The organism is Streptomyces sp. IMTB 2501, assembly GCF_001953885.1.
Lineage (GTDB): Bacteria > Actinomycetota > Actinomycetes > Streptomycetales > Streptomycetaceae > Streptomyces.
In genome coordinates this window covers 1-229,724 of sequence record NZ_MQUS01000011.1, presented here as the reverse complement: position 1 = coordinate 229,724, position 229,724 = coordinate 1, and the positions used below count along the sequence as shown (strand labels likewise).

Annotated in this window: 205 protein-coding genes, 11 tRNA genes, 1 other RNA gene, 2 pseudogenes and 1 riboswitch (1 of these 220 running past the window's edge); of the genes and pseudogenes, 116 read left to right on the top strand and 103 right to left on the bottom strand. The window is 70.0% G+C overall.

Translation table 11 applies throughout. The features are described from left to right. The 3 genes from hrpA to AV521_RS21005 form a co-directional block, all read left to right on the top strand. Positions 1-1,180 carry the end of an ATP-dependent RNA helicase HrpA gene (hrpA, locus tag AV521_RS21015; protein WP_076090004.1) on the top strand. The gene continues 2,765 nt to the left of window position 1, outside the view, so the window shows 1,180 of its 3,945 coding nt (coding positions 2,766-3,945); its start codon lies beyond the left edge, outside the window; it ends in the stop codon at positions 1,178-1,180. Positions 1,181-1,275: 95 nt separating this feature from the next. After that, positions 1,276-1,350 (top strand) — tRNA-Asp (locus AV521_RS21010). A gap of 186 nt (positions 1,351-1,536) precedes the next feature. Further along, entirely contained in the window at positions 1,537-1,728 is a 192-nt protein-coding gene (locus tag AV521_RS21005) for a DUF6274 family protein (RefSeq protein ID WP_076090003.1), read from the top strand. 461 nt (positions 1,729-2,189) lie between these two features. Here the strand turns inward: AV521_RS21005 and bldC are convergent, their stop codons facing one another. Continuing rightward, positions 2,190-2,396 (bottom strand): developmental transcriptional regulator BldC, encoded by a 207-nt coding sequence (gene bldC / locus AV521_RS21000; protein WP_003949541.1) that lies wholly within the window; start codon positions 2,394-2,396, stop codon positions 2,190-2,192. A gap of 538 nt (positions 2,397-2,934) precedes the next feature. Beyond that, positions 2,935-3,777: a hypothetical protein gene (locus AV521_RS20995; RefSeq protein WP_076090002.1), complete on the bottom strand. Its 843-nt coding sequence runs from the start codon at positions 3,775-3,777 to the stop codon at positions 2,935-2,937. Between the two features lie 212 nt (positions 3,778-3,989). Between AV521_RS20995 and AV521_RS20990 the strand changes: the two genes are divergently transcribed. Then, entirely contained in the window at positions 3,990-5,096 is a 1,107-nt protein-coding gene (locus AV521_RS20990; RefSeq protein WP_076090001.1) for a Glu/Leu/Phe/Val dehydrogenase dimerization domain-containing protein, read from the top strand. 291 nt (positions 5,097-5,387) lie between these two features. Beyond that, on the top strand, positions 5,388-5,645 hold the full coding sequence (locus tag AV521_RS20985; RefSeq protein ID WP_023548946.1) for a DUF3073 domain-containing protein: 258 nt from the start codon (positions 5,388-5,390) through the stop codon (positions 5,643-5,645). Between the two features lie 78 nt (positions 5,646-5,723). Here AV521_RS20985 and purM read toward each other — a convergent pair whose 3' ends face one another. The 7 genes from purM to purS form a co-directional block, all read right to left on the bottom strand. Beyond that, positions 5,724-6,797: a phosphoribosylformylglycinamidine cyclo-ligase gene (gene purM / locus AV521_RS20980; protein WP_076090000.1), complete on the bottom strand. Its 1,074-nt coding sequence runs from the start codon at positions 6,795-6,797 to the stop codon at positions 5,724-5,726. A gap of 34 nt (positions 6,798-6,831) precedes the next feature. Continuing rightward, the gene (purF, locus tag AV521_RS20975) at positions 6,832-8,361 is read right to left on the bottom strand and encodes an amidophosphoribosyltransferase (protein WP_076089999.1); all 1,530 of its coding nucleotides are present in this window, start codon (positions 8,359-8,361) and stop codon (positions 6,832-6,834) included. 261 nt (positions 8,362-8,622) lie between these two features. Beyond that, positions 8,623-9,075 (bottom strand): META domain-containing protein, encoded by a 453-nt coding sequence (locus tag AV521_RS20970; protein WP_076089998.1) that lies wholly within the window; start codon positions 9,073-9,075, stop codon positions 8,623-8,625. A 60-nt stretch (positions 9,076-9,135) separates the two neighbouring features. After that, complete coding sequence (locus AV521_RS20965) at positions 9,136-9,933, bottom strand: maleylpyruvate isomerase family mycothiol-dependent enzyme (protein WP_076089997.1); 798 nt, start codon at positions 9,931-9,933, stop codon at positions 9,136-9,138. A gap of 416 nt (positions 9,934-10,349) precedes the next feature. Next, positions 10,350-12,608: a phosphoribosylformylglycinamidine synthase subunit PurL gene (purL, locus tag AV521_RS20960; RefSeq protein WP_076089996.1), complete on the bottom strand. Its 2,259-nt coding sequence runs from the start codon at positions 12,606-12,608 to the stop codon at positions 10,350-10,352. Then, on the bottom strand, positions 12,605-13,309 hold the full coding sequence (gene purQ, locus AV521_RS20955) for a phosphoribosylformylglycinamidine synthase subunit PurQ (protein WP_076089995.1): 705 nt from the start codon (positions 13,307-13,309) through the stop codon (positions 12,605-12,607). Before purQ ends, purL begins: the two co-directional genes overlap by 4 nt. After that, a complete protein-coding gene (gene purS, locus AV521_RS20950; protein WP_076089994.1) occupies positions 13,306-13,578 on the bottom strand; it encodes a phosphoribosylformylglycinamidine synthase subunit PurS in 273 nt (90 codons plus the stop codon). Before purS ends, purQ begins: the two co-directional genes overlap by 4 nt. Positions 13,579-13,887: 309 nt before the next feature. On the opposite strand from purS, the gene AV521_RS20945 reads away from it, so the two are divergent. The 8 genes from AV521_RS20945 to AV521_RS20910 all read left to right on the top strand — a co-directional run bounded on the left by AV521_RS20945 (position 13,888) and on the right by AV521_RS20910 (position 18,511). Continuing rightward, positions 13,888-14,205 carry an Lsr2 family protein gene (locus tag AV521_RS20945; protein ID WP_076089993.1) on the top strand — a complete coding sequence of 106 codons (318 nt, stop codon included), beginning with the start codon at positions 13,888-13,890 and terminating at the stop codon, positions 14,203-14,205. A 179-nt stretch (positions 14,206-14,384) separates the two neighbouring features. Further along, positions 14,385-14,456 (top strand) — tRNA-Gly (locus AV521_RS20940). 79 nt (positions 14,457-14,535) lie between these two features. Next, positions 14,536-14,611: transfer RNA gene (locus AV521_RS20935), tRNA-Gly, on the top strand. Between the two features lie 125 nt (positions 14,612-14,736). Beyond that, positions 14,737-15,693, top strand: a complete 957-nt coding sequence (locus AV521_RS51015) for an ABC transporter ATP-binding protein (RefSeq protein ID WP_076089992.1) — start codon at positions 14,737-14,739, stop codon at positions 15,691-15,693. Further along, positions 15,690-16,523 carry an ABC transporter permease gene (locus AV521_RS51010; RefSeq protein ID WP_079249344.1) on the top strand — a complete coding sequence of 278 codons (834 nt, stop codon included), beginning with the start codon at positions 15,690-15,692 and terminating at the stop codon, positions 16,521-16,523. The genes AV521_RS51015 and AV521_RS51010 overlap by 4 nt, the downstream gene beginning before the upstream one ends. A 33-nt stretch (positions 16,524-16,556) precedes the next feature. After that, positions 16,557-17,801 (top strand): sensor histidine kinase, encoded by a 1,245-nt coding sequence (locus tag AV521_RS20920; protein WP_076089991.1) that lies wholly within the window; start codon positions 16,557-16,559, stop codon positions 17,799-17,801. Beyond that, a complete protein-coding gene (locus AV521_RS20915) occupies positions 17,798-18,412 on the top strand; it encodes a response regulator transcription factor (RefSeq protein WP_076089990.1) in 615 nt (204 codons plus the stop codon). Before AV521_RS20920 ends, AV521_RS20915 begins: the two co-directional genes overlap by 4 nt. Positions 18,413-18,435: 23 nt before the next feature. Further along, positions 18,436-18,511 (top strand) — tRNA-Gly (locus AV521_RS20910). A 43-nt stretch (positions 18,512-18,554) separates the two neighbouring features. Here AV521_RS20910 and AV521_RS20905 read toward each other — a convergent pair. From AV521_RS20905 to ffs, 6 genes are all read right to left on the bottom strand, one after another. Continuing rightward, a complete protein-coding gene (locus AV521_RS20905) occupies positions 18,555-19,454 on the bottom strand; it encodes a phosphoribosylaminoimidazolesuccinocarboxamide synthase (protein WP_076089989.1) in 900 nt (299 codons plus the stop codon). Between the two features lie 106 nt (positions 19,455-19,560). After that, a complete protein-coding gene (locus AV521_RS20900) occupies positions 19,561-21,057 on the bottom strand; it encodes a N,N-dimethylformamidase beta subunit family domain-containing protein (RefSeq protein WP_076089988.1) in 1,497 nt (498 codons plus the stop codon). Between the two features lie 228 nt (positions 21,058-21,285). Then, on the bottom strand, positions 21,286-23,250 hold the full coding sequence (locus tag AV521_RS20890; protein ID WP_076089987.1) for a hypothetical protein: 1,965 nt from the start codon (positions 23,248-23,250) through the stop codon (positions 21,286-21,288). 270 nt (positions 23,251-23,520) lie between these two features. Then, positions 23,521-24,789 (bottom strand): phosphoribosylamine--glycine ligase, encoded by a 1,269-nt coding sequence (purD, locus tag AV521_RS20885; RefSeq protein ID WP_076089986.1) that lies wholly within the window; start codon positions 24,787-24,789, stop codon positions 23,521-23,523. A gap of 650 nt (positions 24,790-25,439) precedes the next feature. Next, positions 25,440-27,779 (bottom strand): DNA polymerase III subunit gamma and tau, encoded by a 2,340-nt coding sequence (locus tag AV521_RS20880; protein WP_076089985.1) that lies wholly within the window; start codon positions 27,777-27,779, stop codon positions 25,440-25,442. 56 nt (positions 27,780-27,835) lie between these two features. Further along, positions 27,836-27,932, bottom strand: an RNA gene (ffs, locus tag AV521_RS20875) — signal recognition particle sRNA small type. Between the two features lie 120 nt (positions 27,933-28,052). Between ffs and AV521_RS20870 the strand changes: the two genes are divergently transcribed. The 3 genes from AV521_RS20870 to AV521_RS20860 all read left to right on the top strand — a co-directional run bounded on the left by AV521_RS20870 (position 28,053) and on the right by AV521_RS20860 (position 29,526). Then, positions 28,053-28,140, top strand: a tRNA-Ser gene (locus AV521_RS20870). 355 nt (positions 28,141-28,495) lie between these two features. Continuing rightward, positions 28,496-28,867, top strand: coding sequence for a hypothetical protein (locus tag AV521_RS20865; protein WP_143658632.1), 372 nt, complete (start codon positions 28,496-28,498; stop codon positions 28,865-28,867). Further along, entirely contained in the window at positions 28,864-29,526 is a 663-nt protein-coding gene (locus AV521_RS20860; protein WP_076089983.1) for a hypothetical protein, read from the top strand. The genes AV521_RS20865 and AV521_RS20860 overlap by 4 nt, the downstream gene beginning before the upstream one ends. Positions 29,527-29,622: 96 nt before the next feature. Here AV521_RS20860 and AV521_RS20855 read toward each other — a convergent pair whose 3' ends face one another. Further along, entirely contained in the window at positions 29,623-29,907 is a 285-nt protein-coding gene (locus AV521_RS20855; RefSeq protein ID WP_256725639.1) for a hypothetical protein, read from the bottom strand. A gap of 810 nt (positions 29,908-30,717) precedes the next feature. Between AV521_RS20855 and AV521_RS20845 the strand changes: the two genes are divergently transcribed. The 8 genes from AV521_RS20845 to AV521_RS20815 all read left to right on the top strand — a co-directional run bounded on the left by AV521_RS20845 (position 30,718) and on the right by AV521_RS20815 (position 37,370). Further along, a complete protein-coding gene (locus tag AV521_RS20845; protein ID WP_076089982.1) occupies positions 30,718-31,104 on the top strand; it encodes a DUF6507 family protein in 387 nt (128 codons plus the stop codon). Further along, positions 31,101-33,377 carry a hypothetical protein gene (locus AV521_RS51005; protein ID WP_076089981.1) on the top strand — a complete coding sequence of 759 codons (2,277 nt, stop codon included), beginning with the start codon at positions 31,101-31,103 and terminating at the stop codon, positions 33,375-33,377. Before AV521_RS20845 ends, AV521_RS51005 begins: the two co-directional genes overlap by 4 nt. Before the next feature lie 21 nt (positions 33,378-33,398). Next, the gene (locus AV521_RS20835; RefSeq protein ID WP_076089980.1) at positions 33,399-33,794 is read left to right on the top strand and encodes a hypothetical protein; all 396 of its coding nucleotides are present in this window, start codon (positions 33,399-33,401) and stop codon (positions 33,792-33,794) included. A gap of 85 nt (positions 33,795-33,879) precedes the next feature. Then, positions 33,880-34,032, top strand: coding sequence for a hypothetical protein (locus tag AV521_RS49370; RefSeq protein WP_179023254.1), 153 nt, complete (start codon positions 33,880-33,882; stop codon positions 34,030-34,032). 28 nt (positions 34,033-34,060) lie between these two features. Next, positions 34,061-34,480, top strand: a complete 420-nt coding sequence (locus AV521_RS20830) for a hypothetical protein (RefSeq protein WP_143658631.1) — start codon at positions 34,061-34,063, stop codon at positions 34,478-34,480. Continuing rightward, entirely contained in the window at positions 34,477-35,892 is a 1,416-nt protein-coding gene (locus AV521_RS20825) for a DUF6177 family protein (RefSeq protein ID WP_076089978.1), read from the top strand. Before AV521_RS20830 ends, AV521_RS20825 begins: the two co-directional genes overlap by 4 nt. 225 nt (positions 35,893-36,117) lie before the next feature. Beyond that, positions 36,118-36,447: a WYL domain-containing protein gene (locus tag AV521_RS52285; protein WP_076089977.1), complete on the top strand. Its 330-nt coding sequence runs from the start codon at positions 36,118-36,120 to the stop codon at positions 36,445-36,447. 26 nt (positions 36,448-36,473) lie between these two features. After that, positions 36,474-37,370, top strand: coding sequence for a phosphorothioated DNA-binding restriction endonuclease (locus AV521_RS20815; RefSeq protein ID WP_076089976.1), 897 nt, complete (start codon positions 36,474-36,476; stop codon positions 37,368-37,370). A 96-nt stretch (positions 37,371-37,466) separates the two neighbouring features. Here the strand turns inward: AV521_RS20815 and AV521_RS20810 are convergent, their stop codons facing one another. From AV521_RS20810 to AV521_RS20780, 7 genes are all read right to left on the bottom strand, one after another. Further along, positions 37,467-38,930 (bottom strand): membrane-associated oxidoreductase, encoded by a 1,464-nt coding sequence (locus tag AV521_RS20810; protein ID WP_076089975.1) that lies wholly within the window; start codon positions 38,928-38,930, stop codon positions 37,467-37,469. Continuing rightward, entirely contained in the window at positions 38,921-40,252 is a 1,332-nt protein-coding gene (locus AV521_RS20805) for a lanthionine synthetase LanC family protein (protein ID WP_079249343.1), read from the bottom strand. Before AV521_RS20805 ends, AV521_RS20810 begins: the two co-directional genes overlap by 10 nt. 111 nt (positions 40,253-40,363) lie before the next feature. After that, positions 40,364-42,151, bottom strand: a complete 1,788-nt coding sequence (locus AV521_RS20800) for a copper resistance protein CopC (protein ID WP_371917051.1) — start codon at positions 42,149-42,151, stop codon at positions 40,364-40,366. A gap of 77 nt (positions 42,152-42,228) precedes the next feature. Continuing rightward, the gene (locus AV521_RS20795) at positions 42,229-42,990 is read right to left on the bottom strand and encodes an SDR family NAD(P)-dependent oxidoreductase (RefSeq protein ID WP_076089974.1); all 762 of its coding nucleotides are present in this window, start codon (positions 42,988-42,990) and stop codon (positions 42,229-42,231) included. Beyond that, positions 42,987-43,466 (bottom strand): cupin domain-containing protein, encoded by a 480-nt coding sequence (locus AV521_RS20790; RefSeq protein WP_076089973.1) that lies wholly within the window; start codon positions 43,464-43,466, stop codon positions 42,987-42,989. The genes AV521_RS20795 and AV521_RS20790 overlap by 4 nt, the downstream gene beginning before the upstream one ends. A 10-nt stretch (positions 43,467-43,476) precedes the next feature. Next, positions 43,477-44,073: a GNAT family N-acetyltransferase gene (locus AV521_RS20785; RefSeq protein WP_076089972.1), complete on the bottom strand. Its 597-nt coding sequence runs from the start codon at positions 44,071-44,073 to the stop codon at positions 43,477-43,479. Then, positions 44,070-46,349, bottom strand: a complete 2,280-nt coding sequence (locus tag AV521_RS20780; protein ID WP_076089971.1) for a penicillin acylase family protein — start codon at positions 46,347-46,349, stop codon at positions 44,070-44,072. The genes AV521_RS20785 and AV521_RS20780 overlap by 4 nt, the downstream gene beginning before the upstream one ends. A 134-nt stretch (positions 46,350-46,483) precedes the next feature. Between AV521_RS20780 and AV521_RS20775 the strand changes: the two genes are divergently transcribed. From AV521_RS20775 to AV521_RS20755, 5 genes are all read left to right on the top strand, one after another. Further along, positions 46,484-47,080 (top strand): HhH-GPD-type base excision DNA repair protein, encoded by a 597-nt coding sequence (locus AV521_RS20775; protein WP_076089970.1) that lies wholly within the window; start codon positions 46,484-46,486, stop codon positions 47,078-47,080. A gap of 370 nt (positions 47,081-47,450) precedes the next feature. Beyond that, a complete protein-coding gene (locus AV521_RS20770; RefSeq protein WP_076089969.1) occupies positions 47,451-48,119 on the top strand; it encodes an HdeD family acid-resistance protein in 669 nt (222 codons plus the stop codon). A gap of 97 nt (positions 48,120-48,216) precedes the next feature. Next, positions 48,217-48,537 carry a hypothetical protein gene (locus tag AV521_RS49365; protein ID WP_076089968.1) on the top strand — a complete coding sequence of 107 codons (321 nt, stop codon included), beginning with the start codon at positions 48,217-48,219 and terminating at the stop codon, positions 48,535-48,537. 524 nt (positions 48,538-49,061) lie between these two features. Continuing rightward, positions 49,062-49,358 (top strand): type II toxin-antitoxin system VapB family antitoxin, encoded by a 297-nt coding sequence (locus AV521_RS20760; RefSeq protein WP_003999914.1) that lies wholly within the window; start codon positions 49,062-49,064, stop codon positions 49,356-49,358. Between the two features lie 105 nt (positions 49,359-49,463). Beyond that, positions 49,464-50,099, top strand: coding sequence for a LytR C-terminal domain-containing protein (locus AV521_RS20755; RefSeq protein WP_076089967.1), 636 nt, complete (start codon positions 49,464-49,466; stop codon positions 50,097-50,099). A gap of 137 nt (positions 50,100-50,236) precedes the next feature. Here AV521_RS20755 and upp read toward each other — a convergent pair whose 3' ends face one another. Beyond that, positions 50,237-50,872 (bottom strand): uracil phosphoribosyltransferase, encoded by a 636-nt coding sequence (upp, locus tag AV521_RS20750; RefSeq protein WP_076090043.1) that lies wholly within the window; start codon positions 50,870-50,872, stop codon positions 50,237-50,239. A 94-nt stretch (positions 50,873-50,966) separates the two neighbouring features. Here upp and AV521_RS20745 point away from each other — a divergent pair, with 94 nt between their 5' ends. The 9 genes from AV521_RS20745 (at position 50,967) to AV521_RS20705 (ending at position 56,679) form a co-directional block, all read left to right on the top strand. Further along, positions 50,967-51,191 carry a hypothetical protein gene (locus AV521_RS20745; protein ID WP_076089966.1) on the top strand — a complete coding sequence of 75 codons (225 nt, stop codon included), beginning with the start codon at positions 50,967-50,969 and terminating at the stop codon, positions 51,189-51,191. 335 nt (positions 51,192-51,526) lie between these two features. Continuing rightward, positions 51,527-52,060 carry a hypothetical protein gene (locus tag AV521_RS20740; RefSeq protein ID WP_076089965.1) on the top strand — a complete coding sequence of 178 codons (534 nt, stop codon included), beginning with the start codon at positions 51,527-51,529 and terminating at the stop codon, positions 52,058-52,060. A gap of 56 nt (positions 52,061-52,116) precedes the next feature. Continuing rightward, entirely contained in the window at positions 52,117-52,548 is a 432-nt protein-coding gene (tadA, locus tag AV521_RS20735) for a tRNA adenosine(34) deaminase TadA (protein ID WP_076089964.1), read from the top strand. A 69-nt stretch (positions 52,549-52,617) separates the two neighbouring features. Then, a tRNA-Ser gene (locus AV521_RS20730) sits at positions 52,618-52,702 on the top strand. Positions 52,703-53,016: 314 nt separating this feature from the next. Next, positions 53,017-53,196 (top strand): hypothetical protein, encoded by a 180-nt coding sequence (locus AV521_RS20725; protein WP_023548835.1) that lies wholly within the window; start codon positions 53,017-53,019, stop codon positions 53,194-53,196. 10 nt (positions 53,197-53,206) lie between these two features. Beyond that, positions 53,207-53,500: a Dabb family protein gene (locus AV521_RS20720; protein WP_076089963.1), complete on the top strand. Its 294-nt coding sequence runs from the start codon at positions 53,207-53,209 to the stop codon at positions 53,498-53,500. A gap of 155 nt (positions 53,501-53,655) precedes the next feature. Then, the gene (locus tag AV521_RS20715; RefSeq protein ID WP_076089962.1) at positions 53,656-54,546 is read left to right on the top strand and encodes an RNA polymerase sigma factor SigF; all 891 of its coding nucleotides are present in this window, start codon (positions 53,656-53,658) and stop codon (positions 54,544-54,546) included. Between the two features lie 335 nt (positions 54,547-54,881). Then, a complete protein-coding gene (locus AV521_RS20710; RefSeq protein ID WP_076089961.1) occupies positions 54,882-55,820 on the top strand; it encodes an RNA polymerase sigma factor SigF in 939 nt (312 codons plus the stop codon). Positions 55,821-55,875: 55 nt separating this feature from the next. Continuing rightward, a complete protein-coding gene (locus AV521_RS20705; RefSeq protein ID WP_076089960.1) occupies positions 55,876-56,679 on the top strand; it encodes a hypothetical protein in 804 nt (267 codons plus the stop codon). Between the two features lie 30 nt (positions 56,680-56,709). Here AV521_RS20705 and AV521_RS20700 read toward each other — a convergent pair whose 3' ends face one another. Further along, positions 56,710-56,907, bottom strand: a complete 198-nt coding sequence (locus tag AV521_RS20700; RefSeq protein WP_076089959.1) for a hypothetical protein — start codon at positions 56,905-56,907, stop codon at positions 56,710-56,712. Positions 56,908-57,113: 206 nt separating this feature from the next. On the opposite strand from AV521_RS20700, the gene AV521_RS20695 reads away from it, so the two are divergent. The 4 genes from AV521_RS20695 to AV521_RS20680 all read left to right on the top strand — a co-directional run bounded on the left by AV521_RS20695 (position 57,114) and on the right by AV521_RS20680 (position 61,650). Beyond that, entirely contained in the window at positions 57,114-57,617 is a 504-nt protein-coding gene (locus tag AV521_RS20695; RefSeq protein ID WP_076089958.1) for a MarR family winged helix-turn-helix transcriptional regulator, read from the top strand. A gap of 13 nt (positions 57,618-57,630) precedes the next feature. After that, positions 57,631-60,192, top strand: a complete 2,562-nt coding sequence (locus AV521_RS20690) for an MFS transporter (protein ID WP_107480967.1) — start codon at positions 57,631-57,633, stop codon at positions 60,190-60,192. Between the two features lie 119 nt (positions 60,193-60,311). Beyond that, the gene (locus AV521_RS20685) at positions 60,312-61,133 is read left to right on the top strand and encodes a YceI family protein (protein ID WP_076089957.1); all 822 of its coding nucleotides are present in this window, start codon (positions 60,312-60,314) and stop codon (positions 61,131-61,133) included. Between the two features lie 49 nt (positions 61,134-61,182). After that, on the top strand, positions 61,183-61,650 hold the full coding sequence (locus AV521_RS20680) for a PPOX class F420-dependent oxidoreductase (RefSeq protein WP_076089956.1): 468 nt from the start codon (positions 61,183-61,185) through the stop codon (positions 61,648-61,650). Between the two features lie 18 nt (positions 61,651-61,668). Here AV521_RS20680 and AV521_RS20675 read toward each other — a convergent pair whose 3' ends face one another. From AV521_RS20675 to AV521_RS20635, 9 genes are all read right to left on the bottom strand, one after another. After that, a complete protein-coding gene (locus tag AV521_RS20675; RefSeq protein WP_076089955.1) occupies positions 61,669-62,430 on the bottom strand; it encodes a TetR/AcrR family transcriptional regulator in 762 nt (253 codons plus the stop codon). Between the two features lie 174 nt (positions 62,431-62,604). Further along, positions 62,605-64,023, bottom strand: coding sequence for an MFS transporter (locus AV521_RS20670; protein ID WP_179023252.1), 1,419 nt, complete (start codon positions 64,021-64,023; stop codon positions 62,605-62,607). 48 nt (positions 64,024-64,071) lie between these two features. After that, positions 64,072-66,258 (bottom strand): glycosyltransferase family 39 protein, encoded by a 2,187-nt coding sequence (locus tag AV521_RS20665; RefSeq protein WP_079249342.1) that lies wholly within the window; start codon positions 66,256-66,258, stop codon positions 64,072-64,074. Continuing rightward, positions 66,255-67,778 carry a bifunctional glycosyltransferase family 2/GtrA family protein gene (locus tag AV521_RS20660; RefSeq protein WP_076089953.1) on the bottom strand — a complete coding sequence of 508 codons (1,524 nt, stop codon included), beginning with the start codon at positions 67,776-67,778 and terminating at the stop codon, positions 66,255-66,257. The genes AV521_RS20665 and AV521_RS20660 overlap by 4 nt, the downstream gene beginning before the upstream one ends. 14 nt (positions 67,779-67,792) lie before the next feature. Further along, positions 67,793-69,484 (bottom strand): HAMP domain-containing sensor histidine kinase, encoded by a 1,692-nt coding sequence (locus AV521_RS20655; protein WP_079249341.1) that lies wholly within the window; start codon positions 69,482-69,484, stop codon positions 67,793-67,795. Then, complete coding sequence (locus tag AV521_RS20650) at positions 69,481-70,221, bottom strand: response regulator transcription factor (RefSeq protein WP_256725638.1); 741 nt, start codon at positions 70,219-70,221, stop codon at positions 69,481-69,483. The genes AV521_RS20655 and AV521_RS20650 overlap by 4 nt, the downstream gene beginning before the upstream one ends. A gap of 107 nt (positions 70,222-70,328) precedes the next feature. After that, the gene (locus AV521_RS20645; RefSeq protein WP_107480965.1) at positions 70,329-70,646 is read right to left on the bottom strand and encodes an antibiotic biosynthesis monooxygenase; all 318 of its coding nucleotides are present in this window, start codon (positions 70,644-70,646) and stop codon (positions 70,329-70,331) included. 157 nt (positions 70,647-70,803) lie between these two features. Then, a complete protein-coding gene (locus AV521_RS20640) occupies positions 70,804-71,679 on the bottom strand; it encodes a DUF2797 domain-containing protein (protein WP_076089950.1) in 876 nt (291 codons plus the stop codon). A gap of 202 nt (positions 71,680-71,881) precedes the next feature. Further along, positions 71,882-72,238 carry an HGxxPAAW family protein gene (locus tag AV521_RS20635; protein WP_076089949.1) on the bottom strand — a complete coding sequence of 119 codons (357 nt, stop codon included), beginning with the start codon at positions 72,236-72,238 and terminating at the stop codon, positions 71,882-71,884. Between the two features lie 82 nt (positions 72,239-72,320). On the opposite strand from AV521_RS20635, the gene AV521_RS20630 reads away from it, so the two are divergent. Then, on the top strand, positions 72,321-72,812 hold the full coding sequence (locus AV521_RS20630) for a helix-turn-helix domain-containing protein (RefSeq protein ID WP_076089948.1): 492 nt from the start codon (positions 72,321-72,323) through the stop codon (positions 72,810-72,812). 209 nt (positions 72,813-73,021) lie between these two features. Here the strand turns inward: AV521_RS20630 and AV521_RS20625 are convergent, their stop codons facing one another. Then, positions 73,022-73,699: a GAP family protein gene (locus tag AV521_RS20625; RefSeq protein WP_076089947.1), complete on the bottom strand. Its 678-nt coding sequence runs from the start codon at positions 73,697-73,699 to the stop codon at positions 73,022-73,024. 232 nt (positions 73,700-73,931) lie between these two features. Here AV521_RS20625 and AV521_RS20620 point away from each other — a divergent pair. Beyond that, a pseudogene (locus AV521_RS20620) lies at positions 73,932-74,858 on the top strand (tyrosine-type recombinase/integrase); the annotation flags it as partial. A 406-nt stretch (positions 74,859-75,264) separates the two neighbouring features. On the opposite strand, the gene AV521_RS48690 reads toward AV521_RS20620, so the two are convergent. The 3 genes from AV521_RS48690 to AV521_RS20610 form a co-directional block, all read right to left on the bottom strand. Continuing rightward, entirely contained in the window at positions 75,265-76,500 is a 1,236-nt protein-coding gene (locus tag AV521_RS48690; protein ID WP_143658630.1) for a PIN-like domain-containing protein, read from the bottom strand. A 363-nt stretch (positions 76,501-76,863) separates the two neighbouring features. Continuing rightward, positions 76,864-77,334, bottom strand: a complete 471-nt coding sequence (locus AV521_RS20615; RefSeq protein WP_076089946.1) for an NUDIX domain-containing protein — start codon at positions 77,332-77,334, stop codon at positions 76,864-76,866. Between the two features lie 2 nt (positions 77,335-77,336). Then, the gene (locus AV521_RS20610; RefSeq protein WP_076089945.1) at positions 77,337-78,083 is read right to left on the bottom strand and encodes a helix-turn-helix domain-containing protein; all 747 of its coding nucleotides are present in this window, start codon (positions 78,081-78,083) and stop codon (positions 77,337-77,339) included. 155 nt (positions 78,084-78,238) lie between these two features. Here AV521_RS20610 and AV521_RS20605 point away from each other — a divergent pair, with 155 nt between their 5' ends. Then, positions 78,239-78,574, top strand: a complete 336-nt coding sequence (locus AV521_RS20605) for a DUF6415 family natural product biosynthesis protein (RefSeq protein ID WP_256725637.1) — start codon at positions 78,239-78,241, stop codon at positions 78,572-78,574. A 249-nt stretch (positions 78,575-78,823) separates the two neighbouring features. Continuing rightward, positions 78,824-79,612: a site-specific integrase gene (locus tag AV521_RS20600; protein WP_256725636.1), complete on the top strand. Its 789-nt coding sequence runs from the start codon at positions 78,824-78,826 to the stop codon at positions 79,610-79,612. Positions 79,613-79,713: 101 nt separating this feature from the next. On the opposite strand, the gene AV521_RS20595 is transcribed toward AV521_RS20600, so the two are convergent. Further along, positions 79,714-79,786 (bottom strand) — tRNA-Arg (locus tag AV521_RS20595). Between the two features lie 215 nt (positions 79,787-80,001). Then, positions 80,002-80,092 (bottom strand) — tRNA-Ser (locus tag AV521_RS20590). A gap of 171 nt (positions 80,093-80,263) precedes the next feature. On the opposite strand from AV521_RS20590, the gene AV521_RS20585 reads away from it, so the two are divergent. Then, positions 80,264-80,752 (top strand): SSI family serine proteinase inhibitor, encoded by a 489-nt coding sequence (locus AV521_RS20585; RefSeq protein ID WP_076089943.1) that lies wholly within the window; start codon positions 80,264-80,266, stop codon positions 80,750-80,752. Positions 80,753-80,981: 229 nt separating this feature from the next. Beyond that, positions 80,982-85,529 carry a PAS domain-containing protein gene (locus AV521_RS20580; protein WP_079249340.1) on the top strand — a complete coding sequence of 1,516 codons (4,548 nt, stop codon included), beginning with the start codon at positions 80,982-80,984 and terminating at the stop codon, positions 85,527-85,529. A gap of 60 nt (positions 85,530-85,589) precedes the next feature. On the opposite strand, the gene AV521_RS20575 is transcribed toward AV521_RS20580, so the two are convergent. The 8 genes from AV521_RS20575 to AV521_RS20540 form a co-directional block, all read right to left on the bottom strand. After that, positions 85,590-87,245: a long-chain fatty acid--CoA ligase gene (locus AV521_RS20575; RefSeq protein ID WP_076089942.1), complete on the bottom strand. Its 1,656-nt coding sequence runs from the start codon at positions 87,243-87,245 to the stop codon at positions 85,590-85,592. A gap of 134 nt (positions 87,246-87,379) precedes the next feature. Further along, the gene (locus tag AV521_RS20570; RefSeq protein ID WP_076089941.1) at positions 87,380-87,973 is read right to left on the bottom strand and encodes a SigE family RNA polymerase sigma factor; all 594 of its coding nucleotides are present in this window, start codon (positions 87,971-87,973) and stop codon (positions 87,380-87,382) included. Between the two features lie 298 nt (positions 87,974-88,271). Further along, positions 88,272-89,438 (bottom strand): lipid-transfer protein, encoded by a 1,167-nt coding sequence (locus AV521_RS20565; RefSeq protein WP_076089940.1) that lies wholly within the window; start codon positions 89,436-89,438, stop codon positions 88,272-88,274. Then, a complete protein-coding gene (locus tag AV521_RS20560) occupies positions 89,435-89,854 on the bottom strand; it encodes a MaoC/PaaZ C-terminal domain-containing protein (protein ID WP_076089939.1) in 420 nt (139 codons plus the stop codon). The genes AV521_RS20565 and AV521_RS20560 overlap by 4 nt, the downstream gene beginning before the upstream one ends. After that, positions 89,844-90,872 (bottom strand): acyl-CoA dehydrogenase family protein, encoded by a 1,029-nt coding sequence (locus tag AV521_RS20555; protein ID WP_076089938.1) that lies wholly within the window; start codon positions 90,870-90,872, stop codon positions 89,844-89,846. Before AV521_RS20555 ends, AV521_RS20560 begins: the two co-directional genes overlap by 11 nt. Position 90,873: 1 nt before the next feature. After that, positions 90,874-91,830, bottom strand: coding sequence for a bifunctional MaoC family dehydratase N-terminal/OB-fold nucleic acid binding domain-containing protein (locus AV521_RS20550; RefSeq protein ID WP_079249339.1), 957 nt, complete (start codon positions 91,828-91,830; stop codon positions 90,874-90,876). Further along, positions 91,827-92,996 (bottom strand): acyl-CoA dehydrogenase family protein, encoded by a 1,170-nt coding sequence (locus tag AV521_RS20545; protein WP_076089937.1) that lies wholly within the window; start codon positions 92,994-92,996, stop codon positions 91,827-91,829. The genes AV521_RS20550 and AV521_RS20545 overlap by 4 nt, the downstream gene beginning before the upstream one ends. Positions 92,997-93,217: 221 nt before the next feature. After that, positions 93,218-93,535 (bottom strand): hypothetical protein, encoded by a 318-nt coding sequence (locus AV521_RS20540; protein ID WP_076089936.1) that lies wholly within the window; start codon positions 93,533-93,535, stop codon positions 93,218-93,220. A gap of 368 nt (positions 93,536-93,903) precedes the next feature. On the opposite strand from AV521_RS20540, the gene AV521_RS20535 reads away from it, so the two are divergent. Next, complete coding sequence (locus AV521_RS20535; RefSeq protein ID WP_076089935.1) at positions 93,904-94,785, top strand: bifunctional DNA primase/polymerase; 882 nt, start codon at positions 93,904-93,906, stop codon at positions 94,783-94,785. 67 nt (positions 94,786-94,852) lie between these two features. On the opposite strand, the gene AV521_RS20530 is transcribed toward AV521_RS20535, so the two are convergent. Continuing rightward, positions 94,853-94,937, bottom strand: a tRNA-Ser gene (locus AV521_RS20530). 213 nt (positions 94,938-95,150) lie between these two features. Then, positions 95,151-96,650, bottom strand: coding sequence for a S1C family serine protease (locus AV521_RS20525; protein WP_076089934.1), 1,500 nt, complete (start codon positions 96,648-96,650; stop codon positions 95,151-95,153). A 213-nt stretch (positions 96,651-96,863) separates the two neighbouring features. Here AV521_RS20525 and AV521_RS20520 point away from each other — a divergent pair, with 213 nt between their 5' ends. From AV521_RS20520 to AV521_RS20510, 3 genes are all read left to right on the top strand, one after another. Beyond that, positions 96,864-97,694, top strand: coding sequence for a glycerophosphodiester phosphodiesterase (locus AV521_RS20520; protein ID WP_076089933.1), 831 nt, complete (start codon positions 96,864-96,866; stop codon positions 97,692-97,694). A 168-nt stretch (positions 97,695-97,862) separates the two neighbouring features. Continuing rightward, positions 97,863-98,501 carry an ATP-binding protein gene (locus tag AV521_RS20515; RefSeq protein ID WP_076089932.1) on the top strand — a complete coding sequence of 213 codons (639 nt, stop codon included), beginning with the start codon at positions 97,863-97,865 and terminating at the stop codon, positions 98,499-98,501. Positions 98,502-98,692: 191 nt separating this feature from the next. Further along, positions 98,693-99,658, top strand: coding sequence for a DUF5926 family protein (locus AV521_RS20510; RefSeq protein ID WP_076089931.1), 966 nt, complete (start codon positions 98,693-98,695; stop codon positions 99,656-99,658). A gap of 244 nt (positions 99,659-99,902) precedes the next feature. On the opposite strand, the gene AV521_RS20505 is transcribed toward AV521_RS20510, so the two are convergent. Together AV521_RS20505 and AV521_RS20500 are read right to left on the bottom strand one after the other, a co-directional pair. Beyond that, complete coding sequence (locus tag AV521_RS20505) at positions 99,903-100,550, bottom strand: hypothetical protein (RefSeq protein WP_256725635.1); 648 nt, start codon at positions 100,548-100,550, stop codon at positions 99,903-99,905. Between the two features lie 219 nt (positions 100,551-100,769). Next, positions 100,770-101,435, bottom strand: coding sequence for a bifunctional DNA primase/polymerase (locus AV521_RS20500; protein ID WP_076089930.1), 666 nt, complete (start codon positions 101,433-101,435; stop codon positions 100,770-100,772). A 615-nt stretch (positions 101,436-102,050) separates the two neighbouring features. Between AV521_RS20500 and AV521_RS20495 the strand changes: the two genes are divergently transcribed. The 3 genes from AV521_RS20495 to AV521_RS20485 all read left to right on the top strand — a co-directional run bounded on the left by AV521_RS20495 (position 102,051) and on the right by AV521_RS20485 (position 106,527). Then, the gene (locus AV521_RS20495; protein ID WP_076089929.1) at positions 102,051-103,451 is read left to right on the top strand and encodes a PP2C family protein-serine/threonine phosphatase; all 1,401 of its coding nucleotides are present in this window, start codon (positions 102,051-102,053) and stop codon (positions 103,449-103,451) included. 156 nt (positions 103,452-103,607) lie between these two features. After that, positions 103,608-105,095 carry an aminopeptidase P family protein gene (locus tag AV521_RS20490; RefSeq protein WP_076089928.1) on the top strand — a complete coding sequence of 496 codons (1,488 nt, stop codon included), beginning with the start codon at positions 103,608-103,610 and terminating at the stop codon, positions 105,093-105,095. A 67-nt stretch (positions 105,096-105,162) separates the two neighbouring features. Continuing rightward, a complete protein-coding gene (locus AV521_RS20485) occupies positions 105,163-106,527 on the top strand; it encodes a PLP-dependent aminotransferase family protein (protein ID WP_076089927.1) in 1,365 nt (454 codons plus the stop codon). A gap of 5 nt (positions 106,528-106,532) precedes the next feature. Here AV521_RS20485 and AV521_RS20480 read toward each other — a convergent pair whose 3' ends face one another. After that, a complete protein-coding gene (locus tag AV521_RS20480; RefSeq protein ID WP_076089926.1) occupies positions 106,533-106,979 on the bottom strand; it encodes an ATP-binding protein in 447 nt (148 codons plus the stop codon). A 186-nt stretch (positions 106,980-107,165) separates the two neighbouring features. Here AV521_RS20480 and AV521_RS20475 point away from each other — a divergent pair, with 186 nt between their 5' ends. The 9 genes from AV521_RS20475 (at position 107,166) to AV521_RS20435 (ending at position 117,175) form a co-directional block, all read left to right on the top strand. Next, positions 107,166-108,038, top strand: a complete 873-nt coding sequence (locus AV521_RS20475) for a hypothetical protein (RefSeq protein WP_076089925.1) — start codon at positions 107,166-107,168, stop codon at positions 108,036-108,038. Positions 108,039-108,185: 147 nt separating this feature from the next. After that, positions 108,186-108,923, top strand: coding sequence for a YcnI family protein (locus AV521_RS20470; protein WP_076089924.1), 738 nt, complete (start codon positions 108,186-108,188; stop codon positions 108,921-108,923). 106 nt (positions 108,924-109,029) lie between these two features. Continuing rightward, a complete protein-coding gene (locus AV521_RS20465) occupies positions 109,030-109,683 on the top strand; it encodes an SCO family protein (RefSeq protein ID WP_076089923.1) in 654 nt (217 codons plus the stop codon). Then, positions 109,680-110,165 carry a copper chaperone PCu(A)C gene (locus tag AV521_RS20460; RefSeq protein ID WP_076089922.1) on the top strand — a complete coding sequence of 162 codons (486 nt, stop codon included), beginning with the start codon at positions 109,680-109,682 and terminating at the stop codon, positions 110,163-110,165. The genes AV521_RS20465 and AV521_RS20460 overlap by 4 nt, the downstream gene beginning before the upstream one ends. Before the next feature lie 16 nt (positions 110,166-110,181). Next, positions 110,182-112,125 carry a copper resistance protein CopC gene (locus AV521_RS20455; protein WP_076089921.1) on the top strand — a complete coding sequence of 648 codons (1,944 nt, stop codon included), beginning with the start codon at positions 110,182-110,184 and terminating at the stop codon, positions 112,123-112,125. Between the two features lie 8 nt (positions 112,126-112,133). Then, a complete protein-coding gene (gene efeB / locus AV521_RS20450) occupies positions 112,134-113,417 on the top strand; it encodes an iron uptake transporter deferrochelatase/peroxidase subunit (protein WP_076089920.1) in 1,284 nt (427 codons plus the stop codon). Positions 113,418-113,615: 198 nt separating this feature from the next. Then, a complete protein-coding gene (gene pheA, locus AV521_RS20445; RefSeq protein WP_076089919.1) occupies positions 113,616-114,548 on the top strand; it encodes a prephenate dehydratase in 933 nt (310 codons plus the stop codon). 552 nt (positions 114,549-115,100) lie between these two features. Beyond that, positions 115,101-116,378 (top strand): serine--tRNA ligase, encoded by a 1,278-nt coding sequence (gene serS, locus AV521_RS20440; protein ID WP_076089918.1) that lies wholly within the window; start codon positions 115,101-115,103, stop codon positions 116,376-116,378. Beyond that, entirely contained in the window at positions 116,375-117,175 is an 801-nt protein-coding gene (locus AV521_RS20435) for an HAD family hydrolase (protein ID WP_076089917.1), read from the top strand. Before serS ends, AV521_RS20435 begins: the two co-directional genes overlap by 4 nt. 465 nt (positions 117,176-117,640) lie before the next feature. On the opposite strand, the gene AV521_RS20430 is transcribed toward AV521_RS20435, so the two are convergent. The 5 genes from AV521_RS20430 to AV521_RS20410 all read right to left on the bottom strand — a co-directional run bounded on the left by AV521_RS20430 (position 117,641) and on the right by AV521_RS20410 (position 121,519). Further along, positions 117,641-117,883: a hypothetical protein gene (locus AV521_RS20430; RefSeq protein WP_076089916.1), complete on the bottom strand. Its 243-nt coding sequence runs from the start codon at positions 117,881-117,883 to the stop codon at positions 117,641-117,643. Positions 117,884-117,984: 101 nt separating this feature from the next. Then, complete coding sequence (locus AV521_RS20425) at positions 117,985-118,704, bottom strand: ABC transporter permease (RefSeq protein WP_076089915.1); 720 nt, start codon at positions 118,702-118,704, stop codon at positions 117,985-117,987. 10 nt (positions 118,705-118,714) lie between these two features. Then, the gene (locus tag AV521_RS20420; protein ID WP_023548717.1) at positions 118,715-119,626 is read right to left on the bottom strand and encodes an ABC transporter ATP-binding protein; all 912 of its coding nucleotides are present in this window, start codon (positions 119,624-119,626) and stop codon (positions 118,715-118,717) included. Continuing rightward, positions 119,623-120,531 carry an ABC transporter permease subunit gene (locus tag AV521_RS20415; RefSeq protein WP_076089914.1) on the bottom strand — a complete coding sequence of 303 codons (909 nt, stop codon included), beginning with the start codon at positions 120,529-120,531 and terminating at the stop codon, positions 119,623-119,625. Before AV521_RS20415 ends, AV521_RS20420 begins: the two co-directional genes overlap by 4 nt. Further along, positions 120,521-121,519, bottom strand: a complete 999-nt coding sequence (locus tag AV521_RS20410) for an ABC transporter ATP-binding protein (protein WP_076090036.1) — start codon at positions 121,517-121,519, stop codon at positions 120,521-120,523. The genes AV521_RS20415 and AV521_RS20410 overlap by 11 nt, the downstream gene beginning before the upstream one ends. A gap of 246 nt (positions 121,520-121,765) precedes the next feature. Between AV521_RS20410 and AV521_RS20405 the strand changes: the two genes are divergently transcribed. From AV521_RS20405 to AV521_RS20375, 7 genes are all read left to right on the top strand, one after another. Continuing rightward, positions 121,766-122,608: a M24 family metallopeptidase gene (locus AV521_RS20405; RefSeq protein WP_076089913.1), complete on the top strand. Its 843-nt coding sequence runs from the start codon at positions 121,766-121,768 to the stop codon at positions 122,606-122,608. Then, positions 122,605-124,335 (top strand): SDR family oxidoreductase, encoded by a 1,731-nt coding sequence (locus AV521_RS20400; protein ID WP_179023250.1) that lies wholly within the window; start codon positions 122,605-122,607, stop codon positions 124,333-124,335. Before AV521_RS20405 ends, AV521_RS20400 begins: the two co-directional genes overlap by 4 nt. A gap of 156 nt (positions 124,336-124,491) precedes the next feature. Next, positions 124,492-125,430: a MerR family transcriptional regulator gene (locus AV521_RS20395; protein ID WP_076089912.1), complete on the top strand. Its 939-nt coding sequence runs from the start codon at positions 124,492-124,494 to the stop codon at positions 125,428-125,430. Between the two features lie 129 nt (positions 125,431-125,559). Then, entirely contained in the window at positions 125,560-126,147 is a 588-nt protein-coding gene (locus tag AV521_RS20390) for an RNA 2'-phosphotransferase (RefSeq protein WP_076089911.1), read from the top strand. Between the two features lie 34 nt (positions 126,148-126,181). Beyond that, a complete protein-coding gene (locus AV521_RS20385) occupies positions 126,182-126,640 on the top strand; it encodes a hypothetical protein (protein ID WP_107480964.1) in 459 nt (152 codons plus the stop codon). Positions 126,641-126,682: 42 nt separating this feature from the next. Continuing rightward, entirely contained in the window at positions 126,683-127,585 is a 903-nt protein-coding gene (locus AV521_RS20380) for an LLM class flavin-dependent oxidoreductase (RefSeq protein WP_076089909.1), read from the top strand. A gap of 148 nt (positions 127,586-127,733) precedes the next feature. Next, entirely contained in the window at positions 127,734-128,621 is an 888-nt protein-coding gene (locus AV521_RS20375; RefSeq protein WP_179023248.1) for a Cof-type HAD-IIB family hydrolase, read from the top strand. A gap of 14 nt (positions 128,622-128,635) precedes the next feature. Here the strand turns inward: AV521_RS20375 and AV521_RS20370 are convergent, their stop codons facing one another. The 4 genes from AV521_RS20370 to AV521_RS20355 form a co-directional block, all read right to left on the bottom strand. Then, positions 128,636-130,291, bottom strand: a complete 1,656-nt coding sequence (locus tag AV521_RS20370; RefSeq protein ID WP_076089907.1) for a GAF domain-containing protein — start codon at positions 130,289-130,291, stop codon at positions 128,636-128,638. 82 nt (positions 130,292-130,373) lie between these two features. Continuing rightward, the gene (cydD, locus tag AV521_RS20365; RefSeq protein ID WP_076089906.1) at positions 130,374-133,973 is read right to left on the bottom strand and encodes a thiol reductant ABC exporter subunit CydD; all 3,600 of its coding nucleotides are present in this window, start codon (positions 133,971-133,973) and stop codon (positions 130,374-130,376) included. Positions 133,974-134,032: 59 nt separating this feature from the next. Then, the gene (gene cydB, locus AV521_RS20360) at positions 134,033-135,052 is read right to left on the bottom strand and encodes a cytochrome d ubiquinol oxidase subunit II (RefSeq protein WP_076089905.1); all 1,020 of its coding nucleotides are present in this window, start codon (positions 135,050-135,052) and stop codon (positions 134,033-134,035) included. Between the two features lie 15 nt (positions 135,053-135,067). Beyond that, positions 135,068-136,576, bottom strand: a complete 1,509-nt coding sequence (locus AV521_RS20355; RefSeq protein WP_076089904.1) for a cytochrome ubiquinol oxidase subunit I — start codon at positions 136,574-136,576, stop codon at positions 135,068-135,070. Positions 136,577-136,784: 208 nt separating this feature from the next. Here AV521_RS20355 and AV521_RS20350 point away from each other — a divergent pair, with 208 nt between their 5' ends. Next, positions 136,785-137,162, top strand: coding sequence for a cyclophilin-like fold protein (locus tag AV521_RS20350; protein WP_076089903.1), 378 nt, complete (start codon positions 136,785-136,787; stop codon positions 137,160-137,162). 13 nt (positions 137,163-137,175) lie between these two features. Here the strand turns inward: AV521_RS20350 and hisC are convergent, their stop codons facing one another. Further along, a complete protein-coding gene (hisC, locus tag AV521_RS20345; protein ID WP_076089902.1) occupies positions 137,176-138,255 on the bottom strand; it encodes a histidinol-phosphate transaminase in 1,080 nt (359 codons plus the stop codon). Between the two features lie 430 nt (positions 138,256-138,685). Between hisC and AV521_RS20340 the strand changes: the two genes are divergently transcribed. From AV521_RS20340 to AV521_RS20330, 3 genes are all read left to right on the top strand, one after another. Then, entirely contained in the window at positions 138,686-139,798 is a 1,113-nt protein-coding gene (locus tag AV521_RS20340; RefSeq protein WP_076089901.1) for a LacI family DNA-binding transcriptional regulator, read from the top strand. Between the two features lie 301 nt (positions 139,799-140,099). After that, positions 140,100-141,179 carry a metallophosphoesterase gene (locus tag AV521_RS20335; RefSeq protein WP_076089900.1) on the top strand — a complete coding sequence of 360 codons (1,080 nt, stop codon included), beginning with the start codon at positions 140,100-140,102 and terminating at the stop codon, positions 141,177-141,179. 179 nt (positions 141,180-141,358) lie between these two features. Beyond that, positions 141,359-142,219, top strand: a complete 861-nt coding sequence (locus tag AV521_RS20330; protein ID WP_076089899.1) for a hypothetical protein — start codon at positions 141,359-141,361, stop codon at positions 142,217-142,219. Positions 142,220-142,397: 178 nt separating this feature from the next. Here AV521_RS20330 and AV521_RS50995 read toward each other — a convergent pair. Then, positions 142,398-142,535: pseudogene (locus AV521_RS50995) on the bottom strand (thiamine biosynthesis protein ThiC); the annotation flags it as partial. 94 nt (positions 142,536-142,629) lie between these two features. On the opposite strand from AV521_RS50995, the gene AV521_RS20325 reads away from it, so the two are divergent. Continuing rightward, on the top strand, positions 142,630-143,190 hold the full coding sequence (locus AV521_RS20325) for a hypothetical protein (protein WP_076089898.1): 561 nt from the start codon (positions 142,630-142,632) through the stop codon (positions 143,188-143,190). 59 nt (positions 143,191-143,249) lie between these two features. On the opposite strand, the gene thiC is transcribed toward AV521_RS20325, so the two are convergent. Beyond that, the gene (gene thiC / locus AV521_RS20320; protein WP_076089897.1) at positions 143,250-145,052 is read right to left on the bottom strand and encodes a phosphomethylpyrimidine synthase ThiC; all 1,803 of its coding nucleotides are present in this window, start codon (positions 145,050-145,052) and stop codon (positions 143,250-143,252) included. Beyond that, positions 145,045-145,222, bottom strand: a riboswitch (TPP riboswitch). Its footprint overlaps the gene before it by 8 nt. Positions 145,223-145,303: 81 nt before the next feature. Between thiC and AV521_RS20315 the strand changes: the two genes are divergently transcribed. Beyond that, entirely contained in the window at positions 145,304-146,890 is a 1,587-nt protein-coding gene (locus AV521_RS20315) for a YibE/F family protein (protein ID WP_371917054.1), read from the top strand. A 163-nt stretch (positions 146,891-147,053) separates the two neighbouring features. Here AV521_RS20315 and AV521_RS20310 read toward each other — a convergent pair whose 3' ends face one another. From AV521_RS20310 to AV521_RS20295, 4 genes are all read right to left on the bottom strand, one after another. Then, a complete protein-coding gene (locus tag AV521_RS20310) occupies positions 147,054-147,491 on the bottom strand; it encodes an SsgA family sporulation/cell division regulator (protein WP_076089895.1) in 438 nt (145 codons plus the stop codon). Positions 147,492-147,590: 99 nt separating this feature from the next. Continuing rightward, entirely contained in the window at positions 147,591-148,532 is a 942-nt protein-coding gene (locus tag AV521_RS20305) for a helix-turn-helix domain-containing protein (RefSeq protein WP_371917050.1), read from the bottom strand. 219 nt (positions 148,533-148,751) lie between these two features. Continuing rightward, a complete protein-coding gene (locus AV521_RS20300) occupies positions 148,752-148,964 on the bottom strand; it encodes a DUF5326 family protein (RefSeq protein WP_023548674.1) in 213 nt (70 codons plus the stop codon). A gap of 152 nt (positions 148,965-149,116) precedes the next feature. After that, on the bottom strand, positions 149,117-149,434 hold the full coding sequence (locus AV521_RS20295; RefSeq protein WP_023548672.1) for a cupin domain-containing protein: 318 nt from the start codon (positions 149,432-149,434) through the stop codon (positions 149,117-149,119). Positions 149,435-149,493: 59 nt separating this feature from the next. On the opposite strand from AV521_RS20295, the gene AV521_RS20290 reads away from it, so the two are divergent. The 5 genes from AV521_RS20290 to AV521_RS20270 all read left to right on the top strand — a co-directional run bounded on the left by AV521_RS20290 (position 149,494) and on the right by AV521_RS20270 (position 153,211). Continuing rightward, positions 149,494-149,871, top strand: coding sequence for a phage holin family protein (locus AV521_RS20290; RefSeq protein WP_076089893.1), 378 nt, complete (start codon positions 149,494-149,496; stop codon positions 149,869-149,871). Positions 149,872-149,878: 7 nt separating this feature from the next. Beyond that, positions 149,879-150,370 carry a low molecular weight protein-tyrosine-phosphatase gene (locus AV521_RS20285; protein WP_076089892.1) on the top strand — a complete coding sequence of 164 codons (492 nt, stop codon included), beginning with the start codon at positions 149,879-149,881 and terminating at the stop codon, positions 150,368-150,370. Then, complete coding sequence (locus tag AV521_RS20280) at positions 150,367-151,515, top strand: cystathionine gamma-lyase (protein WP_076089891.1); 1,149 nt, start codon at positions 150,367-150,369, stop codon at positions 151,513-151,515. The genes AV521_RS20285 and AV521_RS20280 overlap by 4 nt, the downstream gene beginning before the upstream one ends. A gap of 219 nt (positions 151,516-151,734) precedes the next feature. Then, a complete protein-coding gene (locus AV521_RS20275; protein ID WP_076089890.1) occupies positions 151,735-152,640 on the top strand; it encodes a LysR family transcriptional regulator in 906 nt (301 codons plus the stop codon). An 88-nt stretch (positions 152,641-152,728) separates the two neighbouring features. After that, positions 152,729-153,211 carry an NUDIX domain-containing protein gene (locus tag AV521_RS20270; RefSeq protein WP_076089889.1) on the top strand — a complete coding sequence of 161 codons (483 nt, stop codon included), beginning with the start codon at positions 152,729-152,731 and terminating at the stop codon, positions 153,209-153,211. A gap of 5 nt (positions 153,212-153,216) precedes the next feature. Here AV521_RS20270 and AV521_RS20265 read toward each other — a convergent pair whose 3' ends face one another. Both AV521_RS20265 and AV521_RS20260 read right to left on the bottom strand, forming a co-directional pair. Beyond that, on the bottom strand, positions 153,217-154,392 hold the full coding sequence (locus AV521_RS20265; RefSeq protein WP_371917053.1) for a globin domain-containing protein: 1,176 nt from the start codon (positions 154,390-154,392) through the stop codon (positions 153,217-153,219). A gap of 446 nt (positions 154,393-154,838) precedes the next feature. Further along, positions 154,839-155,471, bottom strand: coding sequence for an HAD family phosphatase (locus AV521_RS20260; RefSeq protein WP_076089887.1), 633 nt, complete (start codon positions 155,469-155,471; stop codon positions 154,839-154,841). Positions 155,472-155,621: 150 nt separating this feature from the next. Between AV521_RS20260 and AV521_RS20255 the strand changes: the two genes are divergently transcribed. Continuing rightward, positions 155,622-156,488 carry a GNAT family N-acetyltransferase gene (locus AV521_RS20255; RefSeq protein WP_076089886.1) on the top strand — a complete coding sequence of 289 codons (867 nt, stop codon included), beginning with the start codon at positions 155,622-155,624 and terminating at the stop codon, positions 156,486-156,488. 72 nt (positions 156,489-156,560) lie between these two features. On the opposite strand, the gene AV521_RS20250 is transcribed toward AV521_RS20255, so the two are convergent. Both AV521_RS20250 and AV521_RS20245 read right to left on the bottom strand, forming a co-directional pair. Beyond that, entirely contained in the window at positions 156,561-156,980 is a 420-nt protein-coding gene (locus tag AV521_RS20250; RefSeq protein ID WP_076089885.1) for a heme-binding protein, read from the bottom strand. A gap of 115 nt (positions 156,981-157,095) precedes the next feature. Next, the gene (locus AV521_RS20245; protein WP_076089884.1) at positions 157,096-158,304 is read right to left on the bottom strand and encodes an MFS transporter; all 1,209 of its coding nucleotides are present in this window, start codon (positions 158,302-158,304) and stop codon (positions 157,096-157,098) included. A 143-nt stretch (positions 158,305-158,447) separates the two neighbouring features. Here AV521_RS20245 and AV521_RS20240 point away from each other — a divergent pair, with 143 nt between their 5' ends. Both AV521_RS20240 and AV521_RS20235 read left to right on the top strand, forming a co-directional pair. After that, positions 158,448-158,906, top strand: a complete 459-nt coding sequence (locus tag AV521_RS20240; RefSeq protein ID WP_076089883.1) for a MarR family winged helix-turn-helix transcriptional regulator — start codon at positions 158,448-158,450, stop codon at positions 158,904-158,906. Between the two features lie 9 nt (positions 158,907-158,915). Next, complete coding sequence (locus tag AV521_RS20235) at positions 158,916-159,368, top strand: GNAT family N-acetyltransferase (RefSeq protein ID WP_076089882.1); 453 nt, start codon at positions 158,916-158,918, stop codon at positions 159,366-159,368. Between the two features lie 94 nt (positions 159,369-159,462). Here AV521_RS20235 and AV521_RS20230 read toward each other — a convergent pair whose 3' ends face one another. Continuing rightward, positions 159,463-160,848 carry a serine hydrolase gene (locus AV521_RS20230; RefSeq protein WP_076089881.1) on the bottom strand — a complete coding sequence of 462 codons (1,386 nt, stop codon included), beginning with the start codon at positions 160,846-160,848 and terminating at the stop codon, positions 159,463-159,465. Positions 160,849-160,948: 100 nt separating this feature from the next. Beyond that, on the bottom strand, positions 160,949-162,427 hold the full coding sequence (gene dnaB, locus AV521_RS20225; RefSeq protein WP_076089880.1) for a replicative DNA helicase: 1,479 nt from the start codon (positions 162,425-162,427) through the stop codon (positions 160,949-160,951). Positions 162,428-162,909: 482 nt separating this feature from the next. On the opposite strand from dnaB, the gene AV521_RS20220 reads away from it, so the two are divergent. After that, the gene (locus tag AV521_RS20220; RefSeq protein WP_076089879.1) at positions 162,910-164,247 is read left to right on the top strand and encodes an MATE family efflux transporter; all 1,338 of its coding nucleotides are present in this window, start codon (positions 162,910-162,912) and stop codon (positions 164,245-164,247) included. Positions 164,248-164,386: 139 nt separating this feature from the next. Here AV521_RS20220 and rplI read toward each other — a convergent pair whose 3' ends face one another. The 4 genes from rplI to rpsF form a co-directional block, all read right to left on the bottom strand. Further along, positions 164,387-164,833, bottom strand: coding sequence for a 50S ribosomal protein L9 (gene rplI / locus AV521_RS20215; protein ID WP_076089878.1), 447 nt, complete (start codon positions 164,831-164,833; stop codon positions 164,387-164,389). Positions 164,834-164,851: 18 nt separating this feature from the next. Then, positions 164,852-165,088, bottom strand: coding sequence for a 30S ribosomal protein S18 (rpsR, locus tag AV521_RS20210; RefSeq protein ID WP_003949403.1), 237 nt, complete (start codon positions 165,086-165,088; stop codon positions 164,852-164,854). A 57-nt stretch (positions 165,089-165,145) separates the two neighbouring features. After that, positions 165,146-165,724 (bottom strand): single-stranded DNA-binding protein, encoded by a 579-nt coding sequence (locus AV521_RS20205; RefSeq protein ID WP_014673749.1) that lies wholly within the window; start codon positions 165,722-165,724, stop codon positions 165,146-165,148. Positions 165,725-165,800: 76 nt separating this feature from the next. Continuing rightward, positions 165,801-166,091 carry a 30S ribosomal protein S6 gene (gene rpsF, locus AV521_RS20200; protein WP_076089877.1) on the bottom strand — a complete coding sequence of 97 codons (291 nt, stop codon included), beginning with the start codon at positions 166,089-166,091 and terminating at the stop codon, positions 165,801-165,803. Between the two features lie 272 nt (positions 166,092-166,363). On the opposite strand from rpsF, the gene AV521_RS20195 reads away from it, so the two are divergent. The 3 genes from AV521_RS20195 to AV521_RS20185 all read left to right on the top strand — a co-directional run bounded on the left by AV521_RS20195 (position 166,364) and on the right by AV521_RS20185 (position 169,095). After that, complete coding sequence (locus AV521_RS20195; RefSeq protein WP_076090034.1) at positions 166,364-166,681, top strand: hypothetical protein; 318 nt, start codon at positions 166,364-166,366, stop codon at positions 166,679-166,681. Positions 166,682-166,858: 177 nt separating this feature from the next. Then, positions 166,859-167,980, top strand: coding sequence for a peptidoglycan bridge formation glycyltransferase FemX (femX, locus tag AV521_RS20190; protein ID WP_076089876.1), 1,122 nt, complete (start codon positions 166,859-166,861; stop codon positions 167,978-167,980). A gap of 83 nt (positions 167,981-168,063) precedes the next feature. Beyond that, complete coding sequence (locus AV521_RS20185; protein ID WP_076089875.1) at positions 168,064-169,095, top strand: alanine racemase; 1,032 nt, start codon at positions 168,064-168,066, stop codon at positions 169,093-169,095. Between the two features lie 103 nt (positions 169,096-169,198). Here the strand turns inward: AV521_RS20185 and AV521_RS20180 are convergent, their stop codons facing one another. Both AV521_RS20180 and AV521_RS20175 read right to left on the bottom strand, forming a co-directional pair. Continuing rightward, positions 169,199-170,743, bottom strand: a complete 1,545-nt coding sequence (locus AV521_RS20180) for a glycosyltransferase family 87 protein (RefSeq protein WP_179023244.1) — start codon at positions 170,741-170,743, stop codon at positions 169,199-169,201. A gap of 130 nt (positions 170,744-170,873) precedes the next feature. After that, entirely contained in the window at positions 170,874-173,141 is a 2,268-nt protein-coding gene (locus tag AV521_RS20175) for a transglycosylase domain-containing protein (protein WP_076089873.1), read from the bottom strand. A 789-nt stretch (positions 173,142-173,930) separates the two neighbouring features. Here AV521_RS20175 and AV521_RS20170 point away from each other — a divergent pair. The 3 genes from AV521_RS20170 to AV521_RS20160 all read left to right on the top strand — a co-directional run bounded on the left by AV521_RS20170 (position 173,931) and on the right by AV521_RS20160 (position 177,136). Continuing rightward, positions 173,931-174,605 carry a PadR family transcriptional regulator gene (locus tag AV521_RS20170; protein ID WP_076089872.1) on the top strand — a complete coding sequence of 225 codons (675 nt, stop codon included), beginning with the start codon at positions 173,931-173,933 and terminating at the stop codon, positions 174,603-174,605. 44 nt (positions 174,606-174,649) lie between these two features. Beyond that, a complete protein-coding gene (locus AV521_RS20165) occupies positions 174,650-175,732 on the top strand; it encodes an inositol-3-phosphate synthase (protein ID WP_076089871.1) in 1,083 nt (360 codons plus the stop codon). A 111-nt stretch (positions 175,733-175,843) separates the two neighbouring features. Continuing rightward, the gene (locus AV521_RS20160) at positions 175,844-177,136 is read left to right on the top strand and encodes an MFS transporter (RefSeq protein WP_076089870.1); all 1,293 of its coding nucleotides are present in this window, start codon (positions 175,844-175,846) and stop codon (positions 177,134-177,136) included. A 64-nt stretch (positions 177,137-177,200) separates the two neighbouring features. Here the strand turns inward: AV521_RS20160 and AV521_RS20155 are convergent, their stop codons facing one another. Next, positions 177,201-178,643, bottom strand: a complete 1,443-nt coding sequence (locus tag AV521_RS20155; RefSeq protein ID WP_076089869.1) for a CCA tRNA nucleotidyltransferase — start codon at positions 178,641-178,643, stop codon at positions 177,201-177,203. Between the two features lie 279 nt (positions 178,644-178,922). Here AV521_RS20155 and AV521_RS20150 point away from each other — a divergent pair, with 279 nt between their 5' ends. The 7 genes from AV521_RS20150 to trxA all read left to right on the top strand — a co-directional run bounded on the left by AV521_RS20150 (position 178,923) and on the right by trxA (position 188,774). Further along, on the top strand, positions 178,923-181,313 hold the full coding sequence (locus AV521_RS20150; RefSeq protein WP_076089868.1) for a DUF6049 family protein: 2,391 nt from the start codon (positions 178,923-178,925) through the stop codon (positions 181,311-181,313). A 45-nt stretch (positions 181,314-181,358) separates the two neighbouring features. Then, complete coding sequence (murJ, locus tag AV521_RS20145) at positions 181,359-183,722, top strand: murein biosynthesis integral membrane protein MurJ (protein ID WP_076089867.1); 2,364 nt, start codon at positions 181,359-181,361, stop codon at positions 183,720-183,722. A 118-nt stretch (positions 183,723-183,840) separates the two neighbouring features. Beyond that, positions 183,841-185,562: a protein kinase family protein gene (locus tag AV521_RS20140; protein ID WP_076089866.1), complete on the top strand. Its 1,722-nt coding sequence runs from the start codon at positions 183,841-183,843 to the stop codon at positions 185,560-185,562. 25 nt (positions 185,563-185,587) lie between these two features. Beyond that, positions 185,588-186,328: an RNA polymerase sigma factor SigM gene (gene sigM / locus AV521_RS20135; RefSeq protein WP_076089865.1), complete on the top strand. Its 741-nt coding sequence runs from the start codon at positions 185,588-185,590 to the stop codon at positions 186,326-186,328. Further along, positions 186,325-187,272, top strand: coding sequence for an anti-sigma factor (locus AV521_RS20130; RefSeq protein WP_076089864.1), 948 nt, complete (start codon positions 186,325-186,327; stop codon positions 187,270-187,272). Before sigM ends, AV521_RS20130 begins: the two co-directional genes overlap by 4 nt. A gap of 153 nt (positions 187,273-187,425) precedes the next feature. Continuing rightward, complete coding sequence (gene trxB, locus AV521_RS20125) at positions 187,426-188,373, top strand: thioredoxin-disulfide reductase (protein WP_076089863.1); 948 nt, start codon at positions 187,426-187,428, stop codon at positions 188,371-188,373. 71 nt (positions 188,374-188,444) lie between these two features. Beyond that, the gene (gene trxA / locus AV521_RS20120; RefSeq protein WP_076089862.1) at positions 188,445-188,774 is read left to right on the top strand and encodes a thioredoxin; all 330 of its coding nucleotides are present in this window, start codon (positions 188,445-188,447) and stop codon (positions 188,772-188,774) included. An 89-nt stretch (positions 188,775-188,863) separates the two neighbouring features. Here trxA and AV521_RS20115 read toward each other — a convergent pair whose 3' ends face one another. The 9 genes from AV521_RS20115 to rpmH form a co-directional block, all read right to left on the bottom strand. Beyond that, positions 188,864-189,481, bottom strand: coding sequence for a GNAT family N-acetyltransferase (locus AV521_RS20115; protein ID WP_076089861.1), 618 nt, complete (start codon positions 189,479-189,481; stop codon positions 188,864-188,866). Positions 189,482-189,798: 317 nt separating this feature from the next. After that, positions 189,799-190,899, bottom strand: a complete 1,101-nt coding sequence (locus AV521_RS20110; RefSeq protein WP_076089860.1) for a ParB/RepB/Spo0J family partition protein — start codon at positions 190,897-190,899, stop codon at positions 189,799-189,801. Then, complete coding sequence (locus AV521_RS20105) at positions 190,896-191,969, bottom strand: ParA family protein (RefSeq protein WP_076090033.1); 1,074 nt, start codon at positions 191,967-191,969, stop codon at positions 190,896-190,898. The genes AV521_RS20110 and AV521_RS20105 overlap by 4 nt, the downstream gene beginning before the upstream one ends. Positions 191,970-192,329: 360 nt before the next feature. Then, on the bottom strand, positions 192,330-193,046 hold the full coding sequence (gene rsmG / locus AV521_RS20100; protein WP_076089859.1) for a 16S rRNA (guanine(527)-N(7))-methyltransferase RsmG: 717 nt from the start codon (positions 193,044-193,046) through the stop codon (positions 192,330-192,332). 117 nt (positions 193,047-193,163) lie between these two features. Then, positions 193,164-193,676, bottom strand: coding sequence for a R3H domain-containing nucleic acid-binding protein (locus AV521_RS20095; protein WP_076089858.1), 513 nt, complete (start codon positions 193,674-193,676; stop codon positions 193,164-193,166). Positions 193,677-193,691: 15 nt separating this feature from the next. Continuing rightward, the gene (yidC, locus tag AV521_RS20090; protein WP_076089857.1) at positions 193,692-194,963 is read right to left on the bottom strand and encodes a membrane protein insertase YidC; all 1,272 of its coding nucleotides are present in this window, start codon (positions 194,961-194,963) and stop codon (positions 193,692-193,694) included. 3 nt (positions 194,964-194,966) lie between these two features. Continuing rightward, entirely contained in the window at positions 194,967-195,332 is a 366-nt protein-coding gene (gene yidD / locus AV521_RS20085) for a membrane protein insertion efficiency factor YidD (RefSeq protein WP_076089856.1), read from the bottom strand. Further along, on the bottom strand, positions 195,329-195,700 hold the full coding sequence (gene rnpA / locus AV521_RS20080; protein WP_076089855.1) for a ribonuclease P protein component: 372 nt from the start codon (positions 195,698-195,700) through the stop codon (positions 195,329-195,331). The genes yidD and rnpA overlap by 4 nt, the downstream gene beginning before the upstream one ends. Positions 195,701-195,721: 21 nt before the next feature. Beyond that, positions 195,722-195,859 carry a 50S ribosomal protein L34 gene (rpmH, locus tag AV521_RS20075; RefSeq protein WP_003956500.1) on the bottom strand — a complete coding sequence of 46 codons (138 nt, stop codon included), beginning with the start codon at positions 195,857-195,859 and terminating at the stop codon, positions 195,722-195,724. Between the two features lie 396 nt (positions 195,860-196,255). Between rpmH and dnaA the strand changes: the two genes are divergently transcribed. The 9 genes from dnaA (at position 196,256) to AV521_RS20025 (ending at position 209,297) form a co-directional block, all read left to right on the top strand. Further along, positions 196,256-198,262, top strand: coding sequence for a chromosomal replication initiator protein DnaA (dnaA, locus tag AV521_RS20070; RefSeq protein WP_076089854.1), 2,007 nt, complete (start codon positions 196,256-196,258; stop codon positions 198,260-198,262). A 955-nt stretch (positions 198,263-199,217) separates the two neighbouring features. Next, the gene (dnaN, locus tag AV521_RS20060) at positions 199,218-200,348 is read left to right on the top strand and encodes a DNA polymerase III subunit beta (RefSeq protein ID WP_076089853.1); all 1,131 of its coding nucleotides are present in this window, start codon (positions 199,218-199,220) and stop codon (positions 200,346-200,348) included. Positions 200,349-200,574: 226 nt separating this feature from the next. Beyond that, positions 200,575-201,450 carry a phosphogluconate dehydrogenase (NAD(+)-dependent, decarboxylating) gene (gnd, locus tag AV521_RS20055; RefSeq protein WP_076089852.1) on the top strand — a complete coding sequence of 292 codons (876 nt, stop codon included), beginning with the start codon at positions 200,575-200,577 and terminating at the stop codon, positions 201,448-201,450. A gap of 82 nt (positions 201,451-201,532) precedes the next feature. Then, positions 201,533-202,654, top strand: a complete 1,122-nt coding sequence (recF, locus tag AV521_RS20050) for a DNA replication/repair protein RecF (protein WP_076090032.1) — start codon at positions 201,533-201,535, stop codon at positions 202,652-202,654. Beyond that, entirely contained in the window at positions 202,651-203,214 is a 564-nt protein-coding gene (locus AV521_RS20045) for a DUF721 domain-containing protein (protein WP_076089851.1), read from the top strand. Before recF ends, AV521_RS20045 begins: the two co-directional genes overlap by 4 nt. Positions 203,215-203,612: 398 nt before the next feature. Beyond that, on the top strand, positions 203,613-205,709 hold the full coding sequence (gene gyrB / locus AV521_RS20040) for a DNA topoisomerase (ATP-hydrolyzing) subunit B (protein WP_076089850.1): 2,097 nt from the start codon (positions 203,613-203,615) through the stop codon (positions 205,707-205,709). A gap of 42 nt (positions 205,710-205,751) precedes the next feature. Then, entirely contained in the window at positions 205,752-208,349 is a 2,598-nt protein-coding gene (gyrA, locus tag AV521_RS20035) for a DNA gyrase subunit A (RefSeq protein ID WP_076089849.1), read from the top strand. An 18-nt stretch (positions 208,350-208,367) separates the two neighbouring features. Continuing rightward, on the top strand, positions 208,368-209,102 hold the full coding sequence (locus AV521_RS20030; protein WP_076089848.1) for a DUF3566 domain-containing protein: 735 nt from the start codon (positions 208,368-208,370) through the stop codon (positions 209,100-209,102). 121 nt (positions 209,103-209,223) lie between these two features. Further along, a tRNA-Ile gene (locus AV521_RS20025) sits at positions 209,224-209,297 on the top strand. A gap of 280 nt (positions 209,298-209,577) precedes the next feature. Here AV521_RS20025 and AV521_RS20020 read toward each other — a convergent pair. Both AV521_RS20020 and AV521_RS20015 read right to left on the bottom strand, forming a co-directional pair. Beyond that, complete coding sequence (locus tag AV521_RS20020) at positions 209,578-213,666, bottom strand: WD40 repeat domain-containing protein (protein ID WP_076089847.1); 4,089 nt, start codon at positions 213,664-213,666, stop codon at positions 209,578-209,580. 474 nt (positions 213,667-214,140) lie between these two features. Next, complete coding sequence (locus AV521_RS20015; RefSeq protein WP_076089846.1) at positions 214,141-214,692, bottom strand: hypothetical protein; 552 nt, start codon at positions 214,690-214,692, stop codon at positions 214,141-214,143. 196 nt (positions 214,693-214,888) lie between these two features. Here AV521_RS20015 and AV521_RS20010 point away from each other — a divergent pair, with 196 nt between their 5' ends. Continuing rightward, positions 214,889-215,371: a hypothetical protein gene (locus AV521_RS20010; protein ID WP_076089845.1), complete on the top strand. Its 483-nt coding sequence runs from the start codon at positions 214,889-214,891 to the stop codon at positions 215,369-215,371. Between the two features lie 77 nt (positions 215,372-215,448). Next, on the top strand, positions 215,449-215,634 hold the full coding sequence (locus AV521_RS20005; RefSeq protein WP_076089844.1) for a ferredoxin: 186 nt from the start codon (positions 215,449-215,451) through the stop codon (positions 215,632-215,634). A gap of 46 nt (positions 215,635-215,680) precedes the next feature. Here AV521_RS20005 and AV521_RS20000 read toward each other — a convergent pair whose 3' ends face one another. Continuing rightward, entirely contained in the window at positions 215,681-216,460 is a 780-nt protein-coding gene (locus tag AV521_RS20000; protein WP_179023242.1) for a glycosyltransferase family A protein, read from the bottom strand. A gap of 187 nt (positions 216,461-216,647) precedes the next feature. Next, a complete protein-coding gene (locus AV521_RS19995) occupies positions 216,648-216,992 on the bottom strand; it encodes a DUF6344 domain-containing protein (protein WP_076089843.1) in 345 nt (114 codons plus the stop codon). Positions 216,993-217,341: 349 nt separating this feature from the next. Here AV521_RS19995 and AV521_RS50105 point away from each other — a divergent pair, with 349 nt between their 5' ends. Together AV521_RS50105 and AV521_RS19985 are read left to right on the top strand one after the other, a co-directional pair. Then, positions 217,342-217,470, top strand: a complete 129-nt coding sequence (locus tag AV521_RS50105) for a DLW-39 family protein (RefSeq protein ID WP_003999697.1) — start codon at positions 217,342-217,344, stop codon at positions 217,468-217,470. 154 nt (positions 217,471-217,624) lie between these two features. Continuing rightward, positions 217,625-219,028: a hypothetical protein gene (locus tag AV521_RS19985; protein WP_076089841.1), complete on the top strand. Its 1,404-nt coding sequence runs from the start codon at positions 217,625-217,627 to the stop codon at positions 219,026-219,028. Here AV521_RS19985 and AV521_RS19980 read toward each other — a convergent pair. Together AV521_RS19980 and AV521_RS19975 are read right to left on the bottom strand one after the other, a co-directional pair. Then, positions 218,992-220,488 (bottom strand): serine/threonine protein kinase, encoded by a 1,497-nt coding sequence (locus AV521_RS19980; RefSeq protein ID WP_076089840.1) that lies wholly within the window; start codon positions 220,486-220,488, stop codon positions 218,992-218,994. The genes AV521_RS19985 and AV521_RS19980 overlap by 37 nt on opposite strands. Before the next feature lie 252 nt (positions 220,489-220,740). Beyond that, positions 220,741-221,289: a helix-turn-helix transcriptional regulator gene (locus AV521_RS19975; protein ID WP_076089839.1), complete on the bottom strand. Its 549-nt coding sequence runs from the start codon at positions 221,287-221,289 to the stop codon at positions 220,741-220,743. Between the two features lie 183 nt (positions 221,290-221,472). Here AV521_RS19975 and AV521_RS19970 point away from each other — a divergent pair. After that, positions 221,473-221,545 (top strand) — tRNA-Ala (locus AV521_RS19970). A 775-nt stretch (positions 221,546-222,320) separates the two neighbouring features. After that, entirely contained in the window at positions 222,321-223,016 is a 696-nt protein-coding gene (locus AV521_RS19965; RefSeq protein ID WP_079249336.1) for a helix-turn-helix transcriptional regulator, read from the top strand. Positions 223,017-223,088: 72 nt separating this feature from the next. Here the strand turns inward: AV521_RS19965 and nudC are convergent, their stop codons facing one another. From nudC to AV521_RS19940, 5 genes are all read right to left on the bottom strand, one after another. Next, positions 223,089-223,997 (bottom strand): NAD(+) diphosphatase, encoded by a 909-nt coding sequence (gene nudC, locus AV521_RS19960; protein ID WP_076090030.1) that lies wholly within the window; start codon positions 223,995-223,997, stop codon positions 223,089-223,091. Between the two features lie 23 nt (positions 223,998-224,020). Beyond that, complete coding sequence (locus AV521_RS19955; protein ID WP_076089837.1) at positions 224,021-224,719, bottom strand: type 1 glutamine amidotransferase domain-containing protein; 699 nt, start codon at positions 224,717-224,719, stop codon at positions 224,021-224,023. Between the two features lie 3 nt (positions 224,720-224,722). Next, the gene (locus AV521_RS19950) at positions 224,723-225,337 is read right to left on the bottom strand and encodes a methylglyoxal synthase (protein WP_079249335.1); all 615 of its coding nucleotides are present in this window, start codon (positions 225,335-225,337) and stop codon (positions 224,723-224,725) included. Positions 225,338-225,453: 116 nt separating this feature from the next. Beyond that, positions 225,454-226,548 carry an NADH:flavin oxidoreductase/NADH oxidase gene (locus AV521_RS19945; protein ID WP_076089835.1) on the bottom strand — a complete coding sequence of 365 codons (1,095 nt, stop codon included), beginning with the start codon at positions 226,546-226,548 and terminating at the stop codon, positions 225,454-225,456. 57 nt (positions 226,549-226,605) lie between these two features. Next, entirely contained in the window at positions 226,606-227,310 is a 705-nt protein-coding gene (locus AV521_RS19940; protein ID WP_076089834.1) for a beta-ketoacyl-ACP reductase, read from the bottom strand. 405 nt (positions 227,311-227,715) lie between these two features. On the opposite strand from AV521_RS19940, the gene galE reads away from it, so the two are divergent. Both galE and AV521_RS19930 read left to right on the top strand, forming a co-directional pair. After that, positions 227,716-228,702 carry a UDP-glucose 4-epimerase GalE gene (gene galE, locus AV521_RS19935; protein ID WP_076089833.1) on the top strand — a complete coding sequence of 329 codons (987 nt, stop codon included), beginning with the start codon at positions 227,716-227,718 and terminating at the stop codon, positions 228,700-228,702. A 327-nt stretch (positions 228,703-229,029) separates the two neighbouring features. Further along, entirely contained in the window at positions 229,030-229,257 is a 228-nt protein-coding gene (locus tag AV521_RS19930) for a hypothetical protein (protein ID WP_076089832.1), read from the top strand. Between the two features lie 20 nt (positions 229,258-229,277). Here AV521_RS19930 and tatA read toward each other — a convergent pair whose 3' ends face one another. Then, complete coding sequence (tatA, locus tag AV521_RS19925) at positions 229,278-229,559, bottom strand: Sec-independent protein translocase subunit TatA (protein WP_076089831.1); 282 nt, start codon at positions 229,557-229,559, stop codon at positions 229,278-229,280. Positions 229,560-229,724: the final 165 nt, after the last annotated feature.

The window sequence follows — 229,724 nt, the reverse complement described above, 5'->3', positions numbered from 1 at the left end:
CTACGTACCCGCGCCGAACTACGCGAGGGCCTTCCTGGAGCGGGCGGTGCCCCTCCAGGAGCCGCTGACCGTGACGATGGCCCGCGAGCTGAAGCGGATGGTGGGCGTCCCGTTCGAGCCGGAGGACTTCGACTGGGCGAAGGTCCCCGACCACCTCAAGATCACCTTCCGGATCGTCGACGAGCGGCGCCGGAAGCTGGCCGAGGACAAGGACCTGGAGGCGCTGAAGCTCAAGCTGAAGCCGAAGGCGCGGGAGGCCCTGTCCCAGGCGGCCGCGGCCACGGCCTCCCGCGAGGGCGGCGAGTCCCTGGAGCGCAAGGGCCTCAGCGACTGGACGATCGGCACGCTCACCCGGGTCTTCGAAACCCGCCGCGCCGGCCAGCCCGTGAAGGCGTACCCGGCGCTGGTGGACGACGGCGACACGGTCTCGGTCCGCCTCTTCGACACGGAGGCGGAGCAGGCCGAGGCGATGTGGAAGGGCACCCGGCGCCTCATCCTGCGGAACATCCCGGTGAACCCGGCCAAGTTCGCGTCCGAGAAGCTGACCAACGCCCAGAAGCTGGCCCTGTCCGCCAACCCCCACGGCTCCATCCAGGCCCTGTTCGACGACTGCGCGATGGCGGCGGCGGACAAGCTGATCGCGGACTTCGGCGGGCCGGTGTGGGACGAGGAGTCGTACCGGAAGCTCTACGACAAGGTGCGCGCGGAGATCGTCGACACGACGGTCCGCACGGTCGGCCAGGTGCAGCAGGTCCTCGCGGCCTGGCAGGCCTGTGAGCGCCGTCTGAAGGCCGTGAACAGCCCGACGCTGCTCGCGAACCTGACGGACGTCCGCAAGCAGCTGGACGCCCTCGTGAAGCCGGGATTCGTCACGTGGGCGGGCATACGCCGTCTGTCCGACCTGATGCGGTACCTGGTCGCCGCCGACCGGCGACTGCAGCAGATGCCGACGAACGTCCAGCGGGACACGACGCGTATGGAGAAGGTCCACGAGATGCAGGACGAGTACGCCTGGCTCCTGGAGCAGCTCCCCCAGGGCCGCCCGGTGCCGCGGCAGGTCCTGGACATCCGGTGGATGATCGAGGAACTCCGGGTCAGCTATTTCGCCCACGCCCTGGGCACGGCGTACCCCGTCTCCGACAAGCGGATCGTGAAGGCGATCGACGCGGCCGTACCGTAATCGCGTGCGTACAGGGGGTGAGTTCGACCAGGCGGCCCCACCTCCTGTACAGTCTCTTCTCGCAGCGCAACGCACCAACAAGCGCCGCGAAACCTGGTCCTGTGGAGCAGTTTGGAGTGCTCGCCACCCTGTCAAGGTGGAGGCCGCGGGTTCAAATCCCGTCAGGACCGCATTACGAGTGAGGCCCGCGCCCGACAAGGGTGGCGGGCCTCACTCATGCCCAGGACCACCCAGTGGGCCCCCTCGTGGGGCCCTTCTTCTGTTCCGCCGCCGGTGTCCGTCGTCTTGACGGCGTCACTTTCCGTCGGTACCCAGGGACCAGGACCGTTCCCCTGTGCGGTCCGCGGAGGTGGGGCATGGCGGCATCGGTCAGGCATGAGACGCGGGCGCTGCTCCGGGCCCATCTGTCGGCCGCCTCGTCCTACCGGCATCTGACCCGCCACTGCCCGATCTGCCACCACCTGCTGCGGCTGGCGATGGACGCCGGCCCGCGGGTCCGGGAGGCGGGCGAGGAGGACGTCGAGGACGAAAGTCCCCGCAGCGCGTGACCAACGCCGGTCCCAACAGCCCACCCGGCGTGGCACGCTGGAACAGGTCGCTCCACTAGCGCACACATGCCACCGGCAACAACCAGCGGGGCATGTGACGGGAGTCACCGCATGAGTTTTTGAAACGGTGGAACTTACCCCTGCCCTACAAGTGGTCAATTTAATATGTGCAATTGCACCTCCCTCAGAGGTCACACACAGCGGTTCCGACAGCCCTGCCCAGACTCCGACAAGGCCGCCCACAGAGACCCGCTCCCGCCCCCGACCAGCGCACAAAAAAGATCGCGCTGGACCCGGCGGAGTCCAGCGCGATCTACGACGCACCCTGTGTCGCTGCCTACAACGTTCTCTTCGGCTTGGGCGTGGGCCCTGTTGGGGCAGGTCCCGCGTCGCTTGGAGCTAGGGTTCCGGGCGCCTCGGCAAGTAGGGGGACCAGCCGTTTTGCCCGGTTATGGAGTTGTTCAGGCCTCGCTGCGCTGCTGCGGGATGCCCGCGAGCAGAGCGCGGACCTCGGCCTCGCGGTAGCGGCGGTGCCCGCCGAGCGTGCGGATGGAAGTGAGCTTGCCGGCCTTCGCCCACCGCGTGACCGTCTTCGGGTCCACGCGGAACATCGTGGCGACCTCAGCCGGGGTCAGCAGCGGCTCGGCATCAGGGGTGCGAGCGGTCATGAGCGGCCTCCTCGGGAGAACCGAACCTTCTCGGTTCTTTCCTCTAAATTCTGCACCTTGACCCGCGTTGCCCGAAATGGCGGACGCGGGCCGAGTCGGTTATAGGACGAACGGCTTGTCCTCGGCACTACAACTACACCATCTGTCCAGCCTCGTCGGCCAAACCGATGGAATTGCCCTCCCAGGTGTTCATCAGCGACGGATGCCGATGGACCATGCCATAGCGGACAGTCACGCCACTGTGACGATCAGTCACAGGACGATCAGGAGTCACAAGACCCCCCAAAGCGCGCAATGCCGAGATTCCGCCCACGATGGAGCATAGTTGGACGGAAGGAGCCCTCCCCGGACTCCTTGTCCTATTTTGGCATGAGGGGCGGCAAGAGACGCAAGGGCCGTGTACGTGCCGTCCGTCACCCTTGAGACAAAAGTCCAGATCGGGACCAACGTCCCCTCACGGGGTCAAGTGCCGTAGACCGTACGTCGTTCGACGCGGTTCGAGCCGTGACGTATGTCACTTTCCGCCGTTTGGGGAGCGTCAGTTCGCGGAACGCCGGTCCCGTACCGCCCGCCAGCGCTCCACGAGCCGCACATAGGCCTCCCCGGCCGCCGCCCCGTCGCCCCGGCGCAGCGCCTCGACGCCGTCGGCCACGTCCGCCGCCGAGTGGTCGCCCTCCAGCTCGCCGGCCGGCAGCACATGCACCAGACCGCCGTAGTCCAGCTCCACCAGCGAGCGCGGGTGGAACTCCTCCAGCCAGCGGCCGACGTCCACCAGACCGTCGCTCAGCGGGCCCTCCTCGACGGCGTCCTTCAGCGTGCGCAGCGCCCGCGCCACCCGTCGCCGGGCCTGCACCATGGGCGTGCGGTAGCGCAGCAGCGGCGGCACCTCGGCGGTGCCCTTCTCGTACCGCCGCTCCTCGTCGGAGACCAGCACGAACCAGTTCAGCGGCACCTGCCAGGTCGCCGTCCGGATCCACGGGCGTGCGTCGGGGTTGCGGGCGAGCCAGCGCTCGTAGTCCTGGGCGGCCTGGCGGCGTACGACCGGGGGCAGCACCGCGTCCAGGACCGGCGCGGGCAGCTCCTCCGCCAGCTCGCCCAGCGCCTGCCAGCCGCGCAGCCGGGTCCGCCAGGGGCACACACAGACCACGCCGTCGATCTCCAGCACGAAGGCGTCGCTGCTCTCGTGCACCGGCACCGCGACCGGCGGGGTGGGCAGCAAGTCGGCCAGGGAGCGCCGCAGTTCGTCCTGGTAGGAGGGGCGGTCGGGGCGGCGGGCGTAACGCGCCCAGTGGCCGCGCTCCGGCTCCGGGAAGGCGCCCAGCGGCTCGTACACGCGCAGGTATGCGGCATAGGGGACGACCACGGAGGACACCTTCGGCACGCCTGCTCCCTCCCCAACGGGCCCAGCTCGAAAACCGCTGCAAAACCACTGCAAATCGTCCCACGGACATGCGTGCGCGAACGGCGCGCGAGAGTGATCCTGAACACTGCACGGATGGTGGTCGGGCCGAGGCTCTACGCTCAGGGCACGGCGCCCCGCCACCCGTACGGGGTCCGTCCCCACTCGCCGCTATTTACACAGGAGTCACCACAGTGACCGACGTAACCGGCGCACCTGCTGATGTCCTGCACACCCTGTTCCACTCGGACCAGGGAGGACACGAGCAGGTCGTGCTCTGCCAGGATCGCGCCAGCGGCCTCAAGGCCGTGATCGCCATCCACTCCACCGCCCTGGGTCCGGCCCTCGGCGGCACGCGCTTCTACCCGTACGCCACCGAGGCCGAGGCCGTCGCCGACGCCCTCAACCTCGCGCGCGGGATGTCGTACAAGAACGCCATGGCCGGTCTGGACCACGGCGGGGGCAAGGCCGTGATCATCGGCGACCCGGAGCGCGACAAGACCGAGGAACTGCTGCTCGCCTACGGCCGGATGGTCGCCTCGCTCGGCGGGCGCTACGTCACCGCGTGCGACGTCGGCACCTACGTCGCCGACATGGACGTCGTGGCCCGCGAGTGCCGCTGGACCACCGGCCGCTCCCCCGAGAACGGCGGCGCCGGCGACTCCTCCGTGCTCACCGCCTTCGGCGTCTACCAGGGCATGCGCGCCTCCGCCCAGCACCTGTGGGGCGACCCCTCGCTGCGCGGCCGCAGGGTCGGCATCGCGGGCGTCGGCAAGGTCGGCCACCACCTGGTGAAGCACCTGCGGGACGAGGGCGCCGAGGTCGTCGTCACGGACGTACGCACGGACGCCGTCCAGCGGATCCTCGAACAGTACCCGGCGGGCGTGACGGCGGTCGCCGACACCGAGGCCCTGATCCGGGTGGAGGGGCTGGACATCTACGCCCCCTGCGCGCTCGGCGGCGCGCTGAACGACGACTCCGTCCCGGTACTCACCGCCAAGGTGGTGTGCGGCGCGGCCAACAACCAGCTCGCGCACCCGGGTGTGGAGAAGGACCTCGCCGACCGCGGCATCCTGTACGCGCCGGACTACGTGGTGAACGCCGGCGGGGTCATCCAGGTGGCCGACGAGCTGCACGGGTTCGACTTCGACCGGTGCAGGGCGAAGGCGGCGAAGATCTTCGACACCACGCTGGCCATATTCGCACGTGCGAAGGAAGACGGGATTCCGCCGGCCGCCGCGGCCGACCGGATCGCCGAGCAGCGGATGGCCGAGGCCCGCGCGGAACGCACCGCACACTGACCCGATCGCACACGTGAGCGGTACCCGTCGGCGGGAACTTAGAGAGAACTCTCACTTCCACCGGCGGGTCGTTCCCCGATAAGTGGTTAAAATCGCCATTGACCAGCGAGGACAGGGCGCCTCGAAGGTCCTGTGCACACGCGCGTGGTGCGGGCGACGTACCGTATGGGCGCGGGCTCAGGTACCGTGGAAGCCCTACGGACCGGCCTCTCCACGGAGGGTCCGTTCCGGATCATGAACGCGTGTCAGACTCTGGGGCCGTTGAGCCCCTGTCACCGAGGGGGTCGAGCCATGGGGCGCGGCCGGGCCAAGGCCAAGCAGACAAAGGTCGCCCGCCAGCTGAAGTACAACAGCGGTGGGACTGACCTGTCACGTCTGGCCAGTGAACTGGGCGCATCGACTTCGAGCCAGCCGCCGAACGGCGAGCCGTTCGAGGACGATGAGAACGACGAGGACGATCTCTACTCTCGTTATGCCGACCTCTACGAGGACGACGACGAGGAAGAGGACGACAAGGATCCTCACCAACAGCACCGTCGCGGCGCTTGACCTTGCAGTGACCAGTCCGGTCGGTGGCAGAGCCACCGACCGGTTTCTGTGCTGTCCGCGCGGTCACCGCCCGTCGGATCAGGCGGAGTAGTCCCCGACCAGCTCGGCGCCGGTCTCCTTCGTGCCCCGGTCCGTGATCTCGCCGGCCACCCATGCCTCGACACCGCGGTCGGCCAGGGTCGCGAGCGCCACCTCGGTGGACTCCGCGGGGACGATCGCCATCATGCCGACGCCCATGTTGAGGGTCTTCTCCAGCTCCAGGCCCTCGACGCTCCCGGTCCGGCCGACCAGGTCGAAGATCGCGCCCGGGGTCCAGGTGGAGCGGTCGACCGTGGCGTGCAGCGCGTCCGGGATCACCCGGGCCAGGTTGGCCGCGAGGCCGCCGCCGGTGATGTGCGAGAACGCGTGCACCTCGGTGGTGCGGGTCAGTGCCAGACAGTCCAGCGAGTAGATCTTCGTGGGCTCCAGCAGCTCCTCACCGAGGCTGCGGCCCAGCTCGGCGACCTCCGCCTCCAGGGCGAGGCCGGCGCGGTCCAGCAGGACGTGCCGGACCAGGGAGTACCCGTTCGAGTGAAGCCCGGAGGACGCCATGGCGATCACCGCGTCACCCTTACGGATGCGATCCGCGCCGAGCAGCCGGTCGGCCTCCACGACGCCCGTGCCGGCACCGGCGACGTCGAAGTCGTCCGCGCCCAGCAGGCCCGGGTGCTCGGCCGTCTCGCCGCCCACCAGAGCACACCCGGCGAGCACACAGCCCTCCGCGATGCCCTTCACGATGGCCGCGACGCGCTCGGGGTGGACCTTGCCGACGCAGATGTAGTCCGTCATGAACAGCGGCTCGGCACCGCACACCACGATGTCGTCCATGACCATGGCGACCAGGTCGTGGCCGATGGTGTCGTAGACGCCCATACGGCGGGCGATGTCGACCTTCGTGCCGACGCCGTCCGTGGCGGAGGCGAGCAGCGGGCGCTCGTAGCGCTTGAGGGCGGAGGCGTCGAAGAGTCCGGCGAAGCCGCCGAGGCCGCCGAGTACCTCGGGGCGCTGGGTCTTCTTCACCCACTCCTTCATCAGCTCTACGGCGCGGTCGCCCGCCTCGATGTCGACTCCGGCAGCCGCGTAGGAAGCACCGGTGGAACGGCTCTCAGACATTGCCTGGGATCTTTCGGGTTGGTTTCTACGAGGCTTACGGGCGACGGATCGCGTCGGCCGCGGCCGTGGCGGCGGGACCGGCGGCGAGCTCGGTCTCCAGCAGCTGCTTGCCGAGCAGCTCGGGGTCCGGCAGCTCCATCGGGTACTCGCCGTCGAAGCAGGCGCGGCACAGGTTCGGCTTGGCGATGGTGGTCGCCTCGATCATGCCGTCGATGGAGATGTACGCGAGCGAATCGGCGCCGAGGCTGGTGCCGATCTCCTCGATGGTCATGCCGTTGGCGATCAGCTCCGCGCGCGTGGCGAAGTCGATGCCGAAGAAGCAGGGCCACTTCACCGGGGGAGAGGAGATCCGGATGTGGACCTCGGCCGCGCCGGCCTCGCGCAGCATCCGCACCAGGGCCCGCTGTGTGTTGCCGCGCACGATCGAGTCGTCGACGACGACCAGGCGCTTGCCCTTGATGACTTCCTTCAGCGGGTTCAGCTTCAGGCGGATGCCGAGCTGGCGGATGGTCTGCGAGGGCTGGATGAAGGTCCGGCCGACGTAGGCGTTCTTCACCAGGCCCGCGCCGAAGGGGATGCCGGAGGCCTCCGCGTAGCCGATGGCGGCCGGGGTGCCGGATTCCGGGGTGGCTATCACCAGGTCGGCCTCGACCGGGGCCTCCTTGGCGAGCCGGCGGCCCATCTCCACGCGGGAGAGGTACACGTTCCGGCCGGCGATGTCGGTGTCCGGGCGGGCCAGGTACACATACTCGAAGACACAGCCCTTGGGCTTCGCTTCTGCGAATCGGGAGCTGCGCAGGCCGTTCTCGTCGACGGCGACGAACTCGCCCGGCTCGATCTCCCGCACGAAGCTCGCGCCGCAGATGTCCAGGGCGGCGGTCTCGGAGGCGACCACCCAGCCGCGCTCCAGGCGGCCGAGGACCAGCGGGCGGATGCCCTGCGGGTCACGGGCCGCGTAGAGGGTGTGCTCGTCCATGAAGACGAGGGAGAAGGCGCCGCGCACCTTCGGGAGCACCGCGTGGGCGGCCTCCTCGATGGTCAGCGGCTTGCCGTCTGCGTCGACCTGGGCGGCCAGCAGGGCCGTCAGCAGGTCGGTGTCATTGGTGGCCGCGACCCGGCTGGAGCGGCTGTTGTTGTCGTTCGGCAGCTCGGCGACCATCTCGGCGAGCTGGGCCGTGTTGACCAGGTTGCCGTTGTGGCCGAGCGCGATCGAGCCGTGCGCGGTGGCACGGAACGTCGGCTGGGCGTTCTCCCACACGGAGGCTCCGGTGGTCGAGTAGCGGGCGTGTCCGACCGCGATATGACCCTGGAGCGAACCGAGCGAGGTCTCGTCGAAGACCTGGGAGACCAGGCCCATGTCCTTGAAGACGAGGATCTGGGAGCCGTTGCTGACCGCGATTCCCGCGGATTCCTGGCCCCGGTGCTGGAGGGCGTAGAGCCCGAAGTACGTGAGCTTTGCGACCTCTTCACCCGGAGCCCAGACGCCGAAGACGCCGCAAGCGTCCTGGGGGCCCTTCTCGCCGGGAAGCAGATCGTGATTGAGTCGACCGTCACCACGTGGCACGGCACCGAGTGTAGGCGAGGTCGACCACTGGTCCGAATTGGGGATACGCGTCTCTAACGGACCACCTCGTGCCGATCTTGTTGTCGGTTTCCTCGTTTGCACTGGTCAGCCAAGGTGTTTTGGGTTCTCGGGCGGGCCCGTGGTGCGGCGGTCGCGGCCCGGTTCACGGGGTGCCCGAGTGAGGCGTCGCACATCGATCGGGCGTACGGCGGGTGATCACCGGGCGTGCCGCACGTGATCGTCCGAGCGCGCGACGCGTGGTCATTCGGTGCTGCGGCTGAGCTGGATACGGTCGCCGGCGCCGTCGGTGAGCGTCAGCTTCCCGTCGTCGGTCTTGGCGACGAGCGTGCCGGTGGTCAGGGCGCGGGAGAGGGCGCGCTCGAAGGCCATCCGGTCCGGGCCGCAGGCCATCCTGGTCGTGCGCAGGGCGCCGAAGGTGATGTGGTCGCCGTGGACCGTGGCCCGGGCGCTGAACTGGTTGCAGCCGAGGTTTCCGGCCGCGGTGCCGTCCTCGCCGATGCGGAGGTGGGCGGCGGTGGGCGCGTGCCGGGTCGTACCGGCGACGGTGAGGCTGTCGACCCGCCAGTCGACGCCGGTCACGGGCTGTGGGACGCTCACCGGTCCACTGTCCGCCTTTCCGGTGCCACAGGCCACCGTGAGCGGGACGAGCGTGGCGGCCACCGTCAGGAACATGCGCTGCTTGTGCCGGTTCATGCCGGTTCGACGGCCCGGCGGTACAGCTGGTTCCGCTACCGGTCCGCCGCGACCGGTTCGCTACGACATCAGCGGCAGCAGCCCCCCGATGTCCGCCCGCTCCCCGCTGGCGCTCACCTTGGCCTCCTCCACGGCGTCCTTCCAGCTCACGCGCCCTGTGGCGAGGCGGATCCAGGTCAGCGGGTCGGTCTCGACGACGTTGGGCGGGGTGCCGCGGGTGTGCCGGGGCCCCTCGACGCACTGCACGACGGCGTACGGCGGCACGCGCACCTCGGTGGAACCGCCGGGCGCCTTCGCGGCGAGGGCGTCGGCGAGCAGCCGGGTGGCGGCGGCCAGGGCCTGGCGGTCGTACGGCACCTGAAGGCCGGGCACGGCGGCGTTGAGGTCGTCGGTGTGGACGACGAGTTCGACGGCGCGGGTGACCAGGTAGTCGTCCAGGGGCAGCGCGCCCGCGTTGGTCTCCAGGAGTCGGCCGCCGGGGTGCTCGGCGAGGAGGGCGCGCAGGGACGCGTCGACGTCCGCGAGATAGGCGCCGAGGTCGGGCTGGTCCGCGGCGAGGCCACGGGTGAACTCGTCGATGGCCGAGGCGCTCGCGGCCGTGGCGAAGGGCCACTGGACGACCGTCACGTCCTGCTTCGGCGGGGCCGGCCGGTCCAGGGCGCGGTGCACGGCGGTGACCGCCATGCCGATGTGCGCGATCAGGTCCCGTACGGCCCACTCGCCGAGCCGCGTGGGCCGGGCGAGCTGCTCGGGGCCGAGGCCACGGACGGCCTCCCGCACATGGCCGAGCTGGGCGAGAACAGCGGCGCGGGTCTTGGCGGGGTCGTAGCTGCGGGCGCGCTTCTTGGCCGGGGGCATGGCGGTGAGCCTATGCCTTCACGGCGTCGCCCTTCAGACCGTTTTCCACCAGGCCGACAGCGCGGTGAGCCCGCTCGACGGCGTCGGCCGCGACCGGCTCCGGGCGCCGGCCGGCGGCAATGTTCCTCGACCAGGGCGGTGCGGGCCGCGCTCAGGGTGGCGGCGGCGAACACGGCGAGCATCGGGTCGCCGGTCCCGCCGGGACGCCGGCCATGCCCCGGTCACCGCGCTACGAGGCCACGCGGGCCCGCTCCATCAGCACGCCCGTCTCCGCGACGGGGTGTGAGCGCGGGGCCGGGTGCATCCATCCTGGCAAGACATGGCCGTTGGCCCGCTCGTCGCTGCGGAACCCGGCGGACCGGCACATGAAACGGCCCCGCCTGTCTGAACAGGCGGGGCCGTCAATGCCGTAGGGACTACGCCAGCAGCGCCGGAATGGTCTCCTCGTGCGCCTTCCGCAGCTCCTCCAGCGTGAGCGCGAACTCGCCCTGGATCTCCACCGCGTCACCGTCGACGACACCGATGCGGGTGACCGGCAGGCCCCGCGCACCGCACATGTCGTTGAAGCGGACCTCCTCCGAGCGCGGCACGGCGACGATCGCGCGCCCGGCCGACTCGGAGAACAGGAAGGTGAACGCGTCCAGCCCGTCCGGTACGACCAGCCGGGCGCCCTTGCCGCCGAGCAGCGCGGACTCCACGACCGCCTGCACCAGGCCGCCGTCGGACAGGTCGTGCGCGGAGTCGATCATGCCGTCGCGGGAGGCGGAGATCAGGATCTCGGCCAGCAGCCGCTCGCGCTCCAGGTCGACCTGCGGAGGCAGACCACCGAGGTGGTCGTGGACCACCTGGGACCAGGCCGAGCCGCCGAACTCCTCGCGGGTGTCGCCGAGGAGGTAGATCAGCTGGCCCTCCTCCTGGAAGGCGACCGGGGTGCGGCGGGCCACGTCGTCGATGACGCCGAGGACGGCCACGACCGGCGTCGGGTGGATGGCCGCCTCGCCCGTCTGGTTGTAGAGCGAGACGTTGCCGCCCGTGACCGGCGTGCCCAGCTGCCGGCAGGCGTCCGCCAGACCGCGTACCGCCTCCGCGAACTGCCACATCACCGCCGGGTCTTCGGGCGAGCCGAAGTTCAGGCAGTCCGACACGGCGAGCGGCTTGGCACCCGTCGTCGCCACGTTCCGGTAGGCCTCCGCCAGCGCCAGCTGGGCGCCCGCGTACGGGTCCAGCTTGGCGTACCGGCCGTTGCCGTCCGTGGCGATGGCGACGCCGAGGCCACTCGACTCATCGATGCGGATCATGCCCGAGTCCTCGGGCTGGGCCAGCACCGTGTTGCCCTGCACGAAGTGGTCGTACTGCTGGGTGATCCACTTCTTGGAGGCCTGGTTGGGGGAGGCCACCAGCTTCAGGACCTGGTCGCGCAGATCCTCCGAGGTGGCCGGGCGCTCCAGCTTGTTCGCGTCGTCGGCCTGGAGGGTGTCCTGCCAGTCCGGGCGGGCGTAGGGGCGCTCGTAGACCGGGCCCTCGTGGGCCACCGTGCGCGGGTCGACATCGACGATCTTGCCGCCGTGCCAGTAGATCTCCAGGCGGTCGCCGTCGGTGACCTCGCCGATGACCGTCGCGATGACGTCCCACTTGGCACAGATCTCCAGGAAGCGGTCGACCTTCTCCGGCTCGACCACCGCGCACATGCGTTCCTGCGACTCGCTCATGAGGATCTCCTCGGGAGACAGAGTCGAGTCGCGCAGGGGTACGTCGTCCAGGGTGACGCGCATACCACCGGAGCCGTTCGAAGCCAGCTCGGACGTGGCGCAGGACAGGCCGGCCGCGCCGAGGTCCTGGATGCCGACGACCAGCTTCTCGCGGAAGGCCTCCAGGGTGCACTCGATGAGGAGCTTCTCCTGGAAGGGGTCGCCGACCTGGACGGCCGGGCGCTTGGAGGGCTTCGCGTCGTCGAAGGTCTCCGAGGCGAGGATCGAGGCGCCGCCAATGCCGTCGCCGCCGGTCCGGGCGCCGTACAGGATGACCTTGTTGCCCGTGCCGGAGGCCTTGGCGAGGTGGATGTCCTCGTGCCGCATCACACCGATGGCACCGGCGTTGACCAGCGGGTTTCCCTGGTAGCAGGAGTCGAAGACGACCTCGCCGCCGATGTTGGGCAGGCCCAGGCAGTTGCCGTAGCCGCCGATGCCGGCGACGACGCCGGGCAGGACGCGCTTGGTGTCGGGGTGGTCGGCGGCGCCGAACCGCAGCGGGTCGACCACCGCGACCGGGCGCGCGCCCATCGCGATGATGTCGCGGACGATGCCGCCGACACCCGTGGCCGCGCCCTGGTAGGGCTCGACGTACGACGGGTGGTTGTGCGACTCGACCTTGAAGGTGACCGCGTAGCCCTGGCCGACGTCCACCACGCCCGCGTTCTCGCCGATGCCGACGAGCAGGGCGTCCGACTGGGGCGCCTTCTCGCCGAACTGGCGCAGATGGACCTTGGAGGACTTGTACGAGCAGTGCTCGGACCACATGACCGAGTACATGGCGAGCTCGGCGCCGGTCGGGCGGCGGCCGAGGATCTCCACCACCCGTTCGTACTCGTCCTTCTTCAGACCGAGTTCGGCCCAGGGCAGCTCGACGTCGGGGGTCGCGGCCGCGTGCTCGACCGTGTCCAGAGGCGTCCGGCTCATGCGTTGACCAGCTTCTTGAGGATCGAGGTGAAGAAGGGGAGGCCGTCGGTACGGCCCGTACCGATCAGCGGCTCTACGGCGTGCTCCGGGTGCGGCATGAGGCCCACGACATTGCCGGCCTCGTTGGTGATGCCTGCGATGTCACGCAGCGAGCCGTTCGGGTTGCCGCGTTCACCGGCGACTCCGTCGCGGGCCACGTAGCGGAAGACGACGCGGCCCTCCGCCTCCAGCTTGTCGAGCGTGTACTCGTCGGCGACGTACCGGCCGTCCATGTTCTTCAGCGGAATGTGGATCTCCTGGCCGGCGCGGTAGTCACCGGTCCAGGCGGTCTCCGCGTTCTCCACCCGCAGCTTCTGGTCGCGGCAGATGAAGTGAAGGTGGTCGTTGCCGAGCATCGCGCCCGGGAGGAGATGGGCCTCGGTGAGGACCTGGAAGCCGTTGCAGATACCGAGGACCGGAAGGCCGGCCTTCGCCTGCTCGATGACCGTCTCCATCACCGGCGAGAACCGGGAGATGGCACCGGCGCGCAGATAGTCACCGTAGGAGAAACCGCCGGGGAGGACGACCGCGTCGACCTGGTGGAGGTCCTTGTCCTTGTGCCACAGGGCGACCGGTTCGGCACCGGCGAGACGGATCGCGCGCCGGGTGTCCCGGTCGTCGAGGCTGCCCGGGAAAGTGACGACGCCAATACGAGCGGTCACTTGGCCGCCTCCGCGACTTCCGCCGCCTCTTCCACCCTGACGGTGAAGTCCTCGATCACGGTGTTGGCGAGGAAGGATTCCGCAAGATCGTGGATCCGGGCGAGCGTGGCCGAGTCGACCGGCCCGTCAACCTGAAGTTCGAAACGCTTTCCCTGACGTACGTCGGAGATCCCTTCGAAACCCAGGCGCGGCAGCGCACGCTGGACCGCCTGGCCCTGGGGGTCGAGGATCTCCGGCTTGAGCATGACGTCGACTACGACGCGTGCCACTGGCACTCCCGGTGTGTGGTGCTGAGCAGGTTCCTTCAGACTACCCGCACAAAATTTCTACGCGGGTAGAGTTGGAGGAAAGTACGTGAGGCGCGTCACGATCCGGTGTCGAAGCCGTGCGGCCATGAAAAGTTCTGGGAAAGTTCGACGGTCCGCCCGGTCCACCTATTGTGTTCGGACACGCGGGCGGATTTAGTCGGGCTTCACTTTGCATTGCCGGGCACTGTACAAATGAATTGGCAATAGCCGATACTCGGCACGTCATCGCCGTGAGCTGTATCGACGTGCCGCACGAAGGGACCGATATTCGTGGCGCAAAAGGTCGTGGTCACTCTCTTTGACGACATCGACGGCTCGGAAGCGGCGGAAACGATCGCCTTCGGACTCGACGGCAAGTCGTACGAGATCGACCTGAACGAAACCAACGCCAAGAAACTGCGCAAGGCGCTCGCGCCCTACGTCGAGGCCGGCCGCAAGCGGTCGCGGTCCGGCAAGGCGTACAAGCAGACCGAGGTCGCCCCCGACCCGGCGGCCGTCCGCGCCTGGGCCCAGGCCAACAAGATGGACGTCCCGGCCCGCGGCCGCATCCCCAAGAAGGTCTACGAGGCCTTCGGCGCCGCGCAGTGAAGCCCGCGAAGGGGCAGTCCTCAGGGTCCGTCAGCGGGCCCTGAGGGCCGTGCACTTGGCCGCCGGCGGGTGACTGCGGGGTCTCGCGGGAGCCGACTTGCGCTACCCCCCTGCTGATCAGCTAGTGTCTGGGACACGCCGAGGGGCGAGGCCGAAAGGGCCAAAGCCCTGAGGACCATGCGGGTGTAGTTCAGTAGCAGAACATCCCCCTTCCAGGGGGAAGGCGCAGTGTGCGATTCCTGTCACCCGCTCTGGCACCGGTCAGAACCACTGTTGTGGATCAGGTAGGCTGGTGCTCGCACCGATCGGTGGGAGCCGGTCGGGGGCAGTGCGGACGTAGCTCAGTTGGTAGAGCGCAACCTTGCCAAGGTTGAGGTCGCGAGTTCGAGCCTCGTCGTCCGCTCCATGAAAGAGACCCCGGTCCACTGGACCGGGGTCTTTTCGTGTTCCCCGCCCTTCTCTGACATTTGTCATGCCGAGCGATGACATCGCGCACTGTCGACCCGCTCCGGCCGCCGGGACGCTGGGTTCATGCACTACGACGAACACGAAGACGTGATTGAGGTCACCGATCTCAGGCGTGTCTACGGGGGCGGGTTCGAGGCCGTACGCGGAATCAGCTTCTCCGTGGCGCGCGGGGAGATCTTCGCCCTGCTCGGCACGAACGGAGCGGGCAAGACGTCGACGGTCGAACTGCTCGAGGGCCTCGCCGCACCGGCCGAGGGCCGGATCCGGATCCTCGGCCACGACCCCTACCGCGAACGGGCCGCCGTACGGCCCCGCACCGGAGTGATGCTGCAGGAGGGCGGCTTCCCGGCCGAGCTGACCGTCGCCGAGACCGCCCGGATGTGGGCCGGATGCACCAGCGGGGTCCGGCCCGAGGCGGACGTACTGGAGCTGGTCGGGCTCGCGGGCCGGCACGAGGTGCGGGTCAAGCAGCTGTCCGGCGGCGAGCGGCGCCGGCTCGATCTGGCGCTCGCCCTGCTCGGCGACCCCGAGGTGCTCTTCCTCGACGAGCCGACGACCGGGCTCGACGCGGAAGGCCGCCGGGACACCTGGGAGTTGGTGCGTGCCCTGCGCGACGCGGGCACGACCGTGCTGCTCACCACGCACTACCTGGAGGAGGCCGAGGGTCTCGCCGACCGGCTCGCCATCCTGCACGAGGGCCGTATCGCCGTCTCCGGAACTCCGGCCGAGGTCACCGCGGGCCGGCCGTCCCGGATGTCCTTCGAACTGCCCGACGGCTACTTCCTCGGCGACCTTCCGCCGCTGGCCGACCTCGGTGTCTGCGGCCACGAGAGCGACGGCAGGGTCGTACGGCTGCGGACGAACCAGCTGCAGCGGACCGCGACCGGCGTACTGACCTGGGCCGAGCGGACCGGAGTCGAACTGCGCGGCCTGGACGTGCGCTCCGCCTCCCTGGAGGAGGCGTTCCTGGGAATCGCACGCGAACAGGCACAGGCACAGGCACAAGGGGTGGCGGCATGAGCGGGGCCGGAGTGGGGACCAAGAGCCGTGCGGTGAGCGGGGTTCGGGGGGCCGAGCGCGGCGGGGGGACGTCGGCGGGCCGGCGGCTGTGGGCGCTGGGGCGGGCCGAACTCACCCTGCTCGGCCGCAACCGCGGGGTCGTCTTCACCGCGCTGGCCGTGCCGCTCCTGCTGCCGTTCAGCGTGCGGCCGGCCATGGACCAGCTGGATCTGAAGAAGCAGGGGCTGACGCTCGGCACCACCCTGCTGACGGCCGCGATCGGGTTCTCCTTCCTCTTCGCCGTGTACACCTCGCTGGTCAACGCCTTCGTCGCCCGCCGCGAGGAACTCGTCCTCAAACGGCTGCGCACCGGTGAGCTGTCCGACGCGGAGATCCTCACCGGCACCGCGCTGCCCGCGCTCGTCATCGGCCTGGCCCAGGCGCTGGTGCTGTGCGTCGGATGCGCGGCCCTGCTGCACCTCGGTACGCCCAGGGCGCCGTATCTGATCCTGCCCGGGCTGGTGGCCGGTTACCTGGTCAGTGCCGCGCTCGCCGCGCTCACCGCGTCCTTCACCCGGACCGTGGAGAGCGCCCAGGTGACCGCGCTGCCGCTGATGTTCCTGTCGATGCTCGGCTCCGGGATCACGTTCCCCACGGAGGTCATGCCGGACAAGCTGGCCGGCGTCTGCGAACTGCTCCCGCTGTCCCCGGCGATCCGGCTCGTCCGCGGCGGCTGGACCGGCCACTTGAGCGGGTACGAGGCACTGGGCGCCCTGACGACAGCGTTGGCCTGGACGATCCTGGCCGTGTTTGCTGTACGACGGTGGTTCCGCTGGGAGCCGCGGCGCTGAGGCACTTGAGGTACGTGAGGCACGGGGGAACACATGGTGGGCCGGATACGGCGGTGGCAGCAGCGGCACTGGGGGGAGCGCAGCAAGGCCGAGCGGGTCGAGCTGACCAGCGTCCTCACCTGGCACTGCACGATCTGGCTCATCCTGGGCTGCTGGCTGCTGCTGCCGCTGGCCGGCGGGATCGCCCACAGGCCAGCGGCACTGGTCCTGGGCGCCCTCCTCGTCCTCGTCGGGATCCTGCAGAGCGTCCTCGCGAACCGGCGCACCAGGACCGTGCTCGACCACTACCTCGGGCGCGCCAGGATGCCGGCCGGCACGCACCGCGCACCGGCCGTCCTGCTGGGGATCGCGCTGGGGCTGATCGTGGCTCTCGCCGCGACGGACGCGGCCACTCCGATGACGGTCCGGTTCACGATCGGCGGCGTCGTGCTGCCGTTCGGGCTGCTGTACGGGCTCACGGCGCCGGTCGGGGTGTTCCTGCGCCGGTCGGCGGGGTTCACGGTCCTGCTCACGGCGGCCGTCGGGCTCGCCGATCACGACGCCCCCGGCCTGGTGGCGACCGCGGCGATGGCCGTCTTCCAGGCGGTCTTCGCGCTGCTCGCGGGCCGCTGCGGCGCCTGGACGCTCTCCGTGCTGTGGGAGGCCGAGCGGGGTCGAGAGGTGGAGGCCCGGCTCGCCGTCGCCGAGGAACGGCTGCGGTTCGGCCGGGATCTGCACGACGTGCTGGGCCGGAACCTGTCCGTGATCTCGCTCAAGAGCGAGCTGGCGGTGCAACTGGCCCGGCGCGGGCGGCCGGAGGCCGTGGAGCAGATGATCGAGGTGCAGCGCATCGCGCAGGAGTCCCAGCGCGAGGTGCGGGCCGTCGTACGCGGCTACCGGGAGGCCGACCTCGGGTCCGAACTCACCGGCGCGCAGGGCGTGTTGACGGCCGCCGGGATCGCGTGCGAGGTCAGCGCGGAGAGCGCGGGGCTGCCCGCCGACGTGCAGTCCGCGCTCGGCTGGGTGGTGCGCGAGGCCACCACCAATGTGCTGCGGCACGGGGATGCCGGACGCTGCACGCTGTGTCTGCGGGTGCTTGAGGGGCGTGTGGTGCTGACGGTGGAGAACGACGGCGTGTCCGGAACCCCCGACGGGGGTGGGGGTTCCGGACTCGCCGGGCTGCGGGAACGGCTGGCCGTCGTGGCCGGGACGCTGAAGGCGGGAGCCGTCGCCGGTGACCGGTTCCGGTTGGTGGCCGAGGTGCCACTGGGGGAGAAAGTGAGTGGAGTCACATCATGAGCACTCCGGTACGGCTGTTGCTCGCCGACGACGAGCATCTGATCCGGGGCGCGCTGGCCGCGCTGCTCTCGCTGGAGGACGATCTTCTCGTGGTCGCCGAGGCGGCAAGCGGGCCCGAGGCGCTGGCGATGGCACGGGCCCATGAACCCGATGTGGCCGTGCTGGATCTCCAGATGCCGGGGGCCGACGGTGTGAAGGTCGCCACAACCCTGCGCGCCGAACTGCCCGGCTGCCAGGTGCTGATCGTCACCGGTCATGGGCGGCCCGGCCATCTGAAACGGGCGCTCGCGGCCGGTGTGCGCGGGTTCGTCCCGAAGACCGTCAGTGCCCAGCGGCTCGCCGAGATCATCCGTACCGTGCACGCCGGAAACCGTTACGTCGACCCGGAGTTGGCCGCCGACGCGATCTCCGCCGGGGACTCCCCGCTGACCGCGCGGGAGGCCGAGGTGCTGGAGATGGCGGCCGACGGGGCGCCGGTCACGGAGATCGCCGAACGGGCCGCGCTGTCGCCGGGGACCGTGCGGAACTACCTCTCGTCGGCCGTCACGAAGCTCGGCGCCGAGAACCGTCATACGGCAGTGCGTCTCGCTCGCGAGCGAGGTTGGGTATAGTTGCTCTCGCGCCACGGCGCAACGCGGACGTAGCTCAGTTGGTAGAGCGCAACCTTGCCAAGGTTGAGGTCGCGAGTTCGAGCCTCGTCGTCCGCTCCATGAAAAAGACCCCGGTCCACTGGACCGGGGTCTTTTCGTGTCGCTAGCTCCAGCTCAGGCCCGTCAGGTGCTCGTACGCCTCCACGTACTTCTGCCGGGTCTGCTGGACGACGTCGTCCGGCAGCGCCGGCGGGGGCTGCTCGCTCCTGCGGTCCCAGCCCGAGGCCGCCGAGGTCAGCCAGTCCCGGACGAACTGCTTGTCGTACGACGGCTGGGCGCGGCCCGGCTCCCACAGGTCGGCCGGCCAGAAACGGGAGGAGTCCGGGGTGAGGACCTCGTCGGCGAGGACGAGCGTGTCCCCGTCGAAGCCGAACTCGAACTTGGTGTCCGCCAGGATGATCCCCCGGTCCCGGGCGATGTCCCGGGCGCGCGCGTACACGGCGAGGGTGGCCTGGCGGAGTTGGGCGGCGGTCTCGGCGCCGACCTGGCGGGCGACCTCCTCGTAGGAGACGTTCTCATCGTGCTCGCCGACCTCGGCCTTGGTGGCCGGGGTGAAGATCGGGGCGGGGAGTTCCGAGCCGTCGACGAGGCCTTCGGGGAGGGCGAGGCCGCAGACCGTACGGGACTCGTTGTACTCCAGCAGGCCCGAGCCGGTGAGATAGCCGCGCGCCACGCACTCGACCGGCACCATCTTCAGGGACCGGCAGACCAGCGTGCGGCCCGCCCAGTCGGCGGGGGCGCCCTCGGGGACCTCGGTGCTGATGACGTGGTTCGGGACCAGATCCCGCAGCTGGTCGAACCACCACAGGGAGAGCTGGGTGAGGACGCGGCCCTTGTCGGGGATCTCCGTGGGCAGCACCCAGTCGTAGGCGGACATGCGGTCGCTGGCGACCATCACGAGGTCGCCCGCCTCGTTCTGGTACAGCTCGCGCACCTTTCCGGTGTGCAGGTGCACCAGGCCCGGAACCTGGATCGGCTCGGGCTTTTCTACGAATCCGGACACGGTTCCTCCCCGTGGTTCTGTCCAAGTGCCCTCGATTCTCCCTTATCGGAAGGATCGGTTTCGGACAGGGGTCGGTGACGAGCGGTCGGGGAACGGTCGCCGTGGCTCAGTCGCGTTTGCAGATGCGGTCCAGCAGGTTCGCCGTGGCGCGCTGGATACGGGGGTCCACATGGCCGGGGCGGTCCAGCGCCGGGGACCAGGCGAAGGTACCGGCGGCGAAGACCCAGGCGCCGGAGGGGGCGCGATAGAGCGAGGTCTCCTGGTGGCGGAGGGCGCCCTCGGTGTCGGTGTAGGGGGAGTGGGCGAGCAGGATGCGCTCCTCGTGCGCGGGCAGCGCGGTGCGCGGGAAGTACCGGTCGGCCTCGCCGGCGACCAGGCCCTCGATCTCGTCGCCCTCGTGCGCGCCGGTCGACTCCCACAGCCAGTGGCCGCCGTTGCGGACGATCAGCGGGTGCGGTTCGGGCACCCGGCCCGCGTACTGGATGCCGACCACCTGTTGCTCGGGCCGGTCGATCTCGCGCCACAGCACCGGCTTTCCGGGGCCCTTGCGCTTGCGGCAGGTCAGCAGCCGGTCCGGGACGCCGGACGGGGACGGGCCCAGATCCACCTGCCAGTACATGGTGTTGGCGGAGAGGAAGACCAGCGAGGTGCCTCGGTCGCGGGCGTCCTCGACGGCCCGGCGCATCGGCACCGACCAGTACTCGTCGTGGCCGGGGAAGACCAGGCCCCGGTAGCGGCCGGGGTCGACCCGGCCGGCGTGCAGATCGCGGGCGTCGGCATAGGCGAGGTCATAGCCGTAGCGCTCGGCCCAGCGGATGAAGTCGTAGGCGTGGCCGACGTGCAGGGGCAGCCCCGCGCCCGCGTAGGGGCGGTCGAAGGAGACCGTGGTCGCCGCGTCGGCCTCGCCGAGCAGCCGGCCCTTCTCGTCCCAGGCGTGATAGAGGCTGGCGCCGGTGCGGCCGTCCTCCGGATACAGGTTGTACGCCTGCCAGGTGATGTCCGGCAGCAGCAGGAGCAGGTCGGCGGGGTGGTCGTCGCGGACCGTGAACGGCACATGGGAGCGGTAGCCGTCGGCGGTGGTGAGGACGGCCACATAGGCGCCGATGTGCCAGTGCGGGGGCACCTGCAGCCGCCAGGACAGCCACCAGTGGTGGCAGGAGACCGTACGGTCGGCGGCGAGCGGCGGCGGCTGGACGATGCCGGACAGGCGCGGGCTGGTGGTGATCTGGGCGGCACCGTCGCCGCCGTAGTGGCCGATGCGGTAGATGTCGACGCTGAACTCCTGCGGCGGGTCGACCGTGATGTGGAAGTCGATCGCCTGGCCCGGCGCGACCGCGCCGGTGGAGGTGAAGCCCTTGATCTGGCGGTGCACGTCGTCGGCCGAGCGGGGTCCGGTGCCGCCCGAACGCTGCGCGGGCACCCGGCGCCTGTCGCCTGCGAGCTGCTGCGGGCTCGGGTCGACGTACCAGGGCACGACATGACCGGTGTCGTCGAAGTACGTCTCACTGCCGCGCAGCCAGGGCACCGGGCCCTGGCCGAAGGGGTCGGTGACGGCGTGTGCGAGCGCTCCGGACTCCCAGCGGCGAATGTGCTCCGAGGCCATGGTCGCTCCCCTCCCTCAGCCCCCGTGTCGTCCTGTCTCGGTGGTGCTCACGGTGCTCGGTAGTGCTCGCTGTGCTCAGTGGTGCACGCGGTGCTCGCAGTGCTCGGCAGTGCTGTCGTATGTCGCACGCCTTTGCCAGGTGCGTGGTCGCTCCCAGCACATCACATAACGCACGGGCTCGGTCACTAGTCGTTGCGAATTGACCTGAAGTGGAAGGCCGAGCTCCCGTTAGACGAGCCGTACCGGCTTCTCGGGACGTATCCCCGAGGTGGCCAGCCAGTCCCGCAGGGGGCCCGGGTCTCCCTCCTCGATCAGGCTGAGCACCTTGGGCGTGAGGTCGGCGGCGCGCTCACCGTCGAGCAGCAGGGAGGGGCCGTCCAGCCAGTCCAGGGCGGGGACCGCGCCGGCCGTGTCCACGGCCGCGCAGCACACCATCGCCGTGACGTGCTCGGTGAGCAGGTCGCGGGCGGTACGCGGGGGCTGCAGCGGGAAGAGCGGGAGCCCTCCGTCGTCCCACAGGGCGCTCTCGGGGCTCTGGCCGGTGGCCGTCGCACCGGCCTTCGGCGCGCTGACCTCCTCACGGGCCAGCTCGGCGCTCAGGCCTGCGGCGAGGGCGGCACTGCGCTCGGTGCCGGGGTCGTCCTCGGCCGGTTCCGCGTCGGGTTCGCGTATTGCCTGCGGCGCTTCGGCGCGGGAGGCGTCCGCTTCGGCTTCGGCTTCGGCTTCGGCTTCGGCTTCGGCGGGGATTGTGTTCCCGCCCGAACCACCCGCGCGGCTTTCATCGTCGGGTGCGGGTGGCCCCGGTGGGGGGGTCCCGCCGTCGGCGACTTGCCGGTGGTCCTGCGGGGGGTTCCCGTCGTCGGCGACTTGCCGGTGGTCCTGCGGGGCTTTCGGTGCTGTTGCTTCTGTGTCGGGCTCGGTGAGGTGGTCCAGGACTCGGGCCAGGGTGGGGCCGCCCGGGTCGGGTGCCGCCGGGTCGAGGGAGGGGCGGACGCCGAGGGAGTCCAGGACACGGTGCAGGCGGGCCGCGCCGACGCGCCAGGTGCGGTCCACGACCTCCTCCGGGTACGCCTGCCAGTCCACCGGCGCCCAATCCGGGCCGGACTCCGCGGGGCCGCCGTGGAAGAGGCGCGCGGCGAGCAGCGAGGCGGCCTCGTCCACCGCACCGGGCTCCTCCAGCAGGTCACAGGCGGGGCGCTCGCCGAGCCGGGAGGCGAAGCCCTCGGCCAGGCGGTCGCGCCGGGACAGCTCGGTGAGCGCCGCCACCACGCCCGCGTCCAGCCGGGCGGGCCAGCGGCCCATGCGCCAGGCGGGCAGCGCGACCCTGGTCAGCAGCCGGTCCCAGCCTGCGTAGGCGAGGCCGACCTGCTCCTGGGCGACGATCCGCAGGCCGTAGTCCACGGCCTGGGCCCGCTCGGCCGCCGCCGCGGCGACCCCGCGCTCCATCTGCGTCGCATGCTCCCGGCAACCGCGCAGCAGCACCCGGACGACCCAGCCGAGGGCCGCGCACCCGCCGCGGGTCAGCGCAGAGCGGCCCGGTGCCGAGGCGACCGCGACCGCCGCGTCCAGGCCCCGTACGAAGCGCCGGGCGGCGGCTATGTCCGGGTGCGCCGAAGGGCCCGTACCGGCGATGACCGGGGCGAGGACCGCGCGCAGCTCGCCGACCCGCATCCACCACAGGAACGGGGAGCCGATGACCAGCACCGGCGCGACGGGGACGCGGCGGCGGCCGGGGCCCGCTATCTCGTCCTCGTGGGGCTCGGGGCGCTGGGGCGGGCCGTGGGCCGCATGCGTCCGGTCCTCCAGCCAGCTGTCGCAGTCCGGGGTGAGCGCTATGGCCGAGGGCGCCGGAACGTCCAGCCGCTCGGCGAGGTCGCGCACCATCCGGTACAGGTCCGGGGCGGACTCCTCGGGGATCGGCACCGTCGGGACGACGGCGGGGCGGGCCCGGGCCACGACCAGGGCGACACCAGCCGCGGCCAGCAGCACCAGCACGGCGAGCATGCCCACGGCCCAGCGGGCCGTGTCCCAGCCCCGGCCGACGAAGTGGCCGGTGGAACCCCCGGCCAGCAGGATCACCGCGGCAGCCGCGGGCAACAGGGCCACGGCCAGCGCCCGGCCCCGGACCCGCAGTACGGCAAGGGCCCGGGAGCGCGCTGCCTGCGCGCCCGCCTCTGCTCCGATTCCGCTCACGTCCCGCCCTCACCCCCTCGCCGCCGAAGCCGTGCTGTCCTGGTGGTGCTCACTCCCCCACTGTGGCACCCGCCACTGACATCGCAATGCCGGTGGGCCAAGTGCCGGAACGCTTGCGCGGCACCCTAGTTGGGGCCCCGGCCCCCGTCAGCCGTATGGCTGATTGCTCACTCGATGGAATGGCTTTGGTCAGAGGTGAGTGACAGACAGCAAAGATCAGGCCCCGGATTCGGAGGTCCGGGGCCTGGTTACAGGAGAGGAGAGGTCGGGTCAGGCGGTTGCCGCCTGCGCGGCCTGAGCCGCCTTGGCGGCGATGTCGGTGCGGTGCTGGGAGCCGTCCAGACGGATCCGGCCCACCGCCCGGTACGCCCGCTCGCGTGCCTCGGTCAGGTCCTCGCCGGTGGCCGTGACGGACAGCACCCGCCCGCCCGCGCTGACGACCGCGTCGCCGTCCCGCTTCGTCCCCGCGTGCAGGACGTACGCGTGCGGGGCGTCCTCGGCGGTCACCTCGTCCAGACCGGTGATGGGGTCACCGGTGCGGGGGGTGCCGGGGTAGTTGTGCGAGGCGACGACGACGGTGACGGCCGCGTCCTCGCTCCAGCGCAGGGGCGGCAGATCGGCGAGGGTGCCGTTCGCGGCGGCGAGCAGGACACCGGCCAGCGGGGTCTTCAGCCGGGCCAGTACGACCTGGGTCTCCGGGTCGCCGAAACGGGCGTTGAACTCGATCACCCGGACACCGCGGCTGGTGATCGCCAGACCGGCGTAGAGCAGACCGGAGAAGGGGGTGCCACGCCTGTGCAGCTCGTCCACGGTCGGCTGCAGGACCGTCTCCAGCACCTCCTCGACCAGCTTCGGCCCGGCCCACGGCAGCGGCGAGTAGGCGCCCATGCCGCCGGTGTTCGGGCCCTCGTCGCCGTCCAGGGCGCGCTTGAAGTCCTGGGCGGGCTGGAGCGGTACGACCGTCTCCCCGTCGGTGATCGCGAAGAGGGACACCTCGGGGCCGTCGAGGAACTCCTCGATGACCACCCGCTCGCAGCCGGCGGCGTGCGCCTTGGCGGCTTCCAGGTCATCGGTGACGACGACACCCTTGCCGGCGGCGAGGCCGTCGTCCTTGACGACGAAGGGGGCTCCGAAGGCGTCGAGGGCCTCGGCGACCTCCTCGGCCGTCGTGCACACGTAGGAGCGGGCGGTCGGCACCCCGGCCCCCGCCATGACGTCCTTGGCGAAGGCCTTGGAGCCCTCCAGCCGCGCGGCCTCCTGCGACGGGCCGAACACCGGGATGCCCGCGGCGCGGACGGCGTCGGCCACACCGGCGACCAGCGGGGCCTCCGGGCCCACGACGACCAGGTCGGCGCCGAGGCCTGCGGCCAGCTCGGCCACCGCCTTGCCGTCGAGGGCGTCGACCGGGTGCAGCTCGGCGACCTCGGCGATGCCGGCGTTGCCGGGGGCGCAGTGCAGCGCGGTGACATCGGGGTCGAGGGACAGGGAACGGCACAGGGCATGTTCGCGGGCGCCGCTGCCGATGACGAGGACCTTCACGGGGGTCAGCCTAATGGCAAGGTTGCCGAAGGTTGGGGGCCGGGTTTGTTGGGCTTTCCTCCAAGAGCACTGGCCGTCGACGTGACCGTCCCTGGGGGCTCCGCCCCCAGCCCCTCAAGCTCTCGCCCACCGGCCCACCCGACTCGGTTGGCCGGAAGGGGCCGTTGGGGGTGGGGGTGAGGTGCATGGTGCGGGGAGAGCGGGCTCGGTCGACCACACACACGCGCGCCGCCCCGGCTCAGTCCGGCCACCCGCGCACCACCCCGCCCAGTCGGGCCACTCGTTCCCGACTCTGGTGCGGCTACTCGTCGGGTGTGTCGGGTGGGTGGTGCGGCGCGACCCCGGCGGGCAGAGTTGCGGTCCGGCCACCCGCGCACCACCCCGCCCGGCCGGGCCACTCGCGCGCCACCCCCCACTTGGAGGACTACTCGTTCCCGACTCGGGCGCAGTTACACGGGTGTGTGGTCCGGTGCGGCCACAGCGGGCAGAGTTGCCGGTCCGCCACGCGCGCGCCGCCCCGGTTCAGTACGGCCACCCGCACACCACCCAGCTCAGTCGGGCCACTCGGGCGCCGCCGCCCCCACTCGGTCGGCTCCATGTTGGAGCGTCTCGGTCGGCCGCAGGCGCCCAGGGACCGATCGACTGCTCATTTACTCGTTCGAGAACTCCTCCACCACCGTCGCGCCCAGCTCCCGCACGATCAGTTCGTGGCCGGAGAGGGCCGACTCGTCCAGGTCCGGGTCGTCGTCCTCGGGGGTGTCGTCCTCGGGGGCGGTCATGGGCCGGGGAGCGGGAGGGGTGGTGGGCGCCGGCGGAGCCTCCGCGGGGCCGGGCCGCGGGGACGCGGGGGCCTGCTGGGCGGCCGGCTGGGGGGCCGCGGGGCGGGGGGCCGTCGGGGCGCCGTAGCCACCGCCGCCTGCGGCGGGCGCGCCGCCGCCGTACCCACCACCGGCGCCGAAGCCAGAGCCGCCCGCGGACGGGGGTGCGGAGCCGCCGCCGGACGGGTCGACAACCGCCTCGATCTTCCACTGCACGTTGAACTGCTCGGCCAGTGCCGCCCGCAGCACGTCCTCGCTGCCGCTGCCGGCGAAGTTGTCACGGGCACCGGCGTTCACGAAGCCGAGTTGGAGGGTGGTGCCGTCGAAGCCGGCCACCTGGGCGTTCTGGCTGAGCAGGATCCAGGTGAAGCGACGGCGGTTCTTGACGGCCTCCAGGATGTTCGGCCAGAGCATGCGGGGGTCGAGGCCACCGGCCGGGGCGGCAGCGGCCGGTGCGGGGGCCGCAGGGGCCGCCTGGTGCTGAGCCTGGCTCTGCTGGGCGGGAGCCTGGCTCTGCTGTCCGCCCGCTGGAGCGGCCGCTGTGGGCCAGCCACCGGGGCGCCGGCCGCTTCCGGCGGCAGCGGCGGTGGGCCAGGAGCCGGGAGCGGCAGGGGCGGAGGAATCCGCCGGGGTTGCAGCAGAGGGGGGTGCGGACGGCGGCACCGGGGCCTGGGCGGCGGGAGCCTCCGCGGTGGCCGAGGCAGCCGCTGCCGGGGCCGAGGCTGGGGCTGGGGCCTGTGTAGGAGCCGTAGGAGCTGCGGGGGCCACCGGGGCCGTGGGTGCGGGGGCAGCCGGAGCCGGACCACCGCCGACACCGGGACCACCGGCACCAGGCCCGCCGACGGCAGGAGCACCGGCACCCGGAGCACCTGCCCCTCCGGGGCCGTTGGACGCACGCACGGCTGCGCGAGCTGCCGCCGGGCCGCCGCCGGGTGGGACGGGGACGCCGCCGGGGTGGGCCTCGGGGCCGGGGACGTACCCCATGGCCGGGGTGCCGGCGCCGCCCGAGAAGTTGACGCCGCGTTCGAGGCGGTCCAGGCGGGCCATCACCGAGCGCTCGTCGCCGTAGGCGGCGGGGAGCAGCACGCGGGCGCAGATCAGTTCCAGCTGGAGGCGGGGCGAGGTGGCGCCGCGCATCTCCGTCAGGCCTTCGTTGACGAGGTCGGCCGCGCGGCTCAGCTCGGCGGCGCCGAAGGTGGAGGCCTGGGCCTGCATGCGTTCCAGGACGTCGGCCGGGGCGTCGATGAGCCCCTTCTCCACGGCGTCCGGCACGGCGGCGAGGATCACCAGGTCACGCAGCCGCTCCAGCAGGTCGGCGACGAAGCGGCGCGGGTCGTTTCCCCCCTCGATGATGCGGTCGACGACCTCGAAGGCCGCGGCACCGTCACCGGTGGCGAAGGCCTCGACGACGGAGTCGAGAAGAGAGCCGTCGGTGTAGCCGAGGAGGGCGGCGGCCATGGCATACGTCACACCCTCCGCGCCCGCACCGGCGAGGAGCTGGTCCATGACGGACATGGAGTCACGCACGGAGCCGGCGCCGGCGCGCACGACGAGCGGCAGCACGCCCTCCTCGACCGGGATGTTCTCCCGCCCGCACACCTCGGCCAGGTAGTCCCGCAGGGTGCCCGGTGGCACGAGCCGGAAGGGGTAGTGATGCGTACGCGACCGGATGGTGCCGATGACCTTCTCGGGCTCGGTCGTGGCGAAGATGAACTTGAGGTGCTCCGGCGGCTCCTCGACGACCTTCAGCAGCGCGTTGAAGCCGGCCGACGTGACCATGTGGGCCTCGTCGATGATGTAGATCTTGTACCGGCTGCCTGCGGGGCCGAAGAAGGCCTTCTCGCGCAGCTCACGGGCGTCGTCCACACCACCGTGCGAGGCCGCGTCGATCTCGATGACGTCGATGGACCCCGGGCCGTTCCTGGCCAGGTCACGGCAGGACTGGCACTCGCCGCACGGCGTCGGAGTGGGACCTTGCTCACAGTTCAGACAGCGGGCGAGGATGCGCGCGCTGGTCGTCTTGCCGCAGCCGCGCGGACCGCTGAACAGGTACGCGTGATTGACCCGGTTGTTCCGCAGCGCCTGCTGCAGCGGGTCGGTGACATGCTCCTGCCCGATGACCTCGGCAAAGGTCTCCGGGCGATAGCGGCGGTACAGCGCGAGAGACGACACGCATACGAGGTTATAGGCGCCCACTGACAACCGGTCCCGGCCGCGGACACCGGAAACGCAAGGGCCCCCCACGCACCCGCCAGAGCCAACCTACCCTTGCTGCCTTCCGGCCCTGGGGGAGTTCAGTCAGATAGCGCCGCGTGAGGGGCTGCGCCCCACAGTACCCGATTGCGGCCCGCGGTCAGTACCCGATCACCGGCCACGGCCACACCCGATCCGGGCCTGCGGGAACGAGTTCGCGAGCACTCCCCTCGGTCATGTAATGTTTCCGGCGGAGGATTCGCCTAGAGGCCTAGGGCGCACGCTTGGAAAGCGTGTTGGGGGCAACCCCTCACGAGTTCGAATCTCGTATCCTCCGCCACGGCTGACCAGCCGAAACGAAGGTCCCGAACGCACTGCGGTCGGGACCTTCGTCGTTCCGTGGTTGCAGTTCTGGTTGCAGTTCTGGTTGCAGTTGATCCCTGGCGGCCGATCACCGCGGCAGCGGCCGGCCCCCGGGGGGCTGGTGGTTTCTTCGAGGCCAGCCGGGATCAACGACGAGGGATTAGTGGAGCCACCGCTGTCAGCGGCCCGCTCTACAGTCCTGCCTAGAACACCAAGGGAGGGGCAGCGTGCCTGTCGACGGAAGCGATCAGTTCGCACGCCTCATGGCGCATCTCACAGAAAGGTTGCCGGATCTCGCTGACGAGCTAAGGCAGGAGGTCCGGCAGGGCCGAGTGGCTTCCGAGCAGCGACTCAAACAGGTGGGGGAGTACCAGGCGCGTGCCAGCCGACTGGCGGCGGCCGATCTGCCGCCGCTCGGCAAGGCGGATATCGCCGTACTCCCGTACACCGACGACGAGAGCCTTGAGCTCGCGCGCATGGCCGTGCTGACCCTTGCCGAGACCATGTACGCCTCCCGCAAGGCAGCGCTGGACATCGCCTCAAGGCGGGAGATGGAGCTGACCGTCGAGTTCGGTGATCCGGAGTTGGAAACACCCTCGTCTCTCGACCTCAAGGCGGAGACCGAGCACGCACGGACCGCGCTGGCGGCCGTCCGCGCGCTGCTGTCCGAGGGAACCGACGTGTCGGTAGGAGCGATCCAGTGAACAAGCCCAGCCTGGTGCAGGCCATCGAGCAAGCGATCGGCATCCTGGAGCCCGTCTACCGCGGCAAGGCGGATGAGTCGGACCTGTACGAGGCATCCCTGCTTGTCGTGTGCCTCGATGCCGCGAGGACTGCGGGCGGAACCACGCTCCTCACTCAGGACGGCACGAACCCGACTATCGCGCTGCGCTTCCGCCGGTCCCCCGGGAACCTGTGGTCCGGCGATTTCACCCGCGCGGTGGTGAGATTCCCGGACACGCAGAAGAAGCTGGAGATCCACCTGGGCGTGTACGTCGCGGCCACCACATCGAAGGTGGCGCACGAGTGCGACGTCGCCGTGCTGGACCAGCAGGAGGCCGAGCGGAGCCGCCGGGCCATGGTCCACCCCCGGGGCAAGGGGCTCGTCGCAGCGATCGAGGCAAAGCACTACGGCACCTCACCTGGTCTCGGGATCGGCCGCGGATTCTTGGGACTGGCACAAGAGCTGGGCGGGAAAAAGTGCTCCCTGGTCTTCCCGTCGCAGAGTTCCACCACTCTCGGCGCTTTGATCGCCAAGAGGGACAGCGAGGCGTACCCCCAGCTGCTTCCCGGAACAACGGCTGCCGACCGGCTGCGCGCCAAGCTCGACCAGGCCATCCGCAACTGGAAGAACCAGCTGTAGCGACACGGAGTCGGTCTGCACGCAGCGGAGGGCGCCAGCGGAATTCCCACTGGCGCCCTCCATCACCGCCTGGTGTCCCGGCGGAGGCGTCCCTCATCACCAGTCGTCGGTGTCGCCGTACTTTCCCGGGTTCCGGGCGCGGTCCACAGCCTGTGCACAAGCCTCGGTGAAGGCCGTCTCCACGGCTGCCTTGTCCGTGCCTCGCACTTGGGCCTCCACCTCTTGACCCGTGCCGGGTTGACGGGCCGTGCGCCAGGCCGAGGCGCGGTCGGTGCAGCGGTCGGTCTCGAAGTCCCAGGCCGGCACCGACCACTGCTCGGGAAGCCGGGTCACCGCGCGGTCGCCACCGGGGAGGAACAGGGCTCGGGCGTGGAAGACCACGGCCCGCTCCTGCACGCAGTCGCGGATGGCGCTCTCGCCGCCGGGCCCTGGTGTTCCCAGCGCCAGCGTGCCGGGAACTGGTCATTGGCTGGATCCGCGGCACTCGGGGCCGCCCGTCCCAACCCGTGGCAGACCTGGCACACAGACTCGGCATCGTCAGCGGCTAGAGCCCTTCCACGCCGAAGAGCTGCCAGAACTCACCATCCCGCGCCTCGTACACCGCGCCAGCATCCAGGCCCGCGCAGACGATACAACTGCCTACCAGGAACACGGGAAGCCCCCAGAAACAGCGGGCTGACGGGGGCATGTCGGCAATGGATGGAACAGCGGCTCTGACTCCCTTTGCGTGCCGGAGCCACGATTCAGGCATCGCCGGAGAAGCTTGACCAGCGGGGCCGGGAGAGGCGGAACGACACCATGGACATGGCCCACATCGACCGCACCCTTGTCGCCGACAGGCCAGCTCGGAGGAGTTGGGCGGCAGGGGGCTGACGCTTGTGCGGCGCCGGTCGCACACCTTGGGCGTGGCGTGGGTGTGGGACGGGCTGGATGTCGTAGGCCAGAAGGTCTGGTTCGAGCTGTGCAACCGTCACCTGTCGGCGCCTAGCAGCGAACACGGCATACAGGAGCCACCCGCTACGGCATCGCTACGAACCGGCAACGAGCTGCACGGTCCCGTAACAGAGGCGCCGTCAACCCGGGGAACCGCTTTGTGCTTCTCGGGAGGCGTTTGGTAGACATGTTCGAGCTGTTCGAAGGTGAAGGCCGCGGTCAACGGCATCGGTCGACGGAGCACATAACGGGGTCTTCGTGTCCAACTGGGACATCCAAGTCGAATCAGTCCACGGCGTCCTCAGCACGGCCGAGGAGACGGCGGGCAAGTTCGAGGGCGAATTCAAGGCTTACACCAAGGGCTTGGAGAGCGCCGCCAAGTCGGCCGGCACGATGGCCCCCGGAGTGAAGCCCAAGAGCGGCACGCCGGGCCCCGTCGCCGCCGCGCTGCAGGAGTTCGCGGACAAGACGTTCGACGACCTGCGCTATCTCCCCGCCCGTGCCGCCGAGTCGATCGGCGGAGCGGCGAAGGCCACCGCGGAGTACGTCGCCGGTGACCTGAAGATGGCGGCCGACGCCCAGCACGACGCCATTCCCGACCCGAAACTCCCTCCGGTCAAGGCGGAGGAAGGTAAGGGCAAGTGATCGGCGACCTCAGCGAAATACCCGAATACAGTGGTGACCTCGACCAGCTGGAGAAGGATGCCGGTGCGCTGAAGAAGGCCGCGTCCGACATCCGCGACACCGGCCGGGACGTCCACAACGACTTCCAGGGCCTGGTGTCCTGCTACAAGGCTCCGGAAGCCGACCAGCTCTTCCACACCACCCTCCCGGTCCGGGACAAGGCCGACGCCTTCGCCACGAAGCTGGAGACCGTCGGCGGCGCCCTGTCGGCCTTCGCCAAGGACGCCCGGCCGCTCGTCCAGCGGATGGAGCAGCTGAGGAGTGAGGCGGCCGCCTTCCGCAAGTCGATCGAGGGCGACCACGACTGGCGGCAGGACCAGAAGAACATCGACAAGAACACGCACCTGGTCCACGAGATCGGCCGTGTCTGGGGCGAGTTCCAGGATCTTGAGCGGTCGACCGCCACGAAGATCGACGGCCAGGTCGGCGGTACGCGCTGGGTCGCCGACGACGGCTCGCACAAGAAGGGCATGTACGGGTTCAACGCCGACGACGCGGCCAAGGCCGACGACACGCCCTGGGGCAAGGTCGACGAGCGCGAGTACACCGGCCTGGCTGCCGCCTGGCAGTGGACGAAGCACAACGTGGGCGGTGCCATCAAGGGCTTCTTCGTCGACGGTGTCTGGGACACCCTCAAGGGCATCGGTCACATGGTCAACTTCTTCGACTGGGACACCTTCACGAAGACGTGGAGCGGCATCGGGGACGTCTTCGGCGGCGTCAGCGCGTACATCATGACGCCCTACGACTGGGCCATGGACAAGGCGTTCGGCCCAACCGACCACAGCGACACCGACCGCCAGAAGAAGGCCCTGCGCGACTTCTGCAAGTCCCTCATCGCCTACGACGAGTGGGACAAGAACCCCGCCCGCGCAGGCGGCACCGTCGCCTTCAACATCCTGACCCTCGGCTCCGGCAGCCTCCTCAAGCTCGGCAAGGCCGGTTCCCTGGCGGCCAAGGCCGGTGAGGCGGGAGAGGCGGCTTCCGCGGCCGGCCGCGCCGCCAAGGTCGCCAACGCCCTGGGCAAGACCGGGCGGCTCGTGGACCCCATGACCTACGTCGGCAAGGGCGCGGGCTTCGCCAAGCTGAAGGTCGGCGACATGATGGCGGGCCTCAAGGAGCTCCACTCCGGTGCCGCCGACGACTTCCTCCACGGTGCCGATTCGCCCAAGATCCCGGAGACGCACGCCCCCGTCAGTGTCTCGGACAAGTCCCTCCGGTATCCGGACGGCTCGATCCTCCATGAAGACGGCACCATGCTCTCCCCGGAGGGCAAGCCGCACCAGGACCCGATCCCGGTCGAGTCCTCGGCCGAGGACCGTCTGGCGCGGCACGGGGTGGAGTCTCCGACGTATCCGTCCACGTCGTCGCACGTGCCGATCCGTGCCGATCAGCCGGTCCCGGCGCACGTTGACGGGGGCGGTGAGCAGCATGCTGCACCGCACGGTGGCAGCAGGGCTGGTGAAGGCCACAACATGCCGCCGCACAGCGCTCACGAAGCACCGGCGGATCACTCAAGCCACGGCGCCGACGGTGACACGGGGCGTTCCGAAGCCCCCGATCACGGCCATGGCCGCGACGGAATTGACGGTGAACGGCACGACGCCGATCACGGCAACCATGGCAATGTCGATCATTCCGCCAGTAAGGACGCTGATCACGGGGCGGTGGAGCACGCGCCGGATCCCGCACACACGATGCGGTCGGACTATGTTCCGCCGGACGCGCCGGAGTCCAAGCTCCCCGCTCCTCCCAAGGAGCACGGTGACGTCGTGCTGGCGACTGGTGACCACGTCTATCACCAGCCCCACCTGACTACTATCGGCTACGACAGCATGACCCAACTGAACCGGGAGTTCACGGTACGGCTCGACGGCTACCATGACGTGATCGTTCACGGCAATGACAAGGGATTCTTCATGCCTGGCAGGAAGAATGCGGCTGGAGTTGATTTCCCGCCTGGCGAAGTGCACCCAAGCCACATAGTCGAAGCCATCAGGAACAATCCTAGTTACAAGGGAGGGCCCATCAGGCTCATCTCTTGCCATACGGGGCGGGTTCGCGACGGCATAGCAGATATCCCTGCGGCGCAGCAGCTGGCGAACGAACTGGGTGTTCCGGTCATGGCCCCAACGGACGAAGTGGGTATCTACCCCTCACGACCGAAGGGCCAGGAACCGGAGGTGCAAAATGGTGGATATTGGAGGACCTTCCTCCCCGTCGTTGCCAAGTAGTTCTTGAAGGGAAGTGTCAAGGTGAAGGTCCTCGGCTTCTACAGCGAGCTTTGGCCGTCGAGCCCGGAGGCCACCAGCAGCATCCGCTCGTTCGTGGCGGGTGCGCCGCAGCCGAACGAGAGTGAAATCGCCTCTTACCTCCGCAGTGGGCATGTGCTCTTCGCCTCCATGGGCGTCGTCGACGACGTGCTCGGGTCGGGCGAAGACATCATGGGCGGTGGGTCGTTGTTCACAGACGGGGAGTGGGTCTGGCGCGGTGATCTCTGGTTCTACGTTTCCAGGCACCATGTCGTGCTCCCCGATGATTTCCAGGCCAAGGCCGAGTCTTTGGGTTACGTAGTTCCCTCTGTCGAGCAGGAGCGTCTCATGGTCCTTGCGGACGAGGTCCAGACTCTCCGATCCGGCAAGCGGAAGTAAGTCCGGTCGCCGAGAATGCCGCTTACTGTGGCTCTGCACCGCATTCGCTACCACGCCGAAGGCGAATTCAGGACACCACGCTTCAATGGTCCTGCGGAGCTCAAGGTCGGCGGTCCTGCTCGACTTCTGGGACTACTACGTGCTGGCGGGCTCCGACGATGTCGTGTCCTACTGGAACGAGTGCGTACAGGAGAACGGGCGGGACCCGCTCGCGGGGCTTCGAGACATCACGGCGTGATTCATCCTCCAAAGGGCCCTAGCTAGGGATGCTTTCGACAACCTCCCACCCCGGATTGATCGGCGCCGCGACGGCCGAAGCGCTGCCGGCTGACATCGAGGACGTCGTCCGACAGGGCGTGCGGGCGCTGGAAGCGGGCGCACGGTACTCCTTCGACCTGCGGCCACAGCTGGTCGACCTGGTCAGTGCCATCACCCGGGTCGACGAACAGCTGGCCGTCGAACGGGCCATGGGCGCGCTCGGCGCGTCACCTTCCCGGCGCGAGCCCACCACTCTCGTGATGACCGGCGACCGCCAGGAAGGCCGGCTCATCCCCGGCGTCCACGCGAACACCCAGCCACCCGCCCGCGGCACGCTCGTCCGCCACGGCGAGGCAACCAGGCTCACCCAGACGACACTCGCCGAAGAACCGACGACCGACCACGGGCACCACGAGGGCACCGCATGACCAAAGACGTGATCGCACTGACCGACCGCATGCCGGACGCCTGGAGCGTCCTGGCCGGCCTCCTCGCCGGCGGTCCCGACCTCCACGTCCGGTCCGCAGCCGAAGGAGCGGTCATCCAGCTCTGCGACGCGGAGGGCCGACCCCTCGTCTCGATCGAGGCCCCGCTGCTGCTCCATGTGCCCGGGGAGGCGCACCGGCTGCTCGGCGCCACGGTTGCCGAGGGTGAGCAGAAGTGGTGGACCGAGGCCCGCGCCTCCACCGCGGTGCCCGAGGCCGAACGGCTCGCGGGGGCCTTCGCCGCGCGCCTTGCGACCCTGCTCGGCGGCACCGTCTGGCCGCCCGACGCGCCCGGCGCCGACGACCCGGCCCACCCCGTCGACACCTCCCAGATCACGGCCGTCCCCACCCCCGCCGCCGCACAGCCCGCCGTCGACGTGCTCACCGACAAGGTCACCGTGGTCCTCCAGGACCGGCCCGTCATCGCCATGACCAGCTGGCTCTCCGAGGCCCTGCGCGCCACCCTCGACAGCGAACGCGCCCTCCAGATCGTCACGCCGCGCCACTGCCGGCTCTCCCTCCCCACCAGCACCCTGCTCACCGGCCCACCCACGCGCTGGGTCGTCCAGGACCCCGACCGCGGCTACTACGACGGCCTCACCGGCGCCGTCCTGCGCTGGCAGGACGGCGCCTTCGAGGCTGCCAGGGACGCCGACGGCCAGACACCGGTCGCCCCCGCCTTCACGGACGTCACCCGCACCGGGGAACGCCAGCTCCTCCTCAGCTTCCGCACGGTCCACCAGCCCCACGCCCACCTGGTCCTCGGCGGCGCTCTGGAGGCCGCCTGGCAGGCCCTCGCCGGCGAACTCCCCACCGGCTGGGGCACCGCCGAACCGGCCAACCTGCCGTGGTCGCGGCGCCACCTCACCGATCTGGCGTACGAGCGCGCGCCCCAGCCGACCTGGACCGTCGTCGTGGGCTCGGCCGACCGGCCCGCCCTCGCCACCCTGCGCGTGCTGCGCACGCCGGACGGAGTCGAGGAGGACGTAACCCTCGCCGTCGGATTCCGCGACGGCGAGAAGCCGCCGGTGTCCGCTGTCGCGGACCTGGCCGCCGAGCTCGCCGCGCGGCACGGTCTGCGCACCCTCCTCGCGCAGCTGCGCGAGGCCCGCGCGGACCTCACCGTGCCGCCGCGCTTCGAACAGCCACCCGTGCCGTTCGGCTTCGCCCTGGGCCCCGCCGAAGTCGCCGAGGCGGGCACCGACATCGCCGCCCGCCCTCCGCTCCCTGCCGCCCCCGTACGGCTCGGCACCGCGGCCAGGCCCGGCTACCACTACCCGCTGGGCGACGGTGAGTCGGCAGAGGGATGGACCGCCTTCGAGACGCTCCTGCGGCACCTGCGGGGCGCCCCGTAGGAGGCCTGCGGCAACTGGCACCCACGGTTCTGGTCAGCCGTACCCCGCTCGACAAGACCCTCGCCGCGCTCCGAGCCGCGGGCTACCGCCGAGGCCGCCGACGGGACCGTACGTGTCGAACAGACCCGGCGCCGACGCGCCACCGCCCCGGTACCGCGCCCGCGTCCGCCCGGCAGCACGAGCGCACATCCAGCACATCCGAAGGGGCTCTCGGCCGCCGTCGAGGTGAGCGCGCCGGCCGCCAGGCTGCGGGCCGCCGCACCCATCGCACCGGCGCCCGGTCCAGGCAACGGAATCCCCTTTGGTACCGACACCGAAGAAATCGTCGCCGGGTACGCGCGCCTGCTGTCCCCCGCCGACGTCCGTCAGCTGGCCCATGCCATCGACGAGGGCCAGGCCGTCACCATCGAATACGTCGCTTCCTCGGGCAGCCGCAGCGTGCGCACTCCAAGCGAACTCGATCTGGACCCGCCCTACTTGTACGCCTGGTGCCATCTGCGAAGCGACGAGCGCGTCTTCACCCTCTCCCGCGTTCACGGTGTCATGCCCGCGTAGCCAGGGCACCGCTACGATCGCCGGTCATGGACTGGCTGGAGCGGACCGCGAAGCTGAGGCAGTGGAGCAGAAGCGGGACCCGCGCTGCGCACAAGCCGCTGCTGTTCCTGTACGCCCTCGGCCGGTTCCAGCAGGACGCCGACGGCGAGCTGCGGTACAGCGCGGTGGAGGAGGATCTCAGCCGACTGCTGTCCGAGTACGGCCCGCCCAACAGAACGACGCCCGCCTATCCGTTCCACCATCTGGTGAGCGACGGCGTGTGGGAAGTGCGCACCGACCGCGGACCGGGCAGTCCCGGCAGTGGCGTGCGAGAGTTGCGGGCCGTCGGAGCCACCGGACGGCTGGCGCCGGACCTGCGGGCGGCGCTGCGGCGAGAGCCCTCGCTGCTCGGCCGGATGGCTCGGGTCCTGCTCGACCTGCATTTCCCGCCCTCACTCCACGGCGAGCTGTGCGAAGCCGTCGGCCTGGAGCTGGAACCCACGGAGACCGGACAGCTCACGGCCGTGCGGAGGCAGCAGCGGGATCCGCGGATGCGCGAGCTGGTCCTGACGGCCTACGAGTACCAGTGCGCCTTCTGCGGCTACGACGGCAGGATCGGCGCGGTGCCCGTCGGGTTGGAGGCCACGCATGTGCGCTGGTGGGCGTTCGGCGGCCCCGACGACGTCGGCAACGGCCTGTGCCTGTGCTCGCTGCACCACAAACTCTTCGACAGGGGCGTCCTCGGCATCGGCGACGGCCATCGCATCCTGGTCTCGCAGCGCTTCGTCGGCCACAGCCCGGCCGCCCGCGACCACGTCATAGCGCTCGCCGGCCGCCCGGTCCTCGGACCTCAACCGGGCGCCGACCCCGTCGCGGCCGCCCACCGCTCCTGGCACGCCGGCCAGGTCTTCCACGGCAGCCCACGTCCCGTGACGGCCGCCTGATCGCCGATTCGTCAGGCCCCTCATCCGCTGGTAAGGGGTGCGACACGAAGAGTGCGTCCCCAGCGCCCGGCAGGTTCTGCGCAGTGGTGAGCCGGCTCACTGGCGGCTGACGTTCCTGGTCACGCCGGTGACGACTGTCGTGGCCAGGATCCAGCCGACGATGATGAGGGCGTAGGACAGCGCCTGGTACCAGCCGTCCGGCGCGAAGGCCTCCTCCTGGCCGAAGGAGATCACGGGCAGCAGCAGGTCGAGGGTGTAGAAGACCGGGTTGAAGTGCGGGGCCTCGGACGCCTTGAGCGGACGGGGGTGGTGCAGGGCGTACGCGATCGAGCCGAGGGCCAGCAGGGACAGGAGCCAGCCGCAGGCGCGCAGCGGACGGAAGCCGTAGCCGACGGTGGCGTCCTGGACGTAGCCCCACAGACGTCCGTACCAGGCCCGGGTACCCCGCAGACGGCGCTGCTTGGCGAGTTGGACGAGGCGGGCGGCGTGGTCGTCGCCGACGCGGCGGTAGGCGGCCGTCAACTGTTCGTAGGTGTCCGGAACGTAGCCGTCGCCGTCGCGTTCCAGCATGGGCAGGCGGCGTTCGGCGGGCTCGTGCGGGGTGAGGGCGGTGTAGACGAGGCCGGTCAGAAGCACCTCGTCCGGGACCGCCTCCGGTTCCAGCCACAGAACCTCGATCTGGGCGCGGCGCAGATTCAGCGCGCCTTCCATGGGCGGGCTCTTGCGCAGCCAGAGTTCCCCGATGGTGCAGCTGCTCGCGCGCAGTGCCGCGTCACCGGGATTGGACAGGGAGGCGTACGACAGGTCGAGCCGCCCGGTGATGCGGGCACCCCGCAGGCCGATCCAGCCCTGAGTCTGAACGCGCCGCATGTGGAAGTCGCCCTCCACGAGCAGTGTCTGTGCGTCGAGGGCGACGCCGCCCGGGTGGCTGAGCCGCGCGTCGTCGAAGCCGGCCGAACCGGCGATCGAGGTGCTGCTGAGAGTCACCTCCCCGTGCGTTCGGAGCCCGGGCGCCCACAGATCGTCGCCGATGGTCGCGTGGCTGAGCCGGAGCGCGGGACGCGTGGTGTCCGGCGGGGTGATCTCAGCCCCGCTCAGGAAGAGCGGCCCGCCGATCTCCGTCCCGGCCAGGCGTACCGGTCCGAGGAACCGGCAGTGCGTCAGGTGCAGGATGCCGTCCACCCGCATGGTGGCGGCGGCCAGGCCGGGCAGTACGGAGCCGCTGAGGTTCAGCTCGCGGAGTCGGGAGGCGTACAGCGCGGGCACATCCTCGAAGTAGCAGTCGCACAGGTGGACCAGCTGGTCGATCGTGCCGTACTGCAGGTCGAGTTCGCCGGTGATCCGCGCGCCGTTGAGTCTCAAGGCGGGTATCTCCCCGTCCTCCGACGGTCCGTTGAGGAGCAGGGCCCGCAGCACGACTGCGCGTACGGTCCGTTCGGCGCCCCAATCCGCCCCCTGCGCCGTGTCCTCGTCCTGCGCCGTACGGAAGTCCACCGCCTCGCCCCTGGGGAAGGCACGCCATACTCTCTGTTCGGCAGCCGTAAGATCGTTTATGTCCATCGGCCCGGGACTCTGGCGTCACGCCCCGGCAATGTCAACTCCCCGGACGCTGAAGGACGGACGCGAGCGGGTACCGGAGGCTGGTCCGGCCAGGCGAACGCGTACCGGGGATCACCCCGGCGGATCAGCCGTACGAAGCGCAGTAGTTCGCGGACGATGCCCGCGTCGCCCATCGCCCAGCCGGTGCACGGTTCGAGGTCGCTCGGGGTGGCCCGGTGCTCGAAGTTGGACCAGCGGGCGCCGTCGGTGTCCCGGACCGCACGGGCGACAAGGTCCGCGACGAGGACGTGAGCGAAGTCGTACGGGTCCTGCTGTTCGGCGATCCGGTCGCAGGACAGGGCGAGGACGCCCGCGGTGCCGCAGCAGCGGCCGCTGTTGTCCCAGAAGCCGGGGCGCAGCCGCCCGGGCAGGCCGGAGTGGGTGACCGTGTGCCAGCAGCGGTCGGCGCGGGCGGACCAGACGGGGTCGGTCGTGATGTCCCGCAGCAGCCGGAAGACCTGGGCGTCGCCGGCCGGGCCGTGGCACCAGCCGTAGCTGATGGGCTCGATCACATCGGGGCGGTACTGCGGGGTCGAGTGCGGCACGAGGAAGCCCTGCGGCCCCGCCTCGTCACGCGCCACGACGTCCGCGGCACCGGCCAGCGCCAGCTCGACCAGGTCCGCACGGCCGGTCGCCCGGCCGACCCGGGCAAGCGCCAGGACGATGCCGAGCGTGCCGTGCGAGATGTGGTGCAGACGGGAGTCGATACCCGTGCGGTGGGCCCAGTGGACGCCCGCCGGGGTCTGCTCCGCCGTCCGCAGATACGGTTCCAGGGCGAGGACGGCCAGTTCGGCGTCGCCGGCCAGGAGCGCGCCCAGGCCGATCCCCGCGTTCCCGCCCATCAGCTCGAACAGCTCGCTCCATCGTGTCCCGTCGAAGCGTGACCGCACGTGTTCCAGCGCGCGGTCCGCGGCGGCACCGGCGGCCGTGTCGCCGAGTTCTTCGTGAAGGGCCCGCAGGACGAGGGCCGTTCCGGTGCGGCCGAAGTAGAGGGAGTCGTCGTCGATGCCGTCGACGGAGTCCGCAAGGCTGCGGGCCGCGCGCAGGGCGGCATCGGCGTAGGAGTCGTCGCCGAAGTGCCGCCACGCCTCCAGGAGGACGGGGACGACACCGGCCGTACCGCTGTAGAGCATCGGATCGAGCTTGTCGTCCGAGGGCCTGGTCGTCCATGCGAGGCCCCTGCCGGCGGTTTCTCGCGCCGCCGCGATCAGCCACCGCAGCCCGTCCGCCGCGAGCTCCTCGACCTCGTCGACCGCCGCGACCGCGGCTTCCGGTGCCGTCATGGGCCCACCCTCGCATGATCTTCCGGACCTGCCCAGAGGGCGGTGGCCCTGCGGGAAGACGTTCCCGTCCGCTCCCTGAGCGTGTGCGACGACCGGACCGGCATCTCCCGCCTACCGCGTCACCCGCACCGGCGCCGAAACCGTCACCTGGTCCAGGTCCGACACCCGTACCGTCGCCTTCATCGTCCACGTTCCCGGGAGGGGGAGGTCGAAGGAGTCGGTGCCCCAGTAGCCGCCGCGGTCGGTGACCTTGGTGTCGAGGGGGCCGATCCGCTGGGCGGCGAGGGTGAGGGTGACACGGAGTTCGGGGACCGTGGAGAGGCCGCCGTCGGGGCCGTAGACGACCGCCTGGACGGAGGTCCGGCCCGCCCGGCCCGGGTCCAGGGTGATCTGGACCTTGCCGTGTCCGCCGGGGGTGCCGAGATCGAAGGGGATCGTGGTGACCGAGGCCGTCGGGATGCCGGCCGCCGGGGTCCCGGTCCGCGCCGCCTCGGTGGCCGCGCGGCCCGGCACCGTGCTCGTCAGGAGTGTGGACAGGGCCAGGACCAGCACGGAGACGGCCGCCTCCGCCAGTACCGAGCGGCGCAGCAGGGGGTAGGGCGGGTGTGGGGGCGGGGCGGGGGGTTCCGGAGGGAGCGGGGGGCCCGTCGCCGGTTCGGGGATGCGGGCGGGGGCGGTCGCCGCCGTCGCCCGGGCCCGCACCGCGCGGGTCGTCCAGGCGCGGGAGCAGGCCGCCGCCAGCAGGAGCGCGGTGACCACCGCCAGTTTGGCCAGCAGGGTGCGGCCGTACGTCGTGTCCGTGAGCGCCTGCCAGGAACCGAGGCCCCGCCAGGACTGGTAGACGCCGGTCAGGACCAGGACCGCCACCGAGGCGGAGGCCATCCGGGAGAAGCGGGCCGGGACCGAGAGCGGGAGCGCGGCCGGGTCGGATGCCGTGCGCTGCAGCGTGCGCAGCAGGGCCGCCAGACCGCCCAGCCAGGCCGCCATGGCCAGCAGATGGAGGGTCGCGGAGGTGATCGCCAGGGGGACCTGGATGCCCGCCGAGGCGTGTTCGGCCGCAGTCCAGGTCAGGGCGAGGGGGAGGGAGAGGGCCGCGGCCACCCCGAGCGTCGTACGGCGCGGGAGTCTTCTGCGGCGGGACCGCAGCAGCGCCACGGCGGCCGCCGCGAGGAGCAGCAGTGCCAAGCGGGCGAGCAGGAGTGCGCCGGGGCGGGTCGTCGCCGCGTGGGTGAGGGAGCTCACCGAGAGCGTGGGTGCGGTGCCCTCCTCGTACGGGGTGCGCAGGACGAACAGGGCGGTGGTCGCGGCGAGGAGGGTCCAGGCCGCGGCCAGGGCGGGGGTGCGCAGCGGGGCCGTCTTCGGCGGACGGCAGTACGCCACGAACGCCGCCGTGCCCAGCAGCACGGCCACGGAGAGGTACGCGAGCCAGCGGGCGATGTTGTAAAGGGCCGCGGTGGCCGGGTTCTCCGTGTTGCCGGGGGCCGGGGCCGCCGTCGTCGCCGTGCGCCGGCCGACCGAGAAGGTGAGCGCGCCGGACACCGGGTGGCTGTCCGCCGACACCACCCGCCAGGCGACCGTGTAGGTGCCGGTCGCGAGCTTGCCGGGCAGCGGGACACGGGCCGTGTCCGAGCCGCTGGGGGCGTGCTCGGCGGGGCCCGTGCGCAGGCGGTGGTTGTGGGGGTCGTAGACGCGGAAGGAGTCGGTGAGCAGGCCGACCGACTCGGTGAAGGTCAGGGTGAGCTGCCGGGGGGCCGTGCGCAGCACGGTGCCGTCGGCGGGGTCGGTCGCGCGCAGGGCCGCGTGGGCCGACGCGGGCGCCGCCGTGCCGAGCAGGAGGAGGAACAGGCCCGCGCAGAGCAGGGTCAGCCGTCGTGTCCGGTGGTGTCGGTCGGGCAGCACCTCGTCCCCTCCCTGTGCCTTCGTCAGGCCTCCGTGTACGTGCCTCCCCGTAGGTACGGAGAGATCGGCCGCGTTGCTCACCAGGTCGGACGGGCCGAGACACCGCCGTCCACGGTCAGGTCGTGGCCGGTGATCCAGCGCGCGAGCGACGAGGCCAGGAAGACGCAGGCGTCGGCCACGTCCTCGGGGCGGCCCAGGCGGCCGGTGGGGGCGGCGGCCAGCCAGCGGCGTACGCCGTCCGGCCAGGCATCCGCCAGGCCCTCCCGGTCGATCAGGCCGGGCGAGACGGTGTTGACGCGGATGCCGTCGGGCCCGTACTCCAGGGCGGCCGCGCGGGCGTGCATGACCACCGCCGCCTTGGCCGCGCTGTAGTGGGCGTGGCCGGGCGCGGGGTGGGCGGCCTCGATGGAGGCGATGTGGGTGACGGTGCCGCCGCCGTATGCGCGCATGTGCGCCGCCGCGGCCTGGGTGCAGGTGAAGACACTGGTGAGATCGGTGTCCACGACCGTCCGCCACTCGGCCGCCGTCATGCCGGGCAGGGGCTGGACCGGCTGGACGGCCGCGTTGTTGACGAGGGCGGTGAGCCGGCCGCCGGACCAGTCCGTCACCTCCCGGACCAGGCGGTGGCAGGCCACCTCGTCCGTCAGATCCGCCTGGAGTACGACGGCATGGCCGCCGGACTCCCGGATTTCTGCCGCCACTTCACCGGCCGGTTCCACCGCCGTACGGCAGTGGACGGCCACCGCCGCGCCCTGCTCGGCGAAACGCAGGGCGATGGCGCGGCCGATGCCGCCGCCCGCGCCGGTCACCAGCGCCGTCTGTCCGTCGAGGAGGTTCATGTACGGCAGAGTTCCGTGATCCGGGCGGCTTGCGACGGATATCGCGCCGTCAGTTCGGCCGCGTCCCCGTGTTCGTAGTCCGCCTCCGTGTAACCGGGAGCCATCGTGGTGCCGAAGAGGGTCCAGGCGCCGCCCGGTGCGACGCGGGCGCCCATCCAGGTGTGGGCCGGCACGGTGAACTGTACGTGCTGGCCGGACAGCGGGGCGGGGCCTAGGACGGCGGTGCGGGTGGTGCCGTCGGGGGCGAGCAGCAGGAGGTGGAGCGGGTCACCGAGGTAGAAGTGCCAGATCTCGTCGGTGGGCAGGCGGTGCAGCGCCGAGTAGTCGTCCGCGGTGAGCAGGACGACGATGGCGGAGCCCTCGGGACGGCCGTCCGGGCGTAGCGGCCCCGCCCAGGTACGCCGGTACAGGCCGCCTTCCCGGGGGAGGGGTTCGAGTCCGTAGTGCGCGATCAGCGCTTCGGGCGTCGTCGTCACCCGAGGAAGGCTAGGGCCTGGCCACCGCCCGTTCCAGGAAGGCGAGTTGGGCGTGCTTCTCCGGCAGGTACACGTCGGGGACGTCCACCTCGGGCAGGACGACCGCCGGGCCGCGCACGAAGCCCTGGCGTTCGAAGCGGGCGATCGCCCTGGTGTTGCGCACGTCCGGGTCGGCCACGAGCCGGCGCCGGTCCAGGGCCCGCAGCGCGTACGTCGTCATCGCGGTCAGCAGCGCGGACGTCCACCCGGGGCGCGGGCCGTCGGGGCCGGCGGGGGCGAGGAGGACGTGGACGCCGAGGTCGCCGGGGCGTACGTCGTAGCACTCGCCGACCCGGTCGGCGGCGGGCTCGTACGTCTGGAACAGGGCGGCGGGTGTGCCGTCCACGGTGACCAGGTGGGCGTGGTGGGTGTCGAGGCCGGCCATGTGGGCGTAGATCTCGGCGACCTGGTCCCGGGTGAGGCCGTTCATGCCCCAGAAGACGGCGCGTTCCTCACTGACCCAGCGGTGGACCACGTCCGCGTCGGACGCCGGGTCGAGGGGGTGGACGCGGACGGTGCCGAAGTCGGGGACGTGCTGTTCGAAGAGGTGGGTGCGGTGGTCGGTCATCGGGGTTCCTCGGTGCGTTCCAGCAGGGTCAGCAGGGTCCAGTCGGTGACTACGGGGGCCAGTTCTCCCTTGTGCCACAAGGGCAGTTGGTCGTGGTGGTGGGGCGCGCCGGGGACGCCGTCGGCGCCGAAGGGGACCACCCAGCGGCTGCCCGCGCGGTCGGCGAGGTCCCAGACGTAACGGGCGGCCGGGCCGCGGGCCGCACGGTCGGTGAGGCCGGGGACGGCGGAGGTGCACAGCACGCAGTCGTGGTCACCGGCGAGCCCGGGTTCGTCGTGCGACTCCCCCGGCAGCGCGCGCCAGGCGGCGAGGCGGTGGGTGTCGGACCAGGTGCCGGACGGCGGGGCTGCGGCGATCTCCTCAAGGGCCGCTCGTACGACGGCCGGGCGATCGATGCCGTACAACTCCTCGGCGCGCAGCAGGTGTTCGAGGGCGTGTCCGATCCGCGGGACGAGGGCCAGCCAGGGGAGCAGGACCTCGGGGTAGGCCGGGGGTTCGGCGAGCGGGGCGAAGACCGGGTGCGCGGCGAGCCGGCGTACGACCGCGCCGCGTACCGCCGCGTAGGCGGCCGCGTCGGTGCTGTCGGCGTCCATGCGCCGGTTCCAGGCGAGCAGGCGGTCACGGAGGCGGGCCGCCTCGGGGGTGAGGGCGTCCAGGGCGGCGAGATGGCCGAGGAGGGGCGCGGCGGAGGCGAGGTGGGTGTCGGTGTGGATCGCCGGCATGGCGTCGGCGGTCCAGGTGCGGTGGGCGTCGAGGAGGGTACGGATGCGGTCGGCGCGGTGCGGTGGGGCGAACTCGACGCCGAGGGGGGTGGCGAGGCCGCGCTGGTTGGCCATCACGGCGATGTCGTCGTGCACGGGTGCGTAGGGCGTCTTGTGCCAGCCGTGCCAGTCGTGGCCGGGGTGCCAGGCGGGGACGGGGTGAAGGCGGTTGGCCCGGGCGCGGACGGGGACGCGGCCGGCGACGCGGTGGAGGGTGGCGCCGGTGGTGTCGGCGGCCTGTACGACGTTGACGGGCTCGGCCCAGTGGTCCAGGGCACGGTCGATGTCGGCGACCGTGCGGGCACGAAGGAGGGGGAGGAGAGCGCTGAAGCCGAGGTCCTCGGTGACGCGGGGTGGGTAACGCAGGGCCAGGGCAGTGTGCCCACCCGCGTCACCCGTACTGCTCCTGCCGGGTGCGAGCGGCCCCGGTGGGGCGTCCTCGCCATCGGCGGCCCGCGGGGCGTGGTCGGCGACACCCGCCTGCGGGCCCCGATCCGTTTCGGTTCCGGCTGCCGCGGACTTCAGACCCTCCGGTCCCGCGGTGCCCACCGGCTCCCGGTTCCCCTCGGCGCCGACGACCCCGGCCACCAGCCCCTCCGGCCCCCCGGCGATCACCGGGCCCCTCTCCGTCTCGATCACCTCGATCTCAAGAGGCGGCTCTCCCGCGATGTCCACGGTCTCCGTGTGGCGGGTGGCCCGGTGCCAGAGGCCGTCCGGGGCGAGGGACTCGATGCCCGCGCCTGTACGGCGCAGGCGTTCGCGGTAGAGGTCCTGGTAGTCGGCCATGGCGTTGGTGATGGCCCAGGCGGCCGTGCCGGTGTGGCCGAAGTGGGCGATGCCGGGGACGCCGGGCACGGCGAGGCCGACGACGTCGAACTCGGGACAGGAGAGGTGGATCTGCTGGTAGACCCCGGGATCCTCGATGAAGCGGTGCGGGTCGCCGGCGATCAGGGCGTGCCCGGTGGCGGTGCGGGCGCCGGGGACGAGCCAGCCGTTGCTGCCGGCCGTGCCGGGGCCGTCGGTGGCGAACAGGCCGACCGCGTCGGGGCCGAGGTGCCGTATCGCCTGTTCCCGCCAGAGCTTGGCAGGGAAGCCGGCGAACAGGATGTGGGTGGCGAGCCAGATACCGAGCGGGGTCCAGGGCTGCCACCCGCCGGGCATCAGGCCGGTGCGGGCGAATTCGGGCGCCCGGCGGGCACCGGTCGGCAGGCCCTCGTTGACACCGTCGACGTAGGCACGGACCCAGTCGGCCGTCTCGGGGTCCCGGCGTTCCAGCGCGGCGAAGCAGCGGCGGGCGGTGTCGTCGAGTCGGGCCCGGCGGGCCAGGACGTCCCAGGAGAGGGCGTCCGCGCCGAGGAAGGACGCCGAGGTGCCCTGGGAGCGGTGGCGCTCGACCTCCAGCTGCCAGGCGCGGTCCAGGGCGGTCACCCGGCCCTGCGCTCGGGCCAGTTCGAGGACGCTGGAGGCCCGTAGATGGGGGATGCCCCAGGCGTCGCGGTACGTCTCGATGGTCACCCGGAGCTCCTCCGCTTTAGGTTAGCCTTGCCTAAGTTTCCTGTGAAGGGATCGTACGCGAGGGGTGGAGAGGACAGGACATGGGGCGGGGTACCCCGGCTGCGCCGGGCGCACGGCCGGGCGATCATCGACGCATGGACGTCACCCTGCACCTCTCCCAGGATCCCGAGGCCGACGCGCTGCTCGGGCGCTCGCCGCTCGCCGCGCTGGTGGGCATGCTGCTCGACCAGCAGGTCCCGATGGAGTGGGCGTTCAAGGGGCCCCGGACCATCGCCGACCGGCTCGGCGCGGACGCCGCCGGGGACCTCGACGCGCACGACATCGCCGCGATGGACCCGGAGGCCTTCGCCGCGCTGCTCTCCGAGAAGCCGGCCGTCCACCGCTACCCGGGCTCCATGGCCAAGCGCATCCAGGAGCTGTGCCAGTACCTCGTGGAGCACTACGACGGGGACGCGGAGTCGGTCTGGCGGGGCGTGGGCAGCGGCGCCGAGTTGCTGAAGCGGCTGGGAGACCTGCCCGGGTTCGGCAAGCAGAAGGCCCAGATCTTTCTCGCGCTGCTCGGCAAGCAGCTCGGCGTCACACCCCAGGGCTGGCGCGAGGCCGCGGGCGCCTACGGCGAGCCGCAGTCCTTCCGCTCCGTCGCCGACATCACCGGGCCCGAGTCACTGGCCAAGGTGCGTGCACACAAGCAGGAGATGAAGGCGAAGGCCTCCGGCAAGTCAGGGCGATGACTGTGCGGGTGGGTGCGGCGTGTTGTTCGCTGCGGGCGCGGTGTGGCCTGTCGGGCCCGCGCGGCGGCAGCCGCATGTCAGGCACAGCCCCGCGCCCCCGGTGCCGCGGCAGGCAACGTCTGCCCGTCAAGGAGCGGCGTCCGGTGCGTGTTCTCGGCGTGCCGGCCCGAGGCCGTACCCGATGGGCTGGGCGTACGTGGGCTTTCGGCGGGTGCGGCGAGAGGGCGCGCCGGGCGTCGCGACGGGGCGAACGGTGCCTGTTGGGGCACTGGGCAGGCATGGTCGCCCTGACGCGAAGGCACCCCCGGGGCATCACCCGAACAGCCCCTTCCCGATGGCACCGCCGCCCCCCGCGGTCACAGCATGGAGCATGACCGAGGCACCGAACAGCGGTCCGGACTGGGGCCGCGAGTATGACGACCGGAAGGTCCACGCGACACCGCCGCCGGGTGAACGGCACGAGCCCGAGCCTCCGTTCGAGGGGCCCCTGCACGCCCTGTCCAAGGCTGCCTGGCAGGTGGTCCTGGGCACCGGCATCGCCTCGCTGATCCTCGGCGTCCTGGTGCTCGTCTGGCCCGGCGCCTCCCTGCTCGCCGCCGGCGTCCTCTTCGGCCTCTACCTCGTCATCAGCGGCATCTTCCAGCTGGCCTCCGCCTTCGGCACGCACATGGCGACCTCGCTGCGCGTACTGGCGTTCATCAGCGGCGCCCTGTCGATCATGCTCGGCCTGTTCTGCTTCCGCGGGCCCATGCAGTCGATCCTGCTGCTCGCCCTGTGGATCGGCATCGGCTGGCTGATCCGCGGGATCACCCAGACCCTGGCCGCCCTGCACGACTCCCGGATGCCCGGCCGCGGCTGGCAGATCTTCCTCGGGGTCATCACCTTCATCGCCGGGATCGTGCTCATCGACTCGCCGTTCCGGTCGGTCGCCGTGCTGACCCTCGTCGCCGGCATCTGGCTGGTCGTCGTGGGCCTCACCGAGATCGTCACCGCGTTCAGCATCCGCAGCCGGGCCAAGGCAATCCCGCGGACGCTGTGAACACCGACGTCAACCCCGTGCCTCGCGCGTACGCCGCGCGGGCGGATATCGCGCCCCGCATGCTGCACTCCCCGCCCGTCCCGGGGATACCCCTGCCGTGAGCGGGATCGCGGGCCTGACCCGCAGCCGGACCTGGCTGCGGGTGCTCGCGCTGCTCCTCGCCCTGTGGGTGCCCTGTATCCACGCCCAGGCCCAGGCGGCCCCCGCGCTGGGCCTGTCGGCCGAGGCCTTCGAGCACGAGGTCCTCGACTCACTCGTACGGCCGCCCGACAGCGCCCTCCACCAGGCCGACGCGCCCGAGCGCCCCGCGCCCCTCTCCGACCCGGCGCCGGTCCGGCCGACGGCCCGGCTGTGCGCCGGCGCGCCCCGGGTGCCGTACGCCCCTTCCTTGCTCCGCACGGTGGTCCTGCGCTGCTGACAGACCCGCGCCCCCACGAAAGGGCACCGCGCAAGGTCAGTCAGACGCAAGGAGCACAGCCATGCCCATGGATCCGTATGCCGTCCTGCGTGCCCTGGTGCGCGCGGAGGCCAGGCGTGCCACGGCACCCAGGCCGGAACAGAAGGAAGAACCGCGGCGGACACCCGAGGAACGAAACCGCTGAACCGGCACCGGCGGGGGCGGCCCACCACCCCCGCCAGGCCGTGCCGGACCGGTCCACAGCCTGTGCACAACGGCCGTGACGCGCGGACAGGGTCGGCCGTACGGAGGAAATCCGCCGTGTCGAACTCCGGCTTTCCGAACTACCCGGAGGCGCCCTTCCCTGCCTCGGCGGGGGGCGCGGCGGCGCTCCGAGAGGTGGCGGGCGACACGGTCTCGCTGTCACTCATCTCGGCCACCTGCTCCCGATAGAGGCGCTTTTGCTCCTTTTGGCGCATCTTTTCAAGCGTCGCACTCCGCCGCCATGGCTGCGCCCGGAACGTCTTGACCGGTAGGCTTTCCGTGTGATCTTCAAGCGCATCGGAAACGGCCGGCCGTACCCCGACCACGGCCGGGAAAGCACCCGGCAGTGGGCGGACGTCGCGCCGCGCCCGGTCCGCCTCGATCAGCTCGTGACGACCAAGGGGCAGCTCGACCTGGAGACCCTGCTGGCCGAGGACTCGACGTTCTACGGCGACCTCTTCGCCCACGTCGTGAAGTGGCAGGGTGACCTCTATCTGGAGGACGGGCTGCACCGCGCGGTCCGCGCCGCCCTCCAGCAGCGCCAGGTGCTGCACGCACGCGTGCTCGAACTCGACTGACCCGACGCGACACGGCCGTTGGCCTTTGACCCTTTCGGGTTCCGCTGAGCGGCATCGACTGATCATCTAATAGGCATCGTCGCTCAGGCGCACTACGCTGCGCCCATGAGCATGCTGACTCCCCCCGGCATGGGCGGCCAGTACCGGATCACGGGGGACAAATACCCTCGGATGCGTCCGCCGCGCCGACGCGGCAGGCTCGTCGCCGCCGTGGTGGCGTCCGTCGCCGTGCTCGGCCTGATCGGCTGGGGCACCCTGCAGCTCATCGACGTCTTCACCGGCGGCACCAAGAAGACGGCGACTGCCGGCACCAAGGAGGACTGCCGGACCAGGGCCTCGACGGCGGCCAGGGGCACGGCCCTGCCCAAGCCGGGCGAGATCACCGTGAACGTCTACAACGCCACGAACCGCGCCGGCCTCGCCAAGGACACCGCGGACGCGCTCAAGAAACGCGGCTTCAAGATCGGCGACGTCGGCAACGCGAGCAACGACTACGACAAGAAGGTGAAGAACGCCGGGGTCCTGCTCGGCCCGCCCTCGGCCCAGAACACCTCACTGGCGGTCCTGGGCACCCAGCTGACCGGCGCCCAGCAGCGCACCGACGCCACCCGCAAGGGCCCCGACCTCGACCTCATCCTCGGCGACACCTTCAAGGGCCTGGCCCAGCCGACAGCCGCCGACCAGGCCCTGACGGCCCTGACCGCCACGAAGCCGACGGCTCCTGCGCAGAAGAGCTGCTGACCGGCGCCCCCAAGGGGCGCGTGGAACCGCGCGACCGACCACAACACAGCCGCACCCGCGAACGGCGCCGAAGCCGCACCCCACTGGGCGCAAAACGCACCCCACTGGGCGCAAAAAACGACAGTCAGGCGCAAAAACTACTCAGCCGCGCCATAGAGCCGATCCCCGGCGTCGCCCAGCCCCGGCACGATGTACCCGTGCTCATTGAGGTGGTCGTCCACCGCGGCCGTCACCACCGTCACCGGCGTCCCCGCCAGCTCCCGCTCCATGACCTCGACGCCTTCCGGCGCGGCCAGCAGCACCACCGCGGTCACGTCGTCGGCCCCCCGCTTGATCAGCTCCTGGATCGCCGCGACCAGGGTGCCCCCCGTGGCCAGCATCGGGTCCAGGACGTACACCTGACGGCCCGAGAGGTCCTCCGGCATACGCGAGGCGTACGTGGAGGCCTGCAGCGTCTCCTCGTTGCGGATCATGCCCAGGAAGCCGACCTCGGCGGTCGGCAGCAGCCGCACCATGCCGTCCAGCATGCCGAGGCCGGCGCGCAGGATCGGCACGACCAGCGGACGCGGACGGGCGAGCTTGACGCCCGTCGTCCGCGCGACCGGGGTCTGGACGTCGACGGCCTCGGTGCGCACGTCCCGCGTGGCCTCATAGGCGAGCAGGGTGACCAGTTCGTCGGCGAGCCGGCGGAAGGTCGCGGAGTCGGTGCGCTGGTCGCGCAGGGTGGTGAGCTTGTGGGCGACCAGGGGGTGGTCGACGACGTGGAGACGCATGCCCATAACGGTACCTGCGCTCAGGGCCCCCTGATGCTGGCGTCAAACCGCCCATCCGAGGGAAAGTGGGAGGGACGGACTGGGGTGGTGTGACGTGCCTGACCTGCCTGACCTTCCGAAGCACGCGCCCGGGGACACCGGCGAGCCCGCGATACGCGAGACCGACGCACCCGAGACGGATGCCGAGCGACGGCGGCGGCGCGCCCAGTTCCTGCGTGACCTCGCCGAGGCCCGTGAGCTGCGCGCCCGGGTGCAGCCGCGACGCGCCAAGGCCGCCCGGCTGCGGCACGCGATGCGCATGCGGACGTTCCGCTGGTAGTCCGCCCGAAGGGGGAAAGCGCTTGGGCAAGGCCCGGTAAGAAAAGTTCTGGGTGAGGAAGATCCACGCCCGTGGCGGAGTTTGCGTGGTGGGCGTGCGTGAGTGCCTGGCAAAGCCGCGTACGATCCGCAGGTGGCGGGAACGAGCGGTCGGTTGCGTCGATGACAGATCCACGATCGAAACAGCCAGACACAGGGAGCCGAAGACGTCCCCTGAAAGCCATGTTTCTGCCACGATTCCGAGTGGGTGGGGCTCGGAGCCCAGCTCTCTCCGCCCAAGTACCTCCGCCGGGGGGACCCCCAACCGGCACGCCTATGACCAGTGGGAGAGTCACGGTGTACTTCGCCGCACTGCTCGCGCGCACCGAAGACGGGTGGGAAGCGAGCGACACAGAGCTCGACGATGTGGAGACCTTGTCGGATCTGGCCGACCTGGCCCGGGAAGCCTCTCCCGACGACGACACGGTGCTCGTCCTGATCGAGCAGGAGGACGCCTGGTTCGGCGTCGTCCGCGTGGACGGCGAGGACGACCCTCGCATCTACGTCTCGGACGCCGCCGCCGCCCAGCGCAGCGCGTACGGCGAGCTGCTGCTCACCGACGAGCTGCTCGGCCGGGAGCCGGGCGCCGACGACGTCGACGACCTGGACTCCCTCGACCTCGACGGCACGGAGGACGGCGAGTCCGAGTCCGACGAGGACGACGAGGAGGGCACCGGCGACGCGGTCCCGCACAGCCCGGTGGGCGACAGCCAGATCCTCGACGACCTGGGCATCAGCGAGAAGGAGCTGCGCGCCCTGGACGCCGACGACGCGCTGAGCTCGATCGCCGAGGCCCTGGGTGCCTCGGAGGTGCTGGAGACCGTCCGCTGACCATCGACGACACGGCTGCCGCGGCGGACCCGGTACGCGACCGCTGGCGGGCGGCGATGCGACGCGCCCTGGACGAGGCCGAACGGGCCGTCCGGGGTGGGGACGTCCCCGTCGGCGCCGTCGTGCTGTCCCCGGACGGTACGACGGTGCTCGCCGCCGGGCACAACGAACGCGAGGCCACCGGCGATCCCACGGCCCACGCGGAGATCCTCGCGATCCGGCGGGCCGCGGCCACGCTCGGTCAGTGGCGGCTGTCCGACTGCACGCTCGTGGTCACCCTGGAGCCGTGCACGATGTGCGCCGGCGCGATCGTCCAGTCCCGTGTCGACCGGGTCGTCTACGGCGCCCGGGACGAGAAGGCGGGTGCGGCGGGCTCGCTGTGGGACGTGATCCGCGACCGTCGGCTCAATCACCGTCCAGAGGTCGTCGAGGGCGTACTCGCGACGGAGTCCGCCCGGCTTCTCACCGACTTCTTCCGGGACCGGTGACAGGACCGGTCACGGGACCGCCGAATTCCGATTTCGAACCATGCCCCACCTTGCTGTAAGGTCTCCCTCGGTAGCGTGTCCGAGCGGCCGAAGGAGCTCGCCTCGAAAGCGAGTGTGGCGCAAGTCACCGAGGGTTCAAATCCCTCCGCTACCGCTCGAAGAAGGGCCCCGTCGGAAGACGGGGCCCTTCTTACGTCCTGAGGAAGGGACGCAGGGGACCGGACCCTCAAGTGCGCGCCGCCGTCGGGGGGATGCGCGGCCCGCACCCCGCAGTCGGGGTCCCGTCCCCGCCCCCGCGGATTCCTGCCGGACCCGCCGGGTTCTCTCCATCGTGCACCGCGCGGCAGCCGACCGGGCCCGGCAAAAGACCTCGGACGGCGGGCCGTTGGTCCCTAAAAGGGGCATGAAGGTTACACTCGCCGCCGGCAGCAGGGCGCCCGCAGGGCATACACCACAGGGGAGGCCGCGGTGGCGGTGAACGCCAAGAAGATCGCCATATACGTGCTCGTGGTCTTCTGTCTGTACGTGATCATCACGGACCCGCCCAAGGCGGCCCACTACGTCCAGATAGTCTTCGAGGGCATATCGGACGCCGCCAAGGCCGTGGGCAACTTCATGACCTGGGTCGCCAACGGAGGAAAGAGCTGAGGTACATCCCATGATCCGCCATCTGGTCCTCTTCAAGCTCAACGAGGGCGTCGAGCGCGACGATCCGCGGGTCGTGGCGGGGGTGGAGGCCTTCCGGGCCCTCGGCGGCCAGATCGAGGAGCTGCGCTTCTGGGAGTGCGGCTGGAACGTCAGCGACCGGCCCATCGCCTACGACTTCGCGATCAACTCGGCGGTCGAGGACACCGACGCCCTCAAGCGCTACCTGGAGCACCCGGCCCATCAGGCAGGGGTCACGCAGTGGCGCGAGTTCGCCACGTGGGTGATCGCCGACTACGAATTCTGAGCCTCCCGGAACCCCTCCGGAACCCCTTCGCGGGACACAGCCCTCCGCCGGAACGGCGGGGGGCTTTCGTGCGCCTTACGCCCCAACTTGTCGATGTTTGAAAACAACACGGCGTTATCTGGTGCTTGCACACAGTGCACATCTCTTGTGATGCTATGACCACTTTTGACGGATGGTTGATCGATGAAGAGGTGGCGTTGACCGTGTCGGCCAGTACTGCGCCGCCCCAGGAGGAGGCGACCACTCCTGCCCCCGCACCCGCTCCCACGGCACCCGAGAAGCGGCGTGGCGCCGACACCCGAGCCCTCACCCAGGTGCTCTTCGCCGAGCTGAAGGACCTGACGCCGGGCACGCCGGAGCACCACCGCGTGCGCGGAGCCCTGATCGAGGCGAACCTCCCGCTCGTGCGCTACGCGGCGGCCCGCTTCCGCTCCCGCAACGAGCCCATGGAGGACGTCGTCCAGGTCGGCACCATCGGCCTGATCAACGCCATCGACCGGTTCGACCCGGACCGGGGCGTGCAGTTCCCGACCTTCGCGATGCCGACCGTGGTCGGCGAGATCAAACGGTACTTCCGGGACAACGTCCGCACGGTCCACGTACCGCGCCGGCTGCACGAGCTGTGGGTGCAGGTCAACAGCGCGACCGAGGACCTCACCACGCTCTACGGCCGCTCCCCGTCCACCGCCGAGATCGCCGAGCGGCTCCGGATCAGCGAGGACGAGGTGCTGAGCTGCATCGAGGCGGGACGGTCGTACCACGCCACCTCGCTGGAGGCCGCGCAGGAGGGCGACGGACTGCCCGGCCTGCTGGACCGCATCGGCTACGAGGACCCGGCCCTGGACGGCGTGGAACACCGCGACCTGATCCGGCATCTGCTCGTCCAACTCCCCGAGCGCGAACAGAGAATCCTTCTCCTGCGCTACTACAGCAATCTCACCCAGTCTCAGATCAGCGCGGAACTCGGCGTCTCCCAGATGCATGTCTCCCGGCTCCTCGCCCGCAGCTTCCAGCGGCTCCGCTCCGCGAATCGCATCGACGCATAGAGGCCGTAGAAGCCCTCAGGACGGAGCACAGCGGGCGCACGGAAGCATGCACCGCAGCACACCCTGCATCGCAAACCCGATCGATGCCTCACCGTCGCGGGCGAATCGCTCACCAGCACAGATGCCGACAGTTCAGATCCGAAAAGGCGTCAGACCCCTTCTTTCCAGGGCCGATTCGCATCTCGCATGTCGACATGTCACTACAGCGTGTTGCCGACATGTGACATTCTGCGGGAGACGCGTTTGCCGGGCCTTCCGCTCCGGTATTCAGGTGAAGGCTGCGTTGCTCGAAAGGCGGCGCCGCCCCGACCGTCCCGCGACCCAAAGGGGGTGGCATGTCCGCAGACCAGGGCAGCTCGAAGGTGCTGACGCCCGCGAAGAGCGAGGCAGCGCCCAAGGAGCTCGACGCGCTCGACGTCCTCGACGGCATCGAGGGCGTCACGGCCCTCGACGCCGTGCCGGCCCCGCCCGCCGCGGCGGCCGCCGACATCCCGGCTCCGCCGGCTTCGGGGGACATCGACACCCGTACCCTGTCCCGCTCCCTCTTCCTGCGGCTCGCCGCCCTCGACGAGGACAGCCCGGAGCGGGCCTACGTCCGGGACACCCTGATCGAGCTGAACCTGCCGCTGGTCCGCTACGCGGCCGCGCGCTTCCGCTCCCGCAACGAGCCGATGGAGGACATCGTCCAGGTCGGCACCATCGGCCTGATCAAGGCGATCGACCGCTTCGACTGCGAACGGGGCGTGGAGTTCCCGACGTTCGCCATGCCGACGGTGGTCGGCGAGATCAAGCGCTTCTTCCGAGACACCTCCTGGTCGGTGCGCGTCCCGCGCCGGCTGCAGGAGCTGCGCCTGGCGCTGACCAAGGCGAGCGACGAGCTTTCCCAGAAGCTGGACCGCTCCCCGACGGTGACTGAGCTGGCCGCGGTGCTCGGCGTCTCCGAGGAGGACGTCGTCGACGGCCTCGCGGTCGGCAACGCCTACACCGCCTCCTCGCTGGACTCCCCGGCCCCCGAGGACGACGGCGGCGAGGGCTCCCTGGCCGACCGGCTCGGCTACGAGGACACCGCCCTGGAGGGTGTGGAGTACCGCGAGTCCCTGAAGCCCCTGCTGGCCAAACTCCCGCCCCGGGAGCGCCGGATCATCATGCTCCGCTTCTTCGCGAACATGACCCAGTCCCAGATCGGCGAGGAGGTCGGCATCTCCCAGATGCACGTCTCGCGCCTGCTGACCCGGACGCTGGCCCAGCTCCGGGAAGGCCTGATCTCGGACTGAGGCCGATCCTCGACCGAGGCTTCAATTCTGACGGATCGTCAGCGACACTGGCCCGATGCTGGGAGCGACAGGGCCGGACGACACCGCTCGAACGACACATGCGACACATGCGGCATGGACGCGTGGCCGCCGGGGCGCCTTTACGGCAGCGTCGGCGGCCGTCGTCTGTCTGGGCGGGGTTCTGGGAGCGTGCGCCGCTTCGAGCGGGCCGGGCGGCGGCTATGTCGCGATCGGCGCGGCGGGCGGCCCGGAGAGCGGGCGTGCGCCGGCTGCCACTCCGACCGGCTCGGTGTCGCTGGTACCGCTGGACGGCGAAAAGGACGGCGGGAGTACACCGAGTGGCGGCTCCGGGCAGGACAACTCCCCGCTCGGCACACCCGGTTCAGGGCAACCGAGCGGCTCGCCCGGAACCGGCGCCCCGGAGCAGACCGCACCCTCGCCGGACACACCCAGCCCTTCCGGCGGCACCGGCGACACGTCCGGTCGTACGACGCCCGCGCCGTCCGCATCCGGCTCGCCCGCCCCAACTCCCGGCGGCAGCACGCCCGCCGGCCCCGCCGCGCTCTCCTGGGGCAGGCCCACGACGAAACCGGCGGATCAGCGCTGGTGCCAGAAGGTCACCGTCGCCTTCCGCAACTTCGGGGGTACGGCGGTGCGTTCGGGCTCGGTGACGTTCGGGACGCACATCATCGGCCTGCTCGGTATCGACTGGGGGACGGTCGACTCGACCGCCGGCCTGCCGGTGCCGATCGCGCCGGGCGCGCGCAAGAGCCCCACCTGGACAGTGTGCGTCGACGCCTGGCGCGTGCCGCTCGGCATGCACATCGAGACGCGGGACGTGTCCGTCCGGTGGAAGTAGGAGAAGGGGGCGCGCAGCGCGCCGTACTCCTTACATGAGTGCCAGCCAGGCCACACCCGCCACCACGGCGATGGCCACGATGACGCCGATGATCAAGCCGACGCGGGGACCGGAGGAGGCGGCCGCCTGCGCCTGGCGCCCCTGGGGAGCCTCGTCGACGAACGCGCGGAACATCTGGGTGCTGCCGGCAGGGTCGTAATTGCCCTGGGGGCCCTGGGTGTTAGCCATGGCCCGAGACACTAGCGAATCCAGGTGACTGGCCCAAGTGCGGGGCCACCGGGACAGAGGGGGGCACCTCACCCGCACCGACCTGCACGTTTACGTTCGCAATACTTGCCTTTGCCAAGTTTTTGCGGCACCGGCCCCCCTGTTTGTTTGCCTGCAGCAACCAAACATCGCTATGGTTGCCCCAAGCAACGAATACGGGAGGTGTGATGGCCGAGCAGGCGCAATTCGAAGAGCTGGCGCGTCAGCTCAGTGCCGTCGGAGCCGTGAAACGGGACATGGGACGGATTCTGCCGCCCGACTGCCCGACCGGTTCGGCCGCCGTGCTGACACTGCTCGGCCGCCACGGGGACATGCGCATGAGCAAGCTCGCGGAGCTGCTCGCCGTGGACATGTCGGTCACCAGCCGGCATGTCGCGCACGTCGCCGCGCGCGGCTGGATCGAGCGGCACCCGGACCCGGCGGACAAGCGCTCGCGCATCCTGCGCCTGACGCCCGCGGGTCTGGAGCAGCTCGACGAGCTGTCCCGGCGGACCACGCATCTGCTGGCCGAGCGGCTCGCCGACTGGACCGACGACGAGGTCAACCAGTTGATCCGGCTGATGACCCGGCTGCGCGACTCGTTCGGCGACTGCCGGTCCGCGCCGCTGCGGCACGCCTCCGTAGCCGCCCCCGTACTCGAAGAGACCACCCGTACACCCGCAAGCACGTAAGAGAAGGAAGCCCATGGCAACGACCACACCAGCCGGTGTGCGGGCTCATGCCAAGCACGGGGGAGGCTCCGCCGAGCACGCCCCCATGACGCACCGGCAGATCATGGAGGCCCTGTCCGGCCTCCTCCTCGGCATGTTCGTGGCGATCCTGTCGTCGACGATCGTCTCCAACGCCCTGCCGCACATCATCGGAGACCTCGGCGGCGGCCAGTCCGCCTACACCTGGGTGGTCACCGCCGCCCTGCTGTCGATGACGGCGGCCACTCCCCTGTGGGGCAAGCTCGCCGACCTGTACAGCAAGAAGGCTCTCGTCCAGATAGCCCTCGTCATCTACGTGGTCGCCTCGATGGCGGCCGGTCTGTCGCAGAACCCGGGCATGCTGATCACCTTCCGGGTGTTCCAGGGCATAGGCGTCGGCGGTCTGTCCGCGCTGGCGCAGATCGTCATGGCCGCGATGATCTCGCCCCGCGAGCGCGGGCGTTACTCCGGCTACCTGGGCGCGACCTTCGCCGTCGCCACCGTCGGCGGCCCGCTGCTCGGCGGTGTCATCACCGACACCTCCTGGCTGGGCTGGCGCTGGTGCTTCTACGTCGGTGTCCCGTTCGCGATCATCGCGCTGATCGTGCTGCAGAAGACCCTGCACCTGCCCGTGGTCAAGCGGGAGGTCAAGGTCGACTGGGGCGGCGCGTTCTTCATCTCGGCCGCTGTCTCGCTGCTGCTGGTCTGGGTCACCTTCGCCGGTGACAAGTACGACTGGCTGTCCTGGCAGACGTACGCCATGGTCGGCGGTTCGGTCGTCCTCGGCGCGCTGTTCGTGCTCGTGGAGTCGAAGGTCAGCGAGCCGATCATCCCGTTGCGCCTGTTCCGGAACCGCACCATCACGCTGGCCTCGCTGGCCTCGCTGTTCGTCGGTGTCGCGATGTTCACCGGCACGGTGTTCTTCAGCCAGTACTTCCAGCTGGCCCGGGACAAGTCCCCGACGATGTCCGGCGTCATGACCATCCCGATGATCGGCGGCCTGTTCGTCTCCTCCACCGTCTCGGGTCAGTTCATCACCCGCACCGGCCGCTGGAAGGCGTGGCTGGTCAGCGGTGGCGTCCTGGTGACGGCCGGCCTGTGCCTCCTCGGCTCCATCCGGTACGACACCGAGTACTGGAAGATGGCGATCTTCATGGCGCTGCTGGGTCTCGGCATCGGCATGATGATGCAGAACCTGGTGCTCGCCACGCAGAACCAGGTCGCCCCGTCCGACCTCGGCTCGGCCAGCTCCACGGTGACCTTCTTCCGCTCCCTCGGCGGTGCGGTCGGCGTCTCCGCGCTCGGCGCGGTGATGTCCCACCGGATCACGCACTACGTCCAGGACGGCATCTCCGCCCTGAGCCCGAAGTACCAGGCGGCTCTGGCGGGCTCCAGCTCCACCGACAGCATCCCGGACATGAGCAAGCTGCCGGCGCCGCTGCGGACGCTGCTGGAGAGCGCCTACGGCCACGGCATCGCCGACGTCTTCTTCATCGCCGGCTGCCTCGCCGCCCTCGCCTTCCTGATCACCCTGTTCATCAAGGAGGTCCCGCTGAAGACCAAGGGGGCGCTCGCCCAGGCCGCCGAGGCCGACGCCCCGGCCGCCGCCCCCGTGGAGACCACCGTGGAGACCCTGGAGAACTCCGTGCAGGAGCCCGCGCAGCAGAAGGTGCCCAGCTGGGCCGAGCCCGTCGTCCCGGCGGCCGGCTCCGCCGAGGCACCGGCCATGGCCACCGCCGCCGCGCCGGTGGCGACCGCCGTCGCCACGCTCGCCGAGCCCGGCTCGGGCGGCCTGGGCGGCACCCCGGTGCACGGCTTCGTCCGCGGCGCCGAGAGCGCTCCGGTCGCGCAGGCCGCGGTCACCCTGATCTCGCTGGCCGGCCGCCAGCTGGGCCGCGCGGTCGCCCAGGGAGACGGCTCCTACTCCGTCGACGCCCCCGGTACCGGGTCGTACGTCCTGATCGCCTCCGCCGACGGCTACCAGCCACAGGCCTCCACCATCGTGGTGGGCGAGGAGCCGCTGCCGTACGACATCCTGCTCAGCGGCACCAGCGGGCTGACCGGTGTGGTCCGGGCCGCCGGGAGCGCGCTGCCGGTCAAGGACGCCATGGTGATCGTCACCGACGTCCGCGGTGATCTGCTGGCCACCGCCGCCACCGGCGAGCAGGGCCAGTTCACCTTCGCCGACCTGGTGCCCGGCACGGTCACGATGGCCGTCAACGCGAGCGGTTTCCGGCCGCGTGCGCTGCCGGTCGAGATCGGCGCCACCGGGGTCACCCGGATCGAGATCGACCTGGACGCCGGCGCCCGCCTCCAGGGTGTCGTCAAGGCCCCGCACGGACCGCTGGCCGACGCCCGCGTGACGCTCGTCGACCAGGCGGGCAACGTGGTCGGCACGGCCACCACCGGCACGGACGGCGCTTACGCCTTCACCGACCTGGACAGCGGCGAGTACACCGTCATCGCGACGGGCTACCCGCCGGCGGCGACGGCCCTGACCGTGGCCGGCACCGGAGTCGACGGCCACGACATCCAGCTCGCCCACCCCGGCGAGTAGTTCCACCCGGCCCGTGGCGGGGCACGCTCCGACCGGAGAGGCCCCGCCACGGGCCGGTTCGCTGTACGACCACTTTGACCAATGCGACCAATTTGTAAGGCTTTGCAGGGAGAAACGGGATGGGACTGACCGCGAAGATCCGTACGCGGGACGGGTGGGCCGTGTCGCACGCGGTCGTCACGGTGACCGACATGACCGGTACGCAGGTACTGCGCGCCGAGACGGATGCCGAGGGGGCCGTACGGGATGCCACCGAGCTGACGCCGGGGGCGTACACGGTGATCGTGACGGCCGTCGGATACGCGCCGGCCGCGTCCAGCGCGATCGTCACCGCGAGCGGCCGCGCCGAGGTCGGCACGGTCACGCTGGCCCGGCAGGGCGGCACCGAGCTGCCGCCGCCCGGGCCCTGGACCATCGACCCGGTGCACTCCTCCGTCGCCGCGGTCGCCCAGCACCTGGGGATCTCCAGCGTGCACGGCCGGTTCACCGAGTTCGGCGGCACCATCGAGATCGCGCCGGACGATGTCACCAAGTCCCGTGTGGAGGCGGTCATCAGGGCCGCGTCCGTCGACACGGGCAACGGCATGCGCGACACGCACCTGAAGTCCGGGGACTTCCTGGACGTGGAGACCCACCCGGAGATCACCTACCGCTCCACCGGTCTGACCTCGGCCGGCTCGGACCGCTGGACGGTCCACGGCGAGCTGTCCATGCACGGCGTCGTACGGCCGGTGGACCTGGACCTCGCCTACCTCGGCACCGGCGCGGACCCCTGGGGCGGCACCCGCGCCGCGTTCCGCGCGACCGCCGAGCTGCACCGCGAGGACTTCGCGATGAACTACAACCAGGTGCTGCAGGCCGGGATCGCCGCCATCGGTACGACACTGAAGGTGGAGCTGGACATCCAGGCGGTGCAGGGCGACTCCCTGCCCCAGGCGTAGGCACAGCAGGGTCAGCCACCGGGACACACTGTGCCCCTAGGCTGCCCCCATGGCACCGAACATCGCTACCAACACCCGTGTATCGCTGGACGAGCTGCTGGACTTCGTACGACCCCGGCACCGGGCCCTGCTGATCACCCGCCGCACCGACGGCGGACCGCAGGCCTCCCCGCTGACCTGCGGGGTGGACGACTCGGGCCGGATCGTCGTGTCCACCTACCCCGACCGCGCCAAGACCCGTAACGCCAGGCGCGACCCGCGGGTGAGCCTGCTGGTGCTGAGTGACGAGTGGAACGGGCCCTGGGTCCAGATCGACGGCACGGCCGAGGTCATCGACACCCCCGACTCCGTGGAACCGCTGGTCGAGTACTACCGCAACATCGCCGGCGAACACCCCGACTGGGACGAGTATCGCGAGGCCATGATCAAGCAGGGCAAGTCGATCATCCGGGTGACACCGGAGCGGTGGGGACCGGTGGCGACGGGCGGCTTCCCGGCACGGCTGGTGAACGAATAGGGCCTGCCCGAGGGGCGGTCAGCCGCGCTCGACCATCGCCTCGATGCCGGCGATCAGCAGGTCCAGGGCGAAGGTGAAGTCGCGGTCCAGCATCTCGGCGACCGTGTCCCCGCCGCGGGCCGTGATGAGGTCCCTGGACTCCTCGACGGCCTCGGCGGTCTCCGGGGCCTCGGCCACCATGGCCATGGCCTGCTCGTAGTACTCGTCCGGGCTCAGCCCGGTGTCCGCGATCCGGGCGGAGAAGTGGCCCTCGATCGTGCCGTAGCCGTACACGAACTGGAAGACGGCCGAGATCGCTCCCATCACCCCGTGCGCGGGCAGCCCCGCCCGGCGGACCACCCGCTGGACCACGCGGGAGAAGGCGAGCGAGTTGGGGCCGATGTTCAAGTAGCGCCCCGCCAGCGGCGACAGCCAGGGGTGGCTCACCAGCAGGGCCCGGTACTCGGCGGCCAGCCCCCGCAGTTGCTCGCGCCAGTCCTCGCCCGCGGCCTCGGGGTCGGGCAGCCGCAGCTCGCCGAAGGCGGCGTCCAGGGCGAGTTCGAGCAGGTCGTCCTTGGTGTCGACGTACCAGTACAGGGACATCGCGGTGACGTTCAGCTCCGCGGCCAGCCGCCGCATCGAGAACTTCGCCAGCCCCTCGGCGTCCAGCAGTCGTACGGACGCCTCGGTGATCCGGTCCCGGTCCAGCCCGGAGGGCTGACTGCCACTACGACCACCCCGGCGGGCCTTCTCCTCCAGCCAGACACTGCTCCGCGCCGACCGCGCTGCGTCCTTCACCACCGGCGCACCTTCCTCGATTCCGACCACTGGTCCAACCTAAAGGGGCGCGGGACTGTATCGATATGCGGCTCCGCCGCGATGGGGGTCCCCCCGGGTTCGAGCGAAGCCGAGAACTTGGGGGAGCGATCAACCACAACGCACCGCGGCCGCACGACCGCACGCTGCCCCGAGCTCTCAGGCGACCGCCCTCTCCGCCCGCCGAAGCAACCCCGCCGCGACAAACCCCCCGAGCAGCACAGCAACGGCCCCCACCAACTGCCCGGCGCCCAGTCCGGTGGACAACGACTTCCCCGACGCCACGGAAGAGCTGAGCACAGCCCCCAGAACGGCAACACCAAGGCCGTTGCCGAACTCGGCCAACGTTCCGTTGATCCCGGCCCCCACCCCGGCCTTCTCCGCAGGAATCGCGCTCATGACGGCGTGAGCCATCGCCGGGTTGGCGATCGCGCACCCCGCGCCGATCAGCAGCAGACCGAGCAGTGTCCCGGCATAGCCCCCGGAGTCCAGCTCCGCTATGGCCACCAGGCCGCAGGACATCAGCACCATCCCGAGCGCGATGGAAACCGGCGTACCCAGCCGCCCGGACCACTTCGCCGACAGCCCCGTGAAGTTGAGCAGCACAACCGTCAGCGCCAGCGGAGCGGTCCGCAGCCCCGCCTCAAGGGGCCCGTATCCGAGCACGAACTGCAGATGCTGGGTCAGCAGGAACAGCGCCCCTCCCATACCGAAGGTGATGAGCACGGCCCCGGCGACCGCGCCCATGAAGCGCTGGTCCCGGAAGAAGTGGATGTCGAGCATCGGCTCGGCGACGCGGTTCTCCCACCAGGCGAAGGCGCCGAGCACCAGCACCGCCACGGCCGCCGTACCGAGCACGCGCGGGGAGGTCCAGCCGTGGCCCGGACCGGAGATGATCGCGAAGACGAGCGAGGCCATGCCGATGGTGGACAGCACCGCGCCGAGCAGGTCCGGGCGGTCGCCTCGGCCCGGGGGTGAGGGGGTCGTCCCCCGGGACGACGCGGCCTTGGACTCCGGCACCAGGGCCACCACCGCGATCAGGCCCAGCACCGCGACCGGGATGTTGATCAGGAAGATCGCGCCCCACCAGAAGTGGTTCAGCACGAACCCTCCGATGAGCGGACCTCCCGCAAAGCCCAGCGCGGCGACCGCGCTCCAGATCCCGATCGCCTTCGGCTGCTCCTCGGGCGTGAAGATCTGCATGGCCACGGCGAGCGTCGTGGTGAGCAGCAGCGCGCCGCCGACGCCCATGCCGGCCCGCGCGGCGATCAACTGGCCGGTGGATCCGGCGAGTCCGGCCACCAGCGAGCCGATGCCGAACAGGGCGAGCCCCGTGACGAGCATCTTCTTGCGGCCGTAGCGGTCGGCGACGCTGCCCGCGGTGAGCAGCAGCCCGGACTGCACCAGGGAGTAGGCGTTGATCATCCACTGGATGTCGGAGGTGGCCGCGTGCAGCTCGCGGGTGAGCGAGGGGATGGCCACGTTCAGGATGGTGTTGTCGAGCAGCACGGTGAGCTGCGCGAGACAGATGACGCCGAGGATCAGCCAGCGCTGGGGGTGACCTTGGGATACAGACATGTCGTACACCGTATAGCGATCACTATACGGTGTACGACTCATTTTCCGTCAGCTGCTCGTCCTCTGCGTGAGGTCGTAGAAGGTGGCCGAACCGACCGTCACCTTCTTGAAGTTCTTCTGGACCCACGAGCTGATCTGCGAGGCGGTGCCGTTGCTGCTGCCGCCCATGCCGCCGCCCGCGATGAAGTAGTGGATCTTTCCGTCCTCCACGTACTTCTTGAACTGCGCCAGTGTCGGGGACGGATCGGTGCCGTTGAAGCCGCCGATCGCCATCACCGGGTCCCCGGTGGCGAGCTGGTAGCTGGCCGCGTTCTGGGAGCCGATGGACGCGGCCACCCAGGTGTACCGGGACGCGTTCTCCTCCAGCAGCTTCTTCGCGGCGGAGGAGACGTTCGCGCCGTTCAGCAGGCCGCCGGCACCCATGCCGCCGCCCATGCCGCCCTCGCCCATCCGGCCGCCGCCGGGGAAGCCGTTGCCGTTCTGCCGGCCCTGAGTGCTGCCGTTCTGGCCCGGCATGCCCCCGCCCGGGAAGCCACCGGTACCGCCGCCCGGGAAACCGTTGCCGTTCTGGCCCTGAGCGTTCCCGTTGCCGTTCTGCCCCTGGCCCTGCCGGCCCTGCCCACCCGGCATGCCGCCGCGCATGCCGCCGCCCATCCGGCCGCCGCCGAAGCCCATCATGCTCGCGCCCGCCGGACCGGCCGTCGGGATGGAGCCGGTGTGCGCGGAGTCCACCGTGCTGAGGGTGTACGCCGCCGGACCGGCGAGCGCGGCCACCAGGCCGACCGCCGCCGCCCCGAGAGCCAGCTGCCGGGAGAGCCGGCCGGCGAAGGCCAGGCCCAGCGCTGCCGCCAGACCGCCGATCAGCACCAGCCACTTCAGCCAGGGGAGATAGGTGGAGGTGCGGTTGAGCAGGACGTATCCCCAGGCGGCAGCCGCCACGACGGACGCGGCGAGGGTGATCGACGCCCAGATCTCCGTGCGCCGCTCCCACAGCAGCCCGGCGCCCATGCCGATGACGGCCGCCAGGCAGGGCGCGAGCGCCACCGTGTAGTACTGGTGGAAGATGCCCGCCATGTAGCTGAAGACCACCATGGTGATCAGCAGCGAGCCGCCCCACACCAGGAACGAGGCCCGGGTGACGGACGTACGGCGCATCTTCCTGGTCGCCCACAGGCCCGCGACCAGCAGGATCAGCGTGGCCGGGAGCAGCCAGGAGATCTGGCTGCCGATCTCGGAGCTGAACATCCGGTCCCAGCCCGTCGCGCCCCAGCGGCCCGAGCCGCCCGCACCGCCACCGCCGCCGACGCTGCCGGTCTCGTCGCCGTTGATGCGGCCGAGGCCGTTGTAGCCGAAGGTCAGCTCCAGGAAGCTGTTGTTCTGCGAACCGCCGATGTAGGGGCGGGAGGAGGCCGGCCACAGCTCCACGATCGCGACCCACCAGCCGCCGGAGACGACCAACGCGGCGGTCGCGAGGGCCAGTTGACCGAGCCGCTTCTTCAGCGTCACCGGGGCGCAGACGGCGTGGACGATCGCCAGCGGCGGCAGGATCAGGAACGCCTGCAGGGTCTTGGCGAGGAAGGCGAAGCCGATCGCGGCCCCGGCCCACACCAGCCACTTCGTCCGGCCGTCCTCCACCGCCCGTACGACGAAGTAGCAGGCCAGCGCCATCAGCAGGGCCAGCATCGCGTCCGGGTTGTTGAACCGGAACATCAGCGCCGCGACCGGGGTGAGCGCGAGCACCGCGCCCGCGACCAGACCGGCCACCGGGCTGAACCGGCGTCGTACCGCCGCGTACACGACCGCCACCGTGCCGACGCCCATCAGGACCTCGGGGGTGAGGATCGCCCAGGAGTTCAGGCCGAAGATCCGCACCGACAGCTCCATCGGCCACAGGAAGGCCGACGGCTTGTCCACGGTGATCGCGTTGCCCGCGTCCAGTGAGCCGAAGAAGAACGCCTTCCAGGACCTGCTGCCCGCCTGTACCGCCGCCGAGTAGAAGGAGTTGGCGTAGCCGGAGGCGCTGAGGTTGTAGAGGTAGAGCAGGAAAGTGGCGGCCAGCAGACCGAGGAGGGCCGGGCGCGCCCAGCGCGGGTCCTCCGGGCGGCCGCGCCAGAGTCTGTGGACGAACGGCTCCTTGGGCCGGCCGGCCCGGTGCGAGGGCGGCGCGGCGGCCGCCGGCGGGGCCCAGGCGGCGGGGCTGCCCGCCTGCGTCGACTGGTCGTAGTGGGTGGTCATCGGGGATCCCCCGGATCGGTGTCGTGAGGGCGCACCGGCTGCAGTTGCATGGTGGCGTCCCTCCAGCTGCCGTCCGCGGCATCACCGGCGCGGACCTGGGTGGTCTGGTGCGGCTGCTCGTACGCCTGCCCGTACGCCTGCTGGTGCGGCACCGGGCGCTGCGGCAGCGGCGCGTACGGAGCGGCCGTGCCGTGCGGCGGGGTGGTGGGCGCCATGTTCGCGCTGTACGTCGGCGAGGACGGACTGTGGGCGGCGACCACCGTCGAGCCGGTGGGGGACTCATCGCGGTCCGGGAAGACCCAGGCGCGGAAGAGCAGGAAGCGCAGCACGGTCGCGGCGAGGTTGGCGGCGATGAGCACCGCCAGCTCGGTGGAGTGCGCCGGGTTGTCGCTGGCCGCGTTCAGGGCGGCCAGCGAGCCACTGGTCAGCACGAGACCGATGCCGAAGACGACCAGGCCCTGCGCCTGGTGCCGTACGGCGCCGCCCCGGCCGCGCACCCCGAAGGTGAGCCGGCGGTTGGCGGCGGTGTTGGCGATCGCCGAGACCAGCAGCGCCAGCGCGTTGGCGACCTGGGAGCCGGAGAACTGCCGGAAGACGCTGTAGAGCACCAGATAGAACAGGGTCGACAGGCCGCCGATCACGCAGAAGCCGACCAGCTGGCGGGCAAGTCCCTTGGGAACGTTGGTCAGTTCGCGGTCGCGCGGGTCGTCGCCGAAGGGCCGGGTGATCCGGTCCAGCGGGAGCGAACCGGTGGCCAGGGCCTTGCCGACCCGCCACACACCCTTCAGGTCGTCCGTCGCCGTCTTCACGATGCGCACGGTGGAGTCGGGGTCGTCGACCCAGTCGACCGGCACCTCGTGGATCCGGAGCCCCGCCCGCTCGGCGAGCACCAGCATCTCGGTGTCGAAGAACCAGCCGGTGTCCTCCACCAGCGGCAGCAGCACCTGCGCCACATCGCGCCGGATCGCCTTGAAGCCGCACTGCGCGTCGGAGAAGCGGGCCTGGAGCGAACCGCGCAGGATCAGGTTGTAGGCCCGGCTGATGAACTCGCGCTTGGGGCCGCGCACCACCCGGGAGGTGCGGGCGAGCCGGGAGCCGATCGCCAGGTCCGAGTGACCGGAGATCAGCGGCGCCACCAGCGGCAGCAGGGCGTTGAGGTCGGTGGACAGATCGACGTCCATATAGGCGAGGATCGGGGCGTTCGACGCCGACCACACGGTCCGCAGTGCCCGTCCCCGGCCCTTCTGCTCCAGGCGGAAGCTGGTGACCTCGGGGATCTCCGCCGCCAGCCGCGCGGCCACCTCGGGGGTGGTGTCCGTGGACGCGTTGTCCGCGATCGTGATGCGGAACGCGTACGGGAAGGTGTGCTTGAGGTGCTCATGCAATCTGAGCACACATGGCTGGAGGTCCTTCTCCTCGTTGTAGACGGGGATCACTACGTCCAGGACAGGCGTACCGGCGTCGCCGGCCGGGAGGTGCTCCCGCGCCGGCAGAGTGCCGGGAGAAGAGTCGGTTCGCATGGGACCGACTCTCGTCAAGTCCCCTGTCGCACCCGTGTGTTGGGACTGTGCTGTGCCTGTGAGTGCGATTGCCAGTCGGTTTCGGGAGCCGGCCGGACAGCGGCCGGGGCCGGCGCGGGCAGATACACGGTGAACACGGTCCGGCCCGGCATGCTGTCCACCGTCACGGCACCGCCGTGCGCGGTCGCGACCGCCTGCACGATGGCGAGCCCGAGCCCGGTGGACCCGGTGGCCCGCGACCGCGCGGAGTCGCCGCGCGCGAACCGCTCGAAGACGTGCGGCAGCAGACCGGGCGGAATGCCCTGTCCGTTGTCCTCGACGTCGACACACATCCACGGCCCGCGCCGCTGCACGCGTGCGGTGACGGTCGTACCGGGCGGGGTGTGCTTGCGGGCGTTGCCGAGCAGATTGACGAGCACCTGCTGGATCCGCGCCGCGTCCGCCGACACGGGCGCCGGCTCATCGGGCAGATCGAGACGCCAGTTGTGGTCCATGCCGGCCGCGCGGGAGTCGCTGATGGTGTCCACGACCAGCGGGACGAGATCGGTCTGCTCGAACTGCAGCGGCCGCCCGGCGTCCAGGCGAGCGAGGAGAAGGAGATCCTCGACGAGGAGCGTCATCCGGCCCGCCTCGGACTCGATACGGCCGAGGGCGTGCCGCGTATCGGGGCCCACCTGCTCCCGCCCGCGCCGGGTCAGCTCGGCGTACCCGCGAATGGAGGCGAGGGGTGTGCGCAGCTCATGACTGGCGTCGGCGACGAACTGCCGTACCCGCATCTCGCTCTGCTGCCGGGAGTGCAGCGCACCGTGCACATGATCGAGCATCCGATTGAGCGCGGCCCCGACCTGCCCGACCTCGGTGTGCGGATCGCACTCGGACTCCGGAACCCGCTCGCTGAGGTTCACCTCGCCGGTGTGCAGCGGCAGTTCGGAGACCCGGGTGGCCGTGTTGGCGACCTTGCGGAGGGGACGCGTGGCGACGCCGACGATGACGGTACCGGCGAGGGTGGCGGCGATGAGACCGGCGGCGGTGACGCTGATCTCGACCAGGATCAGGGTGTCGATGTTGTCGTCGACGTCCTTGGTCGGCAGCGCGACGTAGAAGACGTCGCTGCTGTCCCGGCTCGTCACGTACTTGACGAGGTAGTTCCCGAGCCCCGGGATCTCCACCGTGTGCGCCTTGTTGTCCTTGGGGACGGCGTTCAGCGCGTTCTTCTGCCCGCTGTTGAGGCCGTCGGCGCGCATCCGCTTGAAGAGCCCGTAGTCGTCGTTCTGCTGCTGGGCCACGGCCGCGGAGGCGATCGATCCGTTCTTCACGTATGCCGCGATGGTGCGGGGCTGCGTCGGACCCTTGGTGAGCAGGTTGACGACCTTGTCGCCCGGTGTGGCGGAGTCCGTGGGGAGGTCCGGATTGCCCAGGCCCCCGCCGGGCCGGACGCCACCCGGAACCTGCATATGACCGACCGCCCGCACGGCGGTCTCCTCCACCTTGCCCTCCAGCTGCTGGTACAGATGCGACCGCAGGGCCAGGGTCGTGACGGTGCCGATCACCGCGCACACCACGGCGATCAGCACCACCGACGCGACGACGAGCCGGGTCCGCAGGGTGCGCGGCCGGCCCTCCCCCACTCTCGACTTCGCCCGAGCGAGGGGACCCCCACGTCGTTTCTGCCGCCGCTGCGGACCCGGCCGTCGCCGCCGGCTCATGACACGGCGGGCTTGATCAGGTAACCGGCACCACGCCGGGTGTGGATCATGGGCTCGCGGCCCGCGTCGATCTTCCGCCGCAGATACGAGATGTACAGCTCGACGACGTTGGCCTGCCCGCCGAAGTCGTACGACCAGACCCGGTCCAGGATCTGCGCCTTGCTGAGCACACGCCGTGGGTTGCGCATGAGGAAGCGCAGCAGCTCGAACTCGGTGGCGGTGAGGTGAATGGACTCCCCGGCCCGCGACACCTCATGACTGTCCTCGTCCAGGGTCAGATCCCCGACGACCAGCACGGAGTCGGACCGCCGGTCGGCCGCCCCAGACCTCCGAATGAGCCCCCGCAGCCGCGCCACGACCTCCTCCAGGCTGAACGGCTTGGTGACATAGTCGTCCCCGCCGGCGGTGAGCCCGGCGATACGGTCCTCGACGGCGTCCTTGGCGGTCAGGAACAGCACGGGCACGTCGGGCAGTTCGCGCCGCAGCCGACCGAGGACGGCCAGCCCGTCCATGTCGGGCAGCATCATGTCGAGCACGACGGCGTCGGGCCGGAACTCACGAGCGGTCTGGATGGCGCCCTGTCCGTCCCCCGCACTCCTGATCTGCCAGCCCTCGTAACGAAGGGCCATGCTCAGCAGTTCGGTGATCGACAGCTCGTCGTCCACCACAAGCACCCGGACGGAGCTCCCGTCCGGCCTCAGCAGTTCGGTGCGCCCCTGGGGCGAGGTCGTGGTCATGGTGGACACCTTGTCGCCACCCTCTGAGAGGACGCTTTCCCCCATCTGTGATTTCCCTGAGAAACACACAGGCACCTCTCAGGCAGCACCTGGGAAACGGGAGGGGATCAGACCGGGCGGCTGACGACCCGACCGCGCCGGCTGAAGTCGTGACTGTGCTCGACCCGGGCGATGTGAATCGCGTACCGCTCGTACCACCGTTCACGCCCGCGCCGCTTGGCCGCGAGGTGCGCGGGATGGCCGCGCCACCGCTCGATCCCTTCGAGATCCCGAAAGTAGGCGACGCTGATGGCGAGCCCTCCCGGGCTGTGGGCGAAGTCCTCACCGAGGAACCCGGGGATGCCACGGACGAGACGGGAGAGGCGCGCGGCTGTCTGCTCGTATGCGTCGGGGTCGGTGTCGGTGCGGGTGGAGGTGAAGATCACGGCGTAGTAGGGGGGGTTCGGGGACAGAGGCGGGCCCGGGCCGTTCAGCTGCGTTCGGTTGATGGCTCATGTCCACCACCGTCGGCCGCACGGCCGTTCGGCGTCCATGGCCCTTGCCGAAAGGGATCCGTACGGGATCCGAGTCTTTGCCTCCGCCTCAGAACAGGCCCTCCTGCTCCTGTGTGAACTCCCGTACGCGAAAGGTGAGTCCGGCCATGCCCGAAGCAGCCGACGGCACCAGCTCCCACCCCGCCATCAGCCGTGTGTCGAGTACGACGACCCCGCGTGCCCCGACCGCCAGATGCAGATCGGGCCCGGCGGCCGAGACCAGTTCACCGCTCACGGCTCCGCCCGGGGCCAGCTCCACGACCTCACCGAACGCGGCCGCCGCCCGGTCGAGCCCGAAAACCCCGAAGTGATCGGTCACTTCACAGGGCTCCGGCCGCAGGGACTCCGGCCACCCGGCGAGCGCCACGGCCCGCGCATGCAGTTCCCGCACCTCGGCGGCACGCTCGTCCGCGCTCCCCGGCAGGTCCGCCCGCACGGCCCGTTTCTCGGCGTACGGAATCCGGTCCGGCACCTGGAGCGCGGCCCGCAACAGCTCTTCGGTGCGCCGGGCGGCCATCAGCGGACCGGTACCGAGCCAGCTGAAACAGACGGCACCCTGTTCGAGCAGCCGCGCGCCGCCCCGCTCCACGGCGGTGATCCCGACCTTGACCATCCCGGGCCCGAACCACGCCAGATACACCCGGTACGGCCGGGGGTCGTCGGCGATCGTGTCGGCGGCCACGGAATGCGCCCGCTCCAGCCGCGCACACTCCTCGCACCGGGCCCCCGTACTTCGCCCCGGCACCACGGCCCGCACCGGACACACATGCCCCCGCGCCCCCACACACGTCCGCACACCCCCTTTCGGCACCGCGAAACCGACCCGCTTCCCCCAGGGCAGCCCGCTGCACCGCCCGCCGTCCCACACCAGCACGGGCCCATCGGACGACCAGCGCAGTCCGGTGCACTTCCATACCTGTCCCATCACTTGTGAGGGTATGTGGTGGGTCTGACAACGGGCTGTGGGCGGCAGGCAACCCCGCTTCCGCCCCGCCGGCCGCCCCGGTGGGGTCCAGGGCCTGTCCGGACCCAGGGCCTTTCCGGACCCAGGTCCTGTCCGGCGGATCCTGTCGCAGCCGCGGAAGCCAGGGACGGCGATCACCAACTGCTGCTCTCTGAAAGCACATTCACTCGACAGGCGACAGGGGCATCGATCCGGCACCCTTCGTCGCGGGCAGCACGGCGGCCCGGCGCTCCCGCCCCGCCAGCCGGCAGCTGACACACCCGGCGTGCCCCTCCCGGGCCTGTCCGTCCCGGACCCGCATACCCCACTCCTGGCGCAGCCGTACACCCGGCGGCTTGCCCCAGCCGGCCAGATGCAGGACCCACGTCACCACCACGCTCACGGCCGCGACGGCGAGCCCGCCCACGGCCACCGGCAGCGAGGCCTCGCACACCCCCAGCCCGACCACACCGCATCCCACCGTCGCGATGCCGAAGCCGGTCCAGCCGGCGATCGTGTGACCCTCGTCGTACAGACTCATACAGCGCCTCCGGGGACGAGATTCCCTCACGAACTAAGAAATTTACTTCTCGAATATCTCACGAGCTAAGGGATTCCGAAAGATGCACGGCACGCCGCGACCGCCCGCCACCCCGGCCCAGGCGCTGTCGGCCATGGACCACCTCATCGCCGCCCACGTGATCGGACAGCAGGAGCTGGCCCGGCGGCTGGGTCTGAGCGTCACCGACCTGACCTGTTTCGCCTTCGTCCTGGAGGCCGGCGACGACCTGCTGACGGCCGGCGACCTCGCCGCCCGCGCCCATGTCACCACCGGCGCGGTGACCGGCATCCTCAACCGCCTCGAACGTGCCGGCTATGTCACCCGCCGCCCCGACCCCACGGACCGCCGCCGGGTCCGCGTGGCAGCCGTACCGGCCGCCGTCACCCGCGTCGAAGCGGTGTACACCGGCCACTACAAACGGCTGACGGCCCTGTTCTCCGACTACTCCCCCGAAGAACTGGCGATCATCACCGACTGGTTCGCCCGCGCCACGGACCTGGCGCACGAGTACCTCGAGAAGCTGAACCGGAACGACCCCGACGAGGAATGCTGACGCGCGCCGCCGGGCGCGGTGCGCCCGGCGGTCTTGATCCCTCCCAGCAGCCGGGATCCGTACGTCTTCGCCCTCGTCCAGAGACACGAGCGTGCACGGGTCGTACGACGGCACGAGCGTGCACAGGCCGTACGACCGTCAACTACGGCTCCGGCAAGGAGGACTGCCCATCCTCCCCACAGCCGGCACTCACGGCTCTTCGTCTGCCATCAGGAGGTGAGGACGGAGATGCCGTCTCCGAGCAGCTTCAGCCCGAGGACGAAGAACAGGACGGCCATCACGGCGACATTGTGCTGAGCTGCCCACTCCTTCCAGTTGCCGAGCGTGGTCCTGGCTCGCTCTCCCCCGAGCAGGAAGACTCCCAACGGGGCCAGCACACCGAGGGTGGCGATCAGGACGAAGACCGCCAGCGATGCGATCTGCTGCCCGGCCGGCAGCCCGGCCGAGCCGATCGCGGCACCCGCGGCGATGGTCAGCGGGGCGTTCTTGGCGTTGAGCGCGGCCAGGGCGAGCCCGAGCGCGAAGACCTTGACGGGTGCGAGACGGTCGATCGCGCCCATCCACTTCGGTAGTTGGGCTTGCGAGGGATCCTTGGGGCGCCGGTGCCACTGCCGGGCACCGAAGAGCATGAGCAACACGCCCAGAGCGAGCTTGAGGACCCCCACCCAGGTGGCCGACCGGCCGTGGGCGGTGGCACCCGCGGGAGAAGCGATCGCCAGCATCACCGCGCCCAGAGCCGAGAGTCCCAGGATCCAGCCGACGGTGAAGAGAACTCCGTTGAGCCGTCCCCGAGGCGTGGCGAGTATGAGGATGACCGCGATGATCGGGAGCGGGCTGACCGCGACGGCGGCCGCGAAACCCAGCACGTCACCGAGAACTTTGCCCATGGTTGCCTCCGGGTGCGATCCGGTGGAGCAGGGGGCGGCGGAAGCGGGTGACCCGACCGCCCGGGCGGCGCAGCGGGTTGGTGTTCGATGGGCCGCGACACTGTCCGCGCGGCCGCGCGGAAGTCGCCGCCCGACAACGGTGATGACGACGTACTCGGTACGTCTCACCGCATTCCATCTTCCTGCGCCTGGCCGGATCTGTCCTCGGGAGCTTGTCAGGACGCGCGGCTGCATCAACCCGCACCTGGGCGGGAAGCGGCTCGACAAGTTGACCGTCCGGGACGTCCGGGAGTGGCTGACCAAGCTGGCCGGCATCTGCCAGTGCTGCGCGCAGGGCAAGGACGCCAAGCGGGCCAAGGCACGTCAGCGCTGCTGTGCCGTCGGGGAGTGCTGCGAGGCTTACCCGTCCCGGCGCGTCGTCCAGGCGGCCCGTGACGCCCTGCGGGCTGCGCTCATCCACGCCGTGACCGAAGAGGAGATCAATAAGAACGTGGCCTCCCTGGTCAAGGTGCCCAAGCCTCGTCGCCACCGGATCAAGCCCTGGTCCGCGGTCGAGGCCGGGCGCTTCCTCGCCGATTCCGTCGCCCGAGGAGATCCGCTCTTCGCGGCCTGGGTCCTGACCCCCTGCCTGGGGCTGCGGCGCGGTGAGGCTCTCGGCCTCACCTGGAAGCCGATCGACTTCGAGTCCGGCGAACTGTACGTGGATCACCAGATCCAGCGCGCGGGGCGACAGATCCTGCACCGGGAGACCAAAACGGAGGAGTCCGACGACTTCCTTCCGCTCCCCGAGTTCTGTCTCAGCGCGCTCCGCATGCGCCGCGCCCAGCAGACCGGGGACCGGAAGGCGGCCGGTGATCTCTGGCAGGACACTCGCGGGCTGATCTTCACCACGAAGTACGGAACCCCGATCGAGCCGGGCAACCTCACCCGCATGTTCGCCCTGCGGGCTCGCCGGGCCGGTCTCCGGGTGATCCCGCTCCGGAACACCCGGCACACGTGCAGCTCGCTCCTGGTCGCCCTGAAGGTCCACCCGAAGGTGGCACAGCGAATCCCGCGGCACTCGCAGATCGCCATGACGATGGAGGTCTACGCGGAATCCAGCGAGGAAGAGGTGCGGGCCGCGCTCGGCAAGCTGTCCGCCGCCATGGGTGGTACCGGGACCGAGATCAGCCAATCCAGACCCCGTTGCTGTACTTCGCTGCTGTACGCCCCTGAAATGCAAGAGGCCCCGGATCACTCCGGGGCCTCTAACCTGCGTGCACTCGGCAGGATTCGAACCTGCAACCTTCTGATCCGTAGGATCGGGCAGGCTGTTGGGCGGGGGCTCTCCCTTCCGCCCGGCTGATCGTTGATGGTCGTGATCAACGGTCTCCGTGTGCCGTCGTTGCCGTCAGGGTTGCCGTCAGCGCTGAACGGTGACGCCGACTCGGAACGTTCCGAGGACTTCAGTTCTAGCCCGACTGAGGACAGGCTCACAAACCTGCCCGATCCGCTGGCTAGCGGTAATGAACCGTGATCACTTACACCAAATCGACTCCATCCCAAAGCCGCCCCACCGATCTAAATCAGTCGGGTGTCGCAGCCTGGGCCTCTCGCATGCGTTTAATTACCGCAAGCCGCAGAGAATCGTCTTCGATCCGCAATGCAAGGTTACCATTCAAGGAAGAGGCGCCATCGATAGCTTCTGCCAATTTTGCCGCCCGATCACGGTACATTGAAATGGCGTACTCAACGCGCCGAATGTCGCTTTCGAGAATGGCCTCACCATCCGGGTCGTCCGTTATTTTGCCGCGCTCCACAAGATTTCTCTTCAGCTCCTCCTCATATCTACCAATAGCACGGCCCATAAAGGTGAGATAATCTTCAACCAAGGCGCGGCTGCAGATTATCCGCTTGGACCGCTCTTCGCTTTGCCGTCGCGCGATATTAGCTTGAGATAGAGTTTCGCGGCTCACAGGCACGCTGGAATTTGTCTTGATGGCCTCAAGGAACGCAGGAAAGCTCACGATCCTGAGGGAGACATCCGCGCGCTGATTCATCTCTTGGATCAGCTCTTCACGCGGCCCCAGAGGGAAGTCGATCCGCTTGTTAAGCCAGTCCTCCTTCTCGTCGTTGGAGATGATTAGAACAGGCTTCCGGATCTCCGCAGCCATGATGAGAGTCTGCTCCCACCAAATATAGTCACCGGCGGAGTTATTCCTCTTGGCCCTGTCTTTATAACCTGGTGGGATACGCGCTTCTTTGCGTCGAGAAGCCTCCCCTAGAGCCCTTTCGTGATCTTCTTCAGGCAGCGACTGACCTACCCTGCCATCAAGGAGGTGCGCTAGCGCCTTCAGGACTGGGTCGTCGTTGAGAACTCTTCCCAGTGTTAGATCGAAGACGCCTTGATGAGATCTAACGCGCTCCATGGCCTCACGGAAAGCTTGTTCAAGCGGCCCTTTTAGATCTCTCTTCTCTTCGGCATCAAGGGCCGATCTATTAGCGAACTCGTTAAGTCGTTGAAGGGCTTGATTCTGGGCCGCTTCGAGAGCTTTGCACGTCTCGTTATAGAAGTTGAGCTGATCCTGGGCGGCTTCGACTCGATTGCTGTGAAACTCAAGAGCAACTTGGTGCGGAATCCATAGATTTTCCCTCACCGTGTGCAGACTATTGATCATCTCTTTTCTTGCACTCGGTGTAACTCGATAGAGATCTAGAAGTACGCTCGAATCAAGAACAATCAGCGACTCGCCAAGTGCTTTCGATATGCCATCCTTCGTAATTCTCCAATGGCTAGAAAATGGCTCCATAAAAGAATTCATCTTGAATCCTCCCTGAAGTTTGACGTGCCATAAATATCCTCAGCTCAGGGCAGTAGGTTAGGCGACAATGGCTGCGTTCGGTGCGGAAATCCTGAAACTCCCGACATCGGATCTTCGTCAGAGGAGGTTCGCTGGCAGGGCGTCCGCAGCCAGCGGGTCAGGGTCCGGCTCGACGAGTGGCTGGCGGCAGACGAGAGATCGGCAGCATGCTTGCACGTCGCTGCACCGTTCTGACATCCACGAGCGGCATCAACGACAGCGGACGACGGCGACAACCAGCAACCATATGCGGCACCGGTGCACAAGGCGGGCCCTGGCCCGACCAGGTGGAGAACGAACTTCTAAAGCCGGTGTCAGGTTCGATCAGCCGAGATAGGGCCGCTCACGGTGCTCCAGGAAGTGACGGATCCTGAGCCGCTGCGTGTGGTGCATCGGCAGTTGATCGATCTCCTCCGGCTGGACGAACCCCAGCTCGGTGGACTCGTCTGAGATCACGAGCCGGCCGCCGACCACGCGGGCGGTGAAGCAGATGTTGAACTGCCTGCGCACCTCACCGTCCGAGTAGGCGATGATGTGGCGAGGGTCGGTGTACGTGCCCACGAGCCCCGTGATCTCTACGTCCAGACCCGTTTCCTCCTTCACCTCGCGGACGGCCGTTCCCGGGAGTGAGTCGGTCATCTCCATGCCGCCGCCAGGGAGCGCCCAAAGGTCGTTGTCCCGCCGGCGCTGAAGGAGTACGCGCCCTTCCTCATCGGTAACCACGGCGGACGCGGCGACCACCAAGCTGTTCGGCTCCGGTGCCGCCGGGTCGTCGTAGTACTCGGTCCGTGCCATCGTCACCCTTCTTCGCTTACCGGCGTCGCGGTCTCCCACACCGCGTCGAAGCTGCTGGCGTAGGTGTCGAACATGCCGCCCTCTCCGTTGCGTCGAAGATGCCACACGGGAGCACCGTAGGCGTTCACGCCCCAGACATGGGCATTGACCAGCGCCTGGTCATCCGCACGGTAGATCGAGTTATAGAGCGTGGTGGCATGGGTCCGCACCTCGATGCCGGGCACCCCGGCAAGGGGGCGATAGTGCATGAGGGCAAGTCGGCAACGGGACTCGATCCCGTTGCCGAACCTCTCTTCCTGGCCACGCTGTTGGACATTCACACTGTCCGGGTCGCCAACTGCGATACGGACCACGCACCCGTCGGCAGCTCGCTCTCGCAGCAGCTCGCTGAGTCGCGGGTACGCCTCGTGCAGGAAGACAGCGGCATACACCAGCACGTCGATGTGCTCGCGAGCCTGGGTCAGCAGGTCCACGAAGGCCGATACGGGGATGTCCGCCCGCTGATCGTAGAGCGCCACAAGTTCCGGGCTGACAGCGCGGGCGGGGCGCGCCTGTCGGAGCGATGGCCAAAGAGCGTGCACGTCTTCTCCCAGTGTTTCCGCTGCCAGCATGGCCGTGGCACGGCGCGGCGTACGCCCCAGGTTGACCCAGCGCTCAACGGACTTGAGGTCGACCTTGACCTTGTCCGCAAGGGTCGCGTACGTCCAACCGCCAGCCGCCATGGCGGCACGTAACCTCTCGTTCGGCATCGCAGTCTCTCCCTGCATCCGAGGACGGCACTAGGGACGTTCTACCCGACGCGGGACGTCCCGAAGTGGTGGTTAGTGGAGGTTCCAACGTCCTGTCGAACTGCCGGATGCTCCTGTCCACGGGCAGCGACAGGACAGCGAGTCCTCGAACGGACATGGACGTTGATGAGATCAAGGCAACGATCACCAAAGCCCTGACTGAGCGCTCCGCGTTGCCGCCGTACGAGGATCTGTGCGCGTTGCACCAGGACTTGGTGCGGCACATCGAGGCGCTGACACCGTTGGCGGCAAAGCGGGTTGATCGTCTGTGGCGTGGCTCAGTGGAGTGGTATCAGAAGCGCCGCAGGCTGGACACCGTCCCGCATGAGGTGGGTCGAGGCCTGGGCCCTGGGTTGCAGTCGGCCGCCTGGCACGTGAAGAGCCTGGGCTACACCCTGCGGTTCCTCTTGGAGAACGCCGATTTGGCTGGGACGGGAGAGGGCGCGCACTGAGGCGGTAGTACGGCCACGCGTACCGGAAGGCCGGGCCGTGCTGAATCGCTCGTCCGCAACTACGTCACGCCCGAATTCGGGAAGAAGAAGCTGACCCGGCTCACCGCCCGAGACATCCGGGCCTTCCTGACCAAGACGGCGGCCACCTGCCAGTGCTGCGCGCAGGGCAAGGACAAGAAGCGGCCGGAGCACAAGCGTCGCTGCTGCGCCCTCGGCAAGTGCTGCAAGAAGCTGCCCTCTGACCGGACCGTGCGCTTCCTGCTCGTGATCCTGCGGGCCGCCCTCCAGCACGCCGTACGTGAGGACGAGCTTCCCCACAACGTTGCCAGGAACGTGGAGCTGAGCATGGGAACGCAACGCGAGATCGAACCGCTCACCGCCAAGGAGGGGCGTCAGTTCCTGGCTACGGCCCGCGACAACCGGCTGTGGGCCGCGTACGAGCTGGCCGTCCGCATCGGCCTGCGTCGGGGTGAGGTGCTCGGGTTGCGCTGGTCGGACGTGGATCTTCATGAAGGCGTCCTCGCCGTCCGGCAGGCCCTACAGCGGGTCGGCGGCGAGCTGCTGATCGTGGCGCCGAAGACGCAGCGCTCGGCCCGCCGCGTGGCCCTGCCTGCCGAGTGCGTGACCGCGCTCCGTGCGCAGCGCGCCCAGCAGGTAGCCGACCGGAAGGCCGCCGGTGCCAACTGGAAGGGAACCGGTCAGGGCCTCGTCTTCACCACGAAGAATGGGACCCCCATAGAGCCGCGCAATCTGAACCGGTCCTTCGAGGCCCTGTGTGCCCGCGCCGGCGTCCGCAAGGTCCGCTTCCACGACCTGCGCCACACCTGCGCCTCGCTCCTCCACGAGCAGGGTGCCGACGCCCGCGTGATCATGGAAGTCCTGGGCCACAGCTCCATCCGCGTGACCATGGACATCTACACCTTCGTACGGCTGGACTCACAGCGCTCCGCCTTTGATCGCGTCGGGGATACGCTGAGAGGTGACGGCAACGATCCGGATGATGACGACGGCGCGGCCGGTGTCCTTGTAGCCGTCTGATCGACCCGCATCAGCCCTCTGAAGCGGTTGCCGTCAAATACTGCCGTCAAGACAAAAGCCAGAGGCCCCGTGGATCTCTCCACAGGACCTCTGATCTGTTGTGCACTCGGCAGGATTCGAACCTGCAACCTTCTGATCCGTAGTCAGATGCTCTATCCGTTAAGCTACGAGTGCTTGTTCTTTTGTTTTGCCTCCGCTCCCGGTCCTTTCGGCCCGCTCGCGGCGACAGGAAGAACATTACATGACTGCCGCCGTCATGTGAAATCCGTTCCGCATACCCCTTGTGACCTGCGGAAACGTCGGCAGAGGGGTGGGCGGGGGCCTCGGGCGAGCCGTGGGGCGGGAACGCCGAAGCCCCGGTCCTGGGGACCGGGGCTTCGGGATCGGGGCGGAGGCGGAGGGATTTGAACCCTCGATGGGCTTTAAGGCCCAAACCGCATTAGCAGTGCGGCGCCATAGACCGGACTAGGCGACGCCTCCAGCACAACCGCTCACGCGAGCGCGCGAATGGTGCGTGCAGATGATGACACAGCCGAGCGGCTCGTCACCAATCGCCCCCCACGGTACTAGGCAGTCGGGTCGCAGGGCAAAGGGCTTCCGCCCGGCGAGGCGCGGACGCAACATCCGGCGGGCGGGGGCGTTGGGCAGGGCATGGTCTTTCGTCTTCAGCAGGGCTCGGTGCGCGGCGGCTGTGTGCCGGTCCTCGCCGTCGTCTCGGGTCTCCTCGCCCTCTCCGCCGTACCCGCCGTCGCCGTTCCCGCCGTGCCGCCGCCCGTGCGGCCCGAGGACCAGCCCGGTGATCACCTCACCGTGGTCGTGCAGCACGCCGGACCGGAGCGGGACGGGGCGCACGAGCTGTTCTGTCATCCGGCCGCCGGGAGCCACCCGGACGCGGCGCAGGCCTGCCGGACGCTGGACGAGCGCACGCGGTGGGGGCGGGACCTCTTCGCCCCGGTGGCGCCCGGCACCACCTGCACCATGCTCTACGGCGGACCGGCCACCGCCCATGTGACCGGCACCTGGGCCGGACGCAGCGTCGACGCCACCTACGACCGCAGCAACGGATGCGAGATCGGGCGGTGGGACCGGATGGTGCCGCTGCTGCCGGAGCTGGGCCCGGCCGGATCACCGGTCACGTAAAGGTCCCGCGAAGGTCTCGCGGAGCGTCCCTGGTGGCCAGGGGCCGTGGTCCAGGTGTCGTCGGGGTGTGGGCACGGGTTCGTTGTCACTTCGTCGTGGGACCTCCCTCTCATCCGGCGTCGCGAGCGCAACGTGTGCGCTTAGACTCCCTCGCGTGACACGTCGCGGGCCCCTTGGCAAGATGGCCCGAGCGGTCGGCAAGGTGCGGTAACAGGGAGGAAGGCGTCTCGTGAGCAGCAGGCCATCCCGAGGCGCTGCTCGCCTCGCAGCCATACTCGACGCGCTGCCGGACGCGTTGGTCCTGGTCAACGCCAACGGAACCGTCGTCAACGCGAACACCATCGCGCTGGAGGCCTTCGAGGCGCCGGGCACGGCGCTCGTCGGGCGCGGGCTGCTCGATCTGCTGCCCGAGTTCGACTCGCGGCTCATCCCCGGGTCGATGCGCCGGCCCGATCACATGGACCCGCGGGGGCGGACCAAGCCGACCCGGATGATCGCCCGGCGGACCGACGGGACCGAGTTCCCCGTCGAGGTCACGAGCGCGAATCTGGAGAACGGGCAGCAGGCGTACGACGGTTACGGCTACACCGGCGACGAGCTGCTGATGATCGTCGTACGGGACCTGTCCGGGACCGTCGACACCGAGGCTGAGCTGGCACGCTCGCAGCGGCAGACCGAGATGATCCTGCGCGCGGCCGCGGAAGGTGTCGTGGGCACCGACACCGACGGGCGGATCGTGCTCCTCAATCCGGCCGCCGCTCAGATACTGGGGTACCGGGCCGGTGAGCTGGGCGGTAAGGAGCTGCACGCCCTGGTGCTGCACTCGCGCCCCGACGGCTCCCCCTTCCCGTACGAGGAGTCCCCGCTCGCCGACACCCTGCGCTCCGGGCGCAAGCACCGGGTGCGCGGGCAGGTGCTGTGGTCCAAGGGCGACCAGAAGGTGTCCGTCGACCTCACCACCGCGCCGGTGCGCGACGGGGACCAGCTCGTCGGGGCCGTGATGACCTTCACCGACCGGCGGCCGTACGAGGCCCTCGCCGAGGAGAAGGCCGCGCAGGAGAAGGCGTACACGGCGGACATCGAGCGGCTCGCCGAGGAGCACGCCTCCGATCTGACCGCGCTGCGGCAGTCGCACGTCACCGAGGTCGAGGAGCTGCGCGAGCAGCACACCGAGGAGCTGGCGGCCGGAGAGGAGCGGTACGCCGCGCTCGCCGAGCGGGAGAAGGACCGGTACGAGGCTCTCGCCGGCCGGCACGAGCAGCTGCTGACCCTGCTCGCGCAGTCGCTGCGCGGGCCGCTCGACGAGCTGCGCCGCGAGCTGGCCGCCCTGGCCGCCGACGACGCCGGGCAGCTGTGGCCCGAGGCCAACCAGGTGCTCCATCATCTGTCGGCCGGGTACTCCCGCATCACCACCCTCATCGACAACGTCCTCGGCTACCAGCGGCTGGACGCGGGCACCGAGGACATCAGCCGTACGAAGGTGATGCTGGACGCCGTCGTCGCCGCCGGTGTGGACGGGGCCGTCGAGCTGATCGGTCCTGGCCGGGTGCAGTTCGCCGTGCACGCGCCGCCCATCGAGGCCGAGGTCGACCCGCAGCGGCTCGCCACCGCGCTCGCCCACCTCGTGGCGGATGTGGCCGGTGTCGACGCGACCGGCAACTCGCCCGTCTCCGCAGGCGGTTACCTGGACAACACGGTCGTGGTCGCGGCCGCGCAGCGCGGTGAGGTCGCGCGGATCGAGGTGCGCGGGCCGTACGCCGGGGGAGACGCGGTGCACGAGCCGATCGTGCGCGGAATCGTCCGGGCCCACGGCGGCGTGCTGCAGACGCACGAGGTGCCGGGCATGAGCGGCAGCGCGTATGTGCTGGAAGTGCCGCTCGGCGGTGGCGGCGGAGCGGTCGCCGGGGCGATCGGCGGTCAGGTGCCCGCAGCGCTTCCCCCCGCGCAGGAGCCGACCGGACAGGATGCGACGGGGCAGGTCTCCGGCGCCGGTGAGGCCGCCGCGGAGGAGGCCGGTGGCGGACGGCGGCGGGCCCGGCGGGCCTCCACGGACGCCTTCTTGGAGAGTGAGGTGCCCGGCGCGGGCCAGGGCGGTGAGGCGGAGGCGCCCGCACCGACCGGGCGGCGCCGCAGGCGTGCGGCCGCGGCCGCCGAGGAGACCACCGCGGTCCCGGCCGAGAGCGCGGAGGCCGCGTCCGGCGGTACCGGGCGACGCCGTGGCCGGCCCGCCGAGGGCAACGCCGGCGAGGATGTGAGCGAGGGCGCGGTGGTGACCGCGGCCGAGCATGCCGCGGGGGCCGCCGCCTCCGGTACGGGGCTCGGCTCGGCCGTGCCGCCGCAGGGTGTGCCCACGCCCGCGGGCCTTCCCGCTCGCCCTGAGTCCGGCGCCCCGCAGGCCGCCCTGCCGCCCGCCCTGCCCGCGGCGGGCGGTGAGCAGGACATGCAGGCCGGTCCGGGTACGGAGGTCGTGCCGGCCGAGGGCGCGCAGCCGACCGGACGGCGCCGGCGTGCGCTGGCCGCCGCGGCGGAACGTGCCGCTGCCCAGGAGGCGGGCGGCGCGCGTACGGTCTTCGCCCTGCCGCCGGCCGAGGCCGACCGCTCACCGCGGTCCGCGGACTCGGCGACCGGGATGGCCACGGTCCCGGCGAACGGTACGGTCCCGGGACCCGGTCAGGTTCCGGGTGCTGCCGAGGGGCAGCCGCAGATGCCGGGTCCGGGTGCCGGGCCGGTGCGGGTGCCCGCCCAGCTGCCGGTGTCCGTCGAAGGCGCACCCGGTGACGCCGGCCGGCACGACGCCGCACCGCTCGACCAGGCCGCGGACCACACTCCGCCGCAGCCGCATCCGACCAGCGCGCCGACCGGCCGGCGCCGCCGGGCCGCGGCCCAGCCGGCCGAGACCGCTCAGCCGGCGGCGGCGCAGGGGGCCGCACAGCCCGGCGCCGCACAGCCGGGTACCGCAGCTCCGGGGGCGACGCCTGCGGCTCAGGGCGCTCCGGGACAGCTCGCTCCCGTACAGCCGGTCCCGGCACAGGCCGGGCCGCACCCTGCGGGGACGCCGACTCCCGGGCAGGGCACGCCGGTTCACGGCGTTCCGGCGCAGGGTACGGCCGGGCAGGGCATCCCCGTCCAGGCCGGTCCCGTGCCCGCCCCGGGGCAGCCGCCAGCTCCGGGCCGGACGTCCGCTCCCACACAGCCCGTGCCCGGCGTCCCCGCGCCCGGTCAGCAGCCCGCCGTACCCGCCGTACAGCGTCCCGCCGCGCCCGCGCAGGGCACCGCCGGCCGGCCCGTGCCGTCGGCTCCCGGGCAGACGGCCCCGGCCCAGCGGCCCGCCGCGGCACCGGCCGCGACCCCTCCCGGCGGGACCCCGAACGCCCAGCCGCTGCCCACCGAGGCCGGTGCCGGACCGGCTACGGCGCCCGGTGTGCCGCAGCAGTGGCCCGGTGCCGACGACACCTCCGGCGCGGGCACTCCCGTACCGCAGACCGCTACGCCGGCCCCCGGCACCGCGCTTCCCGCGGAGCGTGCCGGTCTCCAGCCGCAGCGGGCCGCACAGCCGTTGCCCGCCGAGGGTGGCGCCGTCGACCCGAACTCGACGCAGGGGCGGGCGATCAGCGTCCGCACGCTCGGGCAGGGCGTGCCGTTCTCGCGGCAGGCCGCGCAGGTGCAGCAGCCGACGGCGACCCCGCCGCCGCACGCGCCGGGCGGTTCCGGCCGCCGGCGCAAGCTGGGCACGCCGCCGGACCCGGCCCAGCGTCCGGAGCAGCCGCCGGAGCAGGCGGCGGGCCGGCCGCATCCGTCGGCCGAGCCGGCGGCCCCCGGACAGCCGGCTCCTGGACAGCCGGGCGCCGGACAGCCGGGGCCCGCACCCGCGCAGGCGTCACTCGCGGGGCAGTCCCGGCTCGCTCCGGGCACCGAGGGTGCCGGGCGTTCGTACGCCATAGGCGCGCCGGACGCGGACGCCGCCGAGGGGCCGGAGCCGCTGGACGGTCCCGGTGGGGCCATCGAGGTCGCGGACGCGCCGCTGCCGCAGCCGCTCGACGACGAGCTGCCCCCGGAGCCGCTGGACAACCCGCGCCGACTGCTGGTGTGGCCCGCGCCGGACGTCACGACCCAGCAGGCGCTGAGCGACCGCGGCTACCGGCCGGTGATCGTGCACTCCCGTGAGGAGGTCGACGCACAGATCGCGGCGTTCCCGGCCGCGCTGTTCGTGGACCCGCTGACCGGGCCCATCACGCGTACGGCCCTGCAGTCGCTGCGCCAGGCCGCCGTCGCCGCCGAGGTGCCGGTGCTGGTCACGGCCGGGCTCGGGCAGGCGACGCGCGAGGCGGCGTACGGCGCCGATCCCGCCGTACTGCTGAAGGCGCTGGCGCCGCGCGACAGCGAGCAGCATCCGCCGCGGGTGCTGCTCATCGAGGAGCACGCGGAGATCGCGCTGGCGCTGACCTCGACGCTGGAGCGGCGCGGGATGCAGGTGGCGCGGGCCGGGAGCGACAACGACGCGGTGACACTGGCGGGGCAGTTCCGGCCGAACCTCGTGGTGATGGACCTGATGCAGGTGCACCGGCGGCAGGCCGGTGTCACCGGGATCATCGACTGGCTGCGCGCGAACGGGCAGCTCAACCGCACCCCGCTGGTCGTCTACACCGCCGCCGTCGACCAGGCCGACCTGCCCCGGCTGGCCTCGGGCGAGACGGTTCTCTTCCTCGCGGAGCGCTCCACGAGCACCGAGGTGCAGAGCCGGATCGTGGATCTGCTGGCCCGGATCGGGACCAATTAGGGCCGGCAGGAGCGTCCTTGGAACCGGAGCGCCCCTGAAAAGGGGCGCTGTACCGGGCCGTCAGAGACTGGTGACGTCCAGCTGGCCGTCGGCGTACTGCCTGCGCAGCACCTTCTTGTCGAACTTGCCCACACTGGTCTTCGGCACCGACTCGACGATCGTCCAGTGCTCGGGGAGCTGCCACTTGGCGATCTTGCCCTCCTCGGCGAGGAAGGTGCGCAGGGTCGCGAAGTCGGCGGTGGCGCCCTGCCGCAGGACGACCGTGGCCAGCGGGCGCTCGCCCCACTTGTCGTCGGGTACGGCGACCACGGCGGCCTCGGCGACGTCCGGGTGGGACATCAGCGCGTTCTCCAGCTCCACCGAGGAGATCCACTCGCCGCCGGACTTGATGACGTCCTTGGCCCGGTCGGTGAGGGTGAGGAAGCCGTCGGGCGAGATGGTGCCGACGTCGCCGGTCTTCAGCCAGCCGTCCTCGCTGAACTTGTCGGCGGGGCGCAGCGGTTCGGCGTCGGGGCCGTTGTAGTACGCGCCGGCGATCCATGGGCCGCGCACCTCCAGCTCGCCCGCCGACTCGCCGTCCCAGGGGAGGCGCTCGCCGCCGGGACCGCTGAGGCGGGCCTCGACGCCGGCCGGGAAGCGGCCCTGGGTGAGGCGGTAGGCCAACTCCTCCTCGGTACCGGCCGCGTGGGCCGGCGGGCGGGCGACCGTGCCGAGCGGCGAGGTCTCCGTCATGCCCCAGGCGTGACAGACCCGCATACCGAGCTTGTCGAAGGCCGCCATGAGGGAGGGCGGGCAGGCCGCGCCGCCGATGGTGACCTGGGTGAGGGAGGAGACGTCCCGGGGCCTGGCGGTCAGCTCGGCGAGCAGGCCCTGCCAGATGGTCGGGACGGCCGCCGCGTGCGTCGGCTTCTCGCGCTCGATCATCTCGGCGAGCGGCGCGGGCTGCAGGAAGCGGTCCGGCATCAGCAGGTTGACGCCGGTCATGAAGGTGGCGTGCGGCAGACCCCAGGCGTTGACATGGAACTGGGGCACCACGACGAGTGAGGTGTCCTGGTCGGTCAGGCCCATCGACTGGGTCATGTTGACCTGCATGGAGTGCAGGTAGATCGAACGGTGGCTGTACACCACGCCCTTGGGGTCACCCGTCGTGCCGGAGGTGTAGCACATGGCGGCGGCCTGGCGTTCGTCGATCTCCGGCCAGTCGAACCTCTTCGGCCGGTCCGCGATCAGCTCCTCGTACTCGTGGATCCGGGCGTGCGCGCCCTGGAGCGGGGAGCGGTCGCCGGGGCCGGAGACGACGATGTGCTCGACCGTCGGCAGCTTGGACAGCAGCGGCGCGAGCAGCGGGATCAGCGAGCCGTTGACGATGATCACCCGGTCGGCCGCGTGGTTGACGATCCACACCAGCTGCTCGGCGGGCAGCCGCAGATTGAGGGTGTGCAGCACCGCGCCCATGGACGGGATGGCGAAGTACGCCTCGACGTGCTCGGCGTTGTTCCACATCAGGGTCGCCACGCGGTCGTCACCCCGGACGCCGAGTTCGTCCCGCAGGGCGTTCGCCAGCTGCACCGCGCGTACTCCCGCCTCGGCGAAACTGCGCCGCTGCGGCTCGGACTCCCCGGTCCAGGTGGTGATCTGGGACCGCCCGTGCACCAGCACACCGTGCACAAGGATGCGGGTGACGGTCAGCGGTACGTCCTGCATGGTGCTCAGCACGAGTCCTCCCGGGGCGGCGTTGCCTACGCGGTAGTAAGGGCTCCGCTGATTCTGCTCACATACCGCGCGGTATGTCACTAGGGGGTGCGTCACTGGGGGAGGAAATTGCGGGCCGACGCACCAGCCCCCTGCTCCTAGCGCACCAGTCCCAGCTCAGGGTCCTCGCGCAGCTTGCCCAGCGCACGGGACACCGCCGACTTCACCGTGCCCACCGACACCCCGAGCACCTCGGCGGTCTGGGCCTCGCTGAGGTCCTCGTAGTACCGCAGGACGACCATCGCCCGCTGGCGTGCCGGAAGCTTCATGACCGCCCGCCACATGGCGTCGTGCAGCGCCTGCCGCTCAGCCGGGTCGTCGTCACCGGGCACCGGCTCCGGCTCGGGCAGTTCGTCGCAGGAGAACTCGTCCACCCTGCGCTTGCGCCACTGCGAGGTCCGGGTGTTCAGCAGCGCGCGGCGCACATAGCCGTCGAGCGCCCGCTGGTCCTCGATCCGCTCCCAGGCCACATAGGTCTTGGCGAGCGCGGTCTGCAGCAGGTCCTCGGCGTCGCTCAGGTTCGCGGTCAGCGAGCGCGCGGTGCGCAGCAGGACCGGCTGGCGGGCCCGCACATACGACGCGAACGACGGGTATGCGGGAGCCTCCCCGCCCGCCCGGACCCGGGGGTGGGGGAGGGTCTGCCGCCTTGGTGCGGCAGCGGCCGAGGCGCTGGTGCAGACGGGTGTGGTCATGGCTCCACGCTAGGAGCGGACTCCCCTTCGGCGGATCGCCCGCAGGTCCCGAAGCGGAGTCCCCCTCAGGTTGTAGGGGTGGTGCTGACTGCACCTCCTGAAGGTGGACGGCGAGTGCACCCCGTCTGCGGGTACGACCCTGAGGCCGCCCCGGTCATCCCTGGCCCCGTCGGCCGAACCGACCCTGACACGGAGGTCCGACCCCCACGCTGACCTGGGGCGCGGCTCTGGGGCGCGGATCGGGGTGCCGGCCAGCGGCTCAGGTGCGCTCCCGCCGCTAGCCGCTAGCCGTCAGCCGTCAGCCGTCAGCCGTCAGGATCAAGCCCGATGTCGGGACGCCCGTGCCGGCCGTCACCAGGGTTCGGATCGCACCCGGTATCTGGTTCACCGCCGTACCCCGTAACTGGCGTACCGCTTCCGCCATGCCGTTCATCCCGTGCAGATAGGCCTCGCCGAGCTGGCCCCCGTGGGTGTTGAGCGGCAGCCGCTCCTCGGCCACGAAGTCCGCCGCCTCCCCCTTCCCGCAGAACCCGAACTCCTCCAGCTGCATCAGCACGAACGGCGTGAAGTGGTCGTACAGGATCCCCACGTCGATGTCGTCCGGGCCGAGTCCGGAGGTGCGCCACAGCTGCCGGGCCACCACCCCCATCTCCGGCAGGCCGGTCAGATCGTCCCGGTAGAAGCTGGTCATCTGCTCCTGCGCCCGGCCCGCACCCTGGGCCGCCGCCGCGATCACGGCGGGCGGATTCCGCAGGTCCCGGGCCCGCTCCAGGGAGGTGACGACGATCGCCTGCCCGCCGTCGGTCTCCTGACAGCAGTCCAGCAGCCTGAGCGGCTCCACGATCCAGCGGGACGCCGCGTGCTCGGCGAGCGTGATGGGGCGGCCGTGGAAGTACGCCGCCGGGTTCGTCGCCGCGTATCTGCGGTCCAGCACGGCCACATGCCCGAACGCCTCCGGCGTCAGCCCGTACGCGTGCAGATACCGCTGGGCCGCCATCGCCACCCAGGAAGCCGGGGTGAGCAGCCCGAACGGCAGCATCCAGCCGAGCGCGGTGCCCTCCGCCGACGGCTCCCGGTGCTGCACACCCGCACCGAATCTGCGGCCCGACCGTTCGTTGAAGGCGCGGTAGCAGACCACCACCTCCGCCACGCCCGTCGCCACCGCGAGCGCCGCCTGGAGCACGGTCGCGCAGGCCGCGCCGCCGCCGTAGTGGACCCGGGAGAAGAAGGACAGCTCGCCCATCCCGCAGGCCTGGGCCACCGTGATCTCCGGGTTGGTGTCCATCGTGAACGTCACCATCCCGTCCACGTCCGCAGGCGCCAGCCCCGCGTCGTCCAGCGCGGCCCGCACCGCCTCCACGGCCAGCCGCAGCTCGCTGCGCCCGGAGTCCTTGGAGAACTCGGTGGCCCCGATCCCGGCGATCGCCGCACGCCCGCCCAGGGTGTCCCGTGCCCGGGCGCTCATGACACGTCTCCGGCAGGGAGGGTGACCGTCACCGTCCCGGTCACATGCCGGCCGCTGCCGTTGGCGCCGACGACCCGCACGGTCGCCGTGTCACCGTCGACCTCCTCGATCCTGCCGGTCAGCACCATCGTGTCCCCCGGATGGTTGGGCACCCCGAGCCGGATGGCGACCTTGCGGAGCACCGCCGCCGGCCCGAAGTGGTCCGTGATGTATCTGCCGACGAGGCCGTTCGTCGTCAGGATGTTCATGAAGACGTCCGGTGAGCCCTTCTGCCTGGCCAGCTCCGCGTCGTGGTGCACGTCCTGGTAGTCGCGGGACGCGATCGCCCCCGCCACGATCAGCGTGCGCGTGACCGGGACCTCCAGCGGCGGCAGTTCGGCACCCACGCGCAGCACCGCCCCGGCCTCACTCCCCATGTGCGATCAACTCCCCCATTTCCTGGAGCACTTCGGCCCCGCAGCCCAGATACGCGTCCAGCTGCCGGCCCCACAGGAAGTGCCGGTGCACCGGATGGTCGAGGTCGGCTCCCGCCCCGCCGTGCAGATGCTGGCCCGTGTGCACGACTCGGTGTCCCGCCTCGGACGCCCACCAGGCGGCGGTCAGCGCGTGCGTGGCATACGGCAGCCCGGCGTCCCGCCGCCAGGCGGCCTCGTAGGCCGTCACCCGTATCGCCTCGGTGTCCATGTGAGCGTCGGCGGCACGCAGTTGGACGGCCTGCCGGGTGGCGAGCGGGCGCCCGAACTGCTCCCGGCTGTTGGTGTGCGCGACGGTACGGGCGAGGGAGCCCGCGCAGACGCCCGCCTGGAGCCCGGCGAAGGCGGTACGGGCGGTGGCCAGGACGTCGGTGCAGGCGTCGGTGCCGGAGCCGAGCGGCTCGGCCCGCGCGCCTTCCAAAGTGAGCCGTCCCGCCGACCAGGGGGCTGTCAGCTCGACCTCCTCGATCCCGGTGCCCTCCCCGAGCGGCACCAGCCACAGCCGCCGCCCTTCGTCGGCGACCAGTACATGGGTGGCGTCCCGCAGCCAGGGGACGACGGGGACCGTGCCGGTCAGCTCACCCCGCGCCGAGGCCCGTACACCGGCCTGCGCGGGAAACGCCCCCGCCACCACCACCGAGCCGTCCTCGACCGCAGGAAGCAGCCTGTCCCGCTGCTCCGCACTGCCGTGTGCGGTGAGGGCCAGCACCCCGTACACACAGCTCGCCGCATACGGCACCTGGGCCGTCGTCCGCCCCTGTTCCTCCAGGAGCAGCACCAGCCCCAGCAGGCCGAGTTCCTCCACCGCGGCCACCAGCCCGGCCGCGCAGAGGGCCTTCCACAGCTCCGGGTCGCTGCCGGTTCCGGCGGCGTTCAGCCGGTCATGGGTAGCGAGGTCGCCGAAGATCCGCGCGGCCAGGTCACGGGCCTCGGTCTGGGCCTCGGTGGGTGTGAAGTCCATGTCAGCCCTCGCCCTCGACGACCCGGAAGACCGGCAGCACCGGCGCGCCCTCGTCGTCCCCCTCGGCCCCGTACCGCCGGAACTCCACCCGCACCGGAAGCCCGATCCGCACCTTGTCGTACGGCACCCCTACGACGTTGCTCACCATCCGCACGCCCTCGGCGAGTTCGATCAGACCCACCGCGTAAGGCGGCTCGAAGGCCGGGAAGCGCGGGTGGTGCATGACCACGTACGAATAGACCGTGCCCTCGCCGCTCGCCTCGACCGTGTCCCACTCCGGACCGCCGCACGCGTTGCAGCCCGGCAGCCAGGGGTGGCGCAGGGTGCCGCAGTCCGTGCAGCGCTGGATGAGGAGCCGTCCCTCGGCCACCGCCTCCCAGAAGCCGGCGTTGTCCCGGTTGACCACCGGGCGGGGACGCGGAGCCGGGGGTGTGCGGCGGGCCGGGGCGTACTTGAGGATGCGGAAGCGGTGGGTGCCCACCAGTTCGCCGGCGGACCGGATGTCCGTGCGGGTCGTGACGAAATAGCCCGTGCCCAGCTTCGTCGTCTTCCGTTCCGACACCGACTCGATCACCGAGTCGAACGTGACCTCGTCGCCCGGGCGCAGGGGCCGTAGATACTCCTGCTCGCAGTCGGTGGCGACCACCGACGTACAGCCCGAGGCGTCGAGGAGGGACAGCAGGGCGTCGTAGGCACCCGTACGGCCCTCGTGGCCGGAAAGGCCGCCCATCGTCCAGGCCTGGAGCATGGTGGGCGGGGCGATGGCGTCCGGTCCCGAGTAGGCCGGGTTGGTGTCGCCCATGGCCTCGCACCAGTGCCGGATCATGGGCAGGTTGACCAGGTCCTTTCCCACCCCGGCGACGGCGGCGGGCCGCCCCTCGTACCCCTTGAGCCGCGCCCCCACCGTTTCCTCGTCCGGCACGCGCCCGGCCTCCGTCTCACTGCTTCCCCCGCTCACCGCCGTCCCCTCCTCATCCCGAGCCGCATCGTCGCGACGATCTCCCGCTGCACCTCGCTCACCCCGCCCCCGAACGTGTTGATCTGCGCCGCCCTGTTCAGCCGCTCCAGCTCGCCGTCCCCGAAGGCTCCCGGGGAACCGGAACGGACGAGTCCCGCCTCGCCCGCGATCTCCTGACACATGCGATACGTCGCGACAGTCGATTCCGTTCCCGCGAATTTCACGCCGCTCGCCTCGCCCGGAGCCAGTCGGCCCGCCCCCACGTCGGCCACCAAACGCCAGCTGAGCAGGCGATTTGCCGCCAGCCGGGCATGCGCCTCGGCGGCCCGCAGGCGTACCCACGGCTCATCGATCCGACGGCGCAGATTCACCGGATCGGGTGTACGGGCTGCGGTGAGCGCGGCAGCGAGGAACTCCTCGGCCTGCATGCCGAGGGCGGCCAGCGCGACCCGCTCGTGGTTGAGCTGGCCGGTGATCAGCGACCAGCCCTCGTTCTCGGCGCCGACCAGGTTCCCGGCCGGGACACGTACGCCGTCGTAGTAGGTGGCCGTCGTCGTCTGCCCGCCCACCGTCTCGATCGGCGTCCAGGAGAACCCGGGTGCGTCGGTCGGGACGAGAAGGACGGAGATGCCGCGGTGCCGGGGTGCCTCGGCATCGGTGCGGCAGGCGAGCCAGATCCAGTCGGCGTGCTGGGCGCCCGAGGTGAAGATCTTCTGACCGTCGATCCGCCAGCCGTCGTCCTCGCGCACGGCGCGGGTGCGCAGCGAGGCCAGGTCGGTGCCGGCGGAGGGCTCGGTGTAGCCGATCGCGAAGACGGCCTCGCCGCTGAGGATGAGGGGCAGGAAGTGGGCCTTCTGCGCCTCGCTGCCGTACCGCATGAGGGTGGGGCCGACGGTGTTGAGCGTGACCATGGAGACGGGGGCGCCGGCCCGGTGCGCCTCGTCGAAGAACACGAACTGCTCGTCCGCGCCCCGGCCCTGGCCGCCGTACTCGACCGGCCAGCCGATCCCCAGCCAGCCGTCGGCGCCGATGCGGCGCAACAGGGCGCGGGCGTCGGTGGGTTCAGGGGGGTCGGCGGATTCGCGGGAGTCGGGCAGGACGTCACGGAAGTAGGCGCGGAGTTCGGCGCGCAGACGCTGCTGCCGCTCCGTGGGGGCGAGGTGCACGGCGGGCCCTCCCGGCCTCGCGTACCTGACAGGACGGTTTCTGACTGTCCGTCAGATACCGGTGGGTGTCAAGGTCGGCCACCGCCACCGGGGTCCACCGCCACGGAGCGGGCGCAGCGAAAACGTCTGCGCGGCGGCACCGAAGTACCGCCGCGCAGACGTGTTACGACCCCTGAGCACTCCCCACGAGGACCCTCACCAAGAGGCGCCTCGTCCGAGGGTCACCACAGGTGGGTGAAGTCGATGGCCACGTTCTCGCTGCCCTGCTGAATGGGTGCGAACGCGGAGTTGTTGGCCTGGGCGGCGTTGCTCTGGCTTGAGGCACCGTTGCCGACCGCGTTCTGCTGCGTGGTGGACGAGTTGCCGAAGTTGTTGTGGCCGACTCCGCTGCCGATGACGCCCGCCACACCGGTGTTGGCGCTCGATCCGTTGCCCGCGAAGGAGCCGTTGTCGGCGGCCGCCACGCCACTGAAGAGCGCGGCTGCGAGCGGGAGAGCGGCGACGGCGGCGAGTACGCGGGCGGTACGGATGCTTGCCATGTTGTTCCTCCAGAACCAAGAACTCGGCGGCCCTAGGGCCGGAACTACGTGAAGTACGGCTTGCGTCAGGGCAGTTGGCCGACCGCTCTGACTTTGTGGGCGACGTCGCGAGATCAGAGCTGCCCACCGAATCCCCGGCGAACCACCCCGGAAGCGGCGATTAGCACGCAAGCGTGATGACAAGTCGATAAACCTCTATCGCCATCTTTTGCCCTCTGTCATCTCAGGAGGGATCAGGAAGCCCTTTGACTCATCAAGCGGCACAAGAGGTGAATCGTTCCGCCTCACATCCGGCCGTTTTCCCGGCGCGCGGCGAGCCGTCGCGACCCCCTCTTTCTTTTTTCGAACGTACGTACGAACATGGAGTCATGGCCACCCCCGACCGGCAGGCCACGACGCTGGCCCTCGCACACGCCCTGTCAGCCGCCGAACGCGGCCTGGCCGTCATCCCCCTGTCCCGGACGAAACTCCCGGCCCTGCGCTCCCCCCACCGCGACGACTCCGACCCGGCCGGACCGCGCTGCCACGGCGAGTGCGGCCGCTTCGGTCACGGTGTGTACGACGCCGCGACCGACCCGGTCCGGATCCGCGAGCTGTTCGCCGCCGCGCCCTGGGCCACCGGCTACGGCATCGCGTGCGGGCTGCCGCCGTACCGTCTGATCGGCGTCGACCTGGACACCAAGTGCGGCACCGACTCCTCGACCGCGCTGCGCGAACTGGCCCTGCGCCACCTGTTCACGATTCCGGAGACGGTCGTCGTCCGCACACCGAGCGGCGGGCGTCATCTGTGGCTCACCGGCCCACCGGACGTCGTCGTACCGAACTCCGCCGGCCGGCTCGCCCCCGGGATCGACATCCGTGGCGCCGGCGGCTACCTGGTGGGCCCCGGCTCCCGCACCGAGCACGGCGTCTACACGACCGCCCCCGGCACCGCCCACCTGACCCCCGCGCCCTGCCCGCCCTCCCTGCTGCGCCTGCTGGTGCCTCCGCCCCGAGCCCCGGAGCCGGCCCCGCGTGCCTCGTCGGCTCCGGGTGATCACGGCCGCGGCCTCGTCCAGTTCGTCCTCTCCGCGCACGAGGGGCAGCGCAACACCCGGCTGTTCTGGGCGGCCTGTCGCGCCTACGAGAACGGCATCGGCCCCGCCCTGGTCGACCCCCTGACCGAGGCGGCCCGGGGCACCGGCCTGTCGGAACACGAGGCCCGGGCCACGATCGCCTCGGCGGCACGGATGACGGGACACCGGCCGTGACCGACGAAAACCCGGCCCGGCACGCGAAAGGGACGCCCCTTTCGGAGGCGCCCCTTCCCAACGTCCGCGGTGGGTGTGGGATTTGAACCCACGGTGACTTACGCCACGACGGTTTTCAAGACCGTTCCCTTAGGCCGCTCGGGCAACCCACCTCGCTCCCGCCCACCTGGGACGGAGCGGGTACAGCGTACCGGGATCGAACGTCCGACGGGCGGCGCGGTCCCTACGGGAGCCTCCGGAGCCGCTTCCGGACCTGGGGGTGGGCATCCGCAGCACGTAGGGCGGACGCCTGTGGCCGTCGGCATGAGCGAGGGGCGCCCCTCCTGGAGAGGCGCCCCTACGCGTGCGTGCCGTTCGCCGAGGGGTCAGTTGTCGCCCACTCGGGAGGCCAGGGTCAGGGTGGCTGTGTGGTCCTGGCCGCCTCGCTTGTAGGTGACCGTGACCTTGTCGCCGGGCTTGTGGGTCCAGATCTCGCCGATCAGGGTCGGGCCGCTGTCGATGACCATGTCGTCCAGCTTGGTGATCACGTCACCGGGCTTGAGGCCCGCCTTGTCGGCCGGGCCGCCGGACTCGACCGCGGCGGAGCCGGCCGCGCCCTGGTCGGTGATCTTCGCGCCGCCGGTGGAGTCCTCCAGCGAGACGGAGGCGCCGATCTTGGCGTACACCGGCTTGCCGGTCTTGATCAGCTGCTGGGCGACGTACTTGGCCTGGTCGATCGGGATGGCGAAGCCCAGGCCGATCGAGCCGGACTGGCCGGAGCTGCCGAAGCCGCCACTGCTGCTCGACTGGATCGCCGAGTTGATGCCGATGACCGCCCCGGAGCCGTCCAGCAGCGGGCCGCCGGAGTTGCCCGGGTTGATCGACGCGTCGGTCTGCAGCGCGCTCATGTACGACGCCTTGCTGCTGGAGCTGCCGTCGCTGGAGGCCACCGGACGGTTCTTGGCGCTGATGATGCCGGTCGTCACCGTGTTGGACAGGCCGAAGGGAGCACCGATGGCGATCGCCTCGTCGCCCACGGCCACCTTGTCGCTGTCGCCGAGGGCGAGCGGCTTGAGGTCGGACGGAGGGTTCTTGAGCTTGACGACGGCGACGTCGTAGCCCTGCGCGTGGCCGACGACCTCGGCCTCGAACTTCCGGCCGTTCGGGAACGTCGCCGTCAGCTTGCCGCCGTTGAGCGCGTCCGCCACCACGTGGTTGTTGGTGATGATGTGGCCCTGGGTGTCGAAGACGAAACCCGTGCCGGTGCCACCGTTGCCGCTGCTGCCCTCGGCCTCGATGGTGACCGTGCTGGGCAGCGCCCTGGCGGCCACATTGGCGATCGTGCCCGGCGCGCGCTTGACCTGCGAGGCGCCGTTGTCGGAGGCGGAGACAGTGGTGGAGCCACTGTCGTCATGGTTCTTGGCCAGGGTGTAGCCGAGGCCGCCGCCCAGGCCGCCCGCGACCAGCGCGGCCACCAGGACCGCGGCGACGAGCCCGCCGCGTCCGCCGCGCGGCTTGGGGGCGGGCTGCTGGTACGACGCTCCCCAGCCGCCGGCGCCACCCGCACCGGCCGCGCCGCCGAAGCCGCCGGCGGCACCCGCACCACCGTCGCCGTAGGACGCGCCCTCGCCGTACGGCGGGGTGGCCGGCGGCGGGGGCGGCCAGGAGCCGTCAGGGGCCGGGCCGGAGGCGTGCGGGACGGGCGCGTGCGGGGTGGTGGGCTGGGCTCCGGCGGGGGCCGGAGCGTCCTGGGGGACCGGCGGAAGGGGAGCCGTCGGCGCGTTCCCCTCGGGAGCCGGGCCCTGCGGGGAGGCGGAAGAGGCCACCGGCACGGGAGGTGCGGACGGGGCCGGGGGTACCTCGTTGCCCTCGTTCTCGGTGCTCACAGCTCTTCTCCTCGATCCACGGCTGTTGTATGCAGTCAGCTTTTCCCACGGGCCGTCAGAGCACCATAAGCGGTCGCTGTGGGTCCGGGGACTCTCTTTACATAGGACCTTTGCGGCAAAAGTTATATAAACGAGCAAGGTGGATACCGTCGTTCGCCGCACAGACGCATCCTCGCCGCCGCGCGTACCCCACGACGGTGGCACCATGACGCGGTGACCCACGCACCACAGCGCTCCATCCAGGTCGTCGCCCACCGAGGCGCCTCCGAAGACGCGCCCGAGCACACTCTGGCCGCTTACAAGAAGGCTCTCGAGGACGGCGCCGACGCCCTCGAGTGTGACGTACGACTGACCGCCGACGGCCATCTGGTCTGTGTCCACGACCGCCGGGTGAACCGTACCTCCAACGGCCGCGGCGCCGTCTCCGCACTGGAGCTGGCCGATCTCGCCGCCCTCGACTTCGGCTCCTGGAAGACGCGCGAGGCCTGGCGCGGCCGGGACGAGGAGCCCGACTGGGTGCACCGGCCGGAGGACGCCGCGGACACCTCCGTGCTCACCCTGGAGCGACTGCTGGAGCTGGTCTCGGACGCCGGGCGGCGGGTCGAACTGGCCATCGAGACCAAGCACCCCACGCGCTGGGCCGGCCAGGTCGAGGAGCGACTGCTGGAGCTTCTGAAGCGGTTCGGCCTGGACGCGCCGGCCTCGGCCGCCGAGTCCCCGGTCCGGATCATGAGTTTCTCGGCGCGTTCGCTGCATCGCGTGCGTGCCGCCTCGCCGACGCTGCCGACGGTCTATCTGGTGCAGTTCCTCACTCCGCGACTGCGCGACGGGCGACTGCCCGCGGGCGTGCGGATCGCGGGGCCCTCGATCCGTATCGTGCGCAACCACCCCGCCTATGTGGAGCGGCTGAAACGCGCCGGTCACCAGGTCCACGTCTGGACCGTGAACGAGCCCGAGGACGTCGATCTCTGTGTGGAACTGGGCATCGACGCCATCATCACCAACCGCCCGCGCGCGGTACTGCGACAGCTGGGACGCAGGTGACCTCAAGAGGCCGGTAAGGAGCCGGGCGCATCCCTTGACCCTGCTGTGCGGCTGCTGAATTCTCCACTCTCGGCCACACCAATGAAATCCAGCCATACGACGACCAGAGGAAAGGCCTTCGTCACAGGGAGTGCTCCGGCGCGTCCGCTCCGTACAGGGCCATTGCGAATGCATCACCGGAAGGGGATTGGCCGGTTTCCGGTACAGGCCAATGGGGCATCCACACCGTGGCGTGGGGCAAAGGAGGTCTCGGGGGTGGCGTTGGTGGTGGCACAGGAGGTGCCCACGTCGTCGAGCATGGCCGTACCCCATGGCCCTGCGGGCGTGGGGAAGGCGAGGCACCGGATGCGTTCGCAGCTGCGCAGCGGCGGGGTGTCCGAATCGGTCATCGACGATGCCGTACTGATCCTTTCCGAACTGTTGAGCAATGCCTGCAAACACGGGCGGCCCCTGGGCGACGCGCTGGCCGGCGACGGTGACGTGCGTGCCGCATGGCGGGTGGACGCACGGGGCCGGCTCATCGTCGAGGTGACGGACGGCGGCGGTCCGACCCGCCCGGCGCCGGCCACCCCGTCGGTGACCGCGCACGGCGGCCGGGGGCTCAACATCATCACGGCTCTCGCCGACGACTGGGGCGTCCGGGACGGCGTCCGCGGTGAGGTGACGGTCTGGGTGGTGGTCCACGAGGACGTGCACGATCCCGATGCAGGGTGCCGCCAGGACGGTTTCGCTACGCGCGTCACCGCCCCCGTCCTCGCGGACATGGCCGGCCTCGACTTCGCGGACGCGTTCGACGACCTGGCCTGAGCCGACCCGGGCCGGGACGACTTGAGCCGGGACGGCCCGAGCCGAGACGGTCTGGTCCGAGGGGAATTGGCCCACAGGTTCACACCTCTGGCGCCGTGCTGGCGTGCGTTGTCCACAGGTTCCCGCCGGTCACGGCCTGAACGGCTAGGCTCCCGCCCGTACGAGAAGCGCCGTAACCGGGAGACCCCACGATGGCCAAGAAGCGACCCCAGACGAAGGCCGAGCAGCCGAAGCTGATCGACGGCGAGATCCCGGTCGTCGGCGCCCGTGAGCCCTGCCCCTGCGGCAGCGGCCGGCGCTACAAGGCGTGCCACGGCCGGGCCGCGGCACACGCGGTGACCGAGCTGGTGCACCGCCCCTTCGAGGGGCTGCCCGGCGAGGGCGACTGGGTGGCGCTGCGCGAGCTGGTTCCGGCCGCGACGGTCGAGCTGACCCTCAAGGACGGGCTGCCCGAGGACGTTCCCTCGGTCACGCTCGCCACGGTGCTGCCGATGGCCTGGCCCGCGCTGCGCCGCGACGACGGCTCGGTCCTGATCGGCCTGCAGAACGACACGGCGTCCGGCGACCTCAGCCGCGACCTCGCCGACACCCTCCTGCGCGCGCTCCACGCCGAGCCCGGCACCCCGGTGCAGGGCCGCCGCGCCCCGGCCGAGGGCCCGCGGCTGCAGGACGTGCTGGACCTCCAGGCGCCGTTCGAGCCGGTCGTGCAGAGCGGCTTCGAGTTCTGGGTGCCCGACGCGGAGAACGCCACGCCGGAGGTGACCGCGTCCCTGGAGCGGGCGAACGCGGCCGCCATCCCGACGGCCAAGCTGACGGGCGTGGACGCGGCGTACTGGTGCGAGACGCCGGAGAAGAACCACCTGCGCTGGGTCATGCCGCATCCGGAGGAGCAGCTTCTGGACGCTCTCGCACGGCTGCACGCGGCGGGCCGCTCCAACCTGGGCGAGGGCACCCGGCTCGTGGGCTCCTTCCGTGCTCACGGCCTCACGGTGCCGGTCTGGGACCTGCCGAGCGGGGTCACCGCGGACGATGTGGAGAAGCCGGCCACCGAGTTCGCCGAGCGCCTCGCCGCCGCCCTCGCCGCCACCGAGCCGCTCACGCCGGAGGAGCGCCGGGCGCGCGGCGGACTGACCAACCGACAGGTCACGCTCAGCTGACGCGTTCACGGGCGCGGGCCACGACTGAACGGTCGGTGAGCCGGGGGCCGCGCCCGCGAATCAGGTGACTCCTGTCACAACTCCCCCTGGCGACAGGGAAATCGGTGGCCGAATGCCCCAGACGGAATTTGCGAACCGCCGATCTCTTGTTACCGTTCCATTAGCCCGGTTGCTGGTGCATCCCCCGTCGCCAGCAACCGGGTCTTTCCATGTCCGCGTACGGTGTACATACCGTCGTGGAGTGTCAACTCCCGCCCGTGGGCCGACCGTTGTTGGTCACGTTCGCCGCGTCACTGCCCGAGCGCAGCAGGAGCGCGCCGTCGACCCCGCGTGTGGCGAACTCGTCGACGGCCGTGTAGCCGTCCGGTCCGCCCTTGGTGTGCTGACGGGGAGTCTCACAGGTGGCGGGCTCGTTGTCGGTGCCCGTGACGCAGTGCATCTGCACACTGCGGCCGCCGGGGCCCATCAGGCTCAGCACGGAGTCCAGCGCCTTGCCGGTGGCGTTGCGGTAGTAGGTGCGGGCCCAGGTGTCCGCGCCCTGGGTCAGCACACAGGTCTGTGCCTCCAGGCCGTCGGCCGAGGTCAGCTGGGGGCCGCACCGCGCGGCGGTGGCCAGGCCGAGCCCGAGCAGCCCCGGTGTCCGGCCGGCATCGGGCATCTTGGCGTCGCCGCCCCCGCCGGCGTCCTCGGCTACGGCGGCATCACCGGCCGCCGCGTCGTCGCGCGAGCCGGCGGCACGGTCCCGCCCGGAGCCCTTGCCGCTCCCGGAGGCGTGCTTGTGCCCCGAGTCCCCCGCGGCGTCCCGCGGCCGCTCCGCCATCGCGTGCCGGGCCGCCTCGCCCACCTGCCCCGCGGACGCCACGGCCAGCGGCAGCACGACCGCCGCCACCACGACGCCGATCAGCGCGAGCAGCCACCACGTCCGGGAATCCGACCGGTGCGCCTCCGCCGGCCGTGCCCCGTGCCGTGGCGATCTACGGCCGTGCCTCCCGGACGGCCCGTTCCCCTGTCCCCCCGAACCCCCAGAACCCCCAGAACCCCCATAAATTCGCAGCATGTGCGGAAGATAACGAGCGAGCGGGGCTCGCCCCCGGCGCCCGCGCCGAGATGCCTAGAACTCGGGTGCGCTCACACCCGTACGAGTGAGGGCGTCGACCACGGCGTCCACCACGGCCTCCACATCGGGCACCCAGGGCGCGGCCGAGCCGGGCAGCGGGGCCCGCTCCCAGCGGAGGGCGCCGTGGCCGGTCTCGGACGGGGGCAGCGCGACATAACCGCCCTCGCCGTGGAAGCGCAGGGAACCGGGGACGAAGTCCTTGGCGTAGAGCAGTTCGCCCAACTGCTGCAGCGAGTACGGCTTGACGAGCAGGGCCCAGCGGTTCGGAGAGGCGATCACCGGGCCGAGCCGCATGCCGCGCCGGTCGAGCAGGGCGAGGGCGTGCGAGGCGGCGAGTGCCGGCAGGCTGACCGCGCAGGGCGCCTTGCCTCCGGTGGCCAGGACGATCGGCGCGCTCGGCCGGTTGGTCCACCACCAGCGCACCATGCGCGCGTCGGTCGTGGCCGCGAGCAGGCCCGGATCGAAGGGGTGCGCGCCGGGCACCGTGCACTCCGGGTCGGGGCAGCCGCAGCGGGCCCGCCCCCGCGGGTCCGGGGCCACGCCCGGGAGTACCGGCCACTGCCATTCGGTCGCGAAGGTCAGGGCCGCGCTGATCAGCTCAGGCCTCCCGTCGTTCCGCCTGGACAGGAGCCTGCGTCGCCTTCCGAGGATCTCGCGCATGAGCGCTCGTTCCTTTCCGTTGCACCGCTGGCAACACCGTGGTCCACATCACACCATGTGTCGATCACTTCACTGTGCGTACCTGTTGGCGCATCACACCCCTGTACACGACAGGGGGAACCCCAAGGGGTCGAGCATTTGAGCCGTGTCCGCGTTCCTTAGTGCGTCTATCAAAAGCACGGTTGCGGCACGGGGGTGGCGAAGTATGGCGTTTTTGCCGTCGCGCGTGTTTCTCTCCGCCTCCGCCAGGGAGGATGGGGCTCGGCCGTCGGTGGCTATGACGCCCGGGTCCGTCGCCAGGTTCCGGGTGGCCCCCAACCACCCCTGGCCTTCTCCGAGTACGTACCCATCACGACCGCTGTGACGCTGCGTGGAGCAAGGCCAGTCGACCGCAATGAACCGATACCCGAGGCAGTTTTAAGCCAACTTGGCAGTAAGGCAAGGGGTTCGAAAGAAACCCTCGTCCGTCTCATGGACACCAGGAATCCCCGCAGGACAATGCTGGACATCCCCTCACGAGTGCGTGTACATGTGGAGACACTGCTAGCGGCGCAGAATGACATGGGGGTTTGCGATGCTTTTCAGCAATACGCACCGGTCTGAAGGCCGGACGCCATGAACGCCCCGCACCCTCCGAAAGTGGCCGGAATCGATCCCACGGTTCCGACGGCAGCACACACTGTCGCGCCCACCCCCCAAACCCCAGGCGCCACCGCCTCCCCGGACGCCGCTCCCGTCCCGGCACCGAACACCCCCGCACCCGGCACCCTCCTCCAGGACCGGCTGGCCGGCTGGGTCTCGGACCTCACGACCCTCCACGAACTCACCGAGCGCCTGTCCCGCACGGACGCGCTGGAACCCGCCCTGCACGAGCTGCTGCGCGCCGGAGCCGCCCTCGTCGGCGCCCGCCGCGGCCTCGTCGCCCTGGAGCCCGGCGACGGACTCGGCCCCCGTACCACCCTCGGCCTCGGCCTCGGCCGCGCCGACCTCGGCCATATCGAGACCGTCCCGCGCGGCGCGCTGCCGTACGACACCGGCACGACCGCCGAGATCGTCCACCCCGACCTGCTCGCCGAGGACGGCCTCGACCCCCGGCACCGCGAGGTGGCCGCCCGCCTCGGCTACGCCGCCAGCTACGCCCTGCCCCTCGCCTCCCGGACCGCCGGCCGTCTCGGCGCCGCCGTCTGGCTCTACGACGAACCGGCCGAGCCCCACGAACGGCAGCGTCATCTCGCCGGCCTCTACGTCCGGCACGCCACCGAGCACCTCGCCCGGCTGGTGGAGGTGGAACGCACCCGCGCGCGCGTGGCGACCATCACCGAGGAACTGCTGCCCACCCGGCTGCCCCGCGTGCCCGGCGTGCAGCTCGCCGCCCGGCACCGCACCGGCCCGCGCGGCGGCGGCGACTGGTACGACGCACTGCCGCTGCCGGACGCCGCGCTCGGCCTGTCCGTCGGCTCGGTCACCGGCTCGGGCCCGAGCGCGGTGGCCGCGATGGGCCGCCTGCGCGCCTCTCTCAGGGCCTACGCCGTGATGGAGGGCGAGGATCCGGTCGCCGTCCTGTCCGACCTGGAGCTGCTGCTGCGGCTGACCGAGCCCGCCCGCTCGGCCACCGCGCTGTTCGCCTACTGCGAGCCCGCCCTGCGCAAGGTCACCCTGGCCGGCGCCGGACACAGCCCGCCGCTGCTGATCGGCCAGCGGCGCACCGAGTTCGCCGAGACCTCCGTCTCCGCCCCGCTCGGCATGCTCGCCTGCTGGGAGGCGCCCAGCGTGGAGTTCCAGGCCGAGTCCGGAGAGACGGTCCTGCTCTACACCGACGGGCTGCTGCACCGTACCGGCGACCCCGTGGACCGCGCCTTCGCCCGCCTGCACGCGGCCGCGGCGAGCATCCCGCGCGCGCTGCGCCACGACCCGGGCGCCGTCGCCGACCACGTCCTGCGCACCGTCCTGCCCAACGGCCTGGACACGGCCGACAGCGAGGAGGACGTGGTGCTGCTGGCGGCCCGCTTCGACTGAGCGAAGCCCCAGGGTGTCGGCATGACCGGGCATAACAGGTCATCCGGCCCGGGTCCACCCACCGTACGACCGTACGATGATGGAGGCCCCCGCTCGGCCACAAGCGTGAGCGTCGCGGGCCCGGGGGAGATCACACGTCGTACCGAGGAGGATCACGTGGCCGACGAACTCAACCCGGCCGTGCCCGATGAAGCTGCTACCGCAGCGGGCCCGGAAACTGAGTCCGAGGAGCCCATCAAGCAGCGGAAGAACGGCCTGTACCCGGGTGTCTCCGACGAGCTGGCCGAGAACATGAAGTCCGGCTGGGCCGACACGGAGCTGCGTGACCTGCAGCCGATCCCGCAGGCCGCCGAGACCGCGCGCCGCCGCGCCGCGCTCTCCGCCCGCTTCCCGGGCGAGCGCCTGGTGATCCCGGCGGGCAACCTGAAGACCCGCTCGAACGACACCGAGTACGCCTTCCGCTCGTCCGTCGAGTACGCGTACCTCACCGGCAACCAGACGGAGGACGGCGTCCTGGTCCTGGAGCCCACTGCCGAGGGCCACGAGGCGACGATCTACCTCCTGCCCCGCTCCGACCGCGACAACGGCGAGTTCTGGCTCTCCGGCCAGGGCGAGCTGTGGGTGGGCCGCCGCCACTCCCTCACCGAGTCCGAGGCGCTCTACGGCATTCCGGCCGCCGACGTGCGCGAGCTCGCCGGCCAGCTCCGCGAGGCCACCGGCCCGGTGCGTGTGGTCCGCGGCTACGACGCCGGCATCGAGGCCGCCCTGACCGACAAGGTCACCGCCGAGCGCGACGAGGAGCTGCGCGTCTTCCTCTCCGAGGCCCGGCTGGTCAAGGACGACTTCGAGATCGGCGAGCTGCAGAAGGCCGTCGACTCGACGGTCCGCGGCTTCCAGGACGTCGTGAAGGTCCTCGACAAGGCCGAGGCGACGAGCGAGCGCTACATCGAGGGCACGTTCTTCCTCCGCGCGCGCGTGGAGGGCAACGACGTCGGCTACGGCTCCATCTGCGCCGCCGGCCCGCACGCCTGCACGCTGCACTGGGTGCGCAACGACGGCCCGGTCCGCTCCGGCGACCTGCTCCTGCTCGACGCCGGCGTGGAGACCCACACGCTGTACACCGCCGACGTCACGCGCACGCTGCCGGTCAACGGCACGTACAGCGAGATCCAGAAGAAGATCTACGACGCGGTGTACGAGGCCCAGGAGGCCGGTATCGCGGCCGTGCAGCCGGGCGCCAAGTACCGCGACTTCCACGACGCCGCCCAGCATGTGCTCGCCACGAGGCTCGTCGAGTGGGGCCTGGTCGAGGGCCCGGTCGAGCGCGTCCTGGAGCTGGGCCTGCAGCGCCGCTGGACGCTGCACGGCACCGGTCACATGCTCGGCATGGACGTCCACGACTGCGCTGCCGCGCGGACCGAGACGTACGTGGACGGCACGCTGGAGCCGGGCATGGTCCTCACCGTCGAGCCGGGGCTGTACTTCCAGGCCGACGACCTGACCGTGCCGGAGGAGTACCGGGGGATCGGTGTGCGGATCGAGGACGACATCCTGGTGACCGAGGACGGCAACAGGAACCTTTCGGCCGGGCTGCCGCGCCGCTCCGACGAGGTCGAGGCGTGGATGGCGTCGCTGAAGGGCTGATCTGCGTTTGAATGGCCGGGTACCGGGGAGGTGCCCGGCCATTCGCGTGCCTAGGGGGAAGGTTCTCGTGAACGACTTCTGGTCCGGTGTGGGTGTGGATCTGCATCTCGAACCCGACTCGGCGGACGGCCGTCGTATCGGGCTGGAGCGGTCCCTGCGGGATGCCGTGCGGGACGGGCGGCTCGCGCCCGGGACGCGGCTGCCGGCCACCCGGCGGCTCGCCGCCGAACTCGGGATCTCGCGCGGCACCGCCAAGGCCGCCTACGACCAGCTCGTCGCCGAGGGATATCTGACGGCGCGCCAGGGCTCGGGCACCCGGGTCGCCGAGCTACCCGCCGTCGAGTCGGCGGAACCCGGCACGGCGACACGCACGCGTGCCCCGCGTTTCGATCTGCGCCCCGGCAGCCCGGACGTCGGTGCCTTCCCGGCGGCCGCCTGGCTGCGCGCGCTGCGCCGGGCCATCGCGACGGCGCCCTCACTGGCGTACGACTACGGCGACCCGCGCGGCCGGATCGAGCTGCGCACGGCGCTCTCCGGGTATCTGGGCCGGGCGCGCGGGGTGCTCGCGCCGCCGGAGCGGATCGTCATCACCTCCGGGTACGTCCAGGGCCTGGCGCTGCTCACGCGCGTGCTGGACGGCGCCACCGTCGCCATGGAGGACCCCGGGCTGCCGTTCCACCGGGAGGTCGTGCGGCGCAACGGCGGAACGGTCCTGCCGGTGCCGGTCGACGCGCGCGGGGTGCGACCCGAGCGGCTGGGCGAGGCGGCCGCCGTGGTGGTCACCCCGGCGCACCAGTACCCGACCGGTGTGACCCTGCACCCGGAGCGGCGACGGGCACTCGGCGACTGGGCACGCGCGCGTGGCGGACTGATCGTCGAGGACGACTACGACGGGGAGTTCCGCTACGACCGCCAGCCGGTGGGCGCGTTGCAGGGCATGGCGCCCGGCCGGGTGGTGTACCTCGGCACCGCCTCCAAGACGCTCGGCCCGGCGCTGCGGCTCGGCTGGATGGTGCTGCCGCCGCAGCTGGTCGACGCGGTCGCCGACGCCAAGCTGCACAGCGACCACCACACCGAGACCATCGGCCAGCTCGCGCTCGCCGAACTGATCGACAGTCACGCCTACGACCGGCATGTGCGCGCATGCCGGCTGCGCTACCGGCGTCGCCGGGACCAGCTGCTGGACCGCCTGGGGGCCGGCCGGAGCGTGCACGGGATCGCGGCGGGGCTGCACGCGCTGATCGACGTGCCCGACGAGGCCGAGGTGCTGGCCCGCGCGGAGGCGGAGGGCCTCGCCCTCGGTACCCTCGGCGACCACTGGCACACCCCCGGCCCCGGCCGCCCGCAGGGCCTGGTCGTCGGCTACGGCACACCCCGCGAGCGGGCGTACCCGGAGGCGCTGGAGGTGCTGGCGAAGGTGCTGGAAGCCTGAACCGCTCAAGCGATGAGCAGGGGAGGATCCTTCTTCCACTTGAGGATCTTGTCGAAGCTGACCACCGTGCCGCTCCGGCCGGGCTTGGCGCCGATCTGGACGTGATCGGCGAGTTCCTGGATGAGACAGAGTCCTCGGCCGTGCTCGGCGTCCGGGCGTGCGGGGCGGATCTCCTGGGCGCGCGGGAACCCCGGTCCGGAATCGGCCACTTCGATACGGCACTTCTCGCCGTCGAGATACGCCGTGACCCGGTACGCCCCCGAGAAGCCGCCGTGCGGGGTGCGCCCGCCGTGCTCGACGGCGTTCGCGCAGGCCTCGGTGAGGGCGACGGACAGGTCGTAGGAGATCTCGGGGTCGACGCCCGCCGTCTCCATGGTGCCGATCAGCAGCCGTCGGGCGAGCGGCACGCTCGCGGCCTCGCGACGCAGATGGAGTGACCACCAGATGCTCATGCTCCAGCCTCCTGGCCGCGGCTCGACATACCGATACGTATTGCCGCCCATAGCTGCCCGTAAGCACACCGATGACGTGACTCCGCCCATACGGCCGATGCGCCGCCGGAGGAATCGGTGTATGAGGGGCGATCCCGCGGCCCTGCCGTAGGGCGCCGGTAAACCCAGTGCGATGATGGGCCCGCCATGACTGCCCTCCACCCGCGCACAGCGCGCCCCGGAGCCGGGCTCCGGATCCTGCGGGCCGCGGTGTTCGCCGCGGTCTGTGTCGCGCTGGCCGCGTGCGGGCACGCCCTCGCCTCCTGCGCGGGCGTGCCGCTGTGGACGCTGGGTGCGGGGTTCGCCGGCTGTCTGCTGCTCGTGGTGCCACTCGCCGGGCGGGCCCGCTCGCTGCCCGGCATCGCCGCGCTCCTCGCGCTCGGCCAGACCGCGCTGCACACGCTGTTCGGGCTGGGCCAGCACGGGGCCGCCATGGTCTCCGGGCAGATGGCGACGGGGGCGATGGGGTCCATGAACCCCGCCGGCTCCACGGGCTCGCTGGGCTCCTCGCTCAGCGACACCGCGCTGGTCGAGCAGGCCGCGCGGTACCTGTGCGGATCGAGCCCCGGGGCCCTGACCCCCGGGCGTGCCTTCCACGTCCTGCTCGCCGCGCACCTCATCGACCGCTCCGGCCGGCCCTTGACCGTGCCGGGCGCCCTGCCCCACGCATACGACGTCACCGGCTCCTCCACCGCGCTGCTGCCCTCGCTGCCGATGCTGCTCGGCCACATCCTCGCGGCAGTCGCCGCCGGCTGGCTGCTGCGCCGCGGCGACCTGGCCCTGATGCGGCTGATCGAGCTGTCGGCGCACGGAGTCACGGAGGGGGCGCTCGTACGATCGCTGCGCGCGGCGCTCGCGCTGACGTGCGCCCTGTGCGCCGAGTTGCTGCCCGCCGCGGGGTCCGGCCCGCGCGGCCGTCGTACCGCCGGGGACGAGCCACCCACTCCGCGCACCGGCGCCCTCCAGCACACGGTGATCCGGCGCGGCCCGCCCGACGCCCGCTTCCTTCTCGCCGCCTGACGCGACGCGCGCACCACTCCACGGCAGACCGATGGGAGAGGCCGCCGCGGTCGCGCGGCACGCACGCGTGCGCTGAACGCGCAGAGCAGCAGGGCACGCGCGCGCCTCTCTTCGTCACCGGAACTCTCAGAGTGGAGTACCCCTGCCATGCAGGCTTCTCGTCTCGCCTCGCGCGTCGCCGCCGCCACCGCTGTCGCGGGCACGGCCGTCCTCGCGCTGTCCGTCCCCGCCTTCGCGCACGTCACCGTGCAGCCGGAGGGCACCGCGGCCAAGGGCGGCTACGCGGTCGTCGACTTCAAGGTCCCCAACGAGCGCGACAATGCCTCGACCACCAAGGTCGAGGTCGCCCTCCCGAACGACCACCCGCTCGCCTCGGTCATGCCCGAGCCCGTGCCCGGCTGGAACGTGCAGGTCACCAAGGCCAAGCTGGACAAGCCGCTGACCATGCACGGTGAGAAGACCGACGAGGCCGTCACCAAGGTCACCTGGACCGCCGCCGACGGCAAGGGCATCCAGCCCGGCTACTTCCAGAAGTTCCCGCTCTCCGTCGGTGCCCTGCCCGAGAACACCGATCAGCTCGTGTTCAAGGCGCTGCAGACCTACTCCGACCACGAGGTCGTGCGCTGGATCGAGGCGCCGCAGGCCGGCCAGGACGAGCCGGAGAACCCGGCGCCGGTCCTGCAGCTGTCCACCGCGACCGACGGCCACCACGGCACGGCGAACGCCAAGGACACCGCCGACCGGACCGGGAACGCTGCCGCCGCCACGGACTCCGGCTCCCATGACACCGACACCACCGCGCGCGTGCTCGGCGTGGTCGGCATCGTCGTCGGCGCCGCGGGCGTCGCCTACGGCGTCCTCGCCGGCCGTCGCCGGACCGCCTGAGCCCGTTCCGTACCGCGCACGGGGGGGGTACGACGCGTGCGACGCTGTCGTGGCCGTCGTACGACCCCGGTGCGCGCCGGATTACTCACATCTGGGACATTTTTCTATGCGTAAGAAGACGTTCGCCGCGGCCGCGCTGCTCGCCGCCGCCACCCTGACCCTGTCCGCCTGCGGCAGTGGGAACGACGACAAGTCGCCGGTCTCCGTGGTCTCGGAGGAGTCCGGCTCGGGCAAGGCCGCCACCGTCCTCGACCAGCCCTTCGAGAAGCCGGACCTCGTCCTCACCGACACGCACGGCAAGAAGTACGACCTGCGCAAGGAGACCAAGGGCCATCCGACCCTCGTCTACTTCGGCTACACCCACTGCCCCGACATCTGCCCGACGACGATGAGCAACATCGCCGTCGCCAAGAAGGCGCTGCCCCAGGCCGAGCAGAACGACCTGCGCGTCGTGTTCGTCACCACCGACCCCGGCCGTGACACCCCGGTCCAGCTGGGCAAGTGGCTCAAGGGCATCGACCCCCAGTTCATCGGCCTGACCGGCGACTTCGCCACCATCCAGGCCGGCGCCCGCTCGGTCGGCATCTCCGTGGAGCCGACGACGAAGGACAAGAACGGCAAGCTGGTCTCCGTCCACGGCACCCAGGTCATCGCCTTCTCCCCGAAGACGAACGCCGGTTACGTCCTCTACGGCGAGGACGCCTCGGTCGACGACTACACCAGGGACCTGCCCAAGCTCGTCAAGGGAGCGAACCCGTGAGGCAAGCCCCAGGGCGCCGAACCGTCCTGACCGCAGCCGCCCTCGCCGGCACGCTGGCCCTCGCGGGCTGCTCGGACTCGGGGTCGAAGTCCGGCTCCGGCTCCTCGAAGGCCGAGCTCTCGGTGAGCGGGTCGTACATACCGCAGCCGGTCTCCGCCGACATGGCCGCCGGCTTCCTGACCATCACCAACAAGGGCGGCACCAAGGACGAGCTGACCTCGGTGAGCAGCGACGCCGCCGGCCAGGTCACCATGCACAGCACCATGGGCGGCGCCATGCAGGAGCAGAGCTCCTTCGCCATACCCGCCCACGGTCAACTGGTGTTCAAAAGCGGTGGCAACCATCTGATGTTCGAGAAGCTGAAGCGCAAGCCGAAGCAGGGCCAGACGGTCACCGTGAGACTCACCTTCGCCGAATCCGGGCCCCTCACCGTCGAGATGCCGGTGAAGTCAGCCACGTACAACCCGTCGACCGGCCACTGAGGGAGGGACCGACACCGTGACGCGGACCATCACCCCCACACGGCAGCGGAGCAGCCTGCGCATCCTGGTGCTGCTGTTCCTCGCCGTCACCGGCGCACTGCTGGCGGGCGCCGGACCGGCCTCCGCGCACGCGGCGCTGACCGGCAGCGACCCCACGCAGGGGGTGGTGGTCAAACAGGCACCCAGCCAGGTGTCGCTCACCTTCTCCGAGAAGGTGGCGATGAACGACGACTCGCTGCGCGTCCTCGACCCACGGGGCAAACCGGTGCAGAGCGGCAAACCCGGCAACGTGAGCGGGACGACGTACGCCGTGCGGCTCAAGAGCGGCCTGGGCAAGGGCACCTACACGGTCACCTACCAGGTCGTGTCGGCCGACAGCCACCCCGTCTCCGGCGCCTACACCTTCTCCATCGGGGCGCCCTCGCAGACCGTGGTCTCCGGCACCGGGCCGGTCGCGGGCGGCGGAGTCGTGGGCGGGCTCTACGCGTTCGGGCGGTACGCGTCGTACGCCGGCTTCATCGTGCTCGCGGGCGGCGCCGCCTTCGTACTCGCCTGCTGGCAGCGCGGCGCCGGTGTACGGGCCCTGCAGCGGCTCGTCGTCGGCGGCTGGCTCACGCTCACCGCGGCCACCCTGTGGCTGCTGCTCCTGCGCGGCTCGTACACCACCTCCGGCAAGGTCGCCGATGTCTTCGACCTCGGGCTGCTCGGCCAGGTGCTGCAGACCAAGACCGGCGCGGCCCTGGTCTCCCGGCTGCTGCTGCTCGCCGCCGCCGCGCTGTTCATCGCCGTCCTCTTCGGCGCCTACACCAAACGGGAAGAGGGCGAGGACAAGCGCGACCTGACCTTCGGGCTCGCGATCGGCGGGGTGGTCGTCGCGGCCGGGCTCGCCACCAGCTGGGCCATGGCCGAGCACGCCTCGGTCGGGCTCCAGCCGGGCATCGCCATGCCCGTCGACGTCCTCCATCTGCTCGCCGTCGCCGCCTGGCTGGGCGGGCTCACCGCCCTGCTCGTCGCCCTGTACCGGGCACCCGCCGAGACACCGGTGGAGGCCGCCGCCGTCACCCGCTTCTCCCGCGTGGCATTCGGCTCCGTCCTCGCGCTCGTCGCGACCGGCACCTACCAGTCCTGGCGCCAGCTGGGCTCCTGGTCGGCGTTCACCGACACCCGGTACGGACAGCTGTTGCTGGTCAAGATCGGGCTGGTGGCGCTGCTGGTCGGCATCGCCTCGGTCTCCCGGCGCTGGACGGGCCGGCTCGCCGACACGGCCGCCGTCACGACCGAGCAGCCCGAGAGGGAACGGGTCGCCTCCGGGGCGGCCAAGCAGTCCGCCGGCTCCGGTGCGGCCAAGCAGTCCGCCAAGGGCAAGACCAGCGGAGACCCCCGGCGCGCCGAGCAGCTCGCCCGGCAGCGGGCCGCGATGGACACCGCCCGGCAGAAACGGCTGCGCGACGGTGACGCGAACCGCTTCGGGCTGCGCCGCACGGTGCTCGCCGAGGCGGGCGTCGCGGTCGTGCTCCTCGCCGTCACCACCTGGCTGACCCAGACCGAGCCGGGCCGCACCGAGCTGGAGGCCAAGGCCGCCGGCTCGTCCTCGAACTCGGCCACGGCGCCCTCGAACGGCGCGCTGACCCTGGACATGCCCTTCGACACCGGCGGCAGCGACGGCAAGGGCATCGTCAGCATCGACCTCGACCCCGCGCGCGTGGGCGGCAACGAGATGCACGTATACGTCCAGCGACCCAACGGCCGGGCTTTCGACATCCCCGAGATCAAGGTCGCCTTCACTCTCGAGGCGAAGAAGATCGGCCCGCTTCCCGTGACCCCCGACCACATCACGACCGGCCACTGGTCGGCGAGCGGAGTGCAGATCCCCATGGCCGGCGAGTGGAAGATCGCCGTCACCGTGCGGACCTCCGACATCGACCAGGTGACCGTCTCCAAGAACGCGCAGATCGGCTGAACGACACCATGCCCGACCAGTCCACCCCCCAGGCCCGTATGTCCGCCGAGGTGTCGCAGGAGCCCGATCCCACCGGCGGCCTCGGCGTCTCGCGGCGCGCGCTGCTCGGCACCGCCGGTGCCACCGGGCTCGTGCTCGGCGCGGCCGGCGGGGCCGTGGGCTATGCCGCGGCGCCCGCCCCGGCCACCCCGCTGACCTCGGTGGGCTCCGACCGGGTGATGTTTCACGGGAAACATCAGCCCGGCATCACTGAGGGCCTCCAGGCCCGTGGCCATCTCGCCGCCTTCGACCTGGCGGCGGGCGCGGGCCGCAAGGAGGCTGCGGCTCTGCTGCGCCGCTGGTCGACGACGGCCGAGCGGCTGATGTCGGGCGAGGCCGCGCCGCACGACGACACCGATGTGGCCCGCGACGCCGGGCCCTCCTCGCTGACGATCACCTTCGGCTTCGGGCACGGCTTCTTCGGCAGAACCGGTCTGGAGAAGCAGCGGCCGAGCGCGCTGGACCCGCTGCCGGACTTCTCCTCCGACCACCTCGACAAGGCGCGCAGCGACGGCGATCTGTGGGTGCAGATCGGCGCGAACGACGCCCTGGTCGCCTTCCACGCCCTGCGCGCGATCCAGAAGGACGCGGGCGGCGCGGCCCGGCTGCGCTGGCAGATGAACGGCTTCAACCGCACCCCGGGCGCCACCGCCCGCCCCATGACCGCCCGCAACCTCATGGGCCAGCTGGACGGCACCCGCAATCCGAAGCCCACCGACTCCGACTTCGACCGGCGGATCTTCGTGCCCGCTTCGGGCGAGCCGGCCTGGATGGCGAACGGCTCCTACGCCGTCGTACGCCGTATCCGGATGCTCCTGGACGACTGGGAGAAGCTGTCGGGGTCCGCCCAGGAGCAGGTCATCGGGCGCCGCAAGGCCAACGGGGCACCGCTGTCCGGGGGTGGCGAGACGACCCCGATGGATCTGGAGAAGACCGACGCCGAGGGCGAGTACGTCGTCCCGCTCAACGCGCACGCCCGGATCACCCGGCCCGACAAGAACGGCGGCGCGGCCATGCTGCGGCGCCCCTTCTCCTACCACGACGGTTTCGAGGCGGACGGCACGCCCGACGCCGGCCTGCTCTTCGTCTGCTGGCAGGCGGACCCGCTGCGCGGCTTCGTACCGGTACAGCGCAAGCTCGACCGGGGCGACGCGCTCTCGCAGTTCATCCGGCACGAGGCGAGCGGTCTGTTCGCGGTGCCGGGCGGGGCGGCGAAGGGCGAGTACGTGGGGCAGCGGCTACTGGAGGGGTAGCCCGGGTGTGACGGGGTCCCGGAGTGCGACGAAGTTACGGGGTTTACCAGGGTTACGTGGTTCAACAGGCGTTACGGAGTTGACCGGGGTTACGGGGTTGACTGGATTTACTGGGGATTCCGGACACAAACCACCCGGTCGAGTGGCTGTCGTGAGACACCTGAGCCCGGGCGGCGCGCGGCCATTAGGGTGAGGGACATGCCAGCGAGCTATGCGTATCTCGGCCCCGAGGGCACCTTCACCGAAGTCGCCCTGCGGACACTCCCGGAAGCCGCCACCCGGGAACTCGTTCCGTTCGTGTCGGTGCAGTCCGCACTGGACGCGGTGCGGGCCGGCGAGGCCGAGGCAGCGTTCGTGCCGATCGAGAACTCCGTCGAGGGCGGCATCACCACCACCCTGGACGAGCTGGTCGCGGGCGAGCCGCTGACCATCTACCGCGAGGTCCTGCTGTCGATCACCTTCGCGCTGCTGGTCCGGCCCGGCACGAAGCTCACGGACATCAAGACCGTCTCCGCGCACCCGGCGGCCCAGCCGCAGGTGCGCAACTGGCTGCGCACGCACCTCCCGGACGCGGTCTGGGAGTCGGCCGCCTCCAACGCGGACGCCGCCCGCCTGGTCCAGGAGGGCCGCTACGACGCCGCCTTCGCGGGCGAGTTCGCCGCCGCCCGGTACGGCCTCGAGGCCCTGGAGACCGGGATTCACGACGCCGAGAACGCCCAGACCCGGTTCGTGCTGGTCGGCCGCCCGGCCCGGCCCGCCGCGCCGACCGGTGCCGACAAGACCTCGGTGGTGCTGTGGCAGCGCGACGACCACCCGGGTGCGCTGCGCGACCTGCTCGGCGAGTTCGCCTCGCGCGGCATCAACCTCATGCTGCTCCAGTCCCGGCCGACCGGCGCCGGTATCGGCAACTACTGCTTCTGCATCGACGCCGAGGGCCATATCTCCGACCGGCGGATGGCCGAGGCACTCATGGGGCTGAAGCGGATCTGTCTCCAGGTGCGCTTCCTCGGCTCCTACCCGCGCGCGGACATCACACCGGCCCAGGCCCGTCCGACGCCGCCGGGGACGTCGGACGAGGAGTTCATGGCGGCGGCGGACTGGGTGACGCGCTGCCAGGACGGCCGTTTCTAGCCAGTCATACCTGCATATCATCGTTATCCACAGAAGTTATCCACAGGTCCGCTTCTCGACCTGGGGACAAGTCGACAGGGGTGTGTGAGTCAGTCGACAAATCGCCTCTCGCGGCCCCCGGGCGGCCACCGCTCCACACCTCACCCTTCGTCCACTCGTTTCCGTTGATTCATCTTTTGGAGCGACCACTTTCCACCCAAAAGTGGGTGTGACCCGGGTTTGCCCTGGGAATTCCTCAGTCCGGTGACAGCTTCCGGAGTGATCAATTCCGAAATCCACAGACCTTCCACACAGCCTGTGGATAACTCTCCGAGGGGTGTGGATTTCTGTGGACAACCGGGTCGCGAAGTCCCGTTCTCCACAAGGGAATCCAGTCAATCAGACGCCTGGGACCTGCCCCGTCCCAGGGAGTGAGACACTTTCCCTTGACGCTGTTCTTATACGTTCCGCATTTTGCCCATAACGGAACGTAAGTGTACGAACAGTGGCAAATGAGAACTCCATGGAATAGGGATTCGTGAGCGGCAAGCCCGCACCGGTAGCCTTGGCCTCGTGATTGACCTTCGCCTGCTCCGTGAGGACCCCGACCGTGCGCGCGCCTCTCAGCGCGCCCGTGGAGAGGACGTCGCGCTCGTCGACTCCCTCCTGTCTGCCGACGAGCGGCGCAGGTCCTCCGGCGTCCGCTTCGACGAGCTGCGTGCCGAGCAGAAGCAGCTCGGCAAGCTGATCCCCAAGGCCACCGGCGACGAGAAGGCCGAGCTGCTCAAGCGCGCCGAGCAGCTGAAGGCCGACGTCAAGGCCGCCGACGCCGAGCGGGACGCGGCCGACGCCGAGACCCAGGAGCTGCTGCTCCGGCTCGGCAACCTCGTCCACCCCGACGTGCCCGTCGGTGGCGAGGAGGACTTCGTCACGCTGGAGACGCACGGCACCATCCGTGACTTCGGCGCCGAGGGTTTCGAGCCCAAGGACCACCTGGAGCTGGGCCAGATCCTCGGCGCGATCGACGTCGAGCGCGGTGCCAAGGTCTCCGGCTCCCGCTTCTACTTCCTCACCGGTGTCGGCGCCCTGCTGGAGCTGGCCCTGGTGAACGCGGCGATCGCCCAGGCCACCGCGGCCGGCTTCACGCCCATGCTGACCCCGGCGCTGGTCCGCCCGCAGTCCATGGCGGGCACCGGCTTCCTCGGCCAGGCCGCCCAGGACGTCTACCACCTCGACAAGGACGACCTGTACCTGGTCGGCACGTCCGAGGTGCCGCTGGCGGCCTACCACATGGACGAGATCATCGACGCCGACCGTCTCCCCCTGCGCTACGCGGGCTTCTCGCCCTGCTTCCGCCGCGAGGCCGGCTCGCACGGCAAGGACACCCGGGGCATCTTCCGTGTGCACCAGTTCGACAAGGTCGAGATGTTCTCGTACGTCGCGCCCGAGGACTCCCAGGCCGAGCACCAGCGCCTGCTGGAGTGGGAGAAGCAGTGGCTGACCTCGCTGGAGCTGCCGTTCCGCGTCATCGACGTCGCCAGTGGTGACCTCGGCTCCTCGGCCGCCCGCAAGTACGACTGCGAGGCGTGGATCCCGACCCAGGGCAAGTACCGCGAGCTGACCTCGACCTCGGACTGCACCGAGTTCCAGTCCCGCCGCCTGTCCATCCGCGTCCGCGACGGCAAGCAGGTCAAGCCGCTCGCCACGCTCAACGGCACGCTGTGCGCCGTACCGCGCACGATCGTGGCGATCCTGGAGAACCACCAGCAGGCCGACGGCTCGGTCCGGGTCCCCGAGGTGCTGCGCCCCTACCTGGGCGGCCGGGAGGTCCTGGAGCCGGTCGCCAAGTGACCGGCCTCCCGTACCGGCTGATCGCCACCGATCTTGACGGAACGCTTCTGCGCTCCGACGAGTCGGTCTCGCAGCGCACCCGTGACGCGCTCGCCGCGGCCACCGCGGCGGGCGCGGCCCACATCGTCGTCACCGGCCGCGCGGTCCCGTGGACCCGGCACATCCTGGACGACCTCGGCTACGACGGCCTCGCCGTCTGCGGCCAGGGCGCGCAGGTCTACGACGCGGGGACGCACCGCCTGCTGACCTCGGTCACCCTGGACCGGCAGCTGGCGGGCGTGGCCCTGGCCAAGATCGAGGCCGAGGTGGGCCCGCTGTACCTGGCGGCCAGCCGCGACGGCCTCGACGGCGACGTCCTGGTGGGCCCGGGCTACGCGGTCACCGGTTCTCTCCCCGCCACCCCGTTGACGGAGGTCTCCGACCTCTGGGCGGCTCCGCTGAACAAGATCTACATACAGCATCCGACGCTGTCCGACGACGCGCTGGCGGACGCGGCCCGACAGGCGGCCGGCGGCTTCGTCACGGTCGCCATGGCGGGCGAGGGCATCGTGGAACTCCTCCCGCTGGGCCTCTCCAAGGCGACAGGACTGTCTCTGGCTGCTCGCCGTCTGGGTCTGAAGGCGGCCGACACGATCGCCTTCGGCGACATGCCCAACGACATCCCGATGTTCGCCTGGGCCGCCCACGGCGTAGCCATGGCCAACGCCCACGAGGAGCTCCGCGTGGTCTCTGACGAGGTCACGGCCTCCAATGAGGAGGACGGCATCGCGGTGGTACTGGAGCGACTGCTGGCGTAGCTGCGGGGCCGCCCCGTCGGGCCTGCCGTCGGCTGCTTGGCGCCGTCGTCGCTGCTGGCAGTCGTGCCGCTGGGGCGGTACGGGTGGGCGCTGAATTACCCCCTGGGGTACCCGAGGGAGGCGCCTCTTGGCGCCGAGTTGCGCGACTCACCCGCCCGCCCCAGCGCAGGATGCCCCCTGGAACTGGGGGCCACAGGGAAGGCGGCCCACGCGAGCGAAGCGCTCACGTGCTCGAAGCGGCCGCCCCGGGCTGCCCCTGGGGCTCGACGGTGGGGTAACTACACCGGAGCCGGCCTCGGGCTGCCCTGCCGGGAGCTGGGCGTACTGCCGTGCATGGACATCGCCCGGCTCCTCTCCCGGATCGCGGCGCCGGGACGTTCCCGGCGGATGGGGCACAACCACTCTGCCCCGCCGCCGAGTTGGACGCCACTGAATTAACCGGTACCCGGACAGCGAGAGCCCTTGCTACCGGCGGCGCCACCTGCGGCGCCGTGCCTTGCTGAAGAACCAGCCCGCCGGCGGCTCGTCGGAGCGCCACGGCTGCGGCTCGGGTTCCTCGGCCCGCCAGCGCGCGGCGAGCATCCGGGCTCTTGCGGACGGCTCGGAGGTCCCGGCGGCGTGGACGAAGGCCTCGTCCAGGACCAGTTCGTCCCAGGCGTCGCCATCGGACCGCCCACGCCCGTCGTTCTGCGGTATCTCCTCTGCCATCACCGGCCTCCTAGCCGTGCATCCGCTTTTGCCCAGTGTGCCCGGACCGAGGTCAAGCCCCCGTCAAGGCCGCCGGGCCCCGACGGGGCCCCACCCGGTGCCTACTCCTCGCCCGCCAGCTTCAGCGTCCGCAGCTTCTGTCCGGCGTACCAGGTGGCCAGCGCGGTGACCGCGACCAGCAGCACGGTGGCCGTCGTCAGGCTCACGTCCGAGGTCACCAGGTCTCCGCCGGCGATCTTGTGGGCGACGGCCAGCGACCACTGCTGAACGCTGAGCGTGCGCGCGCCGGGCACCAGCGAGCCGAACAGGGCCTCCCAGACCAGTGCGTAGACGAGCCCGAAGACCACCGCGTGCCGGGAGACCGTGCCGAGCAGCAGGAACACCGCCGAGTAGGCGATGGAGGAGACCAGCGCGGCGACCGTGTAGGCGACGGCGATCTGCTGGCCGTTGCCGTTGAGGATCAGGCCGGCAATCAGGGTCGGCACTGCCGAGAAGACCATGGTCACGGCGATGGCGACGATCAGCTTGGTGAAGATGATCGTAGGCCGCTTCAGCGGCTTGGACAGCAGATAGACGACGGAGCCGTCGTCGATCTCCGGGCCGATCGCGCCCGTGCCCGCGATGACGCCGATGATCGGCACCATCGTGGCGATCGCGAAGCCGCCGAGCACGTCGGAGGCGGTCTGGTCGTCGGCTCCGGTCAGGGCCCGCACGGCCACGGAGAGCACGATCAGCAGCAGCGGCAGCGCGCCGAGGATGAGGGCCCGGCGTCGGCCGAGCAGGGCCCGGTAGGTGAGCCGGGCGACGGTGGGGTCGTACATCTTCGGCCTCCTACGCCGCGACCAGGTACGAGAAGACGGACTCCAGGGACTCGTCGGACGGCGAGACCGTGAGGAGCCGGATGCCGTGGTCCCGGGCGACCTTCGGCAGCAGGGCGGTGAAGCGGCCGAAGTCGACGGCCTGGATGCGCAGCGCACCCTCGCTCATGTCGACCTCGATGCCGGCCGTCGAGGGGTCGGCGATCAGCGCGGCCGCGAGTGCGCGGTCGTCGCTGGAGCGGACCAGATAGCGGTGCGGGCGGTCGGTCATCAGCCGGCGGATCTTGCGGAAGTCGCCGCTGGCGGCGTGCCGTCCGGCGACCACGACCTCGATGTGCCGGGCGAGCTGCTCGACCTCTTCGAGGATGTGCGAGGAGAACAGCACGGTGCGGCCCTCGTCGCCCATCTTCCGCAGCAGGTCCATCAGTTGCATGCGCTGACGCGGGTCCATGCCGTTGAACGGCTCGTCCAGCAGGAGCAGCGAGGGGTCGTGGACCAGCGCGCTCGCCATCTTCACGCGCTGGCGCATGCCCTTGGAGTACGTGGCGATCCTGCGGTCCTGCGCGTACTCCATCTCGACCGTGGCCAGCGCCTTCTGCGCCGCCTTGGCGCCGAGGCCGTGCAGTTCGGCGTTGGCGACGACGAACTCGCGACCGGTGAGGAAGTCGTACATCGCCTCGCGCTCGGGGACGATGCCGATGTGCCGGTAGATCTGCTCGTTGCGCCACACCGGCTGTCCGTCGAGGGTGACCGTGCCGGTGGAGGGGGCGAGGAAGCCGCCCATCATGTTGATCAGGGTGGACTTTCCGGCGCCGTTGGGACCGAGCAGGCCGGTGACGCCGGGGCCGATGGTCATGGTGATGTCGTTGACGGCGACCACATTGCCGAACCAGCGGGAGACGTGGTCGATGCTGAGCGTGGTCACAGTCCCACCTTCTTGTAGCGGCGCATCAGCAGGCCGTAGCTGCCGGCGATCAGGGCGAGCACGACCAGGACGTAGAGCACTCCCTGTCCGGCCGACGGGCTGATCGCTCCGGGGTTGCGGGCGGTCGCGCCCAGGAAGGCCGACTGGACGCCGTCGATGAGTGTGACGGGTGAGAACAGGCCGATCCACGGGATGGCGGAGGTGTGGTTCTGCACGTCGGCGATGGCCTGGAGGGTGCTGACCGCGCCATAGGAGATGATCAGCACGGCGATCACGGCGGCGATGCCGAAGCCGCGGCGCGGGGTGACGGCGGCGATGACCAGGCCGATGCCGGCGAAGAGCAGGGAGAGCAGCGCCACGGAGACCAGTCCCTCGGCGAATTCCTTCGTCTGGTGGGCGAAGCCCAGCTTGGACAGCAGCGCGCCCACGTACATCACGAGCAGGGGAGCGGCGGTCAGGATGAAGATCGCCGAGGCGAGTGACGCGAACTTGGCGCGGACGTAGTCGGCGGTCTCGATGGGCCGCGAGAAATACAGCGGCACGGTCTTGAAGCGCAGGTCGCGGGAGACGGCCTGGGGTGCCTGTGCGGCGACGTACAGGCTGATCACGGCCTGCATCATGATCGCGTAGCGGGTGTAGGCCACCGGTAGTTCGTGCGCCTTGGTGGCGACCGCGACGGCCACCATGATGGCCGCGGGCACGCACATCACCGTGAACAGCAGCATCGGCAGCACCTTGGACTTGGCCGAGCGGCCGAGGCCGTAGGCGCCGCGCAGGGACTGCGAGAACAGCGAGCGGCGGGCGTAGGCACGGCCGAGGCGGGGGCCGTCGTAGCCGCGGTAGCCGATGTCGTGGATGCGGGTCTGGTCGCCCGCGAGGGTGGTCAGGGGCTGCTCAACCGCCATGGCCGACGGCCTCCTTCCGCTGCTCGTCACTGCCGCGCTCGTCGCTGCTGTGCTCGTCTGCTGCGCTGGTGAACACCTCGGAGATGTGGTGCCGGCGCTGCTCCATGCGGACCAGGCCGAGGCCGAGGTCGGCGACCACGTCCCGGACCAGGTCGTAGGTCTCCTCGCCCTGGGCGGTGAGCAGCAGGATGTGCCCTGCGCCGGGCAGGCCCGCGCCCTCGGCGTGCGTCTCCACCCCGCGCGCGTGGAACTCGTCGCGGACCGCGCGGGTTCCGTCGGGGTGGGTGTCGCTGTCGGTGACCTCGATCGCGAGGGTGGTCGTGGTCTGCGTGAAGTCGGTGGTGGAGCTGGAGCGCAGGAGCTTGCCGCCGTCGATGATGACGACGTGGTCGCAGGTGCGCTCCAACTCACCCAGCAGATGGGAGGTGACCAGGACCGAGATGCCGAACTCGGTGTGGATGCGACGGATCAGGCCGAGCATCTCGTCGCGGCCGACCGGGTCGAGGCCGTTGGTCGGCTCGTCCAGGAACACCAGCTGCGGGTCGTGCACCAGCGCCTGGGCGAGCTTGACGCGCTGCTTCATGCCGGTCGAGTAGCCGCCGATGGGGCGGTAGCGCTCCTCGTACAGACCGACGTGGCGCAGGGTGTCCGCCGTGCGCTCGCGCGCGGCGGTGGGCGGCAGGCCGGACATGCGCGCCATGTGGACGACGAACTCGGTGGCCGAGACGTCCGGGGGCAGGCAGTCGTGCTCCGGCATGTAGCCGACGCGCTCGCGGATGGCCCCGCCCTTGGTGGCGACGTCGAGGCCGAGCACCTCGGCGCGGCCCTCCGTGGCGGGGGAGAGACCCAGCAGGATCTTGATCAGGGTGGACTTGCCGGCGCCGTTGGCTCCGACGAGTCCGGTCACACCGGGCCCGATGTCCACGGACAGCCGGTCGAGAGCGGTCACCCGGGGGAACCGCTTGCTCAGGCTTTCGGTCGCGATCACAGTCACGCCTACGACGGTAGTGATCCCGGCCACGGCGGTCGTCAGACCAGAGAGCCGTCTTCGCGTCAGACCCAGGTATTACGGGACCCTAGGGGTCACCCTGCCCAGGAGTTACCGCGGGTTTTCCACAGCCTGCCACCCCTCCTATTGACGCCACCTCTAACAACTGTCACATTCACCAGTGTCAAGTTACGGACGCGTACCGCAGTCGACGGACGAGTCGGCGGCACGACGGGACGGGGCGGCATGACGACGGCAGTGAGCAGCGAACTCCCCGTGGAACTGCGGGGTTTCAGGCGGGTACAGCGCCTCGCCTACGAATGCGCGGAGGCGGTCGCGGCGCGGCTGGAGCCGGGTGTGACGGAGCGCGGGGCGGCGCGGATGCAGCGGGAGTATCTGCGCGAGCGCGGGGTGCGGGACTGGTTCCACCTGCCCTTCGCGTGGTTCGGCGACCGCACCGCGTTCGTGAACTTCCGCATCCCCCTGCAGTTCTTCCCGACCGACCGGGCCCTTGAGCCCGGCATGCCGTTCATCCTGGACATGGCGCCGGTGTACGAGGGGTACACGGCGGACATCGGCTATTCGGGCTCGCTCGGGGTCAACCCGGTGCAGGACCGGCTGATGACCGACCTGGAGGCGCATCGCGAGCTGATCCTGCGCGAGGTGCGCGAACGGCGCCCGCTGCGCGAGATCTACGAGGACGTGGACCGGCTCATGGTCCGCCAGGGCTACGCCAACCGGCATCGCGCGTACCCGTTCGGCGTGATCGCCCACAAGGTGGACCGGGTGAAGCAGCGCCGCTTCTCGCCGCACCTGTTCGGGTTCGGTACGCAGTCCCTGAAGGGCCTGGCCGCCGACGCGCTGCACGGCCACCGCGAGGGCTGGTCCCCGCTGTGGTCGCCGTACCGCTTCTCGGACCACCCGCCGCAGCCGGGCCTGTGGGCGGTCGAACCGCACCTCGGTTTCCGGGGTACGGGCGCGAAGTTCGAGGAGATCCTCGTGGTCACCGACTCGAAGGACCCCGAACAGAGCGCGTTCTGGCTGGACGACGATCTGCCGCACGTGCGGCGCTGGGCGGAGGAGAAGTGACGCTGAAAGGTGCGCGGGAGCGCCGGGTGGCGGCCGGCGGGGTCGAGCTGTGCGTGGCCGAGCTGGGCGATCCGGAAGCGCCGACGGTGATGATGGTGCACGGCTACCCGGACAGCAAGGAGGTCTGGTCGGAGGTCGCCGTCCGCCTCGCCGACCGTTTCCACGTCGTCCTGTACGACGTCCGGGGCCACGGCCGCTCGACGGCCCCCCAGCCGCTGCGCGGCGGCTTCACCCTCGCCAAGCTCACGGACGACTTCCTGGCCGTGGCGGACGCGGTGAGCCCGGACCGCCCGGTGCACCTGGTCGGCCATGACTGGGGCTCGGTGCAGTCGTGGGAATTCGTGACGGCGGGCCGCACGGAGGGCCGTATCGCCTCCTTCACCTCCATCTCCGGGCCGTCCCTGGACCACTTCGGACACTGGATCAACGCACGCGTGAAGCGTCCGACGCCCCGCCGGGTGGGTCAGCTCCTCGGCCAGGGCGCCAAGTCCTGGTACGTGTATCTGCTGCACACACCCGTCCTGCCGGAGCTGGCCTGGCGCGGGCCGCTCGGCAAACGCTGGCCGGGGATCCTCCAGCGGGTCGAGAAGGTCCCCGCCGGGAACTACCCGACCTCCTCCCTTCCCTCCGACGCGGCGCACGGCGCCTGGCTGTACCGGGACAACGTCCGCGCCCGGCTGACCAGGCCGCGCCCCGACGCGTACGCGCACGCGCCCGTGCAGCTCATCACGCCCCAGGGGGACGCGTTCCTCTCCGAGCGTCTCTACGACGACCTGGAGCAGTGGGTGCCCCAGCTGACCCGCCGTACGCTCCCCGCCAAGCACTGGGTCCCGCGCACCCGCCCCGATCAACTCACCTCCTGGATCGAGGAATTCGTCATGTCCGTGGACGGCGGCCGCCACGCCGACCGGTTCTGCGGGCAGCTGGTGCTGGTCACGGGTGCGGGCAGCGGCATCGGCCGGGCCACCGCGTTCGCGTTCGCGGAGGCGGGCGCGCGCGTGGTGGCCGTCGACCGCGACACCGAGGCCGCCGCCCGCACCGCCGAACTGTCCCGGCTGATCGGCGCGCCCGAGGCCTGGGCGGAGACGGCCGACGTCTCCGACGAGCAGGCGATGGAGAAGCTGGCCGAGAAGGTGCACCGCGAGTACGGCGTGCTGGACGTGCTGGTCAACAACGCGGGCATCGGCCTGTCGGGCTCCTTCTTCGCCACGACGACCGACGACTGGCGCAGGGTTCTGGACGTCAACCTCTGGGGCGTGATCCACGGCTGCCGGCTCTTCGGCGCGCGGATGGCCGAGCGCGGCCAGGGCGGCCACATCGTCAACACCGCCTCGGCGGCCGCCTTCCAGCCCTCCCGCGCCCTGCCCGCCTACAGCACCTCCAAGGCGGCGGTGCTGATGCTCTCCGAGTGCCTGCGCGCCGAACTCGCCGGTCAGGGCATCGGGGTGAGCGCGATATGCCCCGGAATCGTCAACACGAACATCACGGCCACGGCCCGCTTCGCCGGCGTGGACGAGGCCGAGGAACGCCGCCGCCAGAAGAACTCCGCCCGCCTGTACGGCCTGCGCAACTACCCACCGGAGAAGGTCGCCGAGGCAATCCTGGACGCGGTGACCCGCAACCGAGCGGTCGTCCCGGTGACCCCGGAGGCCAGGGGCGCCCATGCGTTGTCCCGGTTCATGCCGGGGGCACTGCGCAGGCTGGCGCGAGTGGAACCGAAGTTGTGAACCTCGGTGCGGCTCCGTCGACTTGACAGTGCCGCCGCCGCTGCGGGCAGTCGTGCCTCCCCCCAATACCTCAAGGGCCCTGGGGACCCCCAGGCGGCACCCCACCCCCGCCACAGCTCCAGCTCCAGCTCCAGCTCACCAGCCAAGGAGCCGCACATGCCAGATCCCCCGGCCGAGAACACGTACCGCATAGAAGACCTGGCCCACCAAACCCGCACCACCGTAAGAACCATCCGCGCCTACCAGGACCGCGGCCTCCTCCCCCGCCCCGAACGCCGAGGCCGCGCGAACCTCTACTCCGAGACCCACATCACCCGCCTCCACCAGATCGCCCACCTCCTCGACCGCGGTTACACCCTGGCCTCGATCAAGGAGTTGCTGGACGCCTGGGACACCGGGCGTGGTCTGGGCGGAGTCCTCGGCCTGGTCACCGAGGTGGACGGACCGTGGACGGACGAACGCCCCGACCGCGTCACCCGCACCGAACTGAACGCGCGCTTCGGCGGCACCCCCGACGACGACGCCGTGAGCGAGGCGGTCGAACTCGGCGTGCTGGAACGGATCGACGACGACCCCGACACGTTCCTCGTACCGAGTCCCCAAGAACTCTCCGTGGCCGTCGAGTTGCACGCGGCCGGAGTCCCGCTGTCCGCGATCTCCGGCCATCTGCGGGAGTTGAGGGGTCAGGTCGAGCACATCGCGGCCCGTTTCCTGGAGTTCACCACCGAGTACGTCTTCGCACGCTATCTGGACGACCCCGAGCACCGTACGGACGCACACGCCGCGGAAGCCGCGTCACTGGTGCGGCGGCTGCGCCCGCTGGCCCGGCAGACGATGGACGCCGAACTGGCGCGGGCCATGCGCTCGTTGGCCACCCGGCATCTGCGCACACACCTGGGTGCGGAGCAACCCACCGAGGAGCGGTCCGACGACCGCTGCGTCGCGCTTCCCGCCGGCACGGTCGCCGCTGTGGAAAGGCTGGTTGGCCGGGAACACGTCTCCGAGTTCATAGCACTGGCAGCCGAACGCGAGCTGCGGGCACGCGCCTTGGACCATCTCGCCTCAGGCACCGTACAGAGTGAGGAAGTTCGCTAATCACCCCAATAGGTACGCCACTTGTCCACAGATTCGCCAATTCCCCTGTGGATAACCTCACTTGGTTGTGGATCAAACCTACGAACAAAAAAACCTGCGTGATCCGTGCCTCTCCCGCAGGCTGGACACATGAATGCAAGACACGACGAACGACACGACGCGCGACACATCGACGAAAGACGCACCGTGAAGGTGTCGAAGTACCTCTCCAAACACCTGCGTCACCAACCCGAGCGCATCGGGCTCACCCTGGACCCGGCCGGCTGGGTGGAGATCGACACGCTGATCTCCGCGGCCGCCTCCCACGGCTTCCGGTTCACACGCGAGGAACTGGACCACGTGGTGGCCACCAACGACAAGCAGCGCTTCGCGATCGAGGGGAGCCGGATCCGCGCCAGCCAGGGCCACAGCATCGAGATCGACCTCGGCCTGCCCCCGGCGACCCCGCCGCCGTACCTCTACCACGGCACCGTCGCCCGGAACCTGGACGCGATCCGCGTGGACGGCCTCCGGCCCATGAACCGGCATGACGTGCACCTCTCCGCCGACCGTGAGACCGCCACCCGGGTCGGCGCCCGCCGCGGCCGCCCCGTGGTGCTCGCCGTCGATGCCGGCGCCATGCACCGCGACGGCCACGTCTTCCGCGTCAGTGCCAACGGAGTCTGGCTGACCCAGGCCGTACCACCGCGCTACCTGCGGTTTCCCGGCCCCCGGTGACACCGCGCGGCGCACCGCGGTCATGATCGGTGCCATGGATCACTCGAACGAGCATCTGCCGACGACCGAAGCCGCCGTCACCGCGCTGCGCGCCCTCGCCGCCCAGTACGGGCGCGAGATCGAGGTGACCCACGACATCGGCGCCGACCAGACCTCCCGCCGCACTGCCGCGGGCATCGGCGTGACCGCGGACCCGGACGGCTCCCTGCCGCACGAGGCATACGCCGAATTCGGCGGCGTGCCCCGGGTGAGCGTGCGGCTCTACCCGGACGACGACGCGCTGATCACCGTCGAGGGCATCGAATGCCACGACGTCCCGCGCGACGACGTGCCCGCCTTCCTCCGCTCCGTCTTCGGCGATCTCGCACACGTCAAGGCGCACCGCTTTCCGCCGGGCTACCGCCTGGTCGTCCCGCTGCCCGGCGACCGCACGTACAAGGAGTACGTCCCGATGATCCTGCTCAGCCCGTGGCTGAGCAGCCGCGTTCGGTGACCGTTCGGTCCGTTGTCAGTCGGGCCGCTTACCCTCGAACGCATGAGTCTGCGTCTGAGCACCGTGATCCTGCCCTACCGCCGCTGGGGCGAAGGCGGCCGTTCGGCCTGGGTGCGGGCCGAACAGCTCGGCTTCCACGCGGCGTACACGTACGACCACCTGTCCTGGCGCAGCTTCCGTGACGGCCCGTGGTTCGGCGCGGTCCCGACACTGACGGCCGCCGCCGGCGTCACCGAGCGGCTGCGCCTCGGCACGCTGGTGACCTCGCCGAACTTCCGGCACCCGGTGACCCTCGCCAAGGAGCTGATCTCCCTGGACGACGTCTCCGGCGGCCGGATCACCCTGGGCATCGGCGCCGGCGGCATCGGCTTCGACGCCACCGCGCTGGGCCAGGAGCCGTGGAGCCCACGCGAGCGCGCCGACCGGCTCGCCGAGTTCGTGCCACTGCTGGACCGGCTGCTCACCGAGGACGCGGTGTCGTACGAGGGCCGCTTCTACTCGGCCCACGAGGCGCGCAACATCCCCGGCTGCGTCCAGCGGCCCCGGCTGCCGTTCGCCGTGGCGGCCACCGGCCCGCGCGGCCTCAAGCTCGCGGCGCGGTACGGCCAGGCCTGGGTGACCACGGGCGATCCGAAGCTGTACGAGTCCGGCACCCCCGAGCAGTCCGTAGAGGCCCTGCGCGGCCAGTTCGCCAAGCTGTCCGAGGCCTGCGCGGACGCCGGGCGGGACCTGGCCGGCCTGGAGAAGATCCTGCTCACGGGCTTCACCCCGGACCGCGCGCGCCCGCTTCAGTCCCTGGACGCCTTCGTGGACTTCGCCGGCCGGCACCAGGAGCTGGGCTTCACCGAGATCGTGATCCACTGGCCCATCCCGGACTCCGACTTCGCCGCGGGCGAGAAGGTCTTCGAGCAGATCGCCATGGAGGCCGTGGCCCAGCTGGGCTGACCGGACCGCCGCGGGGCCCCGGACTGCTGCAGGGCCGCAGGGATCCCCGCAGGTCCGAGGGGGTCGCCGCCGGGGCCGAGGGGATCCCGCGGGGCCGAGCGTCATCTGTGTCTCATCTGTGCGCAGTCCCGCACGGCCGTGCTGGCATATGCGCCAGAATGGCCCGGTGACCTCAGCGACCAGACAGCCCGGGACCCCGTCCGCCGCCCTACGGCCGCGGCTGATCGCCACCGACCTCGACGGCACACTGCTGCGGGACGACAAGTCGGTCTCCCCGCGCACGGTCGACGCACTCGCCGCCGCGGAAGAGGCCGGCATCGAGGTCTTTTTCGTCACCGGCCGCCCGGCCCGCTGGATGGACGTCGTCAGCGACCATGTCCACGGCCACGGCCTGGCGATCTGCGGCAACGGCGCCGCCGTGGTCGACCTGCACGGCGGCCCCGGCGCCCACCGCTTCGTGAAGGTGCGCGAACTGGCCCGCGCGAACGCCCTGGACGCCGTACGGCTGCTGCGCGAGGCGGCACCCGGCACGGTGTACGCGGTCGAGCAGACCTACGGCTTCCACCAGGAGCCGGACTATCCCAAGCTGCACCTGGAGATACCGGACCATCTGCTGCCCGCCGAGCAGCTCCTCGCCCCCGACGGCCCGGACGCCGACCAGCCCGTGCTCAAGATCCTGGCCTACCACCCCGATCTCGACCCGGACGCCTTCCTCACCCTCGCCCGGCTGGCGATCGGCGACCGCGCCAACGTCACCCGCTCCAGCCCCAGCGCCCTGCTGGAACTGAGCGGCCCCGACGTCTCCAAGGCCAGCACGCTCGCCCTGTGCTGCGCCGAGCGCGGCATCTCGCACGAGGAGGTCGTCGCCTTCGGCGACATGCCCAACGACGTCGAGATGCTCACCTGGGCCGGCCAGTCGTACGCGATGGGCAATGCCCACCCGGACGTCATCGCCGCCGCGTCGGGCCGTACGGTCGCCAACAACGAAGACGGCGTCGCAGTCGTGATCGAGCAACTGCTCGCGGGACGTTTCTAGCGCCTGAGGGCGCCTCAGTACGGCGCCTCCCACACCACCGCCGTCCCGCCGCCGTTCTCCCCGATGCCAGGGCCGATCCGGCTGTCCCCGCCGAGCGACTCGGCTCGCCGCTTCAGGTTCCGCAGCCCGCTGCGCCGGCCGCCCTCGGGGATGCCGACGCCGTCGTCCGCGACGGTCAGCCGTACCCCGCGGCCCCCGCCGGCCAGGGTGACCGTCGCATCGACCACGACGTCGATACGGGAGGCGTCGGCATGCCGGAACGCGTTGGACAGCGCCTCCCGCAGCGCCGCGATCAGGTTCTTGCCCGTGAGGTCGCCGACGGTGTCGACGGGGCCGAGAAAGCGGTGCGACGGCTTGAACCCCAGTGGTACGGCAGCCATGTTGATCTCCCGCAGCACCCGCGTCCGCAACCCCGACGGCGCCTCAGCCGGGCTCTGCTGCAACGCGAAGATCGCGGTGCGGATCTCCTGGATGGTGACGTCGAGTTCGTCCACCGCCTTGCCGACGCCCTCACGCACCTCCGGCACCACGGACCGCCGCTGTGCACTCTCCAGCATCAGCCCCGTGGCGAACAGCCGCTGGATGACGAGGTCGTGCAGATCCCGGGCGATCCGGTCGCGGTCCTCGAACACCGCCAGCCGCTCCCGGTCCCGCTGTGCCTCGGCCATCATCAGCGCCAGCGCCGCCTGCGAGGCGAACTGCACGGCCAGTGTGCGCTCGGCCCGCGTGAACGGCCGTCCGCCGCGCGCCCGGGGCGTGACCAGCGTGCCCAGCACCCGGCCGTCGCTCTGCAGTGGCACCATCATCGCCGGGCCGTAGCCGCTCGCGTACTGCGTCAGCATCCGCGAGTCGGTGGCCGCGTCCGCGACGAACACCGCCTGCCCGTCCAGGAGTTCGGCGACGATCCGGCTCTCCGGCGGAATCACCGCGCCCAGCATGCCCGTCGGCTCGTCCGAGGCCACGGCCACCACCTCCAGGCCGCCCTCCTCCGCGGGCAGCAGCACGACCCCGGCCGCCGCTCCGGACAGCCGGCGTGCCTGCTCCGCCACGACCTGGAGGGCGTCGTCGGCGTCCCCGCCGGACAGCAGCGCCGTGGTCACGGCCACGGACCCGTCGATCCAGCGCTCCCGCTGCATGGCCGCCTCGTACAGCCGGGCGTTGCCGACCGCGATACCGGCCTCGGTGGCCAGCACCTGGACCATGGCGAGGTCGTCGTCGTCGAAGGGCCGTCCATCGCGCTTCTCGGTCAGATAGAGATTGCCGAAGATCTCGCCCTGCACCCGGATCGGGACCCCGAGGAAGCTGCGCATCGGCGGATGGTGCCCGGGAAAGCCGCACGAGCGCGGATCCTCGCTCAGATCGGCCAGCAGGACCGGCTCCGGCTCCCTGATCAGCGCACCGAGCAGCCCCCGGTGCCCGTCGGGCAGCCGGCCGATCCGGCGCGCGCTCGCCTCGTCCACCCCCTGGTAGACGAAGTCGGAGAGGCCCCCACCCTCCTCGGCGACAACCCCGATCGCCGCGTACCGGGCGCCGGTCAGATCGGCGGCGGTCTCACAGATCCGGTCCAGCGTGGAGTGCAGTTCCAGCCCGCTGCCCACGGACCGCATCGCCTCCAGCAACTGCGGCATCCGCAGAGCCGGCTCGGGGTCGGGCGAGGGCGAAGCGCACATGCCCCGAGCGTAATTAGTGCCTTTTGTCATCGAAACCGGAGCCGGGAACCGGGGTGACACCGGGTTGACGCCGGAGCACCCGTCAGGCCGCCCCCACCAGCGACTCCGCTTCCGCCTCCCGCAGCGCCAGCGCCCGCAACGGCCCGTCCACCGCGAGAAGCTCAGCGTACGTGCCCCGCTGCACCGCTCGCCCGGCGTCGAGCACGATCACCTCGTCCACCGCCTCCAGCCCGGCCAGCCGGTGGGTGATCAGCAGCGTCGTACGACCCTCCGTGGCAGCCAGCAGATCGGCTGTCAGCGCGTCGGCCGTCGGCAGGTCCAGGTGCTCGGCGGGCTCGTCGAGGACCAGGACGGGGAAGTCGGCCAGCAGCGCCCGGGCCAGCGCCAGCCGCTGCCGCTGCCCTCCCGACAGCCGCGCTCCGTGCTCGCCGACGAGCGTGTCCAGGCCGTCGGGCAGCCCGTCCACCCAGTCCAGCAGACGGGCCCGCTCCAGCGCCCGGCGCAGATCGGCCTCGGTGGCGTCCTTCCGCGCCAGCAACAGGTTCTCGCGCACGGAGCTGTCGAAGAGATGCGCGTCCTGCGCACACAGCCCGACGAGCCGCCGTACGTCGTCACCGGCCAGCGCGTACGCGTCCACGCCGGCGAGCGTGTAGGCGCCCTCCTGCGGGTCGAGGAAGCGCAGCAGGACCTGGGCGAGGGTCGTCTTGCCGGAACCGGACGCCCCGACCACCGCAATCCGCCGCCCCTCGCGCAGCGTGAGCTCGAACCCGGCCAGCGCCTCCCTCTGCTGCCCCTCATAGCGGGCCGCCAGCCCCTTGACCATCACCGGGAACGGCGAGGCGGGCGCCTGCCGGGGCCGCTCGGGCTCACGCACGGGCTCCGGAGCGTCGACCACCTCGTAGACACGCTCCGCGCTCCGCCGCACCCGCTGCCGGTGGCGTACCGCGAGCGGCATGCCCAGTACGGCCTCGAAGGCGGCCAGCGGAGTGAGGACGACCACGGCCATCGCCACGCCACCGAGCCGGCCCGCAGCCACCGCCTGGGCGCCGAGCAGTGCGGTCGCCGTGACGGTCAGCCCGGAGATCAGCGCCGTGAGCCCGTCGCCCAGCGCCGTCACGGCGGCGGCCCGCGAGGCGATCCGGGTCAGGGTGCCGTCGGCTCGCCGGGCCGCGTCCGTACGGGCGGGCAGCGCACCGGCGACGGTCAGCTCCGCGGTGCCGGTGAGCAGGTCGGTGACCCGGGTGGCGAGGGCACCCCGGGCGGGGGCCAGCCGTCGCTCGGTCCGCCGGGCCACGGTCGCGGTGACGAGCGGGACGCCGACACCGGCCGACACGAGGCCCGCCGCGAGGGCGGCACCGGCCTCGGGCAGGAGCCAGGCCGTGAAGCCGACGGAGGCGACGGAGACGGCCACGGCGACCGACGCGGGCAGCAGCCAGCGCAGCCAGTAGTCCTGGAGCTCGTCCACGTCCGCGACCAGCCGGGTGAGCAGATCACCACGCCGGGCGCTCCGCAGCCCGGCGGGCGCGAGCCGCTCCAGCCGCCGGTACACGGCGACCCGGGTGTCTGCCAGCATCCGCAGCACCGCGTCATGCGACACCAGCCGCTCGGCGTACCGGAACACGGCCCGCCCGATCCCGAAGGCGCGCGTGGCTGTCACGGCGACCATCAGATACAGCACAGGAGGCTGCTGCGCGGCCCGCGAAATAAGCCACCCGGACGTCGCCATCAGCCCCACGGCACTGCCAAGCGCCAGACCGCCGAGCAACATGGCCAGCAACAGCCGCCCCCGCCGGGGCCCGGCGAGCCCCCGAACCCGGCCAAGCACGCGAGCGGACCGCCCGAAACGACGCCCCGAACCGCCACCCTGGCGCCGCGCTACCGGACCACTCTCCAGCCCATCGAAGCCGGCCTCAGCCAAGTCCCGCTCTGCCAAGTCCTGGTCTGCGGATACATCGTCCATCCCACCGGGTCGGGTGGCGAGTGGGCGAGGGCGGGGGTCCAGGGGGCGGAGCCCACTGGCAGGCCCGCCGTAGCCCCGGTCGGCCAATGACTCGGCGCTCTCCAGCCGCACCACCCGGTCCGCACCCTCCAGCAACGCCGGCCGGTGCACCACCAACAGCACCGTACGACCCGCCGCGAGCCTCCCTACCGCAGCCACGACCTCCGCCTCGGTCGCCCCGTCCAACCCCGCCGTCGGCTCATCCAGCACCAGCACAGGCCGGTCCGCGAGAAACGCCCGTGCCAGAGCCAACCGCTGCCGCTGCCCCGCCGACAGCCCGGCCCCGTCCTCCCCGAGCACGGTCTCGGCCCCCTCGGGCAGCGCATCCACGAACTCCAGCGCCCCGGCATCCCGCAGCGCCCGCCGTACGGCGACATCGTCCGCGTCGGGCCGCGCCAACCGCACGTTCTCCGCGATGGTCCCGGCATACAGATGCGGCTGCTGGGGCACCCACGCGATCCGCGACCGCCACTCCTCCGCGTCGAGGCCGGCGAGATCCGCTCCCCCGATCCGCACCCGCCCCTCGGTGGGCGCGACAAATCCGAGCAGCACGTTCACCAGCGTCGACTTGCCCACCCCGCTCGGCCCGACCAGCGCGACCGTCTCACCGGGCTCGATGGTGAACGACGCCTCCGTGACGGCAGCCGTGGACCGGCCGGGATAGCGGACGGTGACCCCGTCGAAGGCCACCGCACCCGCGGGCACGGCACCGGAACCGGACGCCGGAACCGGCGTCTGCAGCACGGCGAAGATCTCCTCCGCGGCGGCAAGCCCCTCGGCCGCCGCATGGTACTGCGCACCGACCTGACGCAACGGCAGATACGCCTCGGGCGCCAGCACCAGGATCATCAGACCGATGTACAGATCCATGTCGCCGTGCACGAGCCGCATCCCGATCGTCACCGCGACCAGGGCGACCGACAGCGTGGCGAGCAACTCCAGCGCGAAGGAGGAGAGAAAGGCGATCCGCAGGGTCCGCAGGGTGGCCTGCCGGTACTCTCCGGTGATCCGGCGGATGGACTCGGCCTGCGCCTTGGCCCGGCCGAAGACCTTCAGCGTGGGCAGTCCCGCGACCACATCCAGGAAATGCCCGGACAGCCGGGACAGCAGCCGCCACTGACGGTCCATCCGGGACTGGGTGGCCCAGCCGATCAGCATCATGAAGAGCGGGATGAGGGGCAGGGTGCCGACGATGATCGCCGCCGACACCCAGTCCTCGGTGACGATCCGCGCCAGGACGGCCACCGGCACGACCACCGCGAGCCCCAACTGAGGCAGATAGCGGGAGAAGTAGTCGTCGAGAGCATCGACCCCGCGCGTGGCCAGAGTGACCAGCGAACCGGTGCGCTGCCCGGCCAGCCACCCAGGACCCAGCGCCGCCGCCCGATCGAGAAGCCGTCCCCGCAGTTCGGACTTCACCGCCGCGCTCGCCCGGTGGGCGGCGAGCTCGGTGAGCCATGCGACGACCGATCGACCTACGGCAACGGCCACCAAAAGCAGCAGGGGAGTGCGCAGTTCAGCAACGGACTGCCCATGCTGGAACGCGCCGACGACAACCTCGGCGATGAGCATCGCCTGGGCGATGACCAGCCCCGCACCGACGGCGCCGAGGCCGACGACCGCTACGAGGAAGAGACGGATGGCGCGGGCGTACTTCAGCAGGCGTGGATCGATTGGTTTCACGTGAAACGTGCCCTTCGGTCCAGAGGGTGTGTTTCACGTGAAACACACCCTCGACGGACTCAGTGTGCGGTGCCAGCCGCAGCGTCGGGAGCGATGTGCTGCGTGCCGATCCGCTTGCGGAACACCCAGTAGGTCCAGCCCTGATAAAGCACCACCAGGGGCGTGGCTATGGCAGCCAGCCACGTCATGATCTTCAGGGTGTACGGGCTCGACGAGGCGTTGGTGACTGTCAGGCTCCAGTCCCCGTTGAGCGTGGATGGCATGACGTTCGGGAAGAGCGACAGGAAGAGCATCGCCACAGAGGCCACGATGGTGACGCCCGACAGGGCGAACGCCCAACCCTCACGCCCGAGTTGATTGGCCACCAGAGCGGCCACCAGGGCGACGACCGCCACGAGCAGGACCACCAGGCTCTTGCCATTACCGTTGTGGGCCTGCGTCCACAGCAGGAATCCGAGCGCCACGACAGCCGTGACGAGACCGACCCGCAGGGCCAGCTTCCGTGCCCGCACCCGGATGTCGCCCACGGTCTTGAGCGCGGTGAAGACCGCTCCGTGGAAGGTGAACAGCGTGAGCGTCACCAGACCGCCGAGCAGGGCGTAGGGGTTGAACAGGTCCCCGAGGCTGCCGACGTACTCGAAGTGCTGGTCGATCTTGACGCCCGCCACGATGTTCGCGAAGACCACGCCCCACAGGAACGCCGGGATCAGCGAGGTCCAGAAGATCGCCGCCTCCCAGTTGCGCTGCCAGTTCTCCTCGGGTCGCTTCGCCCGGTACTCGAAGGCGACGCCTCGGACGATCAGACAGACCAGGATGACCAGCAGCGGCAGATAGAAGCCGGAGAATAGGGTGGCGTACCACTCCGGGAACGCGGCGAAAGTCGCGCCGCCGGCCGTGAGCAGCCAGACCTCGTTGCCGTCCCAGACGGGCCCGATGGTGTTGATCAGCACCCGTCGCTCCGGCCGGCCGCGGGCCAGCAGCTTGGTGAGGATGCCGACTCCGAAGTCGAAGCCCTCCAGGAAGAAGTAGCCCGTCCACAGGACGGCGATCAGGACGAACCAGACGTCGTGAAGTTCCATGACTGTTCCCCCGGCCTAGTACGAGAAGGCCATCGGCTTGTCGGCGTCACGGGTGTCGCCGCCGATCTTCGTGGGCGGATTGAGGTCGGCCTCGGTCAGCTCGGGCGGGCCGGCCTTGACGTACTTCGCGAGCAGCTTGACCTCGACCACGGCGAGGATCGCGTACAGCGAGGTGAAGACGATCATCGAGGTGAGGACCTCGCCCTGGGAGACACCGGGGGAGACCGCGTGCCGGGTCTGCAGGACGCCGTAGACGACCCACGGCTGGCGGCCCATCTCGGTGAAGATCCAGCCCCAGGAGTTGGCGATCAGCGGGAAGGCCAGGGTCCAGGTCGCGATGCGCCAGTACCAGGGCGTGAGCTTCGGGCTGAGCGCCTTGTTCTTGAACAGCACCAGATGCGGTACCTCGTCCTCGCCGACCCGCAGATGCTTCGGCAGCATGAACTTCTTCCGGGTCAGCCACAGGCCGGCCAGGCCGATGGCGAAGGAGGACATACCGAAGCCGATCATCCAGCGGAAGCCCCAGAAGGCGACCGGGATGCTGGGACGGTAGTCACCCGGGCCGAACTTCTGCTGCTCGGCCTTGTTGACGTCGTTGATGCCGGGAACGTACGAGGTGAAGTCGTCGTTGGCGAGGAAGGACAGCAGACCGGGTATCTCGATGGCCACGGAGTTGTGGCCCTTCTCCACATCGCCGTAGGCGAAGATCGAGAAAGGTGCCGGCTTCTGCCCGTCCCACAGCGCCTCCGCGGCCGCCATCTTCATGGGCTGCTGCTTGAACATGACCTTGCCGAGGGTGTCACCACTGATCGCGGTGAGCAGACCGGCGATGACCACGGTGACCAGGCCGAGCCGCAGCGACGTCTTCATCTCACCGATGTGCTTCTTGCGGGCCAGATGGTAGGCGGCGATGCCCACCATGAAGGCGCCGCCGGTCAGGAACGCCGCGGACAGGGTGTGGAAGGCCTGGCTGAGTGCCGTGTTCTGGGTCAGCACGGCCCAGAAGTCGGTCAGCTCGGCCCGGCCCTTCACCTTGTCGATCTTGTATCCGACCGGGTGTTGCATCCAGGAGTTGGCCGCGAGGATGAAGTACGCCGACAGAATCGTGCCGATCGAGACCATCCAGATGCAGGCCAGATGGATCTTCTTGGGCAGCTTGTCCCAGCCGAAGATCCACAGGCCGATGAAGGTGGACTCGAAGAAGAACGCGATCAGCGCCTCGAAGGCAAGCGGGGCACCGAAGATGTCACCGACGAACCGCGAGTAGTCGGACCAGTTCATGCCGAACTGGAACTCCTGGACGATGCCCGTGACCACACCCATGGCGATGTTGATCAGGAAGAGCTTGCCCCAGAACTTTGTCGCCCTGAGGTACTTCTCCTTCTCCGTGCGCACCCAGGCCGTCTGCAGCCCGGCCGTGAGGGCGGCCAGGGAGATGGTCAGCGGGACGAACAGGAAGTGGTAGACGGTGGTGATGCCGAACTGCCAGCGCGCCAGTGTCTCCGGCGCCAGAGCCAGGTCCACGTCGTCACTCTCCTTACTACGGCGTGGTACAGCGGCGGTTTGCCCTGTTTGTATCGCTCATACAGGGCAATCGGGACACGCTTGTGAACGCGTTCACATTCACAAGCCATTATGACGTACTGATTTTCGGCAACCAACGGGGGGTCCCCCCTTCGCCTCCCCGTCAAGACCTTGGCAGCGACTTCAACATCTTGTTGAATTGCGCGGCATGCAGATACGTATCTCCTGGCCCGCGGGAAACATCACCGCGACCTTCGACGCAGACACACCGACATGCCAGGCCCTCGCCAAGGCACTGCCGCTCACCTCCACCGCCTGCACATGGGGCGAGGAGGTCTATTTCGACACAGGTGTCTCCGTTTCACGTGAAACGGACGCCCGTCAGGTCGTGGAACCGGGCACGGTGGCCTTCTGGACGGACGGTGACGCGCTCGCCCTCCCCTACGGCCGCACGCCGATCTCGCGAGGCGACGAATGCCGCCTCGCGAGCCCGTGCAACATACTGGGGCGCCTCGACGGAGACGCCCGGATGCTGGCGACCGTCCGCGACGGCGACCCCGTCCGCGTGGAACTGATCGGCGAGTAAAACCGCCGCTGAGCTAGAGCTCCTTGCGGAACGCCTCCGTCACCTTCAGGAAGATGTCGTTCGCCTCGGTCTCGCCGACCGTCACCCGCACACCCTCGCCCGGGAACGGCCGGACCACCACACCGTGCTGCTCGCAGGTCTGAGCGAAAGCGACCGTACGCTCCCCCAGCCGCAGCCAGACGAAGTTCGCCTGTGTCTCCGGCACCTTCCAGCCCTGGGCGCGCAGCGCGTCGACCACGCGCGTGCGCTCGCACACCAGCGAACCGACCCGGCCGAGCAACTCGTCCTCGGCCCGCAGCGAGGCGATCGCCGCTTCCTGCGCGAGCTGGCTGACGCCGAAGGGCACCGCCGTCTTGCGCAGCGCGGCCGCGACCGGCTCATGGGCGATCGCGAAACCGACCCGCAGCCCCGCGAGCCCATAGGCCTTGGAGAAGGTACGCAGGACACAGACGTTGGGCCGGTTCCGATACAGCTCGACGCCGTCGGGCACCTCGGGATCGCGGATGAACTCGCGGTAGGCCTCGTCCAGCACGACCAGGACATCGCGGGGCACCCGGTCGATGAACCGCTCCAGCTCGGCCCGCCGCACCACCGTGCCGGTCGGGTTGTTGGGGTTGCAGACGAAGATCAGACGCGTCCGGTCGGTGATCGCGTCCGCCATCGCGTCCAGGTCGTGCACATCGCCGGGCGTGAGCGGCACCTGCACCGACCGGGCACCGTTGATCTGCGTGATGATCGGGTACGCCTCGAAGGAACGCCAGGCGTAGATCACCTCGTCACCAGGACCGCTGGTGGCCTGGACGAGCTGCTGGGCGACACCCACCGAGCCGGTGCCGGTGGCGAGGTGGGAGAGCGGGACGCCGAAGCGTTCCGACAGTTCGTTCATGAGCCCCGTGCAGGCCATGTCCGGGTAGCGGTTGAAGTTGGAGGCGGCCGCGGTCACGCTCTCCATCACACCGGGCAGCGGCGGATACGGGTTTTCGTTGGAGGACAGTTTGTAGGCGACCGGCCCTTCGGCCGCGGCAGGCTTGCCCGGCTTGTAGGTGGGGATACCCTCCAGCTCAGCGCGCAGCTTGGGGCTCGTCTCGCTCACCGCAGTCCTCCTCGCGACCCCCGGCGGACCGTCGACGCCGCCGGCTTCCAATACTCCACACCTTATGAGGATTCGGCCCCGGTGCGTACAGGTGGAGGGCCTGCAATACGCGAGCCACGCCCGACTCGGCGCCATCGCGGGCATCGCCGTACGAAGGCGTACGTATCAAGGGGCGCGCCTTACATATATCTATGCGCCGGTGGCTCGCGCCGTGGCGCGCATCCCTCGTGCAGGTGAGTTGAGACCTCTTCGAAACATCGGACACTTGGCAGGCTCATACGCGTTGACAAGTCACGTCCTAGCGATGAATGGGTCAACTCCCTTTCTTTCTAAGGCAGTTATCCGCAACTGACCATGCAGAAACGTGCCTGTCAACGCGTGCATATGCGTCCGCACTACCCCACCGCATGAGCCCTACTATCGGCTCGCCATGACAGCAGCAGGGAAGCACCAGGTGAGCCGCGCGGAAACCTCACGTCGAGGCAGTCGGCCGGGCCGGGCGGGCATCAGAGACGTGGCCGCCGCCGCCGGGGTCTCCATCACAACCGTCTCCGACGCCCTCAACGGCAAGGGCCGGCTCCCGGATGCCACCCGGCGCCACGTCCGCGAGGTCGCCGACCGGCTCGGGTACCGCCCCTCGGCCGCCGCCCGCACCCTCCGTACCGGCAAGTCGGGCCTGATCGGCCTGACGGTGACGACGTACGGGGATGAACCTTTCACCTTCACAGAGTTCGCGTACTTCGCCGAGATGGCCCGGGCCGCCACCTCGGCCGCGCTCGCCCGCGGCTACGCCCTCGTCATCCTGCCCGCGACCTCCCGCCACGACGTGTGGTCCAACGTCGCCCTGGACGGCACGGTCGTCATCGACCCCTCCGACCAGGATCCGGTGGTCAGCGAGCTGGTCCGGCAGGGACTGCCGGTCGTCTCCGACGGGCGCCCGGCCGGCTCGCTGCCGGTCACAGCCTGGGTCGACAACGACCACGAGGCTGCCGTCCTCGGCATCCTCGACCACCTCGCCGACGCCGGCGCCCGCCGAATCGGCCTGCTCACCGGCACGACGACGGACACGTACACCCACCTGTCCACCACCGCCTATCTGCACTGGTGCGAGCGGGTCGGCCAGGATCCGGTCTACGAGGCATACCCGGCGCACGACCCGTGCGCGGGCGCCGTCGCCGCCGACCGGCTGCTCGCCCGACCCGACCGGCCCGACGCGGTCTACGGCCTGTTCGACCCCAACGGCACCGACCTGCTGGCCGCCGCCCGGCGCTACGGGCTGCGCGTCCCCGACGACCTGCTGCTCGTGTGCTGCAGCGAGTCCATGGTGTACGCCAGCACCGAGCCGCCCATCACCACGCTCTCCCTGAAACCGCGCCGCATCGGCACCGCGGTGGTCCAACTGCTCATCGACGCCATCGAGGGCGTGGAGTCGGACCAGCCGGTCGAGCAGGTGATACCGACGGAGCTGATCGTGCGCACCTCCTCCCAGCGGCGCCTGCCGCGCACGACGGTCAGCCCGCCGCGGACGCCGGACGACAAGTAGCGCGGACGTGCAGCCCTGGGAACCCAGAAAGCGGGCGCTCACCCCGTGTGTGCACCGGCCGATGCCGGGAACGCGACGGGCCGGCGACCGTCGGGCCGGGTGTCCGGTCGGCGCGCAGCCGGCCGGACACCTGCCCAAACGGGGCGAAAGCCGCGGTGAACTGGAGTCTTGTTCCGATTCACCACCCCTGGGTCATCACACGGCGCGACGCTCATTCCTATGATGGGCCCACGACACCGTGGACCGCTGCGACCAGGCAGTCCGAAGCGGTGCAGATGCGGCGCGATGGTGGAGGGGTCTGATGACTCAGGGGGCCGGTCAGGGACCCGAAGTGGAGCGGACGGCGACGCTGCGCGACTTCCGGGTACCGGCGTACGTCCACGAGACCGGTCCGTACATCCGCACCGCCCACCCGGGCGACACCGTGCCGCCCGCCGACGAGGCGGGGCCCGACGACTACACGCCCACCCAGCGCGACCTCCCTGTCGTCAACCGGACACCGACCCTCCAGGTCTCCGTCGCAACGGCGCCCGCCGCCCCGGCCCCACAGCCCGAGACCGGCCCCGGACCACTGTTCGTCGTCGGAGACGTCCACGGATACCTCGACGAACTGGTGACCGCCCTACAGGAGCAGGGGCTGATCGACGCCTCGGGCCAGTGGTGCGCCGGCACCGCCCGGCTGTGGTTCCTCGGCGACTTCACCGACCGCGGACCCGACGGCATCGGCGTCATCGACCTCGTGATGCGGCTGTCCGCCGAGGCCGCGGCGGCCGGCGGCTACTGCAAGGCCCTCATGGGCAACCACGAGCTGCTGCTGCTCGGCGCCAAGCGGTTCGGCGACACCCCCGTCAACTCCGGCGCGGGCACCGCCACCTTCCAGGCGGCCTGGCTGCTCAACGGCGGCCAGAAGACCGACATGGACCGCCTCCAGGACCACCATCTGCAGTGGATGGCCCGCCTCGATGCCGTCGAGGAGGTCGACGGCTATCTGCTCGTGCACTCGGACACCACCGCCTATCTCGACTACGGCGACTCCATCGAGGCGGTCAACGACACCGTCCGCGAGACCCTCACCCGCAACGACGCGGACGAATGCTGGGATCTCTTCCGCAAGTTCACCAAGCGCTTCTCCTTCCGCGACGAAGGCGGCGCCGACGCAGTACGCTCTCTCCTCGATACGTACGGCGGCACCCGCATCGTTCATGGCCACAGTCCGATTCCCTACCTCCTGGGCGAGGTCGGCTCCGAGGACGGAGAGGAGGAGACCGGCCCGGTCGTGGAGGGACCGCACGTCTACGCCGACGGGCTCGCCATCGCGATGGACGGCGGGGTGACCATGGCCGGAAAGCTACTGGTCCGGCAACTCCCTCTGACTACCTGACCGTTCCGTGGGCAGGCGTCCCCCGGCGAGGTTCACGCAGGCGAGGGCAATTTCCGGCAACCCCCTGTCACCGCGTGCCGTCACGGCTCTACCATCGGCTTATCCGTAGCAGGCTCCCCTCCGTTTCTGCCCGACGGCTCGCCGGCGTGCGAGCCCCAAGCCCTACGGAGCATCGGGGGATGCACATGAACAGCGTTCCGCAGTACCTGCAGAGCGAGGACCGCCAGGAATTCGAGCGGCTCCTCGATGAGGCGCTGCGCTCCGCACCACACCGCCCGGAACTGGCCGCTGTCGGACAGCGGCTCAACGCCGAACAACTGCGCACCATGGCGCTCAACGCCTCCGCTTTGATCACAGCCGCCGCCGCGGCCGAATACCAGCACTATGTGAAGGTCCGCGAGCAACTGCGGCACCCGGTGATGGCCACCTCGGCCACCGGAGACTCCGGTTCCACGCAGCCGGGTTCGGCCACGGCCGGGCTCGTCACCAGCTTCGGCGATGCGGCCGAGAGCACCGGCGCGGGCGCCATCGCGGTCATCGCCGTACTGGCTCCCGTCCTCTCGGGAACCGCTGCGGCGATCTTCCTGCTCGTCGGCTACATCCTGAAGACGCTGGGCCCTGGTCAGGCCTTCGCCCAGACCATGCTCACCGCCGGCTGGGTGTTCGGCGCCGTGACCGCGGCCGCGATCCTCGTCGCCGCCGTCGGACTGCTCCTCACCGCCTTGCGCAACGGCAACTCGCCGCAGGCTCAGGCGCTCGACGCTGCGCACCGGGAACTGGACAAGGCCAGAGCGGCCTGGCGGGACGCCCTGCTGGAGCGCGGCATCCTGCCGTTCCTGCGGGAGGCACTAGCCGAGCCCGGACCGGCCGCCCTGCACCGCACCACCCCGCCCACCCCGAACGGCCGTATGCCCCGGCTCGGGTACGACCGTCCCGGCTTCAGCAGCCCCGACGACGGCACCGGCTCCGACCGCCCGAGCTTCACCAGCCCGGACTACACGAGCCCGGACTTCGGCGGCCCGGAGCACCAGCTCGAGTAACCCCGCATCCGCGGCTGAACAGCCCCGGCTCGCGCCCCGGAACAGCGGGGCCCGACGGGGTGGGCCGAGCGGCCAACCGGTGTGGTGCCCCCACCCCGGTCAGCCGCCATCCCGCCGTTTCCCGACCGCCCCGCCGCCTCGACAGGCGATCCTGCGCGGCGAGTCCAGCCCGTCCGGCTCAGTCGGCGATCGGCAGGTACACCCTGTTCCCGCTCGCCGCGAACTCCTTCGGCTTCAGGGCCATGCCCTCCTCGATCTCGGTCCGGCTGCCGCCGTGTGCGCGGCGGATGTCCTGCGAGATTTTCATGCTGGACAGCATCGGCTCAGAGTCAGCGCATTCGCTGTGTGAGGGTTGTCGCTGCATACTCACCGGCAGGGACTTTGGGATCTGAGCACACGTCAGGGGCGGCATGAGTGGCTCAATCAGTGAGATAGCCGTTGCGGTTTTGGGCATCGGCGGCACGCTGGCATCCGCCTTGCTCACCCAACGCAGCGCCGACCGTGCCAGAGCGCGCGAACTGGAACACACACGGCAGCTGACCCAAGACGAACGCGAGGATGCCCGTCGGCAGGCTCAGCTTGAGGCGCGGCGAGCGTGTTACGCCGCGCTCAACGCCGGCACTCGCGATTACATCAACGTGATGTCGGCATTCCTCCACAGCGTGGAGGCGGGCGATGTCACCGACGAACTGCGATCGGAGCTGGACCGTGGACGCCGAGATCATCGGATGCTCCACGCCGAAGCGCAGATGATCATGCCTCGGCCCGTGATGGCGGCTGCCAGCACGGTGAACCGCGGCTTCGGCGATCTCTACGGTGCACTGAAGCGGCTCGACCGTGACATTGCACAGCAGGGCGAGAGCACGGACACCGCCCGAGAGGATATGAGAAGCCTCTGGGACGCTCTGTGGAATCTGCGCGACGTCATGCGTGTTGATCTGGGCATCACGGCACCTGATCAGGACGCGTAGGAAGCAGGGCCACGGCGGCGCTCGGCACGGCTCCGTGACCCCGCTGCTCCTACTCCGCGTCAGTCCGCGATCGGCAGGTACACCCGGTTCCCCGCCTCAGCGAACTCCTTCGACTTCTGGAGCATCCCCTCAGCGACCTCCTCAGACGACGCCCCCTCAGCCGCCGCACCACCGAACCGCTCTGTGATGCTTTGACTAATCTTCATGCTGCAGAACTTCGGCCCGCACATGGAGCAGAAGTGTGCCGTCTTGGCGGGCTCGGCCGGCAAGGTCTCGTCGTGGAACTCCCGTGCCGTGTCCGGGTCCAGGGCGAGGTTGAACTGGTCCTCCCACCGGAACTCGAAGCGGGCGTCGGACAGCGCGTCGTCCCACTCCTGGGCGCCCGGGTGTCCCTTGGCAAGGTCGGCCGCGTGTGCGGCGATCTTGTAGGTGATGACGCCGGTCTTGACGTCGTCCCGGTTGGGCAGGCCCAGGTGTTCCTTGGGCGTGACGTAGCAGAGCATCGCCGTGCCCCACCAGGCGATCATCGCGGCGCCGATGCCGGAGGTGATGTGGTCGTACGCCGGCGCGATGTCCGTGGTCAGCGGGCCGAGCGTATAGAACGGAGCTTCATCGCAGATCTCCTGCTGAAGGTCGATGTTCTCCTTGATCTTGTGCATCGGGACGTGACCGGGGCCCTCGATCATCGTCTGTACGTTGAAACGCTTGGCGATCTGGTTGAGTTCCCCGAGCGTGCGCAACTCCGCGAACTGCGCCTCGTCGTTGGCGTCCGCGATCGAGCCCGGCCTGAGGCCGTCGCCCAGCGAGTACGTGACGTCGTAGGCGGCGAGGATCTCGCAGAGTTCCTCGAAGTTCTCGTACAGGAACGACTCCTTGTGGTGCGCCAGGCACCACGCAGCCATGATCGAGCCACCACGCGAGACGATGCCGGTCTTGCGGTTGGCGGTGAGCGGCACATACGGCAGGCGCACGCCCGCGTGGACCGTCATGTAGTCCACGCCCTGCTCGGCCTGCTCGATGACCGTGTCCTTGTAGATCTCCCAGGTCAGTTCCTCGGCCTTGCCGTCGACCTTCTCCAGGGCCTGGTAGAGCGGCACCGTGCCGATGGGGACGGGAGAGTTGCGCAGCACCCACTCGCGGGTGGTGTGGATGTTGCGGCCGGTGGAGAGGTCCATGACCGTGTCGGCGCCCCAGCGCGTCGCCCAGGTCATCTTCTCCACCTCCTCCTCGATGGAGGAGGTCACCGCGGAGTTGCCGATGTTGGCGTTGACCTTCACCAGGAACCGCTTGCCGATGATCATCGGCTCAATCTCCGGGTGGTTGACGTTGGCCGGCAGCACCGCGCGTCCCGCCGCGATCTCCTCGCGGACCACCTCGGGGGAAACGTTCTCCCGGATGGCCACGTACTCCATCTCCGGGGTGATCTCACCCCGGCGGGCATACGCAAGCTGCGTCACCGCCTGGCCGCTGCGGCCCCGGCGCGGCTGGCGCGGCCTTCCAGGGAAGACCGCGTCCAGGTTGCGCAGCCCGCCGCGCGGCGAGGTGTGCTTGATCCCGTCGTCCTCGGGACGGACGGGGCGGCCCGCGTACTCCTCGGTGTCGCCGCGGGCGATGATCCAGTTGTCCCGCAACGGCGGCAGGCCCCTGCGGACATCGGTGTCGACGAGTGGATCGGTGTATGGGCCCGACGTGTCGTACAGCGTGACCGACTGCCCGTTGGTGAGGTGCACCTGGCGGACCGGCACGCGCAGGTCGGGGCGCGAACCCTCGACGTACGCCTTGTGCCAGCCGATGGACTTCCCGGCCTCCTGGGACATGTCGTCCTGAACAGAGGCAGGCGTGCGTGCGTCCTTGTTGGTCATGAGACCTACTCCCTACGCCGGCATTACCCGGTAACAGGTTCGGCGGTCGACGCAGCGGTTTCCGTCTGTCGACGTTTCCTGCGGAACATCGCCTGTTCCACGTGAAACATCGCACGTACGGAGGTCAGCGCCCTCTCAGCCCGGTGCTCCGAGCTCCCGCGTGTGCAAAGGTGCCTCCACGCTAGCGTCATATGTGGCGCGGTGAACAGTGGGCCCCCTAGCGTTCTTGCGATGATCGGGCGGTGACCAGGATGGAGCAGTACCCGTATCGACCGCCCGAGCCGCGCCGCCCAGGCGTCTCGGGGCAGGGCGGCGGCTACGGCCAGGACACCCATACGAGCGGCGATCTGTACGGCCACGACGCCCGGACGAGCGGCGTTCCCGGGCAGAGCCATGGGCACCCTCATGCCCCCACAGGGGCCAGTCACCGGCAGAGGGCGGCCGCGTTCGACGGAGACGGGGGGCACGGTCCCGAGCGGCGATCCGGCGGGGACGACGACGGCGGCGGTCACGGCCATGGGCAAGGGCCGGGCCACGGGCACAGTCATAGCCACAGCCACGGTCCCGCCGCCCCCGTTTCCAAGCACCTGCGCAAGGTCATCGCCGCGATCCTGGTCCCGTTCACCGCGGCGGTCGTCGTCGGTCTGCTGGTGCTCTGGCCCGGGGGAGCCCCGCCTCACAAGCGCACCGGCGTCGGCTTCGACCGGGAGACGCAGCAGGCCACGGTCACCAAGGTCGTCGAGGTGAGCTGCACGTCGGCGAACGCCTCAGGTGACACCCCGACCGGCGACACCTCCACCGCCGAGGGCAACTCAGCGGAACAGGAGGCGAAGGGAACCTGCAAGAAGGCGACCGTCCGGGTCGACGCCGGCAAGGACAAGGGCCGTACGTTCACCGAGATCGTGCAGCCGGACCAGCCCCGGCAGCTGCACCAGGGCGAGCAGGTGGTGGTCGCCTACGAGCCCTCGGCACCGAAGGATCTGCAGTACTCGGTGACCGATGTGAACCGGAAGTTCCCCATGACGCTGCTCGCGGGGATCTTCGCTCTCGCCGTCGTGGTGGTCGGCAGGCTGCGCGGTGTCATGGCGCTCGTCGCACTGGCCGTGAGTTTCCTGGTGCTGACCCTGTTCATCCTGCCCGCGATCCTTCAGGGTTCGAATCCACTGCTCGTGGCCGTGGTCGGGGCGAGCGCCATCATGCTGATCGCCCTCTACATGTGCCATGGCCTGTCGGCCCGCACCTCGGTGGCGGTGCTCGGCACGCTGATCTCCCTGTCGCTGATCGGTGTGCTCGGTTCCCTGTTCATCGGCTGGGCCTCCCTGACCGGGAACACGGACGACAACACCGGCCTGATCCACGGCCTGTATCCGTCGATCGACATGAGCGGTCTGCTGCTGGCCGGCGTCATCATCGGCTCGCTCGGCGTCCTCGACGATGTGACCGTGACGCAGACGTCGGCCGTCTGGGAGCTGCACGAGGCCAATCCGTCGATGGGCTGGCGCGGACTGTACCGGGCGGGCATCCGCATCGGCCGCGACCACATCGCCTCCGTGGTCAACACCCTCGTCCTCGCCTACGCCGGCGCCGCACTGCCGTTGCTGCTGCTGTTCTCGATCGCGCAGAGCGGTGTGGGGACCGTGGCCAACAGTGAACTGGTGGCCGAGGAGATCGTGCGCACGCTCGTGGGCTCGATCGGTCTCGTCGCCTCGGTCCCGGTCACCACCGCGCTCGCCGCCCTGGTGGTCGCCGCCGACCGCACCGGCCCGCACAGCCCGGCACCCGCAGCGGCACAGCCCGTCCCGGCACGCGGTGGGCGGGGACGACGCAGAAAGCGGTAAGTGAGGCGGACCGGGCCGACGTGACACATGGCCGACGACGAACCACTGACCGGCCGAAGGCCATGCCCCCGGCCAAGCCCAGCACTCTCCGCTCTACGCAGAAGCGTTCCTGCATGGTTCCACGCGGCACGGCGGAGCGTCCGGCACCTCCTGCCGTAACGCTTCAGCCGGCGCTCTGCTCTTCGGCCAGAATGCGGTCCAGAGCCTCTTCCAGGTGGGCGTCGAAGTCCGCCAGCGCACCCTCCTGTCCTAGCGGCACGAGCTTGTCCGTACGGTCCAGGAAGGCCACGAGCGGCGGTACGGAAGAGCGGAACAGAGCCTGGTCACAGCCGACCTGAAGCCTGATCAGAACCTCGCCCAGCATCTCGCAATCGGCGGGAGCGATGTGCACATCCCCCTCCCCGCACGGCCGGCCGACGCCGTCGATCAGCAGCTCACGTCCGAATGCCCAGGTCACCGGGGCATCACCGGGCAAATGAAAGGTGAGCCGCACTGCATAGGGATCACTGGTCTCGTAGCGCAACTCCACCGGGATGCGGAAGGAGAGCTCCTCCGACACGAGAAAGCTCATCATGACTTCTGCCTGTACGGACTCGCGCATCGTCTACCCCGTCATATGACATCGACTGGCCGGGATTGATCCCTCTAACGGTGGTCAAATCTTGCTGAACGTACACGGGAGATCACAAGGAGTAAGTTTTCAGATACTGATAGAGAGCGTGAGCGTCCCCAGGTGCCGCCCGATCTCCGTCTGCAGCCGACGGGCCGCGGGCAGCAGCCGGTCGGCCTGATGGACGGGCAGCGACATGGCCATCGTGGCCACGGTGGTGCCGACCGTGATCGGGACCGCCGCACAGACCGTGCCCAGCACGTACTCCTGGCGCTCCACCACCGGTTCCATGCGCGGCATCCGGGCCAGTCGCCGCAACAGGGCATCGTTGTCACGCACGGTGTACGGGGTGAGTGACTCCACGGGGTACCTGGCGAGATGGTCGCGGCGGGCGTCCTCGTCCAGTTGGGAGAGCAGGCACTGCCCGATGGCGTGCGCATGGCCGGTCGCGCGGAAGTCGGCCCACTCGTGGACCGCCGGCGCCTCGGGGGAGTCGGAGACGCACATGACCTCGATCTCGCCGTCCCGGTACATCGCGTAGTACACCGGCACACCGATGGAATCGCGCCAGTGCGCCAGCGTGTCGGCCACCGCGCTGCGACGTTTCTGCTGCGCTCCACTGCTGCCGAGCCGTTCGGCCGCGTCGCCGAGGAAGAACAGCCCCTTCTCACGGCGCAGATAGCCCTCGTGCACCAGGGTGCGCAGCAGGTGGTACGTCGTCGGGAGGGCGAGGCCGGTCTCGCGGGCGAGTTGTTTGGCAGGGGCGCCGTAACTGTGTTCGGCGACGGTCTCCAGCAGGCGCATGGCGCGCTGGACGGACCCGATGAGCGTCGCGGCGGCCGGCGGGCCCGAGGTGTCGGAGGAGTGCGGTGGGCCAGAGGCGTCGGTGGGGCGCGGTGGGCCGCAGGGGGCGGTCGGGTGCGGTTGTTCCGGGACCGCGACGGTCGGTGGCCGTTGGGCCGGGGGTGCGCAGGAGCGCGGTGAGGTGGGGGCTGTGTGCGGTTCTGCCGGTGCGGTGTCAACCGTGGCCAAGGGTCACTCCCGGAGCACGAGGGGCAGCCCGTGCGGAGGAAAAGCACGGAGGGGATCTGCGCCGCCCGCGGGGCCGGACCCCGCGGGAGTTCCGGACTCTAACCGTCCGCCACCGCACGCAGACGGCCTCACGGGGAAACTTCCCCCGCCCGAGGGAAACCCGTCCCCACCTTGCCGGGAACCGGTGGCGCCGTTGCCGGTCACCGGTCCCCGCTTCCGTCACCAGTCGCTGCGTGACGAGGAGTTCGACAGGAACTTGCGCACGATGTAGATGAGTCCGCCGACCAGAGCGACGAAGATCAGCGCTTTGAAGAGAAGAGTGATCACGAATCCGACCACGGTCGCTATCAGGCCGCCGAACACGACCAGGGCGATGACCGGCACCGCGACCCACTTCACCCACCACGGAAGTCCCGCGAAGATCTCTCGCATCGCCCTTGTCCTTTGCGTTCTCGTACGTCTGGGTTCTCAGTACAGCGTTTGGTGTTCTGCACTCGATGCTAGGGCCGGCAGGGGGTCCCGCGGGGGCCTCGCGTCCCTTGTCCTCCCCTGACCCGTCCCCTAGGGAACCCCGAGATCCGGACTCACGCCTCGGGCGGAGAGAAGACGACGAGAACCCTCAGATCCTCGCTGATGTGGTGGAACTTGTGGGCGACTCCGGCCGGCACGTACACGACGCTCCCCCGCGCCACCTCGGTCGTCTCCAGTCCGACCGTGATCGACGCCCGGCCGCTCACGACGAAGTACACCTCGTCCTGGTTGTGCGGCTTCTGCGGGTCGTGCTCGCCCGCGTTGAGGGCGTACAGGCCGACGGACATGTTCCGCTCCCGCAGGAACTGAAGGTAGGCCCCCTCGTTGGCGGCGCGCTCCGCCTCCAGTTCGTCCAGCCGGAATGCCTTCATCGCCGCTGTCGCCCTCATCTCACTGCTCGGTTTCGATCCGGTCTGCCACGATCAGACACATGAAGAATTTCGTAGTCAAGACGATCGCCAACGCGGGCGCCCTGGCAGTTGCCGTGTGGCTGCTGGACAAGATCACTCTTACCGGTGACAGCACGGCCAAGAAGGCCGGAACGCTGATCGTCGTCGCGCTGATCTTCGGCCTGGTGAACTGGCTGGTCAAGCCGATCGTGAAGGTGCTCACCTTCCCGCTGTTCATCCTGACCCTGGGCCTGATCACCCTGGTCGTGAACGCACTGATGCTGCTGCTGACCTCGTGGGTGTGCGGCAAGCTCGACCTCAGCTTCCATGTGCAGGGCTTCTGGACGGCCGTCGTCGGCGGTCTGATCATCTCCGTGGTCTCCTGGGCGCTGCACGTCGTCCTGCCCGACGAGGACTGAGCACACCATGACCTACCGCGTCTGCTTCGTGTGCACCGGAAACATCTGCCGCTCCCCGATGGCCGAATCCGTCTTCCGCGCGCGGGTGACGGAGGCCGGGCTCGAGGACCGGGTGGAGGTCGACAGCGCCGGCACCGGCGGCTGGCACGAGGGCGAGCCCGCCGACCCGCGGACCGTCTCGGTCCTCGAAGAACACGGTTACGACAGCGATCACATCGCGCGCCAGTTCGAGCCGTCGTGGTTCTCCCGCCTCGATCTCGTGATCGCCCTCGACACCGGTCATCTCAAGGCCCTGCGCCGCCTCGCACCCACCGAGGAGGACGCGCGCAAGGTCGGCCTGCTGCGCTCCTACGACCCTGCTGCCGATGACGACCTCGACGTCCCGGATCCGTACTACGGACGCCGGGACGGCTTCGAGGAGTGCCTCGAGATGGTGGAGGCGGCGAGCGCCGGTCTGCTCGCCGCCGTACGCGAGCAGCTGGGAGGGCGGGCCGCATGAGCGACTCCCCCGAGGACGCGGGTCGCACTGGCGACGGCACGCGCGCGGTACGCGCGGGACTGCCCGAGCCGGTCAAGCACGAGCCGACTCTGCCCGGACCGGTGTTCGCGGCCCACTTCCACCTGCCCGGCGAGGTGACGGGCCCATACGCGTACGGCCGTGACGACAACCCGACCTGGACGCTGCTGGAGCGAGCCATCGGCGGTCTGGAGGCGCCCGAGCGGGACGACGTCGAGACGCTCGTCTTCGCCTCCGGCATGGCGGCGATCTCCTCCGTGCTGTTCTCCCAGCTCCGCGCCGGGGACGCGGTCGTGCTGCCCTCCGACGGCTACCAGGTGCTGCCGTTGGTCCGCGCCCAGCTGGAGGCGTACGGCATCGAGGTGCGCACGGCGCCCACCGGCGGCGACGGCCAGCTGGAGGTCCTCGACGGCGCCCGGCTGCTGTGGATCGAGTCCCCGTCGAACCCGGGGCTGGACGTGTGCGACATCCGGCGGCTGGTGGCGGCGGCCCATGAGCAGGGCGCCCTGGTGGCCGTCGACAACACCCTCGCCACTCCGCTCGGGCAGCGCCCGCTGGAGCTGGGTGCCGACTTCTCCGTGGCCAGCGGCACCAAGCAGCTCACCGGCCACGGCGATCTGCTGCTGGGCTACGTCGCCGGCCACGACGCCGAGGCGATGGCCGCCGTAAGGCGCTGGCGCAAGATCGTCGGAGCGATCTCCGGGCCCATGGAAGCCTGGCTCGCACATCGGTCCATCGCCACGCTCCAGCTGCGCGTCGACCGCCAGAACGCCACCGCCCTCGCGGTCGCACAGGCCTTGAAGCAGCGGCCCGAGGTGTCCGAGCTGCGCTATCCCGGGCTGCCCGACGACCCCTCGCACAAGACCGCCTCACAGCAGATGCGCCGCTTCGGCTGCGTGGTCTCTTTCACGCTGCCCACGCGCGCGCGTGCGGAGCGTTTTCTCCAGGCCCTGCGCCTGGTGGAGGACGCGACGAGCTTCGGCGGGGTGCGTTCCACGGCCGAGCGTCGCCGCCGCTGGGGCGGGGACGCGGTCCCGGAGGGCTTCATCCGTATGTCCGTGGGTGCCGAGGATCCCGAGGACCTGATCGCCGATGTGCTGGGGGCCCTGGACGAGTCCGCCGAGTGAGCCCCTGCCCATCCGCCCGCCGAGGGCGCACGACGGTCCGAGCCTCCCCCCTCGTGGCTCGGACCGTCTTCGGTTCCGCGCGCCAAGAACCGCGCGAACAAGGCTAGTTGACTCTCTGTCAGTGTCCAATCACGCTAGCGACAGGGACCTATCGACTTATTTATAGTTGGAACCTGCCTGGGGGCCGAAGGAGGGCAGAGATCTAGGGGAGGGCACGCCATGGACCTGGCCTTGCTGCGCACCTTCGTCACTGTGCACCGGGCTGGCTCCTTCACCCGCGCCGCCGCTCTGCTCGGCCTCTCCCAGCCCGCCGTCACCTCGCAGATCCGCACGCTGGAACGACAGCTGGGCAAGCCTCTCTTCCTCCGCCAGGCACGCGGAGTCACCCCGACGACCATCGGCGACGAACTCGCGCACAAGGCAGCTCCCCATCTCGACGCCCTGGTGGAGATCGCCGAGACCGGCCTGGACGACGAGTCCTCCCTCAGAACCCTGCACCTCGCCGGCCCGCCCGAGTTCACCGCCGAACGCGCTCTGCCCGCCCTGACGGAGCTGACCGGTGACGACGGCCAGGGGTTCGCGCTCCGCGCCTCCTTCGGTACGGCGGAGGAAGCGCTGGAGGGACTGGCGTCCGGACACCATGATCTGGCCATCAGCACGGCCCGGCCGCGCGGTGCTCTGCTCACCGCGACTCCACTCTGCGACGAGGAGCATGTGCTGATCGCCGCCCCTCGCTGGGCGGAGCGGATAGACGCGGAGGCGCTACGCCTCAAGGGCGCGCCGGCACTGGAGAATCTGCCCGTCGTCGAGGTCCACGAGTCGCTGCCCTTCGTCTCGCGCTACTGGGCCTCCGTCTTCGACTCCCGCCCGGCCGCCTCGGGCACGGTCATCGTCCCGGATCTGCGGGCGGTCCTCGCCTGTGCGATCGCGGGTGCCGGACTCGCGGTGCTGCCCCGCTATCTGTGCGCCGTGGCCCTCGAAGACGGCACGATCGCTCCGCTGAACGACCCTGTGGTCCCCCCGCTGCGCACCTACTTCCTGGTGGTGCGCACGGGCACCCTCGCCATGCCGCACATAGCGCGGGCCCACGAGTGGCTTCAGCAAGCCGCCGCGGCCTGGTGCTGAGGCCTTCCGGCACGGCACGCACCCACGGCGGTCGAGCAGTGACGCCTTGCGATGTTTCACGTGGAACCAGCCGGGCCACATTTCTCCCATGACCGTCCGACCCGTGGTCAAGCGCACCGCCCGTGCCGTTCTTCTGGACGGTGACGACCTGATCCTGATCAAGCGCACCAAGCCTGGTGTCGATCCCTACTGGGTCACTCCCGGTGGCGGGGTCGAGCCCGGGGACCCGACCGTCGTGGACGCACTGCACCGGGAGGTGTCCGAGGAACTCGGCGCCAAGATCACGGATGTGGTGCCGTGCTTCGTGGACACCGTCGAGCACATCGGCGAGGACGGCGGCGCGACCGGTGTGAAGGTGCAGCACTTCTTCGTCTGCCGGCTGGAGTCCATGGACCCGGCCCTGCGGCACGGCCCCGAAGTGGACGAGCCGGCCGGTGAGTACGAGATCGTCCGTGTCCCCTTCACTCGCGTCGGCATCGCCTCCGTCCACCTCGTCCCGCTGTCGCTGCGCCACTATCTGGACGGCAATATCGAGGGGGTGCGCGCCATGCACGCTCCGGACCTCGGTTAGGGCGCTCAGTTCCCGACGACGAGCAGTTCCTCCACCGCGTCGTGCCGTATGCGGTTCGACGGGATACCGAAGCCCCGGAGCATGTCGACGCTGCTGCGGATCATGCCGGGCGGGCCGGAGAGATAGGCGTCGTACTCGTTCCAGGGGCCGTAGTCGCGTAGGGCTTCGGGAAGCTGGAGTCGCGCCTGCTGGTCGATGATCGCCCGGACCGACAGCCAGGAATTTCTCTGCTGGAGCCGGAGCATGGTGTCGATCTCATAGAGGTCGTGGTCGGTGCGGGCGCCGTAGAACACCTCGACAGGTCGGCGTGCTCCGTGTTCGGCGACATCCTCGACCAGGGCCTTGATGGGCGCTATGCCCGTACCGCCGCCCAGGCACAGCAGTCCGCTGTCGGTCGTATGGTCGACGGTCATGGAACCGGTGGGCGGGCCGAGGCGGATGACGTCTCCAGGCCGGGCGCGGTGCACCAGTGCGTTGGAGACCCAGCCGGCCGGCACAGCCTTCACATGGAAGGTCAGCAGGCCGTCCGAGCGGGGCGCGGAGGCGAAGGAGTAGTGCCGCCACACCCGTGGCCACCAGGGTGTCTCGATGCTCGTGTACTGGCCGGCGAGGAAGGGATAGGGCTGGTCCGGGCGGACGGTGAGGATCGCCACATCGGGGGTTCTGAGGTCGTGGGTGACGACCTCGGCGTGCCACCAGGCCGGGGATCGCAGTGCGTCCGCCGCCGCAGAATCGATCATGACCTGGGAGATCGTCGTGTAGGCCCGCACCCAGGCCGCCTCGGTCTCCGGGTCCCATACGGCGGTGGCGTACTTGCTCAACGAACCGATCAGGCACTCCCCGACGGCCGGATAGTCCTCGGCGCGCGTCCCGTACTTACGGTGTCCACGGCCGAGGTTCTGCAGGTAGTCGACGAGGACCGGCGTGTTGTCCATGTGCTCGGCCGCGGTGAGCAGCGCCTTCAGCAGACGATCCCGCTGGGTGTCCATCGCGGGCGGGAACAGCGCGCGCAGATCGGGACGGCGGACGAAGAGCAGCGCGTAGAAGTAGGAGGTGACCTTGTCGGCGACCGGGCCTATCTCGGACATCGTGCGGCGTATGAGGATGGCGTCCGGAGACCCCTCCTCGTCGGCCGGCCCCGTCCGCTGAGACGGCACTCGCTCCCGAGCCGGTGCGGCCATCGGCTGCGGGGCGGGTGGGTCCGCCGGGTGTGGAACGGGTGCGGCCATCGGCCGCCGGGCGGCTGCGGCCGCCGGCTGCATAGCGGGTGCGGCCATCGGCTGCCCGGTGGGTACATCCGCCGGGCGCGGGCTTGCGTGGTGCCTCTCCTGGTCAGAGTGCGGGGGCGAGGCCGGTGGTGTCTTGCGTGGCGTGAACCAGTCGCTCCCGCCCGACATGCCGTTCTCCCCCGACGTAGTGGTCGGAGTGTCCATGGTGTGCCCTCGCCTCGAACGTCTTGCGGTCGGTCTGCGCACTTCCACCCCGGAAGGTGCATGCTTCCCCCGGCGGACGGTCAGCCGTAGGACGGCGTGAACCGGACTCGACCCTACCGGCCGTCGCCGCACACACAAGTCCCCCCTTTCTTCCTCACGATTCGGGCAAGAGGGCATACCACGAAGTCCGTCAGCTAGCGGGCAGAGCGAACCAATTCATAGGCATCCCACAGATCCCGCCCCGTGTAAGAGTGCGTCGCGAGCCCAGCCAGATGGGTATCCGCATTGACCGCCACGGAGACCGGTACGGCAGCGAACAGGTCCTTGTCCGACGACGAGTCGCCGTACGCCACGCAGTCCGCTCGCGCCACTCCGAGCTCCTCGCAGAGCCGGTCCGCGATGATCACCTTGGCCGCGGCGCTGAGCACCCCGGACGGATCGACGGGCTCGGTGAACGGCACGGCCGGGAAGCGAGATCCGTGCGCGGCGTGCGCACCCCAGTCGAGAAGACGCTCCACGAAGAAGGACGGCGAGAGCGAAACCACCGCGCAGTATTCGCCCGCGTTTCTGATCTCTGTCCAGACCTCACGGATGCGGGCCAGCCAGGGAGCCGCCTCGAATGCGGCGCTGACATGCGCCTCGGTCAGATCGGCCCACAGGTCGTACACCTGCGCCGCGTACTCCGGCGGACCGATCCGTCCTTCCGCGATCGCCCGGTCCAGTGCCACGGTCTCCGCTTCCAGTCCCAACTGGCGGGAGATCTCCACCGGTGCCGTACTGCCGTGCAGCAATGTGCCGTCGAGATCGAAGAGATGAAGTCTCGCCATGGCGTGAGGCTAACCAGCTGCCGGTGTTTCACGTGAAACACATTCTGCTTGTCGATGGGCTGTGCATATGGCGACGGCATGGCCAAAAGCACGTGTGTCTACGGCGAAACAGGTGGACGCCGGGGCTGCCGGTCGGACAGCCTGACCTGCGTGTCGACTCCTTCCCTCGCCGCTCTGCCCATCCGCCGTCTGACGCTTCGCGATCTCACCGCCTGCGCCGACTTGTCCGAGGACCGGGGGTGGCCACGCGAGGAGCACAAGTGGGGACTCCTCCTTGCTGCCGGAAAGGGATTCGGCATCGACGACCCTGAGGGTGGTCTCGTCGCCGCGTGTGTCGTCACGGAGTACGGCTCATGGGAGCGCACGGATCTCGGTGCCATCGGCATGGTTCTGGTGGCCGAACGTCATGCCCGCCGGGGCGTCGGGCGCCGTTTGATGCGCCATGTCATGTCCACCATGGGCACCACTCCGCTCACCCTGCACGCCACACCCAATGGCCTTCCGCTGTACGAAGAACTGGGCTTCAAGGTGACGGGCCGGGCGGAGATGCTGACAGGCCGCTTCACTCCCGGCGGGCCGGAATCCGGCGTACTCACCCGCGCCGCCACCGCGGAGGACCTCCCCTCAGTCCTACGGCTCGACGAGGCGGTGTTCGGCGTCGACCGCACTCCCCTGATCACCCGACTGCCCGCCTTCGCCGACCAGTTGCGGGTGGCCGAGGAGGACGGCCGGATCATCGGCTACGCGGCCGCATGGCCCAACATGGACACCCATGTCGTCGGTCCGCTGGTCGCCCGGGACGCGGAGACCGCCCAGGCCCTCATCACCTCGCTGGCCGCCCGTACCGACCGCCCGCTGCGCACGGACATCGACGTGCGTCATGAGGAGCTGCTGACCTGGGCGAAGGCGCGGGGGCTGGCCTCCGTGGCTTTCAACGCGGTGATGACGTATGGCATCACGGATCTCCCGGGGGACTGGACGCGGCGGTTCGCACCGCTGACCGTGGCCGCGGGCTGAGCCGTCGTACGACACACGTCGGCCCCGCCACGTTGTGCGGCGGGGCCGACGTTGTCCCTGCGCGGTGGGCGATCAGGCGAGAGCCCGCACGGCCGCGGTGGCGAAGGCGTGATCCTGCTCCGGCGCACCGCCGCCGACGCCGATCGCGCCGATCAGCCTGCCGTCCCGGTGGACGGGCACACCGCCCGCGATGAACAGCAGGGGCCTGTCGAGGGCCGTGGGCAGCGTGTGGAAGAGGCCACCCGGCTGGACGGCGTCGACCAGGTCGGCGGTGGGGGCGTTCAGCTGCAGCGCCGTGTAGGCCTTGCGGGTGCTGGTCTCGCCGGAGATCAGCACGGCACGGTCGTCCCGGCGGAAGGCGAGCAGATGGCCGCCCGCGTCCAGGACGGTGACGCTGACGGTGACCCCGGCGTCCTCGGCCGCGCGGCGGGCCATGGCAACCAGAAGTTCGGCGTCCTCGATGGGCAGCGGGGCGACGGCGGTGGTGCTCATGGAGATTCTCTCCTCGGGTGTTGCTGAGACGGGGTGCTCGCCGTACCGGGGATGCACCCCCAGCGCGGAAGTCTGTGAACTGCAGGCGGTGAAGCGCTCTGTGGGTCCGAAGGACTTAGTGGTGGACCGGCGTCTGCTGCCCGGCGGGCGTCGCGGAGGCGACCACAGTGCTGTGGGCACCGGCCCGGCGCTCCAGCGCCGCCGACAGGACGGCGAGGACCAGGGCGGCCGCGGCGAGGGCGGCACCGACCCAGTTGGGGGCCGTGTAGCCGTAGCCGGCCGCGATCACGATGCCGCCGAGCCAGGCGGAGAGCGCATTGCCCAGGTTGAAGGCGCCGATGTTCACGGCCGACGCGAGCGTCGGCGCACCGTGTGCCTGGTCGAGCACGCGCTTCTGCAGCGGCGGTACGGTCGCGAAGCCCAGGGCGCCGATCAGGGCGATGGTGACGGCCGCCGCGATTTTGTTGTGGGCGGTGAGCGTGAAGAGGGCCAGGACCACGGCCAGGGCGCCCAGGGAGACGTACAGCATCGGCATCAGGGCGCGGTCGGCGAACTTGCCGCCGATGAGGTTGCCGCCGACCATGCCGAGGCCGAACAGGACCAACAGCCAGGTGACCGAGCCGTCGGCGAAGCCCGCGATGTGGGTCATCATCGGCGCGATGTAGGTGATGGCCGCGAAGACACCGCCGAAGCCGAGGACGGTCATCGCCATGGCGAGCAGCACCTGGGCGTTCTTGAAGGCGGCCAGCTCATGCCGCAGATGTACCCCCTCGGGCCTCGGCATCTCGGGCACCAGCTTGGCGACGCCGACGAGACCGACGACCCCGAGGGCGGCGACGATGCCGAAGGTGACGCGCCAGCCGACGTGCTGGCCGATGAGTGTGCCCAGCGGGACACCGACGACATTGGCGACGGTCAGACCGGTGAACATCATGGCGATGGCGCCGGCCTTCTTGTGGGATGCCACCAGTTCGGCCGCGACGACGGAGCCGATGCCGAAGAAGGCGCCGTGCGCGAGCGAGGCCACCACGCGTCCGATCAGCATGATCGCGAAGGCGGGGGCCACCGCGGAGAGCAGGTTTCCGGCGATGAAGAGGCCCATCAGCAGCATGAGCATGCGCTTGCGAGAGACCTTCGTACCGAGCACGGTCATCACCGGGGCGCCGACGACCACACCGAGCGCGTAGCCCGTCACCAACAGGCCTGCCGTGGGGATGGAGACCCCGAAGTCACCCGCGACCTGGGGCAGCAGTCCCATGATCACGAACTCGGTCGTTCCGATTCCGAAGGCCCCGATCGCGAGGGCCAAAAGCGCGAGAGGCATGGAGGGGTACACCTTCCCAGACGATTGCAGGAGCGCTTTGCATTCATCCACAATAATTGCAGACGCGGGCTAATGGCAACCGCGCACTATTGCGCGCTTGCTCTACTCTTGGTGCAGCCGCTCCGGGACGGAGGAAAACGCCAATGACAGCGACGGACCCCGCACTCACAGCCCTCGCACAGGGCTGGTGTGCCCTCTCTGCGCTGCACGGAAGGATCGAGGCGCGCATCGAGCGCGCCCTGCAGGCGCGGCACGACCTGAGCGTGCGCGAGTACTCCCTGCTCGATGTACTGAGCCGCCAGCACGACGGTGAGGGCGGCCATCTGCAAATGAAACAGGTTGCCGACGCGGTCGTCCTCAGCCAGAGCGCCACCACGCGCCTGGTGACCCGGCTGGAGGACCGCGGCCTGCTGGAGCGCTATCTATGTCCCACCGACCGGCGCGGCATCTACACCAACGTCACCGAGGCTGGCCTGCGGCTACTCGAGGAGGCACGACCCACTAACGATGCCGCCCTGCGGGAGGCCCTGGACGAGGCCTCGAAGAACCCCGAACTGGCACCGCTGGTACGGACCGTGGAGTCTCTGAACGTGCCCGCATAGGGTGCGCATATGGGAGATCTTGAAATACGGCGTGCGACCGCAGACGACCTTCCGGCGATCGTCGCGATGCTGGCCGACGATCCGCTGGGCGCTCAGCGCGAGTCCACCGACGACATGACGCCGTACCGGGCCGCGCTGGAACGCCTGACCGCTGACCCGAACCAGCACCTCGTCGTCGCCGTCCGTGAGGGCCGCGTGATCGGAACCCTCCAGCTCACGATCATCGCTGGACTCTCCCACAAGGGGACGACCCGCGCACTCATCGAGGCCGTGCGTATCCACGCCGACGAACGGGGCAGTGGGCTGGGTAGCCGGCTGATCGAGTGGGCGATCGACACCTCGCGGCACGTCGGCTGCCGGATGGTACAGCTGACATCCGACAAGACCCGCTCCGACGCCCACCGCTTCTACGAACGGCTCGGCTTCAGCGCCACGCACGAGGGCTTCAAACTGCGGCTCTGAGGATCGCGGAACGGCAACGCGACGGGGGTGTGTTTCACGTGAAACACACCCCCGTGGCACGTCCCCGTCGGCCCGGGGCTTATCGGCCCGAGGTTTAGAGGATGCCCCGCCACCCCTCCGGGTCCACTCCACCGGGGACCGCGGCCTCAGGGTCGTACGGCTGCCGCGTGAACACGAACGAGCCGAGGTCGAGGTGGCTCACAGCCCCGTCCGGGCGTCGTACGGGCCGCAGCAGTTCCCCGGCGAAGTAGCCCTCCAGACCGGTCCAGGTGCCGTCACCGTTCGAGCGCAAGCGGGCACGCCGGCCACTGCCGGTCAGCGGGCCGAGCGCGAGAAGGCCGTCCGCGCACATCCGCAGACCGAAGGCATGGGTCCCCCAGTACCACTGCCCCGCCAGCTCCAGGACCCCCGGATCGACCTCGCGTAGCGGCCGCCAGGGCTCCGGGATCCGTGGCTCCGACTCTGCGACGATCCGCACGAGATCAGCGCCCACGGCCCCCAGCAGCGGTCCGCTGGTGCAGTTGGCAAGCACCACCGCCGCCACGTCGTCCTCCACGCTGAGGGTGAGGTTCGCCAGGAAACCCGGCAGTGAACCGGAGTGCCCGACGAGAAGCCGGTCGTCGCGGCGCTGGATCTGCAGACCGAGGCCGTAAGTGACCCCGTCCAGCACGTCCGCCGCTTCTGCCGGCGCCGCCGGTGTACGCATCTCCCGCACCGACTCCGCAGTGAGTACCCGATCGTCCCCCACGGCCAGGAACGCCGCGAACCGCGCCAGATCCCCCGTGGTCGACCACAGCTGACCGGCCGGCGCCATCCTGCCCAGGTCCTCCAGCGGCTCCGGCAGCATCGCGTCCGCCCACGGGTGCACGGCCCATCCGCCGGCATGCGGGGACTGCGGTTGCGTGCTCGTACGGCGCAGGCCGAGCGGCTCGAGGATCTCGCTGCGCAGCACCTCTTCCCAGGGGGCGCCTCGCAGTTCCTCCACCAGCGCGCCGAGCACCGTGTAGCCGGGGTTGGAGTAGTGATGCCGGCGGCCGACGGGGTGCAGGAGGGGCTGCTCACCGAGTACATCGCTCAGCTCGGGGCGGAGGGTGCCAGGGGTCCGCTCCCACCAGGGCGCAGGCGACTCGGCCGCCAATCCCGCGGTGTGCGCGAGCAGTTCGGCGATCGTCGCTTCGCCGGCGCCGGTGCCCGGCAGATGCTTCTCCAGTGGATCACCGAGGTCGAGCAAGCCCTCGTCACGCAGCCGCATCACCAGAACGGCAGTGAAGGTCTTGGTGATGGACCCGATCCGGTACTGCACCGTCTCGTCCGGGCCGTGCCCGTCCACCGAGGTCCGCGCCCCGTGCCACACGGCCCGCCCACCCCGTACAACGGCCGCGACCAGCGACGGCGCCCGCCCTTCGGCCTGTGCGACGGCGATCCGGTGCAGCAGGGTTCGTCGGGTCGTGGGGAGCAGCTCGTCCTGAGGTGTCGTCATGGCCCCAGTCCATCGGGTCGGGCTGCAGCCGTCGAGTTCATTTCACGGACGCCGTCCGTCTGGGAGAGCCGACCCCATCGAGATCCTGCAGACGGGCCGATCAGGTCTGGGCCATGTCCACGAAACGGGAGTAGTGGCCCTGGAAGGCGACCGTGATCGTGGCGGTGGGACCGTTTCGGTGCTTGGCCACGATCAGGTCGGCCTCGCCCGCGCGCGGGGACTCCTTCTCGTACGCGTCCTCGCGGTGCAGCAGGATGACCATGTCGGCGTCCTGCTCGATGGAGCCCGACTCACGCAGGTCGGAGACCATGGGCTTCTTGTCGGTGCGTTGCTCGGGGCCACGGTTGAGCTGGGAGAGCGCGATGACCGGGATCTCCAGCTCCTTGGCGAGCAGCTTGAGGTTACGGGACATGTCCGAGACCTCCTGCTGGCGGCTCTCGGCGCGCTTGGAGCCACCGGACTGCATCAGCTGGAGGTAGTCGATGACGACCAGCTTCAGGTCGTTGCGCTGCTTCAGGCGCCGGCACTTGGCGCGGATCTCCATCATCGACAGGTTGGGGGAGTCGTCGATGTAGAGCGGTGCGGCCGAGACGTCCGGCATCCGGCGGGCGAGCCGAGTCCAGTCCTCATCGGTCATCGTGCCGGACCGCATGTGGTGCAGGGCGACCCGGGCCTCGGCGGACAGCAGACGCATCGCGATCTCGTTGCGGCCCATTTCCAGCGAGAAGATGACGCTGGGAAGATTGTTCTTGATCGAGGCAGCCCGCGCGAAGTCCAGTGCGAGCGTCGACTTACCCATGGCGGGTCGGGCGGCGATGACAATCATCTGGCCCGGGTGCAGACCGTTCGTCAGTGAGTCGAAGTCGGTGAAGCCGGTCGGCACACCGGTCATCTCGCCGCTGCGCGAGCCGATCGCCTCGATCTCGTCGAGGGCGCCTTCCATGATGTCGCCGAGCGGCAGATAGTCCTCGCTGGTGCGCTGCTCGGTGACGGCGTAGATCTCGGCCTGAGCGCTGTTGACGATCTCGTCGACGTCGCCGTCGGCTGCGTATCCCATCTGCGTGATGCGCGTACCGGCTTCGACCAGGCGGCGCAGCACCGCCCGCTCATGGACGATCTCCGCGTAGTACTCGGCGTTGGCCGCCGTCGGCACGGTCTGGACGAGGCTGTGCAGGTAGGCGGCCCCGCCGACCTTGTTGATCTCGCCGCGCTTGGTGAGTTCGGCGGCGATGGTGATCGGGTCGGCCGGCTCGCCCTTGGCGTAGACATCCAGGATCGCCTGGTAGATCGTCTCGTGCGCGGGCTTGTAGAAGTCGTGGCCCTTGAGGATCTCGACGACGTCGGCGATGGCGTCCTTGGACAGGAGCATGCCGCCCAGCACCGACTGCTCGGCATCCAGGTCCTGCGGCGGCACCCGCTCGAAGGAGGAACCTCCTTCGTCCCAGGAGGTGTTCTCCCTGCCCCGGTCGTGCTGTTCGTCACGACCCCGGCCGCTGTCACCGCGCCGACGGGAGGCCGGCAGACGATCGCTGGGTCCGGCGTCGGCCCACGGATCGTCCAAGGGCTCGGAAATGCTCACCGAGACACCTCCTCCCGTCCGCGCAGCGGACCCTCGCCGTGTCCTCTTTTGTACGGCACGACACTGACAACTGAGAGGCCCAACTCCGGTTCCGGCGCGCCGGATTTATGACGGTTCCAGGGCCAGGGAAAGGGCGCTTCTCAGGCCGAGGGAAGGAGGGGGCGCCGGACAACGGTAGGCCCCTCGGCACCGTCAGCCAATCTGGTTATCCACAGGCCATGTGGACGACGGCCCGGATGCTGTGGAGAACTCGCCGAAACCTGTGCACGACCCGGTGGACAGTGCTGTGAACAAGCCCTCCCTCCTACTCAGCAAGCCTCCATGACCTGCACCTTTACCGTCCACCGGCTGTGCAGAAGAAAAACTTTCCCAGTCGGACCAAGATCGCTTCGAACGGTGCGCGAAGGGACACGACCCGAGAGGAAAAGTAAGGGTCAATAATGAGTTGCATCACTTACCTGTGGACGATTAGATTAGCGCTCATGACCCAGGCTCCCGCGATACCCACGGCCGCCCGCCGGCGGCACGACAGAGAGATCGTCGCGCTGGCCGTCCCGGCCTTCGGCGCCCTCGTCGCCGAGCCTCTCTTCGTCATGGCCGACAGTGCCATCGTCGGCCACCTCGGGACCGCTCAGCTCGCCGGCCTCGGCATCGCTTCCGCCCTCCTCACCACCGCGGTGAGCGTCTTCGTCTTCCTCGCCTACGCCACCACCGCCGCTGTGGCCCGACAGGTCGGCGCCGGTCATCTGCAGGCGGCCATTCGCCAGGGCATGGACGGTATCTGGCTGGCACTGCTGCTCGGCATCGGCGTGATCGTCGTCGCCCTTCCCCTGGCGCCCGGCATCGTGGACCTCTTCGGCGCCTCGACGACCGCGGCCCCCTACGCCACGACGTATTTGCGCATCTCCGCGCTGGGGATCCCGGCCATGCTGATCGTCCTCGCCGCCACGGGAGTGCTCCGCGGGTTGCAGGACACCAGAACCCCGCTCTACGTTGCCGTCGCAGGCTTTGTCGCCAACGGCGTACTCAATGCGGGACTCGTCTATGGTGCCGGGCTCGGCATCGCCGGTTCTGCCTGGGGCACGGTCATCGCCCAGTGCGGCATGGCGGCCGTCTATCTGACCGTGGTCGTACGCGGGGCCCGTCGGCACGGGGCTTCCCCCCGTCCGGACTCCGCCGGGATCCGGGCCTCGGCTCAGGCAGGCGTTCCACTCCTGGTCCGTACGCTGTCGCTGCGGGCGATCCTGATGATCGCCACGGCGGTCGCAGCACGTCTGGGCGACGCCGATATCGCCGCTCACCAGATCATCCTGTCCCTGTGGAGCTTGCTCTCCTTCGCTCTCGACGCGATAGCCATCGCGGGACAGGCCATCATCGGCCGCTATCTCGGAGCGAACGACCCCCTTGGAGCGCGTGAGGCCTGCCGTCGCATGGTCCAGTGGGGCATCGCGACCGGTGTGGTCCTCGGTCTGCTCGTGGTGGCCGCCCGGCCGCTCTTCCTGCCGCTGTTCACCAGTGACTCCGTGGTCAAGGGCGCGGCTCTCCCCGCCCTGCTGTTGGTGGCGCTCTCGCAACCCGTCTGCGGGATCGTCTTCGTGCTGGACGGAGTCCTGATGGGTGCCGGCGACGGGCCGTACCTGGCCGGGGCGATGGTCGTGACGCTGGCGGTGTTCGCTCCCGTCGCCCTGCTGGTCCCCACGCTCGGCGGCGGTCTCACCGCGCTGTGGGCGGCCATGACGCTGATGATGACCGTCCGCATGCTGACGCTGTGGCTGCGCACCCGGTCGGGCAGGTGGATCGTGACGGGTGCGACCCGCTGAACCGTTCGACGGAGTCACATCCGCCCGGTTTCACGTGAAACATGCCGCGCCTTCGTACAGCGAACCCCGACACCGAACGCGAAGAGGGGCCGCCCACACGGGGCGGCCCCTCTCTCAGCTGCTCAAGCCGAGCGCAGCGTTACGCCGCGACGACCTCGATGTTGACCTTGGCGGCAACCTCGGGGTGCAGACGCACGGACGTCTCGTGGGCGCCCAGGGTCTTGATCGGGGCGGACAGCTCGATGCGACGCTTGTCGACCTCGGGGCCACCGGAAGCCTTGATCGCGGACGCGATGTCGGCCGGGGTGACGGAACCGAAGAGACGGCCGGCGTCGCCGGAGCGGACGGCCAGACGGACCTTCACGCCCTCGAGCTGGGCCTTGACCTGGTTGGCCTGCTCGATGGTCTGGATCTCGTGGATCTTGCGAGCGCGACGGATCTGCTCGACGTCCTTCTCGCCACCCTTGGTCCAGCGGATAGCGAACTTCCGCGGGATCAGGTAGTTGCGAGCGTAACCGTCCTTGACGTCGACGACGTCGCCCGCGGCACCGAGGCCGGTGACCTCGTGGGTGAGGATGATCTTCATGAGTCGGTCACCCTTCCCTTAGCGCGCGGTGGACGTGTAGGGCAGCAGCGCCATCTCACGGCTGTTCTTGACGGCCGTGGCGACGTCACGCTGGTGCTGCGTGCAGTTGCCGGTCACGCGGCGGGCACGGATCTTGCCGCGGTCGGAAATGAACTTCCGCAGCATGTTCGTGTCCTTGTAGTCCACGTACGTGACCTTGTCCTTGCAGAAAGCGCAGACCTTCTTCTTCGGCTTGCGCACAGGCGGCTTCGCCATGGTGTTTCTCCTGTGTGATCAAGAAGTTGGGGTACGACCCGCCCTTGGTCCGAGGACCTAGAAGGGGGGCTCGTCCGAGTAGCCGCCACCGCCGCCGGAGCCTCCGCCCCAGCCGCCGCCACCCTGGTTGCCACCGGCGGGAGCGCCGGTCGCCCACGGGTCGTCGGCCGGAGCGCCGCCGCCCTGCTGGCCGCCACCGGGGCCTCCGCCCCAGCCGCCGCCACCCTGACCGCCACCGCCGCCGTAACCACCCTGGCCACCGCGAGCGCCACCGGCGGTCTTGGTGACCTTCGCCGTGGCGTTGCGCAGGCTGGGGCCGACTTCCTCGACGTCCAGCTCGTAGACCGTGCGCTTGACGCCCTCACGGTCCTCGTAGGACCGCTGCTTCAACCGGCCCTGCACGATGACGCGCATGCCTCGCTGGAGCGACTCGGCGACGTTCTCCGCCGCCTGACGCCAGACCGAGCAGGTCAGAAAGAGGCTCTCGCCGTCCTTCCACTCGTTCGTCTGGCGGTCGAAGGTGCGGGGAGTGGACGCGACGCGGAACTTCGCGACCGCCGCACCGGACGGGGTGAAGCGCAGCTCGGGGTCGTCGACAAGATTGCCGATGACCGTGATGACGGTCTCGCCTGCCATGGGGGAACCTCTCGGCGGGTTTGCTGCTCTGGCTGCTTGCTGCTACTCGAATCCCGAGATCAGCTGAGCGGAAAGCTCAGTGGGTCTCGGGGCGGAGGACCTTGGTCCGGAGGACCGACTCGTTCAGGTTCATCTGGCGGTCGAGCTCCTTGACGACCGCAGGCTCGGCCTGCAGGTCGATGACCGAGTAGATGCCCTCGGGCTTCTTCTTGATCTCGTACGCGAGACGACGACGGCCCCAGGTGTCGACCTTCTCCACCTTGCCGCTGCCCTCACGGACGACGGAGAGGAAGTTCTCGATCAGGGGGGCGACAGCGCGCTCCTCCAGATCGGGGTCGAGGATGACCATCACCTCGTAGTGACGCATGTGGAACCCACCTCCTTTGGACTCAGCGGCCACGGTCGTTCCGTGGCAGGAGGGTTGTGATGCGTGCGCAACGGTATCGGCCACCACTGACAATCGGGGGTCCCTGAGGGTTCCCGCAGCGTTACCTGGGAAGGCTTGGGCAGACACCGGTGCAGACGGTACAGACTACCCGCACACCCGCTTCCGGTTGAAATCCGGCCGTGAAGGCCGCCAATCTGTACACGACGGGTGTGCGCGGCGCTACGATGCGCCGCCTTCCGCAGGAGGTGCCCATGGCACAGGCATTGCATCCCAACACCGCCGGTTCCCTCTTCGCCACGGACGGCAAGCCCCATCCGCTTCAGGACAGCCTGATGGCGGCCACGTTCGTCCTGGGCGTGCTGTCCTTCATCACGTCCTTCTTCCACAGCCTCCACCTGCTGACCTCGTGGACAGGCCTGGCGGGACTTCTCGTCGGCATCTACGGTCAGTGGATCTCCGTGACCACGCGACAACGCTTCGGTCTGATCCTGGGTCTCGGCGCCGCAGGGGTCGGTTTCCTGATCGGCATGGCACACGGCGGACTGTTCGGCGGAGTCATCAGCCGCTGAGCATCGGACGGTGTCGTCAGACGCCATTTCGAACCCATAGACCGTCCCGGTCGCCCATGAGACCGGGAATAAGGCCCGTACGCCCAGTCGGGGCGCTCGCACGGCGCAGTAGGCTTCGGCGCGAGAGCCGGAGCCCCTGTACCCATGGGGACACACCAGCCCGAGGAGCGCCCCGACATGAGCCTGACCCTGAGGACCATCAGCCGCGAGCAGCATCTGGCCTACATCCAGAGCCTGCCGGCGGCGAGCCACATGCAGGTCCCGGCCTGGGCCGATGTGAAGGCGGAGTGGCGCTCGGAGAACCTCGGCTGGTTCGACGAGCGCACCGGCGAGATGGTCGGTGCGGGCCTGGTCCTCTACCGCCAGCTGCCCAAGATCAAGCGTTACCTCGCCTATCTCCCCGAAGGCCCGGTCATCAACTGGTTCGCGCCGAATCTGGACGACTGGATCCAGCCGATGCTGGCGCACCTGAAGCAGCAGGGCGCCTTCTCCGTGAAGATGGGCCCGCCGGTGATCATCCGGCGCTGGAACGCGGAGACCATCAAGAAGGGCATCCAGGACCAGGACGTCAAGCGCCTGCGCGACATGGAGGCCGACTTCATCGAGCCGCGCGCCTTCGAGGTGGCGGACAAGCTGCGCCGTATGGGCTGGCAGCAGGGCGAGGACGGCGGGGCCGGCTTCGGCGACGTGCAGCCGCGCTATGTCTTCCAGGTGCCGCTGGCGAACCGTTCCCTGGACGAGGTCCACAAGAACTTCAACCAGCTGTGGCGCCGCAACATCAAGAAGGCCGAGAAGGCCGGCGTCGAGGTCGTCCAGGGCGGCTATCAGGATCTGGCCGAGTGGCAGCGGCTGTACGAGATCACCGCGGTGCGCGACCACTTCCGGCCCCGCCCGCTGTCGTACTTCCAGCGCATGTGGACGGCCCTCAACACCGAGGACCCGAACCGGATGCGGCTGTACTTCGCCCGCCACAACGGCGTGAACCTGTCCGCGGCGACGATGCTGATCGTCGGCGGACACGTCTGGTACTCCTACGGCGCCTCCGACAACATCGGCCGCGAGGTCCGGCCCTCGAACGCGATGCAGTGGCGGATGCTGTGCGACGCCTACGCGCTCGGCGCCACCGTCTACGACCTGCGCGGCATCTCCGATTCGCTGGACGAGACGGACCACCTCTTCGGCCTGATCCAGTTCAAGGTCGGCACCGGCGGCCAGGCCGCCGAGTACCTCGGTGAGTGGGACTTCCCTCTGAACAAGCTGCTCCACAAGGCGCTCGACATCTACATGTCACGCCGCTGAGCCACGGGCGTTTGGTTCCATAGGGTCCACAGCTTTCACATCTCAGATACACCGCAGCCACGAGAAAGGTTCCAGGTCCGGCCATGGCGCTCACGCTCTACGTCGACACCGCGCGCTGGCGGGCGCACCACAAGCACGTGCAGGAGCAGTTCCCGGGTCTCGTCCCGGTCTGCAAGGGCAACGGCTACGGCTTCGGGCACGAACGGCTGTCGGAGGAGGCCACGCGGCTGGGCGCGGACCTGCTCGCGGTCGGCACGACGTACGAAGCCGCGCGCATCAAGGACTTCTTCAGCGGTGACCTGCTGGTGCTGACGCCGTACCGGCGCGGCGAGGAACCCGTGCCGCTGCCCGACCGGGTGGTGCGCTCGGTGTCGTCGATCGACGGTGTGTACGGCCTCGTCGGCGCACGTGTCGTCATCGAGGTGATGTCCTCGATGAAGCGCCACGGCATCAGCGAGCAGGACCTGCCCCAGCTGCACCAGGCCATAGAGAACGTCCGGCTGGAGGGCTTCGCCATCCATCTGCCGCTGGACCGCACCGACGGCTCGGACGCCGTCGAGGAGGTCATCGGCTGGATGGACCGGCTGCGCGCGGCCCGGCTGCCGCTGCACACGATGTTCGTCAGCCATCTCAAGGCCGATGAACTCGCCCGCCTCCAGCAGCAGTTCCCGCAGACCCGGTTCCGCGCCCGCATCGGTACGCGGCTGTGGCTCGGGGATCACGAGGCCACCGAGTACCACGGTGCTGTCCTGGACGTCACGCGCGTGTCCAAGGGGGACCGGTTCGGCTACCGGCAGCAGAAGGCGGCCTCCGACGGCTTCCTGGTGGTCGTGGCGGGCGGAACGTCCCATGGGGTGGGCCTGGAGGCGCCTAAGGCCCTGCACGGCGTCATGCCGCGCGCCAAGGGCGTCGCACGGGCCGGCCTCGCCACGGTCAACCGGAACCTTTCTCCATTCGTCTGGGGCGGCAAGCAGCGCTGGTTCGCCGAGCCGCCACACATGCAGGTGTCGATCCTTTTCGTCCCGTCGGACGCCCCCGAGCCAAAGGTCGGCGACGAGCTGGTGGCCCATCTGCGGCACACCACCACGCAGTTCGACCGGATCGTGGACCGCTGATCGGCCGGCTCGTGAACCGCTGAGCCGGCCCAGGACAGCGAGAAGGCCGTACACGCATCGCTCGTGTACGGCCTTCTCCATGATCTTCCGACGATGCGTTCGCTCAGAGCGAACGGCTCTCGGGGGAGGACGGGAGCGGCCTGCCCCAGTCCACCTGAGGCACGTCGATGTGGGCGGCATGCCGCGGCGGATGGGCTGCCGCGCCGAGCACGAAGACATCCTGCGCACCGTCGAGCACCCCACCCGAGGGGTCGTCGTCGCCCGACCGGCGCACCACGTCCCGCTCCGGCATGAGGATGTCCCGTACGACGACGGCGCACAGGTACAGCGTGCCCGCCAGGTGCAGCACGATGGCCCAGTGATAGCCGTGCGTCGGCAGTCCCTTGTGGGCGTCTCCGCTGGTCGTGTAGGCGAGGTACATCCAGATGCCCAGGAAGTACGCGATCTCACCCGCCTGCCAGATCAGGAAGTCCCGCCACTTGGGCCGGGCCAGGACCGCGAGCGGCACCAACCACAGGACGTACTGCGGGGAGTAGACCTTGTTGGTGAGGATGAAGGCCGCCACGACCAGGAAGGCCAGCTGGGCGAAGCGCGGCCGGCGCGGGGCAGTGAACGTCAGCGCTGCGATGCCGAGGAGGCACAGCACCACCAGCACCATGGCGGCGGTGTTCACGAAGCCGGTGCTGGGCGGGTTGCTGGAGTTCTGCGCCCAGATCAGCCAGAACGAACCGAAGTCGACGCCGCGTTCCTGGCTGAACGTGTAGAACTTCGACCAGCCCTGGAAGGCGAAGAGCATCACCGGTGCGTTCACCACGAACCAGGCGATCGCGGTGCCGGCCACGGCCTGGCCGAACTCCCGCCACTTGCCGGCCCGCCAGCACAGCACGAACAACGGGCCGAGCAGGAACACGGGATAGAGCTTGGCGGCCGTGGCGAGGCCCAGGAGGACACCGAAGGCGACCGGACGGCTCCGGGACCACATCAGCATCCCGGCGGCCGTGAGCGCCACGGCCAGCAGGTCCCAGTTGACAGTCGCGGTCAGCACAAAGGCGGGTGCCAGAGCGACGAGGAGGGCGTCCCAAGGGCGCCGGCGGTGGGTGCGGGCCACGCAGACGGCGATGATGACCGCGCACACCATCAGCATTGCGGCGTTGACGAACCAGTACCACTGCTCCTGGTGCTGGATGCCGCCGCTGTGCGGGGTCAGCCAGGAGGCCACCTCCATGAACACACCGGTCAGCACCGGGTATTCGAGGTAACCCATGCCGCCCGACATGTCGTCCGGGAGCTTGTCGAAGTACGGCACAAGATGGTCGGCGAATCCTCGGCCCTGGTAGAGGTGCGGGATGTCCGAGTAACAGGCATGCGTGTACTGGCTGCTCGCGCCGAAGAACCAGGAGCTGTCGTAGCAGGGCAGCTTCTGGACCATGCCGAGGGCGAACATGCCGATCGCCACGAGCGCGACGACCCGTACGGGGGTCCACCAGGAGGTCCCAAGCAGGGCGCGCCGCCCGAGCGGACCGCCGATCAGCTCACTGCCGGCCCGAGCGATCTCATCCTCACCGGTCGGCCGCACCGGTTCTGCCGCGCCGGGCCGCACCGGCTCGGGCTCGTGCGTGCTCGCGGGCGTCATCTCTGCACTGGGCATAGGGCACATCCTGCCGTAACTGTCTAGGAGAACGCCGAGGGCCGCCGCACCTCGTGGGGTGCGGCGGCCCGTGTTTCACGTGAAACACCCGCGGCGGGCGAAATGGCCGCCAACCGGTCAGACCCGGCAGCTAGCCGTTCTGACCTGCGAAGAGACCTCCGTTGCCATTACCACGGGTGGTGCCGTTGCCGGTCGTGTCCGTGGCGGTCGGCGTTGGAGTGGTACCTCCGTCGGTGCCACCTGTGCCATTGCCGCCGTTGCCGTTCCCATTGCAGGGGTTGCCCCAGCTCCACTGGCAGGTGTCGCTCGCCGACGGGGACGGTGATGTGGACGGCGTGCTGGGCGACGGGCTCGGAGAATTGCTCGCCGTCTGGCTCGGCGTGATGCTGGGGGTCGGCGTCGGGGTCGGAGCACCGGCCTCGTCCTGGACCTTTCCGATCTGGGTGGCGCTCGGGAAACCGGAGTCGTTGGCGTTCTTCAGCGCGGCCTTCATGTACTCGGTCCACACCGACGTCGGGATGTCACCACCGTGGATCGACGCAACGCCGGCCGTGCCGTTCATGGACAGCAGCTGATGGTCCTTCGGGTTCTCACGGAACATCGCCACCGAGGTGGACAGCTGCTGGGTGTAGCCGACGAACCAGGCCGACTTGTTGCTGTCGGTGGTACCGGTCTTGCCCGCCGCCGTACGGCCCAGGGCCTTGGCGTTCTGACCCGTGCCGTTCTGGATGACGTTCTGCAGGACATCCGTGACGTTGTTCGCCACGTCATCCGGCATCGCCGTAGTGATCTTCGGCTTGGCGAAGCCCGGCAGGTCCTGGCCGTCCTTCTTCACCGAGGTCACGGAGTACGGGTCCGTGTGCTGGCCGGACGCGGCGAAAGTGGAGTACGCGTCGGCCATACGGATCGCGCTCGGAGTCGAGGTGCCGATGGAGAAGGACGGGTTGAGCGTGGAGAAGCTGTCCTTCAGGATGCCGGACGCCTGGGCGACATCCTGGACATGTGTCAGCCCCACGTCCATGCCGAGCTGGACGAACGGCGTGTTGACGGACTGCTCCATCGCCTTGCGCAGCGTGATGTAGCCCCACTTGTAGTCGCTCTCGTTGCGCTGGTAGAAGACCGAGTTGTCCTTGGCGAGGACCGTGGAGCCATCCTGGTTGAGCACCTTGAGATGGTCGTTGCCGTTGTACTTGCTCAGCGGGGAGAGGCCCTCCGGGGAGGTCTTGTAGGTCCCGTACTGCATGGCGGCGGCGAGCACGAACGGCTTCCACGTCGAACCGACCGGGACGCCTGAAGTGTCGGCGTTGTTCGTGAAGTGACCGTTCTCGTAGCCGTCACCGCCGTAGAGGGCGACGATCGCGCCGTCCTTGGGCTTCACTGACGCCGCGCCGAACTGGACGTACTTGTCCAGGTCACGACGCTTTGGATCGATGCGTTCCTTCTGGACCTTCTTCACGGCCGCGGCCAACTCGTTGACCTTGTCCTTCTGGAAGGTGGTCTTGATCGCGTAGCCGCCCTGGTCGAACTGCGCCTCCGTGATGTCGGAGTGGGCGAGGACGTACTTCTTCGCCGTGTCCACCAGGTAGCTGATCTGGCCGGTCATGCCCCTGGTCGCCTTGCGGCCGTCGGGCATGGGGTACTTCGAGATGGCTTTCTGGTAGTCGGCATCGCTGAGGTGGTGATCGTTGTGCATCTGCTCGAGGATCCACCTCGAGCGGTCCTGCGAGCGCTTGGTGTTGGCAGCCTGCGTCGCCGAAGGGTCGAGGTCCGCGTTGCCCTCCGGGTCGAAGTACGTGGGGCCCTTGAGCAGCGCCGCAAGAACTGAGCACTCACTCGGCGTGAGATCCACCGCGTTCTTGCCGTAGTACGTCTGCGCCGCCGCCTGAATGCCGTAGGCACCGCGGCCGAAGTACGAGGTGTTCAGGTAGCCCTGCAGGATCTGCTTCTTGTCGAGCTTCGTCCCCACCTTGATGGAGATGAACATCTCCTTGAACTTACGGGTGAGGGTCTGCTGCTGGCTCAGATAGGTGTTCTTCACAAACTGCTGGGTGATCGTCGAACCACCCTGGGTCTGGCCGCCCCGCGCCATGTTGACCACGGCGCGCAGGAGCCCCTGGGGGTCGACACCCGAGTCCTGGTAGAAGCTCTTGTTCTCGGCCGAGATCACGGCCCACTGCATGGCCTCGGGGATCTGGTCGATGCTGACGTTCTGCCGGTTGACGCCCGTGCCCGTGGCCACCATCTGCGAGCCGTCGGCCCAGTAGTAGACGTTGTTCTGGGACTTGGCCGCGTCGTTCTCGTTGGGGATCGAGACCATCGCGTAGCTGACGCCGACCAGCGCCACCAGGCTACCGACAAAGCCGACGAACAGGCCGGTGACAAGCTTCCAGGAAGGCACCCAGCGGCGCCAGCCATACCTTCCGGCTCGGGGATAGTCGATCAGACGCTTCTTGCCGGGCGCGGTGGACGCACGGCCCCTGCCGCGCCCGGGACCGGTCGGGCCGCCCGGGCCTCCACGCCGGCCATCCGGGCCCGCGTTGTCGGCGCCTCTGCGGCGGCTGCCTCTCTGCGCCGCCCGGCGGGCCTCTGCCCGGCCGCCATAAGGGCGCTCTTCACCTCCGGGACCGTTGGAGTCCGACCCATAGGAACTGGACCCATAGGAGTCGGATGGGGACCCGGTGGCGCCTCGCGGTGCCGCGCGGCGACCGGAGGACGAACCGGACTGGCCGCGTCGGGCCGCGGCACGTCCGCCTCCCTGCGGCTGCGGCGGTTTGCGACGGTGCTCGCTCATCGAACGATTACTCCTCGGGCAGGCGCACCCTTGCGCGCCTGGAACGGCGGCTGATTTCCGGTCCCCCCGAAGTACGGATGTGGTCGGTTCTGCATTCACCCGTACTGCACCGGGGACAACGACGCCCCCGAGGCGTCACTTGGTTCCCGGTGGTCTGCATGCCGCACAGACTACGCACCACCAAAACCGGCCGAGGCCTGAAGTTCACCCCAAATCAGGCAACTTGCATCGTATGAATCGGTGATGTGACCCCGTTCACCACCGTCCCTCTTGTCGCCTGCGGGACACCGTTCTATCGTCGTGATGTATCGAGTCGATACATCAGCGCGAGATAAAGATGCTGAGAGGCACTGCGAGACCCGCGGGAGCGATCAGCGGGACCGAGAGGAGGCGACGATGAGCCGGCGTTCCGGCATCCTCGAGTTCGCCGTCCTCGGCCTGCTCCGCGAATCCCCGATGCACGGCTATGAGCTGCGCAAACGGCTCAACACGTCCCTGGGTGTGTTCCGGGCGTTCAGCTACGGAACCCTCTATCCCTGCCTGAAGACGCTGGTCGCCAACGGCTGGTTGATCGAGGAGCCGGGCAGCACTCATGAGGACGCCGCTCCCCTCGCCGGACGCCGAGCGAAGATCGTGTACCGATTGACGGCAGAAGGTAAGGAGCACTTCGAGCAGCTGCTCTCGCAGACGGGCCCCGACGCGTACGAGGACGAGCACTTCGCCGCACGTTTTGCCTTCTTCGGGCAGACGTCGCGCGATGTGCGCATGCGCGTGCTGGAGGGCCGGCGCAGCCGCCTGGAGGAGCGCCTGGAGAAGATGCGCGCCTCCTTGGCACGCACGCGGGAGCGTCTCGACGACTACACACTCGAGCTCCAGCGCCACGGGATGGAGTCCGTGGAGCGCGAAGTGCGCTGGCTGAACGAGCTCATCGAGAGCGAACGGGCCGGGCGGGACCTGAGGGGTTCCGCTTCCGGGGGGCCCGCTCAGGACACCACCACAGGATCGACGGGCGGCCTGCCCCGTACCGGAGGCACCTCCGGCTCGGATACGCCCGACGAAACCGCCACGTGAGTCCCACTTCAGGGCCTCACTCGTACACACAGGGAGCAACCGGAATGGGTTCGGTTCGCGTAGCCGTCGTCGGCGTGGGCAACTGCGCGGCGTCGCTGGTGCAGGGAGTCGAGTACTACAAGGACGCCGACCCGGCGTCCAAGGTCCCCGGCCTGATGCATGTGCAGTTCGGTGACTACCACGTGCGCGACATCGAGTTCGTCGCCGCGTTCGACGTCGACGCCAAGAAGGTCGGCCTCGACCTCGCGGACGCGATCGGCGCCTCCGAGAACAACACCATCAAGATCTGCGACGTGCCCAGCACCGGTGTCACGGTCCAGCGCGGCCACACCCTCGACGGCCTCGGCAAGTACTACCGCCAGACCATCGAGGAGTCCGACGCCGAGCCCGTCGACGTCGTCCAGATCCTGAAGGACAAGCAGGTCGACGTCCTCGTCTGCTACCTGCCGGTCGGCTCCGAGGGCGCGGCGAAGTTCTACGCCCAGTGCGCCATCGACGCCAAGGTCGCCTTCGTCAACGCCCTCCCGGTCTTCATCGCCGGCACCAAGGAATGGGCCGACAAGTTCACCGAGGCCGGTGTGCCGATCGTCGGTGACGACATCAAGTCCCAGGTCGGCGCCACCATCACGCACCGCGTGATGGCGAAGCTGTTCGAGGACCGCGGTGTCATCCTCGACCGCACGATGCAGCTGAACGTCGGCGGCAACATGGACTTCAAGAACATGCTCGAGCGCGAGCGCCTGGAGTCCAAGAAGATCTCCAAGACGCAGGCCGTCACCTCCCAGATCCCCGACCGGGACCTCGGCGAGAAGAACGTCCACATCGGCCCGTCCGACTACGTGGCCTGGCTCGACGACCGCAAGTGGGCCTACGTCCGCCTCGAGGGCCGCGCCTTCGGTGACGTCCCGCTGAACCTGGAGTACAAGCTCGAGGTCTGGGACTCCCCGAACTCCGCGGGTGTCATCATCGACGCCCTGCGCGCCGCGAAGATCGCCAAGGACCGCGGCATCGGCGGCCCGATCCTGTCGGCATCCTCCTACTTCATGAAGTCCCCGCCGGTCCAGTACTTCGACGACGAGGCCCGCGACAACGTCGAGAAGTTCATCCGCGGTGAGGTCGAGCGCTAGCTCGACACGGCACAGCGCGCTGAGGCGCCGAAGAAAACGCTCCTGCCAGGGCTGTGAGGGTCCCCGGGTTTCCTGACCCGGGGACCCTCGGCATATGTGAGGCTTTGCTCCATGCCCGTCGTCCGTGACCTGCGCGTCCTGCTGTGTCTGCGGGACTTCCGACGTCTGCTGTCCGTGCGCCTTCTCTCTCAGGGCGCCGACGGCATCTATCAGGTCGCGCTCGCCGCGTACGTCGTCTTCTCCCCGGAGAGACAGACCTCGGCGGCGGCGATCGCCTCGGCGATGGCGGTCCTGCTGCTCCCCTACTCACTGGTCGGCCCATTCGCGGGCGTCCTACTGGACCGCTGGCGGCGCCGCCAGGTCCTCGTGTACGGCAACCTACTGCGCGCGCTCCTCGCCGTGGCCACCGCCGTACTGATGGTCAGCTCGGTGCCGGACTGGCTGTTCTACGTGTCCGCGCTGTGCGTCACGGCCGTCAACCGGTTCGTCCTCGCCGGGCTGTCGGCCGCCCTGCCGCGCGTGGTCGACGCCCAGCGCCTGGTGCTCGCCAACTCCCTGTCCCCGACGGCCGGAACCCTCGCCGCGACCGCAGGTGGCGGCCTCGCCTTCCTCGTCCGGCTCGTAGCGTCGGGTTCCGATGCGGCGGTGGTCCTGCTCGGCGCCTTCCTCTACCTCTGTGCCGCCCTGACCTCACTGAGCATGGAGCGCACCCTGCTCGGCCCCGACCGGGCGCCGACACAGCCCCACCTGCGGACCGCACTCGTCGACACCGCACGCGATCTACTAGCGGCCGTCCGGCATCTGGGCGAGCCCCGGCGCCGGGAGGCGGCCTGGGCGCTGGCCTCGATGACGCTGATGCGCTTCTGCTACGGAGCGCTCCTCGTCCTGCTGCTCATGTTGTGCCGGTACACCCTCGCCGCCACCCCCGACGACGGACTCCGGCTGCTGGGTCTCGCGCTGGCGGTGTCCGGCGCGGGCTTCTTCGCGGCCGCTGTGGTGACCCCATGGGCAGTGGGACGGCTCGGCCCCGGCCGCTGGATCATGACCTGCTCCGGCGCGGCCACGCTTCTGGAACCTGCACTGGGTCTGCCATTCAGCATCGGCCCCCTGATGGCCGCGGCCTTCGTCCTGGGGCTGATCACCCAGGGAGCCAAGATCGCCACGGACACGATCGTCCAGTCCTCGGTCGAGGACAACTTCCGGGGCCGGATCTTCTCCGTGTACGACGTCCTCTTCAACGTCGCCTTCGTCGGCGCTGCCGGAGTGGCCGCCCTGATGCTCCCGCCGGACGGCCGCTCGGCGGTGCTGGTGGTACTCGTCGCCCTGATCTATGGCGGGGTTGCCGTGGGCATGGCCCGCTTCGAAGCACGCGGAGGCAGCAAAGGGGGGCGATGTTTCACGTGAAACATCGCCCCCCTCGCTAGACCCTCGGGACATGTTTCACGTGAAACACGACCCGAGCACGGCCTCAGCTCTGCTCGGCCCACCACTCCTTGAGAGCCGTCACCGCCGCGTCGTGCTCCATCGGACCGTTCTCCAGACGCAGCTCCAGCATGTGCTTGTACGCCTTGCCGACGACAGGTCCGGGGCCGACACCGAGGATCTCCATGATCTGGTTGCCGTCGAGGTCCGGGCGGATCGCGTCCAACTCCTCCTTCTCCTGGAGCTGGGCGATGCGCTCCTCCAGGCCGTCATAGGCCCGGGACAGCGCGGCCGCCTTCCGCTTGTTGCGGGTGGTGCAGTCGGAGCGGGTCAGCTTGTGCAGCCGGTCCAGCAGCGGGCCCGCGTCACGGACGTAGCGGCGCACCGCCGAATCCGTCCACTCTCCGGTGCCGTAGCCGTGGAAGCGCAGATGAAGTTCGACCAGCCGCGAGACGTCCTTCACCAGCTCGTTGGAGTACTTCAAGGCGGTCATGCGCTTCTTGGTCATCTTGGCGCCGACCACCTCATGGTGGTGGAACGAGACCCGGCCGTCCTTCTCGAAGCGGCGTGTGCGCGGCTTGCCGATGTCATGCAGCAGCGCGGCCAGCCGGAGCGTGAGGTCGGGTCCGTTCTGCTCCAGCGCGATCGCCTGCTCCAGGACGATCAGCGTGTGCTCGTAGACGTCCTTGTGCCGGTGGTGCTCGTCACTCTCCAGCCGCAGCGCCGGCAGCTCGGGCAGCACATGGGCGGCGAGACCGGTGCCAACGAGCAGGGCCAGTCCCTCGCGCGGGTATGCGGAGAGGATCAGCTTGTTCAGCTCGTCCCGGACCCGCTCGGCCGAGACGATCTCGATACGCCCCGCCATCTCCGTCATCGCAGTGACGACCTCGGGGGCGACCTCGAAGTCCAGCTGGGCGGCGAACCGGGCGGCCCGCATCATCCGCAGCGGATCGTCCGAGAACGACTCCTCGGGCGTACCCGGTGTCCGCAGCGCTCGTGCCGCGAGATCCTCCAGGCCCCCGTGCGGGTCGATGAACTCCTTCTCCGGCAGTGCCACGGCCATCGCGTTGACCGTGAAGTCCCGACGGACCAGATCCTCTTCGATCGAGTCGCCGTAGGACACCTCGGGCTTGCGCGAGGTGCGGTCGTAGGCCTCCGACCGGTAGGTGGTGACCTCGATCTGGTAGCCATCCTTCTGCGCGCCGACCGTGCCGAAGGCGATGCCGACCTCCCAGACGGCGTCCGCCCAAGGCCGGACGATCTTCAGTACGTCCTCGGGCCGGGCGTCGGTCGTGAAGTCCAGGTCGTTGCCGAGCCGGCCGAGCAGCGCGTCACGCACCGATCCGCCGACCAGTGCGAGAGAGAACCCGGCTTCCTGGAATCGGCGAGCGAGATCGTCAGCGACCGGGGCCACCCGCAGCAGCTCGGCGACCGCGCGATGCTGCGCCTGGCTCAGGGCAGAGGGAGTGTCTTCGTTGGGGTTCGGCACAACAGAACAGGGTACGTGGCCCGGCGACCAGGGGCGCCCTCCATTTCCTCCGGGGAGCTGCTCCGGCAGAGGCCGCGGGAAGCTCGTCGCATACCCACAGCAAGCACTGCCCTCGCGGCGTACGGAAGCTCTCCGCTCGATACTGGATATAGAGGACAGGCTGCCGCTGTTCCTCGATCTTGTGCAGGAGACCGCGGCACTTCCCCTCAGCGCGCATCGTTACCATGCGTGGACGCACATTCCGACGACCACTGACGACGACGAGGGACGGGCGAGCGCGTGGCCGAGGCGGCTGACTTCCAGGGGACCAGTGCCTCATCTGCCCGCCGGTGGCTGCGGCGCACCGGCGCGCTGCTCGCCGGTGTGCCACTGCTGGCCGGGCTGCTGCAGCTGCCCGCCGCGGCGCCCGCCCAGGCCGCCTCCGCGGACCCGGTGTCCGTCTCCCTGGACTCGCTGACCCCCACCGCCCCCACGGACGGGGACACGCTGACCGTGTCGGGCACGGTGACCAACAACGGCAAGCAGACCGTCACCGGCGCCCACGTGGGCCTGCAGGTCGGGCCCATGCTGAACACCCGCTCCGCGATCGACACCATCGCCCAGCGCTCCGACGACCTGCAGTCCGGCATGGGAACCGAGGTCGGCGGCAAGTACGTGGAGAAGTTCGCAGCGCTGTCCCCCGGTGTCGCGGAGCACTTCAGCATCTCCGTCCCCGTGGACAAGCTCGATCTCAGCGACGACGGAGTCTACGAGTTCGGCGTCGCCCTCTCCGGCCAGACCGCCGCGCAGCCCTGGGACCAGGTGCTCGGCATCCAGCGGACCTTCCTGCCGTGGCAGCCGTCCGGGGCCGACACCAAGACGAAGACGACGTTCCTGTGGCCGCTGATCTCCACGGTCCACATGACGGCCAAGACGGGCGCCGGTGAGCTTCAGACGCCGGTGTTCCTCAACGACGACCTGGCCAAAGAGCTCGCGCCGGGCGGCCGGCTGGCGCAGATGGTGTCTCTGGGCAAGGACCTGGACGTCACCTGGGTGATCGACCCGGACCTGCTGGCCTCGGTGGACGCGATGGCCACTGGCAACTACCGGTTGGCGGGAGACGGCGACACCACCACGCCCGGCCCGAAGGACCACCAGGCCATCGCCAAACAGTGGCTGGCGAGCCTGCAGAACGCGGTGACGGGCAAAGAGGTCGTCGCACTGCCCTTCGCCGACCCGGACCTCGCGTCCCTCGCGCACAACGGCACCAGCGTCACCGGCTCACTCAGCCACCTCAAGGACGCCACCGACGTCGCCGCCATCACCGTCAAGACCGTGCTCCACGTCACACCGAGCACCGACTTCGCCTGGCCGGTCGAGGGCGCCGTCGATCCGGCGATCATGAAGGTCGCGACCTCTGCCGGAGCCGACCGCGTGATCGCCCGCAGCGACAGCCTCCAGGAGACCGCTGGGCTGCCGTACACGCCCTCCGCCGCCCGCCCGGTCGGCGGCGGCACCACGGCGGTGGTCTCCGACGCCCGGCTGTCCACGGCCTTCGAGGGCGATCTGACGAAGGCGGGCTCGGCCACGCTGGCCGTGCAGCAGTTCCTGGCCCAGAGCCTTGAGGTGAACGCGCAGACGGACAAGCAGCGCAGTATCGTCGTCGCCCCGCAGCGCATGCCAACGGGCAGCCAGGCACAGGCGATGGCGGCGGCGCTGAAGACGCTCCAGGACGGGAACTGGTCCCAGTCCCAGGACCTCGGTGCGGCGGCCAAGGACAAGCCCGATCCGAACGCCACCACGCGTATCCCGTCGGCGTCTGCCTACCCGTCGTCGCTGCGCGCTCAGGAGCTGCCGCGCGCGGCCTTCGAGCAGATCGAGCGCACCCAGGACAAGCTCGGCAGCTTCCAGGTGATCCTCTCCGACCAGTCCCGCGTCGTCACCCCGTTCGGGCGGGCCATAAACCGTGAGATGTCCACCTCGTGGCGGGGCAGGAGCGCGGAGGCGGGCAGCTACCGCGACGGCGTGGAGCAGTGGCTCGACAATCTGGCCAAGCAGGTCAAGCTGATCGACAAGTCGGAGACCAAGCTCTCCGGCCGCAGCGCCACCATCCCGGTGACCGTCCAGAACAACCTCGTCCAGCCCGTCGGCCATCTGGTGCTGCGCCTCACCTCGAACATGCCGACCCGGCTGAAGATCGGCGGCAAGGCCTACGCCGAGCAGCCGGTCGAGATCTCCGGCGGACACAGCCAGTCCGTGAAGTTCAGCACGTCCGCCAACGCGAACGGCCGGGTCACGGTGGTCGCCCAGCTGTACACCGAGGACGGCCAGAGGTACGGCGACCCCGTCAGCTTCGATGTGAAGGTCACCGAGATCACGCCCACCGTGATGCTGGTCATCGGCGGCGGCGTGCTGCTCCTCGTCCTCGCCGGCTTCCGGATGTACACCCAGCGCAAGCGCGCCGCCGCCCGCCAGGCGGAAGAGGACGGCCCCGGCACGGCGGAGGCGGCCTCCGACAAGCCCGGGAACCCCGACGCCCCCGCGGACCGTCTCCCGGAGAAGCCGGAGGAAGCGGAGGAATCGGACTCCGCTTCCGGGGCAGAAGCCCCGGAGCACCCGAGTGACCCTGTGCCGGACACCTCACCGGAAAGCACCGACCCGTCCGGGACGGGTGAGAGAGTGGACCGTTGAGCGATGTCGTGGCCGGTCGGCCCGGGACGATGAGGTGGGGTAAGCATGAACGCGCCGTACGACGGTGATCGCGGCCAGGGCGCGGCCGGCTCGGGCTACCCCGAGACGCCGCCGGAGCCCGGTCAGGTACCGCCGCAGCAACCGGCGGACATGTATCTCCAGGACGCCTACGACCACGACCCCTACCGGGCACAGGACCTGACCGCCCAGGACCCGGTCGCCGAGGCGCTCTACGACCGCGCCGCGCACCCGCCGCCCGCCCCGGGCACCTACGAGCAGCAGCCGCTCTACGGCCCGCCTGCCCAGTCGCCGTACGCGCCCGACCCGCGGGTGTGGGCGCAGACACCGGCGCCGGAGCCGGACGGCGCGGCCCCGTACATTCCGCACGGCGACAACCCGCGTACGACCGAGTTCGTGGGCGTGGACGACCTGGTCACGCACTCGGGTGAGGAGTATCACGAGCCGGACGCATTCGCGCATCTCTTCAAGGACCAGCAGCAGAGCGGCGGGCCCGCTCCCATGGATCCGCCGGGCTTCTCCGGGCCGGCCGCCGCTCCGGGCGCCGGATACGGTCCCGCCGCCCCGTACCCGCCGGCGCACGGCCAGGGCCCGCAGCAGGGCACCCCGTACCCCGAGGCCTCCTACCCGGGTGCCCCGGGGAACCCGGCGCAGCCGCCGGTGCCCGCCCCGGCCGCGGCACCGGCTCCCGCCGGTCCACACCAGGCCGCGGAACCGGAGGTGACCGCTCCCGCGGCCTCCGCCGCGCCCGCGAAGAAGGGCGGCAAGGCCGGCGGGCTGCTGAAGTCCAGCGCCGTGATGGCGGCGGGCACGATGGTCTCCCGTCTCACCGGTTTCATCCGCTCCGCGCTGATCGCCGCGGCGCTCGGCCTCGGCTTCCTCGCCGACTCCTTCCAGGTGGCCTACCAGCTGCCGACGATGATCTACATCCTCACCGTCGGCGGCGGTCTCAACTCCGTCTTCGTGCCGCAGCTGGTGCGATCGATGAAGGAGGACGAGGACGGCGGCGAGGCCTTCGCCAACCGTCTGCTGACCCTCGTCATGGTGGCGCTGGCCGCACTCACCGGCCTCGCGATGTTCGCCGCGCCGCTCCTGGTGCGGGCGCTGTCGCCCACCATCGCCGGCAACCCCGCCGCCAACGACGTGGCAGTCACCTTCACGCGCTACTTCCTGCCCTCGATCTTCTTCATGGGCATCCATGTGGTGATGGGTCAGATCCTCAACGCGCGCGGCAAGTTCGGCGCGATGATGTGGACGCCGGTCCTGAACAACATCGTCATCATCATCTCGCTGGGCGCATTCATCTGGGTCTACGGCAGTGCCGCCAACTCCCACATGGACGTCACCAACATCCCGCCGCAGGGGCAGCGCCTGCTCGGCGTCGGCGTGCTGCTCGGCCTGGTGGTCCAGGCACTGGCGATGATCCCCTACCTGCGCGAGACCGGCTTCCGGATCCGCCTGCGCTTCGACTGGCGGGGCCACGGTCTGGGCAAGGCCGCGATGCTCGCCAAGTGGACGATCCTGTTCGTCCTCGCCAACCAGGCGGGCGCCATGGTCGTCACCCAGCTGTCCACCGCCGCCGGCAAGGACTCCGGCGTCAAGGGCACCGGCTTCGCCTCCTACGCCAACGCGCAGCTGATCTGGGGCCTGCCGCAGGCCATCATCACGGTGTCCCTGATGGCCGCCCTGCTGCCGCGCATCTCGCGCTCTGCCGCCGAGGGCGACGCGGGTGCCGTCCGCGACGACATCTCCCAGGGCCTGCGCACCACCGCCGTCGCCATCGTCCCGATCGCCTTCGGCTTCCTCGCGCTCGGCATTCCGATGTGCACGCTGATCTTCGGCTCCGCGGGTACCAGCTCGGCCGTCAACATGGGCTACATGCTGATGGCCTTCGCCCTCGGCCTGATCCCGTACTCGGTGCAGTACGTCGTTCTGCGCGCCTTCTACGCCTACGAAGACACCCGCACGCCCTTCTACAACACCGTCATCGTCGCCGCGGTCAACGCCGGCGCCTCGGCGCTCTGCTACTTCCTGCTGCCGGCCCGCTGGGCGGTCGCGGGCATGGCGGCCGCGTACGGCCTCGCCTACGCGATCGGTGTGGGCGTCGCCTGGCGGCGGCTGCGCAAGCGGCTCGGCGGTGACTTGGACGGCGTCCGGGTGATGCGGACGTACGCGCGCCTGTGCATCGCCTCGGTGCCTGCGGCCCTGCTCAGCGGCGCGGCCTGCTACGGCATCGGGCACACCCTCGGCCAGGGCGTCGTCGGCTCCTTCGCCGCGCTGGTCGCGGGCGGAGCCGTCCTGCTCGGCATCTTCTTCGTCGCCGCCCGGCGTATGCGCATCGAGGAACTCAACTCGCTCGTGGGCATGGTCCGCGGGCGTCTGGGCCGCTGAGGTGGGGGTAGGCGCACAACCATCGTCCGCCGTCGTGTGTCGTGCATAGCGGCGGACTGTGGGCACAATTGGTTTCGGCGTCGGACAGCGTGCAACAGATGGGGAGGCAGGGACGACGGTGGCGGAACGGAGCACGGCTGCCGTCGACGTGGCAGACAACAGCGGCGAGCAGCCGCTGACCGCCAAGGCGGACCAGTCCACGGCCGACGGGGTGGCCAAGAACCCGGAGCGGGACACGGACAGCGACGAGGCACAGGGGAGCGGCGGGACCGAGGGTCCCGGGACGAAGGCCTCGCCTCCCGAACTGCACAGCGGTCACAAGCTCGCCAGACGCTACCGGCTGGAGGAGTGCGTCACCCGTCTGGACGGATTCAGCAGTTGGCGTGCGGTCGACGAGAAGCTCCGTCGAGCCGTCGGCGTCCATATCCTGCCCGCGGACCACACGCGGGCCCGTTCCGTCCTGGCTGCCGCCCGTTCCTCCGCGCTGCTCGGCGATCCCCGTTTCGTCCAGGTCCTCGACGCCGTCGAGGAGAACGATCTCGTCTACGTCGTGCACGAGTGGCTGCCCGACGCCACCGAGCTGACCACGCTCCTTGCCCCCGGCCCCCTGGAGCCGCACGACGCCTACCAGATGGTCAGTCAGATCGCCTCCGCGATGGCCGCCGCGCACCGTGAGGGCCTCGCCCATCTGCGGCTGAACCCGAACGCCGTGCTGCGCACCTCGACCGGCCAGTGGCGCATCCGGGGCCTCGCCGTGAACGCCGCGCTGCGCGGCATCAGCTCGGACACCCCGCAGCGCACCGACACCGAGGCGATCGGCGCCCTGCTGTACGCGGCGCTCACCCAGCGCTGGCCCTACCCGAGCGACGCGTACGGCCTGTCCGGTCTGCCCAAGGGCGTCGGCCTCATCGCACCGGACCAGGTGCGGGCCGGTGTGCACCGGGGCCTGTCGGAACTGGCCATGCGCGCGCTCGCCAACGACGGGGCCACCGCCTCCCGGCACGAGGCCGCGTGCACCACGCCGGAGGAGCTGGTGAAGGCGATCGGCGAGATGCCACGCATCCGCCCGCCGGAGCCGGCGTTCACGGCCCCGCCGGAGTACCAGCGCACGACCTACCAGCAGGGCACATACGGCCGCCAGGCGCCGCGCCCCGGCGTCACCCAGCCGATCGCGACCCCGCCGCCCCCGCTGCAGAGCCGCACCGGCAAGGCTCTGAAGTGGGCGGTGTCCGCCCTCCTCATCGCCGCCCTCGGCCTGGGCAGCTGGCAGTTGGCGGACGCGCTCATGGACCAGGGCGGCAAGTCCGACGACACCAACAAGAGCCAGCAGAACGGCGACGGCGACAAGGGCGCCGCGAAGGCCAAGTCGGCGCCGATAAGCATCAAGGGCAGCCAGGAGTTCGTCGCCAAGGGAGACCCCCAGCACCCCGGCGACGTCCAGAAGACCTACGACGGCAACACGACCACCTACTGGCGGACCAAGACCTTCAACGAGGGTCCCCCGATCGCGCCCTACAAGCCCGGGGTCGGCATCGTCTACGACCTAGGCTCGGCCAAGCAGGTCAACGCTGCCACCATCGGGCTGCGCTACCCCGGCGATCACACGACCATCGAGTTGTACGCGGCAGACTCACTGTCACCGTCGTCACTCGACTCGATGGTCAAGATCGGCAAGGTCACGACCAGAGGCACCACGGCTACGGTGAAGGTCACCAAGTCGGTGAAGACGCAGTATGTCCTCGTGTGGCTGACGGCTGTGCCGTACTCCGGTCCTGACGCGGCCGCGTACGCCCAGGCCGGCTACAAGCAGGGCATCAGCGAAGTGCAGTTCACGGGCTGACGTCTCACCCGGACCGGAGGGGCAGATGACGGAAGGCGCCGGATACGACCGGGTGAGCGACAAGGTTCTGCTCGCCCGTCATGTGGAAGGCGATCCCGATGCCTTCGGCGAGATCGTGCGGCGGCATCGGGATCGGCTGTGGGCGGTCGCTCTGCGGACGCTGGGGGACCGTGAGGAGGCCGCTGACGCGGTCCAGGACGCCCTGGTGTCGGCCTACCGGGCCGCGCATACCTTCCGGGGCCAGTCGGCGGTCACGACATGGCTGCACCGGATCACGGTGAACGCCTGCCTGGACCGTGCCCGCAAGGTTGCCTCGCGGAAGACCTCGCCGGTCGACGACACGGAGCGGCTGGAGCAGCTGCTGGAGCCCCACGAGTCGGCCTCGGCGCCGGCCGAGCGGAACGATGTGCAACGCCAGCTCTTCGAGGCGCTGGGCACACTCCCGCACGACCAGCGGGCCGCCCTGGTCCTGGTGGACATGCAGGGATATCCCGTGGCCGAGGCCGCCCGGATCCTCGATGTACCGACGGGCACGGTCAAGAGCCGGTGCGCCCGGGGCAGAGCCCGGCTGCTGCCTCTCCTCACCCATCTACGGCCCGAAGGTCCCGGAAAAGGTCCCGGAAGCGGAAAAGAACCCGGCGCGGGACGGAACCGGGTGCACGGGACATCCGTCCCACCGGCAACGGGGTCTCCCAACGGAAGAAGCCCTGAGAACACGGGACCGAGCGATTCAGCCGTAGTGAAGGGCGGAGGTGGGCGAGCGTGACTTCCACGACAGACACGGCCGGGCACCCGGACGTCGAGGAGATCTCCGACCTCGCCGAAGGCCTTCTCCCTCCGGACCGCAGCAGGGACATACGACAGCACCTGGACGCGTGCGAGCTGTGTGCGGACGTCCATACCTCACTGGAGGGGATCCGGGGGCTGCTGGGATCCGTGTCGGAAACAGAGCGCATGCCGGCCGACGTGGCCGGTCGTATCGATGCCGCCCTGGCCGCGGAGGCACTGCTCGGCGCCTCCGCTCCGCAGCCGCTGAGCGCCCAGGCCTCCTCAGCGACGGAGCCGGGCCGTGAGGGCGGCGAGGGCCATGTTTCACGTGAAACATCGCCTCTCTGCGACCGACCCTCCGACCGGCCCGCCGGGCGCCCGCAGGCGGCGACCGGTCCGGGCCGCAAGGGGCGCGAGCGAGGCCGGCGCCGCCGCCATGTGGTCCTCGGGGCTGTCCTCACCGCGGCCGTCCTCGGGGCCGGGTCGCTGGTGCTGCAGTCGCTCGTCGATCACGGCTCCGACACCACCGCACATGGAAGGCCGACGGCTTCCGTCGGGCCGTTCTCCGGTACCACTGTCCAAAGCCAGGTGAAGGGTCTGCTCGCCACCGAGAAGAAGTCCCAGCGGGGTTCCGGCACCCAGCGGCCTCGATCGGGCCTCGAATCCGAGCGGAACACCCCTCAGTCGACCGAGAGCGCGAACACCTTGATCCAGACGGATGTCGCTGTCCCCGACTGCGTCCGGTTGGCGCTTCACCAGGGCGACGACGTCCTGGGCGCCAAGACGGGAACGTACGACGGGAAGTCCGCCTATCTCGTCGTGGTGCCCGATGCCAGCGACAGCGCACAGGTCACGGCCTATATCGTCGATGCGGCCTGCATGCGGCAGCAGCCCGGCACCGCTGGCACGGTGCTTCTGAAGCACTCCTTCCCCCGGACCTGAGTCTGCTGGACCGGTCCGTCAGTCCCCGGGCAGTGGGCGTGTGCCCTGACACACCGGGAATGCGCGCCCCGTAGGATCCGTTGGGTGGGGTGAGAGCTCGGAAACGGGCTCGCACCGGTCGACTGACGCAGACCAGAGACGAGGAATCAAGCCGTGAGCGACGTCCGTAACGTGATCATCATCGGCTCCGGGCCCGCAGGCTACACGGCGGCGCTCTACACCGCGCGAGCGTCGCTGAAGCCCCTGGTGTTCGAGGGCGCCGTCACTGCCGGTGGCGCGCTGATGAACACCACCGAGGTGGAGAACTTCCCGGGCTTCCGCGACGGCATCATGGGCCCCGAGCTCATGGACAACATGCGGGCGCAGGCCGAGCGCTTCGGTGCCGAGCTCATCCCGGACGACGTCGTCTCCGTCGACCTGGCCGGTGAGATCAAGACGGTCACGGACACCGCCGGCACGGTCCACAAGGCGAAGGCCGTCATCGTCACCACCGGCTCCCAGCACCGCAAGCTGGGCCTGCCCAACGAGGACGCCCTCTCTGGTCGTGGTGTCTCCTGGTGCGCCACCTGTGACGGGTTCTTCTTCAGGGACCACGACATCGCCGTGATCGGCGGCGGTGACACCGCGATGGAGGAGGCCACCTTCCTCTCTCGGTTCGCCAAGTCCGTGACGATCGTCCACCGCCGGGACAGCCTGCGCGCCTCCAAGGCGATGCAGGAGCGGGCCTTCAACGACCCGAAGATCAAGTTCGTCTGGGACAGCGAGGTCGCCGAGATCCAGGGCGACCAGAAGCTCTCGGGTCTGAAGCTGCGCAACGTCAAGACCGGCGAGCTGTCGGAGTTGCCTGTGACGGGTCTGTTCATCGCGATCGGCCACGACCCGCGCACCGAGCTCTTCAAGGGCCAGCTGGACCTGGACGACGAGGGCTACCTGAAGGTCGCCTCCCCGTCGACCCAGACCAACCTGAGCGGTGTCTTCGGCGCCGGCGACGTGGTCGACCACACCTACCGCCAGGCGATCACGGCGGCCGGCACCGGCTGCTCCGCCGCTCTGGACGCCGAGCGCTTCCTCGCTGCCCTTGCGGACGAGAACAAGGCCTGACCCGAGAAGACCGCCGCGTCTGATCTTCTCCTTCCCCCGCCCCACCGCACGATCAAGTTGAGGAGCCCGCTGTGGCCGACCTGAAGAATGTGACCGACGCTTCCTTCGACGAGGACGTCCTCAAGAGCGACAAGCCGGTCCTGGTGGACTTCTGGGCCGCCTGGTGCGGTCCGTGCCGCCAGATCGCCCCGTCCCTTGAGGCGATCGCCGCCGAGCACGGCGACAAGATCGAGATCGTCAAGCTCAACATCGACGAGAACCCGGCGACGGCCGCCAAGTACGGCGTCATGTCCATCCCGACCCTGAACGTCTACCAGGGCGGCGAGGTCGCCAAGACCATCGTCGGCGCCAAGCCGAAGGCAGCGATCGAGAAGGACCTCGCGGACTTCATCGCCGACTGACGTTTCACGTGAAACACGAATGGGCCAACCCCTGTGGGTTGGCCCATTTGCATGCGGGCTGACTCCCGTGCCTGCCACGGTCCCGTCCTCTACAGGGGCCTCAACGCCGGCTCCTTCTGGACGGCTCCCAGGAGCCGGTCGAGTGCCAGCTCCACGTCCTCCTTCCAGGAGAGCGTCGACCGCAGCTCCAGCCGCAGCCGGGGGTGCTTGGGGTGCTGTCGGACCGTTTTGAAGCCCACGGCCAGCAGATGGTCCGCCGGCAGTATGCAGGCGGGTTCCTTCCAGCGGGCGTCACCGAAGGCCTCTATCGCCTTGAACCCCCGGCGCAGCAGATCCTTGGCGACCGTCTGCACCAGCACTCGGCCCAGCCCCTGTCCCTGATAGCCGGGCATGACGAATGCCGTCATCAGCTGTACGGCGTCCGGCGAGACCGGACTCGTGGGGAAGGCCGTCGAGCGCGGGACGTAGGCCGGGGGTGCGTAGAGCACGAAGCCGACCGGCAAGTCATCGACGTACACCACCCGGCCGCACGAGCCCCAGTCCAAGAGGACGGCGGAAATCCAGGCCTCCTTCTCCACCGCCGAGGTGCCCGCGTTTACGGCCGCTTCTCCGCTGACGGGGTCGAGCTCCCAGAAGACGCACGAGCGACAGCGTGGGGGAAGGTCCTGAAGGTTGTCCAGCGTGAGCGGCACAAGCCGACGCCCCATGAAGGCTGTTCCTCGCTTCCTTCGCCCGCCGCATCACGAGCGGCTGTCAGAGCGCTCCGTTCCCTGAGCAGGCTGCCGACGAAACCGCCGACCGCTCCAAGACTCAGGCCCGCGCTCACCAGTCCGGTGCGGCTCATCGATCGCATGGCTCCCGACTCCCCACTCAGAGATGCAGATGCTGTCCGGTGGATGCGCCATAACCGTTCGCATCGTATCCACGAAGCGATTCGCTCGATACAGCCTCAAAGCAAAGAGCGGGCCGTGTTCCGGTACACACCGGACACAGTCCGCTCCCTGCGCGGCTGAGAGGCGCAGGCTCAGTCGTCCTGCTCCTCTGTCGCCTCCTCCTGAAGTTCCTGTGGCAGAACCGGCCCCTCGCCGGGAGCGAGCGTGCCCAGGATCCGATGGAGATCGTCCACGGAGGCGAACTCGACGGTGATCTTGCCCTTCTTCTGACCGAGGTCGACCTTCACCCGGGTCTCGAAGCGGTCCGACAGTCGGGTCGCCAGCTCGTTCAACGCCGGGGAGAGCCGGGAACCGGCGCGCGGCCCCTTGGAACGCTGCGGCTTCTGGGGCCGCGAGCCCATGAGGGTCACGATCTCCTCGACGGCTCGCACCGACAGCCCCTCGGCCACGATGCGGTGAGCCAGTCGGTCCTGCTCCTCGGGGTCCGTCACTGACAGCAGTGCTCGGGCATGGCCGGCGGAGAGGACTCCGGCAGCGACCCGCTTCTGGACCGTGGGCGAGAGCTTCAGCAGACGCAGCGTGTTGGAGACCTGGGGCCGAGAGCGCCCGATCCGGTCGGCCAGCTGGTCATGCGTGCAGTTGAAGTCCTTCAGCAACTGGTCGTAGGCAGCGGCCTCCTCCAGCGGGTTCAGCTGGGCGCGGTGCAGGTTCTCCAGCAGCGCGTCCAGAAGGAGCTTCTCGTCCTCCGTGGCCCGGACGATCGCCGGGATGGCCTCCAGGCCGGCCTCACGGCAGGCGCGCCAGCGGCGCTCGCCCATGATCAGCTCATAGCGGGCTGGCCCCAGCTGCCGCACGACGACGGGCTGCAGGAGACCGACCTCCTTGATGGAGGTGACCAGCTCGTGCAACGCGTCCTCGTCGAAGATGTCACGCGGCTGGCGCGGGTTGGGCGAGATCGCGTCGAGAGGGATCTCGGCGAAGTGCGCCCCCAGCGGAGGAGCCGGCGTCTCCATGACAGGGCTTGCCGGGGGCTCCTCGGTTTCATGTGAAACAGGCGGCAATGTGGCCACCTTCGCTGCGGCCACCCCGCGGTCGCTCGTCAGCACCGGGACGGCTGCGGGGGAGGTGGAGGCTCCGCCTCCCAGCGCAGCCGGAGCCGGGGTCTTCTCGGTCGGGGCAGCGGGGATCAGTGCGCCAAGGCCACGACCCAGCCCCCTCCGTCGTTCACTCACTGGATCCCCTCCACCATGCTTGGGTCGTTCTGGGCGCTGAGGTGGGCCTGGCTCGCGTCATAGCTGATGCCGATGCCCTTCAGCGCGATTTCTCGGGCCGCCTCAAGATACGAGAGGGCACCGCTCGATCCAGGATCGTAAGTCAGCACCGTCTGCCCGTAGCTCGGCGCCTCGGAGATACGGACCGAGCGGGGAATGCTCGTCCGCAGCACCTCGTCACCGAAGTGGGTGCGCACCTCTTCTGCGACCTGGGAGGCAAGACGCGTCCGCCCGTCGTACATGGTGAGCAGGATGGTCGACACATGCAGCGTGGGGTTGAGGTGCCCCCGTACCAGGTCGACGTTCCGCAGCAGCTGGCCCAGACCCTCGAGTGCGTAGTACTCGCACTGAATCGGGATGAGCACCTCCTGGCCCGCCACCAGCGCGTTGACCGTCAACAGGCCGAGCGAGGGCGGGCAGTCGATGAGGACGTAGTCCAACGGCTGCTCGTACGCCTGGATCGCGCGCTGCAGTCGGCTCTCACGGGCCACCAGGGACACCAACTCGATCTCCGCACCGGCGAGATCGATGGTGGCAGGGGCGCAGAAGAGGCCTTCGACGTCGGGGACCGGCTGGACGACCTCGGCCAGGGGCTTGCTCTCCACCAACACGTCGTAGATGGAAGGGACTTCGGCGTGGTGATCGATGCCTAGGGCGGTGGACGCGTTGCCCTGCGGGTCGAGGTCGATCACCAGAACACGGCCGCCGTGCAGAGCCAGCGAAGCAGCGAGGTTGACGGTCGTCGTCGTCTTGCCCACGCCGCCCTTCTGGTTGGCGACCACGATGACTCGGGTCTGCTCCGGTCGCGGCAGACCTTCGCCGGCGCGGCCCAGAGCCTCTACCGCCAGTTGGGCCGCACGGCCGATGGGAGTGTCGTCCATCGGAGGCGGTGTTTCACGTGAAACATCCGCCCCCATCGACTCGGTACGGGGACCGGGGACCGGATCGGTCATCGGTCCCGCGATGTTGGCGTCGGACCGCAAGGATTCACTCTCCTCGACTTCAGGCTCGCAATGAACAGAGCCTCCCATGCCTTCGGGGTCGTGAACCAGTGAGGCCTGGTGTTCTGTGGAGAATTCCACCTCTGTGGGCAACTCCGTGCCCCTGGAGAGGGACGGAGCGCCCTGAGAGACGGGATCCTCGCCCAGAGAACCCAGGGGCTTGCGGTCGCGAGGTTCGGCCGCGGCGCGGCCGCGGCTGATGATGCCGTGCAACAGTGAGCGACGTTTCACGTGAAACACGATGCACAGCGGCGGCGACCGAATCTTCGCGACACTCCGGCCTGCGTAGGTTTGGCAGCTTGTGTGGAGTACGTCTCGTCGTCAGGACGGATCAGAGGCGCCCACGCCTCTCAGCATGGACGCCTCCCTCGGACTCAGCGATCCTCAGCGCTACCGACGCCGACGGGCGCGGCCGGCGCGGGCCGCCTTCGCCCGCTTCGCCGCGAACCGCACACCGCCGGGGCTCTCGCCGACCTCGACCCGCACGACAGTGGACAGCGGATCCACGATTCCCTCGCCCACGTGCAGGATGGACGTCTCCACCGCGCCGAGCTTGCTGAGGGCCGTGGCCGCGGCCTTCAGTTCTTCCTCGGCGGTGTCCCCCTTGAGCGCGAGCATCTCGCCGTAGGGGCGCAGCAGCGGGATGCCCCAGGTGGCCAGACGGTCCAGCGGGGCCACGGCCCGGGCGGTCACCACATGGACCGGCGGAAGCTTGCCCAGGACTTCCTCGGCACGCCCCCGCACGACGGTGACGTGGTCCAGGCCGAGCAGCTCGACGACCTCGGTGAGGAAATTGGTGCGCCGCAGCAGCGGCTCCAACAGGGTGATGTTCAGGTCGTCCCGGACCAGGGCCAGCGGAATGCCCGGCAGTCCGGCGCCGGAGCCGACATCGCAGACCGTTACGCCCTCGGGGACAGCCTCGGAGAGCACCGCGCAGTTCAGCAGATGCCGCTCCCACAGGCGGGGCACTTCCCGCGGGCCGATCAGGCCACGCTGCACGCCCGCCTCGGCGAGCAGCTCCGCGTAGCGGACCGCATCGGCGAAGCGATCACCAAACACTTCCCGCGCCTGTTCGGGCACGGGGGGAAGCTCCGCTGCCTCCGTCACGGGGACCGTCCTTCCGTACAGCGCCGGCGCTTCGCGCACCGGCCACCAGAACTACCAGGCTGACAAAGTTCGGCCCCGTCTGCTCTACAGACGGGGCCGGTAAAACGTGGGGGCCGATCAGGCGGGCAGCACGACGACGAACCGCTGCGGCTCCTCGCCCTCGGACTCGCTGCGCAGTCCTGCGGCCTTGACCGCGTCGTGCACGACCTTGCGCTCGAAAGGCGTCATCGGCTTGAGTTTGACGGGCTCGCCGGTGTTCTTGACGTCGGCGGCCGCCTTGGCGCCGATCTCGGACAGCTCGGCGCGCTTCTTGGCCCGGTAACCCGCGATGTCCAGCATCAGCCGGCTGCGGTCGCCGGTCTCCCGGTGCACGGCCAGACGCGTCAGCTCCTGCAGTGCCTCCAGCACCTCGCCGTCCCGGCCGACCAGCTTCTGCAGGTCGCGGCCGCCGGTGTCGCTGATGATCGACACGGAGGCTCGGTCGGCCTCGACGTCCATGTCGATATCGCCGTCGAGGTCGGCGATATCCAGCAGACCCTCCAGGTAGTCCGCCGCGATCTCACCCTCCTGCTCCAGGCGGGAGAGGGTGTCTGCACCCTCGGCAGCGGCAGGGGTGGTGCCTTCCGTCACGGGATGGGCTCCTTCTTACTTCTTGGACGGGGACTTGGGCCGCTGCGGGCCACCCTTGCGCTGGCCGGACTGGGCCTTGCTGCGGGTGCCGGAGCCGGGCTTCGGGGCCTGCTCGGGTGCGGCGGGCTCGTCGGACTTCTCCAGCGAGGCGGACGAAGTGGTCCCACCGGCCTGCTTGGGCCCGCCGGACTGACGCTGGGCCTTGGACTGGCGCTTGGGCTGCTGACGCCGGGCCGCGGCGCCGGTCGCCGCCGAGGTGGTCTCCGCGCCGTCCTCGGTCTGTGCCTCGGCCTGGGCCACGCTCTTCAGCACGGTGCCGTCGGCCTGGGCGGCGAGACCGGCCTTGTTCAGCGCGTTGATGAACTTACGCTCGAACTCATTGCGGTCGCGGCCCTTGGCGACGATCGCCTTGACGATGGTCTTCTCGCTCCGGCGGCGGACCTTGCCGTGGTGCGTGACGTGCTTGGTCAGGCGCTCCAGGTAGGAGGCCTGAGCCTTGGAACCCGGGGTCGGGTTGTTGTGGATGACGTACATCTGCTGGCCCATGGTCCACACGTTGGTGGTCAGCCAGTAGACGAGGACACCGACCGGGAAGTTGATACCGAAGACGGCGAACATGACCGGGAAGACGTACATCAGCATCTTCTGCTGCTGCATGAACGGCGTCTTCACCGTCGTGTCGACGTTCTTCGTCATCAGCTGGCGCTGCGTGTAGAACTGCGAGAACGACATCAGGACGATCATGACCGCGGTCACGACCCGGACGTCGGTCAGCGTGGCGCCGAGCGCCGCGACCTTGTCCGAGCTGTCCATGAACTTCGCGGCCAGCGGGGCACCGAAGATATGCGCCTGACGGGCGCTGGCAAGCAGCGGCTCGTTGATGACGCCGATCGTCTTGCCCGTCGCGATGCCGTTGAGCACGTGGTACAGGGCGAAGAAGAACGGGGACTGCGCCAGGATGGGAAGGCACGAGGAGAGCGGGTTGGTACCCGACTCCTTGTACAGCTTCATCATCTCTTCGGACTGGCGCTGCTTGTCGTTCTTGTAGCGCTCCTGGATCTTCTTCATCTCGGGCTGGAGCGTCTGCATCGCCCGGGTGGCCTTGATCTGCTTCACGAAGAGCGGGATCAGGCAGATTCGGATCAGGATCACCAAGGACACGATGGACAGGCCCCAGGCCCATCCGGTGTTGGGACCGAAGATCTTCCCGTACACCGAGTGAAACTGGACGATGACCCAGGAAACGGGTGTCGTGATGAAGCTGAAGAGGCTGGCAATCGTGTCCACTAATCATGCTCCTTGGGCATGGGACGAGGTCTCTGCGGCCGGGCTCGAAGGAAGCCCGGAAGGGGGCTTCGCTTCGGTGGCCGGTTCGCCGGCGGAGGGCCCGCCCTTGCGTGCGCGCCAAGCGTTGCGCAGCATTTCGTGCCACCGGGGACGCTTGCGCGGCGGAACATGGTCCACACCGCCCAGCGACCACGGATTGCACCGGAGGATGCGCCAGGCGGTCAGTGCCGTGCCCTTGATCGCACCGTGCCGGTCAATGGCCGTGTAGCCGTAGCGGGAGCACGACGGGTAGTACTTGCACACCGGCCCCAGCAGTGGACTGATCGTCCACTGGTACAGCTTGATCAGAGCCAGCAGCGGGTACTTCATCGCGCGCCCCCTCCCAGTAGCCGCTGAAGAGCGGCGTCCAGGTCTCGGGCCAGCTGTGCATGGTCTGCGTCGCCCGCTCCGGGCAGCGCTCGTACGACTACCAGGCTACCGGGGGGGAACAGGGCGATACGGTCACGCATCAGATGGCGCAGTCTGCGCTTCACTTTGTTGCGCACGACCGCGCCACCCACGGCCTTGCTCACGACGAAACCCGCACGCGTCGGGGGAGCGCTCTCCCCAGGCGCGTGCGGGTCCGTGGCACCGCTACGAAGGTGGACGACGAGAGTCGGGCGTCCTGCCCGGCGTCCTCGTCGGACCGCGGTCGCGAAATCCTCGCGCCGCCTCAGCCGGTTCTCGGTGGGCAGCACGACGTCATGACCTGATCGGGATCAGGCGGACAGGCGGGCGCGACCCTTGCTACGGCGGGACGCGAGAATCGCGCGGCCGGCACGGGTGCGCATACGCAGCCGGAAGCCGTGGGTCTTCGCGCGACGACGGTTGTTCGGCTGGAAGGTGCGCTTGCTCACTCGGGGGCTCCAGAAATCAAATCGGTGGTGGCGGGTGCCGTCTTGGCTGTCACCGTGCGCCCACGAGTAGCTCGCTTCACGCCCGAGTGCACCGCTTCCCGATCACCTGACGTGACCTGTGCCCTTCGGAGGCAGGCGGCAGCAGCCATCGACAACTCGACCTGGTTACGGTACGCGGGGCTACGCCATCCGGTCAAACCGGGGGTCACGGAGAGACACTATCCACAGGCTGGGGACAACAACTTGAACCGCACCCGCCGCGCTGACTACCGTGGCTGAACTCCGATTCGTTCTTTTGTCCCCCGCCCCGGCGGGTTTGACCCACCGACCACCCGATGTACACCCCGACCCGTCTCGCGATCACACGTTCGTGGGACCTGTGAGAGAGCGTGCCCTGTGGCTGACGTACCTGCCGATCTTGCCGCAGTGTGGCCACGAGTACTGGAGCAGCTCCTCGGAGAGGGCCGCGGACAGGGTGTCGAGGCGAAGGACGAACACTGGATCCGGCGCTGCCAGCCGCTCGCGCTGGTGGCGGACACCGCTCTGCTCGCCGTACCGAACGAATTCGCGAAAGGCGTACTGGAGGGTCGTCTCGCGCCGGTCGTCAGCGAGACGCTGAGCCGCGAGTGCGGCCGCCCCATCCGCATCGCGATCACCGTGGACGACTCCGCGGGCGAGCCGCCGGCCCCCGCAGCGCCGGTGCAGCAGCCGCCCAAACCGCGCTACGAGGAGCCGGAGCTGCCGTCCGGCCCCTCGTACGAAGAACGGTCGTACGAGGGCTACGGCCGCCACCGTGCCGCCGAGCAGCCGTCGGCCGACCAGCACCGCGCCGACCAGCTGCCCACCGGCCGCCCCGACCAGCTCCCCGTCGTACGCCCGGCGTATCCCTCGGAGTACCAGCGCCGTGAGCCCGGCGCCTGGCCGCGGCCCGGGCAGGACGAGTACGGCTGGCAGCAGCCGCGGCTCGGCTTCCCCGAGCGCGACCCGTACGCGTCGCCGTCGTCCCAGGACGCCTATGGCTCAGGCTCCGACGCATACGGCTCGCCGACCTCGGACTACCGCCCGCAGGGCATGGACCGGCCGTCGTACGAGCAGCAGCGCGCCGAGTACGACAGTCCACGCGGCGACTACGACAGCCCGCGCGCGGACTACGACTCGGGGCGCCCGGACTACGACACCGCCCGCCCCGAGTACGACCCGTCCCGGACCGAGTACGACCAGCGCGACCCCGTCCGTCGTGAGCTGCCCGAGCAGTCGGCGGCCGGCGGCCCGGCGCATCGCGGCGGCCCCGGGCGCCCGGACCTGCCCTCGACCGGCGCCCCCGGCCCGCTGGCCGCCCAGCCGGCGCCGGCGAGCGGTCCCGGAGAGCCGACAGCCCGGCTGAATCCGAAGTACCTCTTCGACACGTTCGTCATCGGCGCCTCCAACCGGTTCGCGCACGCGGCCGCGGTGGCCGTCGCCGAGGCACCGGCAAAGGCGTACAACCCCCTTTTCATCTATGGGGAGTCGGGGCTCGGCAAGACGCATCTGCTGCACGCCATCGGGCACTACGCGCGAAGCCTCTACCCGGGCACGCGCGTGCGGTACGTCAGCTCGGAGGAGTTCACCAACGAGTTCATCAACTCCATCCGCGACGGCAAGGGCGACAGCTTCCGCAAGCGCTACCGCGAGATGGACATCCTGCTCGTCGACGACATCCAGTTCCTCGCGGACAAGGAGTCGACGCAGGAGGAGTTCTTCCACACCTTCAACACGCTCCACAACGCCAACAAGCAGATCGTGCTCTCCTCCGACCGGCCGCCGAAACAGCTGGTCACGCTGGAGGACCGGCTGCGGAACCGTTTCGAGTGGGGTCTGATCACCGACGTCCAGCCGCCCGAGCTGGAGACGCGTATCGCGATTCTCCGTAAGAAAGCGGTGCAGGAGCAGCTCAACGCCCCGCCGGAGGTGCTTGAGTTCATCGCCTCCCGGATCTCACGGAACATCCGTGAGCTGGAGGGTGCGCTGATCCGGGTGACGGCGTTCGCGTCGCTCAACCGGCAGCCGGTGGACCTCGGCCTGACGGAGATCGTCCTGAAGGACCTGATCCCCGGCGGCGAGGACAGCGCCCCCGAGATCACCGCGACGGCGATCATGGGGGCCACCGCGGACTACTTCGGGCTGACGGTGGAGGACCTGTGCGGGACCTCGCGCGGGCGGGCGCTGGTCACCGCGCGGCAGATCGCGATGTATCTGTGCCGGGAGCTGACCGATCTGTCGCTGCCGAAGATCGGGGCGCAGTTCGGGGGGCGTGACCACACGACCGTCATGCATGCCGATCGCAAGATCCGTGCGCTGATGGCTGAGCGGCGGTCCATCTACAACCAGGTCACCGAGCTGACGAACCGCATCAAGAACGGGTGACGCGCGGCTGACTCGGCCTGTACGCCGACGCTGAGGGCGCCTTCGGGACACCGCATCCCGGGGGCGCCCTTCGCTGTCCCTTGCCGGCGGGCGCAGGGTGCCGCCGCGACCGCCGCCGCAGAGCGGGGGCCGCCTCAGCGAGCCTGTGAGGCGACAGCTCATCGCCTGTGGAGTGTTGCTCGTTCGTCGTCGGCTGTTCGAATTCGTGCCGGGTTACGGCCACTCTCCACAGATTCGCCGACTTTCTTCCGTCCACATCCTGGGGACTGGGGAGTTGTCCCGAACAGTGTCCACAGGGGGTCTGTTCATATGGCATTCGCCCAGCTCAGCTGCCTGTGGAATCGTGGACGAACGATCTCCACAGACTGTGGACAGAAGGAAGATCCACAGGCTGTGCACGGAGTTGTCCACCGGCGACCCACAGGCTGAGGTCGGTTGTCCCCAGTGATCCCCAGCTTCTCCACATGGCTGTCCACTGTTCGGCAACGCGACGCACCCGATCACCGCCTCGAGTGAAAGCCGTCACACGAAGGTGCCGGATTGGGGTGTGGGAAACGTGGGTAAACCTGGGGACGCAGCTGGGGAGAACTGCCCTCGGGCTGTGGGCGGTGTGTGCAGAACTTTCTGTTCTCCACAGAGACACCTGGTTGTCCACTGCCTCCACCCACAGGCCCGGTGGACAAAATTCCGCCTCTGAGCTGGTCAAACGAGGTTATCCACGGTATCCACAGGCCCTACTACTACTCCCGACTAGAGAGAGTTCGGCATTCGTTTTGAAGCGGGGCCTGTGCACAACTCGCTGTCTCGAGCCCGGCTGCCTCTCGGCGCGACTTGACCCCGACGGGCACCTACTGTCAGTGCGGTGCGTCAGACTGGTCCCCGGTGTCCTTCCCTTCGCAGTGGGCGGTGACACCGAGTCGGAGGACTCAGTAGCAACAGCAGGAGGCGGCTTACGGTGAAGATCCGGGTGGAACGCGACGTACTCGCGGAGGCAGTGGCGTGGGCGGCACGCAGCCTCCCGGCCCGTCCGCCGGCGCCTGTCCTCGCGGGCCTCCTCCTCAAGGCCGAGGACGGCCAGCTGAGCCTGTCGAGCTTCGACTACGAGGTCTCCGCGCGCGTGTCGGTGGAGGCCGAGGTCGAGGAGGACGGCACCGTCCTCGTCTCCGGCCGGCTGCTCGCCGACATCTCCCGCGCTCTCCCCAACCGCCCGGTGGAGATTTCCACAGACGGTGTACGGGCGACCGTGGTCTGTGGGTCCTCACGGTTCACCCTCCACACACTGCCTGTGGAGGAGTACCCGGCGCTGCCGCAGATGCCGAACGCCACGGGCACCGTCCCCGGCGAGGTCTTCGCCGCCGCCGTGTCCCAGGTGGCCATCGCCGCCGGCCGTGACGACACGCTGCCCGTCCTCACCGGTGTGCGCATCGAGATCGAGGGCGACACGGTCACCCTGGCCTCCACCGACCGCTACCGCTTCGCGGTCCGTGAGTTCCTGTGGAAGCCGGAGAACCCGGAGGCCTCCGCGGTCGCCCTGGTCCCGGCCAAGACGCTCCTGGACACCGCCAAGTCGCTCGGCGCCGGTGACAGCGTGACGCTGGCGCTGTCCGGGTCGGGCGCCGGTGAGGGCCTGATCGGTTTCGAGGGCGCAGGGCGTCGTACGACCACACGACTGCTCGAAGGTGACCTGCCGAAGTACCGGACGCTGTTCCCGACCGAGTTCAACTCCGTCGCCGTGATCGAGACCGCGCCCTTCGTGGAGGCCGTCAAGCGTGTGGCGCTGGTGGCCGAGCGGAACACCCCGGTGCGGCTGAGCTTCGAGCAGGGTGTGCTGATCCTCGAGGCCGGGTCCAGTGACGATGCACAGGCTGTGGAAAGGGTCGACGCCCAGCTGGAGGGCGACGACATCTCCATCGCCTTCAACCCGACGTTCCTGCTGGACGGTCTGAGCGCGATCGACTCCCCGGTGGCTCAGCTGTCGTTCACCACGTCCACGAAGCCGGCGCTGCTCAGTGGGAAGCCGGCGGTGGACGCGGAGGCCGACGACGCGTACAAGTACCTGATCATGCCGGTGCGGCTCAGCGGCTGACGTCGTCCACAGCGCCGGGTGCCTGTTGTGGGTGCCCGGCGCTGTGGCTGGGCGGAGCCAGGCGGGTACGACGGCTCGCAGCTGCGGCAGCGTATTGAGAAGCTGCAGGTCAAGGGCCTAACGCATGAGCGCGTATGCCCACAGCTGTGCGTGAACGGGCGGGTTTAGGCTCGGCTCGGCACTTCGGTGTCTGTCACGCCACACAGCGACCTAAGGAACACAACTGATGGAGCTCGGTCTCGTCGGCCTCGGCAAGATGGGCGGCAACATGCGCGAGCGGATCCGCCGCGCGGGCCACACCGTCCTGGGATACGACCGCAACGCGGACCTCGCGGATGTCCACAGTCTGGAAGAGCTTGTGGGCAAGCTCAGCGGTCCGCGCGTGGTCTGGGTGATGGTCCCGGCCGGCGAGCCCACCCAGTCGACCATCGACCAGCTCGCCGAGCTGCTGGAGCCCGGCGACGTGGTCGTGGACGGCGGCAACTCCCGCTGGACGGACGACGAGAGGCACGCCGAGGAACTCGCCGCCAAGGGCATAGGGTTCGTGGACTGCGGTGTGTCCGGCGGCGTCTGGGGGCTGGAGAACGGCTACGCGCTGATGTACGGCGGCGATGCCGAGAACGTAGCTAAGGTGCAGCCGGTCTTCGACGCGCTGAAGCCGGAGGGTGACTTCGGCTCGGTGCACGCCGGCAAGGTCGGCGCGGGCCATTTCGCGAAGATGGTCCACAACGGCATCGAGTACGCGATGATGCAGGCCTACGCCGAGGGCTGGGAGCTGCTGGAGAAGGTCGACTCCGTCACCGACGTCCGTGAGGTGTTCCGGTCCTGGCAGGAGGGCACCGTCATCCGGTCCTGGCTGCTCGATCTCGCCGTCAACGCGCTCGACGAGGACGAGCACCTGGACGGGCTGCGCGGTTATGCACAGGACTCCGGTGAGGGACGCTGGACTGTGGAGGCCGCGATCGACAACGCGGTGCCGCTGCCGGCGATCACCGCGTCGCTGTTCGCGCGGTTCGCCTCGCGCCAGGAGGACTCGCCGCAGATGAAGATGATCGCCGCGCTGCGCAACCAGTTCGGCGGCCATGCCGTCGAGAAGAAGTAATCCACAGATCCACAGGGCCGCCCTCGCGAGCCCCGTGTATCCACAGTTCATCAGCACTCTGGGGAAGGCCGGCGAAACGACCATGCACGTCACGCATCTTTCGCTGGCCGACTTCCGCTCGTACGCCCGGGCCGAGGTTCCGCTCGACCCGGGCGTCACCGCCTTCGTCGGCCCCAACGGGCAGGGCAAGACCAACCTGGTGGAGGCGGTCGGGTATCTCGCCACCCTCGGCAGCCACCGGGTCGCCTCCGACGCCCCCCTCGTCCGTATGGGCGCCGAGCGCGCCGTCATCCGGGCGCAGGTCCGGCAGGGCGACCGGCAGCAGCTGGTCGAGCTGGAGCTGAACCCCGGCAGGGCCAACCGCGCCCGCATCAACCGGTCCTCGCAGGTCAGGCCCCGCGACATCCTCGGCATCGTCCGCACGGTCCTGTTCGCGCCCGAGGATCTCGCCCTGGTGAAGGGGGATCCCGGGGAGCGGCGGCGGTTCCTCGACGAGCTGATCACCGCCCGGTCGCCGCGCATGGCAGGGGTGCGGTCCGACTACGAGCGGGTGCTCAAGCAGCGCAACACGCTGCTGAAGACCGCCGCCCTCGCGCGCCGGCACGGCGGGCGGTCCATGGATATGTCCACCCTCGATGTGTGGGACCAGCATCTCGCGCGCGCGGGTGCCGAACTGCTCGCCCAGCGGCTCGATCTCATCGCCGCGCTGCAGCCGCTCGCGGACAAGGCGTACGAGCAGCTTGCCCCCGGCGGCGGGCCGATCACCCTGGAGTACAAGCCGTCCGCGCCCGGTGAGGCCCACGCGCGCGAGGATCTCTACGCCCAGCTGATGGCCGCCCTGGCGGAGGCGCGTAAGCAGGAGATCGAGCGCGGTGTCACCCTCGTGGGCCCCCACCGGGATGATTTGATTCTCAAACTCGGTCAGCTGCCCGCCAAGGGGTACGCCTCGCACGGCGAGTCCTGGTCCTATGCCCTCGCGCTGCGCCTGGCCTCCTACGACCTGCTGCGGGCCGAGGGCAACGAGCCGGTGCTGGTCCTGGACGACGTCTTCGCGGAGCTGGACGCGCGCCGGCGCGAACGGCTGGCCGAGCTGGTCGCGCCCGGCGAGCAGGTGCTGGTCACCGCCGCTGTGGACGACGACGTACCGGACGTACTGGCCGGCGCGCGGTATGCGGTGGCCGACGGGGCGGTGGAGCGCGTATGAGCAGCGACAGCACCGGCGGCATCGGCGAGCCCGGCCCCAAGCAGCCGAGGAAGGCGCCCGAGCCCTCCGGTGTCGACCTCGCGCGCGTGGCGTTGCGTGCGGCGCGGGAGCAGGCACGCGCGCGTGGCGACGCGGCGCGGCAGAAGAAGCAGGCCCGGCGTGGCGGCGGGCTGCGCTCCGGTGCGCGTGCCGACGGCCGCGACCCGATGGCGCTGGGCGCCGCGATCAACCGGCTGCTGACCGAGCGCGGCTGGGAGACACCCGCGGCGGTGGGCGGCGTCATGGGCCGCTGGCCGCAGATCGTCGGCGCGGACCTGGCCAACCACTGTGTGCCGCAGCGGTACGACGAGGACGAGCGCGTGCTGACCGTGCAGTGCGACTCGACGGCGTGGGCGACCCAGCTGCGCCATCTCGCGCCCGCGCTGGTCGCCCGGCTCAACGAGGACCTGGGGCACGGCACCGTGCGGATGATCAAGGTGCTCAATCCCGGCGGCCCGGCCCGCCGCTACGGCCCGCTGCGCGCTCCGGGCAGCTCTGGCCCCGGCGACACCTACGCGTGACGTACCTCACGTCACGCTGTCGGCCGGAGGTGCCGTCGTATCCCCCGGCGCACCCCCGTTCGTCCCCCCGTAGACCGATGCCGATCGCCGCCTGACACGGGTGTGGACGGCCATCTGACCCCCCAGTAGCCAAGGGTTGACGCCTCGAAGCGCTGAGTGCCGCTGTGAGCCCCTTGGAGCCCCCATCCGCATATCGGGACCCGGTCGAGGCTGGTTCAGGGCGGCACATGGGGACTCAGGTACCGGCAAACCCCCATCGATGTCAGAGCTACCGGTAGACTGGGAGACAATCCCGCCCCATTGTGGGGACCGCCCGGGAAAAGCTGAGCAACGCTGATCAAGGCTTACCAACGCAACATGCCGCAGCCGCTCCGGCAACCCGCCGACGAGCCCGGCTCGTGCTGTGCCAGAAAGGGCGCTTCGTGGCCGATTCCGGCAACCCCAACGAGAACATCCCGTCCACCGACGCCGGCGTGAACGGGGAGGCCGCCGAGGCCCCCGTGAGCGGCGAGGCCGCAGCCTCCGCCGCCTACGACGCCAGTGCCATCACCGTGCTCGAAGGGCTGGACGCGGTCCGCAAGCGGCCCGGCATGTACATCGGTTCCACGGGCGAGCGCGGTCTGCACCACCTGGTGTACGAGGTCGTCGACAACTCGGTCGACGAGGCGCTGGCCGGGTACGCGGACACGATCGACGTCACGATCCTCGCCGACGGCGGCGTCCGGGTCGTCGACAACGGCCGTGGTATCCCGGTGGGCATCGTGCCCTCCGAGGGCAAGCCGGCCGTCGAGGTCGTGCTGACCGTGCTGCACGCGGGCGGCAAGTTCGGCGGCGGCGGATACGCCGTCTCCGGCGGTCTGCACGGTGTGGGTGTGTCCGTCGTGAACGCGCTGTCCACGAAGGTCGCCGTCGAGATCAGGACCGACGGCCACCGCTGGACGCAGGACTACAAGCTCGGTGTCCCGACGGCCCCGCTCGACCAGCACGAGGCGACGGACGAGACCGGCACCTCGGTCACCTTCTGGGCCGACCCCGACATCTTCGAGACCACCGAGTACTCCTTCGAGACGCTGTCGCGGCGTTTCCAGGAGATGGCCTTCCTCAACAAGGGCCTGACGCTCCGGCTCACCGACGAGCGCGAGTCGGCGAAGGCGACCAGCGGCGCGGACGAGGCGGGCGCCGACGAGAAGGCCGAGGTCAAGTCGGTCACGTACCACTACGAGGGCGGCATCGTCGACTTCGTGAAGTACCTCAACTCCCGCAAGGGGGAGGTCGTTCACCAGACGGTGATCGACCTGGAGGCCGAGGACAAGGACAAGAGCCTGTCCCTTGAGGTCGCGATGCAGTGGAACAGCGGCTACAGCGAGGGTGTGTACTCCTTCGCGAACATCATCCACACCCACGAGGGCGGTACTCACGAAGAGGGTTTCCGGGCCGCGCTCACGTCGCTGATCAACAAGTACGCGCGCGACAAGAAGCTGTTGCGCGAGAAGGACGACAACCTCACCGGTGACGACATCCGTGAGGGTCTGACCGCGATCATCTCGGTCAAGCTGAGCGAGCCGCAGTTCGAGGGCCAGACGAAGACCAAGCTGGGCAACACGGAGGCCAAGACCTTCGTGCAGAAGGCGGTCTACGAACACCTCAACGACTGGCTGGACCGCAACCCGGTCGAGGCCGCGGACATCGTCCGCAAGGGCATCCAGGCGGCCACCGCGCGCGTGGCGGCCCGCAAGGCCCGCGACCTGACCCGCCGCAAGGGCCTGCTGGAGACGGCGTCCCTGCCGGGCAAGCTCTCCGACTGCCAGTCGAACGACCCCATCAAGTGCGAGATCTTCATCGTCGAGGGTGACTCCGCCGGCGGCTCGGCCAAGTCCGGCCGCAACCCGCAGTACCAGGCGATCCTCCCGATCCGCGGCAAGATCCTCAACGTCGAGAAGGCCCGGATCGACAAGATCCTGCAGAACCAGGAGATCCAGGCGCTGATCTCGGCCTTCGGCACGGGTGTGCACGAGGACTTCGACATCGAGAAGCTCCGCTATCACAAGATCATCCTGATGGCGGACGCCGACGTCGACGGCCAGCACATCAACACCCTGCTGCTGACCTTCCTGTTCCGCTTCATGCGGCCGCTGGTCGAGGCCGGGCACGTGTTCCTGTCGCGTCCTCCGCTGTACAAGATCAAGTGGGGCCGGGACGAGGTCGACTACGCGTACTCCGACCGGGAGCGCGACGCCCTGCTGGAGATGGGCCGCCAGCGCGGCAAGCGGGTCAGGGAGGACTCGATCCAGCGCTTCAAGGGTCTCGGCGAGATGAACGCCGAGGAGCTGCGCGTGACCACCATGGACCAGGAGCACCGGGTTCTCGGCCAGGTCACCCTGGACGACGCCGCCCAGGCCGACGACCTGTTCTCGGTCCTGATGGGCGAGGACGTCGAGGCCCGCCGCCAGTTCATCCAGCGCAATGCCAAGGACGTCCGCTTCCTCGACATCTGAGTCGGTCTCAGCTGACCGCACCAGGAAGGATCTTCACCAGCAATGGCCGACGAGAACACTCCGGAAAACCCTGAGACCGAGGGCGGCGAGGTCGTCATGCGTGTCGAGCCCGTCGGGCTCGAGACGGAGATGCAGCGCTCGTACCTGGACTACGCGATGTCCGTCATCGTGTCCCGTGCGCTGCCCGACGTCCGGGACGGCCTCAAGCCCGTCCACCGGCGCGTGCTCTACGCGATGTACGACGGTGGCTACCGCCCCGACCGCGGCTTCTACAAGTGCGCGCGCGTGGTCGGTGACGTCATGGGTAACTACCATCCCCACGGCGACAGTTCGATCTACGACGCCCTGGTGCGCCTCGCCCAGCCGTGGTCGATGCGGATGCCGCTGGTGGACTCCAACGGCAACTTCGGCTCTCCGGGCAACGACCCGGCGGCCGCCATGCGGTACACCGAGTGCAAGATGGCGCCGCTGTCGATGGAGATGGTCCGCGACATCGACGAGGAGACCGTCGACTTCACGGACAACTACGACGGCCGCTCCCAGGAGCCGACCGTCCTGCCCTCCCGCTTCCCGAACCTGCTGATCAACGGCTCGGCCGGTATCGCGGTCGGTATGGCGACCAACATCCCGCCGCACAACCTGCGCGAGGTCGCGGCCGGCGCCCAGTGGTACCTGGAGAATCCGGAGGCCTCGCACGAGGAGCTGCTCGACGCCCTGATCGAGCGCATCAAGGGCCCGGACTTCCCGACCGGCGCCCTGGTGGTGGGCCGCAAGGGCATCGAGGAGGCGTACCGCACCGGGCGCGGCTCGATCACGATGCGCGCGGTGGTCGAGGTCGAGGAGATCCAGGGCCGCCAGTGCCTGGTCGTGACCGAACTGCCGTACCAGGTCAACCCGGACAACCTGGCGCAGAAGATCGCCGACCTGGTCAAGGACGGCAAGATCGGCGGCATTGCCGACGTCCGCGACGAGACGTCGTCCCGCACCGGCCAGCGTCTGGTGATCGTCCTGAAGCGGGACGCGGTCGCCAAGGTCGTGCTGAACAACCTGTACAAGCACACGGACCTGCAGACGAACTTCGGCGCCAACATGCTGGCGCTGGTCGACGGTGTTCCGCGCACGCTGTCCCTGGACGCGTTCATCCGGCACTGGGTGACGCACCAGATCGAGGTCATCGTCCGCCGGACCCGGTTCCGGCTGCGCAAGGCCGAGGAGCGCGCGCACATCCTGCGCGGTCTGCTGAAGGCCCTGGACGCCATCGACGAGGTCATCGCGCTGATCCGGCGCAGTGAGACCGCCGATGTCGCGCGCGACGGCCTGATGGGCCTCCTGGAGATCGACGAGAAGCAGGCCAACGCCATCCTTGAGATGCAGCTGCGCCGGCTGGCCGCCCTGGAGCGCCAGAAGATCCTCCAGGAGCACGACGAACTCCAGGCGAAGATCAACGAGTACAACGAGATCCTCGCCTCCCCGGTCCGCCAGCGCGGGATCGTCAGCGAGGAACTGGCCGCGATCGTCGAGAAGTACGGCGACGACCGCAAGACCAAGCTGATCCCGTACGAGGGCGACATGTCCATCGAGGACCTGATCGCCGAGGAGGACATCGTCGTCACCGTCTCGCGCGGCGGCTACGTCAAGCGGACGAAGACGGACGACTACCGCGCCCAGAAGCGCGGTGGCAAGGGCGTGCGCGGCACGAAGCTGAAGGAAGACGACATCGTCGACCACTTCTTCGTCTCCACCACCCATCACTGGCTGCTGTTCTTCACCAACAAGGGCCGGGTGTACCGGGCGAAGGCGTACGAACTGCCCGAGGCCGGCCGGGACGCGCGCGGCCAGCACGTGGCGAACCTGCTCGCCTTCCAGCCGGACGAGGCGATCGCCGAGATCCTCGCCATCCGTGACTACGAGGCGGCGCCGTATCTGGTGCTGGCCACCAAGTCCGGCTTGGTCAAGAAGACGCCTCTGAAGGATTACGATTCGCCCCGCTCCGGCGGTGTGATCGCGATCAACCTGCGTGAGCGCGAGGACGGCAGCGACGACGAACTGATCGGTGCCGAACTCGTCTCGGCCGACGACGATCTCCTTCTGATCAGCAAGAAGGCACAGTCGATCAGGTTCACCGCCTCCGACGACTCCCTGCGCCCGATGGGCCGCGCCACCTCCGGTGTCAAGGGCATGAGTTTCCGCGAGGGCGATGAACTTCTGTCCATGAATGTTGTTCGACCCGGTACGTTCGTGTTCACTGCCACCGACGGTGGGTACGCGAAGCGGACCGCCGTCGACGAGTACCGCGTCCAGGGCCGCGGCGGCCTCGGCATCAAGGCCGCCAAGATCGTGGAGGATCGTGGCTCGCTCGTCGGCGCGCTGGTCGTCGAGGAGACGGACGAGATCCTCGCGATCACCCTCTCCGGCGGCGTGATTCGTACGCGAGTCAACGAGGTCAGGGAGACGGGCCGTGACACCATGGGCGTCCAACTGATCAACCTGGGCAAGCGCGATGCCGTGGTCGGTATCGCACGTAACGCCGAGGCGGGGCGCGAGGCGGAGGAAGTCGACGGCGACGTGGTCGTGGACGAGCCCGCCGAGGGTGCCGCGACCGCCGGCACGGACGAGGGTGAGTCGCCCTCGGCCGAGTAGCACGAGGAGTGAGTCATCGTGAGCGGAGCCACGGGCGCCGGATCGGCCGGTACCTCCACGGGTACGGAAACGGACGGCGGCGGCCGTGGCTCCGCCGCGAACGCGGCGGGCCCGGCGGGCCCGCCCGACCCGCACACGACCAACCTGAAGCCGGTGAAGGTGTCCGAGAACGGCTCCTCCGGCACACCTGGATCCCAGGGGGGAACCGTGACGGACACCCGAGGCCCGGCCGCGGCCGGCGAGGCACAGTCGTCGTCCCCGCTCCCCGGGGTGCGGCATCCGGAGCAGCCCGCCGGGCCGTACCACCCGCCGCAGGCCTATCCGGCGCAGCCGCCGGCCGGTGCCGTACGGCGGCCGCGTACCGGCGCCCGGACGGCGCCGCGCACCCGTAAGGCGCGGCTGCGGGTGGCCAAGGCCGACCCGTGGTCGGTGATGAAGGTCAGCTTCCTGCTCTCCATCGCGCTCGGCATCTGCACGATCGTCGCCTCGGCGGTGCTGTGGATGGTCATGGACGCGATGGGCGTGTTCTCGACGGTGGGCGGCACGATCTCGGAGGCGACCGGCTCGAACGAGGCGAACGGCTTCGACCTGCAGGCGTTCCTGTCGCTCCCCCACGTCCTGACGTTCACGACGATCATCGCGGTCATCGACGTGGTCCTGGCCACGGCCCTCGCGACACTCGGCGCGTTCATCTACAACCTCTCCGCGGGCTTCGTGGGCGGCATCGAGCTGACCCTCGCCGAGGACGAGTGAGCCCCTCCGCGCGCCCCGCGGGTTGCTGACCTGATGGTCCCCCGACAACCGATTTTGGGACTGACGTGGTCGTGCGCTAATCTTCAGGAGTCAGCGCGCGGGACACACCGCAGAGCGCGGCGGGGCTATAGCTCAGTTGGTTAGAGCGCATCCCTGATAAGGATGAGGCCACAGGTTCAAATCCTGTTAGCCCCACATCAGACGAAGACCTCCGGTCCATTTGGACTGGGGGTCTTCGGCGTTTCTGGTCCGGATCGTCCAACGCACCGTGGGCAGGCCGCCGGAGCTCCGCAGGGAAGACACAGGAAAGCCGTAGGGCGGGCGCGGGAGAGATACGGGAAGTGCGCGGGGGCGCCGTGAAAAAGGCCCGATCGCTGGCGACGGGGGATGCACCAGCGATCGGGCTGTGGCCAAGGGTAACAAGACTGGGCGGCTCGTGGGGGCAAGTCGGCCGGGAATCAGTCAGGTTGGCCGATCATCGACCGCACGGAGGGCCGTAGGAGAGGCGGGGCAGGTATTCGTGCCATCTCTGCGGGGTCAGCACGCCCCGGGTGACGGAGCAGATGTGTTCGATCGCCGCGTCGGTGTCCAGGCTGAGGAGCCGGACCGTGTTGTCGCCGCTGGAGAGGCCCAGGACGCGGCTCCTGGGGCTGAAGGACAGGAAGTTGCCCGTCTGGCCATTGGGGCTCATCGACTGGCCGATGGGCCTCGCCGAGCCGGGGTCGGAGACGTTCCACAGCCGGACGGTGTTGTCGTCGCCGCCACTGGCCAGAATGTGCCCGTCGGGGGTGAACGTCAGTGAGGTCACCGCCTCGCTGTGGCCGATGAGCGGCTTGCCGAGCGCGGACACCGAGGTGGGGTCGGTGACGTTCCACAGCCGGACCGTGTCGTCGTCGCTGCCGCTGGCCAGGGTGTGGCCGTCGGGCGTGAACGCGAGTGCGTTGACCGGCCCGGAGTGCCCGGCGACCGGGGTGCCGAGCGGGGCCGGGCGGGCCGGGTCGGTGACGTTCCACAGGCGGATGGTGCTGTCCGCGCTGCCGCTGGCCAGGGTATGGCCGTCGGGGCTGAAGACGAGGGCGTTGATGTACCCCCGGTGGCTGCTGACCGGCTTGCCGAGCGGTACGGCGTGGGCGGGGTCGGTGACGTTCCACAGCTGGAACCTGTGGTCGTCGTAGGCGGTGGCGAGGGTGTGGCCGTCCGGGCTGTACGCCAGCGCGTTGGGGCCCATGAAGCGGTTCTGCAGGGCGAGGGGCGCTCCGGCGGGGACCGGACGGCCGGGGTCGGTGACGTTCCACAGGTACACCAACCGGTTGGGGGTGAGGACCACGAGGGTGCGGCCGTCGGGCGAGAACAGCACCCGCCGGCCGTCCTTTCCCTGCATGAACGGATCGCCCAGCGGCACGGGCCGGCCGGGCCGTGCCACGTTCCACAGCCGGACCCGGCCGTCCCGGGCCACCGTGGCCAGCACCTTTCCGTCCGGGCGGAACACCGCGCTGCGGCCGATCACATCGGTGGTCGGTACCGACCACAGCCGCACCTTGCCGTCGCCGCTGCCGGTGGCCAGGGTCCGGCTGTCGGGGCTGAACCCCAGGGCGTACATCTCGCCGCTGCTGCCCGCGAGCGGCTGGCCGACCTGCGAGGGGGACGTCGGATCGGTCACGTTCCACAGGCTCGCCGTGCTGTCCGCGCTCGCCGCCGCCAGTCTGCGGCCGTCCGGGCTGAACGCCACCGACCAGATCGGACCGGTGTGGCCGGTCAGCGGGGAGCCCAGCGCGGACGGGTGCGCGGGGTCGGCCACGTCCCACAGCCGGATCGTGTCGTCCGCGCTGCCGCTGGCCAGGGTGTGGCCGTCGGGGCTGAACGCCACCGAGTGCACGAGGTCCGTGTGGCCCTTCAGGGCCGTGGGGTACGGCTTCGGGTGGCGCGGGTCGGCCGTGTTCCACAGCAGGATCGTGCGGTCGTCGCCGCCTGCCGCGAGGGTGTGGCCGTCAGGGCTGAACGCGAGGCTGCGCACCGCGGCGCTGTGGCCGGTCAGCGGGGAGCCCAGCGCGGACGCGTGGGCGGGGTCGGCCATGTTCCACAGCCGTACCGTGCGGTCTTCGCTCGCCGAGGCCAGCGTGTGGCCGTCGGGGCTGAAGGCGATCAGGTAGATCGTGCCCTTGTGGCCGGTGAGCGGCTTGCCGAGGGGCCGCGGGTGGGCGGGGTCGGTGACGTTCCACAGCCGGACTGTTCCGTCGTCGCCGGCGCTCGCGAGGGTGCGTCCGTCCGGGCTGAAGACCGCGCTGCTCACCCAGCCGGTGTGCCCGGTCAGCGGCTTGCCGAGGGGCGTGGGACGGCTCGGGTCGGCCACGTTCCACAGCCGCACGGTCCGGTCGTAGCTGGCCGTGGCCAGGGTCTTGCCGTCGGGGCTGAAGGTGGTGAGGTAGACGGCGCCGGTGTGGCCGGACAGGGGGGTGGCCAGCGGCGCGTTCACGATCGAGATCAGCCGGCTGTACGTCCCCTCGTCGTCCGGGCGCAGCTGATGGGCGACCAGGTCGAGCTGCGCGGCCAGGGACGGATCCGTGTGCTGGACCCGGTCGGCCTCGGCGAGCACCTGCTCGAAGACGGCGTCGTCCCGCTGCTGCCAGGCGATCACCGCCGAAACGCCCGCGACCAGCGCCAGCACCACCAGCGCCGCCACCGCGGCCCGGCTGATCCACACCGTGCGCTTGCGCAGCCGTACCGAGGCGGCCAGGAACTCCACCGCGCTGCGGGTCAGGAAAGTGTCCCCGGCCGATCTCGCCCAGCTGCGGGCCTGCTCCAGCCGGGAGCCCCGGTACAGCAGCGAGCTGTCCCGGCCCGAGCCCTCCCAGGCCCGGCCGTCCTCCTCCAGCCGCTGGCGCAGCAGCTGGTCGCCCCGGTCGTCGTCGATCCAGTGCCGCAGCCGGGGCCAGGCGTGCAGCAGCGCCTCGTGGGTGATCTCCACGGTGTCCGCGTCCAGCGTCACCAGCCGGGCCCGGACCAGGGCCTCAAGCGACTCCTCCGTCTTGCCGGGGTCCGCCGACTCCGCCGCGAGCTGGCGCCGGGTGCCGCGCCGGCGGGTGGCCTGGGTGTCCTCGCCGAGGCGGACCAGTCGCAGCAGGAGCAGCCGGGCGGCCGCACGGGCCGCCGGGTCGAGTCCCGACCAGGCTCGCTCGGCGGTCGCCGCTACGGCTCCCTGGATCCCGCCAGCCGCGCGGTAGCCGGCCAGCGTCAGCCGTCCGGCCTTGCGGCGCTGCCACGTGGCGAGCAGGGCGTGCGAGAGCAGCGGGAGCACGCCCGCGTCGTGTGCCCCGCGCGGGCCGTCGGCGCTCACCTCGCGGACGATCAGCTCGGCGAGCCCCGCCTCCAGCTCCAGACCCACGGCCTTGGCCGGTCCGGTCACCGCGTCGCGCAGCTCGGCGCTGGTCAGCGGGCCGAGCACCATGTGCTGGTGCTGGAGGGCGTCGGCCAGTTCCGGATAGCCGAGGCACTGCTCGTAGAAGTCGGCGCGGACGCCGAGGACGACGAGGACCGGGGCAGGCCCGTACGAGCCGGCGGACGGGGTGCAGGCGGCGTGCAGCAGCTGGATGAACGTCCGCCGGTCGGCCTCGTCCGGGCAGAGCGTGAACGCCTCCTCGAACTGGTCCACGACCACGACCGGCCGGGTCTCGGGGGCCGCCTCACGGCGCGCCCACTCCGACACGGCCTCGCGCGCCGCCCGGGCCACCCGGGGCGACTCGGAGCCGGGAACCCCCGGGTTCTCCGTCGCCTCCTGCTCGGCCCGGCGCGCGTCGGCGACGACGTCGGTGAGATCGGGGATACGACGGACCAGCTCACCCAGGGGGTCGGCACCCGGGACGAGGTGCAGGACGCAGCCGGCCGCGTTCTTGCCATTACCGCTGGAGCTCGTGGGGGAGGAGGGGGCGTCGGCCAGTGCGCCGGAGTCGTCGCGCAGGGCGCCGCCGCGCAGGGCCGGCACCAGGCCGGCGTTCAGCAGCGAGGACTTGCCCGCTCCTGAGGCGCCCACGAGCATCACCAGGCCGCCGGTCCGCTCCGCGGCCCGCAGCTGTGTGACGAGCGCACTCGTGCTCCGTTCCCGGCCGAAGAACCACCGGGCGTCCTCCTGCCGGTAGGGGGCCAGCCCCCGGTAGGGGCAGACACCGCCGGTGACGGACGGGGCCTCGGCGGGCGGCCGCCGGTCCTCCTCGGCGGGCGGTGCGGGCCGGTCGCCGACCGGGTCGGCCAGCGCGCGCTCCCAGAGCCGCTGCCAGTGCGCGAGGTCGTACAGGCCCGAGGACACCGGCGCGGGCCGCAGCCGGCGCGCCTCCGGGATCAGGATGTGCAGCACCGCCGCGAGGGCGGTGAACTGGGCCGGCACGTTCTTGGCCCGGCGCCAGTCACTGATCCGCTGGGCCGACACGCGCACGGGCCGCCCGCGCTCGTCCACTCGCTGCAGCCGTACGACCGCCTCGGCGACGCTCTTCAGGGGAGGGTTTCCAGCCTCCTTGTAGAGCAGCGCGAGGCGCTCGGCGAAAGCTGTGCGTGTCCCTGAGTCGGAACCCAAGGCCCCACCCCTTTACTTTCCCCCCGCATCTGGACGTCCGGACCGGAAAACCCACCTTATACGGCTGACCTGCGGATAAGCACTGGGCCGGAGGTCGCGGTCTCCTCGCGGGCGGGCAACAGATGGCAGGATCCGGACGCGGTAGCGGACCGGTCACACACCGTCCGGCGCCGTCCCGCACCATCCGAACAGGCCACGGCCCTGGGCCCGGCGAGACGGAGCCGCAGCGCCGAGGGATCTCGGCCAACTTCTACCGACGACCTACGAGCGGACACCGCCTTCGGGCCGCTCCCCTTCTTCGACCCGTGCCGAGCCGACATGGCACGGGTCGACATCCCGCACCGTTCGGCACCGGTCCCCACGAGGGGAGGGACCGGTGCCGGGCGGGTGGGGGTGTGTCCGGGCGGACCGGGTGACGTTTCACGTGAAACATCACCCAGTGTCATGCGTTCTGTCTGATCCGCGCGCTCTGCCTCAGTTGGTCGTGATCGCTTCGAACCAGCCGGCCGCGCGGGCCGTGGCCACGGCGTGCCGCTCGGCCTCCTCGGCGCAGGCGTTCAGGGCCGCGTCCTGGCCCCGCGCACTGCCCCCGGCAGCGGCCGCGGCGGCCTGGGAGGCCGCGAGCGCGGCGCGCAGAGCCGTGGTGCAGGCGACGGCGGACGCCGTGGGCGATGCCGTGACGGATGTCGTGGCCGAGGGTGTGGTGTCGCCGTCCCGTGCCGCGGCCACCTGGGCGGCCAGTGCCGCGGTGGCGGCGGCGTTGCGGGCGCAGCGGGCGTCCGCTGCGGGATCTGGGGCGGCCGCGGTCAGCGCGGCGAGGGACTTGGCTGACAGCCGCAGCGCGTTGGCGGCCCGGCCGACGGGGTCCCTCGGTACGACCTCGGCCTGGTCCTGACCGACACCGGCGTACCGGCACGCGGCGACCGCGCGGTCGTGGGCGCTGTGCGCGCGGGCCCCGTGGAGCCTGCGCAGCGCTTCGGCCTCCGTGATCGCTCCGGCGGCTGTTGCTGCTTCCTGTTCGCCCATCCTCGGCCTCCCTCGTCCGGGACGACACCGCACCCCGCTCCGGGGTGCGGGCAGGGTGCCATGCCGGCCGTGAAGAGACCAGAAGCACGGGTCGGGTCCGGGCGGACCCTGGTCATCTGACGAGCCGTCAGATACGGTTCCCTCCGCCGGCTGTTCCCGCAGGGGTGAGCGTCCTGTTCCCGAAGGGGTGTGTGCCATGCAGAAACGTCCCCCGTGCCCGCCACCGCCCGGTGCCCCGCGCTGGGTCGCGATGTTCCACCGGCCTGACCAGGACTCCTGGACGGTGGGCGCCGAGTCCCCCGACCGGGCTCCGGTGCTGTACGCCGTCGGCGACATGACCCAGACCGTGCGGGCGCGCGGCGAGGAGGTGACGGTCGCGCTGTGGGGCCCCGATGACGGCACTGACGGCGCCTGGCACCTCTTCGACGCCCCTACCGCGAGGGAAACCGCCCCTGCCCCCGCCGCCCCGCCCGCGCCCGGCGCCGGTGCGCCGGCCAAGCTCGCGGAACGCATGACCGGCCGTCGGCACCAGGTCCTCCTGGCCGGTCTGAGCAAGGCGGGCCTGTACGACCTGGGCGCCGAGGACGGTGAGGCGGTACGGGCGATGGCCGAGCTGCTCGACGAGCCGACGGTCCGCCGGGTGGCCCACTGGCTCTCGGTCGCCGGCGGGCAGGGGTAGCGCGCACGGGTCCGGTTCGGTGTGCCGTTCGCCGGGCAGTGACGTCCTGGAAGCCACCGTCTAGGGCTGGAGGGCGTATGAAGGTCTCCGTCGACCGCTCGCTGTGCTACGGCTCCGCCGAGTGCGCGCACCGGGCGCCGGACGTGTTCGCGTTCGACGACGGATACGGCGTCGTAAGGCCCGGCCGGGAGGAGTCCGCCGACGACCCGCGGGTCCTGGAAGCGGTCGAGAAGTGCCCGTCTCAGGCGATCACGCTCAAGTGACAACTCAACGTCCTCGGACCGTAACTCGACGTGCTCGGGCGGTGGTTCAGGGAGTGTGGGCGTCGGCCGGGTAGGTCCACCCGAGGTCGGCCAGGGCGCGGGCCCGCGCCTCGGTGACCGTCGTACGGGCCGCGCGCTCGACGGGGTCTACATGGGACGCCTGGCCCGTGACCTGGCCGTCCCACTTGCGGTACAGCAGGCCGGCCTCCGCCGAGAACCAGCCGCGGCTCACCGCGTCCAGCGCCAGCAGCAGGCCCGTGTCCTCGGAGGCCGGCAGGGCCATCCAGCCGCCGAGTGCGACGAGCAGCTCCCGCCGGACGCAGAGGGTCGCCGGATGGACCGGGGCGCGGAAGTCGTTCCGCTTCCAGTGATCGAGCACGGAACCGCGGTCGAGCGGGCCGTCGTCCGGGTCGTCCGGGAAACCGGCCGTGGAGCCGTCGGGCAGCAGGTCGAGGGCCCGGGATGTCGTCCAGCCGATGGTGCGGTCCGCCTCCAGCACGGCCAGATCGCGGGCCAGGGTGCCCGGCGTGAGCCGGTCGTCCGCGTCCAGGACCTTCACATACGTGCCCCCGGCGCGCGCCAGCGCGATCGTACGGGCGACTCCGGGCCCGCCCGGCCGGCCCCGGCCGAAGCTCACGCGCGCGTCGTCCGGGACGTACGCGCGGACCTCGTCCGTCGTGCCGTCCTGCTGGATCACCCATTCCCAGTCCCAGCCACCGGGCAGCCGCTGCTCGCACAGGGAGGCGTGGGCCTCCGTCAGGAAGCGCGCGGACGGGCCGTGGACAGCGGTTATGACGGTGACGCGCCGGGACACGGCGGCACTCACCACCTTTCCGGGAGCGGAGTGGGTGTGTGCGCCATGGTGTCCGTCATGTCGCCCGGGTGACAACGGCGGGTGAGAACAGCGCAAGACCCCCGGCCCAACCTGGCCGGGGGTCTGTCCGTATCGACTGATGCGTACGCAAGTCGCCCTGTGTCGAGACGTCGCGGTGTTGCGAGGGGGAGGCGGAGGGTCAGCAGTCGAGTCTCGCCGCCGTGGGTTCTTCAGGAACGGCCGTGCTCTCCGGGGTGTCGGTGAGGGGACGCTGTCGGCAGCTCGGGGACTTTCCGTGGGCCTCGGCCCGGATGCGTTGCTTCATCGTGGGGGGCAGTGCTCTGGAATAGGACCAGGCCCAGTGGCGTGGCGCCGGGATCGTCGGGACGGTCCGCTGTGCGGTACCGGTGCGGGTGCTCTCGGTCTGAGGTGCCGCCGTCGCGGTCGTGGCGGTCGTGGTGGTGATGAGTCCGAGCGCCGTGCACAGCGCGAGGAAGGCGGTGACGATGGCGGTCCACAGGTTCATGACCTTGTTCTGGGTCATGGCCCCTCACTTTCGGGTTGGGCGATTTGCGTACTTTCCTCATGATGTGTATGTGGGCCGCGAAGTGGTGGACCTACGCCCGTGGCGCGTCGATGTTCAGATCAACACCACCCGGATGGCGGTAAGAGGGCCGGAAAACTCCCAAAAGCTGGTGAGGGTGAGCGAAGAGGGAGCAAAGTAACGGTCCGTGGAGGTGTGATCACCCTCCGATCGGAACGGCGCCGGACCAGGGCTATTGCGCTGCCGGAGGCGGGAGTTGGGGCCCGACGCAGATAACCGATCGATATCGGTCGGTGTGTATAGTCGGGCGCCAGAGGTCCCCTACGTCAAGGAAAGACGAGGTCGCGCGGTGAAGAAGCTGCTCCTGGTCGCACTGGCCGCCATCGGCGGGCTCCTCGTGTACCGCCAGATCCAGGCGGATCGCGCCGAGCAGGATCTGTGGACGGAGGCGACTGACTCCGTGCCCACGGGTTCGTGAGTGCCGATACCAGAATCTGAACAGACCCCGACCGCCTGCGCGGTCGGGGTTTTGTGTTGCCCCTCCAGTGCCGCTTCCTGTTGCGGGGGCCCGGCGGGTGCTGTAGGCGTTCATGTGGTCCGGTACGGAGAGTGCGACCAGGGGAGGGCGGCACGTGCGGGGGCGAGGGCGACGTACGGCGTGGCGGTGGCGGGAGCGGGAGGGGCGGTTCGGCCGGCGGGCGGTCTTCGGCGCCGGTGCGCTGCGGACGGTTCTGCTGTCGGGACTGTGTGCGCTGCTCGTCCTGCCGGCGGCCGGTACCGCGACCGCGCCCGCTGCCGCCGCTGAGGACGGGCGGTCGTACGCCTTCGCACCCGGCGCCCGCGATGTCGCGGGCACGCCGGACCCGGCGACGGCCGAACGGCTGGACCCCGGCCGTGTCTACCGCAGCTCCCTGCCGAGGAACGGCAGCCTCTACTACCGGCTCGACCTCACCGCCGCCGACACGGCCTACGTCCCCGTCACCGCCGTACCCCCGGCGAACGCCACCGTCTCCGCCACCGACGGCATCAGGGTGTCGGTCCAGGACGCGCACGGCACGCCCTGCGGCTACGCCTCCGCCCGTTTCGGGGCGGGGCTCAGCCCGCGCCCGGTCACCGCGCTGGGACAGCGGGAGGCGGGCAAGACGCTGTGCCAGGGCAAGGGGACGTTCTCTGTGCTCGTCCAGCGCCTCGACGCCGAGGGCTCCGGTACGGCAGCCCCGGCACAGCGCTGGGACCTGGAGATCGCGCCCGCCACGGAACCGCGCCCGGCCCGGGCCGGCTCCACCTCCGCACCGCAGACCTGGGACTCCGCCACCCCCGAGCCGCTCGGCGGTACGCCCCGCGACGCCTCCGGCGGCACCGGTTTCGCCTCGGCCCGCCCGCTGGGCCAAGGGGTGTGGCGGACCGGTCTGGTGCCCGGTGAGACCCGGTTCTACAAGGTGCCGGTCGACTGGGGCCGGCAACTGAACGCCTCGGCCGAACTGGACGGTGCCTCGGGGCACGGGTATGTCGGCGGCGCATTGAACCTCTCCCTCTACAACCCCGTCCGCGGCTACGCCGAGGACGCCGCCCTCGGCTACACCGGCATCCGGAAGCCCGCCGTACTCGCACCGCTCCCGCCGGTGGAGTACGCCAACCGCTACGCCGCTCCCGCCGGGGTGACCTCGGTCCGCTTCGCCGGCGACTACTACCTGGTTCTGCATCTCAGCGAGCAGCTGACCAGCCTGTACGGGCGGGGTCCGTTCGGTGTGACGCTGCGGGTCCGGGTGACCGGGCGGGCGCATGCGGGGCCGCAGTACGCCGGGCGGCCCGTGCCGGGCGATGTGTTCACGCTCACCGGGCCGGACCAGGCGGCGGCGCTCACTGGGGGCACGGGGGGCACCGGGAGCACCGGGGGCGGGGGCGACTCCGGGATGAGGCTCGTAGCGATCGGCGGAATCGGTCTGGGGACCGCGCTGCTGCTGGTGCTCGCCGTCTGGACCGTGACGGCACGGCGGGCTCAGACCCGGGTCAACGCCCAGAAGCCCACCGCGTAACAGGCCAGGGCCAGGAGCAGCATCGGGATCGCCACCTTGGCCGGCGGCCCGCTCCGCCGACTCCGGCCCGCCCGGCGCGACCGGCTCGCCCTGTGCCGTTGCGCGGGCGCGCCGGAGACCGGCCGAGGCGGGGGCGGAGGCGGAACCTGCGCGTTCTGGGTGGTGTACGAAGCGGTGGAGGCATCGCCACGATGCCCTGTCGTCGCGCTCGGGGTGGGGGTGTGGGGAGAGAAGTACGGCTGGTGGGGCGGGAGTTGGGAGGAGGGTTCGGACGGGGGCTGGGGCTGTGGGACGTACGAGGGGTAGGGGGAGGGAGTGGCGGCCTGAGGCAGCTGCTCGACGGCGTGCTGGGGTGGTTGTCGGTGGTACGGCTCAGGGGCCGGGGGCTCTTGGCGGTACCGCTCGGGAGTGGAGGGCTCTTGGGGAGGCGGGAGACGGAAGCTGCCGGTGTCCGAGAGGGAGCCGGTGCCCGGGTCGTCGTGGGAAGCCGTGCCGGGGCCGGGGCCGGCATCCGGCGCCGGAGTCGTGTCCGCGCCCTCGACCGGCTCGACCAGTTCCAGGGCCACTCCGGAGGCCTGCTTGAGGGGGCCTTCGGGGGCGAACCCGGGTGGGAGCGGCCCCAGTTGGTCGAAGATCTCGATCAGCTCGTCGTCGGGTTCGGGCTCCGGCAGGAGTTCCGCGGCGGTGGCGAGGGCCTTGCGGGCACCCGTGGCGGTGCGGAAGCGCGCGTCCGGGTCGGGCTGGAGCAGGGTGGCGACGACCTGCCAGAGCGGCTCCGGGATGCCCTTGGGCGGCCCGGGCGTCCCGTGGTCCGCGAAGTGCTCCACGAGCGCCTTGGCGTCGGGCTTGGCGCCTTCGAGGAGATACAGCGCGACCAGCCCCACGGCGAACAGGTCGGCGGGGAAGTCGGGTTCGGAGCCGAGCATCTGCTCGGGCGCGAGATAACCGGGCGTGCCCACCACGAGGTTGGTCTCCGTCAGCCGGGGTTCGCCGAGCCGCATGGCGATGCCGAAGTCGGACAGCCGCAGCCGCGGCCGGCCGGTTCCGGTGGCTTCGAGGAGGACGTTGGCGGGCTTGATGTCCCGGTGGATGACGCCCTCGGCGTGGACGGCGGCGAGGCCGGACAGCAGCTGGTCGAGCAGGGTGCACACGAACGCGGGCGGCAGGGGGCCGTAGTCACCGACGAGATGGACCAGTGAGCCGCCGCCGACCAGGTCCATGGTGAAGAGCACCTTGTCGTCGTCGGCGGCCCAGCTGGCCGGGGCGAGGACATGCGGGTGATCGATCCGCAGGGCCTGCTCGCGGACGAAGCGCAGCAGGGAGTGGGCGTCGCGCTGCTGGAGCACCTTGGCGGCCACATAGCGCCGTCGGCGGTGGTCCCAGGCGCGCCATACGGCGCCCACGCCACCGCGTCCGATCGGGTCGGCCAGCTCGTACCGTCCGGCGAAGACCTCACCCATGAAAGCCCATCACTCCTCCCCCTGGCCCCCCGCCAGTCCCTCTGTCCCCTTACTTCCCCGCTTCCCCGCTTCCCCGCTTCTCTCGCTTCCCCCTGACCTTCCCCGGTCTCTCCCCCGCGATGACTGGGTGAGTGAGATGAGTGATACGACCCCGTCCTCGCCCGAGGACTGGTCCCGCTGTCCCCCGATCCCCCCAGGGACCTGGGCCCCGGCCCGGCTCCCGGACCCCCTCCGTGAACCGGGCCGGAGCTGCTAGTTCTGGTGGGACTGGTAGTGCGCGACGGCGTCGGAGGTGCGGCCGGCGCCGTAGACGCGGAGGAACTCAGCCAGTTCCGGGTGGGTCGGGGCGAGGCTGTCGGCGGCATCGATGATGTCGCCCGCGGCGGCCACCGAGCGCAGCAGCGACTGGATCTCGCGGACCACCCGCTTGACCGTCGGCGCGCCCGAACCGCTCGTGGTCTGGGTGGTGTTGCTGAGCACGGAGCCCCCCTGCGACTTCTTGATCTCCTCCATGCGCTGGGTCGCCTCGGCGGCACTCACACTGCCGTCCGCGACCTGGGCCGCCAGCTCCTGCAGCAGCTGCACCCGCTGGACCACGGCGGGATTGCCGATCTTCGCGCGCTGGCCGCTCATCAGCTGCGAGAGCATCGGAGCGGACAGCCCCAGGACCGCCGCGAGACGGGCCTGATTGAGCCCGAGATCTTCGATGAGCTTACGGAAGAGCGCCCCCAACGGCTCTCCGTACCAGTTCCGCTGCAGCTCCCGCGCTCTCGCGGTGGCTTCCTGCTGTGCGGCGTCCATTGCGTCTCCCCATCGCTTCCCCTGAAAAACCGCGGTTCGCTGTAGCGAACCACGTCGAGCATCTTACGGAGAGTGGTCATCTGCGGGGACCCCCAATCTTTTTGCGGAACACCGGGGGTGACCCGGTACTCTGGTCTGCAGCACCCGCCGGAACGCGACATCTCCGGCAGGTCGCTGCTTCCCGGGGCCTTAGCTCAGTTGGTAGAGCGCCGTCTTTGCATGGCGGATGTCAGGGGTTCGACTCCCCTAGGCTCCACTTATCAAAGCCCCTCTGAGCTGCGGAAACGTGGTTGGAGGGGTCTTTTTGTGCCGGTTTTCCGTGCTGACGTGTCAGCGAGGTGGAGCGTGAGTATCGCGCCGGGGACGTCGCCCAGGGGCCCGGCCACCAGCGCGGCCGCATTCTTGTGAGCAGGTGGGCTCGTCACCTTGCTGTCCCTCGAAGACCCTTGCCGTCCCTCGAAGACCCTTGAAGGCGGCCCTCGTGGCGCGCATGGCCCGCGCGCTCGGAGCGTGGAACGGCCTCCTCTTCCGCTCGTGCTCACCCGATCCGACGCCCGCCGCACCCTGACCCCGGGCTGTGGAACTTCCAAGGCCGGCCGGCGTCGAGTGATGACCCTGTTGCCGTCGACGGCTTCGGCGGCAGCTTCCCCGGCCACCGCAAGAAGGCGTCGCTCGGTACCTATTAGGGTTTCTTGTGGAAGCTATTCGAATTCCTTCTGGAAGAAGGGCTGAAGCCACGCGATCGTCCCGGTTCTGCCACAGAAGAACCGGCTTTTGTCCCGCCCCTGCCACAGTCGAGCAGCCGACGCCGGATCTCCCCGTTCTCGCCCGGGTTTACCGAGTCATGGAAAACCGGACAGCCGGTATCCTTGGTCGTTCAGCAAGGCCGAACGGGGGAATATCCTGTGACACACGAACCGGGCTCTCCGGACAATCTCTCCACACTTGTGAGGGACTGGCGCAGACGCCTCACCCGGGATCGGATCCCGGAACTGAGGGGAAGCCACCAGGCCACCCAGGCCAGGTCCAAGATGGTCAGCCAGGAGGACATGGCCCGGATGACCGGTGTCAGCAGCGTCTGGTACGGGAAGTTCGAACGGGGCGTCGCGGCGCAGTATTCGGAGGACTTTCTGAACCGTGTCTCCTGCGCCCTGAGACTGGACGAGGCCGAACGAAAGCTTCTGTTCCTTCACGCGGTCGGCTGGGAGCCGACGAGTCCTGCGAATTGCCAGGAGACCGGCATCACCGACGGAGTCCGTCGGCTGCTCGAACTCCAGCCCTGGCCCGCCTACGCATCCGACACGGCCTGGGACGTCGTTTACCAGAACCGGGAATTCAGCGAATGGTTCCCCAACGGACTCACCGGCCAGAACATCGCCAAAGAAGTGTTCACTTCCGATACCGGCAGACGAATTCGCTTCCACCGCTGGGAGCAGGAGTGGGCCGGGCCGATGCTGGCCCAGATGCGGATGGCGCAGGCCCGCCACCCGGAGAACCTCCGGCTGAGCGCGGTTGTCGACGAGATCCTCGAAACCAGCGCATGTGCACGCCGGCTGTGGAGCCGGCACCAGGTCGTCGAGCATGCGAACGGGAACCGGCGCGAGCTGTTCCTGGCGGGCCAGGAGACACCGACGACCATCGAGATCGTCATGACCTCCCCGCTGGGCAACGGGGGGCTGCGGCTGGTCTCGCTCATCCCGGTGCAGCTGTACGAGGGCTCCAGGTAGCAGGGTCATTGACTGGCGTTGCCCGGAGACAGGGCCGGGGCAACGCCAGTCAGCAGGTCAGAGACTCCTGGCTCACCAGGAGTTCGACTGCGGAAGCGGACCGCCATGCCAGTGTTCGATCATCACCCGGGCGATCGACACACCGGACGGCAGCGCCACCGCTCCCTCGGCCATCGCCTCCCGCAGCTGAGCCCGGGAGAACCAGCACGCCTGGGCGATCTCCTCGCCGTCCACCGTGATCCCCGGATCCGTGGCCCGCCCGAAGAAACCGATCATCAAGCTCGCGGGGAACGGCCATGCCTGGCTCCCGGCGTACTCGACCGAGTCCGTCCGGACGCCGACCTCCTCCAGCAGCTCCCGGCGGACCGCCTGCTCCAGGGACTCACCGGGGTCCACGAACCCTGCCAGCACGGACCAACGGCCCTCGGGCCACGCCGAGTTCCGGGCCAGCAGGCAGCGGTCCTGGCCATCGGTGACCAGCATGATCACCGCCGGGTCCGTACGCGGGAAGTGCTCCGTCCCGCAGGAGAGACAGCGCCTCATGTGCCCGCCGAAGGCGATTTCGGTGGAGTGCGCGCACCGGGGGCAGAAGGGGTGGGTCCGGTGCCAGGTGTCCAGTGCCACGGCGTGGACCAGCAGCCCGGCGTCCCTGGCGGTCAGGAGGGCCGCGATCTCGCGGAGTCCGGCCTCGCGAACACCGGGTGCTCGGCAGGACTCCAGGTCAGGCACCGAGACGGCGAAGTAGTCCACCCCCGCGGTGTCCGAGCCGAGGAAGTACCGCATCCCGTCGGGTGCCGCCGAGGACGGCAGCAAGACGACCTCTGCCTGCCCTGTACCGTCCTCGGCCACCAGGGTCCGGTCCTGTGCCACCAATACCACCCGGGTACTGTCCCGGAGCCACGCCGCACTCAGCCAGGCCTCGTCCGTCCGGTGCTCCCCGGCACGCCCCACCGTGGCCCGGGACAGCGCCGGCTCCGGCATCCCGGCAGCGGTCGCGGTCCGCACTACGCCTCGTTTCCCGAAGCGAGTGTCCGCACCGTGAGCTCGGCCACCCGCGCCGCGGAGGCGGGATTCTGTCCCGTCACCAGACGGCCGTCCGACACAGTGTTCTCGGCCCACATCGGACCGGTGCGGACCTTGGCCCCACGCTCCGTCAGCCGCGTCTCCAGGAGGAACGGAACCACCTCGGCCAGCCCAACCGACACTTCCTCGTCGTTGGTGAAGACCGCGACCTCCTTGCCGTCAACGAGGTAAGTGCCGTCGGAGAGCCGCAGATTGACCAGGGCGGACGGGCCGTGGCACACCGCCGCCACCACACCACCCCGCTCGTACACCGCCCCCGCGAAGGCGGTCAGCTCGGTGGCATCCGGGAAGTCCCACATCGTCCCGTGCCCGCCGACGAAGTACACGGCGGTGTAGTCCATGGGATCGAGCCGGTCCGCAGTGGGCGTGTCGGCGAGCTGCGCGGCCACCACCGGATCGGCAAGGAACCGGGCTGAATGCTCGTCGTCGGGTTCGAAACCGTCCAGCGGCGACGAACCGCCGCGCACGGAGACGAAGTCGACCTGGTAACCGGCCTTGGTGAAGACCTCATGGGGGTGCGCCGCTTCGGGCACGTAGAACCCGGTGCTGCGGCCCGTGTCTCCCAGCTCGCCATGGCTGGTGAGTGCGAGAAGGACCTTTGTGGGCGGAGACGAGGACACGGCTTACCTCTGGGAGGGGACGGTGGGGGTACGGCGGGAGCGGCGTTCGCCCCATGGGCCACGGCGGGGAGCCGAAGAGGGCGTGGACGTGTCGGCCCACCGGGATGCCGGGGTCCGCCGTGAGGTGGTCGGGACGACCGAGCCCCGGGAGGCGGCGGGGTTCCCCGACGGCGTCCGCCGGGCGACGGCACCGGGCCGCGCCGACGGCGTCCGCCGTCGGCCGGCAGCGGCACCGGCGCCCTCCGGCCGGCTGTTCGCGGCCGGTGACTGCAGGATGCGGTCGGCGCTGGCCGGGTTCAGTGCCATCGGGATGTCCTGAAGGACGGTCAGCCGCATGAGTGCCTGCACATCGGGGCTGTGCGGGTGCAGTCCCATCGGGTCCCAGAAGAAGATCATCAGATCTATCCGTTGATCGACGATCATCGCGCCGATCTGCTGGTCACCACCGAGCGGACCACTGGCCACCTGTTGGACGGCCAGCCCGAACCGCTCTGCCAGCAAGGCGCCGGTGGACTCGGTCGCCACCAGCTCGTGCCGGGCGAGTTCGCGATACCGATGGCCGACCCAGTCGACCATCTCCGTCTTCATCCCGTCATGGGCTATCAGCGCGATTCGCATGTCACATACCCCCGGTAGTGAATTCGGTGCTGTGCGCCGCGACCGTGTCCGTCGTCGCGGTCCCGACGAGTGGTCGCCGTGCTCATCCGTCCTCCGTCTGCTCCGGCGCCCACGGCTTATACCGCGTAGCCGTACTGGTCGGGCCAGTTCGACTCGGCGCCGAGCTTGGCCGCGGCATACTGCGGCCAGTACGGATTGCGCAGCAGTTCGCGGCCGAGCAGCACGACGTCGGCCCTGCCCGCCTCCAGGATCTCCTCGGCCTGCCACGGCTCAGTGATCTTGCCGACGGCGCCGACCAGCATCGAGGTCTCGCCCCGCACCTGCTCCGCCAACGGAACCTGGTAGCCGGGACCGACCGGGATCCGGGCGTCCGGGGCGATGCCTCCGCTGGACACATCGAGCAGGTCGATGCCGTGCTCCAGCAGCTCCCTCGCCAGCCGCACGGTGTCCTCGCCGGTCCAGCCCTCGCGGTCGTCCCGGGTGTCCTCACTCAGCCAGTCGGTGGCCGACGTGCGGAAGAACATCGGGAGGTCGTCCGGCCAGACCTCGCCCACCGCGTCCACGATCTCCAGAGCGAGCCGGATGCGGTTCTCGAAGGATCCGCCGTAGGCGTCCGTCCGCTTGTTGCTGTACGGCGAGAGGAACGAGTTGATCAGGAAGCCGTGGGCCCCGTGCACCTCGACGGCCTGGAAACCGGCCTGCAGCGCCCGCCTGGCAGCGCCCGCGAAGTCCTTGACGATTCCGGCGATCTCACGGGTCGTCAGTTCGGTCGGCGTCGGGTAGTCGCCGAACGGTACCGCGCTCGGACCCACCGTCTGCCAGCCTCCGTCGGCCGGGGAAACCGCCTTCCCGCCGCGGAAGGGCGCTGCCGTCGAGGCCTTGCGCCCGGCATGGGCCAGCTGGATCGCCGGAACGGTGCCGTGCTCCAGCAGAGAGTCGTTGATCTTCCGGAACGCCTCCTGCTGGCGGTCGTTCCACAGCCCGAGGCAGCCGGGGGTGATCCGGCCCTCCGGGTTGACCGCGGTGGCCTCGACCATGATCAGGCCGGCTCCGCCCACCGCGCGGGTGGTCAGGTGGGTGACGTGCCAGTCGTTGGGCACTCCGAGTTCGGGGCCGCTGGAGGCCGCGGAGTACTGACACATGGGGGCCATCCACACACGGTTGGGGACGGTCAGATTGCGAAGCCTGATGGGCTCGAAGAGTTTGCTCATGTCTGGCCTTCTAGGAGTGGCGCTGAACGGGACCTGAGAGTGATCCGGGCTGGGGGCTCAGTGCCCCATGCCGAGGCCGCCGTCGACGGGAATGACCGCGCCGGTGATGTAGGCGGCCTCCGGTGAGGCGATGAAACGTACGACCGGGGCGATCTCACCCGGCTCGGCCATCCGCCGCAGCGGGACCTGTCCGCAGATCTCGTCCCTGCGCTCCTGGGGGAGCACGGCTGTCATGTCGGTCGCCACAATGCCCGGCGCCACGATGTTCACGGTGATTCCGCGACTGCCCAGCTCCCGGGCCAGCGAACGGCCGAAGCCGATCAGGCCCGCCTTGGTCGCCGCGTAGTTGCACTGGCCTGCCTCACCCGACATGCCGACCACCGACGAGATCAACACGATCCGTCCCGACCTGGCCCGCAGCATCCCTCGGCCGGCGCGCTTGACGACCCTGAAGACCCCGCCGAGGTTGGTTGCCAGCACGGCGCCGAAGTCCTCTTCGTCCATCCTCAGCAGCAGCCTGTCCCTGGTGATCCCGGCATTGGCCACCACCACCTCGACCGGCCCGTGCTCCGCCTCGACCTCGGTGAAGGCGCGTTCCACGTCGTCCGCCGACGTCACATCGCAGCGAACCCCGAAGAGCCCCTCCGGCGGTTCGCCCGAGCGGTACGTGACGGCGACCCGGTCACCGGCCGCGGCGAACTCCCGGGCGATCGACAGCCCGATTCCGCGATTCCCGCCGGTAATGAGAACTGAACGTCCCACAGTCTTCTCCCTTGCCTGTCGTGCACGGCAGCCATCATGCGGATGGCTCCCCCGCCGGCACCGACAAGTCAGAGAGTAGAGACAAGGACCAACAACTCGCACTTTCGAAAGTTCCGGTTGTGAGATGCCTGACGTGACTCCATCCAGCTGGCGGGGCAGGCAAGTTGACAATCCATGCGGTGGTCTTTTTCACTGAACCCCTGAGGACCGGGGGCACATGACTGCGTGAAAGGGCCGCCCCTTCGGCCGACGATCGTTCGCGACGCATCCATCGCCCCGAATTCGGCAGGCTCCGAGCTGTTGTCCGCAGGCCCGGTGCTCAGCCCCGAGTCCTCCGAGCGCCGGTGCCAGGTGACCAACTACGCATCGCGGATGACTACACGAACGACCAAAGGAACCACGCATATGAAGTTCTGGCTCGTCGCAGGCGGCGCCGGCTACATCGGCGGACACGTCGTAAAAGCAATGCACGACGCAGGAGAGCACGTGATCGTCGTGGACGATCTCTCCACCGGAACGAAGTCCAACGTTCCCGACGGAGTTCCCCTCGTCGTCGCCGACGTTCGCGATGAACGAGCCTTGGACCAGGTTTTCCAGGAATACCGGGTGGAAGGCGTCGTCAACCTGGTCGCTCGGACACAGGTCGGCGAATCCGTCGAGCTTCCCTTGGCTCATTACCACCAGAACGTCGAGGGTTTCCGCGTCCTGCTGTCAGCGATGAACACCGCCGAGGTACGGAAGCTGGTGTACTCCTCCAGCGCCTCCGTCTACGGGATGCCGGATGTGGACCTGGTCACCGAGGACACCCCGTGCTCCCCGATGAGCCCGTACGGCCAGACCAAGCTGATCGGCGAATGGCTCGGCATGGCGGCTCACGAGGCGTACGGGGTGGACGTGATCAACCTGCGCTACTTCAATGTCGCCGGGGCCGCCACCCCGGCCATGGCCGACAAGCGCGTGCTGAACCTCGTCCCGATGGTCTTCGAGAAGCTCACCGCCGGTGAGGCACCCCAGATCTTCGGCGACGACTACGCCACGCCGGACGGCACCTGCGTGCGCGACTACATCCACGTGGCCGACATCGCCTCCGCACATCTGGCCGCCACCCGCCACCTGCGTGAGCACGACGGCGTCGCACGGACTTTCAACGTCGGCCAGGGCAAGGGACTTTCGGTGCGCGAGCTGATCGAGGTCATCACCACGGTGACCGGCTATGGCACCGAGCCGGTCGTGGTCGACCGCCGCCCGGGAGACCCGGCGAAGGTCGTCGCGGACGCCACTCCGATCAAGCAGCACCTGGGCTGGTCCGCCCGTTACAGCGTGACGGACATGGTCTCCTCCGCCTGGGAAGGCTGGTGCCTGCGCCACCCCGAGGCACGCAGGGCCGCCTGACCGCTTTCCAAGGCAAGGTCCAGGAGCTCGGGCCGACTGCGCGCGCCGCGCCAACCCCGACGAAGGTCTTCGAGGGCGAACGGGACGCGCCGCGCGAAGAAAGCCGGTTCGGCTCCGCTGGGCTCCACCCGGGGAATACCCTCCGACCTGCGGAAACGCGGTGTCGGGGGGCATTTTTGGTGCGTCATCGGTGCGCAGGCGGGCGCGCAGAGGGCGCGAGTGCCTGGGCGGCTTGGGCCGGCAGTCGCCGTCTCGGGTGAGCCGTGCAGGCTTCTTCAGCACCCGAGCGACACCTATAAAGAGTTGCGCAAGCTCTAAACTGTCGGCGTGGAGACGACTGATGCGATCTGGGAGACCGCCGTGCTCGACGGCGGGCCGGCGGACGGCTTGCACATGAGGGTTTCCGACCGGCCGCGAGTGATCCAGGTGACCTACCCCTGCCCCGTCGACGCCGCCCCGTCCGGCGTGCGCGCGGAAGGCGTGTACGTCTATCGCCGCGACTACGGCGTGACCGGTGAGCCGCTGCGGTACGGCTTCGATGTCGCCAGTCCCTGAGGAGCGCGGCGTGTGCGGCGTCAGCCGGCCGCGTGATTCTCCTTTGTGGGGCGGGTAGTTCCGGTCTCTTTGGGGGGCGCCTGGATGACCCGCAGCGCCGGGTCGGCGGGTGCGTCCCCGGTCGCGGCGGCGGGGGGCTGTATGCCGCCCGCCTCCTTCATGGCCTTGGTCTCGCTCTTGAGGATGCGCAGGGACTTGCCCAGCCCGCGGGCGGCCTCGGGCAGCTTCTTCGAGCCGAACAGCGCGATGATGACGATCGCCACGATCAGCAGGTGCCAGGGTTCCAGTCCGTTGCGGAGCATCCCGCCCGCCTCTTCTCTTCTGCCTTTATTGCTATTTTGCGCAACTGTACAACTGATCTCAGGCGTCGGAGTCGGGTTTGCCGCGTGCTGCCGCGTAGGCCTGGGAGGGGGTCATGGAGACGCCGTTGAGGTTGACCGTCTTGTAGGGGCTGACCTTGGCGCAGG

What these genes read in the sequence shown, in the direction of transcription:
- AV521_RS21005 (WP_076090003.1), top strand. Translation starts at nt 1,537, where the DNA reads ATGGCGGCATCGGTCAGGCATGAGACGCGGGCGCTGCTCCGGGCCCAT.
- bldC (WP_003949541.1), bottom strand. Translation starts at nt 2,396, where the DNA reads ATGACCGCTCGCACCCCTGATGCCGAGCCGCTGCTGACCCCGGCTGAG.
- AV521_RS20985 (WP_023548946.1), top strand. Translation starts at nt 5,388, where the DNA reads ATGGGGCGCGGCCGGGCCAAGGCCAAGCAGACAAAGGTCGCCCGCCAG.
- purM (WP_076090000.1), bottom strand. Translation starts at nt 6,797, where the DNA reads ATGTCTGAGAGCCGTTCCACCGGTGCTTCCTACGCGGCTGCCGGAGTC.
- AV521_RS20970 (WP_076089998.1), bottom strand. Translation starts at nt 9,075, where the DNA reads ATGAACCGGCACAAGCAGCGCATGTTCCTGACGGTGGCCGCCACGCTC.
- AV521_RS20965 (WP_076089997.1), bottom strand. Translation starts at nt 9,933, where the DNA reads ATGCCCCCGGCCAAGAAGCGCGCCCGCAGCTACGACCCCGCCAAGACC.
- purL (WP_076089996.1), bottom strand. Translation starts at nt 12,608, where the DNA reads ATGAGCCGGACGCCTCTGGACACGGTCGAGCACGCGGCCGCGACCCCC.
- AV521_RS51015 (WP_076089992.1), top strand. Translation starts at nt 14,737, where the DNA reads ATGCACTACGACGAACACGAAGACGTGATTGAGGTCACCGATCTCAGG.
- AV521_RS51010 (WP_079249344.1), top strand. Translation starts at nt 15,690, where the DNA reads ATGAGCGGGGCCGGAGTGGGGACCAAGAGCCGTGCGGTGAGCGGGGTT.
- AV521_RS20920 (WP_076089991.1), top strand. Translation starts at nt 16,557, where the DNA reads ATGGTGGGCCGGATACGGCGGTGGCAGCAGCGGCACTGGGGGGAGCGC.
- AV521_RS20915 (WP_076089990.1), top strand. Translation starts at nt 17,798, where the DNA reads ATGAGCACTCCGGTACGGCTGTTGCTCGCCGACGACGAGCATCTGATC.
- AV521_RS20900 (WP_076089988.1), bottom strand. Translation starts at nt 21,057, where the DNA reads ATGGCCTCGGAGCACATTCGCCGCTGGGAGTCCGGAGCGCTCGCACAC.
- AV521_RS49370 (WP_179023254.1), top strand. Translation starts at nt 33,880, where the DNA reads ATGGTCCTGCGGAGCTCAAGGTCGGCGGTCCTGCTCGACTTCTGGGAC.
- AV521_RS20830 (WP_143658631.1), top strand. Translation starts at nt 34,061, where the DNA reads ATGCTTTCGACAACCTCCCACCCCGGATTGATCGGCGCCGCGACGGCC.
- AV521_RS20825 (WP_076089978.1), top strand. Translation starts at nt 34,477, where the DNA reads ATGACCAAAGACGTGATCGCACTGACCGACCGCATGCCGGACGCCTGG.
- AV521_RS20815 (WP_076089976.1), top strand. Translation starts at nt 36,474, where the DNA reads ATGGACTGGCTGGAGCGGACCGCGAAGCTGAGGCAGTGGAGCAGAAGC.
- AV521_RS20810 (WP_076089975.1), bottom strand. Translation starts at nt 38,930, where the DNA reads ATGGACATAAACGATCTTACGGCTGCCGAACAGAGAGTATGGCGTGCC.
- AV521_RS20805 (WP_079249343.1), bottom strand. Translation starts at nt 40,252, where the DNA reads ATGACGGCACCGGAAGCCGCGGTCGCGGCGGTCGACGAGGTCGAGGAG.
- AV521_RS20795 (WP_076089974.1), bottom strand. Translation starts at nt 42,990, where the DNA reads ATGAACCTCCTCGACGGACAGACGGCGCTGGTGACCGGCGCGGGCGGC.
- AV521_RS20785 (WP_076089972.1), bottom strand. Translation starts at nt 44,073, where the DNA reads ATGACCGACCACCGCACCCACCTCTTCGAACAGCACGTCCCCGACTTC.
- AV521_RS20775 (WP_076089970.1), top strand. Translation starts at nt 46,484, where the DNA reads ATGGACGTCACCCTGCACCTCTCCCAGGATCCCGAGGCCGACGCGCTG.
- AV521_RS20770 (WP_076089969.1), top strand. Translation starts at nt 47,451, where the DNA reads ATGACCGAGGCACCGAACAGCGGTCCGGACTGGGGCCGCGAGTATGAC.
- AV521_RS20755 (WP_076089967.1), top strand. Translation starts at nt 49,464, where the DNA reads ATGAGCATGCTGACTCCCCCCGGCATGGGCGGCCAGTACCGGATCACG.
- upp (WP_076090043.1), bottom strand. Translation starts at nt 50,872, where the DNA reads ATGCGTCTCCACGTCGTCGACCACCCCCTGGTCGCCCACAAGCTCACC.
- tadA (WP_076089964.1), top strand. Translation starts at nt 52,117, where the DNA reads ATGCGACGCGCCCTGGACGAGGCCGAACGGGCCGTCCGGGGTGGGGAC.
- AV521_RS20720 (WP_076089963.1), top strand. Translation starts at nt 53,207, where the DNA reads ATGATCCGCCATCTGGTCCTCTTCAAGCTCAACGAGGGCGTCGAGCGC.
- AV521_RS20715 (WP_076089962.1), top strand. Translation starts at nt 53,656, where the DNA reads ATGACCACTTTTGACGGATGGTTGATCGATGAAGAGGTGGCGTTGACC.
- AV521_RS20710 (WP_076089961.1), top strand. Translation starts at nt 54,882, where the DNA reads ATGTCCGCAGACCAGGGCAGCTCGAAGGTGCTGACGCCCGCGAAGAGC.
- AV521_RS20705 (WP_076089960.1), top strand. Translation starts at nt 55,876, where the DNA reads ATGCTGGGAGCGACAGGGCCGGACGACACCGCTCGAACGACACATGCG.
- AV521_RS20700 (WP_076089959.1), bottom strand. Translation starts at nt 56,907, where the DNA reads ATGGCTAACACCCAGGGCCCCCAGGGCAATTACGACCCTGCCGGCAGC.
- AV521_RS20695 (WP_076089958.1), top strand. Translation starts at nt 57,114, where the DNA reads ATGGCCGAGCAGGCGCAATTCGAAGAGCTGGCGCGTCAGCTCAGTGCC.
- AV521_RS20690 (WP_107480967.1), top strand. Translation starts at nt 57,631, where the DNA reads ATGGCAACGACCACACCAGCCGGTGTGCGGGCTCATGCCAAGCACGGG.
- AV521_RS20685 (WP_076089957.1), top strand. Translation starts at nt 60,312, where the DNA reads ATGGGACTGACCGCGAAGATCCGTACGCGGGACGGGTGGGCCGTGTCG.
- AV521_RS20680 (WP_076089956.1), top strand. Translation starts at nt 61,183, where the DNA reads ATGGCACCGAACATCGCTACCAACACCCGTGTATCGCTGGACGAGCTG.
- AV521_RS20670 (WP_179023252.1), bottom strand. Translation starts at nt 64,023, where the DNA reads ATGTCTGTATCCCAAGGTCACCCCCAGCGCTGGCTGATCCTCGGCGTC.
- AV521_RS20665 (WP_079249342.1), bottom strand. Translation starts at nt 66,258, where the DNA reads ATGACCACCCACTACGACCAGTCGACGCAGGCGGGCAGCCCCGCCGCC.
- AV521_RS20660 (WP_076089953.1), bottom strand. Translation starts at nt 67,778, where the DNA reads ATGCGAACCGACTCTTCTCCCGGCACTCTGCCGGCGCGGGAGCACCTC.
- AV521_RS20655 (WP_079249341.1), bottom strand. Translation starts at nt 69,484, where the DNA reads ATGAGCCGGCGGCGACGGCCGGGTCCGCAGCGGCGGCAGAAACGACGT.
- AV521_RS20650 (WP_256725638.1), bottom strand. Translation starts at nt 70,221, where the DNA reads ATGACCACGACCTCGCCCCAGGGGCGCACCGAACTGCTGAGGCCGGAC.
- AV521_RS20640 (WP_076089950.1), bottom strand. Translation starts at nt 71,679, where the DNA reads ATGGGACAGGTATGGAAGTGCACCGGACTGCGCTGGTCGTCCGATGGG.
- AV521_RS20635 (WP_076089949.1), bottom strand. Translation starts at nt 72,238, where the DNA reads ATGAGTCTGTACGACGAGGGTCACACGATCGCCGGCTGGACCGGCTTC.
- AV521_RS20630 (WP_076089948.1), top strand. Translation starts at nt 72,321, where the DNA reads ATGCACGGCACGCCGCGACCGCCCGCCACCCCGGCCCAGGCGCTGTCG.
- AV521_RS20625 (WP_076089947.1), bottom strand. Translation starts at nt 73,699, where the DNA reads ATGGGCAAAGTTCTCGGTGACGTGCTGGGTTTCGCGGCCGCCGTCGCG.
- AV521_RS48690 (WP_143658630.1), bottom strand. Translation starts at nt 76,500, where the DNA reads ATGAATTCTTTTATGGAGCCATTTTCTAGCCATTGGAGAATTACGAAG.
- AV521_RS20615 (WP_076089946.1), bottom strand. Translation starts at nt 77,334, where the DNA reads ATGGCACGGACCGAGTACTACGACGACCCGGCGGCACCGGAGCCGAAC.
- AV521_RS20610 (WP_076089945.1), bottom strand. Translation starts at nt 78,083, where the DNA reads ATGCCGAACGAGAGGTTACGTGCCGCCATGGCGGCTGGCGGTTGGACG.
- AV521_RS20605 (WP_256725637.1), top strand. Translation starts at nt 78,239, where the DNA reads ATGGACGTTGATGAGATCAAGGCAACGATCACCAAAGCCCTGACTGAG.
- AV521_RS20585 (WP_076089943.1), top strand. Translation starts at nt 80,264, where the DNA reads ATGGTCTTTCGTCTTCAGCAGGGCTCGGTGCGCGGCGGCTGTGTGCCG.
- AV521_RS20570 (WP_076089941.1), bottom strand. Translation starts at nt 87,973, where the DNA reads ATGACCACACCCGTCTGCACCAGCGCCTCGGCCGCTGCCGCACCAAGG.
- AV521_RS20565 (WP_076089940.1), bottom strand. Translation starts at nt 89,438, where the DNA reads ATGAGCGCCCGGGCACGGGACACCCTGGGCGGGCGTGCGGCGATCGCC.
- AV521_RS20560 (WP_076089939.1), bottom strand. Translation starts at nt 89,854, where the DNA reads ATGGGGAGTGAGGCCGGGGCGGTGCTGCGCGTGGGTGCCGAACTGCCG.
- AV521_RS20555 (WP_076089938.1), bottom strand. Translation starts at nt 90,872, where the DNA reads ATGGACTTCACACCCACCGAGGCCCAGACCGAGGCCCGTGACCTGGCC.
- AV521_RS20540 (WP_076089936.1), bottom strand. Translation starts at nt 93,535, where the DNA reads ATGGCAAGCATCCGTACCGCCCGCGTACTCGCCGCCGTCGCCGCTCTC.
- AV521_RS20535 (WP_076089935.1), top strand. Translation starts at nt 93,904, where the DNA reads ATGGCCACCCCCGACCGGCAGGCCACGACGCTGGCCCTCGCACACGCC.
- AV521_RS20515 (WP_076089932.1), top strand. Translation starts at nt 97,863, where the DNA reads ATGCATCACCGGAAGGGGATTGGCCGGTTTCCGGTACAGGCCAATGGG.
- AV521_RS20510 (WP_076089931.1), top strand. Translation starts at nt 98,693, where the DNA reads ATGGCCAAGAAGCGACCCCAGACGAAGGCCGAGCAGCCGAAGCTGATC.
- AV521_RS20500 (WP_076089930.1), bottom strand. Translation starts at nt 101,435, where the DNA reads ATGCGCGAGATCCTCGGAAGGCGACGCAGGCTCCTGTCCAGGCGGAAC.
- AV521_RS20495 (WP_076089929.1), top strand. Translation starts at nt 102,051, where the DNA reads ATGAACGCCCCGCACCCTCCGAAAGTGGCCGGAATCGATCCCACGGTT.
- AV521_RS20480 (WP_076089926.1), bottom strand. Translation starts at nt 106,979, where the DNA reads ATGAGCATCTGGTGGTCACTCCATCTGCGTCGCGAGGCCGCGAGCGTG.
- AV521_RS20475 (WP_076089925.1), top strand. Translation starts at nt 107,166, where the DNA reads ATGACTGCCCTCCACCCGCGCACAGCGCGCCCCGGAGCCGGGCTCCGG.
- AV521_RS20470 (WP_076089924.1), top strand. Translation starts at nt 108,186, where the DNA reads ATGCAGGCTTCTCGTCTCGCCTCGCGCGTCGCCGCCGCCACCGCTGTC.
- AV521_RS20465 (WP_076089923.1), top strand. Translation starts at nt 109,030, where the DNA reads ATGCGTAAGAAGACGTTCGCCGCGGCCGCGCTGCTCGCCGCCGCCACC.
- efeB (WP_076089920.1), top strand. Translation starts at nt 112,134, where the DNA reads ATGCCCGACCAGTCCACCCCCCAGGCCCGTATGTCCGCCGAGGTGTCG.
- pheA (WP_076089919.1), top strand. Translation starts at nt 113,616, where the DNA reads ATGCCAGCGAGCTATGCGTATCTCGGCCCCGAGGGCACCTTCACCGAA.
- AV521_RS20430 (WP_076089916.1), bottom strand. Translation starts at nt 117,883, where the DNA reads ATGGCAGAGGAGATACCGCAGAACGACGGGCGTGGGCGGTCCGATGGC.
- AV521_RS20425 (WP_076089915.1), bottom strand. Translation starts at nt 118,704, where the DNA reads ATGTACGACCCCACCGTCGCCCGGCTCACCTACCGGGCCCTGCTCGGC.
- AV521_RS20415 (WP_076089914.1), bottom strand. Translation starts at nt 120,531, where the DNA reads ATGGCGGTTGAGCAGCCCCTGACCACCCTCGCGGGCGACCAGACCCGC.
- AV521_RS20405 (WP_076089913.1), top strand. Translation starts at nt 121,766, where the DNA reads ATGACGACGGCAGTGAGCAGCGAACTCCCCGTGGAACTGCGGGGTTTC.
- AV521_RS20395 (WP_076089912.1), top strand. Translation starts at nt 124,492, where the DNA reads ATGCCAGATCCCCCGGCCGAGAACACGTACCGCATAGAAGACCTGGCC.
- AV521_RS20390 (WP_076089911.1), top strand. Translation starts at nt 125,560, where the DNA reads ATGAATGCAAGACACGACGAACGACACGACGCGCGACACATCGACGAA.
- AV521_RS20385 (WP_107480964.1), top strand. Translation starts at nt 126,182, where the DNA reads ATGGATCACTCGAACGAGCATCTGCCGACGACCGAAGCCGCCGTCACC.
- AV521_RS20380 (WP_076089909.1), top strand. Translation starts at nt 126,683, where the DNA reads ATGAGTCTGCGTCTGAGCACCGTGATCCTGCCCTACCGCCGCTGGGGC.
- AV521_RS20375 (WP_179023248.1), top strand. Translation starts at nt 127,734, where the DNA reads ATGCGCCAGAATGGCCCGGTGACCTCAGCGACCAGACAGCCCGGGACC.
- AV521_RS20370 (WP_076089907.1), bottom strand. Translation starts at nt 130,291, where the DNA reads ATGTGCGCTTCGCCCTCGCCCGACCCCGAGCCGGCTCTGCGGATGCCG.
- cydB (WP_076089905.1), bottom strand. Translation starts at nt 135,052, where the DNA reads ATGGAACTTCACGACGTCTGGTTCGTCCTGATCGCCGTCCTGTGGACG.
- AV521_RS20350 (WP_076089903.1), top strand. Translation starts at nt 136,785, where the DNA reads ATGCAGATACGTATCTCCTGGCCCGCGGGAAACATCACCGCGACCTTC.
- AV521_RS20340 (WP_076089901.1), top strand. Translation starts at nt 138,686, where the DNA reads ATGACAGCAGCAGGGAAGCACCAGGTGAGCCGCGCGGAAACCTCACGT.
- AV521_RS20335 (WP_076089900.1), top strand. Translation starts at nt 140,100, where the DNA reads ATGACTCAGGGGGCCGGTCAGGGACCCGAAGTGGAGCGGACGGCGACG.
- AV521_RS20330 (WP_076089899.1), top strand. Translation starts at nt 141,359, where the DNA reads ATGCACATGAACAGCGTTCCGCAGTACCTGCAGAGCGAGGACCGCCAG.
- AV521_RS20325 (WP_076089898.1), top strand. Translation starts at nt 142,630, where the DNA reads ATGAGTGGCTCAATCAGTGAGATAGCCGTTGCGGTTTTGGGCATCGGC.
- thiC (WP_076089897.1), bottom strand. Translation starts at nt 145,052, where the DNA reads ATGACCAACAAGGACGCACGCACGCCTGCCTCTGTTCAGGACGACATG.
- AV521_RS20315 (WP_371917054.1), top strand. Translation starts at nt 145,304, where the DNA reads ATGGAGCAGTACCCGTATCGACCGCCCGAGCCGCGCCGCCCAGGCGTC.
- AV521_RS20310 (WP_076089895.1), bottom strand. Translation starts at nt 147,491, where the DNA reads ATGCGCGAGTCCGTACAGGCAGAAGTCATGATGAGCTTTCTCGTGTCG.
- AV521_RS20300 (WP_023548674.1), bottom strand. Translation starts at nt 148,964, where the DNA reads ATGCGAGAGATCTTCGCGGGACTTCCGTGGTGGGTGAAGTGGGTCGCG.
- AV521_RS20295 (WP_023548672.1), bottom strand. Translation starts at nt 149,434, where the DNA reads ATGAAGGCATTCCGGCTGGACGAACTGGAGGCGGAGCGCGCCGCCAAC.
- AV521_RS20290 (WP_076089893.1), top strand. Translation starts at nt 149,494, where the DNA reads ATGAAGAATTTCGTAGTCAAGACGATCGCCAACGCGGGCGCCCTGGCA.
- AV521_RS20285 (WP_076089892.1), top strand. Translation starts at nt 149,879, where the DNA reads ATGACCTACCGCGTCTGCTTCGTGTGCACCGGAAACATCTGCCGCTCC.
- AV521_RS20280 (WP_076089891.1), top strand. Translation starts at nt 150,367, where the DNA reads ATGAGCGACTCCCCCGAGGACGCGGGTCGCACTGGCGACGGCACGCGC.
- AV521_RS20275 (WP_076089890.1), top strand. Translation starts at nt 151,735, where the DNA reads ATGGACCTGGCCTTGCTGCGCACCTTCGTCACTGTGCACCGGGCTGGC.
- AV521_RS20270 (WP_076089889.1), top strand. Translation starts at nt 152,729, where the DNA reads ATGACCGTCCGACCCGTGGTCAAGCGCACCGCCCGTGCCGTTCTTCTG.
- AV521_RS20265 (WP_371917053.1), bottom strand. Translation starts at nt 154,392, where the DNA reads ATGGCCGCACCGGCTCGGGAGCGAGTGCCGTCTCAGCGGACGGGGCCG.
- AV521_RS20260 (WP_076089887.1), bottom strand. Translation starts at nt 155,471, where the DNA reads ATGGCGAGACTTCATCTCTTCGATCTCGACGGCACATTGCTGCACGGC.
- AV521_RS20250 (WP_076089885.1), bottom strand. Translation starts at nt 156,980, where the DNA reads ATGAGCACCACCGCCGTCGCCCCGCTGCCCATCGAGGACGCCGAACTT.
- AV521_RS20245 (WP_076089884.1), bottom strand. Translation starts at nt 158,304, where the DNA reads ATGCCTCTCGCGCTTTTGGCCCTCGCGATCGGGGCCTTCGGAATCGGA.
- AV521_RS20240 (WP_076089883.1), top strand. Translation starts at nt 158,448, where the DNA reads ATGACAGCGACGGACCCCGCACTCACAGCCCTCGCACAGGGCTGGTGT.
- AV521_RS20235 (WP_076089882.1), top strand. Translation starts at nt 158,916, where the DNA reads ATGGGAGATCTTGAAATACGGCGTGCGACCGCAGACGACCTTCCGGCG.
- AV521_RS20230 (WP_076089881.1), bottom strand. Translation starts at nt 160,848, where the DNA reads ATGACGACACCTCAGGACGAGCTGCTCCCCACGACCCGACGAACCCTG.
- AV521_RS20220 (WP_076089879.1), top strand. Translation starts at nt 162,910, where the DNA reads ATGACCCAGGCTCCCGCGATACCCACGGCCGCCCGCCGGCGGCACGAC.
- rplI (WP_076089878.1), bottom strand. Translation starts at nt 164,833, where the DNA reads ATGAAGATCATCCTCACCCACGAGGTCACCGGCCTCGGTGCCGCGGGC.
- rpsR (WP_003949403.1), bottom strand. Translation starts at nt 165,088, where the DNA reads ATGGCGAAGCCGCCTGTGCGCAAGCCGAAGAAGAAGGTCTGCGCTTTC.
- AV521_RS20205 (WP_014673749.1), bottom strand. Translation starts at nt 165,724, where the DNA reads ATGGCAGGCGAGACCGTCATCACGGTCATCGGCAATCTTGTCGACGAC.
- rpsF (WP_076089877.1), bottom strand. Translation starts at nt 166,091, where the DNA reads ATGCGTCACTACGAGGTGATGGTCATCCTCGACCCCGATCTGGAGGAG.
- AV521_RS20195 (WP_076090034.1), top strand. Translation starts at nt 166,364, where the DNA reads ATGGCACAGGCATTGCATCCCAACACCGCCGGTTCCCTCTTCGCCACG.
- femX (WP_076089876.1), top strand. Translation starts at nt 166,859, where the DNA reads ATGAGCCTGACCCTGAGGACCATCAGCCGCGAGCAGCATCTGGCCTAC.
- AV521_RS20185 (WP_076089875.1), top strand. Translation starts at nt 168,064, where the DNA reads ATGGCGCTCACGCTCTACGTCGACACCGCGCGCTGGCGGGCGCACCAC.
- AV521_RS20180 (WP_179023244.1), bottom strand. Translation starts at nt 170,743, where the DNA reads ATGCCCAGTGCAGAGATGACGCCCGCGAGCACGCACGAGCCCGAGCCG.
- AV521_RS20170 (WP_076089872.1), top strand. Translation starts at nt 173,931, where the DNA reads ATGAGCCGGCGTTCCGGCATCCTCGAGTTCGCCGTCCTCGGCCTGCTC.
- AV521_RS20165 (WP_076089871.1), top strand. Translation starts at nt 174,650, where the DNA reads ATGGGTTCGGTTCGCGTAGCCGTCGTCGGCGTGGGCAACTGCGCGGCG.
- AV521_RS20160 (WP_076089870.1), top strand. Translation starts at nt 175,844, where the DNA reads ATGCCCGTCGTCCGTGACCTGCGCGTCCTGCTGTGTCTGCGGGACTTC.
- murJ (WP_076089867.1), top strand. Translation starts at nt 181,359, where the DNA reads ATGAACGCGCCGTACGACGGTGATCGCGGCCAGGGCGCGGCCGGCTCG.
- sigM (WP_076089865.1), top strand. Translation starts at nt 185,588, where the DNA reads ATGACGGAAGGCGCCGGATACGACCGGGTGAGCGACAAGGTTCTGCTC.
- AV521_RS20115 (WP_076089861.1), bottom strand. Translation starts at nt 189,481, where the DNA reads ATGGGGCGTCGGCTTGTGCCGCTCACGCTGGACAACCTTCAGGACCTT.
- AV521_RS20105 (WP_076090033.1), bottom strand. Translation starts at nt 191,969, where the DNA reads ATGGGAGGCTCTGTTCATTGCGAGCCTGAAGTCGAGGAGAGTGAATCC.
- yidD (WP_076089856.1), bottom strand. Translation starts at nt 195,332, where the DNA reads ATGAAGTACCCGCTGCTGGCTCTGATCAAGCTGTACCAGTGGACGATC.
- gnd (WP_076089852.1), top strand. Translation starts at nt 200,575, where the DNA reads ATGGAGCTCGGTCTCGTCGGCCTCGGCAAGATGGGCGGCAACATGCGC.
- recF (WP_076090032.1), top strand. Translation starts at nt 201,533, where the DNA reads ATGCACGTCACGCATCTTTCGCTGGCCGACTTCCGCTCGTACGCCCGG.
- AV521_RS20045 (WP_076089851.1), top strand. Translation starts at nt 202,651, where the DNA reads ATGAGCAGCGACAGCACCGGCGGCATCGGCGAGCCCGGCCCCAAGCAG.
- gyrA (WP_076089849.1), top strand. Translation starts at nt 205,752, where the DNA reads ATGGCCGACGAGAACACTCCGGAAAACCCTGAGACCGAGGGCGGCGAG.
- AV521_RS20015 (WP_076089846.1), bottom strand. Translation starts at nt 214,692, where the DNA reads ATGGGCGAACAGGAAGCAGCAACAGCCGCCGGAGCGATCACGGAGGCC.
- AV521_RS20010 (WP_076089845.1), top strand. Translation starts at nt 214,889, where the DNA reads ATGCAGAAACGTCCCCCGTGCCCGCCACCGCCCGGTGCCCCGCGCTGG.
- AV521_RS20005 (WP_076089844.1), top strand. Translation starts at nt 215,449, where the DNA reads ATGAAGGTCTCCGTCGACCGCTCGCTGTGCTACGGCTCCGCCGAGTGC.
- AV521_RS19995 (WP_076089843.1), bottom strand. Translation starts at nt 216,992, where the DNA reads ATGACCCAGAACAAGGTCATGAACCTGTGGACCGCCATCGTCACCGCC.
- AV521_RS19980 (WP_076089840.1), bottom strand. Translation starts at nt 220,488, where the DNA reads ATGGGTGAGGTCTTCGCCGGACGGTACGAGCTGGCCGACCCGATCGGA.
- AV521_RS19975 (WP_076089839.1), bottom strand. Translation starts at nt 221,289, where the DNA reads ATGGACGCCGCACAGCAGGAAGCCACCGCGAGAGCGCGGGAGCTGCAG.
- AV521_RS19965 (WP_079249336.1), top strand. Translation starts at nt 222,321, where the DNA reads ATGGTCAGCCAGGAGGACATGGCCCGGATGACCGGTGTCAGCAGCGTC.
- nudC (WP_076090030.1), bottom strand. Translation starts at nt 223,997, where the DNA reads ATGCCGGAGCCGGCGCTGTCCCGGGCCACGGTGGGGCGTGCCGGGGAG.
- AV521_RS19950 (WP_079249335.1), bottom strand. Translation starts at nt 225,337, where the DNA reads ATGCGAATCGCGCTGATAGCCCATGACGGGATGAAGACGGAGATGGTC.
- AV521_RS19945 (WP_076089835.1), bottom strand. Translation starts at nt 226,548, where the DNA reads ATGAGCAAACTCTTCGAGCCCATCAGGCTTCGCAATCTGACCGTCCCC.
- galE (WP_076089833.1), top strand. Translation starts at nt 227,716, where the DNA reads ATGAAGTTCTGGCTCGTCGCAGGCGGCGCCGGCTACATCGGCGGACAC.
- tatA (WP_076089831.1), bottom strand. Translation starts at nt 229,559, where the DNA reads ATGCTCCGCAACGGACTGGAACCCTGGCACCTGCTGATCGTGGCGATC.